General features: G+C 55.1%; 200 protein-coding genes, 2 pseudogenes and 1 riboswitch (2 of these 203 only partly in view). Of the genes and pseudogenes, 138 read left to right on the forward strand and 64 right to left on the reverse strand.

The genetic code is table 11. The features are described from left to right. Positions 1–991 carry the 3' portion of an ABC transporter permease gene (locus tag FLT43_RS19550; protein ID WP_087443998.1) on the forward strand. The gene continues 311 nt to the left of window position 1, outside the view, so the window shows 991 of its 1302 coding nt (coding positions 312–1302); its start codon lies off the left edge, out of view; the stop codon is at positions 989–991. A gap of 71 nt (positions 992–1062) precedes the next feature. Continuing rightward, positions 1063–1467 carry a DNA/RNA helicase gene (locus FLT43_RS19555; protein ID WP_087443997.1) on the forward strand — a complete coding sequence of 135 codons (405 nt, stop codon included), beginning with the start codon at positions 1063–1065 and terminating at the stop codon, positions 1465–1467. A 57-nt stretch (positions 1468–1524) separates the two neighbouring features. Here FLT43_RS19555 and FLT43_RS19560 read toward each other — a convergent pair whose 3' ends face one another. After that, positions 1525–2787 carry a BaiN/RdsA family NAD(P)/FAD-dependent oxidoreductase gene (locus tag FLT43_RS19560; RefSeq protein ID WP_087443996.1) on the reverse strand — a complete coding sequence of 421 codons (1263 nt, stop codon included), beginning with the start codon at positions 2785–2787 and terminating at the stop codon, positions 1525–1527. Between the two features lie 145 nt (positions 2788–2932). On the opposite strand from FLT43_RS19560, the gene FLT43_RS19565 reads away from it, so the two are divergent. The 5 genes from FLT43_RS19565 (at position 2933) to FLT43_RS19585 (ending at position 9226) form a co-directional block, all read left to right on the forward strand. Continuing rightward, the gene (locus tag FLT43_RS19565) at positions 2933–4681 is read left to right on the forward strand and encodes an ATP-binding protein (RefSeq protein WP_087443995.1); all 1749 of its coding nucleotides are present in this window, start codon (positions 2933–2935) and stop codon (positions 4679–4681) included. 33 nt (positions 4682–4714) lie between these two features. Further along, positions 4715–5575, forward strand: a complete 861-nt coding sequence (locus tag FLT43_RS29415; protein WP_087443994.1) for a hypothetical protein — start codon at positions 4715–4717, stop codon at positions 5573–5575. A 328-nt stretch (positions 5576–5903) separates the two neighbouring features. Further along, on the forward strand, positions 5904–6338 hold the full coding sequence (locus FLT43_RS19575) for a BrxA/BrxB family bacilliredoxin (protein WP_087443993.1): 435 nt from the start codon (positions 5904–5906) through the stop codon (positions 6336–6338). A gap of 94 nt (positions 6339–6432) precedes the next feature. After that, positions 6433–7242 carry an NAD(+) synthase gene (gene nadE, locus FLT43_RS19580; RefSeq protein WP_087443992.1) on the forward strand — a complete coding sequence of 270 codons (810 nt, stop codon included), beginning with the start codon at positions 6433–6435 and terminating at the stop codon, positions 7240–7242. Between the two features lie 937 nt (positions 7243–8179). Then, on the forward strand, positions 8180–9226 hold the full coding sequence (locus FLT43_RS19585) for an IS110 family RNA-guided transposase (protein ID WP_244951359.1): 1047 nt from the start codon (positions 8180–8182) through the stop codon (positions 9224–9226). An 817-nt stretch (positions 9227–10043) separates the two neighbouring features. Here the strand turns inward: FLT43_RS19585 and FLT43_RS19590 are convergent. Then, complete coding sequence (locus FLT43_RS19590) at positions 10044–11399, reverse strand: Na+/H+ antiporter NhaC family protein (protein WP_087443309.1); 1356 nt, start codon at positions 11397–11399, stop codon at positions 10044–10046. 33 nt (positions 11400–11432) lie between these two features. Continuing rightward, positions 11433–12290: an alpha/beta hydrolase family protein gene (locus FLT43_RS19595; protein ID WP_087443310.1), complete on the reverse strand. Its 858-nt coding sequence runs from the start codon at positions 12288–12290 to the stop codon at positions 11433–11435. Between the two features lie 172 nt (positions 12291–12462). Between FLT43_RS19595 and FLT43_RS19600 the strand changes: the two genes are divergently transcribed. Genes FLT43_RS19600 through FLT43_RS19610 form a run of 3 tightly spaced genes read left to right on the forward strand, consistent with a single transcriptional unit; the run spans position 12463 to position 14712 of the window. Beyond that, complete coding sequence (locus FLT43_RS19600; protein ID WP_087443311.1) at positions 12463–12849, forward strand: GntR family transcriptional regulator; 387 nt, start codon at positions 12463–12465, stop codon at positions 12847–12849. After that, a complete protein-coding gene (locus tag FLT43_RS19605; RefSeq protein WP_087443312.1) occupies positions 12846–13721 on the forward strand; it encodes an ABC transporter ATP-binding protein in 876 nt (291 codons plus the stop codon). The genes FLT43_RS19600 and FLT43_RS19605 overlap by 4 nt, the downstream gene beginning before the upstream one ends. Next, positions 13711–14712, forward strand: coding sequence for an ABC transporter permease subunit (locus tag FLT43_RS19610; protein WP_087443384.1), 1002 nt, complete (start codon positions 13711–13713; stop codon positions 14710–14712). The genes FLT43_RS19605 and FLT43_RS19610 overlap by 11 nt, the downstream gene beginning before the upstream one ends. Positions 14713–14770: 58 nt before the next feature. Here the strand turns inward: FLT43_RS19610 and bioA are convergent, their stop codons facing one another. Then, positions 14771–16129, reverse strand: coding sequence for an adenosylmethionine--8-amino-7-oxononanoate transaminase (bioA, locus tag FLT43_RS19615; protein ID WP_087443313.1), 1359 nt, complete (start codon positions 16127–16129; stop codon positions 14771–14773). Between the two features lie 341 nt (positions 16130–16470). Here bioA and FLT43_RS19620 point away from each other — a divergent pair, with 341 nt between their 5' ends. The 4 genes from FLT43_RS19620 (at position 16471) to acpS (ending at position 18654) form a co-directional block, all read left to right on the forward strand. Then, positions 16471–17241 carry an ATP-binding cassette domain-containing protein gene (locus FLT43_RS19620; protein ID WP_087443314.1) on the forward strand — a complete coding sequence of 257 codons (771 nt, stop codon included), beginning with the start codon at positions 16471–16473 and terminating at the stop codon, positions 17239–17241. After that, positions 17238–17372 carry a hypothetical protein gene (locus FLT43_RS30560; protein WP_255321573.1) on the forward strand — a complete coding sequence of 45 codons (135 nt, stop codon included), beginning with the start codon at positions 17238–17240 and terminating at the stop codon, positions 17370–17372. The genes FLT43_RS19620 and FLT43_RS30560 overlap by 4 nt, the downstream gene beginning before the upstream one ends. 9 nt (positions 17373–17381) lie before the next feature. Beyond that, the gene (locus tag FLT43_RS19625) at positions 17382–18044 is read left to right on the forward strand and encodes an ABC transporter permease (protein ID WP_244194244.1); all 663 of its coding nucleotides are present in this window, start codon (positions 17382–17384) and stop codon (positions 18042–18044) included. A 199-nt stretch (positions 18045–18243) separates the two neighbouring features. Continuing rightward, positions 18244–18654, forward strand: a complete 411-nt coding sequence (acpS, locus tag FLT43_RS19630) for a holo-ACP synthase (RefSeq protein ID WP_087443315.1) — start codon at positions 18244–18246, stop codon at positions 18652–18654. A 165-nt stretch (positions 18655–18819) separates the two neighbouring features. Here acpS and FLT43_RS19635 read toward each other — a convergent pair whose 3' ends face one another. The 4 genes from FLT43_RS19635 to FLT43_RS19650 form a co-directional block, all read right to left on the reverse strand. Beyond that, entirely contained in the window at positions 18820–20202 is a 1383-nt protein-coding gene (locus tag FLT43_RS19635; RefSeq protein ID WP_164776331.1) for an ABC transporter substrate-binding protein, read from the reverse strand. Positions 20203–20245: 43 nt separating this feature from the next. After that, on the reverse strand, positions 20246–21403 hold the full coding sequence (locus tag FLT43_RS19640) for an efflux RND transporter periplasmic adaptor subunit (RefSeq protein ID WP_087443317.1): 1158 nt from the start codon (positions 21401–21403) through the stop codon (positions 20246–20248). Between the two features lie 80 nt (positions 21404–21483). Next, a complete protein-coding gene (locus FLT43_RS19645) occupies positions 21484–22386 on the reverse strand; it encodes a carbohydrate ABC transporter permease (protein WP_087443318.1) in 903 nt (300 codons plus the stop codon). Between the two features lie 33 nt (positions 22387–22419). Beyond that, entirely contained in the window at positions 22420–23289 is an 870-nt protein-coding gene (locus tag FLT43_RS19650) for a carbohydrate ABC transporter permease (protein WP_174818166.1), read from the reverse strand. 205 nt (positions 23290–23494) lie between these two features. Between FLT43_RS19650 and FLT43_RS19655 the strand changes: the two genes are divergently transcribed. Both FLT43_RS19655 and FLT43_RS19660 read left to right on the forward strand, forming a co-directional pair. Then, positions 23495–24160: a response regulator transcription factor gene (locus FLT43_RS19655; RefSeq protein WP_087443319.1), complete on the forward strand. Its 666-nt coding sequence runs from the start codon at positions 23495–23497 to the stop codon at positions 24158–24160. Further along, a complete protein-coding gene (locus FLT43_RS19660) occupies positions 24157–25656 on the forward strand; it encodes a sensor histidine kinase (protein WP_087443320.1) in 1500 nt (499 codons plus the stop codon). The genes FLT43_RS19655 and FLT43_RS19660 overlap by 4 nt, the downstream gene beginning before the upstream one ends. A 141-nt stretch (positions 25657–25797) precedes the next feature. Here FLT43_RS19660 and FLT43_RS19665 read toward each other — a convergent pair whose 3' ends face one another. The 4 genes from FLT43_RS19665 to FLT43_RS19680 all read right to left on the reverse strand — a co-directional run bounded on the left by FLT43_RS19665 (position 25798) and on the right by FLT43_RS19680 (position 27944). Further along, complete coding sequence (locus FLT43_RS19665) at positions 25798–26139, reverse strand: c-type cytochrome (protein ID WP_087443321.1); 342 nt, start codon at positions 26137–26139, stop codon at positions 25798–25800. A gap of 117 nt (positions 26140–26256) precedes the next feature. After that, positions 26257–26733, reverse strand: a complete 477-nt coding sequence (locus tag FLT43_RS19670) for a chromate efflux transcriptional regulator ChrS (protein WP_087443322.1) — start codon at positions 26731–26733, stop codon at positions 26257–26259. 21 nt (positions 26734–26754) lie between these two features. After that, positions 26755–27129 (reverse strand): DUF1634 domain-containing protein, encoded by a 375-nt coding sequence (locus tag FLT43_RS19675; protein ID WP_087443323.1) that lies wholly within the window; start codon positions 27127–27129, stop codon positions 26755–26757. After that, entirely contained in the window at positions 27126–27944 is an 819-nt protein-coding gene (locus FLT43_RS19680; protein ID WP_206108728.1) for a sulfite exporter TauE/SafE family protein, read from the reverse strand. The genes FLT43_RS19675 and FLT43_RS19680 overlap by 4 nt, the downstream gene beginning before the upstream one ends. A gap of 338 nt (positions 27945–28282) precedes the next feature. Between FLT43_RS19680 and mutY the strand changes: the two genes are divergently transcribed. Continuing rightward, positions 28283–29398 carry an A/G-specific adenine glycosylase gene (gene mutY / locus FLT43_RS19685; RefSeq protein ID WP_087443325.1) on the forward strand — a complete coding sequence of 372 codons (1116 nt, stop codon included), beginning with the start codon at positions 28283–28285 and terminating at the stop codon, positions 29396–29398. Between the two features lie 110 nt (positions 29399–29508). Continuing rightward, on the forward strand, positions 29509–30024 hold the full coding sequence (gene def, locus FLT43_RS19690) for a peptide deformylase (protein ID WP_087443326.1): 516 nt from the start codon (positions 29509–29511) through the stop codon (positions 30022–30024). Positions 30025–30727: 703 nt separating this feature from the next. On the opposite strand, the gene FLT43_RS19695 is transcribed toward def, so the two are convergent. The 5 genes from FLT43_RS19695 to FLT43_RS19715 form a co-directional block, all read right to left on the reverse strand. After that, a complete protein-coding gene (locus FLT43_RS19695) occupies positions 30728–31687 on the reverse strand; it encodes a transposase (RefSeq protein ID WP_087443327.1) in 960 nt (319 codons plus the stop codon). Between the two features lie 707 nt (positions 31688–32394). Further along, positions 32395–33510, reverse strand: coding sequence for a formylglycine-generating enzyme family protein (locus tag FLT43_RS19700; protein ID WP_087443328.1), 1116 nt, complete (start codon positions 33508–33510; stop codon positions 32395–32397). Between the two features lie 148 nt (positions 33511–33658). Then, on the reverse strand, positions 33659–34897 hold the full coding sequence (locus FLT43_RS19705) for an ROK family protein (protein WP_087443329.1): 1239 nt from the start codon (positions 34895–34897) through the stop codon (positions 33659–33661). Further along, on the reverse strand, positions 34890–35426 hold the full coding sequence (locus FLT43_RS19710; protein ID WP_087443330.1) for a chromate transporter: 537 nt from the start codon (positions 35424–35426) through the stop codon (positions 34890–34892). Before FLT43_RS19710 ends, FLT43_RS19705 begins: the two co-directional genes overlap by 8 nt. A 40-nt stretch (positions 35427–35466) precedes the next feature. Beyond that, entirely contained in the window at positions 35467–36126 is a 660-nt protein-coding gene (locus FLT43_RS19715) for a chromate transporter (protein WP_087443331.1), read from the reverse strand. A 337-nt stretch (positions 36127–36463) separates the two neighbouring features. Between FLT43_RS19715 and FLT43_RS19720 the strand changes: the two genes are divergently transcribed. Then, on the forward strand, positions 36464–37150 hold the full coding sequence (locus FLT43_RS19720; protein WP_087443332.1) for a TVP38/TMEM64 family protein: 687 nt from the start codon (positions 36464–36466) through the stop codon (positions 37148–37150). Positions 37151–37183: 33 nt separating this feature from the next. Here the strand turns inward: FLT43_RS19720 and FLT43_RS19725 are convergent, their stop codons facing one another. Further along, positions 37184–37798, reverse strand: coding sequence for a superoxide dismutase (locus FLT43_RS19725; protein WP_087443333.1), 615 nt, complete (start codon positions 37796–37798; stop codon positions 37184–37186). Between the two features lie 453 nt (positions 37799–38251). Between FLT43_RS19725 and FLT43_RS19730 the strand changes: the two genes are divergently transcribed. The 9 genes from FLT43_RS19730 (at position 38252) to FLT43_RS30570 (ending at position 48720) form a co-directional block, all read left to right on the forward strand. Continuing rightward, positions 38252–38689: a GNAT family N-acetyltransferase gene (locus tag FLT43_RS19730; RefSeq protein ID WP_087443334.1), complete on the forward strand. Its 438-nt coding sequence runs from the start codon at positions 38252–38254 to the stop codon at positions 38687–38689. 128 nt (positions 38690–38817) lie between these two features. Next, on the forward strand, positions 38818–39369 hold the full coding sequence (locus tag FLT43_RS19735) for a DUF402 domain-containing protein (protein WP_087443335.1): 552 nt from the start codon (positions 38818–38820) through the stop codon (positions 39367–39369). 189 nt (positions 39370–39558) lie between these two features. Continuing rightward, positions 39559–41292, forward strand: a complete 1734-nt coding sequence (queG, locus tag FLT43_RS30565; RefSeq protein WP_087443336.1) for a tRNA epoxyqueuosine(34) reductase QueG — start codon at positions 39559–39561, stop codon at positions 41290–41292. Between the two features lie 210 nt (positions 41293–41502). Beyond that, positions 41503–41709, forward strand: coding sequence for a YneF family protein (locus FLT43_RS19745; protein ID WP_087443337.1), 207 nt, complete (start codon positions 41503–41505; stop codon positions 41707–41709). Positions 41710–41762: 53 nt separating this feature from the next. Further along, positions 41763–42356 carry a GTP cyclohydrolase I FolE gene (gene folE, locus FLT43_RS19750; protein WP_087443338.1) on the forward strand — a complete coding sequence of 198 codons (594 nt, stop codon included), beginning with the start codon at positions 41763–41765 and terminating at the stop codon, positions 42354–42356. Positions 42357–42518: 162 nt separating this feature from the next. Then, entirely contained in the window at positions 42519–43580 is a 1062-nt protein-coding gene (locus FLT43_RS19755; RefSeq protein WP_087443386.1) for a DUF7309 domain-containing protein, read from the forward strand. A 162-nt stretch (positions 43581–43742) separates the two neighbouring features. Further along, positions 43743–43844: riboswitch (purine riboswitch) on the forward strand. A gap of 134 nt (positions 43845–43978) precedes the next feature. Further along, complete coding sequence (gene ade, locus FLT43_RS19760) at positions 43979–45754, forward strand: adenine deaminase (protein ID WP_087443339.1); 1776 nt, start codon at positions 43979–43981, stop codon at positions 45752–45754. A 351-nt stretch (positions 45755–46105) separates the two neighbouring features. Continuing rightward, a complete protein-coding gene (gene helD, locus FLT43_RS19765; protein WP_087443340.1) occupies positions 46106–48466 on the forward strand; it encodes an RNA polymerase recycling motor HelD in 2361 nt (786 codons plus the stop codon). A 131-nt stretch (positions 48467–48597) separates the two neighbouring features. Continuing rightward, positions 48598–48720 (forward strand): hypothetical protein, encoded by a 123-nt coding sequence (locus FLT43_RS30570; RefSeq protein WP_255321572.1) that lies wholly within the window; start codon positions 48598–48600, stop codon positions 48718–48720. Between the two features lie 191 nt (positions 48721–48911). Here the strand turns inward: FLT43_RS30570 and FLT43_RS19770 are convergent, their stop codons facing one another. The 3 genes from FLT43_RS19770 to FLT43_RS19780 all read right to left on the reverse strand — a co-directional run bounded on the left by FLT43_RS19770 (position 48912) and on the right by FLT43_RS19780 (position 52652). Next, positions 48912–49748 (reverse strand): DNA adenine methylase, encoded by an 837-nt coding sequence (locus FLT43_RS19770; RefSeq protein ID WP_087443342.1) that lies wholly within the window; start codon positions 49746–49748, stop codon positions 48912–48914. A 209-nt stretch (positions 49749–49957) separates the two neighbouring features. Next, a complete protein-coding gene (locus FLT43_RS19775; RefSeq protein WP_087443343.1) occupies positions 49958–51499 on the reverse strand; it encodes a Fe-Mn family superoxide dismutase in 1542 nt (513 codons plus the stop codon). A gap of 133 nt (positions 51500–51632) precedes the next feature. Next, positions 51633–52652, reverse strand: a complete 1020-nt coding sequence (locus FLT43_RS19780; RefSeq protein ID WP_087443344.1) for an alpha/beta hydrolase — start codon at positions 52650–52652, stop codon at positions 51633–51635. Positions 52653–53022: 370 nt separating this feature from the next. Here FLT43_RS19780 and FLT43_RS19785 point away from each other — a divergent pair, with 370 nt between their 5' ends. After that, positions 53023–53772, forward strand: a complete 750-nt coding sequence (locus FLT43_RS19785) for an IclR family transcriptional regulator (protein ID WP_087443345.1) — start codon at positions 53023–53025, stop codon at positions 53770–53772. 275 nt (positions 53773–54047) lie between these two features. On the opposite strand, the gene FLT43_RS19790 is transcribed toward FLT43_RS19785, so the two are convergent. Further along, the gene (locus FLT43_RS19790) at positions 54048–56378 is read right to left on the reverse strand and encodes a helix-turn-helix domain-containing protein (RefSeq protein WP_244194245.1); all 2331 of its coding nucleotides are present in this window, start codon (positions 56376–56378) and stop codon (positions 54048–54050) included. 364 nt (positions 56379–56742) lie between these two features. Between FLT43_RS19790 and FLT43_RS19795 the strand changes: the two genes are divergently transcribed. From FLT43_RS19795 to FLT43_RS19835, 9 genes are all read left to right on the forward strand, one after another. Further along, entirely contained in the window at positions 56743–57723 is a 981-nt protein-coding gene (locus FLT43_RS19795) for an ABC transporter permease (RefSeq protein WP_087443347.1), read from the forward strand. 47 nt (positions 57724–57770) lie between these two features. Beyond that, positions 57771–58652: a carbohydrate ABC transporter permease gene (locus FLT43_RS19800; protein WP_087443348.1), complete on the forward strand. Its 882-nt coding sequence runs from the start codon at positions 57771–57773 to the stop codon at positions 58650–58652. 51 nt (positions 58653–58703) lie between these two features. Beyond that, a complete protein-coding gene (locus FLT43_RS19805) occupies positions 58704–60233 on the forward strand; it encodes an extracellular solute-binding protein (RefSeq protein WP_164776329.1) in 1530 nt (509 codons plus the stop codon). Positions 60234–60303: 70 nt separating this feature from the next. Beyond that, positions 60304–61587, forward strand: coding sequence for a Gfo/Idh/MocA family protein (locus FLT43_RS19810; RefSeq protein ID WP_087443349.1), 1284 nt, complete (start codon positions 60304–60306; stop codon positions 61585–61587). A gap of 774 nt (positions 61588–62361) precedes the next feature. After that, a complete protein-coding gene (locus tag FLT43_RS19815) occupies positions 62362–62916 on the forward strand; it encodes an RNA 2'-phosphotransferase (RefSeq protein WP_174818165.1) in 555 nt (184 codons plus the stop codon). Between the two features lie 337 nt (positions 62917–63253). Next, positions 63254–69346 (forward strand): 5'-nucleotidase C-terminal domain-containing protein, encoded by a 6093-nt coding sequence (locus FLT43_RS19820; RefSeq protein WP_087443350.1) that lies wholly within the window; start codon positions 63254–63256, stop codon positions 69344–69346. A 533-nt stretch (positions 69347–69879) separates the two neighbouring features. Continuing rightward, on the forward strand, positions 69880–70482 hold the full coding sequence (locus FLT43_RS19825) for an AfsR/SARP family transcriptional regulator (RefSeq protein WP_244194246.1): 603 nt from the start codon (positions 69880–69882) through the stop codon (positions 70480–70482). 202 nt (positions 70483–70684) lie between these two features. Beyond that, positions 70685–71806 carry a cytochrome P450 gene (locus tag FLT43_RS19830; protein ID WP_087443351.1) on the forward strand — a complete coding sequence of 374 codons (1122 nt, stop codon included), beginning with the start codon at positions 70685–70687 and terminating at the stop codon, positions 71804–71806. Positions 71807–71995: 189 nt separating this feature from the next. Further along, on the forward strand, positions 71996–72175 hold the full coding sequence (locus FLT43_RS19835; RefSeq protein ID WP_087443352.1) for a hypothetical protein: 180 nt from the start codon (positions 71996–71998) through the stop codon (positions 72173–72175). Between the two features lie 135 nt (positions 72176–72310). Here FLT43_RS19835 and FLT43_RS19840 read toward each other — a convergent pair whose 3' ends face one another. The 3 genes from FLT43_RS19840 to acnA form a co-directional block, all read right to left on the reverse strand. Beyond that, entirely contained in the window at positions 72311–73219 is a 909-nt protein-coding gene (locus FLT43_RS19840; protein ID WP_087443353.1) for a Gfo/Idh/MocA family protein, read from the reverse strand. A gap of 112 nt (positions 73220–73331) precedes the next feature. Next, the gene (locus FLT43_RS19845) at positions 73332–74735 is read right to left on the reverse strand and encodes a hypothetical protein (RefSeq protein WP_087443354.1); all 1404 of its coding nucleotides are present in this window, start codon (positions 74733–74735) and stop codon (positions 73332–73334) included. Between the two features lie 222 nt (positions 74736–74957). Then, complete coding sequence (acnA, locus tag FLT43_RS19850; RefSeq protein ID WP_087443355.1) at positions 74958–77684, reverse strand: aconitate hydratase AcnA; 2727 nt, start codon at positions 77682–77684, stop codon at positions 74958–74960. Positions 77685–78007: 323 nt separating this feature from the next. Here acnA and FLT43_RS19855 point away from each other — a divergent pair, with 323 nt between their 5' ends. The 10 genes from FLT43_RS19855 (at position 78008) to FLT43_RS19900 (ending at position 90746) form a co-directional block, all read left to right on the forward strand. Further along, positions 78008–79003 (forward strand): amidase domain-containing protein, encoded by a 996-nt coding sequence (locus FLT43_RS19855; protein ID WP_087443356.1) that lies wholly within the window; start codon positions 78008–78010, stop codon positions 79001–79003. 121 nt (positions 79004–79124) lie between these two features. Next, entirely contained in the window at positions 79125–80255 is a 1131-nt protein-coding gene (locus FLT43_RS19860; RefSeq protein ID WP_087443357.1) for a D-alanine--D-alanine ligase, read from the forward strand. An 823-nt stretch (positions 80256–81078) separates the two neighbouring features. After that, positions 81079–81582 carry a metallophosphoesterase family protein gene (locus tag FLT43_RS19865; RefSeq protein WP_087443358.1) on the forward strand — a complete coding sequence of 168 codons (504 nt, stop codon included), beginning with the start codon at positions 81079–81081 and terminating at the stop codon, positions 81580–81582. Between the two features lie 188 nt (positions 81583–81770). Beyond that, positions 81771–82100: an acetyl-CoA acetyltransferase gene (locus FLT43_RS19870; protein WP_087443359.1), complete on the forward strand. Its 330-nt coding sequence runs from the start codon at positions 81771–81773 to the stop codon at positions 82098–82100. Between the two features lie 575 nt (positions 82101–82675). Continuing rightward, entirely contained in the window at positions 82676–84874 is a 2199-nt protein-coding gene (locus tag FLT43_RS19875; RefSeq protein ID WP_087443360.1) for a hypothetical protein, read from the forward strand. Positions 84875–84917: 43 nt separating this feature from the next. Beyond that, entirely contained in the window at positions 84918–86108 is a 1191-nt protein-coding gene (locus FLT43_RS19880) for a HEAT repeat domain-containing protein (protein ID WP_087443361.1), read from the forward strand. Between the two features lie 31 nt (positions 86109–86139). Further along, a complete protein-coding gene (locus FLT43_RS19885) occupies positions 86140–87528 on the forward strand; it encodes a glycosyltransferase family 2 protein (RefSeq protein WP_087443362.1) in 1389 nt (462 codons plus the stop codon). Between the two features lie 33 nt (positions 87529–87561). Next, the gene (locus FLT43_RS19890) at positions 87562–88359 is read left to right on the forward strand and encodes a response regulator (RefSeq protein ID WP_087443363.1); all 798 of its coding nucleotides are present in this window, start codon (positions 87562–87564) and stop codon (positions 88357–88359) included. A 94-nt stretch (positions 88360–88453) separates the two neighbouring features. After that, complete coding sequence (locus tag FLT43_RS19895; RefSeq protein WP_087443364.1) at positions 88454–89812, forward strand: nucleotide sugar dehydrogenase; 1359 nt, start codon at positions 88454–88456, stop codon at positions 89810–89812. After that, positions 89799–90746 (forward strand): SGNH/GDSL hydrolase family protein, encoded by a 948-nt coding sequence (locus tag FLT43_RS19900; RefSeq protein WP_087443365.1) that lies wholly within the window; start codon positions 89799–89801, stop codon positions 90744–90746. The genes FLT43_RS19895 and FLT43_RS19900 overlap by 14 nt, the downstream gene beginning before the upstream one ends. A 194-nt stretch (positions 90747–90940) precedes the next feature. Here the strand turns inward: FLT43_RS19900 and FLT43_RS19905 are convergent, their stop codons facing one another. After that, entirely contained in the window at positions 90941–91330 is a 390-nt protein-coding gene (locus FLT43_RS19905; RefSeq protein ID WP_127510907.1) for a chymotrypsin family serine protease, read from the reverse strand. 803 nt (positions 91331–92133) lie between these two features. Between FLT43_RS19905 and FLT43_RS19910 the strand changes: the two genes are divergently transcribed. After that, the gene (locus tag FLT43_RS19910) at positions 92134–92616 is read left to right on the forward strand and encodes a hypothetical protein (protein ID WP_115057743.1); all 483 of its coding nucleotides are present in this window, start codon (positions 92134–92136) and stop codon (positions 92614–92616) included. A 67-nt stretch (positions 92617–92683) separates the two neighbouring features. After that, positions 92684–92917: a hypothetical protein gene (locus FLT43_RS19915; RefSeq protein WP_087443367.1), complete on the forward strand. Its 234-nt coding sequence runs from the start codon at positions 92684–92686 to the stop codon at positions 92915–92917. 158 nt (positions 92918–93075) lie between these two features. Here FLT43_RS19915 and FLT43_RS19920 read toward each other — a convergent pair whose 3' ends face one another. The 4 genes from FLT43_RS19920 to FLT43_RS19935 all read right to left on the reverse strand — a co-directional run bounded on the left by FLT43_RS19920 (position 93076) and on the right by FLT43_RS19935 (position 96529). Next, a complete protein-coding gene (locus tag FLT43_RS19920) occupies positions 93076–93792 on the reverse strand; it encodes a Crp/Fnr family transcriptional regulator (RefSeq protein WP_087443368.1) in 717 nt (238 codons plus the stop codon). A gap of 71 nt (positions 93793–93863) precedes the next feature. Beyond that, positions 93864–94028: a rubredoxin gene (rd, locus tag FLT43_RS19925; protein WP_087443369.1), complete on the reverse strand. Its 165-nt coding sequence runs from the start codon at positions 94026–94028 to the stop codon at positions 93864–93866. A gap of 15 nt (positions 94029–94043) precedes the next feature. Next, the gene (locus FLT43_RS19930) at positions 94044–95264 is read right to left on the reverse strand and encodes an NAD(P)/FAD-dependent oxidoreductase (protein WP_087443370.1); all 1221 of its coding nucleotides are present in this window, start codon (positions 95262–95264) and stop codon (positions 94044–94046) included. Between the two features lie 29 nt (positions 95265–95293). After that, entirely contained in the window at positions 95294–96529 is a 1236-nt protein-coding gene (locus FLT43_RS19935) for an FprA family A-type flavoprotein (protein ID WP_087443371.1), read from the reverse strand. A gap of 223 nt (positions 96530–96752) precedes the next feature. Here FLT43_RS19935 and FLT43_RS19940 point away from each other — a divergent pair, with 223 nt between their 5' ends. The 10 genes from FLT43_RS19940 to FLT43_RS19990 all read left to right on the forward strand — a co-directional run bounded on the left by FLT43_RS19940 (position 96753) and on the right by FLT43_RS19990 (position 103975). Continuing rightward, positions 96753–97217 carry a V4R domain-containing protein gene (locus FLT43_RS19940; protein WP_087443372.1) on the forward strand — a complete coding sequence of 155 codons (465 nt, stop codon included), beginning with the start codon at positions 96753–96755 and terminating at the stop codon, positions 97215–97217. A 74-nt stretch (positions 97218–97291) separates the two neighbouring features. Further along, positions 97292–97633: a cupin domain-containing protein gene (locus tag FLT43_RS19945; RefSeq protein ID WP_087443373.1), complete on the forward strand. Its 342-nt coding sequence runs from the start codon at positions 97292–97294 to the stop codon at positions 97631–97633. Between the two features lie 171 nt (positions 97634–97804). Then, the gene (locus FLT43_RS19950) at positions 97805–98035 is read left to right on the forward strand and encodes a sigma factor (RefSeq protein WP_087443374.1); all 231 of its coding nucleotides are present in this window, start codon (positions 97805–97807) and stop codon (positions 98033–98035) included. Next, on the forward strand, positions 97990–98283 hold the full coding sequence (locus FLT43_RS30895; protein WP_087443375.1) for an RNA polymerase sigma factor: 294 nt from the start codon (positions 97990–97992) through the stop codon (positions 98281–98283). The genes FLT43_RS19950 and FLT43_RS30895 overlap by 46 nt, the downstream gene beginning before the upstream one ends. Positions 98284–98473: 190 nt before the next feature. Beyond that, on the forward strand, positions 98474–98797 hold the full coding sequence (locus FLT43_RS19965) for a hypothetical protein (RefSeq protein ID WP_087443376.1): 324 nt from the start codon (positions 98474–98476) through the stop codon (positions 98795–98797). Positions 98798–98992: 195 nt separating this feature from the next. Further along, positions 98993–99994, forward strand: a complete 1002-nt coding sequence (gene uvsE, locus FLT43_RS19970) for a UV DNA damage repair endonuclease UvsE (protein WP_087443377.1) — start codon at positions 98993–98995, stop codon at positions 99992–99994. Positions 99995–100112: 118 nt separating this feature from the next. Further along, positions 100113–100883, forward strand: a complete 771-nt coding sequence (gene fabI / locus FLT43_RS19975; protein WP_006679868.1) for an enoyl-ACP reductase FabI — start codon at positions 100113–100115, stop codon at positions 100881–100883. Positions 100884–101106: 223 nt separating this feature from the next. Continuing rightward, positions 101107–101964, forward strand: coding sequence for an inositol monophosphatase family protein (locus FLT43_RS19980; protein WP_087443390.1), 858 nt, complete (start codon positions 101107–101109; stop codon positions 101962–101964). Positions 101965–102126: 162 nt separating this feature from the next. After that, positions 102127–102381 carry a hypothetical protein gene (locus FLT43_RS19985; RefSeq protein ID WP_087443378.1) on the forward strand — a complete coding sequence of 85 codons (255 nt, stop codon included), beginning with the start codon at positions 102127–102129 and terminating at the stop codon, positions 102379–102381. Positions 102382–102556: 175 nt separating this feature from the next. Next, positions 102557–103975 carry a sulfatase family protein gene (locus FLT43_RS19990; protein WP_087443379.1) on the forward strand — a complete coding sequence of 473 codons (1419 nt, stop codon included), beginning with the start codon at positions 102557–102559 and terminating at the stop codon, positions 103973–103975. A gap of 898 nt (positions 103976–104873) precedes the next feature. Here FLT43_RS19990 and FLT43_RS19995 read toward each other — a convergent pair. Continuing rightward, on the reverse strand, positions 104874–106229 hold the full coding sequence (locus tag FLT43_RS19995; RefSeq protein ID WP_087443380.1) for a C39 family peptidase: 1356 nt from the start codon (positions 106227–106229) through the stop codon (positions 104874–104876). A 182-nt stretch (positions 106230–106411) separates the two neighbouring features. Here FLT43_RS19995 and FLT43_RS20000 point away from each other — a divergent pair, with 182 nt between their 5' ends. The 8 genes from FLT43_RS20000 (at position 106412) to FLT43_RS20030 (ending at position 115314) form a co-directional block, all read left to right on the forward strand. Then, positions 106412–107053, forward strand: coding sequence for an RNA polymerase sigma factor (locus tag FLT43_RS20000; RefSeq protein ID WP_087443381.1), 642 nt, complete (start codon positions 106412–106414; stop codon positions 107051–107053). After that, complete coding sequence (locus FLT43_RS20005; RefSeq protein ID WP_087443382.1) at positions 107001–108704, forward strand: DUF4179 domain-containing protein; 1704 nt, start codon at positions 107001–107003, stop codon at positions 108702–108704. The genes FLT43_RS20000 and FLT43_RS20005 overlap by 53 nt, the downstream gene beginning before the upstream one ends. A gap of 244 nt (positions 108705–108948) precedes the next feature. Further along, the gene (locus FLT43_RS20010; protein WP_087443383.1) at positions 108949–109701 is read left to right on the forward strand and encodes a hypothetical protein; all 753 of its coding nucleotides are present in this window, start codon (positions 108949–108951) and stop codon (positions 109699–109701) included. A 36-nt stretch (positions 109702–109737) separates the two neighbouring features. Next, on the forward strand, positions 109738–110646 hold the full coding sequence (locus FLT43_RS20015) for an IS110 family RNA-guided transposase (protein ID WP_244951360.1): 909 nt from the start codon (positions 109738–109740) through the stop codon (positions 110644–110646). A gap of 40 nt (positions 110647–110686) precedes the next feature. Further along, positions 110687–111019 carry a transposase gene (locus FLT43_RS30245; protein WP_244951361.1) on the forward strand — a complete coding sequence of 111 codons (333 nt, stop codon included), beginning with the start codon at positions 110687–110689 and terminating at the stop codon, positions 111017–111019. A gap of 560 nt (positions 111020–111579) precedes the next feature. Then, positions 111580–112950: an ABC transporter substrate-binding protein gene (locus FLT43_RS20020; protein ID WP_087440573.1), complete on the forward strand. Its 1371-nt coding sequence runs from the start codon at positions 111580–111582 to the stop codon at positions 112948–112950. A 139-nt stretch (positions 112951–113089) separates the two neighbouring features. Continuing rightward, a complete protein-coding gene (locus tag FLT43_RS20025) occupies positions 113090–114466 on the forward strand; it encodes an ABC transporter substrate-binding protein (protein ID WP_087440574.1) in 1377 nt (458 codons plus the stop codon). A gap of 77 nt (positions 114467–114543) precedes the next feature. Further along, a complete protein-coding gene (locus tag FLT43_RS20030) occupies positions 114544–115314 on the forward strand; it encodes a hypothetical protein (RefSeq protein WP_087440575.1) in 771 nt (256 codons plus the stop codon). 67 nt (positions 115315–115381) lie between these two features. On the opposite strand, the gene FLT43_RS20035 is transcribed toward FLT43_RS20030, so the two are convergent. After that, entirely contained in the window at positions 115382–116497 is a 1116-nt protein-coding gene (locus FLT43_RS20035) for a phosphotransferase (protein ID WP_087440576.1), read from the reverse strand. Positions 116498–117148: 651 nt separating this feature from the next. Here FLT43_RS20035 and FLT43_RS20045 point away from each other — a divergent pair. Next, the gene (locus FLT43_RS20045) at positions 117149–118351 is read left to right on the forward strand and encodes an IS256 family transposase (RefSeq protein ID WP_115057717.1); all 1203 of its coding nucleotides are present in this window, start codon (positions 117149–117151) and stop codon (positions 118349–118351) included. Positions 118352–118533: 182 nt separating this feature from the next. Here the strand turns inward: FLT43_RS20045 and trpB are convergent, their stop codons facing one another. Then, a complete protein-coding gene (gene trpB / locus FLT43_RS20050; RefSeq protein ID WP_087442826.1) occupies positions 118534–119703 on the reverse strand; it encodes a tryptophan synthase subunit beta in 1170 nt (389 codons plus the stop codon). Positions 119704–120000: 297 nt separating this feature from the next. Here trpB and FLT43_RS20055 point away from each other — a divergent pair, with 297 nt between their 5' ends. The 5 genes from FLT43_RS20055 (at position 120001) to FLT43_RS20070 (ending at position 124742) form a co-directional block, all read left to right on the forward strand. Next, a complete protein-coding gene (locus FLT43_RS20055; protein WP_087442827.1) occupies positions 120001–120882 on the forward strand; it encodes an ROK family protein in 882 nt (293 codons plus the stop codon). 1039 nt (positions 120883–121921) lie between these two features. Further along, a complete protein-coding gene (locus FLT43_RS20060) occupies positions 121922–122878 on the forward strand; it encodes an acetamidase/formamidase family protein (protein WP_087442828.1) in 957 nt (318 codons plus the stop codon). Positions 122879–122934: 56 nt separating this feature from the next. Further along, positions 122935–123174: a hypothetical protein gene (locus FLT43_RS30250; protein ID WP_244194209.1), complete on the forward strand. Its 240-nt coding sequence runs from the start codon at positions 122935–122937 to the stop codon at positions 123172–123174. Continuing rightward, positions 123170–123700, forward strand: coding sequence for an alpha/beta fold hydrolase (locus FLT43_RS20065; protein WP_326051842.1), 531 nt, complete (start codon positions 123170–123172; stop codon positions 123698–123700). The genes FLT43_RS30250 and FLT43_RS20065 overlap by 5 nt, the downstream gene beginning before the upstream one ends. Continuing rightward, the gene (locus FLT43_RS20070) at positions 123693–124742 is read left to right on the forward strand and encodes a F0F1 ATP synthase subunit beta (RefSeq protein ID WP_087442829.1); all 1050 of its coding nucleotides are present in this window, start codon (positions 123693–123695) and stop codon (positions 124740–124742) included. The genes FLT43_RS20065 and FLT43_RS20070 overlap by 8 nt, the downstream gene beginning before the upstream one ends. 176 nt (positions 124743–124918) lie before the next feature. On the opposite strand, the gene FLT43_RS20075 is transcribed toward FLT43_RS20070, so the two are convergent. Next, a complete protein-coding gene (locus FLT43_RS20075; RefSeq protein ID WP_087442830.1) occupies positions 124919–125932 on the reverse strand; it encodes a LacI family DNA-binding transcriptional regulator in 1014 nt (337 codons plus the stop codon). A 393-nt stretch (positions 125933–126325) separates the two neighbouring features. Between FLT43_RS20075 and FLT43_RS20080 the strand changes: the two genes are divergently transcribed. The 10 genes from FLT43_RS20080 to ptsG (FLT43_RS20125) all read left to right on the forward strand — a co-directional run bounded on the left by FLT43_RS20080 (position 126326) and on the right by ptsG (FLT43_RS20125) (position 139282). Then, positions 126326–127639 (forward strand): ABC transporter substrate-binding protein, encoded by a 1314-nt coding sequence (locus tag FLT43_RS20080; RefSeq protein WP_087442831.1) that lies wholly within the window; start codon positions 126326–126328, stop codon positions 127637–127639. Beyond that, the gene (locus FLT43_RS20085; protein WP_087442832.1) at positions 127639–128520 is read left to right on the forward strand and encodes a carbohydrate ABC transporter permease; all 882 of its coding nucleotides are present in this window, start codon (positions 127639–127641) and stop codon (positions 128518–128520) included. The genes FLT43_RS20080 and FLT43_RS20085 overlap by 1 nt, the downstream gene beginning before the upstream one ends. Further along, positions 128507–129346: a carbohydrate ABC transporter permease gene (locus FLT43_RS20090; RefSeq protein WP_087442833.1), complete on the forward strand. Its 840-nt coding sequence runs from the start codon at positions 128507–128509 to the stop codon at positions 129344–129346. Before FLT43_RS20085 ends, FLT43_RS20090 begins: the two co-directional genes overlap by 14 nt. Before the next feature lie 35 nt (positions 129347–129381). Then, the gene (locus FLT43_RS20095) at positions 129382–131046 is read left to right on the forward strand and encodes an alpha-glucosidase (protein ID WP_087442834.1); all 1665 of its coding nucleotides are present in this window, start codon (positions 129382–129384) and stop codon (positions 131044–131046) included. Beyond that, positions 131043–131990 carry an MTP-1 family protein gene (locus FLT43_RS20100; RefSeq protein ID WP_087442835.1) on the forward strand — a complete coding sequence of 316 codons (948 nt, stop codon included), beginning with the start codon at positions 131043–131045 and terminating at the stop codon, positions 131988–131990. The genes FLT43_RS20095 and FLT43_RS20100 overlap by 4 nt, the downstream gene beginning before the upstream one ends. A 37-nt stretch (positions 131991–132027) precedes the next feature. Next, positions 132028–133095: a BtaManbiosPhlase gene (locus tag FLT43_RS20105; protein ID WP_087442836.1), complete on the forward strand. Its 1068-nt coding sequence runs from the start codon at positions 132028–132030 to the stop codon at positions 133093–133095. A gap of 66 nt (positions 133096–133161) precedes the next feature. Then, positions 133162–135735: a beta-mannosidase gene (locus FLT43_RS20110; RefSeq protein WP_087442837.1), complete on the forward strand. Its 2574-nt coding sequence runs from the start codon at positions 133162–133164 to the stop codon at positions 135733–135735. Positions 135736–135806: 71 nt separating this feature from the next. After that, complete coding sequence (locus tag FLT43_RS20115; RefSeq protein ID WP_087442879.1) at positions 135807–136817, forward strand: zinc-dependent alcohol dehydrogenase family protein; 1011 nt, start codon at positions 135807–135809, stop codon at positions 136815–136817. A gap of 427 nt (positions 136818–137244) precedes the next feature. Continuing rightward, complete coding sequence (locus FLT43_RS20120) at positions 137245–137505, forward strand: HPr family phosphocarrier protein (RefSeq protein WP_087442838.1); 261 nt, start codon at positions 137245–137247, stop codon at positions 137503–137505. Between the two features lie 187 nt (positions 137506–137692). Continuing rightward, complete coding sequence (gene ptsG / locus FLT43_RS20125; protein ID WP_087442880.1) at positions 137693–139282, forward strand: glucose-specific PTS transporter subunit IIBC; 1590 nt, start codon at positions 137693–137695, stop codon at positions 139280–139282. A 900-nt stretch (positions 139283–140182) separates the two neighbouring features. On the opposite strand, the gene FLT43_RS20130 is transcribed toward ptsG (FLT43_RS20125), so the two are convergent. From FLT43_RS20130 to FLT43_RS20160, 6 genes are all read right to left on the reverse strand, one after another. Then, positions 140183–141385: an MFS transporter gene (locus FLT43_RS20130; protein WP_087442881.1), complete on the reverse strand. Its 1203-nt coding sequence runs from the start codon at positions 141383–141385 to the stop codon at positions 140183–140185. Between the two features lie 28 nt (positions 141386–141413). Then, positions 141414–141998, reverse strand: a complete 585-nt coding sequence (locus tag FLT43_RS20135) for a TetR/AcrR family transcriptional regulator (RefSeq protein WP_087442840.1) — start codon at positions 141996–141998, stop codon at positions 141414–141416. Positions 141999–142353: 355 nt separating this feature from the next. Next, positions 142354–142980 (reverse strand): SGNH/GDSL hydrolase family protein, encoded by a 627-nt coding sequence (locus tag FLT43_RS20145; RefSeq protein WP_087442841.1) that lies wholly within the window; start codon positions 142978–142980, stop codon positions 142354–142356. Between the two features lie 273 nt (positions 142981–143253). Beyond that, positions 143254–143439, reverse strand: a complete 186-nt coding sequence (locus FLT43_RS20150; protein WP_087442842.1) for a hypothetical protein — start codon at positions 143437–143439, stop codon at positions 143254–143256. Next, the gene (locus FLT43_RS20155; protein WP_087442843.1) at positions 143420–144580 is read right to left on the reverse strand and encodes a hypothetical protein; all 1161 of its coding nucleotides are present in this window, start codon (positions 144578–144580) and stop codon (positions 143420–143422) included. Before FLT43_RS20155 ends, FLT43_RS20150 begins: the two co-directional genes overlap by 20 nt. A gap of 45 nt (positions 144581–144625) precedes the next feature. After that, entirely contained in the window at positions 144626–145849 is a 1224-nt protein-coding gene (locus FLT43_RS20160; protein ID WP_244194211.1) for an MBOAT family O-acyltransferase, read from the reverse strand. A 744-nt stretch (positions 145850–146593) separates the two neighbouring features. Between FLT43_RS20160 and bioD the strand changes: the two genes are divergently transcribed. The 5 genes from bioD to bioC are packed head-to-tail and all read left to right on the forward strand — an operon-like array spanning position 146594 to position 151358. Then, complete coding sequence (gene bioD / locus FLT43_RS20165) at positions 146594–147394, forward strand: dethiobiotin synthase (RefSeq protein ID WP_244194212.1); 801 nt, start codon at positions 146594–146596, stop codon at positions 147392–147394. Continuing rightward, positions 147391–148401, forward strand: a complete 1011-nt coding sequence (bioB, locus tag FLT43_RS20170; protein WP_373994917.1) for a biotin synthase BioB — start codon at positions 147391–147393, stop codon at positions 148399–148401. Before bioD ends, bioB begins: the two co-directional genes overlap by 4 nt. Next, on the forward strand, positions 148401–149645 hold the full coding sequence (locus FLT43_RS20175; protein ID WP_087442847.1) for an aminotransferase class I/II-fold pyridoxal phosphate-dependent enzyme: 1245 nt from the start codon (positions 148401–148403) through the stop codon (positions 149643–149645). The genes bioB and FLT43_RS20175 overlap by 1 nt, the downstream gene beginning before the upstream one ends. Next, positions 149642–150484: an alpha/beta fold hydrolase gene (locus FLT43_RS20180; protein ID WP_087442848.1), complete on the forward strand. Its 843-nt coding sequence runs from the start codon at positions 149642–149644 to the stop codon at positions 150482–150484. Before FLT43_RS20175 ends, FLT43_RS20180 begins: the two co-directional genes overlap by 4 nt. Then, entirely contained in the window at positions 150444–151358 is a 915-nt protein-coding gene (bioC, locus tag FLT43_RS20185; protein ID WP_087442849.1) for a malonyl-ACP O-methyltransferase BioC, read from the forward strand. The genes FLT43_RS20180 and bioC overlap by 41 nt, the downstream gene beginning before the upstream one ends. Positions 151359–151421: 63 nt before the next feature. Here bioC and pfkB read toward each other — a convergent pair whose 3' ends face one another. After that, positions 151422–152357, reverse strand: a complete 936-nt coding sequence (gene pfkB / locus FLT43_RS20190) for a 1-phosphofructokinase (RefSeq protein ID WP_087442850.1) — start codon at positions 152355–152357, stop codon at positions 151422–151424. A gap of 181 nt (positions 152358–152538) precedes the next feature. Next, positions 152539–153408, reverse strand: a complete 870-nt coding sequence (locus FLT43_RS20195; RefSeq protein ID WP_087442851.1) for a class II fructose-bisphosphate aldolase — start codon at positions 153406–153408, stop codon at positions 152539–152541. 90 nt (positions 153409–153498) lie between these two features. On the opposite strand from FLT43_RS20195, the gene FLT43_RS20200 reads away from it, so the two are divergent. The 9 genes from FLT43_RS20200 to FLT43_RS20240 all read left to right on the forward strand — a co-directional run bounded on the left by FLT43_RS20200 (position 153499) and on the right by FLT43_RS20240 (position 165420). After that, on the forward strand, positions 153499–154557 hold the full coding sequence (locus FLT43_RS20200) for an SIS domain-containing protein (protein WP_087442882.1): 1059 nt from the start codon (positions 153499–153501) through the stop codon (positions 154555–154557). Between the two features lie 224 nt (positions 154558–154781). Next, entirely contained in the window at positions 154782–155573 is a 792-nt protein-coding gene (locus tag FLT43_RS20205) for a DeoR/GlpR family DNA-binding transcription regulator (RefSeq protein WP_087442852.1), read from the forward strand. A gap of 856 nt (positions 155574–156429) precedes the next feature. Next, positions 156430–156915 (forward strand): PTS sugar transporter subunit IIA, encoded by a 486-nt coding sequence (locus tag FLT43_RS20210; protein ID WP_087442853.1) that lies wholly within the window; start codon positions 156430–156432, stop codon positions 156913–156915. Positions 156916–156941: 26 nt separating this feature from the next. Then, complete coding sequence (locus FLT43_RS20215; RefSeq protein ID WP_006675136.1) at positions 156942–157202, forward strand: HPr family phosphocarrier protein; 261 nt, start codon at positions 156942–156944, stop codon at positions 157200–157202. Positions 157203–157328: 126 nt separating this feature from the next. Next, positions 157329–159068 carry a phosphoenolpyruvate--protein phosphotransferase gene (gene ptsP, locus FLT43_RS20220; protein ID WP_087442854.1) on the forward strand — a complete coding sequence of 580 codons (1740 nt, stop codon included), beginning with the start codon at positions 157329–157331 and terminating at the stop codon, positions 159066–159068. Positions 159069–159303: 235 nt separating this feature from the next. Further along, a complete protein-coding gene (gene glcT, locus FLT43_RS20225; protein ID WP_174818205.1) occupies positions 159304–160161 on the forward strand; it encodes a glucose PTS transporter transcription antiterminator GlcT in 858 nt (285 codons plus the stop codon). A gap of 351 nt (positions 160162–160512) precedes the next feature. Continuing rightward, a complete protein-coding gene (gene ptsG / locus FLT43_RS20230) occupies positions 160513–162078 on the forward strand; it encodes a glucose-specific PTS transporter subunit IIBC (RefSeq protein ID WP_087442855.1) in 1566 nt (521 codons plus the stop codon). Between the two features lie 329 nt (positions 162079–162407). After that, on the forward strand, positions 162408–163853 hold the full coding sequence (nagE, locus tag FLT43_RS20235) for an N-acetylglucosamine-specific PTS transporter subunit IIBC (protein WP_087442856.1): 1446 nt from the start codon (positions 162408–162410) through the stop codon (positions 163851–163853). 205 nt (positions 163854–164058) lie between these two features. Next, positions 164059–165420, forward strand: coding sequence for an MATE family efflux transporter (locus tag FLT43_RS20240; protein ID WP_087442857.1), 1362 nt, complete (start codon positions 164059–164061; stop codon positions 165418–165420). Positions 165421–166330: 910 nt separating this feature from the next. Here FLT43_RS20240 and FLT43_RS20245 read toward each other — a convergent pair. The 4 genes from FLT43_RS20245 to FLT43_RS20260 all read right to left on the reverse strand — a co-directional run bounded on the left by FLT43_RS20245 (position 166331) and on the right by FLT43_RS20260 (position 170493). After that, on the reverse strand, positions 166331–167245 hold the full coding sequence (locus tag FLT43_RS20245) for a PfkB family carbohydrate kinase (protein WP_087442859.1): 915 nt from the start codon (positions 167243–167245) through the stop codon (positions 166331–166333). Between the two features lie 12 nt (positions 167246–167257). Next, positions 167258–168616, reverse strand: a complete 1359-nt coding sequence (locus FLT43_RS20250; RefSeq protein ID WP_087442860.1) for a purine-cytosine permease family protein — start codon at positions 168614–168616, stop codon at positions 167258–167260. Between the two features lie 56 nt (positions 168617–168672). Continuing rightward, the gene (locus FLT43_RS20255) at positions 168673–169665 is read right to left on the reverse strand and encodes an ADP-ribosylglycohydrolase family protein (protein ID WP_087442884.1); all 993 of its coding nucleotides are present in this window, start codon (positions 169663–169665) and stop codon (positions 168673–168675) included. Positions 169666–169791: 126 nt separating this feature from the next. Further along, positions 169792–170493, reverse strand: coding sequence for a GntR family transcriptional regulator (locus tag FLT43_RS20260; RefSeq protein WP_087442861.1), 702 nt, complete (start codon positions 170491–170493; stop codon positions 169792–169794). A 283-nt stretch (positions 170494–170776) separates the two neighbouring features. Between FLT43_RS20260 and FLT43_RS20265 the strand changes: the two genes are divergently transcribed. The 10 genes from FLT43_RS20265 (at position 170777) to FLT43_RS20310 (ending at position 179584) form a co-directional block, all read left to right on the forward strand. Next, positions 170777–171727, forward strand: coding sequence for a hypothetical protein (locus FLT43_RS20265; RefSeq protein ID WP_087442862.1), 951 nt, complete (start codon positions 170777–170779; stop codon positions 171725–171727). Between the two features lie 254 nt (positions 171728–171981). Then, positions 171982–172686, forward strand: coding sequence for a response regulator transcription factor (locus FLT43_RS20270; RefSeq protein WP_087442863.1), 705 nt, complete (start codon positions 171982–171984; stop codon positions 172684–172686). Further along, entirely contained in the window at positions 172683–174140 is a 1458-nt protein-coding gene (locus FLT43_RS20275; protein ID WP_087442864.1) for a sensor histidine kinase, read from the forward strand. The genes FLT43_RS20270 and FLT43_RS20275 overlap by 4 nt, the downstream gene beginning before the upstream one ends. 18 nt (positions 174141–174158) lie before the next feature. Then, entirely contained in the window at positions 174159–175223 is a 1065-nt protein-coding gene (locus FLT43_RS20280; protein ID WP_244194219.1) for a LolA family protein, read from the forward strand. A gap of 31 nt (positions 175224–175254) precedes the next feature. Next, positions 175255–175731, forward strand: a complete 477-nt coding sequence (locus tag FLT43_RS20285; protein WP_087442866.1) for a PH domain-containing protein — start codon at positions 175255–175257, stop codon at positions 175729–175731. Beyond that, entirely contained in the window at positions 175724–177190 is a 1467-nt protein-coding gene (locus FLT43_RS20290) for a PH domain-containing protein (protein WP_087442867.1), read from the forward strand. Before FLT43_RS20285 ends, FLT43_RS20290 begins: the two co-directional genes overlap by 8 nt. Before the next feature lie 54 nt (positions 177191–177244). Further along, positions 177245–177580, forward strand: coding sequence for a hypothetical protein (locus FLT43_RS20295; protein ID WP_127510947.1), 336 nt, complete (start codon positions 177245–177247; stop codon positions 177578–177580). Between the two features lie 77 nt (positions 177581–177657). Continuing rightward, positions 177658–178536: a phosphotransferase family protein gene (locus FLT43_RS20300; RefSeq protein ID WP_087442868.1), complete on the forward strand. Its 879-nt coding sequence runs from the start codon at positions 177658–177660 to the stop codon at positions 178534–178536. Continuing rightward, positions 178530–178991, forward strand: a complete 462-nt coding sequence (locus FLT43_RS20305) for an NUDIX hydrolase (RefSeq protein WP_087442869.1) — start codon at positions 178530–178532, stop codon at positions 178989–178991. Before FLT43_RS20300 ends, FLT43_RS20305 begins: the two co-directional genes overlap by 7 nt. 221 nt (positions 178992–179212) lie before the next feature. After that, complete coding sequence (locus FLT43_RS20310) at positions 179213–179584, forward strand: iron chaperone (RefSeq protein ID WP_087442870.1); 372 nt, start codon at positions 179213–179215, stop codon at positions 179582–179584. An 82-nt stretch (positions 179585–179666) separates the two neighbouring features. Here the strand turns inward: FLT43_RS20310 and FLT43_RS20315 are convergent, their stop codons facing one another. The 5 genes from FLT43_RS20315 to FLT43_RS20335 all read right to left on the reverse strand — a co-directional run bounded on the left by FLT43_RS20315 (position 179667) and on the right by FLT43_RS20335 (position 185301). Then, on the reverse strand, positions 179667–180569 hold the full coding sequence (locus tag FLT43_RS20315; RefSeq protein ID WP_087442871.1) for an ABC transporter permease: 903 nt from the start codon (positions 180567–180569) through the stop codon (positions 179667–179669). A gap of 12 nt (positions 180570–180581) precedes the next feature. Continuing rightward, positions 180582–181586 carry an ABC transporter permease gene (locus tag FLT43_RS20320; protein ID WP_087442872.1) on the reverse strand — a complete coding sequence of 335 codons (1005 nt, stop codon included), beginning with the start codon at positions 181584–181586 and terminating at the stop codon, positions 180582–180584. Between the two features lie 117 nt (positions 181587–181703). Beyond that, positions 181704–183299 carry an ABC transporter substrate-binding protein gene (locus FLT43_RS20325; protein ID WP_087442873.1) on the reverse strand — a complete coding sequence of 532 codons (1596 nt, stop codon included), beginning with the start codon at positions 183297–183299 and terminating at the stop codon, positions 181704–181706. A gap of 27 nt (positions 183300–183326) precedes the next feature. Beyond that, positions 183327–184316: an ABC transporter ATP-binding protein gene (locus tag FLT43_RS20330; protein ID WP_087442874.1), complete on the reverse strand. Its 990-nt coding sequence runs from the start codon at positions 184314–184316 to the stop codon at positions 183327–183329. Further along, a complete protein-coding gene (locus FLT43_RS20335; protein WP_087442875.1) occupies positions 184291–185301 on the reverse strand; it encodes an ABC transporter ATP-binding protein in 1011 nt (336 codons plus the stop codon). Before FLT43_RS20335 ends, FLT43_RS20330 begins: the two co-directional genes overlap by 26 nt. Before the next feature lie 533 nt (positions 185302–185834). On the opposite strand from FLT43_RS20335, the gene FLT43_RS20340 reads away from it, so the two are divergent. The 3 genes and pseudogenes from FLT43_RS20340 to FLT43_RS30260 form a co-directional block, all read left to right on the forward strand. Beyond that, positions 185835–186137 carry a hypothetical protein gene (locus FLT43_RS20340; RefSeq protein WP_127510948.1) on the forward strand — a complete coding sequence of 101 codons (303 nt, stop codon included), beginning with the start codon at positions 185835–185837 and terminating at the stop codon, positions 186135–186137. A gap of 443 nt (positions 186138–186580) precedes the next feature. After that, positions 186581–187006: a GNAT family N-acetyltransferase gene (locus tag FLT43_RS20345; RefSeq protein ID WP_087442876.1), complete on the forward strand. Its 426-nt coding sequence runs from the start codon at positions 186581–186583 to the stop codon at positions 187004–187006. A gap of 82 nt (positions 187007–187088) precedes the next feature. Next, positions 187089–187160 (forward strand): annotated as a pseudogene (locus FLT43_RS30260) (ATPase); the annotation flags it as partial. Positions 187161–187165: 5 nt separating this feature from the next. On the opposite strand, the gene FLT43_RS30265 reads toward FLT43_RS30260, so the two are convergent. Further along, the gene (locus FLT43_RS30265; protein WP_244194214.1) at positions 187166–188188 is read right to left on the reverse strand and encodes a hypothetical protein; all 1023 of its coding nucleotides are present in this window, start codon (positions 188186–188188) and stop codon (positions 187166–187168) included. 274 nt (positions 188189–188462) lie between these two features. Between FLT43_RS30265 and FLT43_RS20355 the strand changes: the two genes are divergently transcribed. The 3 genes from FLT43_RS20355 to FLT43_RS20365 are packed head-to-tail and all read left to right on the forward strand — an operon-like array spanning position 188463 to position 193016. After that, a complete protein-coding gene (locus FLT43_RS20355; RefSeq protein ID WP_244194215.1) occupies positions 188463–189458 on the forward strand; it encodes an ABC transporter substrate-binding protein in 996 nt (331 codons plus the stop codon). 50 nt (positions 189459–189508) lie between these two features. Further along, positions 189509–191281, forward strand: a complete 1773-nt coding sequence (locus tag FLT43_RS20360) for an ABC transporter ATP-binding protein (RefSeq protein ID WP_244194216.1) — start codon at positions 189509–189511, stop codon at positions 191279–191281. Beyond that, a complete protein-coding gene (locus FLT43_RS20365) occupies positions 191274–193016 on the forward strand; it encodes an ABC transporter ATP-binding protein (RefSeq protein WP_087442886.1) in 1743 nt (580 codons plus the stop codon). The genes FLT43_RS20360 and FLT43_RS20365 overlap by 8 nt, the downstream gene beginning before the upstream one ends. Before the next feature lie 274 nt (positions 193017–193290). On the opposite strand, the gene FLT43_RS29750 is transcribed toward FLT43_RS20365, so the two are convergent. The 4 genes from FLT43_RS29750 to FLT43_RS20380 form a co-directional block, all read right to left on the reverse strand. Further along, on the reverse strand, positions 193291–193557 hold the full coding sequence (locus tag FLT43_RS29750) for a hypothetical protein (protein WP_220182429.1): 267 nt from the start codon (positions 193555–193557) through the stop codon (positions 193291–193293). Continuing rightward, positions 193535–194611, reverse strand: coding sequence for an IS4 family transposase (locus tag FLT43_RS20370; protein ID WP_220182428.1), 1077 nt, complete (start codon positions 194609–194611; stop codon positions 193535–193537). Before FLT43_RS20370 ends, FLT43_RS29750 begins: the two co-directional genes overlap by 23 nt. 181 nt (positions 194612–194792) lie before the next feature. Further along, on the reverse strand, positions 194793–195500 hold the full coding sequence (locus tag FLT43_RS20375; RefSeq protein WP_087442817.1) for a transglutaminase-like domain-containing protein: 708 nt from the start codon (positions 195498–195500) through the stop codon (positions 194793–194795). 14 nt (positions 195501–195514) lie between these two features. Continuing rightward, the gene (locus tag FLT43_RS20380; protein ID WP_087442816.1) at positions 195515–196321 is read right to left on the reverse strand and encodes a helix-turn-helix domain-containing protein; all 807 of its coding nucleotides are present in this window, start codon (positions 196319–196321) and stop codon (positions 195515–195517) included. Positions 196322–196614: 293 nt separating this feature from the next. Between FLT43_RS20380 and FLT43_RS20385 the strand changes: the two genes are divergently transcribed. The 3 genes and pseudogenes from FLT43_RS20385 (at position 196615) to FLT43_RS20395 (ending at position 198914) form a co-directional block, all read left to right on the forward strand. Beyond that, complete coding sequence (locus FLT43_RS20385) at positions 196615–197445, forward strand: amino acid ABC transporter substrate-binding protein (RefSeq protein ID WP_087442815.1); 831 nt, start codon at positions 196615–196617, stop codon at positions 197443–197445. Between the two features lie 14 nt (positions 197446–197459). Next, a complete protein-coding gene (locus tag FLT43_RS20390) occupies positions 197460–198125 on the forward strand; it encodes an amino acid ABC transporter permease (RefSeq protein WP_087442814.1) in 666 nt (221 codons plus the stop codon). Between the two features lie 10 nt (positions 198126–198135). Then, a pseudogene (locus tag FLT43_RS20395) lies at positions 198136–198914 on the forward strand (amino acid ABC transporter ATP-binding protein). 11 nt (positions 198915–198925) lie between these two features. Here the strand turns inward: FLT43_RS20395 and FLT43_RS20400 are convergent. Further along, positions 198926–199975 carry a phosphotransferase enzyme family protein gene (locus FLT43_RS20400; RefSeq protein ID WP_087442813.1) on the reverse strand — a complete coding sequence of 350 codons (1050 nt, stop codon included), beginning with the start codon at positions 199973–199975 and terminating at the stop codon, positions 198926–198928. 277 nt (positions 199976–200252) lie between these two features. On the opposite strand from FLT43_RS20400, the gene FLT43_RS20405 reads away from it, so the two are divergent. The 5 genes from FLT43_RS20405 to FLT43_RS20425 all read left to right on the forward strand — a co-directional run bounded on the left by FLT43_RS20405 (position 200253) and on the right by FLT43_RS20425 (position 206009). Continuing rightward, on the forward strand, positions 200253–201950 hold the full coding sequence (locus FLT43_RS20405; protein WP_087442812.1) for an ABC transporter substrate-binding protein: 1698 nt from the start codon (positions 200253–200255) through the stop codon (positions 201948–201950). 111 nt (positions 201951–202061) lie between these two features. Beyond that, complete coding sequence (locus tag FLT43_RS20410) at positions 202062–203033, forward strand: ABC transporter permease (protein WP_087442811.1); 972 nt, start codon at positions 202062–202064, stop codon at positions 203031–203033. Beyond that, on the forward strand, positions 203030–204025 hold the full coding sequence (locus FLT43_RS20415) for an ABC transporter permease (protein ID WP_115057738.1): 996 nt from the start codon (positions 203030–203032) through the stop codon (positions 204023–204025). The genes FLT43_RS20410 and FLT43_RS20415 overlap by 4 nt, the downstream gene beginning before the upstream one ends. Beyond that, complete coding sequence (locus FLT43_RS20420; RefSeq protein WP_087442810.1) at positions 203992–205014, forward strand: ABC transporter ATP-binding protein; 1023 nt, start codon at positions 203992–203994, stop codon at positions 205012–205014. The genes FLT43_RS20415 and FLT43_RS20420 overlap by 34 nt, the downstream gene beginning before the upstream one ends. Next, the gene (locus tag FLT43_RS20425; protein WP_087442809.1) at positions 205011–206009 is read left to right on the forward strand and encodes an ABC transporter ATP-binding protein; all 999 of its coding nucleotides are present in this window, start codon (positions 205011–205013) and stop codon (positions 206007–206009) included. The genes FLT43_RS20420 and FLT43_RS20425 overlap by 4 nt, the downstream gene beginning before the upstream one ends. A 99-nt stretch (positions 206010–206108) precedes the next feature. On the opposite strand, the gene FLT43_RS20430 is transcribed toward FLT43_RS20425, so the two are convergent. Further along, positions 206109–206954 carry a CPBP family intramembrane glutamic endopeptidase gene (locus FLT43_RS20430; RefSeq protein WP_087442808.1) on the reverse strand — a complete coding sequence of 282 codons (846 nt, stop codon included), beginning with the start codon at positions 206952–206954 and terminating at the stop codon, positions 206109–206111. A gap of 135 nt (positions 206955–207089) precedes the next feature. Between FLT43_RS20430 and FLT43_RS20435 the strand changes: the two genes are divergently transcribed. From FLT43_RS20435 to FLT43_RS20455, 5 genes are all read left to right on the forward strand, one after another. After that, positions 207090–207791, forward strand: a complete 702-nt coding sequence (locus FLT43_RS20435) for a response regulator transcription factor (protein ID WP_087442807.1) — start codon at positions 207090–207092, stop codon at positions 207789–207791. After that, a complete protein-coding gene (locus tag FLT43_RS20440; RefSeq protein WP_087442806.1) occupies positions 207788–209230 on the forward strand; it encodes a sensor histidine kinase in 1443 nt (480 codons plus the stop codon). The genes FLT43_RS20435 and FLT43_RS20440 overlap by 4 nt, the downstream gene beginning before the upstream one ends. Positions 209231–209294: 64 nt before the next feature. Then, positions 209295–210164 (forward strand): GNAT family N-acetyltransferase, encoded by an 870-nt coding sequence (locus FLT43_RS20445; protein ID WP_087442805.1) that lies wholly within the window; start codon positions 209295–209297, stop codon positions 210162–210164. A 239-nt stretch (positions 210165–210403) separates the two neighbouring features. Beyond that, positions 210404–210931, forward strand: a complete 528-nt coding sequence (locus FLT43_RS20450; RefSeq protein WP_087442804.1) for a MarR family transcriptional regulator — start codon at positions 210404–210406, stop codon at positions 210929–210931. After that, positions 210931–212130, forward strand: a complete 1200-nt coding sequence (locus FLT43_RS20455) for an MFS transporter (RefSeq protein ID WP_087442803.1) — start codon at positions 210931–210933, stop codon at positions 212128–212130. Before FLT43_RS20450 ends, FLT43_RS20455 begins: the two co-directional genes overlap by 1 nt. Before the next feature lie 38 nt (positions 212131–212168). On the opposite strand, the gene FLT43_RS20460 is transcribed toward FLT43_RS20455, so the two are convergent. Continuing rightward, the gene (locus FLT43_RS20460; RefSeq protein WP_087442802.1) at positions 212169–213437 is read right to left on the reverse strand and encodes a stalk domain-containing protein; all 1269 of its coding nucleotides are present in this window, start codon (positions 213435–213437) and stop codon (positions 212169–212171) included. Positions 213438–213720: 283 nt separating this feature from the next. Here FLT43_RS20460 and FLT43_RS20465 point away from each other — a divergent pair, with 283 nt between their 5' ends. Both FLT43_RS20465 and FLT43_RS20470 read left to right on the forward strand, forming a co-directional pair. Beyond that, on the forward strand, positions 213721–214254 hold the full coding sequence (locus FLT43_RS20465) for a hypothetical protein (protein ID WP_087442801.1): 534 nt from the start codon (positions 213721–213723) through the stop codon (positions 214252–214254). 319 nt (positions 214255–214573) lie between these two features. Next, complete coding sequence (locus tag FLT43_RS20470) at positions 214574–214888, forward strand: hypothetical protein (protein WP_127510954.1); 315 nt, start codon at positions 214574–214576, stop codon at positions 214886–214888. A gap of 137 nt (positions 214889–215025) precedes the next feature. Here FLT43_RS20470 and FLT43_RS20475 read toward each other — a convergent pair whose 3' ends face one another. Together FLT43_RS20475 and FLT43_RS20480 are read right to left on the reverse strand one after the other, a co-directional pair. Continuing rightward, the gene (locus tag FLT43_RS20475; RefSeq protein ID WP_087442799.1) at positions 215026–215439 is read right to left on the reverse strand and encodes a type II toxin-antitoxin system HicB family antitoxin; all 414 of its coding nucleotides are present in this window, start codon (positions 215437–215439) and stop codon (positions 215026–215028) included. Positions 215440–215470: 31 nt separating this feature from the next. Beyond that, complete coding sequence (locus FLT43_RS20480; RefSeq protein ID WP_087442798.1) at positions 215471–215674, reverse strand: type II toxin-antitoxin system HicA family toxin; 204 nt, start codon at positions 215672–215674, stop codon at positions 215471–215473. Positions 215675–216163: 489 nt separating this feature from the next. On the opposite strand from FLT43_RS20480, the gene FLT43_RS20485 reads away from it, so the two are divergent. The 5 genes from FLT43_RS20485 to FLT43_RS20505 all read left to right on the forward strand — a co-directional run bounded on the left by FLT43_RS20485 (position 216164) and on the right by FLT43_RS20505 (position 221895). Then, the gene (locus FLT43_RS20485; protein ID WP_087442797.1) at positions 216164–217372 is read left to right on the forward strand and encodes an acyl-CoA dehydrogenase family protein; all 1209 of its coding nucleotides are present in this window, start codon (positions 216164–216166) and stop codon (positions 217370–217372) included. A gap of 69 nt (positions 217373–217441) precedes the next feature. Beyond that, positions 217442–218218: an SDR family oxidoreductase gene (locus tag FLT43_RS20490; RefSeq protein ID WP_087442796.1), complete on the forward strand. Its 777-nt coding sequence runs from the start codon at positions 217442–217444 to the stop codon at positions 218216–218218. A 221-nt stretch (positions 218219–218439) separates the two neighbouring features. Beyond that, positions 218440–219525 (forward strand): phosphotransferase family protein, encoded by a 1086-nt coding sequence (locus FLT43_RS20495; RefSeq protein ID WP_087442795.1) that lies wholly within the window; start codon positions 218440–218442, stop codon positions 219523–219525. A gap of 68 nt (positions 219526–219593) precedes the next feature. Further along, positions 219594–221282: a long-chain fatty acid--CoA ligase gene (locus FLT43_RS20500; protein WP_087442794.1), complete on the forward strand. Its 1689-nt coding sequence runs from the start codon at positions 219594–219596 to the stop codon at positions 221280–221282. Positions 221283–221331: 49 nt separating this feature from the next. After that, the gene (locus FLT43_RS20505; protein WP_087442824.1) at positions 221332–221895 is read left to right on the forward strand and encodes a TetR/AcrR family transcriptional regulator; all 564 of its coding nucleotides are present in this window, start codon (positions 221332–221334) and stop codon (positions 221893–221895) included. Positions 221896–221988: 93 nt separating this feature from the next. On the opposite strand, the gene FLT43_RS20510 is transcribed toward FLT43_RS20505, so the two are convergent. Next, positions 221989–222630, reverse strand: a complete 642-nt coding sequence (locus FLT43_RS20510; RefSeq protein WP_087442793.1) for a TetR/AcrR family transcriptional regulator — start codon at positions 222628–222630, stop codon at positions 221989–221991. Between the two features lie 213 nt (positions 222631–222843). On the opposite strand from FLT43_RS20510, the gene FLT43_RS20515 reads away from it, so the two are divergent. The 4 genes from FLT43_RS20515 (at position 222844) to FLT43_RS20530 (ending at position 229072) form a co-directional block, all read left to right on the forward strand. After that, complete coding sequence (locus FLT43_RS20515; protein ID WP_087442792.1) at positions 222844–225498, forward strand: phosphoenolpyruvate synthase; 2655 nt, start codon at positions 222844–222846, stop codon at positions 225496–225498. A 113-nt stretch (positions 225499–225611) separates the two neighbouring features. Beyond that, positions 225612–227078, forward strand: coding sequence for an aminotransferase-like domain-containing protein (locus FLT43_RS20520; RefSeq protein WP_087442791.1), 1467 nt, complete (start codon positions 225612–225614; stop codon positions 227076–227078). Beyond that, positions 227066–228004 (forward strand): D-alanine--D-alanine ligase, encoded by a 939-nt coding sequence (locus FLT43_RS20525; RefSeq protein ID WP_279627759.1) that lies wholly within the window; start codon positions 227066–227068, stop codon positions 228002–228004. Before FLT43_RS20520 ends, FLT43_RS20525 begins: the two co-directional genes overlap by 13 nt. A gap of 249 nt (positions 228005–228253) precedes the next feature. Beyond that, positions 228254–229072 carry a WcbI family polysaccharide biosynthesis putative acetyltransferase gene (locus tag FLT43_RS20530; RefSeq protein WP_087442790.1) on the forward strand — a complete coding sequence of 273 codons (819 nt, stop codon included), beginning with the start codon at positions 228254–228256 and terminating at the stop codon, positions 229070–229072. Between the two features lie 137 nt (positions 229073–229209). Here the strand turns inward: FLT43_RS20530 and FLT43_RS20535 are convergent, their stop codons facing one another. Beyond that, entirely contained in the window at positions 229210–230226 is a 1017-nt protein-coding gene (locus tag FLT43_RS20535) for an ETX/MTX2 family pore-forming toxin (protein WP_087442789.1), read from the reverse strand. 222 nt (positions 230227–230448) lie between these two features. Next, positions 230449–230686, reverse strand: the final stretch of a protein-coding gene (locus FLT43_RS20540; protein WP_087442788.1) for a beta-channel forming cytolysin. It continues 734 nt past the right edge of the window; only the last 238 of its 972 coding nucleotides appear in the window; its start codon lies beyond the right edge, outside the window — the gene reads right to left on this strand; the stop codon is at positions 230449–230451.

Raw genomic sequence — 230686 nt, forward strand, 5'->3', positions numbered from 1 at the left:
ACGGCTGGCCGCCTTCGGAGTACTGATGTACACGGTGCGCAGCATCGTGATGACCGGCCTTATCGGCGTGGTGGCGGCCCCTTGGCTGATGAAAGGCTACGGCCTGTCTGCCGGGGAATTAGCGGCTTTTGGCGCGGGAATCGCCTCCTTAACCGCGGTAGCGGCATGCGTTCGCAACCGCGTACAGACGGAATGGCATGGCTGGCGGCGGTGGGGCCTCGGTCTGTTGGCGGGCGCTGTGGTGATTGCCGCCTATTGCGGCCTCGTCTACATTTTGTCCATTCATCCATTGCTGCCACTGGGCGGAGCGTTGCTGCTCTGTATCCTGACCGTGCCGTTCATCCGGTATCGCCTGCATGTCACCCATGCCTTCGAGCGCGATGTCGAGCTGGAGAGCCAGTCACGGATGAGACTGACCGCGCTGCTGCTCTCGCAGAGCATGGACAAGCCTGCGCGGCGCAAGCGGAAGCGGGGATTGCTGTTCCCGCGCTCGGGGTATTTCATGAAGCGGAAGCATGGCGGACAGGTCATTGGCTCTTTGGCCGTCAAGTCGCTGCTGCGCAGCCGCAATCATTTTATGTTTTATCTGCGGTTCGCCGGGGTTGGCTTGTCCGCAGTCGTTGTCTCCGTCATTTCTTCGCCAACCTTGTATTATTTAATCGTTCCGGTCCTGTGCGGCGTGCTCAGCTATTGGCTGAGCCTCTATTGGAGGGAATTCATTGAAGGAGACGTGCCTTCAATGTTCTCGTTCCGCTCGTCGCATCTGCAGCAGGCGGCGGCTCACATGGTCCAGGTGCTGGCGTCTGTTCCCGGCTTCCTCTGGGCGCTCGCAGGCGGGTTGTTCATTGCGCCGCCGCTGGTGGCAGTCGGCATGGGGCTTATAGGAGGACTGGCCGCCGGCGCGATTGGAACGATCATCGTGCAGATGAAGGGCTGGAAGCAGAAGACGAAGGAAGAGAAGGAAGAGAAGGAGAACCAATTCGGCGCGTGAACCGATGAACGGATGAGATTCCGGTCTTGCGGGCATATTATGTCCAAAGCGGAGAAAGAGGAGGGCAAGACATGGAAGCAGCCGCTATCCGGTTCCGGTTCTCGGATGCCGCGAGTGCCCGATTGGCCTTCGACACCTTGGAAGAGCTTGGTTATGCGCCGGTCTATGACGGCCATCAGGGCACGGAGCTTCATATTCATGTGGAGAAAAGAGATCTGGCCTCGGCGATTGAAATTGCCGAAGCGCACGGCGGCACGCTTGTGGAAGAGGGAGATATGACCGAATCCGCAATCGTGAATGATGCCTATAATATCGATCTCATTCCGATTCCGGCACATGTGATCAATGAGGATTGGGCAGACGACGACCGGTATGCCTTGGCCGCATCGAGTCATGATGATCTCGCGGCGCGGGAAGAGGACGCGATGGGCTGGAATGACGATACGAACCAGTTCCCTGGAGGGATTCATATCTAGGGCAACGCAAGAAGCGGCTTCGCTCCCCGGCGACAGGGGGCGAAGCCGCTTTGCTTGTTATGGAAGGGCGGCGGCATGCTTCCCGGCCGTATATCCGGTAGCGAATGCGGCCGTAATGTTATAACCGCCCGTATACCCGTGCACATCGAGAATCTCGCCGCAGAAAAAGAGCCCTCTCATCAGCCTCGATTCCATTGTGCGCGGGTCAATCTCCTTCAAATTAACCCCGCCGCCCGTGACGAACGCTTCCTCCAGAGACAAGGTGCCGTTCACCTTGACGGGGAAGGACGTAATCAGCCGGCAGAGCTCTTGCAGCGGCTGCTTGCGGATATGATCGCAAGTTACACTCTCCTCGATGCCGGCCTGCTGGAGCAGGATGGGCACCATCCGCTCAGGCACCAGGTGCCGGAGCATATTTTTGATCGCCTTCTTCGGTTCCTGGCTCCATCTGTCCATTAGCTGCCGCTCCAGCTCCTCCGGACTAAGCTCCGGCTTCATATTGATAGTCAGCAGCACGGTCTCTTGTCCGGATCGCTTCCGCTCCTTGACGACGAACTGGCTGCAGCGGAGCGCGGCCGGCCCGGACAGCCCGAAATGCGTAAACAGAAGATCTCCATCGTGCTGAATGATTTTTTTGCCCTTGGCGTTCCACACCGCAAGACGGATATTTTGAAGCGACAGGCCCTGCAGCAGCTTCTCGCGGATGAAATAAGCTTGTGAGGTCAACGGCACCTCTGTCGGATACAGCTCGGTGATCGTATGCCCGGCAGCCTCGGCCCAAGGATAGCCATCGCCGGTAGAACCCGTGCGGGGCACGGACTTGCCTCCGGTCGCGACGATGACCGCCTTCGCGCGGATGACCGCGCCATCCGACAGGCGGACGCCCTGCACGGCGCCGTCCGCATAGAGCACCTCAGCTACGGGCCGATTCGTCATCATCGTGACGCCCCGCGTGCGCACTTCCCCGATAAGCGCTTCGACCACGGTCTTCGCCTTGTCGGACACCGGGAACATCCGGCCGTTATCCTCCTCCTTCAACGCGATGCCGAGTCCTTCGAAGAAGCGGATAATATCCTGATTATTGAAGTGAGAAAACGCGCTATGTAAAAATCTCCCGTTCCCCGGAATATGCCGAATCAGCTCATCCAAATCTTTATTATTCGTTACGTTGCACCGTCCGCCGCCCGAAATGCCGAGCTTGCGGCCCAGCTTGTCCCCTTTATCGATCAGCAGCACGTCCGCTCCTTCACCCGCAGCAGCAATACAGGCCATCAATCCTGACGGTCCGCCGCCGATAACTATAATATCGGTCTCTTTCATGTCGTATGCTCCTTCACCGTCGTTTCGTTCCTTATTGTAGCGCAAAATGTAGAAAAATGCCTAAAAGATCGGCTTGCTCCATTGTCAAACTTGGCCATTTATGTTTTAATCAATGCATTCCACAACATGCCAGAGGAGAGAAATCATGTACATCGCTTTGAAGGAAACCCTTCTGCAAGTTCTGATTGCTTGTATTCCGGCGTTCTCCTGCCAGCTGTGCTCCATTCGGTCGGCGCGGCCGCTGCTGACCCGGCTTGCTGTTGGAGTTGCTTCCGTGATTTCCGTGTTTCTGTGCATCCTGTTCTCCTTCCATCATCCGGAGGCTTCGCAGCCATTCGATTTTCGGCTGATTCCTTTTATGCTGGGCGTGCTATACGGCGGATACCGCATCGGATTGGTTATGGTGGCCCTCTATACCGTTTTTATTATCGCTTTTCCACTATATCAACCGACGGGGAACCAATGGGGCGATGCCCTGATCTATTTAACCCCGCTATTGTTTATTACGATTAACAAATTCCGTCAGTCTGGCTTGCGAATGCGGCTTGCCATCATTATTTCCTTTTCGCTGCTCGGCATGCTCGTCTACAGCATTGTCTATGCAGCGTATGTCTGGACCGTTCCGGCCGACAGAGCTGCGGGGGACTTAGGCTTATCCTGTCTCGTCTTATTCGGCATCGTGTTTCTGCTAACCGCGTGCTTGGTGCTGTACATGATGGAAGGTACGAGGGAGAAGACCTTCCTGCAGCAGGGATACCGGATTGTCTCCCGTCAATACCGGGAGGAGGTCGAGAAGCTCAAGCAGATTCTCAATACGGCTCCGCTCTGCGTCATTGCCATCGATGCGGATACCCGCATCACCGCCCTCAACGACATGATGATCGAAGGGATCCAGCTGCAGGTTCCCGGCGTGACGAGGGCGCAATTAATGGGGCGTCCTTTGCGGGATCTGCTGCACAAAATGGGAGATGAGCCGAATAAGTTTATTATCCTTCAATGGGCTTTGCAAAAAGGGGCGGTCGAAGGCGAGGTCACTCGCCTTGGTGAACGCGACTACTACATTCTGGCCAAGTCCATCTACAGTCAAGAGACCGGGGAAATTGTCGGCGCGGTAGGCATGGCCCATGATGTGACCGAACTGTCCAAGCTGCGCGCCGAGATCGGCAACATGGAGCGGCTGCATCTGGTCGGCCAGATGGCTGCCAGCATTACGCACGAGATCCGCAATCCGATGGCGGTCATTCGCGGGTTCATGCAATTGATCCAAGAGAAGAGTCCCGACAATATGAAGGACTATTACCGGATTGTGATGGACGAGATCGACCGGGCCAACGGAATCATCAACGATTTCCTGGCGCTGGCGCAGAACCGCATCGTGGAGAAGGAAATGGTCCATCTGCACGATATTATGAAGCAGCTGTCCCCGCTGCTGTGGGCGGACGCCAACCTGCGCGGCCAGGAGATCATCTATCAATTGGGCGAGGATATTCCGGATCTGTATTTGGATACGAAGGAAATGAAGCAGCTTATTCTGAATCTGTCGCGCAATGCGCTGGAATCGATGGAGTCGATGGAGAAGCGGGGGACATTAACGATCACGACCCGTGCCGTGCCCCAAGGCGTGCAGCTGCTTGTAAGCGATACCGGGACAGGAATTCCAGATTCCGTCTTGGAAAAGCTGTTCGAGCCGTTCTATACGACCAAGTCGAAAGGTACCGGACTTGGCTTGCCGCTCTGCTTGAGCATCGTCGAACGGCATGAAGGAACGATCGAGATTGATACGTCGGAGAGAGGGACCACGTTCATCGTCACCTTCCATCTCGATCCGAAGCGGCGGAGAGAACCGCAGCGGGAGAAGGAACACCATCCGCAGGAAGCGTTGAACGCGCTCTAGTCGTCAGCTATCATAGATGAGGGAGGTGGGCGTGTGAACGTAATCCAGATTGGCAGCTTGACGATCAACGGCGATTTGCTGGCAAGCTTCGCGTCCTTCCTGATCGCGGCGCTCGTCATCTCGTTCCGGGTCCGCATGGACAAGGGAGTGGATCGCCGCTATGCGGACTGGGCCTACGGGGTCGCCTTCATCTGCATGTTGAATGCGAAGCTCGGCTTCCTGTGGGATGCGCCGTCGATTCTATGGGAACAGCCCCGCACGCTGTTATTTCTGAGCGGCACGTCCGCGAACGGCAATGTGCTGCTCGTGCTCGCCCTCATCGTCTGGACGACCATATACATGAGACGGAACGGGTTGTCGTATCCGGTGCTGTCGGATTTGCTCGCCTATGGGCTGCTGGCATTCCTCGCGGTTTATGGCTGGCTGTACGCGCTGCAGGATGGCGCGGCCCCGGGGTATACGGCGCTGCCGATGCCCAGCGGCATCTTGCCCAGAGGCCTGCCGCCTGTCGAGTCCATGATCGCCCTGCTGTTGCTGGCGGGAATTTGGATGAGGCGGCGTCCGTCCGGCAGCTTGTCGGATGCGCAGTGGACCTTCGTCCCCGCAGGGGCGTTCGGCATGCTTGCCAGCTTCCTGCAGACTCATGAGACGATATGGATGGGGCTCGCTCCGGCGCAATGGCTGTGCGTTGTTCTATTGGCCGCTGGATATTTGGTTGTTCGGCACCGGGAGAAGACCGACACGGAGACGGACTCGGAGATGGACTCGGAGATGGACTCGGAGACGGACACGAAGACGGACACGAAGACGGACACGAAGACGGACTCGGAGGCGGAGAAGGAGAAGGGGACGGACACACCGCCTGAGCGCTCCGCGGACATGGAGGAAGGATAGGCTCTTCTGCAGGTGCGCATACTAGATGCGAGACTGCATGAAGGAGGCCTATGGAGATGCAAGAGAGTCATTCCAAGGAGCAAAAGCAGCAGGAACAAGCCAACCGCACAGCCGATACACGCGGCAAAATACCGGTTGACAAGAAGCTGGAAGGACCGAATCGTCCGTCCACATAAGCGCCAACGGCGCAAGATCAGGGAAAGCCGCTTCCGGAAGGAACGGCTTTCCCTTGCTTTACTCCTGTGCAAATGGTTAAAATATTAACGATAGCACTATCTGGTGACGTCTATCGGGGTAATTATTTAACGGGTTAGGAGTGAAGTGAAGAATGTCTATGTCTTTTGAGCAATATATGCGCGATATGGTGCAGCCGATGCGCAACGAATTGACATCAATTGGCTTCGAAGAATTGCGGACGCCGGAAGAGGTGGAAGCGAAGCTGCCGACGGCGAAGGGAACTGCGCTTATAGTCGTGAACTCCGTGTGCGGCTGTGCGGCGGGACAATGCCGTCCGGGCGTGCGCAAAGCGTTGGAGCATGAAGTGACGCCGGATCATTTGTTCACCGTCTTTGCAGGGCAGGACAAAGAAGCTACGGCACAAGCGCGCGAATACTTTGCGCCGTATCCGCCGTCTTCCCCATCCATTGCCTTGATGAAGGATGGCAAATTGGTGCATTTTATCGAACGCCACAGCGTAGAAGACCGCTCTGCCGAGCAGATTGCAGCGGATCTGACAGCAGCATTTGATCGCCACTGCCGCTAAGGCGCAGTCTCATCCCCGCGTTGCTCTGATGCGGGGATGTTTCCATAAATACGAGCAGATCGTTAACCAGGATGGATCGAAGGGAGATATCCAGATGAGCCTACAAGAGGAAATCATCAGCCGATTCGGAGTCAAGCCCCAAATCGATGCAGATGCCGAAATCCGCAGACGTGTTGATTTTTTGAAGCAGTATGTGACCAATGCAGGCGCGAAAGGGCTGCTGATCGCCATTAGCGGCGGAATCGACAGCGCGGTCGCCGCCGGCTTGTGCAAACGCGCCACCGACGAGCTGTCTGCGGAATCCGGCCAGGAGTACATGACGCTGGGCGTGTTCCAGCCTTATGGGGAGCAGGTTGACATTGCGGACAGCTATGCCGTCGCGGAAGCGTTCCAGTTGAAGCATACCGTCGAGACCAACATCGAAGAGGCGGTGAACGAGGTTGCGCTGGAGGTCGAGCAAGGCTTCAAAGGACTCGGTCAACCGCGCCATATCAGCATTCCCGGCAAAGGGAACATCAAAGCGCGGATTCGGATGGTCGCCCAATATGCACTGGCGTTCGACCTGAACCTGATCGTCGTCGGTACGGACCATGCATCCGAAGCGTTGACCGGCTTCTACACCAAATGGGGCGACGGAGCCGTAGACATCACTCCGCTGTCCTCCCTGAACAAGCGCCAAATTCGTCAGCTTGCCGAACGGCTTGGCGTCCCGCGCAGCGTCATCGACAAAGTGCCGACCGCCGGCCTCTGGGAGGGGCAGACCGACGAGAAAGAGCTGGGTGTCTCCTACGAGCACAACAGCGACTATCTGGAGGGCAAGCCGGTTCCTGCCGACGTTCAAGCGAAGCTCGAACAGCACTATCGCAAAACCGAGCACAAACGCGCCCCGATTCCTGGAATCTAACCGTCATTCAAAATAGGCCAGGCCCAGACCTGCCATATTCGCGTTTGATCAAAGAAGACAAGCACATGAACCATGCTTGTCTTTTTTTTATATGTTTATAAACCGGTGCAAGCAAGCTCAAGCTATGCCGAACGCAGAGCTCGCTCCCTCTGGCTAGAGGACACTGGCTCTCCTTAGCATATCGTGGTTCCTTCTCTTTCTGTCACTATCCCAACAACTCAGCAGCATATTTGAACTTATACATAATAGGGGAAAGTATGAAACGGCGTTTTTTTGATTAATGTCGGGTTGGCTGCCGCATTTGAATCAGAAGACACCTCTTTCAGGGGCGGGAGAAAAGTATGTATTCAAGGCCTTTTGTTCATTATCCCCTCGACTCATAAAAGAAGAGAGGAACAGCTTGGTTGCGGTGAGATATAGAAGGAGACCGTGTTTTGGAAAAGGAGCAGAAAACATACTTCCTAGCACCCCCCGCAATCAGACATCATTTTCCGAATTGAAGAAATTACATAGTCAACAGTCAGAGAAGCCGTTAACCGAACCGGGCAGCACCGCAATATCGAGTGGGAGTAAATAGTATTATGAACATTCCTGTCAGAGCCAAGATTCTGGCTTTGAAAAAAAAGGAGCGTCCCTTGTACAATGGGGGTGTCAACGGGTCATAGCCCTAAAAAACCCATCATCCAAGGAGGACGCTCTATATGAAGTTTAAACAATCTACCGCATATAATCAACGAGTTGAACGAATTACCACGATTCACCTTGTAGTTGGGATTGACATTGCTAAGAATACACATGTTGCACGAGCCGTCAATTTCCGTGGAATCGAACAGGGCCGTGGATTAGCATTTGAAAATAATCAATTCGGTTTCAGTAAATTATTGAACTGGATTCGTGATTTACAAAGAAAAGTGAGCTGTCTGAAGAGATTGTTGGCTTGGAGTCTACGGGGCATTACTGGCTTAATCTTGCCGACTGGCTTTCAGAAAAGGGGATTAAAGTCGTTTTGGTCAATCCACTTACTACGAAGCGGAACAAAGAAAATCGGGATAATTCGCAGTCGAAAAATGATGCCAAGGACGCTCTCGTGATTGCGGATGTCGTTTCACGAGGGTATTACAGCGACTATAACAAGCAGGAGCCTTTTTACAGACGTCTTCGCGTAGTCGTTAACGAAAGGGAATACTGGGCCGACATCCGCGGGAATATCATGAACCGTCTCATTCGCTGGATGGATATCTATTTTCCTGAGTTCACTCAGGTCTTCAAGTATTGGGAGCAGCCTCGTCCGCTCGCTACGTTAAAGGATTTTCCGCTTCCAGCCGATGTTCTGAAGCATACTGCTGAAGACCTCGTGCATGCCTGGAAGAAACGGATGCAACGTGCCGGCGGGAGAACCGGCCTGCTGAAGGCACAGGAGCTATTGGAGGCCTGCCGTCTGTCTGTTGGCGCTGCGGATGCTAATGAAGAAGCGAGACGTGAAGTAAGCCGCCTGGTGGAAGATTATGAACGTCTCACTGAGCGCTTGCAGGAAATAGACCGTGAGATAGCTGCGCTGCTGGAGGAAATTCCGGAGACTGTGGAGTTATTTTCCTCCATTAAGGGGCTAAGTCCCCTCTATATTGCAGTCCTCTTAGCCAATGCAGGCGACTTGCGGCAATTCAATCATGGCCGCCAACTGCTGTCGATGGCAGGCCTAAATCTGGCCGAAAGCATGTCAGGAAAGAAGAAGGGGCAAGTCGTCATCTCCAAACGCGGGCGGAGGCAACTCCGTAAGTATTTGTACTTGGCTGTCATGAACTTGGTCGCTCACCATCCATCCTTTAAAAAATGGCATCGGCAGAACGTAGAGGTACGGAAGATGAAAAAACAGAGATCGGTATTCAAGCTTATAGGCAAACTAGCGCGTATTCTGGTTGCCATGGCTCGGACAGGAGAAGCATTTCAAGAAGGGAGGGCAAATCCATTGACTAGAGCGGCATAGTGACACCGTCTGCGCAATCGTTTATCTGAAGTAGTAGTAGTTGCATACTGGCTCGTTCGCAGGAATTCAAATCGCACGGAGGATCGAGTTCCCGTCGCTAAAGGGCCTGGACCCGTTTACTGAACATGATCGACCTCCACTCCTTGAGCAGGTATAACGAAGGAAGGTAAGGGCGTAGACCCGCTGAGACATGGGAGCGTGAATCCTCAGAGGATTGTGGAGAAACGTGCGACATGCAAGGAATAAAATGGGATTTGGATTGATCCCTCTATTCCCGCATGCCGTTGAACCGATTTCGGGTTCACCTGCCGATTCTAAATCCTGTTACTGCTTCTCAAAGGAAGATGAAATCCTGCGAATAAGCGAGTATGCAAGAGAAAAGTGCTGCCTCTAGAGGGAGCTATGGGGATAGTGACGAAAAGGCCCAAAAAGAGATGCTGTCCAATATCCACTCCCCCCAAATGAATCCCCCCCAACAATCACCCTGGAAGCTGGCGAACCGGCAAGCCAACATCAAATATGAGCATAGGGGATAGCGGCATAAAGGAGTTGGGGCGAGCTGCGGCGGGAGACGATATGGGACGAGGGTGCCGGGACGACGGTGACAGGACGGCGGTGACAGGATGGCGGTGACAGGATGGCGGTGACAGGACGACGGTGACGGGACTACGGCGACAGCACGACGGTGACAGGACATGGCGACAGGACGGCCGAAACCAGAGCCGCCGGACCCAGATAGGATTCGTCCTGACCAAGGGAAGAGCCGCTTGGCGGCAGTCTTAGCCGTGACGCCCCGTCGGCGGCCATTCTTGTTTGTTCAGCCTGAGAGTGTCTGGCTGTATTGCGCTGCACTTCGCTTCCGCCCGATCAGGAAGGAGACGAGCCACGTGCACAGCGGCAGTATCCATAGAAAGACGGCAAAGGGCGCGTATTGATGAACAGGCACGTTTAGAATCGTGGCGCAGAGGACGGCCAGCATATTCCACGGAATCAGGGCAGCGAGGACGAGCGCCGTGTCGGCGACGATACGGGAGAGCTGCGCTGGCGGGAAGCGGGTGGTCCACAGCGGCAGCACGCTCCGGCCTGACATCATGATGGGCAGAGTCTGCGTGCAGGAGACCAGCGCCAGGATGAAGCCGAATAAGCCGATGCGCGCGGTGGCTCCGGGCAGGGACGGCTTCGCGCCCAAAAAGGAGGCCATATACGGCTCCAGGGTGCGCGTCGACTCCAGTATGCCGTTGAATGCGCCGGCCATCGCAATCAGCAGGACGAGGTCGACCATATTCAGCACGCCCTTCGTATGCAGCGAGGGCAGTGAGGCATGGTCATATCCCCACAGCAAGCCGTTCCACCATGTCAGCGGATCGGCGCCCTGGAGCCAGGTGCCGAGAAGGATCGCCGTCACAATGGAGAGCAGGAAGGCGTAACGCGTCTTGAGCCGGAACAAGATCGCTGCGACCAGGACGAGAGCGGGCAGCATCAGCAGCGGGTGAAAGGCAAAGGCATCGCGATAGGCTTCCATCTGCAATGCTTCGGCCGGAACGACCCACGCTCCTGTCCAGTCGAACAAGGCGAAGACGGCCGTAGCCGCGCCCAGGCCGAGCAGGGTTGTGGGGAGCATCGCCCGGGCCTGGAGCCGGACGGGGGTTCCCGTCGAATCGGCGACCAAGCGGTGGGCGCTGGAAAAGGGGGAGGTGCGATCGCCGACGAACGCACCGGATACGAGTGCCCCGGCCATAAGAGGCAGCGGCACGCCAGCCATCGCGGCGACTCCCATCATCGGAATGCCTACCGCACTCAAAGTCCCCGTCGAGGTGCCCAGCAGCATGGAAAACAGAGCCGACAACCAGAAGGTGAGCGTCGTCATCCAAGCCGGATGGATCCACGATAGTCCCTGTTCGATTAGATAAGGGATGGTTCCGCTGATCGTCCAGGCCGGAATCATCAGGCCGACCATAAGCAGAATCCAGACGACTTCCATCGTATGGAGGGCGCCGGCATGCATATAGCGAAGCAGGTCGGGCCAGGGATGACCCTGCTTGCGCGAGAAGAGGGCAAGCACAAGGAAGCCGGCAGCAAAGCCGGCAATATGCGGCAGTCCGAGCAGATAGGCGGCGGTAAGGCCGCCAATCGTCGTCAGGACCGACACAGCGAGCTGGCGCGGGGTCAACATAAGTACACAGCATCTCCTGTCTATGTGTGAAAATTAACGGGCCTGCAGCCACTGAACGGTTGCGTCAATGGCGGCTTCCAGCTCCGGTGTCGTGCCTTGGAAAGGATGGACCGTGTTGAAGGTATGGCCGCCCCCTTCGATCGTAATCCAATCCGCTTCCGGATAGTTGGCGACCAGACGGGCCGATCCGTCTCGAAAGCCGGGCAGATCATCCGAGCCCTGGATGAGCGCCAAAGGGAAGCAGGCATGGCGCACGCGATGAATCAGGTCATATTTATCGCGATTGGCTTCCAGGTCGTCCATCAGCAGACGGGACAACGGAAGCGCTTCGCCCGTGCGGGCATTAATGACCTTGGATTGCCCCTTATCTCGCATTTCCTGCTTCTGCTCCGCTGAGAATAAATCCATATTCGTCACGCCATTCCATGTAAGCACGCCTGCGATGCTCTCCGGATGCTCCAGCGCATACAGCAAGCAGCTTGCCCCGCCCCGGCTGTGGCCGAGCAGATACAGCGGCATCTCCCTCGAGTAAGGGAAGCTTCCTCCTTGGGCATCCAGCCATTCGGGGAATCCGGGGGAACGAATCCAAGCGAGCAGCATGGCAAGGTCGGTCTGCTCCTCTCCGTACGTATTGATCGCGAAGCGCTCCGGCTGATCGAAGCGGTCAAGCGAAGAGCCGACGCCATTATGTGAAAAATTAAATGTTATCGTCAGCAGCCCGCTGCGATTGGCGATCTGCTCCGCCGCATAAGGGAACATTCCCCAATCCTTGAACCCTTTATATCCGTGAGCAATGAGGAGCACCGCCGGACGCTGCGGTTGCGCAGGCAGAAAGACGTCCCCGCGCAGGATGCGGCCGTCCTGTCCTGAATAGGTGAATCCATATTTCAATCTAGCCAGCCTCCTTGCTTTCCATCTTATTTTTCCCCATTGTACCATACCCCTGAATTGGAGCAGAATGTCATTTTCATATTGACAGCAATATCTGTGATCGTGTACTATGTGTACTAGTATTTACAATACACTTTACTTTTGGTTCGATCAGCAGAAAGGGAGGGTGCCTATGTTTCGCCTGCAAGAGCAGAGCGCTTCGCCGATATATGAGCAGATTGTGGACCAGATGAAAGCGCTCGTCGCGACGGGAGCACTAGAAGCCGGAGAGAAGGTGCCCTCGGTACGTGAGCTGTCCGCCATGCTGCTGGTTAATCCGAATACGGTCAGCAAGGCTTATCAGGAGCTCGAAAGGCAAGGGGTGATTGTGACGATGCGGGGCAAAGGCACGTTTGTCGCGGAAGCGGCGTCTCCCGGCATGGCGGAGGAACGGATGAAGAAGCTGAGAGAGGACGTCAAGCGCGTCGCCCTGGAAGCGAAGCATCTCGGACTGGAGCCGTCCAGCCTGCTGAACATGGTCGAGCAGGCATGTCATGAATGGTGGAGGGAAGAATCATGATGCAAGTGGAGGCTGTACATAAATCGATTGAAGGCAAGCCCATCCTGCGCGGCGTCAGCTTCGCTATCGAGCCGGGGCGCATCGTCGGGCTCGTGGGGCGGAACGGAACCGGCAAGACGACGCTGATGCGGACGATGGTCGGCATCTATAGCCCAGATCAGGGCAGCGTCGCTTTCGACGGGATTAGCGTGCACCGCTATCCGGAGCTGAAGCGGGATATCGTCTTCGTCCCGGATGCGCCGACGGCGCTGGAATCGTATACGATTCGGGAATGCGCCAGCTGGTACGCGCAAATTTACCCGAATTTTGATCTTTTTTATTTTACGGAGGCGATGGAAGAATTCAAGCTCCCGCTGCACAAGCGGGTACGGTCGTTGTCGAAGGGAATGAAGATGCTGTTCAGCACGGCCCTCGGGTTGGCTACGAAAGCGCGGCTGATTCTATTCGACGAGCCAACGAACGGGATAGACGCGATAGCGAAGAAGCAGCTGTTAAGTCTGATTGTCGGATCGCTCGATGAAGAGTCGTCCATCCTCATCTCATCGCATATGCTGCACGAGTTGGACCGCATCGCGGATACGGTCGTCCTGCTGCGGGAAGGACGGACCGAGGAAGTGTGGGAGCTGGAGCAGCTGCGGCAGCAGATCAAGAAGCTGCAGATCGTGTTCGGCAAGCCGGAGCCGCCAGCCTGGCTCTATGAGCCGGACGTGTTCGTCCTCCAGCAGGTCGGCCGCGTGTACACGGTGATTGTGGAATCGGAAGCGGCCTTGGAGGCGTTGAAGGGGGAAGAACCGATGCTCATCGACGAGCTCCCGCTCTCACTGGAAGATTGGTTCACATGGAAGTCGGGAGGTGACGGGGGTGCTGCATAATTGGTTTGTCCGGCCGCTGTGGCGGAAAGAGATCCGTCAGACATGGGGATTGCTCGGGTTGATGCTGCTGCTTGGGTTCTTTGCCGTATTGTTAACACATATGCAGCAATGGTGGTTCCAGACGCCGGGGTATATCCAGAATAACGCCTCGATATTCGACCGCGACCCGGATAATGCGGTGAGTTGGGCGTTTTCCGAGAAGTATGCCATTTTCCAGTTCGGGCTTGCGCTGATCTGCTTTTTGCTGGCTTTGTGGCAGATGGGCTACGAACGGCGCGGCCACATCAGCGAGTTGGGGTTCGCTTTGCCGTATCCCCGGTGGCTTATCTATGGCACCAAATGGATGGTCGGCGCAGCTTATATCATCTCGTCGGTGCTCGTTATCACCGTGCTGTATGCCGTCATGCTGTGGGTTTCTCCAGTCGGCTCTCATTTTCACGTCATGGACTTTATCAAGTATGCGTTCCATGTTATTTTTGCCGTCCTGGCGGCGTATACGTTTATGCTGTTCATCGGCTCCTTCACAGGCAGTTGGACCGCCCAGGCGGTGCTGACCTTCATTCTTTTCTGCATTTATGACTTTATGGTTTTGATGCTGAAGCAGCTTGCCTATGTTTTCTTTCTGGTTCCGATCTACCAGCATATGGATTTGCGCGGGACCGTATGGGAAAAGCTCAATCTCTTGGGCTGGATTACGGAAGAAATCGATCGGTATCCGTACGGATTCATCGGCGTGTCCGCTCTGCTGCTGCTTGTCGCGGGTCTTGTCCTGTATAACCGCAATCCGCTGGAGAACAACGGCAAGCTGATCGTATTTCCTTCGGGGGAGAAGGTGCTGATTGGGGGCTTCGTCCTGTGCGCTGCTCTGCTCGGCGGCAACATCGGGTATGGTCTTGTCTACCCGGGCCGCTTGGGATATTTGATTGGGGCCGGGTTCTGTTCTCTGCTCGGGTATCTGATCATCCGGACCCTGACTCGGATGAGGCTGTAGCGAGCAGGATAATAGGGCGGGCGGGAGCTGATGAATCAAGCTCCCGCCCGCTTGGCGTTTAGCCGAGGACGCGGCGGAGCGCCCGCTCGGTGCGGGCGGCGATGTCGCGGACATCGTCCGGCTTGGCGCATAATGGAAGCCAATAGTAGAGGGTGTCCCCGAGCGGGCGGAGGATGAGTCCCTCCTCGAAGCCCGCCTCGTACATGGCCGCCCCGATGCGCCGCTCGGGCGGGAAGGGCTGGCGGCGTTCGGCATCCAGGTACAGGTCGAACGCCGCCACGAGCCCAAGCTGCCGCACATGGGCGACATGCGGCAGGCGGGCCAGGCCGCGCAGGGCATCCGCCAGCGCGGCAATGCTGTCCTGCGCCCGTTCGAGGACGCGTTCCTCCTCGAACAGGCGCAGCGAGGCCAACGCCACGGCGCACGCCACCGGATTGCCGGTGAAGCTGTGGCCGTGGAAAAAGGTCTTCGCCGCGTCATCGTCATAGAACGCGGCGTACAGCTCCTCGCGGCACAGCGTCGCCGCGAGCGGCATAACGCCGGCGGTCAGCCCCTTGCTCAGGCATAGGATATCGGGGCTGACCCCGGCATGCTCGCAGGCGAACATGACGCCTGTTCGCCCGAAACCCGTCGCCACCTCGTCGGCGATGAGGTGGACGCCGTAGCGGCTGCACAGCTCGCGCACGCCCTGCAGATAGGCGGACGGCGTCATAATCATGCCGCCGGCTCCCTGCAGCATCGGCTCCACGATCAAGCCTGCGATCGTGGAGCCCTTCTGCTCGAACAGCTCGCGCACCGCGGCGAGCGCCCGAGCCGCCACCTCGCGTTCGCCATCGGCTCCCGCGGTGCGCGCCTGCCGCAGATCGGGCGCCGGCAGGCGGTGGCCGTGGAACAGCAGCGGCCGGAACAGCGCGTGGTAGCGATCCACGCCGCCCACGCTCACCGCGCCCAACGTGTCGCCATGATAGCTCCCGTCCAGGTAAGCGAACGTCGTCTTCTCCGTTCGCCCGGTATGCTGCCAATATTGGAATGACATTTTGAGCGCCACCTCGACGGCCGTCGAGCCGTTGTCGGAGTAGAACACCCGCGTCAGCCCCTCGGGCGCCAGGCGCACGAGCTGCTCGGCCAACTCGATGCCCGGCGCATGCGTCAGCCCGCTGAACATGATGTGATCGAACGCGTCAAGCTGATCGCGAATCGCCGCCTTGATGCGCGGATGGCCGTGCCCATGAAGATTGCACCACCAGGAGGATACCGTATCATAATACCGCCGTCCGTCCGCGTCATAGAGGAAGAGGCCCTCGGCCTTCTCGATCAGCACATGGTCGCGATCGGCGTAATCCTTCATTTGCGTAAAGGGATGCCACACATACGCCCGGTCCTTATCCAGCAATTGCTGCTTCCGGTTCTCTTGCATTGAACTCCAGCTCCTTCGTCTCCGGTATGTCCGTTAACTTTATTGCGTCTTTAATGTAAACTGTTTTTAGTATATATAAGGTTAACAAATGATGAAGATTGAGACAATACCTTTCGGCAAAAGGCTGGGGAGGTTGCTCCGCGGCGTAGCGATTTCGGGAACTGTGGAACCGGCCGCTCTTGGCCTGCTTTTGGCCTGCTCTTGGTTCGCTCGGCCCCTCGGTCTCTAGACCGAGACATAAATTGTTCCGCAGCATGAATGCGATTTCAGACGGCGGACGCTTCAGGGGAAGAGGAGCGCCATGTATGCTCATAGATAGAAGAAGGAGGAGGGAGAAACGGGTGGATCCGGTCGTATATGAGGTCGAACAAGTGAGCCAGCTCTATAAAAAGGGAAAGGTCAAGGCCTATTATTCGCAGGAGCCGCATGTGCTGTCCTCGCTCCGGGCGCGCGAAGCGCTCGTATTCACCGGCCGGCTGCGGGGCATGGCCAAGGCGGAGGCCGAGCGGCAAGCCGAGGAACTGCTGAAGCTGATGGGGCTGGCCGATAAGGGAGGGAAGCTGCTGCGGCAGTTATCCGGAGGCCAGCGGCGGATGGTCGGCATCGGGACGGTCATGATCGGCCGGCTGCCGGTGCTGATTCTCGATGAGCCGACGAATGAGCTCGATCCGGCCAATCGGCGTCTGGTCTGGAATCTGATCAAGGAGCGCAATCAGCAGGGCGCTACCGTCATTCTCGTCACGCATAATGTGCTGGAGGCGGAGCAGGTCGTCGATCGGGTCGCGGTCATCAATCACGGGCGGCTGCTGGCGAATGATACGGTCGTGAAGCTGAAGCAGAAGGTCGATCAGCGCCTCAAGTTCGAGCTGACGACGGAATTCGGACGCCGCGAGGATACGATGCGGACGATGGAGCGCTGGGGGCAGCTGCACAGCAACGGAGAGAACCGGCTCATCCTGCTGGTGAACAAGGAGGATGCCAGTCAAGTGCTCGATTATATCGTTCATTCTCCGGACCTGCCGATTGAGGAATACGCCGTGAAGCCGCCAAGCCTGGAGGATGTCTATTTTCATATTGATCAAGAGGTAGAGAAGGAGGTGGCGGGAGCATGAATCCGGCGATTACTCCACATCCGAATTCGGAAGCGGCATCCGCTCCGCTGCAAGGTCCGGGCCGCGCGCTAACCGAGCTGTCCATCCTGTTCCGCATTCAATTCGCCATTATTCGTAACAGTTGGGTATAGGTGCTGTTGATGGCGACGATGTTCCCGTTAACGATGATGATGTTCATGACCTTCTTCACGGACAATCCGAGCGAAGAAATGATTACCCGCATTATTGCGGGCAATCTGATTTTCGGGATCATCGTGACGGGGATGAACAGCATGGGCCAGGAGATTTCATGGCAAAAGCATCAAGGCCACTTTACGTACTATGCTTCGCTCCCGATCTCCAAAATGAGCTTCGTCACCGCCAACTTGTTGCGCGGCTTGATGAGCACGCTGCCGTCTACGGTCCTTTTGGCTGCCATCGGAAGCATCGGCTACGGCATCGCCTTCCAGCTGTCATGGGGGCTGCCGCTTGTCATTATTTTGTCGCTCGCCAGCGTCGTCGGCATCGGGGTGTGCATCGGCTTCTGGTCGCCGAATCACCAGCTGACGAACATGGTCTGCCAGGTGCTCATGATGTTCATCACCTTCTTGTCGCCGGTCATGATGGACATGCAACAGCTTCCGCTGCCTCTGCAGTGGGTGTCGTATCTGTTCCCGACCACCTATGCGGCCGATGCAATGCGTACTGTGCTGCTGATTGGTTGGACCGACGGCGTCATGTGGAACTGTGTCGTCCTGCTCGCCTTCAGTATCATCACCTTGTTCGTCATTAACAAGCTGGTGAAATGGCGTGTGAGCGAGTAGACGGCAGGACGTGGGGCGGCTTCCCCAGAGGAAAGCAACCTGACGGGAACTAAGCTCACGGGAGCCGAACGGGCCATGCGGAATCGGATGCAACAACACCAGCCCGCGATGCCGGAGGCGAACTTGCTTCTTACGGCTTCTCAGTTGTATGCTCTCTATATAAAATTCAAGCGTAACCGAAAAGAAGGGAAAGAGGTTCGTGATCTACGGTATCGGGCATGACATATTGGAGCTGGAGCGGGTTGCCCGCCTGTTGAAGGGCTCCAGCGGGGAGCGCTTCCTGCAGCGGATCTTGACTGCAGGCGAGCGGGAGGCCCTTGCGCAAAGGGAAGCGGAAGCGCGTCGAACGGAATGGGTGGCCGGACGGTTCGCCGCGAAGGAAGCCGTCGTGAAGGCGTTCGGCACCGGAATCGGGCCGGAGATCGGCTTCCAGGATATCGAAGTATTGTCCGATGCGCGCGGCAAGCCGCATGCCGGTCTAAGCGAGGCGGCCTGGAGCCGGCTCGGCTTGTCCGGCGCTTCCTGCCGCATTCACGTCAGCATCTCCCATCAGCCAAGCCTCGCCTCGGCGCAGGCGATCGTAGAGCAGCTGCCGGACGGGGGGCATTGACATCCGGCCTGCTCCCGGTCAGAGCCGGAACGCAATGCGCCTGCGTCGCCGGATAGAGAGCATGATCCATGCTTCACAGAGCGTCTTCTTGGCGGAACAGCCCCGTATCCTAATGCAAGGCACGGGGCTGTTCCATATCCGAAGAGGATGCGAATTAGGCGGTCGTTATTCGTTCAGGTAGGTGGTCACTTTGCTCTGGATGAGACGGAGGACGTCATCAAGCGACTTCTGGCCGGCGAAGTAGGGAGCGATTTCAGTACGGAATATATCCAATATTTTGGGATCCCCGGACGATTTCTGATTTGCTTTCTCTGCAAGAGGCCGCATGCTCTCCAATTGCTCCGGTGTCACCGTAACGGGCTCTTCTCCATGGGGTGTCGTTACGCTTCCGTTCTTCTTGACATCATCCAGCATACGATCGAACATCTCGTTGTACACCTGTTTGTTTATCGGCAGGCCAATCCTTGCAGGAGCTTGCTGCATTTCTTCGGACACGAGGAACTTCAAGAAATCCCACGCCTCTTGCTTCATGGCCGAGTTCGCGTTGAGTCCCAAATTCAGCGATGTCCGAAATGCTAATTCCTCGTTCTTGCCATCGAAAGAGGGCTGGCTGTATAATGTGTCACTTAAAGCGAAAGACGTTGGATCCGAAATATAGGATGGAGAGAAAATAGTAAGTTTCATCTTTTCGGAAAAATCCTCCATACTCTGGATGTCGGACATGCCGGACCAAGCGAACCCTCTATCAAATATTTCCTTCACCTTCAAGATCAACCGGCGGGAATCATCGGAATCGAAGTAGGCTTTTTTGTTCTTTGAATCCACCAGCTGCGAATAATACAGACTGACCAACTCACTCGCCAAGTCTTCGGGCGAACTCTCACTGATGGCAGAAACATCGTTGCCAACCGCTTGTCTTACTTGTTCCGTCGCTGTCAGGATATCATCCCAGGACAACGGCTCTTGAAGCTGTACTCCGCCCTGCTTCAGCAGCTCATCGTTGGCACTGAGCATTTCCAGTAAAAAATTGACCGGAAATGTATAGAGCCCGCCATCCAACTCTGTGCTTTTCCATATATTTTGGAAGTATTCATTTTTGTTAAAGTCTTGATCTTGATCCATCATGTCGTAGAGGTTGGCAAGCATGTTTTTTTCTTTATATTTGTCGACGGGAAGCTCTGTCGTGTCCAGGATATCCGGGCCCGCGCCCGACATCATCTCCGTATTGATGGTAGAGATATATTTCTCCTGGTCCTCCTTTGATGGCATGGATATTTGTGCCATGTTTCCCATTTCTCTAATATCCATTTCTTGATATACTTTGTACACAATTTCAATATCGGGGTGCAACGCTTCGTATTTCTCCTTGGCGAAGTCGAGGAAGCGGTTTTGACTCATCGTCGCTAGAACGATCTGCTTCTTGCCTGAGGAGTCGCCGGATGTTCCCTCCGATGTGCCGTTGCATGCCGACAAGAATAGCGACAAAATGGTGAAAGTACATACTATATAGGTGTTTATGTTCCTCTTTTTTATTCTCATGCTCATCATATTCTCCTCCTGCATTTGCGATGGTTGCGTCTTTACTGCCATGCTACTTGACGCGGACTCGGTTGCCTTCTTTCAGGGGCTCGCTCGTCTCGGTAATAATGTTATCTTTGGAGGTAAGGCCCTGGACGAGCGATTGCTCTCCCGAATCGGCCAGCACGTTGACGGCTGCCTTATAGACGATGTACTCATTGCCGAAGGCGCCGAGTGTCTCCTTAACGAGGAATAGATAGGTTCCGTCCATGTCCTGCTTCAGCCACTTCGACTGAATCAGGAAGCCTGTTTGCTCCGATTTCTTTTCGATCGAGATCTTGGCTCTCATGCCGGATTCCGGCTTGATGCCTTCCGCCGCTGCTGGAATCCGAATTGTGACGGTAGCGGCGGATCCGGCCGCAGACTCACCGGCGCTATTATCGCTGCCCGGAACGCTTGTCCCCGTAGAGGGTGCTTGCGGGTCCCCGATATCAATCGAATGAATGGCGCCGTTGAGGCGGTGGCCGGTTTTTCCTGTGAGTTGCACATCAACGGACTCTCCTTCCTCCAGCCACTTTGCTTCGTGCTCCGGCAGCGTGAAGGAAAACTCATATCCGTCTTTCTCTCTCATCAGCACGGCAATCGTCTGACCGGGGGACGTCGCATCCTCAACCGAGGCTTTCACTTCGGTGATAATGCCGCCGAAAGGTGCCCGTTCGTATCTATGATTGCTTAAATCTTCTCTCAGATCGGCGAGTTGTTGGCTTTGAATCTGTTGCTCGATGCGATCCAGTTCAATCGCCCTCTCTGCTTCGCGGATCTGTAACTCATCTCCCGCGATACGGGCCTGAATGAATTGTTCTTTCAACTTGTCGGCGTTGATTTTGCTCTTCTGCAGCTGAGCTTCTGCATCTCTGATTTGGCGCTCCAGCGTCCCATTATTATACTCTGCGATAATATCCCCCTTATTGACCCGTGATCCCTCCTTTACGGCGAGGCGCGCGAGCTCCAGGCCCTTTTCGTTTTTCACTTCGATCTGGTCTGCGGGGCGCAATTTGCCTTCTCCCTCAATCGTCATCTTCAATTGGCCCGTCTCCGGGGCGGTCGTCACGACAGCGGGGAGCGTGAAGCTCTGAATAGTCTTGCTGAACAGTGTCAGCAAGACGAGGGATATGACAAATGCGATGAGCAAAATCCGCCGCATGCGGCCCTCAACTGCTTTGCTATCCAACGGCGGTCCCTCCTCGGTAAGAGAATTGTTTGAATTTGCGGTCCGGCATGCTGCAAGATGTCAGATTCCCGCCAGCTGCGTCAACCCTTTATTCCCGATAGTTGCACCCCTTTGATGAAGTAAGGCTCCGCATTCAGGAACAAGAGAATCATCGGCGCCATATAGATAACCGAAGAGGCGTAGGCGATGCCGATATAGTCGCCTCGCAGTCGGGACAAGTAGACGGAAAGCGGCTGCTTGATCGTGTCATGCAAAAAAATGAGCGGCTGCTCGACCATATTCCAGTAATCGACGAATAAAAGCAGCACGAGCGCCGCCGCTCCCGGCTTGATCATCGGAAGAAGGATCGACGTAAAGATGCGGAGATGCCCGGCTCCGTCCATTTTGCCTGCTTCGATATAGGCGTACGGAATATTCATCAGGAACTGCCTCATTAGAAAGACCCCGAATGCGGCGAAGATGCCTGGCCCGATGATGGAGGCCGGGGTGTTAATCCATCCTAGCCAATCGGCCACGATATAGTTCGGAACCATCGTCACCTGGAACGGCATCAGCATCGTGAGCAAATAGACGTAGAATAGCGCATCCCGCCCGCGGAAGCGCAGCTTCGTGAAGGCATACGCCGCCAGGCTGGCCACAACGGCTTGTCCGAGAATCATCGGCACGACCAGGAAGACTGAATTCCAGAACATGCGCAGAAATTGCGGAGTGCCGATGAGAATCGTCTTGAATTGCTCCAGGGAGACCGTGTCCGGGATCCATTTCAGATTGACGAAGGTATCGGCGTCCAATTGTCCGAGAGCAGCGTTATTCAGCTGGATCTCCTGTTCGGTCATGATAGAGTTGACGGCTGTCAAGAGGACAGGCATCAGGAACAGGCTGGCGAAGAGCGCCAGAATGACGGTGTTCACCAAGGTGCTTATCCGAAAGACCTTTCTTTCCGACCGGGCGGCGTCACCGGGTCGCACATTGCCTTGACTCATGCTTCTCACCTCCTTTACATGCTTCTCCCTTCTTCAATCCATGAAGCCGCGGAACCATTTTTCTCCCCGGAACAGCGCGGCGACGATGATCCAGATGGCGGCAACCATCAGTATCGCTGCAGAGGTCAGCTTCTGAATGTCCAGCGCAGAGAACATATTGTTCATGTAATGCTGCAGCATATAAATGCTGTCATGCGGATAATCGCCTGAGAGCAAGTAAGTTTCACGGAATACTTTGAATGATTGCATGATCGACATGATGACCACGAAAAACATTGTGGGAACCAGATAGACCAATGTAATCGAAAACTGGCGCATTCTGGACGCGCCCTCCAGACGGGCGACCTCATAATAATCTGCAGGAATTTGCTGCAAGCCGGCGAGGAACAGGATAACATTGTAACCCATATTTTTCCAAATATAGAGAAACAACACGACTGCCCTGGCCCAGGCCGAATTGAGCCAATCCACGCGATCCATGCCCCATAGCTCCAGCAGATGATTGAGACCCCCGTTCCAGTCGAATAAGGTCTGCCAGACGAGAACAACCGAGGCGACCGGCACGACGAGGGGCATGACGTACGCCATACGCAGCCAACTGCGGAAGTATACTTGCCGGTTCAGGGCCGCCGCGATCAGCAGCGAGCAGACGACCATGACGGGAACGCTGACGGACGTGAACCAGAGCGTATTCCATGTTGCTTTACGGAACGATTCGCTGCGCAACAAGTCCGCATAATTGGCCAGGCCGACGAAGTGACCGGCCTGCGATCCGTCTTGGAAGGAGTAGACCGCTCCGATCGCAAAAGGGATGATATAGAAGAGCGAAAAGCCGATCAGGCTGGGCGCCAAAAAAACAAATGCGACGGCAGCATCGCTGCGCAGCTTGTGTTGCAATCTCATATCCCGTCCTCCATAATGATTGGTGAATTCTATCGCGCAGATTATAGCTTACTTCTCCTTTGTGTCAGTCGTGTGGCAAGTGTGCTGTGAGTGCTGGACCTCTATCGTGAGGCAGAGATGCGACTGAGTCCGCGGAGCGCTTGACTGACAAGGGGGAGCGGGGCAGGATAAACGTTCATGAAGCAGAAGGAGATAACAAATAAAGATGATTCATACCATACTCGTTGTTGATGATGAGCCGCTGATGCGTGAATTGATTTCCGATTTTTTGGAAGACGAAGGATATGATGTGCTTCAAGCCGGGGGAGGAGAAGAGGCGGTCAACTTGATAGACAGCCAGCCGATAGATCTGGTCGTCCTCGATGTGATGATGCCGGGGAAGGATGGATTTGAAGTCTGCGAGGAGATTCGAGCTCAATCCGATGCGATTATCGTCATGCTGACGGCGAAGGCGGAAGAAGAGGACGAGTTGACGGGCTATAGTTACGGCGCCGATGACTATGTGACGAAGCCGTTCAGTCTGAAGGTGCTATCGGCCAAGATCCGCGTGCTCCTGAACCGCTGGAAAAACGAAGAGGCGGAAGGGCTGAGCGGCAACGACCAATTGGTCATTGACGATACGGCGCGCGAGGTACGCAAGGATGGAATCGAGCTTCCATTGACCTCGAAAGAATTTGAGCTGCTTCGTTGCCTAGCCGATCATCCCAATCAAGTGTTGACCCGCGATATCATCCTCGATCGGGTGTGGGGGATGGATTATTATGGAGACGTGCGCACGGTAGACACGCACATCAAGCGGCTGCGCCGCAAGCTGGGCGATGAAGCGGGGCGCATCGTCACCGTGAGAGGGAACGGGTATAAATACCGATGAAAAAACGAATACGGGCTTGGAGCTTGGCGAAAAAAGTATACTGGATTACGGCCGTCGGCTTCCTGGCGTTCACTGCGCTGTTCATGGTTTTGCAATTGCTCTTTTTCGAGGACTATTCGCTGAAGGTGCGGGCGGCCAAGTTGGAGAAGGACTTTCACGGCATGTACGAGGAAATTCGAGAAATGAAGTCCGATAGCGATTGGCTAGAACGGATCGCCAAGTTCGATCGGGAGCATTATTCCTGGACTATCATCGAAAGGAAGGAGGGCAGGCTAGCGAAGCTTCTGAGCAATTGGCCCGACGAAGGGACTCCGCCGTATCTAAATTGCATTACTCCAAGCATGAACAAATTGAAGGATATGCAGGGGCGGGACGGAACTGCTGTTGTGTTCTTAGACGGGGAAGGTGACGGGAAGTGCTGGGCTGCCTTGGCGCCAATCTCGGAGGAAGGAGAAAGACAGGAGTATATATATACGTTTTCATCGCCGCAGCCCGTGTCCGATGCCGCTTCCTTGCTGGGCGGGTTCTACCGCTATTTTTTCCTTGCGGCGGTTATTCCGCTGCTCGGCTTTGCTTTTCTGTTCACGCGCATGATCTCCCGGCCGCTCGTCAAGCTGAACGAGATGGCGAAGCGGCTGGCGCGGCTCGATTTCTCCGTGCGCACCGAGATGAAGCGCGACGATGAGATCGGGGAGCTGGCCGCCACCTTTGACTATTTGGCCACCGAGTTGAACGGCACGATGGGCGAATTGCAGGCTGCGAACGAACAGCTGCATCGCGATATCGAGAAGGAGAAGCGGCTGGAGCTGCTGCGGAAGCGGTTCGTCGCCAACGTGTCTCACGAGCTGAAGACGCCAGTCAGTCTGATTCAAGGGTACGCGGAAATGCTCCGCGACAATGTGGGCCAAGGAGCGAAGCGGGACAAGTACGCCTCGGTCATCGTGAATGAAGCGGAGCGGATGTCCCGCCTTGTGAAGGATCTGCTGGACCTGTCCCAACTGGAAAGCGGGCACTTCGATCTCCGGTGGAGCAACGTTCCGCTTTACTCCACGCTGGCGTACGTGATGCAATCGGTGGAATCGCTTGCTCCGGGCCGGCACTTGCGATTGGACTGGCTGCCGGAGGATGAGGTTATGGTGCGGTCCGATCCGCAGCGGCTGGAGCAAATCGTCACAAATATGTTGACGAACGCGATTCACCATACCCCGGAGGGAGGGCGGATCGACATTCGGGTGCAATGCGGCGATGACCCCGGATTCGTCCGGATTGACGTCCAGAATGAAGGCCAGCCGATCGCCGAAGAGCATCTTCCTCATTTGTGGGATGCGTTCTATCGTGCGGATACATCAGGCAGCAGCAGCCAGGGAGGGGGCAATGGCATCGGCTTATCAATTGTCAAGCATCTGCTCGATCGGCATCAGAGCCGGTATTCCATTGCCAATATCGAGGGCGGCGTTATGCTGACCTTTACGTTGCCTGTCGCATCAACCTCTTAACAGCCATCAACACAAAACGCAGACAGGAGCGTATTCTACGCTTCCGTCTGCGTTATGCCTGTCCGGCCCGGCAGCCGCACCTCGAGCCGCACGAGCCGTGCCTCGAACCGTTCCTCGAGCCGTTCCTCTAACCATGCTCAGCTACTTTTTTCCGGCCAGCCACTCGGCGACCTTGTCAATGTCCTCCGGATCGATGTGGCGCTGCGCAGGCATGCGGGTGCCCCCGTTATTGATCATATTCACGATGTCTTCCTTCGACAGCCGTTCCCCGACCTTTTGCAGGTTCGATTCCGGCCCCATCATGCCTTGCAGTGCATCGCCGTGACATTGCATGCAGCGCTGCTTGTAGACAGCGACGGCTTCCTCCGGCCCTTCCAGCGTTGAGGCGGACGACGATCCGCCGCAAGCGGCAAGCAGCGTGCTGATTCCGAGCAGCAGCGCTCCGCATGCCGCGGCGCGCGCCGATAATTTGCGTGTACGCATGGACCCCTTCCTTTCCCGTACTTTCCGAATTGTCTATGATCTTGTACTCAGTATAGGAAAGGAATTCCTCCAAAAGCAAGCTTTCCGCCACAATGTTGCAGAAGGTTCACAACTGGCCTACAGCTTCATGCCCATCCGGCTCTTATACCGCTTGATCAAAATTTGCGTCTCCACGCTCATAATGCCGGGAAGGGGGTACAGCTTCTCTTGCAGAAATTGCTCCATCTCCCGGTTCGAAGCGAACAGCCCATGCATATGCAGCTTGCTCGGGCCCGTCATATGATACAGGCTCGTCACGCAGGACTCATTCGCTAATTGCTCTGCGACCTTCATCAAGTATTGGGGCTCCACCTCGACATTGAAAAAAGCCGACACCCGGATGCCCAATTTTTCCGGATTGATGACGATCGTGAATTTCTCCAATAAACCGTCTTCTATCATCGCCTGTACCCGGGCCTGTACGGCCACACGGGACAGGTTGACCTTCTTGGCCAGATCGGTATACGAGATCCGGCTGTTGCTGTGCAGCGCCGACAAGATCATCTTATCAATCTCATCGAGCGATGAAGGGGGGATATCGTCGAAGGAGAACATGCGAACACCTCCTCAAGTTCGTTAGCCTGCTCTGCCTATCGCCAGACTTATCATCAGAATGACGAAGACGAGCGATGTGATAGCGACGTACATATAGTCTTTCTCTTTGGCAAAGACGAAGATCGAAATAAAAACCCGCACGACCGGGGTCATGATGAGAAGCAGCAAGCCGCCCATCATAATCGCGTAGGCTTTGCCGGCGGCGATGCCTTGTATCATCGTCGTGACGGTGGTCGGATATTCACCCTCCGGGTAGCCGCTCACTCCCGTAATTAGGAACAGAATGAGTCCGGTCACGATAACGGCCGCGCTCGTCAGGACGCCGATTCGCAAAAATGAACTGACTGCGGCCTCCACATCAAGCATTTCCTTCTCTTTATCCTTCGGTTCGTTCATCCTTTACCACCTAACCCTTGTATAATCATTTGGATGGCGACATAGGCCAGTATCGGTACGAAAAGCTTGCGAATCGTCTTATTTTTCAAGCGCTGCATAATGCGTGTGCCCAGGGTGGCTCCAATCAAGACGCCGAGGGCGACCGGAGCGGAGATGACGGGATCGATGTCGCCCCGGAACAGGTAGACGCCGGCACTGGCCGCCGCCGTTACCCCCATCATCAGATTGCTGGTTGCGCTGGATACTTTGAGCGGCAGCTTCATGAACAGATCCATGGCCATAACCTTGAAGCTTCCGCTGCCGATGCCGAGCAGGCCCGAGATGACGCCTGCGCCGTACATGACGCCGAAGCCGCCGTAAGGGTTGGCGACCTGATAATGCACTTCCTGCTGAATCGCCTTGTCATAATAATGGCTGTGCAGATTCAGCTTCGTCGCCAACGGATGGGGTTCGACTTCGGCAGGCAGGTCGGACTTGCCCTTCTTCAGCATGGCCAAGGCAGAGTACAGCAGCAGCAAGCCGAAGATGACATAGAGCCAGTCAGGCGCGATAATCGCCCCCAAAAAAGCACCGGTAATGGCGCCTACCGTCGTCGCAATTTCAAGGAACATGCCGACGCGGAGATTCGTAATCCGGTCTTTGATATAAGCGATAGCAGAGCCGCTGGACGTCGCGATGACGGAGATAATGCTGGCTCCGATGGCATGATTAATGTCGACGCCGAACAGCAGCGTCAATGCGGGAGTGACAATAATGCCACCGCCCAGCCCAAGCACGGAGCCGACGATTCCGGCGAAGACGGAAATCAGCAGCATTTCAAAAGCAAAGAGAGTCACGAACGCATCTCCTTTCTAAGATAGTATAAACGGAGACCAAGGATAATTATTTTGTCGGGAAAACAGCGATATTCCATCATTGCGAAATAAAAACCCTTGGTTATATTACGATGTGTACAAATATATCACATAATCACTTCGTTTTGTTGGTTATTGGGGAAAAACGCTTTCTATTTTGTGTGAGGGCTGCTCGTCAGTCTATCGGGATGCGGCAAAAAAGCGGGGGAGGGGATTGAACAAATGCGTAAGGTTGTTTATCGTTAAGATCGTTAAAAAGTAAGATCCTTAATTTTAACAAACGAGAACGGGAGGCCGTCATGAACGAGCAAAAACGTTATTTCAGCCGGGAGCTGCTGAGTTGGTACCGTGCGAACCGGCGGGATCTGCCTTGGCGGCGCCATTCGAATCCGTATTATACATGGGTATCGGAAATTATGCTCCAGCAGACTCGCGTCGAGACCGTCAAGCCTTACTTCGAGCGATTCATCGCTCTTTTCCCGACGGTCGAGGCGCTGGCCGAAGCAGCGGAAGAAGAGGTGCTGAAGGCATGGGAAGGGCTCGGCTACTATTCCCGAGCCCGCAATCTTCAAGCTGCCGCGCGTGAAGTCAAGGAGCAATACGGCGGCAGCATCCCGGACGACAAGGCCAAGGTTTCAGCCTTGAAGGGTATCGGGCCGTATACCACGGGTGCAATTATGAGCATCGCGTTCAACCGGCCCGAGCCGGCCGTCGATGGCAATGTCATGCGGGTGCTGTCGCGTTACTTCCGCCTGCATGACGACATCGCCAAGGCCGGCACCCGCGCGCATATGGAGCATCTGGCGCAGGAATTGATTCCGGAGGGCTGTGCCTCGGAATTCAACCAGGCGCTGATGGAGCTGGGCGCGCTCGTCTGCACGCCCAAATCCCCGGCGTGCCTGCCATGCCCGGTCATGGAGCATTGTGCCGGGCGGATTGCCGGCGAGGAGTTGATGCTGCCGGTGAAGACGAAGGCGAAGCCGCCGAAGCCGGAGCTTCGCTATGCAGCCATCGTGGAAGGCGCAGGGGAGCATGCGGGCAAGGTGCTGGTGCGCCAGCGCCCGGACACCGGACTGTTGGCCCGCATGTGGGAGCTGCCCCATTTACTGGCCCCGAAGACGGGAGGACTGCTCGATTTGCGCGAGGAAGAAGCGATGGGGGCGCTGCGGCACGGACTGCAGCCGGAGGGCGTACGGCTGCGGCCGCTCGGGCATTGGACCGACGCCGAGCATACGTTCAGCCATATCCACTGGCAGATGCGCGTGTACCGCTGCGTAATCGAGGAGGCGCCAGACGCGATTACCGGCGGCAAATATGCTTGGATCGGGCCGGAAGAGATGGAGCGGCTGGCGTTCCCGAACTTATTTTTACGACTATTGCATGCATATTTCGCCGAGCGAGGACAGAACGGATAGTATTTTTATTTCTGCAGCGAACCTATGATATAATAGCACCATTACGAAAAGGCAGGCCGACGGTAGACGTCATCCTGCCTTTTCGATTTGAAATGAGGGTGAGTGTGTTTATGGCTCAACGAGAAATCCTTCCTTTTGGAGATCCGATACTACGCAAAGTATGCCGTCCTGTTACCGAGGTGAACTGCCGGATTTTGGCGCTGCTGGATGATTTGAAAGATACCCTCTATGCCCGCCCTGGCCGGGCAGGCCTGGCCGCGCCGCAAATCGGCGTGCTCCGGCGCGTGCTCGTCATGGACTGCGGCGATGGGCTGATCGAATTGATTAACCCGCAGCTCCTGGAGGCTGAGGGGGAAGAAGATGGGATGGAAGGGTGCCTATCCTATCCCGGTTATTACGGCCGCGTAAAGCGATATCAGTACGTCAAAATCAGCAGCATGGATCGCAACGGAGAGACAGTCACGCTGGAGGGAGAAAACCTCCTGGCCCGCTGCATCCAGCATGAGATGGACCATCTGGACGGAAAGCTGTTCATTGACCATGTGACTGACAGCCATCTCGTCCACGAAGCCACCCATCAATATGTCTCACTGCTCGACGTGATTCGTCTCTCGAACAGGCAATAATAGATATAGGCTTATTTCCAGGAGAAGAAGGAGATTGAGCCGATTGAACAGATTGGGCAGAACCGGCTGTACGCAGGGAAACGGGGGAAGTAACGGCCCAGTCCTCTCCGGCCGGGACGACATGGAGTATGGGAAGACCTCAATTTTTTGGTTGAGGGACACCGTACAGAACAGTAGGGTTTAGAGCTCTTTTGGCCATTATCCCATCCAATCAGAAAAAAGGGGTACGGTAGCGGCGGCGGCGTTCTTGCTACTTCACAATGGCGCCAACTGAAAAATTTTTCGGAGCACAAAACTGCAGTATATCAACCTTACCGTGCCTAGTCTAATCGCAGTCATCGCCATTCATCGCATCATCGGGCAGGCGTGTTCCCATATAAAAAACTACCTTCTTTTTTAGTTGAAGCGCACCATTTATCACCCAAAGCAATCAGGAGACCAAATCCAAAGAAGAAGTAAACGAAACGGCAGAGTGATCGTTGATGGACCCCCTAAAGGTGAAGCTCCGCCCAGTTGAATGTGGCGAGACTAGCCTTGGGGATTGAAAACCCGTAGGCAGCGCATCGACGCTCGCAAGGCGAGGGCCGCGTTATGGGCATGCAGAAGATACATGCAGATGGGCATCCGAACGAATGGCCTATTGTCATCGTGCAATAGAAGGGCGTTTCAACCATATGCATAGTTTTATGACATCAACAACTGCCTATGCAGCGGGAATTACATAAGAGGTGTTCGAGCCACGCGCATTACGGAACGACAAGCATGAACGCAATAAATTGCTCCGCGATGCTGTTCCATCGGCTGCTGCATTATGGCGGAAACAGAACTCATCCAAGTACAGTTGGAGGTAAGTAGATCCAATGCCGTGAAACGTATTATTCATCCATTGCCAGGCACGCTTAAATGTCTGATACAGGAAGCCCTTGCGCCGGACGTGGAAGTAATAACGAGTAATGGAGACGGTAGAATCGCAATGGGCATGCAGCTTGGCGAATTCATCGCAGCCTGTGCGCAAGAGCGATTTGCCGGAGCAATGCATCCGGTCAACGATCTTCATCTTAATCCTCCGGGTATGGGTGACTTGTTCGTTCATTTCTATAACAGAAAGTGAATTGGCGGAATCGGAGTTGGTGGAATCAGAATTGGCGGACTCCGCGATGCCGGACTCAGCAACAATGATCGGGCTCTCGCGCTCATGGAGAAGGATAGGCGAATAAAAGGGACGACCATAGAAAGCGACGATGCCATGCACCGCTCCCTCCAATGGTTGAGCAGTGTCGGCACGGCTAATGGCCGTTCGAATCTTATGAAGCATTGACCAGGCCGTCTTATAAGTTACTTGAATGAGGGACCGGAGTTGAACCGCATTGAAAGACAGGTCGGTACGAGAGACGAGCCAGATTGCCGTAAGCCACTTCCATAGCGCCGTACGGCTTCCCTCCATTATCGTTCCTGCTATAAGGGAAGTCTGATGGCGGCATGCGCGGCAATCATACAGAGGCAGCCGACGAGTCTTGATGACATAAGCCTCCCCATGATGGCAACGCGGGCATACAAACCCAGAAGGCCACTTCATATGAAACAAGAAAGAATTGATCTCGGCTTCGTTATGTAACAATTGGAGTAGTTCTTCCACGCTATGAATCGACTCCCAGCTGCTCATACCGTTTCCCTCCTCGAAAAATACGGGAACATACATTCCTGCACCATTATACCGAACTAACGTTCTTGTTTCAAGTAATTGTTTGAAAATTAATCCAATAAATTGGTCGTTACCGTCTCCGCTCTTTATCTTCCTATCTGAAGAACTTTAACCCCCTAATACTTTACTTTCCGAAGCTGTGTTAGAAGCCATGTTAAAAGACGTAAGGTGAGATGTTTCATCGATAACAAGCATACTTTTTTGAAATGAATGCCTATCTATTGCCTTTGCGTCACTATCCCGTTGAATCAGCTTGAGTGGAGGGGATAATGGACAAAAGGACATAAATATAGGCACTGTGTGATTCGACAAGAAGGAACGTCTGGGCAAAGCAAAAAGGGAAATACAGGGAAATAGGCGATGTTAATAGATGCTAACGTGAACTCACTAGTGAACTCAGACGTGGGCAGGGTCGAAGTTCGGCATTGCCAGGGTGGTGCTGAGGAGTAACGTGCTTGATGGCCGGGTGTGGCGGAGGTATTTGACTGTGACGGCGGGAGTCAGCAATAGGAGGACAACGGGAGTGGCCAATAGGCGGGACAACGGAAGGTAAGCAGCCCAGGGGGGGCGAAGGCTCTCAAGTAAACGGCAAAAAAACCGGAGGCAAGGAGGCCTCCGGCTAATGGTGTGACTCTCTGCGGCAGCAAGGGCATTTTCGTGAAAAGGAATCAGGGGGCGTCGGCTGCGCAGCGGAAGCCGAGGTTGCCGGTTGAGCTGTCGGGGGTGTTTTTGCTCCGTGCGCCGACGCGGTAGCGGTTACAGTATGATTTGTGGCATAGGTAGGAGCCGCCCTTCATGACGCGTTCCGCTCCTGTCTCTGGTCCGCGAGGCTGAACGGCCGGGCCGCGCTCGTCCGGGTTGGCGGTGAACCAATCCGCGCACCATTCCCATACGTTGCCGGCGACGTTGTACAGCCCGTAGCCGTTCGGCTCGAAGGCGTCGACGGGAGCGGTGGCGATGTATCCGTCGCTGGCGTTGTTTTTGACGGGGAATTTGCCCTGCCATATGTTGCAGCGATGATCCCCGTCCGGCTTCAGCAGATCGCCCCAAGGATAGCGTCGGCGTTCCAGTCCGCCGCGGGCGGCGAACTCCCACTCGCTCTCGGTGGGGAGGCGCGTACCGGCCCATTCGCAGTAGGCCTGGGCATCATGCCATGACACGTGGATGACGGGATGGTTCATCCGTTCGGCGACGCTAGTGCCGGGGCCTTCCGGACGATGCCAGCAGGCCTGGCGAACGCCAAGCCACCAGGGGGTTCCCTGCGGGCGGCCGATGATGTGCTTCTCCTCCAGATCGGGAGCCAGCAGATGGAAGACGTAGGACCAGCCGAAGCGCTCCGCTTCGGTTACATAGCCCGTGGCTGCGACGAAGCGGGCGAATTCTTCATTGGTGACGGCATAAGGAGCAATCCGGAAGGGGCCGACCGTCACTTCCCGGATTGGTCCTTCCCCGTCCGCCGGGAACGACTCGGCATCCTCCGAGCCCATGGCGAAGGTGCCGCCTTCCAGGAGGATGAAGCTATTAAGGGACGGACGCGGCGGAGTTCCTCCGTCCAAAGTGGCCAGCAGCTTCCGTGCGGCCTGGGCCGACTCGTCCAGCGAGACGGCAGCCCCCGTATTGTCCAGGCCCGTTGAAGAAGCGGAGGCATGCAGGCCGGAACAGTCGGGACGGGGTGATTCGTTCAGGCGATCTCCGGCTGGTGGTTCTGCCGAGAGGGAGGTGCCGCGTGCTGCGGAGCAGCAAGGCCGCGGTGAATCGTCCGGATGTTGGTTGATCTGAGTCATCGTGATCGCCTCCTTGGCTGAAATAGAATCGCTTGGACAATACGATTGTAAACTGTATTTTACGGTCTATGTCGTGTTCATATTGTGCGTTGCTGCGTGCTTGGTATGTGCGATGTGCACTCTAGTGTTTATAGGCCTTGGTATTGTGCTACATGTGCATCGCCTGGGAAGGCGGGACGGGCGCCGTCAGCTGATCCAGCACCATGAGCGCTCCGCCGACGGCAAGGGCTTCTTCGCCGTAGCTGCCCTTGCTGAAGACGACCTGATATTGCGGGTAATGATAGGTTTTGCGAATCGCTGTCTGCGTCGCGGTATAGAAATAGAGATCGTTACTATTCATGAACGGTCCGCCCAGCACGACGCGCTCCGGATGGAGCACATTGAGCAGGTTGGCAAGGCCGACCCCGAAGTAGGTTGCCGCTTGGGTAACCAGTTCGGTAACGAGCGGATCGTGCTTCTTCAGCGCCTCGATAATATGCGGGAACCCGGCGGGCTCTCCGCGGGGCACGATATGTTCCAGCAGGCTGCGCCGGCCGATGCGAAGCATCGCGTTCGCCTCGCGCTCCAGCGCGTAAATGGTGGCATAGGAGTCGAGGCAGCCATAATTGCCGTTCGCGGAGCGGTTAGGGATGCCGTCGGCCTGAATGATCATTTGGCCGAGCGCCCCTTCCATATCAACGGCTCCATAGATGAGCTTGCCGTCGGACATCATCGCCGAGCGGAGGCCGATCCCGACATGAACGTACAGCATGTGGCGCACATCCATGGAGCGGTTCGCCCATGCCTCGGCCCGGATGGCGGTATTCGCGCCATTGTCCAGCAGCACGGGCAGCTGCAGCTGCCGTTCGAGCTCGGCGACGATAGGGACGTTCTCCCAGCCGGGCGCAGGGAAGTACTCTGGTTGCAAAATGACGCCGTCAAACCGGTTGAGCGGTCCGACAGCGCCAATGCCAAGACCGAGTGCCGTGTCCGAATTCAGCCGGTACTCGTCCATCCATGTATGAATATGAGCCGCCACACGCTCGGTTAGCCGATCCGGCGTCATCTGGTCGTTCATCTCGATGACGTGGACCGCCTTCATCTGTCCGGCCGTGTCCAGCAGGACGAGCCGGGAAGAGGTCCGGGAGATGTCGAGACCAAAGGCATAGCCGTATTCTGCGCGAACACGGTACAAGATTGGACGCCGTCCGCCCGTGGAGGCGCCGAAGCCGCTCTCTACAATAAGGCCGAGCGCCGTCAGCTCCTCCAGTACACGGGTCAGCGTGCTGACGGTAAGCCCGCTGTCGCTGACCAAATCATTTTTCGATATTTCCGGCGCCCGGCGAATCCGTTGAAACAGTTCTTTTCCCTTTTTGGAAGGGATGCGTTGCTCCAATACGTTACCCATAGATTACCATCCCCACTATTCCAGACAATATAATGACCGTGATTGGATGCAATCGAAGCCAAATCAGTGCGAACAAGGCCGTGATAAACAAAATGACCGGCCAGGCCGAACTGATCGTCCAGCCATCCAGGTAGCCTGCGCCCCGCGTCATGTTGACGGCCGCCAATGCAATCAGCGCCACGACAGCCGGCTTCATGCCGTCCAATGCGGACTGCACCCAATGATTATCATACACGCGGTGGAAAAATATGGCAACGACGAACATGATGATGGCCGACGGCAGTGCGATGCCGAACGCGGCCATGAGGCTGCCCGGCCAGCCCGCCGCGGTATAGCCAACGTATACGGCGCTGTTCATCGCGATAGGTCCGGGAGCCATGCCAGCCAAGGCAACGGCTTCCGTATATTGCGAGGCGGTCAGCCATTGGTGGCTTAGCGCTTCATGCTCGATCACCGGCAGCATGGCATAGCCGCCGCCGAACGAGACGAAGCCCAGCTTGAAAAACGTCCAAAATAAGTCCCATAGCATGCTGCATCCTTCTTTCTGGCCGATTCGGGATTGATATCGTCTATCCTTGTTCCCGCTTGACCTGCCGGGAGGAGGAAGGCGGATGGAGAGAAGAGGCGGCATAGGGGCCGTCATGCCGGCGTAATCTGCGGTGCCGGAACCATTCCGATACGAGGCCGGCAGCCGCTCCGATGGCAAGCACGGCAATCGGATTGAACGGGGTCCACAGCAGCAGGGCGACGGACAATAAGGATACCGTCCAGCCGAAGACGTGGCGCAAGGCATCTTTCCCCATGCGGAAGGCGGCGTATACGATCAGGGCGATGACCGTCGGTTTAATGCCTGCAAGTGCTCCTTGCACGTAAGGGTTGGTGCGGAACCAAGCGGCTGTCATTCCGAGCGCGAGCATAATGAAGACGGTGGGCATGGCAATGCCCGCAATGGCTACGATGAGGCCGGGAAGGCCGGCAATCCGGTAGCCGACAAGACCGGCAACATTTAGGCCGATTCCCCCGGGGGCGGCCCCGGACAAGGCGGTGATTTCCCCCATTTCCTGCGCCCCGAGCCATTGGCGCTTCTGGGTCACTTCCCGGTCGATGACCGGCAGAATCGCATACCCGCCGCCGAAGGTGGTCGGGCCGATTTTGAGAAACGTAATAAATAATTGCAAAAGAAGAGCGGGATATCCCGGTGATTTTCCGGCGTTCGGAGTGTCGCTCATCGCTTCATCCCCATTCTTGTGGCTGATAGGCTTTGCTATGCCTCTTTTGCTAGTATAACCGACTTTTATTCAAAATGGAATAAAGTTAAAAGAGAAAAGGCGTTATTTCCAAGAAAAAACCTGTTATGGACCGGCTTGGAAGAGGAGGACGGAGAATGATAACCGCTCTTTCATTCGTTATGATAAAATGATTGCAGAATGATAGGGCTTCGCGCCTATACGGCGGTGCCGTCTGACCATACTCTAGGTCATACAAGTTAGGAGAAATAGATTATGGGGACATTTTGCAATAGAATGAATAAGGGTTTGTACCGTTAGAGAAAAGAGAGGTGAAGGCATGGGGAAATGGGCCACCGCCGCCATCTATATGCTGGCTATGGCCGGAGTCTGGTTCTGGCGCGAGGAGCTGCTTCAATGGATAGAGAGCTTGAAGTCCTCCCGGGATGCGGCTACCGCTGTGCAAATGTTCGTCCTAGCGTCGATTGCTTCTCTTTTTCCCGTTATCCCATTCGGCGTCGTCGGGGGCATTATGGGAGCCGCGTACGGACTCTGGCTGGGCGGGTTGATGAACACAGCCGCTTCGACGCTGGGGGCGGCCGTCATGTTCCTTGGGGTTCGGCATGGTTGGAAGGAGCAGGGCAGGCGCTATCTGGATCGGGTCGCACTGCTGCACAAGCTGAACGCCACGATGGAACATCACCCGGTGACATCCATCTTCATCGCCCGTACGATTCCGGTACTCCCTGCTATCGCGATCAACGTATATGCGGCGCTTGTGTCTGTGCCGTTCGTCTCTTTTTTGCTCGCTACAGCGGCAGGCAAGCTGCCGGTGATGCTGGTCTTTGCTTTCATCGGGGAGCAGCTGTTGGAGGACGGCATGAAGATTCCGGCTGTCCTGCTTCTCTATGCGGCGATGGCGGGCGGAATGTATGCGGCATACCGTTATCGGGCGAGCCGGCGCCGGAAGGAGCAGAAGGAACGGTCCGGCACGGACATGCAAAAAGGGACCGTCCCCAAGGTCTGATAAGACCCGAGGGACTGTCCCTTATTTCATTCCTTATTTTGTAGCGGCTTCGTAGTTCTTCTCAACTGCCGGCCAGTTGACGACGTTCCAGAACGCAGCGATGTAATCTGGGCGCTTGTTCTGATATTTCAGGTAGTATGCATGCTCCCATACGTCCAGGCCGAGAAGCGGAGTCTTGCCTTCCATCAGCGGGCTGTCTTGGTTCGGCGTGCTGGATACGGACAGCTTGCCGTCCTTATCGACTGCCAGCCAAGCCCAGCCGGAGCCGAAGCGAGTCGTAGCTGCCTTCGCGAAATCTTCCTTGAACTTGTCGAATCCGCCAAGCTCCTTGTCGATTGCTTCAGCCAACTTGCCGGACGGCTGTCCGCCGCCGTTCGGTCCGATTGTCTCCCAGAACAGGGAGTGGTTCGCGTGGCCGCCGCCGTTGTTGCGGACTGCCGTACGGATGCTCTCAGGCACGCTGTTCAGATCGGAGATGAGTTCCTCAACGGATTTGGACTGCAATTCAGGTGCAGACTCCAATGCCGCATTCAGGTTCGTCACATAGGTGTTGTGGTGACGGTCATGGTGAATCATCATCGTCGTCTCGTCAATGTGAGGCTCAAGAGCATTGTTCGCATACGGAAGAGCTGGTAATTGGTGTGCCATCGTTCATTCCTCCCAAAAAATATGTAAGTGATATATTCTCATTTAACCATGAGTCGGGCTAATAAATCAACATAAATGTTTCAAAAGTCAGAGCTTTGTCATAGGACGCTGACTTTATATCATTACCCATTACATGAGGCTTTCAAACGTAGCACATGCTTCAAAACAATGGTCACAAAATTGGCACATTTGCCAATTTTTTATACCTATGGACCCTAAAGTAATGTAAACGCTTTATATAAAACGCTTACACGAGAAAAACCGTGTTTTTTCGGCGTTTTTCCTGGAATCTGAATGATAAAGAAGGAATTTCGCGATTTTTGTCGTATTTGTAAATACTATATATAATGGAATGAGAGCAAAAAGGATGTCCGTTGGCGTAGACTGTTTGTTCACAGATAGAGAAGAGAACCGTATATTTTACACCAAGCTCAGGATGAGGGAGAGTAAGACATGAACGTTCGATCCTTTCGTTTGGCGGATTATTTGCCGGCTACTCAGTTATTGAAGGAATCGTTGTCCGAGGAATGCTGCGAGAAGACACTGGATGCCTTTGCGCGCCAGTTGTCCTTGGACGGAGAGCTTGTGCTCATCGCGGAACAGGAGAACCCGAATGGGGAGACGATCATGGTCGGGCTGGCTATCGGCACCATCGATCGCAACAACGGGTACTATTATCGTCTGGCGGTGCACCCGGAATTCCGCAACCAAGGCGTAGGCAAAGGGCTTGTCGCCGGAATGGAACAGAGATTCCAGCAGCGCAAGGTCCGCAACATTATGATTGCTGCGGATGAGCATACGGAATTCGTATTGCCTTGGTTCGAGGCATTGGGATACGGGGCCCAGCATGTCTTGCGTTCATTGAAGCAGCTTCGGATTGTTGCCGGCTAGCTGTCTCTAAATTGAACATTTGTCGTCGAATGGGAAGGCATATCTTTACAACCGTTGCAATCGGGGTGAAGATATGCTTTTCTATTAATAATAAGTGATGAGAAATGAAGTAAAGCCGAGGAAAACGTATGGAACGTTATGAGAAAGCCCTTGTGAAAAGTTTCAAACACGATGGCCATTTGCACCGGATGTGGCTGGAGAACTGGATCGTTCCCTCCTCGCTCGTGCATCCCGAGCATGCTGCTGAAGGAATGTTCGTGCTGATTAACAGCCAGACACCGATCAGGGAAGCGGACGGGAAGCAATGGAACAGCAAAATTCCTGCCGTTACGTTCCTCATTCCGAAGCAGTGGTTCAATGTGGTGGCGCTGATTGAGGATCACGGCATTCGCTACTACTGCAATATTGCCTCGCCGCCATATCGCACGGACAACATTTTCACCTATATCGATTACGATCTGGACGTCATTCAGATGCCCGGCGGCCAGGTGAATGTGGTGGACCAGGACGAGTATGAACAGAACCGGCATGTGTACCACTATCCTGATCTGGTGGAGCGCAAGATTAGCGCCGGCCTGGACGCGGTGCTGGAACGGATTCGGCATCGCCGGCCTCCGTTCTGGGACGATGAGGTGCGCCGGTACTACGAAGACTGGAAGCAGGCGATCCAGCCGGAATGAGGGAATTCCTATGCAGGCTGGAGGCCGGGGGAGCAAGGAATGCGGCAGGGATGAATGGAAATGCAGGGAAGTCAGACCGTAACAGGAGCGGCGCCTGCTCTGGGGAATCCGGTACCCGGAGCTAGGGGGCCGTTCTGCATTTAGAGCGGCGCGATCCGCGCAGCGGTATCAATGAAGGAGGTGAACGGGATGGCGGAACAAAAGCAAACGAAACGATGGACTCCATGCGGAACAGATCAAGCGCCCGAGGCCAATGCGATCCGGGAAGCGGAACGCTGGCAGCGGCTCAAGCAGGAGATTATGGATGCAGCGGCTTCCATGGGTATTGACCAGATCGGCTTCACGACGGCAGACCCGTTCACCGAATTGAAGGCGCGCCTGCAGCATTCTATCGATCAAGGCTATGCATCCGGCTTCGAGGAGCCGGATCTGGACAAGCGGACGCAGCCGGCGCTGCTGCTGGACGGGGCGCGCTCCATTATCGCGATTGCGGTTGCTTATCCATCCAAGATGGAGGCCGGTCCGAAGTCGGAGGCGGGGGCTTACAGAGGAATGTTCGCCCGGACCGCATGGGGATTGGATTACCACCATGTGCTGAGGGATCGGCTGCAGCGGCTGGAGCAGTTCCTGCGCGAGAGGGTGCCGGAGGTGCGGGTGAAGAGCATGGTCGACACCGGCGAGATGTGCGACCGGGCGGTCGCCGAGCGTTCCGGCATCGGCTTCAGCGGCAAAAACTGCTCGATTATTTCCCCGAAGTGGGGATCGTGGATTTACTTGGGGGAAATGATTACGAATCTGCCGCTGCCGCCCGATCACCCGTTGACCGAGGATTGCGGGGAGTGCACACGCTGCCTCGATGCCTGCCCGACAGCAGCCTTCGCCGGTCCGGGGCAGCTGAATGCGCAGCGCTGCATCTCGTTCCAGACGCAGTCGAAGGAGATGCTGCCGCATGAGATGATGGTCAAGATAGGCAACCGGCTGTATGGCTGCGATACCTGTCAGATCGTATGCCCGAAGAACCGCGGGCTGAATTGGACCCATCATGCCGAGATGCAGCCGGATCCGGAGCAGGCGAAGCCGCTGCTCGTGCCGCTGCTGTCGCTGTCGAACCGGGAATTCAAGTCCCGGTTCGGCAGCAGCGCGGCGGCGTGGCGCGGGAAGAAGCCGATCCAGCGCAACGCGATTGCGGCGCTCGGCAATTTCCGCGACCGCCAGGCCGTCCCGGCCCTGGAAGGGCTGCTGCGCACGGATGAGCGGCCGGATATCCGCGCCGCGGCGGCATGGGCCCTCGGCCAGATCTCCGGTCCGGACGCCAAGCGAATATTGAAGGCGGCGCTAAGCCGCGAGGAGGAGCCGAAGGTGAAGGAAGCTGTGATGCAAGCGCAGGAGCGCGCCGAAGCTCAGCATGAGCCGCTGTATGTGCAAGAGATGGAGAGCCCGCTTGGGCCGCTGACGTTGGCCGCGACCGCGACTGGATTGTTCGCGATCGAGTTCGGAGACGCGTTGTCGGTGGCCGAGGGGCTGCAGCGGCGGGCAGCCCGCAGCTACGGCCGCGTCGTGCTGCAGCGCCATCCGGAGCGGCTGCAGGCGGCCAAGCGCCAGTTGGAGGAGTATTTCGCGGGAACGCGGCGCGAATTCGATCTGACGCTGGATATCCAGGGGACACCGTTCCAGCGTCAGGTATGGCAAGCCTTGACCGGCATCCCTTATGGGGAGACCCGGTCCTATAAGCAGATCGCGGAAGCGATCGGCAATCCGGGGGCGGTACGGGCCGTCGGCGGAGCGAATAATCGCAATCCGCTCTCCATTATCGTGCCTTGCCACCGCGTGATCGGTGCCGACGGACAGCTGGTCGGATATGGCGGCGGCATGGACAAGAAAGTCACGCTGCTTCGTCTTGAGGGCGTGTCTTGCGGGCAATGAGACACAGGGGCAACCCCGGATAGATTCCATTCGTTTGTCATATTGGAAGGGACATGCTATCATAATGGCGGACGAGTTCCGCGAAGCCATGCCTTCTCACGGATAGATCGAAGTGAGTGTTCACAATGCCGGTTTGCAAGATATGCAATGAAAGGCGTTTTGTGAATTAGCTCATGTAACTAATTTTTTTGTTGGGGTGACCATAAGCAGATGATTTGGGTTGTAGGGATAATCGCACTCATCGTAGGCCTCATTATCGGCTTTGCCGGCGGAGTGTTCTACTTGCGCAAGCAGATGGAGAAGATGCAATCGGATCCGCAAATGCTTCAAAAAATGGCAAAGCAAATGGGCTATAATTTGAATGCGAAGCAGATGCAGCAAGCACAGAAAATGATGCAGCAAAAAAAGAGAAAATGAAATAACGGAACTGCCCGCGTCCATGGGCACGGCAGGCGGGAGGAGGCACAATTATGGCTGGCTTGAAAGACTATGTTAATTCAAAAGTCGGTGAGAATCGCGAGAAGATCGAACATCACGTAAAAGAAATTTTGAGGCTGATCGGCGAGGATGTCGATCGGGAAGGTCTGCAGGAGACGCCGGCGCGTGTCACCCGCATGTACGAGGAGATCTTCGGCGGGTATGAGGTTGACCCGCGCGACGTGCTCGGGGTTACCTTCGACGAAGCCCATGAGGAGCTTGTCATCGTCAAGGACATAACGTATTACAGCTTGTGCGAGCATCATATGGCGCCGTTCTTCGGCAAGGTGCATATCGGCTATATTCCAAGCGGACAGGTGGCCGGCCTGAGCAAGCTGGCGCGGCTGGTCGAAGCAGTCACGCGCCGTCTGCAGGTGCAGGAGCGGGTCACGGCGAGTATCGCGGATATTATGGAAGAAGTGTTAAAGCCGCATGGCGTGATGGTGGTTGTCGAGGGCGAGCATTTGTGCATGTGTTCCCGCGGCGTCAAGAAGCCTGGCAGCAAGACGGTTACGATGTCGACGCGGGGCAGCTTCAAGGACGATGCGGCGCAGCGCGCGGAATTTTTGTCACTGATTAAGCAGTAAATTGGTGCTTTAGGGTTTGAGCAGAACCAATGGAACCCGTTCCGGGCAAAGGGGCGGGTTTTTTGCTTGGCCTGCAAGAAGGTATAGAGAGATGCGGCGTTTTGGGATTGAGGAGCGCTTGCGGCAGAGCGCAGCATGGAAGAGGAGGACGAAGGGAATTCTATGACAAAGACGGATGTAGAACAGATGGAACGCAAGGAAGAAGCGGTGGAATTAACCGAAGAACAGGCGGAATGGCATCGCCTCTATGAAGCGGCGGCAGCCTTCAAGAAGCAAGGAAGCTGGAAGTGGGTGTCCGATGCCGAGATCTTCGGCGTGTGCAACCCGGAGGATGGAGAGGTCGGCTATTGCACGATCATGGGTTCGAACGAAGAGTTGTTCGGCCTGGCTGTCTTTCGCGGAGGCGAAGGTCTGGAGAGCCTGCAGGATATGATGCTGGATCGGGATGAGCCTTATGCTTGGCTGAACCGGCAAAAATGCATCATGGTGACGTTCGAGGATCGGACCGAGCTGGACAAGCAGGATCTGGCGCAAATCAAAGAGCTTGGCTTCCGCTTCCGCGGCCGCAATGCTTGGCCGCTGTTCCGGGCTTACGATCCGGGGCTTGTACCATGGACGCTTGACCGGAAGCAGGTCTGCTTCCTGACGAACGCCTTGGAGCAAGCGGTGGAGCTGGCTGCTCGATGCAAGAAGGACGAGCAGCTGTTCGTGCCGCCGGTCTCCGGGCAGCTGTTGGTCCGCGCGCAGGAGAACGGGGAATGGAGCGAAGGCTGGCGCGATCCCGAGTTCGTCCTGAAGCGCCCGGCGAAGTATGAATACAGCGATGACGCGAAGCTGATGGACCTTGTGCGCCGCATTCCGGAGAAGCGGGGACAGTGGGAGACCGATTATTTCTTCGCCCCTGTCGCGGTGCAGGGCGAGGCCGAGCGGCCGTATTACCCGAGGCTCTGTCTGTGGGTGGATCGCCAGACCCGCAGCGCGGTCGGCTTCCATGTCGCTTATGAAGGGAATTTCGAGCAGGAATTCATTGATCATATGATTCAGTTAATCGAGGAGAAAGGGGCGCGCCCGCAAAAGCTTATTATCCGGTCGAACGAAGGTCTCGATTTGTTCGAGAAGACGGCGCAGCGCCTAAAGATCAAAATCGAACGCGAGCCGCGCCTCGTCTATCTGGAGGAAGCACAGGCAGATCTGTTCGACTATTTTGCTAACCACGAATCTTGATTGCTATGCCGGGTGTTCTTGCAGAATGCGCGGCAGCCAGCGGGCCAGTTAAGGATATCCTTCAACTGGCCCGTTTTTTGATTATGGCCGATTGTTGGGCCTGGCATCTTTTTACTTCGTTTGCATCCATTGACGGAAATAGGCCCGGTCGATACAATGTAGAGAATTAAATATTATATTCTTCGTATAATTTTGGAAATAGGGTCCAACCGTCTCTACCAAACTACCGTAAATAGTTTGACTACGAGGAAGAGAATGCCTGCCGCGGAGGATGGCTCCCCGCTGGGACAGGCTGTTCTTGCTCCTTGCCGTCAAACTCTAGTTGCTGGACTAGAGTTTTTTTGTTGTATCCGAAGCGCGCAATCATCCTATAAAAAAACAAAGGAATGTGAAATCGAATGAATTGGAGCAAGCAACATTGGAGCAAGCGGATTGCCGCAGCCGCCAGAACGGCGCCTGCCGACCTTGTCATCACGAACGGGAAAATCGTCGATGTTTTCAACCTCGACATCATCGAAGGGGATGTCGCGATTGTGGACGGCATGATCGCAGGCATCGGCGGCAGCTATGAAGGCGCCCGCGTCATCGATGCGGAGGGACGCTATATCGCCCCGTCCTTCATCGATACACATGTTCATATTGAATCCGCCATGGTGACGCCTGCTGAATTCGCCCGCGTCGTGCTCCCTCACGGCGTCACGTCCGTCATCGCCGATCCGCACGAGATCGCGAATGTGGCCGGGACGGACGGCATTCAATATATGCTGGACGCTTCCGAGAATCTGCCGCTGGACGTATATGTCATGCTGCCGTCCTGCGTGCCATGCACGCCGTTCGAGCACGCTGGAGCGAAGCTCGATGCGGCCAGTCTGGACGCATTCTACGACCACCCCCGGGTATTGGGGCTGGCCGAGGTGATGGATTATCCATCCGTGCGCCGCGGCGATGACGATATGCTGGACAAATTGATGTCCTCTCATCGGCATGGCGGAATGATTGACGGTCACGGCGCTGGACTGGATGAAGAGGCCATTAATGTGTACCGGGCGGTCGGCATCCGCAACGACCATGAATGCGTAACGGCTGAGGAAGCCAAGGCGCGGCTGCGGCGGGGCATGTACGTGATGATTCGCGAAGGCTCGGTCGCCAAGGATGTCGAAGCGCTCATCCCGGCCGTGACCGCCAGCAACGCGCGCCGCTGCGTGTTCTGCACCGATGACAAGCATTTGGACGAGCTGCTGGAGGAGGGCAGCGTTGATCATAACGCGCGTCTGGCCATACGCTGCGGGCTTGACCCGCTGCAAGCGATCCAGATGGCTTCTCTGAATGCGGCCGAATGCTACGGATTGCAGACCAAAGGCGCGATCGCTCCCGGGTACGAGGCCGACTTCTTGCTGCTCGACGATCTCGAGCGCTTGACGATTGCCCAGGTGTACAAAGCGGGCAGACTGGTCGGCGAGAACGGCCAATATATCGGGCCGCAGCCGCAAACGGCCAAAATCCCGGCTGGACTATTGAAGTCGGTTCATCTGCCCGAGATAACGGAGCGGGATTTGCAAATCCGGCTGCAGGAAGAGCGCCGCTGCCATATTATCGGCATCAATCCGAACAGCCTCATTACGACGCGCCTCGTGGAGGAGGTGGATGCGGAGGATGGCTGCTTCCGCCCTTCGGTGGCCAAGGATCAATTGAAGATCGCCGTGTTGGAGCGGCATCATCGTACCGGATGCATCGGACTGGGCATCGTCAAGGGATTTGGCATTGAATGCGGAGCGATCGCCTCTACCGTGGCGCATGACTCCCACAACCTCGTCGTGGCCGGCAGCAACGATCGGGATATGCTGACCGCCATACAGGCGCTGCGCGATCTGGAGGGCGGATTGGTCGTAGCCAGCGACGGCGTCGTGCTGGCGGCCATCGAGCTTCCATTGGCAGGCTTAATGTCCACTGCCGATTATGCCAAGGTGCTCCGTCATATGGAAGAACTCCATCACGCTCTGGCGCGGATCGGCGCTTCAAGCGAGTTCAATCCATTTGTTACGCTGTCGTTCCTATGCTTGCCCGTTATACCCGAACTGAAGCTGACGGATATGGGCTTATTCGATTTCGCTGCCTTTCAGCATATTCCGGTAACGGAAGGAGAGAGCCGCACCGCCGATTATGTGCCGTGTTGATGATGCTGCTCGCAGGCTTGAACCTCCGTTCATCCAATCGTAAGGTAAAAGTTCTACAGGCTTGGAAATCAGCGCAATAAAAAAGACCGGGGGCAGATAATCGCCTCCGGTCGTGCTTCTCATTCAACCATACCAAAAATAGGTTGTCTATGTAACATAAAGCATGCTTAATAGCTTGTCCATCGCTTGCAGCCGCATCCATCCTATGGTACGATATCAGGTGCGGCACAAGAGTGTTATGAACAAATATATTTTTACCCAAATATATAATATCATAACGCACGGGGTGTTGTCAACTGGTTAAGCACCCGGTGCCGCAAAATCATAATCTATAGTAAAGCGGGTGATCAGATGGACCCGAATCATCGGGAGCGGCAGTTGGAGGAAGCGCGGGCTGTCGAGGTAATAGAGAAGATTGAGCAGCGCATCATTCCGCTGCAGGAAGAGATGGGCGCGGTCAAGCGCGAAGTCGTGGGTATCCGCCGCGAGTTCTGGGACGACGTCAAGGTCAATCTGGATGATGCGAATGAAGCTATCGAGACGCATGCCAGCTTGAAGCAGCAGGCGGAAGTCTTGGCGGAGCGGGAGCGCAGGCATCTGCATGCGGCCCAGCAGCTTGATGTATGGAAGCGGATGGCGCAGTCCCCTTATTTCGCGAGGATTGATTTCCGGGAGGAGGGGGAAGCAGAGGCAGAGCGAGTGTATATCGGAATCGGCTCGTTCCGGGACAAGGACGACAACTTCCTCGTCTATGATTGGCGTGCGCCTGTGTCCAGCCTATATTATGACTATTCGCCGGGCCCGGCCCACTATGAGACGCCGGCCGGCCTCCTGTCGGGGGAGATGGGGCTCAAGCGCCAATTCATCATCACGGAGGGCCGGTTCCGGGGCATGTTCGATACGGGGCTTACGATTGGCGACGAGCTCCTGCGGCAGATTCTCAGCCGGCCGTCCAGCGCGCATCTGAAAAGCATCGTCGGGACGATCCAGCGGGAGCAGAACCGTATCATCCGCAACGAGCAAAAGCGGCTCATGGTCGTCACCGGCCCGGCAGGCAGCGGCAAGACATCGACCGCCCTGCAGCGGATCGCGTTTTTGCTGTACCGGTACCGGGATACGCTGCAGGCCGATGAGATCGTGCTGTTCTCGCCGAATCCGATGTTCAACCGCTATGTCTCGACCGTTCTGCCGGAATTGGGGGAACGGAATATGCGGCAGACGACGTATCAGGAGTATGTGGAGCATCGCTTGGCTGATTCCTTCCGGCTGGAGCATCCGGCCGAGCAGATGGAATATGCGCTGAGCGCCGGGGAACAACCGGAATACGCGGCGCGAATGGAAGGCATTCGCTATAAGGCGGGGGCATCTTTCTTCCGGCTGCTCGGGCGTTATGTAGAGCGGCTCGGACAGGAAGGCATGCGATTCCGAGATCTTCGCTTCCAGGATCGGACGCTCATATCGGGGGAAGCGATGCTGCGGCACTTTTATGAGCTGGATGCGTCCCTGTCAATCTCGAACCGGCTGAGCCAGATAGCGGAATGGCTGCGGGGCGAGCTGGCCGCCGCCGCGCGCCGGGAACGGAAGTCGAACTGGGTAGAGGAAGAGATCGAGCTGCTCGACAATGAGGATTATGTCAAGGCGTTCCAGGAGGTGCAGCGTCGTCAAAGATATCAGGAGGAGACGTTCGATGACTTCGATCGCGAACGTGAATGGCTCGCCCGCCAGATCGTGAATGAGCGCTTCAAGCCGCTTCGGGCGGACATCAAGCGCTTCCGCTTCGTCGATATGCCGGCCATCTACACCCAATTGTTCGCCAGTCCGGACTTCGCGGCCAGCCTGGCCGGAGAAGAGGGGCTGCCTGAGCGTTGGGCCGGCATCTGCGCCCTGACGGCCGAACGGATGAACCGGGGCGAGATGACTGTCGAGGATGCGACGCCATACTTGTATTTGAATGAATGTCTGGAAGGCTTCCATATGAATACGTCGATCCGGCATGTCTTTGTGGATGAAGGCCAGGACTATGGGGTCTTCCAGCTTCATTTCCTCAAGCGTCTGTTCCCCCGTGCCCGGTTCACGGTCCTGGGGGATGAGGATCAGGCGATTTACCCGCATGCCGAAGGAGCGGCATCGGTACCGCTTCCGGCGTTGGCGGAAGTATTCCCGGCCGAGGAGGCGGAGTCGTTCCAGTTGACCCGAAGCTATCGTTCGACCCGGCCGATTATGGAGCTGGCCCGCCGCATCATTCCGGGCGGCGAGCGGATCGATACGTTCGAGCGCGAAGGTCCGGCGCCGACGCTGACGGGATTAGAGGACAGGGAGGAATTGAACTCCCGGATCGCCGCGCGGATGCGCGAGCTGCTCGCCGCCGGGCACCGCAATGTCGCTCTGCTCTGCACGACGGCTCAGGAGAGCCGCGAGGCGTACGAGGCGCTGAAGGATGTTGTGCCGCTGCGGCTCGTACATCAGGAGACGGTGACCTTCGAAGCGGGCGCCCTAGTCATTCCGTCGTACCTGGCCAAGGGCGTCGAGTTCGATGCCGTCGTGCTGTACAATGCATCCGATGAAGGCTATGGCCGGGAGAGCGAGCGCAAGCTGCTGTATGTGGCGTGCACGCGGGCGATGCATGAGCTCCATATCTACTATATGGGGCGGCCGAGTCCATGGCTGGAAGCCGCACTTGCGGGAGCGGATGAAGGGCAGGCACAGGCCTGAATCGAGAACCGGCTCTGGAACGGAAGGGCAAGGAGATATAAGCTGTCTAGCGCTGCATGGGTTCGCCGCAAGGGCGCCCATGCGGCGCGGCAGCTTATTTGTACATAGGGAAAAAAGAGGGAAGGCAAGTGGTGGAGCTGATTATAATCGTGCTGCTGATGTGCAATCTGCTGCTTCTGCTGGCGGATAAACTCGAAGCTGCCACGGAGAGACAAGGCGGAGGAGGCGGTGAAGCGGGCCAGGGAACGCTATAATCTGGATTGAGGGAGAGGGGCGGTCCGCCGTTCCTATCGGTGTGCGGCAGGCCCCTCCTTGACATTCAACATATCGTAACGGTCAAATGGCTTCTCCCCGGTGACATCTTTTCCTCAGCGGCTTGCCGTCATGTCTTTCATTCCCCCTGAGCTCACCTTGTGGTGCATGAGCCGTCCCTGTCCCCGCCTTATTATTGGGGTTGATAATTCATGACAAGCACTTCGTCCACCGCGCCGCGGGCGGTCGCCTTAGAGTTGATATTGCGGCGGGCTTGTACGATATGGAGCGGGAAGCCTTCATACAGCTCGCGAATATAGTCTGTCGCATGGTTGGACAGCATCACATACACGCCGCGGCCGTCCAGCTCGCGGAACAGGTTGGCCAGCCGCAGCTGCTCGTCCCGTCCGAAGCCGTCCTTCGCATAGGAGGTGAAGGCGGCCGTCTTGGTCAAGACGTCGTATGGCGGATCGAAGTAGACGAAGTCTCCCGCCTGCGCCGATTCCACGGCTCGCTCGAAGTCGCCGACCGTCATGGCGATATCCGCCTCTTGGAAGTAGGAAGCCAAGGCGCGGATCGTCTCTTCCTGGACGATATCCGGCTGCTTGTAGCGTCCGAAGGGAACGTTGTTCTGTCCCTTCGCGTTGACCCGGTACAGGCCGTTATAACATGTCCGGTTCAAATAGACGAGCCGGGCGGCCCGGGTAACGGCGTTCAGCTGCGCGTATTCCTCCAGATTCCGGTCCCAGGAGCGGACTTCATAGTAATAGCTCTCTTCGTTCCGGTGAACCCGCAGCGCGTCGATGAGCGCTTCCGGCTCCCGGCGAATCGTCTCATACAAATTGATCAGCTCGCCGTTCACGTCGTTGATGCAGGCGCGCGGCGGCATCAGATCGAACAGCAGCGCGGCGCCGCCGATGAACGGCTCATAATAGGCCGCCTGCGACCAGTCGAGGCGCGGCAGACGGCGGCGGATGTCGGGGAGCAGTTGGCGCTTGCCTCCCGCCCATTTGAGTATCGGTTTCAACATTGCCCTTCACCCCTGTCGGTTATCTGCGTCGTGAGGACTTGCTCGCCCGCAGGCGGGGCAGTCTCTCCTCACGCAAAAAAAAGGCGGCCTGAAGGCCGCACGTAAGTTCGCGTATCCTCTTCTATTGTACCGAACGGGAGGGAGAAGACGCAATATCGAAAATGCGGCCGTCAGTTGCTCTCCTGGGGAATCCGGCGATTTCGCAGACATTAGTACGGCTTCCATGCCAGGGTCCGCGCCGCCTGGAACCGTTCGTCGACCGCCGGCCAGTTGACGACATGCCACCAATCCTCGATATATTTGGCCCGCTCGTTCTTGTGCTTCAAATAGTAGGCATGCTCCCATACGTCGATCGGAAGGAGCGGGATGACGTCCCACTGCGACAGATTCTGATGCTTCTCCGCCTGCAAAATCTCCAAGCGGCGGCTGCGCGGGCTCCAGACGAGAATCGTCCACCCGCCGCCCTGGACCTTCTCCGCGGCCTTGGAGAAATGCATTTTGAACGCCTTGAAGCTTCCGAAGTCACGCGTAATCTGATCGAGCAGTTCTCCGGTCGGTTGGCCGCCGCCCACCGGATTCATCGTATTCCAGAAAATCGTGTGCAAATAGTGGCCTGCGCCGTTAAACGCAAGCTCATTCGACCAGTGCTTCACCAGATCGAAGCGGCCGGTGCGCCGTGCTTCCGCCAATGCGCGTTCGGCCCGGTTCAAGCCGTCGACATAGCTCTGGTGGTGCTTGTCATGATGTACCCGCATCGTCGTCTCGTCGATATACGGCTCCAACGCATCATACGAATATGGCAATGGCGGCAGCGTATGGCCGCCGATCGGGACGGAGGCCATGTCCCCGCGCAGATAGTACTCCGGCATCAGCGGCTGATGTTGAGGATGGCCGGGCGGCCATCCTCCCGTCGGGGCATACGTCACCTCCCGGTACACCGAGTAGCCGAAGGGTACATTGTCAGGGGCGGTCCGGGCTTCGTCCTGCTTCTGTACCGGCTTAGCTTCCTGTTCCTCTGCTGGCTGGACCGCCTGGGCTGCCTGGTCCTGGTCCTGGGCCGTCAGAGGCGTCTGGGGTGTCTGAGCCGAACCGATGTAAGCCAGAATGCCGGAAGCAGGCGATTGCGGTAGGGTTGCCGCCGGTTCGCGGGAAGTATCCTCGGGTTCACTGTTGCAGGCTGTCAAGGGATTTTCCTCTTCCGGCGGGGAGCCGGAGCTGCTGCCGCCGTCGAGCGGCGGGACTTCGTGGATGAACGCCTTCGGCTGTACGGCGCTGCCGGGCGGAGCGGCGTGCGCCCCCGGTGCGTCCGGCGAAGCGAAGGAAGACAGCGGCTTGTCTTTCAGAGCGTGCACGACGTTCAGGAAATAGGCGGATTCACTGGCGATATGATCGAATACAATCGGGGCGAGCGGCACGCTATGCACGGCACGGCTATACTTCTTCATCGTCTCCAGATGCTTCACGAACTGCTCGGATTGATAGACGGATGCCTTGAGCAGCAGCTCGATCTTGTGCATCGTATCGGGAAGCGTGCTTCCCCCTTGCGACAGAATGAACTGGAGCCAGGCTGAGGCAGCTTCCTCGGTTTTGGTGAAGACCGGCTCCCATTCCCGGAGCACTTGGACATATTCCGGCTCTAGCTGCGGTACGATGGCGAGAATGACCTCGATATGCTCGCGTTCTTGTTTTTTCCAAAATACGACCTCTTCCAGCACGCGGACAGGCATAAGTGACCCATATATGTACTCCAACGAGCGTTCCTCCTCTACATGTCAATGAAACGCGCATCCATGACCTCTTGTTACTAGCCTATTCCGCCGACAGGTTGGCTTATGCTTCTCCCGCTGCGCCGGAGAACTGCAAAAAACCCGCAAGCCATAAGGCTTACGGGCGGGCGATCATCGATGCGGCATCGGCGCGGTAGGCTGCACTCAGAAATGAGGCGGCCTTGCCGAGGTAGTCTTTGCGGTGCGTGCGGTAGATGAGCTCATGCTGCACATTGGGCACAATCCAGGATTCTGACAGCTTATTGCTCTGATGGGCCGCAATCTGTTCGGCGATCTCGTATGGCGCCTTCGTATCCGCGGTTCCATGAATGATGAGCGTTGGCATCTCGTAGCTGGTTGCCTTCACCTCGGTATACGGGATCTGCGCCAGACTGGTGCCGTTCAGCGCCGGGAAGAAGAAGCGCAGCAGATCAAGTGACGGACGCTTCGGAAGCGGCACGTACTGCTTCAGGTTGTGGTACAGCGTATCCGGCTCCAGCAGGAAGGTGCTGTCCAGTATCATCGCATCAATGTCATCGGTCAACAGCGCGGCCTGCAGGGCGGTTCCGGCTCCCATCGAGAAGCCCCAGACGACGATGTGTGAGGCTCCCTGTTCCTTGGCCAGGTTCACGGCGCCAAGCAGCTGCTCCTTCTCCAGCTTGCCTCCGGTGGCGGTTGTCTTGTGCTGCTCCGAAGCGAAGCCATAATCGAACATGATGACGTTATAGTCAAGCCGGTGGGCGAACTGGGCCAGATCGTACATCGGCACCCAGTATTCTTCGCGGTTCGCGCCATAGCCATGGCTGAAAATGATGGTCCGCGACGAAGCGGAGTCCGAAGGAATATACCACCCGTCGACGAGCGTATGGCCGTCGGCTGCCGGAAAGGTCACCGTCTCGTAAGGCATTCCCTTGGCCTCCATCGGATTGGAAAAGAGCGGAGGCACCTGCGGATTCGCGAACATCCAGGCGATAAAGCCGTGCAGGGCGAGGAAGATAACCGATGCGGCGAACACCGTCGACAAGGACAGGGCGATCACGATATGCTTCAGACGGATGCGGCGCGCGGCCGCAGGCGCCAGACCCGAGGGCCCGAGCCATTCCGGTTGAAGCGCGGGTGTGACGACAGGTGTGCTCATAGGCATGACCTCCTTCTGGATGTGCGGGAAAGGGAGAAAAGCTCGCAATGCGAGGTATCGACATAAATTGACATTAACTAGAACGAAAGTCTTGGTTCACGTTATATAAAAGCTTGCTAGTGAAATCGTTTCATTTGATCCGAAATGTATTATTATCGTATGCCGCGAGCCGCATAACGTCAATAAAAGTGCACGTTTTGTAAGGTGTTTGTAATCGTCTCGTAACATTGCAATCCATGTGTAAAGAATGTCGAAATCAGGGACGTTGGTCGGGGTGACGATCGGCGGTCCGTCCCTTTACGGCATCGGAAAAGGGGGTTATACTAGATGTAACGTAGTTTCACTCAATGGAACGAAAGAGGGAGATGACGTGGAGGAACGAGGAAAATTAACCGTTCGTGCCGTGGAACGGGCGCTCGATATTTTGATGTGCTTCACGGAGCAATATGAGATGAGCTTGACCGAGCTGGCCGCGCGGGTCAACTTGAATAAGAGCACCGTGCACCGGCTGCTCACGACGCTGGAGGAGCGCGGCTTCGTGCTGCGCAACGGCGACAAGTACCGCCTTGGCTACCGGGTATGGGAGTTGTCCGCGAACCTGACGCAGGTTGGCGACGCCGCCCAACTTCTGCTTCCTGAGATGGAGGCGCTGCGCGACCGGCTGGGGGAGACGGTGAGCCTGTATGTGCGCGACGGCTCGGATCGGATTCGCATTCAGGCGGTGCAGAGCAACCAGGCGATTCGGCGAGTGGCCCCGGTCGGAGCGCGGCTCCCGCTGTTCGTCGGCGCATCGAGCAAGGTGCTGCTTGCCTTCGCCGATCCGGCCGAGCGCGACGCGGCGCTTCGGGATGCCTTTTGGCCGCCCAGTGTCGACAGCGAGGCGTGTATGCGGCAGCTGGAAGAGGTGCGCCGTCAAGGGTACGCGGTGAGCATCGAGGAGCGTGAGCCAGGAGCGGCCGCGGTCTCGGTGCCGATATTCGACCGCAGCGGCAAGCTGGCGGCGGCGCTGTCGGTCTCCGGCCCGGTCAGCCGGATGTCGCTCCAGACACTGGAGGCTTATGCGCCGCAGTTGACGGAGGCCGCCCGCCGGATGGCGACGATGCTGCGCTCGATCGGATAAGAGGCCGCAATGCAGGTATAACGAGAGGCTGTCCCATTAGCAGGTAAAGGCTGCTAATGGGACAGTTCCTAGGCATGAGCTTTTGAAGCCGAGGCATGGGGTTACGTTAGTTGCTTCAGATAACGTGCTGTGCGGAAGACCGCATCAACAAACGGGCCGGTCAGGGATGAAACCCTTGACCAGCCCGTTTTTGGTTGGGGCGAAGTCTGCTCTGGCCCGACTCTTCATACTGGGAATCCACGAACTGAACAGCCTCTTCTCCGGCGGGGACGGCCTTATCCCGCATGCTGCTGCCGGTATTGGCCGGGCGTCATGCCTTCCATCTTCTTGAACATCCGGTTGAAGTATGAGGGCTGGTAGCCGACCGCTTCCGCGATCTCGTTGATTTTCATATCGGTGGACAGGAGCAGTTCCTTGCATTTATTCATCTTGATCGACGTCAAGTAATCGACATAGTTGGAGCCGGTCATCTGCTTGAAGGCCTTGCTGAGCTGGGATGCGCTCACGCCGGCCTCCGCGGCGACGATGTCGAGCGACAGATCGCTCATATAATCATGGCCGATGCGTTCCAGCATCTCCTCGACCAGCCGCTTCATGGTCGCGCTGTAGCTCTTGTTCAGCGAGGCGATGTACGGCCGGATGATGCGGGTATGGAACCAGGTCAGGCAGGCGCGCGTGTCGCGCAGCCCGTTCAGCTCCTCCTGCAGGCCCGCCGCATCGAACACCGCATACGGATTGTGCCCGGCCTGAAGCATCGCGCGGTGAATGTTGCCGACGAGCCGCATTAAGGCTTGGTGGATCAGCCATTCGGCCGCCCCGCCGCCATGGAGAGCGGTGACGAACTGCTCCACCCCTTGCACGGCTTCCTCTTCCAGGCCCATATTCAGGGCGTGAATGATGTCCTGCTCCAGCTCTAGCGGGAATTCGACGTTGCCTGCGGTCTGGGACAGGACATGCTCTGCCTCCAGCAGCTGGCTGCCGGAATCGAAGGTGCGGTGCCGCAGGGCGCGCCGTGCCTGCTCAAGCGCATACGGCACATCGAGCCAGGAGGAAGTCGGCCCGCTGACGACGATCGTCGCCTCCAGACGGAGCACGTCGCGCAGAGCGCGCAGGCATTGATCACAGAGCTGCTCGATCCGGCTCCGGGATTCGTCCGGCTCCGCTCCGGGCAGGATGAGGACGGCGCCGAAGGAGCTGTCAAGGAAGTTGATCAGGTGGACGTAATCGGCCGCCTGCTCGGACAGCTCCTGCACGATATTGATGGCCGCGAACGCCATCAGATGCTCATCCCGGTCGGAGAACGGCTCCCGGCCATCCCCCAACGCATGCGGCTGCACAACGACGGCCGCGAAGCGCTTCCCCTCGATATTCACCTGCAGCAGCCTCAGCTTCTCGCGAATCTCCCGCTCGGTCAGATGCGAAGCCTGTCCGGTCACGAACTGGTTGATGAATGCTTCGCGCACGGAAGGGATGGATTGATCGAGGCGGCTCTGCAGCGTCTCGTTCGCGAACCGGTACTGCTTCCATTCCTTCTCGATATAGTCCAGCTCATTATGGACTGCGGACTCCGGCGTCCGCCAGCCGCCGAGCATCGTGACGACCCGGCGAATCGGCCGGTACATCCGGCGCGAAGCGAACCAGCTGAGCGCGAGCGCCGCCAACAGGGCGAAGCCCCATAGGACGAGCACGACATGGGTATACGGCCGGGTAGGGGCCGTAATGACCGACAGCGGGGTTCCCGCGATATAGGTCCATGCTCCCCCCATTTTCTCGAAGGAGACGGTATTGACGAGCAGCGAGTCCCCGCCTTCGATCGGCATCTGCCATGTTCGCGGCGGAGGAAGGCGTCCCGGTTCGGCCGGGGCAGTCTCTTCCTGCAGATGCTCAAGAATGAGCGGCAGCGCCTCCGGATGCTCCGCGGTCTTCGCGGAATGGCCGATGACATGCCCCTCCGCGTCCAGCACATACGACACGTTGTCTGTATTGGCGAAAATATGCAGCTTCGACGGATTGATGTAGATGACGATCGCGCCGAAGGAGGTTGATCCGTTGAACGGGAGCTTGAGGACGATCGCGTGCGGCGCGCCGCCTTTGGCGAACGGGCGCACGAGATCATGCACCCAGTAGATGCCCTTCTCCTCCTGCAGCAGCCGGCCCCAGCGCTCGGCATCCTGCGTATCCTCCAGCGTGCGAAGGCCAAGAGAAGGCTGCAGCACTTTGTTCTGCTTCTGCACGTACAGGTACACTTGATCGATCAGCGGATCGGCATTTTCGATTAAGGTGAGCGTATCAAGAAGCTGGAGCGTCTCCTCGAATTGAAGCCCGAAATCCATGTCGGACACGGACGGCTTGAAATGCGGCTTCACGACCATGTTCAGCGCGTATTGGACAAGCTGGGAAAATTGCTCGTCAATCTGCTTCGCCGCATCCTGGAGCGCGTCCTCATTCTTCTGCTGGAACTGGTTCACCATATGCTGGTTCCCGATATATAAATAAGCCGCGCTGATGACCGTCAGCGGAAGACAGGTCAACAGCACAGCCATCGCGATGGTTTTCCAATACAACACGCCTTTCGAAGACAACAGGCTTATCCATTGTCGTCTCAACGGTGATCCTCCCATCATGCAGCGGATTCGGATCGCGGAAGTCCGGATGCCGTTGTCTTCATCATACTGAATGACATGCAGATTGAAAAGGCTTTCAATCGAAAATGTCCCGTTGGACAAGGGGGACACAAGCGTGGAGAGGCCCGGAAAAAAAGTGCAACGGCAGGAAATCGGATCGGGCCGAAAAGAGGCAGCAGCTGCGCTCTGTCCAGGCAGGGCGCGGCTTCTCGGCTTGGCCCATCATAGCGGTAAAGGGATAAAGCTAATCTGGAAAAAAAGTCAAATTGCACGGAATCGTGACAGCGTTTACATTGGCATTACCAAGCCATGAAGCTTCGATTCGAATAGAAAGCGAGGGAGACCGATGAGCTCACAGCCAACGAATATCGCCGCCGAGCGAACAGCAGGTCCTGCGCCCCGTGTCCGTGCTCGTGCCGGCAAGCGTAAGCTATGGTCTGATCTGAAGCGTGACAAGTATTTATATTTGTTAGCCCTGCCGGGACTGCTGTTTTTTCTGATCTTCAAGTACATTCCGATTACGAATCTGGTCATTGCCTTCCAGGATTACTCTCCGTACTTCGGCGTCACCAGGAGTCCCTGGGTCGGGTTCGAGCATTTCAGCCGCTTTTTCGCCAATGAAGATTTCTATATTTTACTGCGGAATACGCTGGCGATCAGCTTCCTGAATCTCCTTTTCTTTTTTCCGGCGCCGATCATTCTGTCCCTCATGCTGAACGAGGTGCGGAACTTGGTGTTGAAGCGCACGGTGCAGTCGCTCATCTATATTCCGCATTTTCTGTCCTGGGTGCTTATTTATGGCTTGACGTTCCTCATGTTCTCCCAATCGGAGGGGATGGTGAACAAGCTGCTCGTATCGATGGGCAAGGAGACGGTCGACATTTTGTCCAACCCGAATTATTTCTGGGGCTTGCTGACGGCGCAATCGATATGGAAGGAAGTCGGCTGGGGCACGATTATATTCCTGGCGGCGATCGCCGGCATCGATCCGCAGCTGTATGAAGCGGCCGTCATGGACGGAGCGGGGCGGATGCGCCGCATCTGGCATATTACGCTGCCGGGCATGCGCAACGTCATCATGATTCTGTTCATTCTCCGCCTCGGCACGATTATGGATACCGGCTTTGAGCAGATCTATCTGATGATGAATTCGGCGGTCACGCATGTGGCGGATGTGTTCGACACGTATGTGTACCGCATCGGGATCAAGCAGGGCGAATTCAGCTACAGCACGGCTATCGGGCTATTCAAGTCGGTCGTCGGCGTCATTCTCGTCGTGACGGCGAACAAGGTGGCGAAGCGGTTCGGTCAAGATAGTCTGTACTAACTTATTGAATAGTCTCTATTAGAAAAGCAGGAAAGGGGTCGAATGCCATGAGAGAACAGTGGCGGGATCGGTTGTTCCAAGCGAGCAATGTGACGGTGCTGATTCTGTTCAGTATCGCTACCGTATTCCCCATTTACTATACGATTGTGCTGTCGTTCACGGATCCGACGGAATATTACACGCGGCCGCTGATCCTGTTCCCGCAGCAATGGACGCTGGACGCCTATAAATATTTGCTGTCCAACGGGCTGTTCATGAGCTCGCTCGGAATCAGCGCCTTCCTGGCGACCGTGGGCACGGCGTTCAGCCTGATCGTATCGGGAGGACTCGCTTATGCGCTGTCCCGCAAGCGGCTTCGCTTCCGCAAAGCCATTATGATGATGATTCTGATTACGTTCCTGTTCCAGCCAGGGCTGGTGCCGCTGTACCTGGTCGTCCGCAATCTGGGCTTGATCGACAGCGTCTGGTCGCTTATTTTGCCGAGCCTGACGAGTGCCTGGTACGTCCTGCTGATGAAAGGATTCTTCGACAGCATCCCGGACAGCCTCGAGGAAGCCGGCCGCATCGACGGCTGCAACGAGATCGGGGTGTTCTGGCGCATTATGCTTCCCTTGTCCCTGCCGGCGCTGGTCGCCTTCGGCCTCTTCTTCGCGGTAGGCTACTGGAACACCTACTTCAATGCGCTCATGTTCATCAACGACCAGAGCAAATGGCCGCTGCAGGTGCTCCTGCAAAATATGCTGGTCGACCCGACGGCGATGGGCGGCGGAACAGGTGGCGGCATGGACTTCCATGTGAACCGCCAGATGCCGACCGAGACGCTCAAAATGGCCGCGGTCGTCATCGCGACGCTGCCGATTATGATGGTGTATCCATTCTTGCAGAAGCATTTCGCCAAGGGCGCGATGGTTGGCTCTGTCAAAGAATGACGAGATAAGGATGCACAAAAAGCATGTTCACGTAAAAAAGGAGGGTCTACGATGATTCACAAGCAACCACGCAAGCTGGCTTCCGCGTTGACAACATCGATGCTCATTCTGCTCGCCTGCTCGCTGCTCCTGACGGCATGCGGCGGCGAAGGCAAAAGCGCTTCGTCCGGAGGGGACGGTCCGACGAAGATCTCGATTCAGACGTTGAACTATGCGACAGACATGGTCAACAACAGCAGCCCGATCTGGACAGAGCTCGAGAAGCGCACCAACACGGAGCTGGATATCACCTGGCTGACGCCGACGACGATCGAGGACAAGGTCAATGTCATGCTCGCTTCCGGCGACATGCCGGATGTCGTCTTCGTGGAGTCGCTCAACAACGCGCAGCTGCAGAAAATGATCAAGCAGGGCGTCTTCTGGGATGTGACCCCATTCATCAAGGATTACCCGAACTTGACGGACGGGGATAAGGCGTCGATGTGGGACGAGACGAAGATCGAAGGCCAAAATTACGTCATTCCGCGCTATTACCCTAGCTTCGGGGGCGGCGCCTTCGCGATGCTCCGCAAAGACTGGCTCGATGCGCTGAATCTGGAGGTGCCGACGTCGCTCGACTCCCTGTTCGATGTGCTGAAGGCGTTCAAGGAGAACGATCCGAACGGCAACGGACAGGCGGATGAGATTCCGTATGCGGCCTCTCCTAGCTCGATGGGCTTTGTCTACAATATTTTCAACGAGACGCAGGGCAATTGGAAGCTGAAGGATGGCAAGCTTGTGCCGATTATTACGGAGGACGCCTCCCGCGACGCGCTCCTCTGGATTAAGAAAGCATACGATGCGGGGTTGTTCCCGAAGGATTTCGCCATATTGAAATTTTCGCAAATCCTGGATGCGTTCCGCAGCGGCAAGGTCGGCGGCACGGGCTTGTCCATGAACCATGTCTGGGTAACCGGCAAGCTGCTGCGCGACATCGACCCGAAGGCGGATCTGTATCCGCTGCCATACTTGGAGAATCCGAACGGCTATAAATATACGCCATCCGGGGCTTCGTACTACGGCGTGTATTTGATTCCGAAGAAGGTGCCGGAGGACAAGGTGAAGAAAATTCTCGAGCTGTTCGATTACGGCAACAGCCCGGAAGGGAATATTTTGACCTATTATGGTCTGAAAGATATCCATTACAAGGAAGAGAACGGGAAGATCGTGCCTACGGAGCAGGCGAAGCAAGATTTGACGGGAGACGGCAACATGTCGAGCCTCTTCCATCTGATTAGCGACGATATGGCCATCGGGGCCGTCGGCATGCCGGATGATCTGTACGAACGCAACGTCCAAATCGTGAACGAGCGGAAGAAGCATGTCGTGCCGGAACCGGAGCGGGGCCTCTACTCGGAAGCGTATAATCGCTATTTTCCGGAGATAAAGAAAAAAGTTGACGATATGCGTACAAAAGTAATTATTGGCAAAGAGACGATTGAGGAGTATGATAAATTTATCGAAACAATCAAAAAAGATAAGGATTTAATCAAAGTTATTGACGAAATGAATCAGGCTTACCAAGCCACCCAAGCAAAATAAGCAGAGTATGCCGGAGGAACGCCGCTGAGTGCTGGCGTTTCTCTGCGTCGTCCAAAGGAGAGATGTCATTATGAATCCGGTTACAGCCATTGTCATAGGTGCAGGCGACCGGGGTGCGCGCGCTTATTCTCCGTATGCCCTGGATAATCCGCATGAGCTGCAGCTTGTCGGCGTCGCCGATCCGAATGCCGAGCGGCGGCAAGCCTTCGCCGAGCAGTTCGGCCTGAACGAGTCGCAGCAGTTCGAGACATGGGAAGCGATCCTGGAAGGGGATCGGCGTGCCGATGTAGCCATCATCTGCACGATGGACCGCATGCATTATGAGCCGACGCTGCGGGCGCTGGAGCTCGGTTATCATGTGCTGCTGGAGAAGCCGATGTCGCCGGAGCCGCGGGAATGCGTCGAGATGGAGCTGGCGGCGAAGAAGCATAACCGGCTGCTGACGATATGCCATGTGCTGCGCTACACGTCCTTCTGGGCGGCGATGAAGCGGGAGATCGATCGCGGCGCGATTGGCGATATCGTATCCATTCAATTGAACGAGAATGTAGGCAATATGCATATGTCGCACAGCTTCGTCAGAGGGAACTGGCGCAACAGCGATGAATCGAGCCCGATGATTTTGCAGAAGTCGTGCCATGACATGGATATTTTGGCGTATCTGATGAATGAGCCCTGCGTGCGGGTCAGCTCGTTCGGCTCGCTGATGCATTTCCATGAAGGGCATAAGCCGGAAGGGGCGCCGGCCCGCTGCATCGAGGGCTGTCCGGCGGAGCAGAGCTGCCAGTACCATGCGCCGCGTTATTATCTTGGCGAGGGCATCGACTGGGCGCGCAAGATTACGGATGACTATACGAAGGAAGGCATCCTGAAGGCGCTCTGGGAAGGTCCGTACGGGCGCTGCGTCTATCAGACGGACAACAACGTCGTCGACCATCAGGTCGTCAATCTCGAATTCGCGAGCGGGGCGACCGCGATGTTCAGCATGTGCGGCTTCACGCACGATAATACGCGCATCGTGCAGGTGATGGGCACGAAGGGCGACATCCGCGGCAATATGGAGGATGACTCGTTCACGATCACCGACTTCGTGACGAAGGAGAAGCGGAGCGTTCAGCTCGCTCCGTCCATCACGGGCCACGGCGGCGGCGACTCGGGCATCGTACGCTCGTTCCTGAAGGAAGTGCGCGGCTTAGGCTCCGGCACAGAGAGCCTCTCCTCCGCCTCGGTATCCGTGCGCAGCCATCTGATGGCCTTCGCGGCCGAGCAATCCCGCCTCCAGGGCGGCCAGGTCATCGACCTGCAAGCGATGTATGGCGAGCTGGCGGGCGCGGTCCCGTCCGGGAAGGCGTAAGGCGGCGCAAGCGTGCATGCGGATGCAAGCGTGCAGGCAGCTGCAAGCGCTGCATGGCCGGCTTGCGGGCGCCATGCTGGCCGCGCAAGCGTCCGGGTAGTACAGGATGCAGCCGGAGTAGCATAGCATAGCGAGATAATCGCATGTGGAATAGGCGATCACCCCTGAAGTTGGTTCGGGGGGTGATCGTTTTTATTTTTCCGCGGTTGCAGCATCGGCATCGGCGTCGGCGGCGTCGGGGCCAGCGTCGGTATCGGCAACGGATCGGAAGCAATCCTGCAAAAATGCATCTTTTTGTCCCGATATGGGGCATCTTGGATGGAATTCCTGCAAATGCGCATCTTTTTACTCGATATGTCTCTAATTCGGGCTATAATGGAAGAAATTCCTGTAAATTTGCAGGATTCCTATTTTACAAAATTGGCTTCAATAAAAATGCTGTAGTTTTGCACCATTGGAGGTCCCTGAATGTAAAGGCGAGTATTTTCAACCTGGAGGTATGCTCGATTGTCCATCCTCGATTGTGCTCGATTGCGCTTGATTGACAATATGTGGGGGAGGGGAACTTGGTTTTGATTAATCAAAATGGGAACCATATCGAGTTCGTAACATTTTACTAACCAGCTAATTTCAATCCGGGATTTCAATCAGCATAAGGCTTGAAGCCCCTACAAGCTTCTTTTTTACAATACGGCTAGTCCTAAACCAATTGAATCGATTGCCGGGACAGCGCCGTATAGAAACAGTAGATTTGACGTTATGGAGGCGCTTTTTATGACCAGACAGAAGATAGATTTGTTCAAATTAAGCAAGGAAATATCCTATGCGCTGAGGCATGCCCCTTGGGAGTATGAATTGGAACTGGATGAGGAAGGCTGGGTAAGCCTGGAGCAGCTGCTGCTGGCGCTTCGTCTGGACCAACGTTGGGAAGCTGTTCATGAACAGGACATCCATACTATCATGGCAACAGCGGACAAGCAACGGCTTGAGGTTGCGGACGGGAAAATTAGAGCGTTATACGGGCATTCGGTGCCCAGCAAAATTGTCAAGAAGGCAGAGAAGCCTCCCTCCGTCGTGTATCACGGAACGGCGAGACGCTTTGTGGCGCAAATCTTGGACGAAGGAATACGGCCGATGGGAAGACAATATGTTCATGTCTCCGCCGACAAAGAGACGGCCATGATGGTCGGGAAACGGAGAGATGCGGCCCCGGTGTTGTTGAAGGTGGATGCCGAGACGGCCCGGAACGAAGGGATTATGTTTTATCCGGGCAATCATACGATATGGCTGGCGGACTTTATTCCTCCCAAGTATATTTCAATCGAATGAATCGAGCGAACGGATGTTTAGGATGCGGATGAGTCAACGAAAAGAGGATGATGAATGAGACGGCCGCAACGTTAAGAGAACCAGCCGCTTGCTTCTGATCGAAGGGGATAGCGGCAATAAGGGATGAAAAATAAGAAAAATATCGCGTTGTTCCCCTTGATTGACTCCCTGTCCTTCAAGGATTCTTTTTGTGGAATGATAAGGGGGAAGTGTTAAGGCAATTCCGGCATGAACGAGCCGCGCATCTTCATATATTTTTTACAGTCCCCTAACACCAAGGTTATACAGACAAGCTACGATTTGTAATGATAACCCATATTGGGAAGGGAGCGACAAAATGGTACATCGGATCTGGACCAAGTCAATCAGTATCATTATAGCGGCGGTATTGCTGCTGTCTTCGATTGCGCCTGCGGGATGGACCGCAGGAACTGCCGCTGCAGCGGAGGCGATACTTACTGTTGCCGATGCGATCGGGAAGAACAATGACGGCAAGTCCTACTCGGTGGAAGGGTATGTTGTCGGCTTTGCAACCGGCAGCAAATCATTTACGCAAGACAGCACGAAATTCAACTCAGATACCAATCTGGTGATTGCGGATAGCGCAGCGGAGACGGCAGAGGACAAGACGCTATTCGTCCAGATTGCTTCTCCATTCAGACAACAGTTCGGCCTGCAATCGAATCCGGGCCTGCTCGGATCCAAGCTTCGAGTCACCGGCACGCTGGCCGAGTACTTCAAGCCTCATCGGGGCATCATGTCCCCATCCTCCATGGAAAAGGTCATCGTCACGCCTCCGGATCAAGCGGCTTCCGTAATTGCCGCTCCGCCTTCCGGAGCGGTGCAAGCGGGGACGCAGGTGAGTCTCTCGTCGCCAACGGTGACCGCTTCCGTCTACTACAATTTGAATGGCAGCTCCGATAAGTCCGAGTTCGTTCCGTATACGGAGCCGATCGAGATTACAGGCCCGACGACCATCAAGGCCTATGCCAAGCAGGATGGACTGAAGGACAGCGATATTTCCGAATTCACTTATTCGGTTGTGGGGGTCTCCAGCATTGCGGAGGCAAGAGGGCGTAATGCGGGCGATGCCGCCCTGGTGCAAGGCATTGTTACTTATAGGGAAGACACGGGCAGCGGCTTCTCCAATCTGTATATTCAGGACGATACGGCAGGGATTGTCGTCCGCGGCCAGAATATAACGGCCGAGCAAGGAGATAAGATCGAGGTTCAGGGCAAGCTGGAGCTGTATAGCGGCCTGCTGCAGTTGAACAAGGAGCCGGGCGGGAGCCTCCGGATCGTGGAACCGGGTTTGCCTCTGCCGGCGACGAAGCCGATCACTTCAGCCGATTTTGCCCAGAATGCCGGGAAGCTGTACGAAGGCCAACTGGTGGAAGTCGCCGCGGCTGCGATTGACCGAAGCAGCGGATCTACCTACTATGCCACCGACAAGCTCGGCGCAGGCATTGTCATTTACGCCAAAAACGTTCCCGCAGCGTTCACGGTCAACCGCACCTACGAGAGGATTACCGGGGTCTTGTCCTATCATAGCTCGTACGGGTACCAGCTGATTCCGCGCGCGTACGCGGATGTGGTAGAGACCGAGCTGTCGGTAACGGCAAGCCTTCCATCCGGGAATGTCGCGAAGAGCACCGAGATCGCGCTTAGCACGCCGGCTTCCGGCGGCGTCATCTACTATACGCTGGATGGAACGGAGCCGACGCAGGCCAGCGCCCGCTATGAAGCGCCGATTGCGATCATAGAGGATACGGCGGTCAAAGCCATCGTCGTGAAGGACGGAGCGGCCAGTGCGGTCTATACGTTCACGTACAAGGTGCTGAAGGATACGGGCAATCTCCTGATCCACGACATTCAGGGCGAAGGCCACCGCTCTCCGTACGCGGATCAAGCCGTGACGGGCGTGGAAGGCATCGTGACGTTCAAGCGGGATAAAAGCAACTTCTATATCCAGGAAAGCAATCCGGACCGGTACAGCAAGGATGGCCGGGCATCGGACGCCATTCTCGTCTATCACAAGGACAGCCCGGTGAAGGTCGGGGACCAAGTCAAGGTATCCGGCGTAGTCAAGGAATATAAGGAAAAGACGTATTCCAGCAATCCGGTCGATCTGACGACGACGGAAATCGCGGCTTCGAGCGTGGATATTATTTCGCATGATCAGGATCTGCCTCCCCCCGTTGTGCTGGGGAAGGATCGAGTGATTCCGCCATCGATCATTACGGACGGTTATCAATTGACCGATGCTTATTACGCTCCGGAGCGCAATGCGCTCGATCTGTACGAGAGTCTGGAAGGGATGCGCGTCATGATCGAGAACCCGGACATTATCGGCCCTTATAAATATGAGATTCCGGTCTACGTGCGGCAGGAGGGCAGTCATCCCGTTGTGTCTCCGGCGGGCGGCCTCGTCCTGACCGAGGGCAGCCTTAATCCGCAGCGCGTGCTGATATCCCTTGATTATGTTACGCCGAAGCCGAATCCGGTCGTCAAGACGGGTGATCGATTTATAGAACCGATCACCGGCGTCATCGCCTACTCCTTCAGTAATTATAAGCTGCTGCCGGAACGGCTGCCGGAGGTGGAGAGCGGCAAGGGGGAGCCTGCGGTGACGAGCATCGTGACGGACAGCGAGAAGTTGACGGTCGCTTCTTTCAATGTCGAAAATTATTGGAACGATCCGAGCGCCAAGGGAAAAGAGAAAACCCGCAAAATCGGAGACGTTATTGTGCGCAACCTGAAATCTCCGGATATTATCGGATTAATGGAAGTGCAGGACAATAACGGGGAAACGGATAATGGCGTCATCGATGCCAGCCGCAACTATGAAGCGATCATCGGGGCGATTCAAGCGGCCGGCGGTCCGGTCTATCACTATACGGATATCAATCCGGAGGATAAAAAGGATGGGGGCGCGCCGGGAGGCAATATTCGCGTCGGGTTCCTGTACAATCCGGAGCGGGTCACGCTGGCCGGCAGCCAACAAAATGGGAAGGGCGACGCGACGACCGCCGTCCGTTACGGTCCAGACGGATTATCATTCAACCCGGGGCGGATTGAGCCGGCGAACGAAGCGTTCAACAGCTCGCGCAAGCCGCTGGCCGCAGAGTTCCTGTTCCGGGGCGAACGGGTGCTGGTCATCGCCAACCACTTCAATTCGAAGGGCGGGGATCATGCGCCGTATGGAGGCATTCAGCCTCCGCAGCGTTCGAGTGAAGTGCAGCGTGCGAAGCAAGCCGCGCTCGTTCACGGCTTCGTGAGCGAAGTGCTGACTCGCAACCCGCAGACGAACGTCGTGCTGATGGGGGATTTGAATGATTTCCAATTCTCCGACACATTGCGGATTGTCGCGGGGAATGAATTGATCAATCTGGTAGACGGACTGCCGGAAGCCGAGCGCTACTCTTATATTTATGAAGGCAACTCGCAGACGCTGGATCATATTTTGGTCGATCACAAGCTGGCCAAGCGCGCAAAGCTGGACATCGTGCATATCAATGCCGATTTCATGGAAGCGCATGGACGGGTAAGCGATCATGATCCGCTGCTTGCTCAGCTTCAGTTCGGCAAGCCGGATGTTGACGACTTCCATCTAAGGCTGCTTCATACGAATGATACGCATGCGCATCTGGACAGTGTGCCGCGCCGCATTACGGCGATCAAGGAAGCGCGCGCGGAGGCGGATCATTCCCTTTTGCTCGATGCGGGCGATGTATTTTCTGGCACGTTGTACTTCAACAAGTATGAAGGCATGGCGGATGTGGACTTCATGAACCTGATCGGCTACGATGCGATGACCTTCGGCAACCATGAATTCGATGCTGGGCCGGCGAAGCTGGCGAACTTCATCAAGCAGGCGAAGTTCCCGTTCGTCAGCGCCAATATCGATTTCGATAAGGAGCCGGAACTGCAGGGCCTGTTCCATCATGAGATCGGCCATCCGGGAGCGGAAGCAAGCATTTACCCGGCGATTATCCTCGATGTGGATGGCGAGAAGGTCGGCGTATTCGGCTTGACGACGGAGGATACGGCATTTCTGGCTTCTCCGGGCGAGCATATCGCCTTCCGCAATTACGCGGAGAGCGCCCGGGCAACGGTGGCCATGCTGCGCGAAGAAGGAATCGACAAAATTATTGCGCTAACCCATCTCGGTTATGAAGTCGACCGGGCGCTGGCGGAGAGCGTGGAAGGCATCGACATCATCATCGGCGGCCATTCGCATACCAAATTAACGGAGCCGGTCGTCATCGAACGGGCAGGCGGTGAGCGGACCTTGATCGTCCAGACCGGGGAATACGGGCGTTATCTCGGCGAGTTGGATGTCACCTTCGACCGCAACGGGGCATTGACGGAGTGGAGCGGCAAGCTGACCGATATTGATGCGAAGGATGCCGCGGGCCAGTATGTCTTGGCCGACGATGCGGAGGCTGCGGCGAAGCTGGCCGAGTATGCCGGACCGCTGGAGGAATTCAAGAAGCAGGTCATCGGCAAGACGAAGATGTTCCTGGACGGCGAGCGCGGCAGCGTGCGCAAGCAGGAGACCAATCTGGGCAATCTGATTGCCGACAGCATGCGCGCGAAGGTGCAGCGCTTGTTGAACGAGACAGACGTCAAAGGTTACGTAACGATCCAAAATGGGGGCGGCATTCGGGCTTCCATCCAGGCGGGTGACATTACGCTGGGCGATCTGCTGACGGTCATGCCGTTCGGCAACAATCTGTCCGCCGTGAAGATGACGGGCGAGGAAATTATCGCTGCCCTGGAGAACGGCGTCAGCGGCGTGGAGACGGGCCAGGGACGCTTCCCGCAAGTGTCGGGCATGCGCTTCTATTACGACTCCGCGAAGAAGGGCGAGACGATCGACGCCGTGACCGGCGAGGTCACCCAGACAGGCGAACGGATCGTCAAGGTGCAGGTGAAAAATGACGGCGGGACTTATACCGATATCGATCCGCAAGGCTATTACATCGTGGCGACGAACTCGTTCATGGCGGACGGGGGAGACTTCTACCGCTCGATGAAGCAGGCGAAGAACGACGGCCGCTTCTATGAACTGAACATTGTCGATTATGAAGTGTTCATCGAGCATCTTGATCGCGTCGGCACCATCAACGCCAGCGTGGAAGGGCGGATTACTGATCTGAAGGGCGGCAAGATTCCGGAAGAGCCCGGGCCGAAGCCGAATCCGGACCCCGGGACAGGTTCGGGTTCCGGATCGAGCTCCAGCTCCGGGTCAAGCTCGAGTTCCGATTCACGCTCGAATCCAACTCCAGCGCCAAGTCCACAGCCTGCCGAAGATAAGCCGGGAACCGTAACGGCGACACCGGAAAAGCTGGCTGCTGACGGACGAGGCACCATCGTCTTCGAGATGCCGGCCGGGACTAGCGAAGTGAAGTTCCCGTCCAATACGTACGGACTGCTGCTTCAGAATAAGCTGGAAGTAAAGTCGGAGCATATCTCGCTCGAGGTTCCTTCCGAATTGATGAAGCAGTTGATCAACAAATGGACGGACAGCGAGAAGCAAGGATCGGTTATCTCCCTGAAGCTGGCACCGCTCGCGAAGGAGAAGGCGAACGGCATGATCGCCAAGGCCGGGAGGGCATCCGGCATGAAGGTGAGGCTGGCCGGCGATATATATGACCTTGGCCTTATGATCACGCTCGCGAACGGGACGACGGAGAAGCTGACCTCCTTCGATCAGCCGATTACGCTTCGGCTCACCGCCAATTCGGGTATCAACCCGAGATGGGCAGGAATCTATTCGATCTCTGACAGCGGAGCGGCCGTGCAGGCAGAGGGAGACTACGCTCGTGCCGAGCGGGCTGCCCTTATCCGCCAGTTCGGCACCTATGCGGTGCTCGAAATGACGAAGCCGTTCACCGATCTGCTTTCTGGCCATTGGGCTTATGGCGTCATTCAGGAGCTTGCGCTGAAGCGGATCATAAGCGGCACGAGCGCAACGAAGTTCGACCCGGCGCGGGCCATTACCCGGGCGGAATTCACCGCGCTGCTGGCGCAGGCGTTGCAGCTGGCCGGGACGAGCGGCAACGTATTTGCCGACGTCGATGCGGAGGCATGGTACGCCGCGCCGGTCGCGGCGGCGCATGAGGCGGGGATCGTCAGCGGCAAGGGCGCGAACCGCTTCGATCCCGCGGGCACGGTTACGCGGGAAGAGATGGCGGTCATGCTGGTCAAAGCTTATGAAGTGAAGACTGGCAAGAAGCTTGCCGCCAACGCGAAAGGGACATTCAGCGATGCGGACCGGATCTCACGCTGGGCCGTCGATCATGTGAACGCCGCGTCCGGCTTGGGCTTGATGAAGGGCCGGGCGACAGGACGGTTCGTTCCGGGAGCCGCGGCGAATCGCGCGGAAGCTGCGCAAGCCATTTATAATTTACTGATCGATAACTAAGCCGGAACAACAAAACAGGGCGGGCAGTGTGAAATCTGCTGCGCCCTGTTTTCTTGTTGATCGGATGGCAAGCCATTGGAATCATTAGTGCCGCCTAGAGGAACAATTTAACAATCCTTCTCGTATAATCTAGTAAAGGAGATATCCTGCAGCGTATATAATAGAAACAACCGAAGCACATGCCCAAGTGAAATAGGGCACATTCCTTCGGGTAAGATTGATGTCGGGGCGTATCATAGTTAGATATCGATATCTTTCATGAGCCTGGCTGCCGAACGAAGGGGTCTCAACTATATAACCTGCGGAGGGAAGGCCGATGAGAGCCATATTGATCGATGATGAGTATTTGGCGCTTTCTTATTTGAATGACCTGTTGGCTGAGATAGGGAAAATAGTAATAGAAGGAACCTATCAGGATCCGAAGCGGGCCCTGAAGGAATTGGAAGAGATGGAACCTGCATATCGAGTTCGAACATCCGTCGCAGAAGCCGATCCGGTGGCGAACGTCCAAAGCCCAAGAACTGTTCGCCTATTTGCTGCATCATCGGGGACGGCAGGTTCGCAAAGAAATTCTTCTCGAGCTGCTATGGCCGGACATGAATGCCAAGAAAGGGTATGCCCAATTGTATACGGCCATTTATCAAGTGCGCAAAGCATTGGAGCCTTACCTCGACCAGATGAAGATCATCAACTGCGAGGACAGTTATATGCTGGTCCTCCAAGACGTGGTCATCGACTGCGTGCAATGGGAGCAGGAGACAGAAGCGCTGCCTCCTGTTGGTCAGGATAAGATTCTGGCCTATCGGGAGCTGCTGCAGCAGTACAGCGGCGATTATTTGGCCGATTGCAGTTACTTGTGGGCGGAGGGAGAACGGCAGCGCCTTCGCTCCTTGTGGCTCCATCTCGTGAACGAGGTGGCTGACTACTACGTGGCTGACAACGATTTCCCGGCTGCGCTCGAGGTCTATCACCGTCAGGTCAATGTCTATCCTCGAATTGAATCCGGCTACTACATGCTGATGCGGTTATACGCGGAGTTGGGGGACCGGAATGCGGTGGAAGCCACCTATGCCAAGCTGTGCGACATGACGCAGAACGAGTTCGGGATTCCGCCGCAAGCGGCCTATCAATCATGATATGAGAGATGGAGCGGCAACGAGAAGAGATGATTTCCAATGTACATAATCTAACGGGTAACGCATCCCGCAGTGGAGGCTTGTTGCACTGGCAAGGGGGAATTGGAAAATGTCCGTCCAAAGGCTGATTCGCAGCCTATGGATGTATGGTACATTCATGGAATCTAGATCTAACGCATGGGAAGAGAGGAGAGACTGAGCGATGGAGTGGGCACGTGAACATGATTTGCTGCCGCTGTCTCATTTTGCGAAAATGCGGGCGGAGAGTCCGCTGGCGCTGGAGAATGATGTGTGGAATGTGTACCGGTATGATCGGCTCAAGGAGATTTTTGCCGATCATGATCATTTCTCATCGAGTGCGATGACGGAGGAGAAGGCGCCGATCGAATTCAGCATTTTGCGTACCGATCCGCCGAAGCATCGCCAGCTGCGTACGCTCGTAACGACAGCATTCACGCCCCGGGCGATTGAAGAGATGATTCCGCGCATCGAAGCGGTGACGCATGAGCTGCTGGATAAGGCGGCACAGGAGGGGCGGATGGATGCGGTGCGCGAGTTCACCGGTCCGCTTCCGGTCATAATCATTGCGGAGATGCTCGGCATTCCGGCCAGCGATCGCGAACAATTCCGGGAATGGTCGGACGCGCTGGTGAGCAATGACTATGAGCGCTATGTCCATTGCCAGAAGGAGATGTCCGTCTACTTCGAAGCGATTGCCGCAGAGCGCCGCCACAATCCGCAGGACGATCTCATCACCCGGCTAGTGCATGCGACCGCCGGCGGGGAGCCGCTGTCCTCCATCGAACTGATCGGCTTCTGCATTCTGCTGCTCGTCGCGGGCAACGAGACGACGACGAATCTTCTCTCCTCAGCCCTGCTCTGCTTCGACAGCGACCGCGAGGCCTGGAGCGATGTCCGAGAGGAGCGCTCGCTATTGCCAGGGGCGCTCGAGGAGGTGCTGCGCTATGCGTCGCCCGTCCAGGTTATGGAACGCCGCATTAAGGAGGATGTAGAGATCGATGGACAGCTATTGAAGGAGGGGCAATATGTGCTCCTCTGGATCGGTTCGGCCAATCATGACGAATCGGTCTTCGAGAAGCCATCCGTCTTCAATATCCGCCGCCATCCGAACCCGCATGTCGCGTTTGGCCACGGCATTCACTTCTGCCTCGGCGCTCAGCTCGCCCGGCTGGAGGCGAAGATTGCCCTGAACGCGTTGCTTGACCGCTTCCCGAACTACCGCCGCGATCGCTCCTGCCGGCTGGAACGCCTTGACAGCCAGCTTGTGTTCGGCGTGAAGTCCCTGCCGCTTATTCTGTCATAAGTTAGCGTGGACGACACGCTTATACATCCATGCTTTTCATGTTTCAGGCAGCCCCGCTCCAGTAGCGAAGGCTGTCTTTTTTGGTTCGGTGCAACGCATTATCGATATACACGTATAGACTGATATAGTGTTGCAGGGGAAGAAGGAGTTCTCTCGCATCCGGCATGAATCGAAGGGAGGGTTATCACCTTGGTTTTTGTATGGGAAAATATGCTCGTTACCCTCGTTCTCATGCTGCTGCCCGTCTTGCTTATCATCGGCCTGGTCGTATATGCGCGAAGAAGACAGAGCCGTTCGCGCGGGCAGCAGAACGATAGAGAGGGAACCGGCCGTACGCCGGAACGGGGCATCGAGCCTCAGAAAAGGTAGCGGCCCCGGGTGGAAAGGAGCCGCACGTCAGGTTCCGCTTGCTTGCTTTGTCTAACGGAACACGCGGCATTCGCCGCCCCCCTGGATGCTCCCCTGGGAAGGGAACGCGTCAGGGGGCGTTTTCTTGTGCTTCAACTAAGGCAGCCTTACCGTACGATTCTCGGCGAGGCTTGCATTGGCCGCTTCCAGGAAGGCGATAAGCTCCAGCGTCTCCGCGAGCGGGACGTCCGGCGCCCGGGTCTGGAAGAACGTCATGACCCGTTCCAGCAGGCTCGCATAGAATGGCTTGGCATCGGCCGCCACATCCGCATAGCGCGATTGGCGCTCGCCATGAACGAGCGCGCCGAACGGTCCGCCCTGGCGGCCGCGGATCGTCGCCATGCGCCCGTCTTCCCAGCGGGCGGTAATGCACTCCCCGCCGGGAATCGCTTCCGCCCGGACTTCCCGGCAGCCGGGCCCCATGGCCGCGTACAGCATCTCCGCACAGTGGATGCCGTAATAGAACAGCCCTGGCGCGCCATCTCCCCGCGGCGTCGGGCCGAAGGCGTCCACGCCTTGCACATAGGGCCCGCCTTCCGCCTCCGCAGTCACTTCCTTCACCGCCGAGGTAAGCGCTTCCGCATAGCGCAGCGCGGAGCTGCTCATCACCGGCGTGCCGTAACGGGCGGCGAGGTCTGCGATGCGGCTGGCGGAGGCGGTGGAGAGCGCCAGCGGCTTGTCGATGAAGACGGGCTTGGCGAAGGGCGCCACCGCCGCGAACTGCGCTTCATGCACGCCGCCGTCGACCGACTCCAGCAGCAGGACATCGCATTGCTCCGCCAATGACGGGAGATCCGGCACGAGAGTGACGCTGTATTGCCCGATGAGCTCATCTGTATACGCTTTCAAACGGGACATGCTTAGCTCCAGCCCAGGCGTCCCGCCTTGATAGGCGGCAACGACCTGCCCGCCTGGCACATGATAGGGATGAGTGGCGTCATTCAACAGCGCAGTGAAGGCCGTGACGTGGGATGTATCGAGTCCGATAATTCCGATCCGGAGCATAATGCTACCTCCTAGCTAGTTCCTGGATAATTGCTCCTTCTATCGTACTCTCATTTTGGCGCAGACGCCAGTCACTTCCCGTCCTGCTGCCGCATGTCCTCCGCTGTCGCTCTTAGTGAAGCGCCAACAGAAGAATGGCGGCGAGCATAGTTGCCGCTAGGCCGACGAGGACGGGAATCAGATTGCGGCGGGCCAGCTCGAATGGACTGACGCCGCAGATAGCGGCCGCAGGGATCAGCGCCCATGGGATGAGTGTTCCGCCGCCGACCCAGATGCCCGCGATCTGGCCGAGCGCCGTCAAGGTCGCTGTTCCATCGCCGCTGGCGGTTCCGAACAGGGAGGCGACCGATCCGGCGAGCGAGATGCCGGAGAACCCGGAGCCGTCCAGGCCCGTAATGGCGCCGACGACGGCCAGCGTCCCGGCTCCGACCGCCGGGTGAAGCGGCACACTATGGGCCAGCGCGACGCCCAGATCATTGACGATTCCATGGGACCCTGCCGGCAGCCCGTGATGGAACAGATCGAAAAAGGCCGCATCGCCGAGATAGAAGAAGGCGGCGATCGGAATGACCGGGCCGAACACCTTGAAGCCGAACTGCAGCCCTTCGATCAGATAGGAGGTTGTGGCCTCCAGCGCCTGCTTCCGGTGGGTGAGTCCGGTCAGGAGCACGAGAATCGCGATGGCCGTTCCGCCGATAAGGGCGGTTGCCTCCCCGCCTTGCAGATGGAGGCGGAACAGCAGGGTGACATCGATGGCGAACAGCAACGGGATGAGCAGCGCCACCGCCGTCTTGGCCCGGGCGGATAGAGGCAGGCGCGCCGGCTCGCTGCCGGCGGCATTGTTCGCCAGACCGGTCGCCATCGTCAGCCGGCCGGCCTGCATGTCGCGGCGCATCATCCAGTAGGAGACGGCGACCGTCACCGCGCCCATGACGAGGATGAGCGGCACGCTTGCCTGCAGCACCTGCTGCACAGGCACGCCTGCGGCGTCGGCGGTCAGCTTCGGCGCGCCCTGGATGACGAAATCGCCGGACAGCGCGATGCCGTGGCCGAACAGGTTCATGGCCATGGCGACCGCCAGCGGCGGAAGGCCGACGCGGACCGCAGCCGGCAGCAGGACGGCGCCGATAAGGGCGACGGCCGGAGAAGGCCAGAAGAACAGGCTGATGAGGAACATAAGGATCCCGACCGTCCAATAGGCCGGCCCCGGTCCCCGCATGAGCCGAGTGAACGGGGAGATCATGGTCTCGTTCACGCCGGACGCGAGCATGACGCGGCTCATCGCGACGATGATGGAGATAATGAGGATCGTCCTCAGCAAATGCTCAAGCGCATAGATGAAGCTCGTGAACATGCCGCTCACCGCGGAACTGGCCGATGAGGTGGCGAGCAGTCCTAACGCAAAGATGCCGATCAGGCAGACGATCGTGGTGTCCCGCCGCAGGACGAGGCACAGAATAATGAGGGCGACGAAGAGCAAATAGACGGCGTGAATGCCAGTTAACGCGACTGTCATAGAATCGCCTCCGCAGGATATGCCTTGGTCTCAAGATAGTTCATCCTATGCGGGAGCCTAGCTGTTGGGAAGCGGTTGGCAGCGGGGGCAGGAAGAAATAATTGCGGCGGGATAATACAGGCTGCAGGCGCGAACAAAAAAGAGCTGCTCCCGGCGGTCATGGACCTACGGGAACAGCTCCGTTATTATTTTTCAACCGTTATGCAGTCAAGCGCCATTCGCTTACGCGTTCGCCTTTTCTCCGGCAATCATTTGCCGCAGTACGGTTTGCAGGATGCCGCCGTTGTGGTAGTAATCCACGTCGACCATGCTGTCCAGACGGACCGTAACCGGGAATTCGAATGTCGTGCCGTCTTGGCGAGTCGCTGTGACTTGCAGCGTTTGCCCCGGCTGAATGTCGTTCGACAAGCCGTTGATGCTGAACACTTCCGTGCCGTCGATGCCGAGCGCCTTCCAGCTGTGGCCTTCCTGGAACTGTAGCGGAAGCACGCCCATGCCGACCAGATTGCTGCGGTGGATACGCTCGAAGCTTTCGGCGATGACCGCTTTGACGCCAAGGAGGTATGTTCCCTTCGCCGCCCAGTCGCGGGAGCTGCCTGTGCCGTATTCTTTACCGGCAAGGACAACAAGGTTCGTGTTCTCTCCTTGATATTTCATGGACGCATCGTAAATGGACATAATCTCGTCGTTCGGCAAATACTTCGTGACGCCGCCCTCGGTGCCCGGAGCCACCTGGTTGCGGATGCGGATGTTCGCGAACGTTCCGCGCATCATTACCTCGTGGTTGCCGCGGCGGGAACCGTAAGAGTTGAAGTCTTTGCGCTGAACGCCGTTCGCGATCAGGTATTCCCCTGCCGGGCTGTCCGCTTTGATATTGCCGGCCGGCGAGATGTGGTCCGTGGTCACGGAATCGCCAAGCAGCGCCAGGACGCGGGCATTCTCGATATCGGCGATGTCTCCGAGCTGAGTACCCAGATTCTCGAAGAACGGCGGATTTTGGATATAGGTAGACTTCCCATCCCACTCATACAGCTCGCCTTCCGGAACCGGAATCGCATTCCAGCGCTCGTTCTGCGTGAAGACATGCTCGTATTTGTCGCGGAACATCGAAGCGTTGATCGCTTGCGCCATCGCCTGCTTGATCTCTTCCGAAGAAGGCCAGATATCTTTCAAATATACAGGCTGGTTGTTCTTGTCGTAGCCGATTGGCTCGTTATCCAGGTCGATATTGACTGTGCCCGCGAGCGCGTAGGCGACGACGAGCGGAGGCGAAGCCAGGTAGTTCGCTTTTACTTGCGCGTGAATGCGGCCCTCGAAGTTCCGGTTACCGGACAGAACCGCCGCGACCGTCATGTCATGATCGGCAATCGCTTGGCCCACTTCATCCGGCAGCGGACCGGAGTTCCCGATACACGTTGCGCAGCCGTAGCCGGCGACATGGAAGCCGAGCTGCTCCAGCGAATCCATCAGACCGGATTTCTTCAAATATTCCGTTACAACCAAGGAACCCGGAGTCAAGCTGCTCTTCACGTAAGCCGGCTTGCGCAGTCCGCGCTCGACAGCCTTCTTCGCCACGAGGCCCGCACCGATCATAACGCTTGGGTTGGATGTGTTCGTGCAGCTCGTAATCGCCGCGATGACGACGGCGCCTGTCGACAGTTGGCTTGTCTCACCGTTCGGATGAGATACTGGCACTTTCTGTTCGATTTTGCTGTCGCTCAAGCCGTATCCGCCTTTGTCGACCGGCGTGCGGACGATATCGAGGAAGGATTGCTTCATATTCGACAGCTCGACGCGGTCTTGCGGACGCTTCGGTCCGGCAAGGCTCGGCACGACCGAGCTCAGATCCAGCTCAATGATATCGGTGAAGACAGGGTCCGGCGTATCCGCATAGCGGAACATGCCTTGCGCCTTGTAGTAGGCTTCCACGAGAGCGACTTGCTCCTCGGTGCGGCCGGTGAGGCGAAGATAGTTCAACGTCTCATGGTCTACCGGGAAAAATCCGATCGTCGCGCCGTATTCCGGAGCCATATTGGCGACGGTCGCCCGGTCCGCCAGGCTGATCGATTCAAGGCCCGGTCCGAAGAACTCGACGAATTTGCCGACGACGCCCTTTTTGCGCAGCATTTGCGTAACGGTCAGCGCCAGGTCGGTCGCTGTCGCGCCCTCTGCAAGCGTTCCCGTCAATTTGAAGCCGATGACTTCCGGCGTAATGAAGTAGAGCGGCTGGCCGAGCATGCCGGCTTCAGCCTCGATCCCGCCAACGCCCCAGCCAACCACGCCGAGACCGTTGATCATCGTCGTATGGGAATCCGTACCGACGAGGGAGTCAGGGAAGACTTCGGTTACGCCGTCGACTTCCTTGGTCGCGGCCACGGAAGCCAGATATTCCAGGTTCACCTGGTGAACGATACCGGTAGCCGGCGGCACCGCACGGAAATTATCGAATGCCGTCTGAGCCCAGCGCAGGAAGCGGTAGCGCTCTTCGTTGCGCTCGAATTCCACGTTCATGTTATATTCCAAAGCTTGATCCGAACCGAAAGCGTCGACCATTACCGAGTGGTCGATAACGAGATCGACCGGAACGAGCGGATTGATGCGCTTCGGATCGCCGCCCGCTTTTTTCACCGTATCACGCATAGCCGCCAGGTCGACGACAACCGGAACGCCGGTGAAGTCCTGAAGAACGATGCGGGATGGAATGAACGGAATTTCCTTATTTTCATCTTGACCTTCCGCCCATTTTGCAATTTGATTGACGTGATCTTTCGTAATCGCCCGGCCATCGAATTGGCGAACGGCAGCCTCAAGCAGGACTTTGATCGAGAACGGAAGGCGATCAATTCCTTGGTAGCCTTGCGCGCCCAATGCTTCCAGGCTGTAGTAGCGGTACGACTTGCCGTCGACCTTCAGTTCGCGGGCCGTAGAGAAAGCATCTGTTCTTGCCATTGAAAATTACCTCCTTCTAAATTCTGTTCATCCGAAGCCCGTCATGGAGCTTCATGCTGTCATGCTTCATTTGTTTTACGTTGTCCGTTTCATCTGGTGAAACCCGATTTCATAATTGCTTACATCTTTAGTATATCGTGTTCGTGAGACACCGTAAAGAGCTTTTCCCGTACAAACACGCCTAAATCTACCGCTTCGACATGCGAAGCGGCATTTCTGCATACAATGGATAGCAAAATACCGGGCCGGCGAAGAGAAAGGAGCGATAGGCTCCAATCCGCGGCTGACGCGACAAATGTGAGTGAAGGAGGTGGAGAGAGGAGATGCGTCACGATTGGAAAACGACTCTTTATTTGTACGTAGATCAGCATAATCGTTCTGAGATCGACGAACGGCCCCGGGCCATCCAGGCACCGGTGACCGACATGGAACATGCGCTCCTCACGAGCGAACGGGCGCGGAGGCTGGTCTCGTGGTACGAGAGCAGGGGGGCCAGTCCGACCAAGTGCGAGACGAAGGCGAAGCTCCTGCGCACCCATGAGGCCGATCAGGAGGTTACGGTAGACCTCGAATTCCATATCCGGCGAGGCTATGAGCAGAAGGGGCTGCCTCTGAAGGATGAGAGAATTGAGAGAGAACGGCTGACCTTGCTCAAGGAAGGAACCGGGTGGGTCGTGTCCAAGGTGGAGGTTCCGGTGCCGGAGAGGCGGGGACAGCAGCTCGTCGGAGCTGAGCAGGATCGGGCATCGCGTTCGAACCGCTCGCTGCCGCTGTTGAACCGGAATGTGCTTGGGCCGCCCGGCTCGCTGCGGGCCATCCCGTACCGCCGCGACAAAGCAGTCGCCTATGCGGATGAATGGTGGAATGAACCGAACCCGCGTTTCCTTAGCTTCGAGGTCGATTGCACCAATTATATCTCGCAATGTCTCTTTGCAGGCAGCGCACCGATGAACTATACTGGTAGAAGAGATTCGGGCTGGTGGTATAAAGGCATGGTTAACGGCCAGGAAGCGTGGAGCTACAGTTGGGCGGTCGCCAACAGTTTGGAGCGGCATTTGACGAACAACACGTACGGCCTGCGGGCCGAACTGGTCGAGCATCCGAGTGATCTGCAGCTCGGTGACGTGATCGCGTATGATTGGGACGGCAACGGCCATTACCAGCATACGACCATTGTCACCGCCTTCGATGCGAACGGCATGCCGCTGGTGAACGCTCACACGGTAAGCAGCCGCCACCGGTACTGGGATTACCAGGACTCGTATGCATGGACGGAAGCGACGCGGTACCGCTTTTTCCATATTGTCAATGCATTTTAGGTTGCCAGGCGGGGAAGGAGACAATCCGTTCCCGCTTATTGCGGTGTGGCCCGATGTGCGAGGCGTGACGGGCATTCTGGGAGAAGACAACAGGCGCATCAGGCGCTAACCGGAGGGGAACATGGAACAAGAACGCAAATTGCGCGTCGGACTCATCTACGGCGGCAAATCAGGGGAACATGAAGTATCGATGGCTACAGCCTTTGCGGTGATGGGAGCGATGGATTACGGCAAGTATGAGATCCTTCCTTTTTATATTACGAAAAAGGGAGAGTGGCGGGTCGGCACATGGCGGGACCGGCCGTTCGCGAACCAAGAGGAACTGACGCTGGAATCGCTTAGAGGGGGAACCGTAACGGCGATGGAGATGCTGTTCGCGGGCATAGACAGCGCAGAAGGGGCGTCGGAGGACGGCGTGAGCCGGCGCCAGAGGCGCCAGATCGATGTAATATTCCCGCTTCTGCACGGCACGAACGGCGAAGACGGCACTATCCAGGGACTGTTCGAGATGGCCGGCATCCCGTATGTCGGAGCGGGGGTGCTCGCCTCTTCCGTCGGAATGGACAAAGCCGTCATGAAGCAAGTCTTTGCCCAAGCGGGATTGCCTCAGTGCAAATACGAGTATTTTCTTCACTGGGAGTGGGATCAGAAGCAAGCGGAGATTATGGACCGGGTGCAGACTGAGCTGGGCTATCCATGCTTCGTGAAGCCGGCCAATCTTGGGTCCTCGGTCGGTATTTCCAAAGCCCGCGATGCAGCGGAATTGAAGCAGGCGATTGAGTTCGCGCTGCAATACGATCGGAAGATTATTGTAGAGGAATTCGTTGACGCACGGGAAGTTGAAGTGAGTGTTCTTGGCAATGACGAGCCGCAAGCGTCCATACCGGGGGAGATTATCTCGTCTAACGAATTTTATGATTATAAGGCAAAATATATCGACGGCAAATCAGAAATCGCTATCCCTGCGCCCCTGGACGAGGAACTGCTGGAGCGCATCCGCGAGATGGCGCTGCAGGCATACCGTGCCATCGACGGCTCCGGACTGTCGCGCGTGGACTTCTTCGTCCGCCGTTCCGACATGGCCGTCCTAATTAATGAAGTCAATACGATGCCAGGCTTCACTCCGATCAGCATGTACCCGATCTTATGGCAGGAGATGGGCATCACGTATCCGGCTCTGCTCGATCGTCTCATTCAGCTTGCTCTGGAGCGCTTCGAGATGAAGCAGAAGCTGCAATACGAGAACGTATAGCTTTGGCTCAAAGCCATTGAAGAAAAGAGAATCCGCCGGACATGGACAACATGTGTCGGTTGACTTTGCGAGAAACCCGGTCTTTGCTAAGACTTCGGGTTTCTTTTTCTTTTGGGCGTGTTGAAGGGGAATGATGCATATAATAGGAAGAAAAACGGTAAATAGCACCCGCCAAGGAGAAGACTGGCATGCGGTGAAATCGGTGGAAGGGAAATGTCGAATAGGAGGGTATGCCTTACGCCCCCCTTACGGCCACTATCCCCTTGCTTCAGAAAAGGGACGAATATCGCATCCGCTGAACATCCTACACGCAAAGCTGAACATCATATACGCAAAAAGGGAAAGAACCCGTGCCAACATTCGGTTGCCGCTCTAAGAATGAGCATGTACTTAGTGCTGAACTCTCCACCCCGCCCGTTCGGGCGGTCTGTGTCCTATCCCGTGCGCCTGCCGGTCCGTATCCCATCCCGTGCTGAGCGAATGGGACAATGCCCGAAAGGGCCCGCCGCCCCGTGTCCCATCCCGCGCTGAGCGAATGGGATACTGTGCCCAAAGGGCCCACCGCCCTGTGTCCTATCCCGCGCTGAGCGAATGGGACAATGCCCGAAAGGGCCTGCCGGCCTGTGCCCTATCCCGCGCTAAGCGAATGGGATACTGTGCCCAAAGGGCCCGCCGCCCCGTGTCCCATCCCGCGCTGAGCGAATGGGATTACGCGGCAATGGGATCGACGTGAGGCGGGAGTTATGCCACAATAGATATCAATCAAGCCGAAGGCTGTGAGTGAGTCCTATTTTAGGAAAAAGAAAAGGAGGAAGGAGAGCCTATGCGCATCGGAATCGTGTCGGATACCCATATGCCCCATCGGGGACAGAAGCTGCCTCGCGCTCTGGCCAAAGGGCTGCGCGGCGTTGACCTCATCCTGCATGCGGGAGACTGGACATCGTCAAGCGTCATCCCGATGTTCGAGTCGCTGGCCCCGGTTGACGGCGTCGCCGGGAATAATGACGGTACGGCTATTGTGAAGCGCTTCGGCCGCCGCAAAATCATCGAGGCTGGCGGTATCCGGATAGGCCTCGTTCATGGGGACGGGGCAGGACGATCGGCGAAGGATACCGCCTTCCACACTTTCCGCAATCAAGGTGTCGATATCATTGTCTTCGGCCATTCGCATATCCCGTATATGGAAGAAAGGGAGGGGATTCTGCTCTTCAATCCCGGCTCCCCGACGGACAAACGGCTTCAACCGAAGTATTCGTACGGCTTATTGGATATCGGAGAGGATCAGTCCCTCCAGCTTCACCATGTCTACTACCGCAGCAAGGAGTAATCGAATAACCTCCGCTCTCTTCTCTACCGGGCGGGCGGGCCATCATTCGGCTGGCCCGCTCCCGTTATATATTGGTATGCGGGTTGCCGGTGCGGCGGACGAGCAGCGGTAATTTCCGGTGCTGATGCCTGAAGAATGCGCATAAGGTGAAATGTACCTTATTTCAATCCGATCGGAGGTTCAGGCCCTTGTATCAGTCATATTCAGCCCATGATTCCTCGTCCCCGCATCAACAAGCTATCTATCAGGCGGAGCCAAGTACGGTGCAAACCTTGCATTCCATACGGGCACGGGTCCAGTATGTCGGCCATATGTATAAGAAGCGGTATGTGCGGATTCAGACGATAGACGGTCATGTGTACGATGGCGTTATTGTGAATGTTGACCAGGGCTTTCTCTATCTGCACACCCGGATGCCGATGGATCGACGGGCATTCCCCGGTTCAGCGGCTTATAGTGATGTCATTTTGCCGCTTGTTCTGTATCAATTACTGGTTATTTCGTTATTGTATACGTGAGCGAATTATGTTCCAACTGAGAATTATTCAGTCCTTGCATACAAAGATGCAAGGATTTTTCTTTTTCGGAGAGAGGGAAGAGAAGTAGTCCTTTTTTATCCATTTTAGATTATCCATTTTCAGGATTATTTTAATATGAAAATAGTAGAAATTAACTAGAAATTGTTAAAAACATTTTAATGCAATGAATGTTAATATAAATATGACTAAAGAACGAGAAAACTAGGTATTATTGGTAAAATGGTTACAATACCGAAACTTTTAAAGGAGGAACGCGTCTAACCATGTCAAATAAAGAAAACCAGAACCAGACTCCTGCTTTTGTCCTCACTGATAGACGGGACTAACCGAATAGACTGTCTGATCACGGGCCACTGCCTTCCGCCCGCTTAGAACCATTTTTTTGACTCAAGGGTCCTGAACAAAAAGAGTCTAAATAACCATGTTAAACCATTGGTTTTCTTGGTTATAGTTAGTGTTAGGTGTTGCGCTTGATTTCCGCGGCACTGGATAAGTCACAGGAATTACGTTGTGCAGGAAAGGGTGAACAAATACTACGATCCATGAGCCGGAGAATGAAGTGGAATCTCATTACAGTTGTTGTCTTGCTTCTCGCTGCCGGCGGGCTGGCGGGGTATTATTTACCCGGTCTGCTGTATCCGAAGCAGATTGCCTATGCTGATGCGAGCGGCATCAAGCTGAAGTTCAAGACGGAAGGAGATCAATTCCTCGAATACAGGAATGAGCAGTTCGAACCGTTATTTGTGAAAGGAGTCAATCTTGGGGCGACGGTTCCGGGACACTTCCCGGGTGAATTTCCGGTCGACGAGGAGACGTATCTGCGCTGGTTCCGCCAAATTCATGATATGGGCGCCAATGTTATCCGCGTCTATACGGTGCACCAGCCGGTCTTCTATAAGGCGCTAGTGAAGTTCAATCGGGAGGAAGCGGAACGCCCGCTTTATTTTATACAAGGAATCTGGTCCCCGGAGGAGCAGCTCATCGAGAAGCAGGATGCGTATCTTCCGGAGATCCAACAGGAGTTCAAGCAGGAAATCGAGAAGGCGGTCAAGGCCGTCTATGGGGATCTGGATATCCCGGGCAAGCCGGGGACAGCAGGGGGAAAGTACAAGCAGAATGCGGGGCAGTATTTGATGGCCTGGCATCTCGGGACTGAGTGGGACCCGACGATGGTCGATAATACGAACCGCCTGCATAAGGAGCTGAAGCCCTACCAAGGAAGCCGGTTCCAGGCGACGGAGAAGGCATCGCCATTCGAGAGCTGGCTGGCAGAAATGATTGATCATGCGGCAGAGCTGGAGAACCAATACGGCTGGCAGCATCCGATGACGTTCACCAACTGGGTGACGACCGACGTGCTGACGCATCCCGGCGAACCGCTGTTCCAGGAAGATATGGTCAGCGTCGACGCGCGCCATATTCAGCCGGTTGACTGGAAGGCCGGATATTTCGCGGCATACCACGTATATCCGTATTACCCGGACTTTTTCCATCTGGACAAGACGTTGCAGACGGTGAAGGATGAGAATGGACAATTCAATACGTATAAAGCGTATTTGCGCCTGTTGAAGGCGGAGTATCCCGATATGCCGGTCATGATTACCGAATACGGGGTGCCGGCCTCGATCGGCATTTCCCATCTGGGCATGGGAGGCCGCAATCAGGGAGGACATGACGAGCGGGAGCAGGGCCGCATTAACGCCTCCTTGACGAAGGATATTTATGACGAGGAGTTCGCCGGCGCGATTCTGTTCATGTGGCAGGATGAATGGTTCAAGAAGACCTGGAACACGATGCGCTTCGAAATTCCGGAGGATCGCCGTTCCTACTGGCTGAACGTGCTGACGAATGAGCAATTGTTCGGCATTCTCGGCATGTATTCGAGCAAGGAAGAACAGATCGTGCTTGATGGCGATTGGAGCGACTGGGAGGCCCTGGAGGACAAGGTTCAATTGAAGACCGAGCTTCCGGGCATCCGGGAGATGTGGGCGACCCATGATGAAGCCTACGTCTATCTTGCGCTCAAGCTGGACAAGCCATTCGATCCGAAGACGCAGAAGCTGCATATTGGCTCCAGCGTGCTGGAGGGGGGCAACCGCACCATGCCGGAACTCCCGGGCCTGAAGCTGGATGAAGGGCTGGAGACGCTCATCACGCTCGGCACGGATCAGGACAGCGAGATCCGCATCGCGTCCAACTATGATTTCAACAATCGGCTGTATGGTCCGTCTGGCTATTGGATGGTGGATCCGGACAAGAAAGAGCTTCAAGATAATTCAGGGATCTTCAATCCGTGGAAATTGGCTGTCAGCCTGAAGATGGAGCCGCCGGATACGCGAACGGCGCATCCGTTCCAGGATGTGACGGTAGGCAAGCTGATCCGCGGGACGAATAATCCGCACGATGAACAATATCAATCGCTTGCCGCGTGGCAGTATAAGGAAGATGTCATCGAGATGCGCATCCCTTGGATGCTGTTCGGCTTCGCCGACCCGAGTTCGAAGCAGGTTATCAGCTATGACCCGGTCAAGGACAAGCGGACGTTCACGACCGTGAAGACGGAAGGCATCCGGTTCCTGCCTTGGCTGTCGGAACGGGAACAAGCTTCATCCGGGAAGAAGGCCGTATCATACGCTTTCCGAAATATCCCAGTATACCAATGGGATGACTGGGAGCAGGTTGGCTATACCGAACGGTTGAAGCAAAGCTATACCGACATGAAAAATATATTCGAGCAGTTGGGTGCAGAGTAGAGGCCCAAGCTGCACTTGATACCGACAAAGGAGGCACACGTACATGTTTTCCAGTTTGGGAGTCGCTCTCGGCTTCATTTACGTTTGTCTTGGCTTGATTGGCATCGGTGTACTCATTTTGTTATTGATGAAAGCACGCAATAACCGGCTAGCCAAGCATCAGGAGATTTATTTGGAGAAGCATCAGCCCTATTTCGTGTATTTGCAGAGACATATGCTGGACCCGGATCCGTTCCAGCCTCCCAAGGGGCCTCTTCGTACGCTGGAGATGAGGGTGATTCAGGAGAAGCTGATGGAATGGATGGACAAATTCAGCGGGGAGCAGCAGCAGAAGCTGACGGCGCTCTGTGAAGACATGGGTCTGGTGGACCGCGATATTAAGGAGTTAGGCAGCCTGTTCTACTCCAAGCAGATGAAGGCGGCGTTCCGGCTGGGCGGAATGCGCTCCGAGCGGGCGGTTCCCCATCTGATGAAGGCGATGATGCAGGAGAAGGACGGTCCGCTCCTGCAGGTGCTGGCGCGTTCCGTGGCCAAATGCGCCAACGAGGCGGAGCAGCTCCATACGATGCTTCAGCAGTTGACGCGCCACCGCCAAAGCCATTTGCTGGCTGCGGAGGTGTTGGAAGAGACGCGGGTGAACGCGACCCCGATGCTCGTCCGCTGTCTCAAGGACGAGTCGGACAATATGGTCAAGGCGGCTTTGCTCGCCTTAAGCGGACAGACGGACGTCGCGCTGACGCCCGCCCTGCTTCCGCTCGTTGACAGTCATGACAAAGAGATCCGGGCCCTCGCGGTCAAAATGCTCGTTCGCGCCGGACATGCGCTGACCGAGAACAACATCCGCGAATGGATCAAGGATCCGGAATGGGAGATCCGAGCCGCTGTGGCAGAAGCGCTCGGACATTCCAAGAACACGGATCGAATCCCGGTGCTCAAGCAAGCATTGACCGATTCCAATTGGTGGGTTCGCTACTACAGTGCGAACAGCCTGTCCAATATGGGGGATGAAGGCTTCCATGCGCTGTGCGAAGCAGCACTGGAGACCGACGATCACTTCAAGTCGGACATGGCGAAAGATCGCATACACAAGGAGCTTCTGCGCGAACACTTCTTTGCCGGCCGGCGAGAGCAGGGTGCCGGATATCAGCCGAAGCGGATCATCTATGAGCAGTATTTCGGCGAGGCCGCGATCGCTCCGCTACTTGGCAGGGTAGGAGGCGATTATTCTGCTTAGAGATCTGCTGCTTGTCTATGGCATCGTCGTCATGTACTACGTCATTATTGTCAACTCTATTTATTTCGGCATAATGCTGTGTTCTTTTAAGAGCATTTCCTCAATTGTTCGCCGCAAGCGATATGCGCTGCGCAGCAATCTCGCAGGCTCGGAGCATGTACCGCCGGTATCGCTGCTCGTGCCTGCCTATAATGAAGAATTGACGATTATCGAGAATGTGAAGTCGCTTATGACGCTCAACTATTCGACCTACGAGATTATCGTCGTCAATGACGGCTCCAGCGATAATACGCTGCAGGTGATGATCGAGGAGTTCGGGATGTACCGTATGGACAATCTGGCTGTGCGCTACGCGGTCAATTGCACGAAGTTCCGGGGCGTCTATTACAATCCGGAATATCCGAATCTGTATCTTATCGACAAGGCGAATGGCGGGAAGGCCGACTCGCTCAACGCGGGGATCAACTTCTCCCACTATCCGCTCATCTCGTCGATCGACGCCGACTCGCTGCTGGAGAAAGACTCGCTTATCCAAATGGCGAACCTGTACATGTCCAATCCGGAGGAGTATGTCGCCATCGGAGGCAATGTGCGGATCGCCAATGGCTGCAAGATCGAGAACGGCACCGTCACCGACGTGAGACTGCCGAAGAAGTGGTGGCCGATGTTCCAGACGCTGGAGTATTTGAAGGCGTTCCTCGGCGGCCGCATCGGCTGGGGCGCGATCAACGGGTTGATCATCGTCTCGGGCGCGTTCGGCCTGTTCCGCAAGGATTATGTCATCAAGGTCGGCGGGTACCGCGAAGGGTATCCGGGCGAGGACATGAACATCATTATCAAGCTGCACCGTTATATGCTGGAAAATAAACTGCCGTACCGTGTCGCGTTCTGCCCGGAAGCGGTCTGCTGGACGCAGGCGCCGGATACGTATCATATTTTGTCCAATCAGCGGAAGCGCTGGGGACGCGGCAATCTGAAAAACATGATCGAGAACTACGACATGGCATTCCGTCCGAAGTACAAAGTATTCGGCTTGCTCTCGATGCCGTATACGATCCTGTTCGAGGCGCTGAATCCGTATTTCAAAGTCACGGGCTTGCTTGCCCTAATCGGGTATGCGTTCTTGGACATGACGCAATGGCCTATCGTGCTTATCTTCATGCTGATTAATTTCTTGTCCGGCATGCTGCTTGCCATCGGTTCGCTGCTGCTGGAGGAGATCGCCTTCAAGCGATATCCGCGGATCAGCGACCTGCTGCGCATGCTCGCATTCAGCGTGCTCATGTTCTTCGGCTATCGTCAGTTGGGAAGTCTATGGCGGATTCAAGGCCATATTCAATATTTCCAGAACAACAACTCGTGGGGGGCCATGACCCGCCAGAGCTGGCAAGAGGACAGCAAGCCGGCCAAATCGGCTTGACGATAACAGTTGGGAAAGGTGGTATTTCCGAAAATGCTGAACACGGTAATGAAACCGGAAGCTGCACCGTCTGTCAAAGAAAAGGTCCAACGCTTGTGCGCCACTGACAGCGACCGCCTGGGGGTGATTCTCCTTCACGCTCAACCGTTCGGTTCGAACTGGGAAGCGCAGGCACGGGAGTGGCTCTCGGCTGACCGGAATCTTCGCTTCGAGCTGCTGCGCGATGCGGCCCATGACATTCTGGCCGTGCTGCTGCCGGACTCCGCGCTCGACATGACCCACTATCATGCGCTGCAGCTGAAGATGCTGCTTGAGCAGAGCCATGTCGGCAAGCCGATCGTATGCGCGATCGCCGCCCCGGACAACCCGGCGGAAGCGAAATCGCTCCTCTTCGATCGCTGGTCGGAGCTGAAGATGATGGACGGCACCGCCGGCATTTGCGTCCTGCACGATGAGCTGGAGGCGCCTGATGCGAAGAAAATTCTCATCGTCGACCATGACGACAGCGTGCGCGAGTTCCTGCAGATTCAGCTCAAGCTCCAGGGCTATGAGGTGCATGCGGCAACCGATGCGATAACCGCCCTGGACATGATCCGGAAGGAAGGCTACGACCTGATCGTCACCGAGCTCAATCTGTACGGGTTGAATGGCTTGCCGTTCATTTCCCAGATTCAGAAGATGGAACTGGCCAAAGAGCCCAAAATCGTCATTCTGTCGGAGCAGCGCGTAGGAAGTACGATCGAGCACTGCTTCCAGCAGGGCGTGAGCGACTATATTACGAAGCCGTTCTCGCCGGCAGATTTGGACGCTAGAATCAGAAGCTGTTTTTAAATAGATATATAAGTGCGTTCCCGCGGGCCGGCAAGCGGACTGTGGGAACAAACACGATAATCCAATTCTTCTATGGAAGGTGAAGCCTGTGAACATGTATGCCGCCAATTTGAAACACAACATCGAAAATCAATCGTCTGTCGTCGGAGTCATTGGTCTCGGATATGTCGGTCTGCCGCTCGCGGTCGAGATGTGCAAGCAAGGGTTCCGCGTCATCGGAATTGACCTGAACCCTTCGAAGATCGCCAGCATCCGCAAAGGACACTCCTACATCAAGGACGTCAGCGATGAGACGCTGCAACAATGCATGGACACAGGTCGGTTCATGGCTACGAACGAGTATGAGCATATCCGCGAAATGGATGCGGTCAGCATTTGCGTCCCGACGCCGCTGAGCGAGAATCAGGATCCGGATACGTCGTACATTACGCAAGTCGTGGATCAATTGAAGCAGTATATGAAGAAGGGGAGCCTCATTACGCTCGAGAGCACGACTTATCCGGGCACGACGGAGGAGCTCATTCAACGGGAGATCGAGAAGCTGGGCTACCGTGCGGGAGAGGATTTCTTCCTCTGCTTCTCGCCGGAGCGGGTCGATCCTTCCAACACGAAATACAATACGTTCAACACGCCGAAGGTCATCGGCGGGGCCACCCCGACCTGCCTGGAGCTGGGGGCCGCACTCTATAGCCGCGTCGTCATGGAGGTCGTGCCGGTCTCGTCCACGAAGGTGGCCGAAATGTCCAAGCTGCTGGAGAACACGTTCCGCAGCATCAATATTGCCTTCATCAACGAGATGGCGATGATGTGCGACCGGATGAGCATCGACATCTGGGAAGTCATCGAAGCGGCTTCGACGAAGCCGTTCGGATTCATGCCGTTCTACCCGGGACCGGGGATCGGCGGCCACTGCATCCCGCTTGATCCAATGTATCTGTCTTGGAAGGCGAAGGGCTTCCGCTTCTACAGCAAATTCATCGATATTGCCCAATCGATCAATGCGAACATGCCATACTATGTCGTGGAGAAGACCGGACGGATTCTGAATCAGAGCTCCAAATCGCTCAATCATTCCAAGATCCTCATCCTCGGGATGGCGTACAAATCCGACATCGACGATCTGCGGGAATCGCCAGGACTGGAAGTGTACGAGCTGTTCAAGGCGAGCGGCGCCAATGTCGATTATTACGATCCGCATGCCACTCACTTCATCAGCAAGTCGGGTAAAATGGTGCGTACTATCGACTACAATCTGCAGGACTTCGGAACGTATGACTGCATGGTGCTGATTACGAGCCACCAGTCATTCGATTATGAAGAACTTGCCGATCTGGGCATTCCGATTCTGGATACCCGCAACGCCTTCAAGGGCATCGAGCGGCCGAATATTTTCAAGCTGGGCAATTCGGTGCAGCAAATTCAGAGTGAGTGGGATCAGGTTGTTCTGGTCTAGACCGCTTCTGTGGCTGTTCCGCAGGAACGAGGAAGGCGGTTGGCGGCCCTCGTTCCTTACTGGGCAGCACGGGCTGAAGGTGGCCGTGCTGCTCTGCTGTTTGGCGGTCGCTGCTCTGCTGCTCAGCCAGGCCGGAACGGAGAATACGCGGGCGACCTGGCTGTGGGAGACGAAATGGATGGCGGAAGCGCCGGCCGATATCGTCTCCTTCGCGCAAGCGCAGCGGATCAATCTGATCTATCTGCAGATTGATGAGGAGCAGGAAGCGGAGTCTTACCGCCGCTTCATACGCATGGCCCGCGAGGCCGGCATCCAGGTGCACGCCCTGGAAGGGAAGCCCGAGTGGGCCAAGCCCGACCGCCGCGAGGAGGGCGTCGGCTTCATCCGCTGGGTCCGCGATTATAATGCGGCCGTTCCGGAGGAGGAGCGGTTCAGCGGCGTCCATTTCGATGTCGAGCCTTATCTCCTGCCGGGCTGGAAGGAAGAGCAGGCTCGCATCGTGAAGGAATGGACGGACAGCATGGACCGCTGGATTCACGAGGCCCGGGAGGCGGGGCTGTTCATCGCGGCCGATGTGCCCTTCTGGCTGGACAAGATTCCGGCGCCAGAGGAGGACGCCTCGATGAGCGTCTGGGTGCAGGAGCGGTTCGACGCCATCACGATTATGGCGTACCGCAACCATGTCAATGCGATCTATGACGTGGCCGCGGCCGATCTGAGCATCGGGGAGCGGCTGAACCGCCCGGTTCTCGTCGGGGTCGAGCTGGGCCAGACCGACGAAGGCGAGAGCGTATCTTTCCATGGCCAGTCGGAGCATTATTTTGATTACCATTTACGGGCGCTGGAGCAGCAGGGAGGACGCCATCCGTCCTTCGCCGGCGTCGCCATCCATCATCTGCGGGCGTGGTACGACAAGGTATACGAAGCGGAATGAAACAAATAGATGGGAGCCTTGCTTTTATTGCAAATAAAATGAGGGGCTGAATAATCCGGCCCCTCGATATTGTAATCATTCATTAAACCTCCAAGAGAGGTTCTATTCATAACGAACTGAAGTCATAATGATTCCCATTGATTTTTAATTGTAAATATATACACCATCCCAATTCAGGTCGTTTAGGACGTTAGTTACATGACCATATCCAAATACATCCGACTTATATCTATCATGAACCCAGCAAAGGATAAAGTGCCTGTCACTGATCTCATCATTCCAAAGTCGGTATGAAACGTCGGTGCTCCACTATCCTCTTTAGCCTTCACAACTCTCATTTGTGAGTACCTAATACCTGGATTCTCTTCATCAAGGGTAAAATACCGGTTTGTAACGAGTTCACCGCAAGTAATTTCCGTTGTATCGCCAGATTTACATATAATAGAACCTAGAACTTCTTCGTCTTCTCTTTCCCAACCATTGATAGACAGGCTCTCATATCGATTGTTATCAATAAACTTACCTGCCTCTGATGAAGAAATTGGAATGCTGAGAGCATCAGATAAACTTGGTCTTCCAGGCAAGGCCGAAACTCTGTTTACAGAACCAATAGAGCTTCCACCTTGCTGGAAGGAGTCGCCGACACGGCCGCAATGTCCTGCTGTAATATACTAATACCGCCCTCCGCTATAAGCAGAAAATGATCCTGTACATCACTGGCACTTTATTTTGACTCGTCCTCCAGTAGAAAAAATTGATGTAAAACGCTCTAAGTGCCAAGTTTTACTTAGGAAAATGGACAATCTCCACCCCCAGACACGTCTATCCGGTAAGCGGAATCCGCAGAACTGCATGATTTCTCCAGACACGCTTATTCGGTAAGCGAAATCCTGCGCAAAGACAGCAATTCGCTATAGACGACCTCACCAGTAAGGGAATCCTGCAAAACTGCAGGAATTTCACCCGTTTCGCTTCGACTTGGAGCAAAAGGGGCTAAAATGATGTAGATATGCAGCAATTCCTCGTGATGTGGACTCATTGGGCCAAAATTCCTGTAAATTAGCAGCAATTCCCTCCACAGTTCAAGCCCCAGGGGGCAACGATGCCTTCAGAGGGCGATGATACCCCCAGGATCCGAGCGTTTATCCAATTTCGGCTGTAATATTTACTTGAATGAAAAAAGAGTGAGGATGTGAGAAAGCATATGAGAAAATTTTTTCTATGTACGATTATCATTTTCCTTGTTTCAAATTTGGCAGTGGTAGTGAAGGCGGAAGTTCAGAAAGGACAAAAATAAGCGATAACGTACTCAAATCAGATGTGACGATAGAAGTGAACAACAATGTAGTCGAAGCGGATTGATATCGATCATCAGCCGATGAAGACGATGAAATCGAGCAAGAACGCGAGGGCCCGGAAGGGAGACTTCACGTTGTCGCTCTATTCATCGAAGACAGTATATAAGGCAGGAGAGCCGATAGACATCTGGTCGACGCTACAATATGAAGGTGATGATCGTATAGAAATCATTCATCCGAATCGGATGATACTCTATTCCATTCGAGACGAAGCGGGGCAAGCTACAGATGACATGACCCAGGTTGCGCGCAAGCAAACGGTATTCGAGCCGGGGGACATGGTGCTGGATGCCCTGAATTCCTTTCATTTGGTAACTTATAATTTTCTATATAATAGAGACACTGCACCGGAGCCTGGCGTAAACGATCCGCTCAGCGACAATGTAAGGCGCGCTTTCTTGCCAGCTGGCAAGTACCGAATTCTGGCTTATACTTCTTCATTGGAAGAGGAGGGAGCCGGAGAGAAGCTCGATGAACTGCGGGTGGAGTTGGAGATCGAGGTGCAGGAGTAAGCGGAGCAAGAGGTGTCAATGGTATGGAGTTCCTGCGCCCGCGCGCTGGCGGACCCAGGATTGGGCATTGTCCAACGGGCGCGAGAATTTGTGCCGTATCGGAGGCATGCCCTCCTGGATACAGGACGCTCAATATCCGAGCTGCCCCGAATGCCGCGAGACGATGGCCTTCATCGCCCAGCTCGATTCCGATCTGCCGCTGGCGGACGGCGGGGAATGGATGTGGGGCAGCGGCGGGATCGGCTACCTATTCTGGTGCGACTGCTGCAAAGTGAGCGGGCATTTATGGCAATGCACCTGACGGGAGCAATGAAAGGTAACGGGATTACGGAGCGTGAATGGAACCCCGTAGGCGGAGCACTTCGCTAGTGCCTCTGCTCTACGGGGTACTGCTAAGTGCCAAGGGGGTGCTTGGCCGTAGATGTTCGTGAATAGAGGGAGTGCAGCTCCATATATGACCTAATCAATATATTCGTTCAGTTTTTGCGCATTCAGGATCGTGATTTCCCGGGTGCCTTTGATTTCAATAATACCCAGCCGTTCAAACTTGCTGAATTTGCGGCTGATTGTTTCCCGTGTCACGCCCACATAATTGGCCAATTCTTCGCGCGACAGGGGAAGTTTTATCTTTATCCTCTCCTGCGCTCCTTGAACCGGTTTGCCGTATTTATTGCCGAGTTCCAGGATCATATAGGCAATCCGTATTTCAGGGTCCTTGGTAGCCAGGCTTTGGGCCAGATTTTCCGTGTGCGCCAATCGTTTGGTCACCGTTTTGAGCAGCTTCAATGAAATGTCCGGGTTGTTGCGGACAAGATGCTCCATATCATCCTTGGTGAACATGCAAATGTCGGTCTTTTTCAGCGCATAGGCACTAAAATTACTCAATTCATCGCTGTTGAATATATTCAACTCGCCAAAAAAATCACCGTTGGACAGGATATGCAAGATTTGCTCTTTGCCCTGAGGCGTCACTTTCAACAGCTTGACATGGCCTTGCTTAATAATGAATAAGGTGTCTGAAGGTTGTTCCTCCAGAACGAGCGCTTCGCCTTTCTCATACTTTCTGTGTTTGATCATGGCGCTGACTTTAGCCAGTTCCTCATTGGAAAGAGAGGCGAAAATAGGAACCTTGCGGGTGCAAGGCTCCTCGGCGTATTGGCAGGAATCTTCTGTCATCGTCTCCACTCCATTCCCTCTATCTGCTCCATGTGCAGTGCGCAAGCATGACCGCACATCATTTCATGCTGTTAGCCTTCAATAGGCACGAATTGGCTCTTATCTTCTCCGCACACCGGACACACCCAATCCTCGGGAAGATCCTCAAACGCGGTGCCGGGTAAAATATCTTCATCAGGATCGCCAATGCTTGGGTCGTAAATATATCCGCAAGGCTGACATATATATTTTTTCATCCTATTCTCTCCTTGTCATTGTAATCTTTTGGCGACTTTATTCATAACTTCCTCCAAGCCGCAGCTTGCAACATCGATTCCATCCAGAGGAAGCTTTTGTTCAATAGCGGCTTTATACGGTAAGGAAGCGGCAGCGTTTTCGAAGGCAATCGCCCCGCATAGGGAACCGCCTTTGATAAAAATCCGTCTGAAACGCCCTTGCGCCGATTCGGTTATGCTGGTATCGCACTGCTGTTCATCCACCAGACCGATGGAAAACAAAGGTGTGTTGAATATGTTGGACAAGGTCATCGGAACCGGCCGCTGGTAAATCGCTTTGCGGTTCGCCATATTGGCCCCGGCCGCTTGTCCCTGCTCGATAGCGCATCCCCATAGCCCGTCCACCTTGCCCTGGAATTCGGCGCAGTCTCCCGCGGCATAGATATGAATGTCGCTGGTCTGCATCTGCTCGTTGACGATAATGCCCGTCCCGGCTGTCAGGCCTGCCTCGCGTGCCAGCGCTATGTTCGGCATGACCCCGATCGAATAGACGATATGATCGCAAGCGAGTGTCGATCCGTCTTCGAGCTCTATCCCGGCTGCGCGGCCTGCGCCAATGATGCGGGTGACGCCTTGTCCCAGCCTGACCTCGGCTCCGGATGCAACGGCATTATTCATCAATATCGCCGCAGATGGGGCGTCCAGCTGCCGGGGCATAAGCCGCGGTCCGGCCTCAATCATCGTGACGGCATATCCGGCTTGGATAAGCGACCAGGCCGTTTCCAACCCTTGAATGCCGCCCCCGATGACACAGACCCGATCCCCCGTCCGCAAAGCTTCCTTGAACTTGTCCGCATCACGCCTGTCGCGAATGTTATGCACGTTGGGAAGGGAAGCGCCCTCCAGACTCAGCTTGCGATTCGCGGCTCCTGTACACAGAAGAAGCTTATGATAAGCTATCTCGCGGCCATCAGCGGTTATCACCGTTTTTTTATCTGTACTTATAGAAGAGATACGGGTATTATCATGCACGGCAATTCTGTTTTCATGGAACCATTTTTCTTTCTTAATCAAGATTTTTTCACTGTGCAAATCGTTAAACAAGCCTTTCGACAGCTTTACCCTGTTGTACGGAAGGGCCGGCTCTTCTCCGAAAATAGAGATCTGCGCTTCGTTATCATGATCTCTGATCGCTTTAGCAGCATGTACGGAAGCAACTCCACTGCCTACAATAACATAATGGCGGTTGTCGGCCATATTCCTCTCCCCTTCCTTGCCTGATCTCATTAGACCGCGCTAAGCAGCAAGTCTGAGATGAATTCAGCGGCATTTCTGATTTTTTTGAGTTTGTCTTCTTCCTGCGGGGAGAAGCGCACGCGCACAGGGAATTCCACATGCGTCATGCCGGTTGACTTGATTACGCTGGAGGTGCTTTGTACGGTCAGATTCATCTGATTCAAATAATCCTGGACCACCTCAATCGCTTCGCCGCTCCAACCGTAGGATCCGAAGGCTGCGCCAAGCTTTCCTGCCAGGTCCATCTTCTGCATTTTTCGCAGCAGGGTCTCCAATTTTCCGGTCATATCCGCATATTTCGTCGAGCTGCCGACCAAGACGGCGTCTGCAGTCCCGATGCTGTGCAAGATGTCAGCCTCGTCAGCCTTGTCCACGTCCCACAGTTCAACGGCGATATTGTTTTCAAGAAAGCAATCTCTCAATATATGGGCCATTTTTTTCGTGTTATTTTTGAGCGTTGCATAGACGATGGTTACCTTTTTGCCTTCCTTCGTGTCGGTGCTGAGTTCGGCATACAAGCCGATGTACTTGGCGATGTCGCGCCGCAGTATAAAGCCATGGGAAGGGGCGATGATGTCGATCTCCAAGTCCCGGACAGCTTCCATCAGTGTCCGGACGTATCTTCGGTGCGGGTGGATAATGGCCCGGTAATATCCAATGAAATCCTCCGTGATATCCAATCCCGCTTCATCGGCAAAGAGATGCTCCACGGCAACATGGGTACTGAAAATATCGCAAGGAAACAAAATTTTATCCTCTATGCAATACGTGATCATGGTTTCTTCCGTATGCAGATAAGGCGTTTCTTTGAAGAGAAGCGTCTTGCCTCCGATATCAAGCTGATCTCCATCCTTGACTACCAGGTAATTGCGGTGGTGAAGCTTGTACATTTGTTGAATTTCCGGTACGGCAATTTCCGTACAGACAATCGTGGCATTGGTTGCCTTGGCAGCCAGCGCCGCCAGACCGCCGGAATGATCCGGTTCGGTATGGTTGATGACTATATATTGGATATCCAGCGGATCGATCATTTCTGTTATTTTTTCGACAAACTCTCTTCCGAACGCAATATCTACCGTATCAATGACCGTTGGTTTTCCGGTTTTGAGCAAATATGAATTATAGGTTGTCCCTTTTGCTAACAGAAGACGATGAAAGGGAACCTCGCGGCGATCGATTTTTCCCACCCAATAAATATCCTTGGACAGCTTATATTCCGTGTGCATTTGACTAACCTCCTGCGGTTCAATTTGGATGACACCCTGATTCTATGCCTGCTTGCCGGAAAAAAAGAGGATTGAAATCAAATTTTCTGAAAATAACAAAATGGGTTCGAAGCGAGGCAGTGACTTATTTCCGGTTTTGTGACTGTAATCACAAGTCGAAAATGCCAGTCCAATATACTAGAAGTAAATTCACATCCACTAGTTATGAAAAGGCGGTGTCGTTATGAATAGAGCAAGTGTTGTCCAGGAATTTACCTTTGACGATATGGCCAAAATTTCAAGAACAAAATTGGGGTGCGCTGTTCCGATCGAGCTATATAGAGCCATTCGTCTAATCGGAATGTATCAGGGGCTTCCTATGAGAGGGAAAGGAACTACCGTGACGATAGGCCGAAAAATCGGCGAAAGCTTGCCCGTTCATTCGTTGGAGGAACTGTTCACTATGTTTCGCGGCTTAAAAATCGGAGATCCGCACATCGTTCTTGAAGAAGAGCACAAATTGCACGTTGCCGTGAAGGACTGTTTTTGCGAAGGGTTACCGGAAATGGAAGGCCATATGGTCTGTGATTTGGAAGGCGCGATTATGGAGGGGGCGCTGACCAAATTGAAAAATAAGAGAGTTTTGGTCAAGGAAATCAAGTGTAATGTGAATGGCGACGATTGCTGCGAGTATGAAATTCGTTTTTAAAGTCCGTTTTTGAGAGGAAAGCGGCTTTTTGAACAGGGATTAAAAAAAACAACTTCACAGGAGAGTGATAGCAGATGCAAAAGAGTAATCTGGCCCAGTTTCAGGAATATCAAGATAATAAATTTACGAAGCGCATTATTCACAAGGAAGCGGAAAATGTCATTTTCATGTTGAATTTTAGTCCTGGAGCGGAGCTGCCGGCCCATAATCATCCGGGCGCCAACGTATATATTCTGGTTGTTGACGGGGCGGGCACCGTAATCTGCGATGGAACGGAAATGGCAGTAGCGGCAGGGGATGTCCTTCATATCACGGGCGATGAGAGCTTCTCTTATCGCAACGGCCCCGATACGGTGTCCAGCTTGTATGTCGTCTTGACGAAAACGCCCGACGAGCGCTACGCCCAAAATATTTGAGACTTCCCAGGATAGTACATCCCTTTGCGGTCACGGAGTGTGATTGGCAAGGGGATTTTTATTTTTTGCAAAAATCAGTACGTGACGGCGAACGAAAGAGGAGGTCAGGCGTAATACAACATAAGGGGGGGAGGATGTGGGGAACGCGGGATCGGTCCGCTATGATTTGATTTGTTCCAAGATGTGTGGATCCGCGCCATAAACCATTGGGATAGTTATGATGCGAACAGGAGTCTGGAGAACTGGCTGTTCACCATCGCGACGAATCTGTACCGCGATCGCTATCGCAAGGCGAAGCGGTGGCTGGGCCGCGTGAAGCAATATTTTAATCCGGAGCTCCAGCAGCGCAGCGGGAGATGGCGAATATTCCAGGGTCTGCGGATGAACCTGAAGACCTGTTGATAGCTTCGTACCGCAAGGAACTGGTGCGCCGCGGGCTAAGCAGACTCAAGGATGAGCATCGCATTCTCCTTGTGCTGTACTATTTCGAGGAGTGCACTTGCCAGGAAGCGGCCGGGATATTGCGTATTCCGGAGGGGACAGTTAAATCCCGGCTAAATTCGGCGAAGAAAGCATTGAAAAGGGTACGCAGCGATTGCCCTTGCGATCGCTACAGGGGGGATGGGATGGCTCATGGGATGGATAAATGAGAAAAAGGCGGGCGGCTCCATCCTTCCGAGCTGGTTCATCCATGGATGTGCCAACTTGGCCAGTTCTATCGCTGCCATGGTGAGCATCATCTAAAGGTCTAGCCGGGGCCGTTCATGTTGCCCGGTTGCCACATCCCCTTCCAGCATGGTTCAATAATAGAGAGATTATAACGCAAAGGAGCGGGGACGGATGGGATTTCAAACTGAGTTCAATTCCGTATGCAAGTTCAAGAAGGAGCAGGAATTATATGAACTGCTGGAATATGGGCGCTGCAAAATGACCAAAGAAGGCTTTCGGATTTTTCCGACTGGCCAGATGGTCATTGCTTATTCGCCGGACAATACGGCGGTTGCCATTGTGAAGATTAGCGCCTCCATCGCCGAGATTAATTTCCAAGGCGAGGAAGTGACGGCGGTCGAGATGGAGCTCGTCCGCAGACTGAACGAAGAAGAGTCCCGGGTTCAGACCGTTCTGGCCCATGAGATGTTCTTCGGCAATCCGAACCGCGCTTAGCTCTGCATGCGCGTTATGGAATAGAAGCGCTAGAAGCCGCTTGTTCCGGCCGAAGGGCTTCTATTTTTGATCCGGGGTGAGAAAAGAAAAGTCAATGGAGGGCGTGCCACGGTTCCGGTTGGGAGAAATAGGGTATTCTAGGAATAAGAACACCTGCGCGCTACATGCGACGCAGAGGAAAAGGAGTCTGATTCCATGCTTGTCCGATTCGGGTACGTGGCCATGTCGATGGTGGTGGCGAACGCCTCGCCGTCGCGCACAATGACGTTTAAGCGCTTCCAGGCGCTGCCCGATCGCGAGGCGGCGCTGCGCAAGCTGGAGCGGATTGCGGCGGAGAATCTGCATAATACCCTCCGGCTGCTGAAGCATAACCGCGCGCATGATATCCGGCTGTACCGCATGTCCTCGAAGCTGATTCCGTTGGTGACCCACCAGGAGCTTGCCGATTGGGATCCGTTCCCGGCGCTCCGGGACGATTTCGCTGCTGTCGGGGATTATGCGAAGCGGCACGGCATGCGGCTGTCGTTCCATCCTGATCACTTCACCGTGCTCAGCACGACGCGGAAGGAAGTGCTGGAGAGCTCGAAGCGCGATCTCGGCTATCATCTTCGGATGCTGGAGGCGATGGGGCTCGACGCACGGGCGAAGAACAATATCCATATCGGCGGGGCTTACGGGAACAAGCGGGCGGCCGGGGAGCGGTTCGTCAGCCATGCCGGGGAACTGCCGGAAGAACTGCTGCAGCGTCTGACGCTTGAGAATGACGACAAGACCTTCACAGCGGCTGAGACGTTGGCCGTCTGTGAACGGCTCGGGCTGCCGATGGTGCTCGATATCCACCATCATGAGGTCAACAATGAAGGCGAGCCGCTGGAAGAGCTGTGGCCCCGCATCGCGAGGACATGGGAGACGCCGTATGCCCAGGCCGACGCCACGCCGGACGATCCGCTCCCGCCGAAGATTCACGTCTCCAGCCCGAAGAGCGAGAAGGATATCCGCGGGCATGCCGACGATGTCGATGTTGTGCCGCTGCTTCATTTTTTGCGGATGGCTGCCGCCCATACGGAACGGCTGGACGTGATGATTGAGGCGAAGCACAAGGACAATGCCTTGTTCAAGCTGATGGACGATCTCGCCGCTTGCGAGGGAGAAGGGGTGGCGATCGCGGATCAGGCCAGCGTTCGAATCGATCCATGATGGACAGCCACTTGAAAATGTGGCGAAAATACGATACGTTGGACTCAGAACGTTTACCGCTTGATCGCGGCTATGATGCGCGATGAGGCGAGTGGGCGAGGGGAGGAAGGTTGAAGCAATGACTCAATTATTGGCAGGTAAAAATATCGTCGTCATGGGCGTCGCGAACGATCGCAGCATCGCCTGGGCGATTGCGCAATCTTTGGCCGCTCAAGGCGCAAGATTGGCATTTACATATGAGAGCGAACGGGTGGAAGGCCGCGTGCGCAAGCTGGCGGAGACGATTCCGAATTCGATCATTCTGCCTTGCAACGTGACCGTCGATGAAGATATCGATGCGCTGGCAAGCCGGCTTCGGGAAGAATTCGGCACGCTGCACGGACTCGTGCACAGCATTGCCTTCGCGAAGACGGAGGAGCTGCAAGGAATGTATGTGGACACGTCCCGCGCAGGCTTTGCCTTGGCGAATGACATCAGCGCCTACTCGCTTGTCGCGGTGGCACAGCGCCTGCATCCGCTGATGACGGAAGGCGGCAGCATTATGACGATGACGTATCTGGGCGCTGAGCGCGCGATGAAGAATTACAACGTCATGGGCGTGGCGAAGGCAGCGCTTGAGGCGTCGGTTCGCTATTTGGCGAACGATCTCGGACAACATAACATTCGCGTCAACGCTATCTCGGCCGGACCGATCCGTACATTGGCCGCGAAGGGCATCAGCGATTTCAACTCCATTCTCAAGGAAGTGGAAGAGAAAGCTCCGCTCCGCCGCACAACGGAAACCGCAGAGGTGGGCGATACCGCGATGTTCCTGATGAGCCATCTGTCGCGAGGCATCACGGGAGAAGTAATCTATGTAGACGGCGGTTTCCATATTATCGGAGTATAGACGATAGTTACGGGACGCTGCAGCAGGCGTCCGCCTTGCGGGATCGATCTCATTCGAGGCCGGTTCCTCAAGGCGGATTTTCTGTATCTTCCGGTGTAAAGGCAGGGACGAGACTCGCGGCGTGAAGGCAGGGCCAGTAAAGTCTATGAAACTTGGCTGTTGCAGTAACGTATAATAGGTGGTGCAGTTCGTTCCATTTTTTACAGAAAGTAGCGTGATTGTTTTGAATACGAAGGAAAAAATTCCTTACGTCGTGTCCAGCAAGAGCCACACCGCAGTGGCGGTGAATTGCGCGGCGAAGGCAGGAGAATGGATCAAGAGCAAGCTGGGGCAATTCAAGTCGCTTCATATAAAGTCATCCATGCACGACCTCGTTACTGAAGTGGACAAAGGCGCGGAGCAAATGATCCGCAAGCTGATATTGACGCATTTTCCGGACCATGCCATTCTGGGAGAAGAAGGGGTGGAGCCGGGAAGCGACGCCTCCAGGCAAGCCTGGGAACAGGTGAAGGATGAGGAATATGTGTGGGTTATCGATCCGTTGGACGGCACGACGAACTATGTTCACAGCTTCCCGTTCTATTCCGTCTCGATCGCGCTGGCCCATCATGGCGAGGTCATCGTCGGCGTTGTCTATGACCCGACGCGCGACGAGCTGTTCGTCGCGGAGAAGGGCAAAGGCGCCTACGTGCATGGCCGCCGCATGCAGGTCGCGCCGGAGAAGGAACTGTCCGGCAGCCTGATTGCGAGCGGATTTCCGGCTGAGCGTACCCGTGCTCTGCCGGCCAATCTGGCGGGCATTCAGGCGCTGGCGCCGCAGGTGCGCAATATCCGCACGGCGGGCTCGGCTGCGCTGCACATGGCTTATGTCGCAGCCGGAAGGCTGACTGGATTCTGGGAGCTGAATCTCAATGCATGGGATTTGGCGGCAGGCAGTCTGCTCATTCGCGAATCCGGCGGTCAGATTACCGACACGCACGGTCAGCCGTATCATCTGGGCGTGCGCGATGTCGTCGCGACCAACGGCGCGATCCATGACGCCTTCATCGGAGCGTTGGAGGCGGCGGGAGCGCAAGGATAACAACCCGGCTTCTCATTGCGAACCGGTGAACCCCGCGGCAGCGGCTTCACTCTGAACCGAGTCTCCGGCTACGGGTTGTCCGGTTGATCATCAGGAGGATCGTGTTTTCTCGAACAAGTCCATGAATTGGGTATACTACGGTATGAAGGAGGGGGAGCGCTCATGCCCGAATCAGAAGATCGCCGGCGGGTGGAAGCCCGGCTAAGCGAATATCTGACCGAAGGAGACATGGAGACGGAGGAGCAGGAGGAAGCGGTGAGAAGACGCCTTCCGCCCCGCACCGAGATCCGGATCCAGACGGCCCTCGACCCGATTGTCGAGGAGACGAAGCAGTATCGAAGCATGGCGAAGGAAATTGATAGCCGGTACGATGAGTATTTGAAGCGAGTGAAGGAAGACAAACCGAAGGATTCGTAATTGCATGATGGGGCCCTGTGTGGTTATAACGCAGGGTTCCCCCTGTTATGCGTATGAAGGTTACCGTTAACATTCATTACATTTTATAGGAAGGACAGGCTTCTCCGCCGCATCAGCGTTATATATGGATGCTCTGGGCAGGAGCCGCCTTCGCTCACCGAAGGAGTGGACGACGATGACGACCGCATCATACCGAAGACCGAACATTTTATTTGTGATGTCAGATGATCATGCTTCCCACGCGATGAGCTGTTACGGCAGCCGCATCAACGTGACGCCTCAGATCGACCGGATTGCGAATGAAGGCATCCGCTTCGACAATTGCTTTTGCACGAATTCGATCTGCTCGCCAAGCCGAGCCTCTATCCTGACGGGGACCTACAACCATCTCAACGGAGTGAAATCGATCGACGATCACTTCGACGGAAGACAGCAGACATTCCCGAAGCTGCTTCAGCAGCACGGTTACCAGACCGCTATTGTCGGCAAATGGCATCTCGGACATGGAGGCCATGCTAATCCGACCGGCTTCGATTATTGGAGCGTCCTGGACGGGCAGGGCGAATATTTTCATTCCGAGTTCCTGGAGGCGAATGGAAGCCGCCGCATCGAAGGTTATGTAACCGATGTCATCGCAGACCTGTCGTTGGATTGGCTGCGGAAGCGGGACAAGGACAAGCCGTTCATGCTGATGTGCCATCATAAGGCGCCGCATCGGCCTTGGCAGCCGGATGAGCGACACAGCCGCATGTACGAAGATGTGGAGATTCCGTATCCGGAGACATTCGATGACGATTACGCCAATCGCTCGCAAGCTGCCGTCGAAGCGAAAATGCGGATTGGGCGCGACATGGTCACGACCGATACGAAGGGAGAGCCTCCGGAAGGGCTGACGGAGGAGCAAGTGAAGCGGTGGAAGTATCAGCGCTACATTAAGGATTATCTGCGCTGCGTCGCATCCATTGATGACAATGTGGGGCGGCTGCTCGATTATTTGGACGAGGAAGGAATCGCGGAGGATACCATCGTCATCTACACCTCCGACCAAGGCTTCTTCCTTGGCGATCACGGCTGGTTCGACAAGCGGTTCATGTACGAGGAGTCGCTGCGCATGCCGTTCGTCGTCCGGTATCCGCGTGCGATTGCTCCGGGCAGCGTGACGGATGCGATGGCGCTGAACGTTGATTTCGCGCAGACCTTCCTGGATTATGCGCAGATCGAGGCGCCTGCGGGCATGCAAGGGCATTCTCTCCGGCCGTTATGGGAAGGGGAGACGCCTCCGGATTGGCGGACCTCGATGTATTACCGGTATTGGATGCACCTGGACGAGCATCACAACGTTTATTCGCATTATGGCATTCGAACGCACCGGTATAAGCTGATTTACTATTATGCGCAGGCTTTGGGCACGCCGGGTTCGGTCGACGAGAATCGGCCCCCGGAGTGGGAGTTGTTCGATCTCGAACACGATCCTTGCGAAATGCGCAACGTATACGGTGAACCGGGCTATGAGGCGGTGGTGAGCGAATTGAAGGCAGAGCTTCACCGGCTGCAGGCGGAAGTGCTCGATACGCCAGTTGAGGAAGTATCCTAATCGATAGATTGCGAACGGAGTTCCGCATTGCTGCGGGCTCCGTTTTTTGGGTTGGCCGGAGACAAGGTACGTAATGTATGGGGTGGCGTGTTCTTTTGCCCAATATCCCATTCGCTCAGTCAGGTGCAGTTCCATTGGATGAACAAGACCGGGATTTACAAGCATATCCGAGATATTGCAGACCTGAAATGAACATAGAAATGGCAGTAAGCCAAAGTAAACAAAGCCGCCTTCGTCCGGGGGGATAGGAGCGAACGGGATAGCGATGAAAAGTGGCAGTGGATAGTATATAACAGCAGAAGGCGAAGGGATTAGAGGCGGGTTGCTGGCGCACGAGCGATTTTGGTGGATTTGGTTTGAATTTTTTTCCTTTTATGGCATGATGGAAGGAGAGCGAGCCGCTGGCCGCTGCAAGCTTGTACATGGAAGGGAGGAGAATCGCGAGAGAGGCTCGGCCGAACGGTGCCGGGCAGAAGCTCGCCGCTGGATTGAGGTTCAATCAATGGCAACAAGGGTATATCATGTAGACACAGAGTAGACAGAGACAACCAGATTCGCTGCTTCATACCGCAGGACCATGTTGCAGCCCGCAGGCAGTTGGGAGCAGGCATGGATTTGACAGGGGAGGTGGATGGAATGGGTGAACTTATTATTTGGATGGTCGGATTGTTCATTTTGGTTGGCGCCGTGCTCTATGCGTTATGGTATTTCAATAGCCGGGTATCGAACCATCAGGACGAAGAAAATGTATAGGCAGAAGAGAGGAAGGATGCGAGCCTGGCCCCATGCTCAGTACGCATCCAACTCTGTTGACATCATATCATCGGCTTAAAAAAGAAGCCCGAGGCTTTCCTGGCGACCGACAGGAAGGCTTCGGGCTTTGGCGTTGGATCCGCGATCATTCCACAGACTCTTCGGACGGCAAATAGGTGATGGCCTGGCTCCCCATTTGCTCCCAGCCTCTCTGGAAGGCGGAGCGCTCGATGCGATTGCGCCGGCCGAGCGGGTCATTGATATAGACATATTTCTCGTCATAGCCCGTCACGATGAAGGAATGCTCGAAATAGGTAACGCGAATCGGACCGTCCGTGGTCTGCCATGTCACCCAATATTTATCCGGCACCTCATCATACATCGTCGTGTGAATCACCCAGACCGGGGTGCCCTGCCCGACGATCCATAGCAGGTGCTCGACCGATGTGCCGGTCAAGTTGGCAATGCGGCCCGGCAGGTAGCGTTCAGCCAGCTCGGCAATCGGCTCATGGTAGACGCCGAGTCCCGGATTGGCGAAGGTATACATGTCACCGACAAATCCGTTATGCGGATTGCCGAAGTGAACCTTGCCGCCTACTTTCTTATACGGCGTCGGGTCTTTGCGGATTTCCCGGGCGAGGTCCATCTTGTCGACGTCGACATCCGCTGTCTTCAGCAGCATAGCCAGGGCGGTCACTTCGCAGCCGCGCGGCAGCTCCGGCAGCTGCAGAATGAGCGGCGCCCCGTTGTAGCGGAACGACTTCGGCGCCGGCTTCTCCGGGTCCCACATGACATGCTGCCCGCGATAGGTTACCCGGCGTCCGGGCGCCTGCCGGGCGTAAGCGACGGCGTCTTCCCAGCGGCGGAAGACGCGCTCGAAGCGCCCGCCGAGCTGGACGCCATAGGGCCCGAACGTATCATAGTCGATGTATTGGGACAATTCCTTCCGCCAGTCATTCCACTCTGCCTCATTCGGCGCATCATCGCGCTTCGACAGCGCGATAAGTCCGTCCCGGGCGTAAATATTGCGCCCGAGCGCTTCGCTGACCGGGCGAAGCGGCACGTACGTCAACCCGTTCTTCACATGCGGTGCCGTCTTGACCGAAGACGTGGCTCCCGCAATCTTGACCTCCGGCTTGTTCAGCCGGTAGGTGACCCGCGCTTCGTCTTTGGTGAAGGTGATCGTTCCTGTGGCTTCATCATAGGCCAGCTCGGCCTCCAGCTTCGAAGCGAGGAAGCGGGCCGGAACCAGCGTCTCGCCGGACTGCTGGTATGGCGATGCCTTGTTCTCCCGCTCATCGATCGGAACGAGGTAGCGGCCGACGTAGGCGGTATTGCTGTGCAGCATGAGGACGATATCGTCCGTAGGCATGCCGAACGAGAAGGACAGCCCGCCCTCTTTGAATTTGGAGGCGAACAGGAATTGTATCGGAAAGGCGCACAGCGCCAGTAATATCAGGAACAGCAGCCAGCGATTGAGCCGCCGAACGAATTGTGGCAATTTCAATATCCTCCTCAGACATACTCCCTTATGTATATCGGCACATGGTCCGCATTTCATTAGCGGCCCCGATTTTCAGACGGAGACGGGGGGATTTCTACGTTGTGGCGGCTTTTTTTTGAAAAAATTTGATAATAATGAACCTTTTCTCCTGCTAAGTTGTTAACTTAGTAGAGTAGAGCATGGGAAAGGTGGAGGGCCTGTTGACGGACAGGGAGTTTTTCGAGCGGTACAACAAGGAAGTGTACAGGACCTGCTACTATATGCTGCGCGATGCGTCAGATGCGGAGGATATATGCCAAGAGGTGTTCGTGAAGGCGTTAACCTCGGGATGGCGGCAGGTGGAGCATCTCAAAACGTGGCTTATGCGCATCGCCGTCAACCACTGCTTGAACCATCTGCGGCGGAGCAAGACGAGACGAATGAAAGAGAAGCTGCTGCTCTTGTTCCAGCGGGAGCAGGTGGAACCGTCGGTGCACGCCGTGGTGGAGCAGCAGGAGACGGAGGATGAATGGAAGCGCCGCATGGCGCGGTTGCCGGACAAAATCAGGGTGGTCGTGACACTTCGCTTCACGAATGATCTGGCGCTTAAGGATATTGCGGACATATTGGATATCCCGGCTGGTACGGTGAAGTCGCGCCTGAATCGGGGCCTGAAGCTGATGAAGGCCATGCTGGAGGAGTCCGGCCAGATTGAACCGAACGGGATAAGCAGGCCGGGAGATAGCAGCGTACATAACCAGGTGACAGGCAGGAAGGAAGGTGCGGATAATGAGCAAGGAGACACGCGTGGAGACGGACCTTGCCCGGCGGCTCGGCGATGAGGGGGGCCACGACTATCCCGATTTCGAGGCGATGTGGACAAGGATTGATGCGGCCAGACAAGAGCCGGAGGGTGAATCTGTAAGACGGCAAGGCCGCACGATGTTCCTGGGCGGACGCCGGTTGGCGGTCTTGTCGGCGGTCGCGCTGGTGCTGATCGCGACGCCGGTGCTGGCTTCCATGTCGGGACACTGGGATTTTACGTTCCGGCCAGGGGTGAAGTCGGCCCTGAACCACGGATTCGGGCAGACGATTGACAAGTCGGTTACGAACAGCGGCGTTACATTTACGGTCGATTCGGCCATGTCCGATGACAACGGGACCACGCTGTTATACAGCTTCGATCCGGGGGATGAGGAGCCGCGGGAATGGAGATTCTCCGAGGTGGAATTGCGCACGGCTGACGGGGAACCCGTCGTGAAGGTGAATGATGTTCAATTGATGCGAATGAACTGGAAAAAGGGGTACTACTCACATATTTGGGATAAGGAAAATAAACGATATAACGGTTTTTTGGAAACGCCATGGACCTTCGACGGCAAGGAGACGGAGCTGCAGCTTAGCGTGCGGGGACTGCAGGAGTATAACACCAAGCGGTTGCCGCTGGCTCTCGATCTGGCCGAGACTGGCGTGCAGACGTTCCCGGTTCAGGATGGCGGCATTGAATCCGCAAGCATTCAGATTTCACGGGAAGCGGAAGGGAAAGTGGTGCTCAAATCCCTCTATACGTATTGGGATGAGCGGATCGCGAATACGAATCTTCCCGCGATTCTGGTGAAAAAGGACGGGAAGCTCATGAAGCGATCCGGTATACGGGTCGGGCTCGATAACGGCAAGTGGGCGGAGCAAGAGATTTATCAGTTGGACGACATTCATCAGCAAAATATCACGTTCGAGCTCGCCTACATGACGCCGGGCAAGAAGATAGACGGCGAATGGAATCTCGGAATGCTGCGGCTGAACAAGGAGAAGGCTTTGCATGCATCGGCGATCCGCACCCTGGACGTGCCGGTCCGAACGACGGAGGGAGAGGCCGTCGTCCGCAAGCTGTTCATTCGTCCAACAGGCATTCGGGTCGAGATAGAGCATGGCAGTCCATACTCGCGGTTGCCTTATAAGGGCGTCTACTTGTCCGTTGGCGGCCGGAAGCTGGAAGGGGAAGAATGGTTAACGGACAATACGGGCGATGGATCTAATTATTTGCAGACGTATGTGTTCGACGCTCCGCCTGATCTCCGCCTGACAGCGGATTTGCCAATGGAGCTGCTGCTGCAATATGAAGTGGAGGAAAGATGGGATTACAGACAACCGATCCTTCTATCAAATATTTCGGGCGAAAAGCAGACGTTGACGATGGACGTTGGAGAATATCCGGTGACGTGGACCTACTACAAGCAGAACGGTGATCTGTATGTAGAAAGCGAAAGCCCGGACGAACGATTCGGCGGAATCAATCAGACGTTCATTCGCCAGGAAGATCGGCGCATCCCCGGACATATCCTGTTCGATTGGATACCAGGCGCCGGGCTTAACGATAGCCTCAACAAGCGGGTGGACGTCTATCCCGGCTTTGAAGGAACGGAAGCGGAGATGTATATCTTTATGTATTTGGTCAGACATCCGGAACGGGAGTTAACAGTGAAGCTTCAATAAAGGGACGTTCTTCCTTCCGCGCTGCGGCAGCGATTGCGGAGAGCTTGCCGCAGCGCCGGACCGGCCAGAGATTTCTGGTTGGTCTATTTTTTTTAACTATCTTCAAAAAAAGTGAACCAATTTTCGCCTGGCTGTGTTTATAACATAGAGGCTTGCGCCTAAGGGATCCCAAAGCAATGCATTGCGGCCTGGCCTTGAACCGAAGAACGATCAAAAACGAAACGCTGGAGAGGGGAAATAGAACATGAAAAATAGGACCAAAGCGGCGATTGCCGCGACGAGCTGCCTGCTGCTGTTCCATTCGATGCACATCGCCGCGGAGGCGGCGCCGGCCAACGCGGCCAAGGAAGTGACGGTACTGGCCGCAGCGAAGGCGCCTTCCGCCGCAGAGAAGAAAAAGGCGGTGGAAGCGGAAAAAGCGAAGTATGCCAAAATGAAAAAAAATCCGGGTGACTATTACATATTGTATGTAAGCGATAAGTCGCTTAATGGCGGCGAACACTTTTCCAACTATCTGAATATGTACAATTTCAAAAGCTATGAAGATTACATGAAAGTAGCATCCAAGCTGAAGACTCCCGTATTGAAGCGTCCGGACGGCTTGCCGGAAGGGTATAAGTTCACCAAAGCCAACATCGAGCCGCCGATTCTGGCCTATGGCGACAAGTATCAGAAAGAAGTGAAAGCGGAGGCCAAAGACAAAGCCGCTTACTTGAAGCTCATCAAATGGACGGAAGCGGGCCAGGTCGATCTCGAATTCAAGAACGGAAAAGATGCCGTGCGGCTCCAGTTTAGCCTGATGAGCGCAGAGATCGCGAAGAAGCGCGGCCAGCAGAAAGGTTACCACTTTACGGCGGCTGACGAATGGGATGAAGAGACGAAGAAAAAAAGCCCTCAATCCGTTAAAAATATACTGAACATTCCTGTCAGAGCCAAGATTCTGGCTTTGAAAAAAAAGGAGCGTCCCTTGTACAATGGGGGTGTCAACGGGTCATAGCCCTAAAAAACCCATCATCCAAGGAGGACGCTCTATATGAAGTTTAAACAATCTACCGCATATAATCAACGAGTTGAACGAATTACCACGATTCACCTTGTAGTTGGGATTGACATTGCTAAGAATACACATGTTGCACGAGCCGTCAATTTCCGTGGAATCGAACAGGGCCGTGGATTAGCATTTGAAAATAATCAATTCGGTTTCAGTAAATTATTGAACTGGATTCGTGATTTACAAAAGAAAAGTGAGCTGTCTGAAGAGATTGTTGGCTTGGAGTCTACGGGGCATTACTGGCTTAATCTTGCCGACTGGCTTTCAGAAAAGGGGATTAAAGTCGTTTTGGTCAATCCACTTACTACGAAGCGGAACAAAGAAAATCGGGATAATTCGCAGTCGAAAAATGATGCCAAGGACGCTCTCGTGATTGCGGATGTCGTTTCACGAGGGTATTACAGCGACTATAACAAGCAGGAGCCTTTTTACAGACGTCTTCGCGTAGTCGTTAACGAAAGGGAATACTGGGCCGACATCCGCGGGAATATCATGAACCGTCTCATTCGCTGGATGGATATCTATTTTCCTGAGTTCACTCAGGTCTTCAAGTATTGGGAGCAGCCTCGTCCGCTCGCTACGTTAAAGGATTTTCCGCTTCCAGCCGATGTTCTGAAGCATACTGCTGAAGACCTCGTGCATGCCTGGAAGAAACGGATGCAACGTGCCGGCGGGAGAACCGGCCTGCTGAAGGCACAGGAGCTATTGGAGGCCTGCCGTCTGTCTGTTGGCGCTGCGGATGCTAATGAAGAAGCGAGACGTGAAGTAAGCCGCCTGGTGGAAGATTATGAACGTCTCACTGAGCGCTTGCAGGAAATAGACCGTGAGATAGCTGCGCTGCTGGAGGAAATTCCGGAGACTGTGGAGTTATTTTCCTCCATTAAGGGCTAAGTCCCTCTATATTGCAGTCCTCTTAGCCAATGCAGGCGACTTGCGGCAATTCAATCATGGCCGCCAACTGCTGTCGATGGCAGGCCTAAATCTGGCCGAAAGCATGTCAGGAAAGAAGAAGGGGCAAGTCGTCATCTCCAAACGCGGGCGGAGGCAACTCCGTAAGTATTTGTACTTGGCTGTCATGAACTTGGTCGCTCACCATCCATCCTTTAAAAAATGGCATCGGCAGAACGTAGAGGTACGGAAGATGAAAAAACAGAGATCGGTATTCAAGCTTATAGGCAAACTAGCGCGTATTCTGGTTGCCATGGCTCGGACAGGAGAAGCATTTCAAGAAGGGAGGGCAAATCCATTGACTAGAGCGGCATAGTGACACCGTCTGCGCAATCGTTTATCTGAAGTAGTAGTAGTTGCATACTGGCTCGTTCGCAGGAATTCAAATCGCACGGAGGATCGAGTTCCCGTCGCTAAAGGGCCTGGACCCGTTTACTGAACATGATCGACCTCCACTCCTTGAGCAGGTATAACGAAGGAAGGTAAGGGCGTAGACCCGCTGAGACATGGGAGCGTGAATCCTCAGAGGATTGTGGAGAAACGTGCGACATGCAAGGAATAAAATGGGATTTGGATTGATCCCTCTATTCCCGCATGCCGTTGAACCGATTTCGGGTTCACCTGCCGATTCTAAATCCTGTTACTGCTTCTCAAAGGAAGATGAAATCCTGCGAATAAGCGAGTATGCAAGAGAAAAGTGCTGCCTCTAGAGGGAGCTGGACAGACAACCAATATCAATTTAACATTTCCACGAATCCGGAAAATCCATTGACGAAAGAAGAACTGATCGAGCTTGCGGAAAGCGCGGTCCAGCAGCTGGCCGGAGCGAAAGCCAAGTAACGTTTCCGCGTGGCGCAGTAAAGGAGAATGAAAACGATGATGCGACTATCCGCCATTGCCCAAAAAAGCCTGCTACTGCTTGGGGTCGTCGTCTTGCTCAGCGGCTGCTTCGGGTCGAAGCCCGTCTTGGAAGAGCTTGGCGAGGAGGGCAAGGGAACGATAAAGATTCTTTATTATAACGAAGATGATTTTTACCGGGAATACGGAAATGCGTTCAACGTCAAGTTCCCCAATATCGAGTTCGATATTGTGAGCACGAAGGAGCTTATGGCCAAAAGGATAAGCGGCGAGGATTTCGATTACCGGAGCGAGCTGGCGAAATGGGTGGACCTCCATAAGCCCGACGTGCTGCTGCTTGCCGGGGACGAGTATGAAGAGTATGCACAGGCGGGCAAGCTGTTCAACCTGGAGCCGCTCATCAAGCAGGAGCAGTTCGATGTGGACGGGTACATGCCCGGCTTGATTGACTCGCTGCGGGAGAAGGGGGGAGGCTCGCTTTATGGGCTGACGCCGAATTTCCTCACCAGCGTCATCTTTTATAATGCCGACCTGTTCGCCGAGCACGGCATCGAGCTGCCCCGCGGCGGCCTCTCCTGGCAAGAGCTGTTCGATCTGGCCGCTCGCTTCAAGGGCGCCGGCACGGCCGACGAACCCGTGTATGGATTGTACGCTGGCGATGGCGATGCGGCGGAACTGCTGGAGAGCATCGCCCGGACGCTGAAGCTGCAGAGGTTCGACGCGCAAGGGGCGAGCGTGCTGCTGGAATCGGAGGGATGGAAGCAGGCGTTCCGCATGACTGCGGATGCGGTCCGCAGCCGTACGGTGAAGGTGCTTGGGGCGGGCGAGACCCCGAGCTATCTCCCGTCCGATGATCTCTTCATGAACGGGCAGGCCGCCATGGTCATCGCGGGTTCAGGCTTGGCCTACAACATTAACGATCCATCGTACAGCAAGAAGGCGAAGAAGTTCGAATGGGGCATAGTCCCGGTCCCTGTAGACCCTGCGAATCCCGGAGAATCGCCATTTGCATCTTATCGAGAGACGTTCGCTATATCGGCGGAGTCCGCGAACAAGCGGGCGGCTTGGGAATTCATCAAGTATGTCGCCGGGCCGGAGAGAGCAAGCTCGGATGCGCAAGGGATGTTGTATCAGCTGCCGACTCGCATCGGCTTCGTCAAGGACCTCAACGGGAAAAGCGCGGAACCGTTGTACGCGCTGAAGCCGATGGATCGGAAATATGAACGTCTAGACAAAAAGATTCCCAAGTCTTTTGACGACGCTTATGCGCCCCTGCTGAACGAAGCGCTGCAAGCCGTGATCGATCAGACGAGTTCGGTGGACGAGGCGTTGGCGAATCTGCAGCAGCAGGCGCAAGCGGCGCTTCAGGCGGCCCGCAGCGGCCAGTAGGGACCGTGGATCGACACCCGCAACAAATGTGGACGGGCGGGCTTGCGTTCGCCTGTCGCCATACATAGGGAAGCTTGCGGCAAGCGGGCCTTCGCCGGCCAAGATGCAAGACCGTGAGCTAAGGGAGAAGGAAGAAGAGATGAGGTTATCAGGGAAATGGAAGATAACGGGGCTGCTGCTTAGTATTGCGATCCTGTTGAATGGTTGCATGGCAGGCAAGACCGTACAGGACGAGCTGGGGGAGGACGTTCCAGGCAGTCTGAAAATATGGTACCCGGATGTGGAGCCGTTCCATATCCAATATGGGCAAATGTTCGCCGCCAAGTTCCCAGGCATCCAGGTGGACGTGCTGCAGGCGCGAGAATGGATAGAAGAGGCGCGGCAAGGGGATTTCGAGGAGGAACTCAAAAAGCTCATCGATGTGCATAAGCCGGATGTGCTGCTGCTGGACCAGGATGAATATGAAGTGCTGGCCCGGGCGGGCAAGCTGTATAATCTGGATCCGGCCATCATGCAGGATCAATTCGATCTGAACGGATATATGACGGGCGTGATCGACATGCTGCGGGAAAAGGGGGATGGTTCGCTCTATGGGCTGGCTCCATTCATCCGGCCGCGGGTCATGTACTACAATGCGGATTTGTTCAAAGAGAACAGCATCGATCCCCCCTCCAACAAGATGCAGTGGCCTGACACATTCGCGCTGGCGGCACGGTTCGCGAATACCGGGACAGATGATGCCCCCGTCTATGGCCTGATTGGCAATGAAGCCCACGATGTGCTGTCCCAGGTTGCGTTGACCTTGGATCTGCAATTATTCGATGCGAAAGGCGAGAACGTCGTGCTGCAATCGGAAGGATGGAAGCAGGCCTTCCAGATCGCGGCCGATGCGATCCGGAGCAAGGCGATCTCGGTCCGTTCCCCGAAGGAAGCGGGGGATGGGCTGGAAGGTTCCCGTTATTTCCTCGCCATAAATAAGTTCCTGAACGGCGAAGCGGCGATGTTGCTCAGTGATCATTACTTTACTTCCCAGCTCCGCAGCAAAGCGAAGGCCTTCGACTGGGGCATGGTCACAGTTCCGATCAATCCGGCCCGGCCCGATGAATCGACTTCGGTCTACGTGCCCCAGATTCTGGCTATCGCCGCGGATTCTCCCCGCAAGCAGGCGGCTTGGAACCTTATCCGGTTCATCAACGGATCGGAGGTGGCCAAGGCCAGATCGCGTACGGCCGGAAGCGACCTGCCGGCGATAACCGATTATGTCTCCGGCGGCGATCGCGCCGATACGGAGGTGTTCTATATGCTGAAGCCGGCGGCTCAACATAACGAACGCGTGATGAAGCGGATTCCGGACAGTTTCTATGAGGCGTATTCATCGCTGGTGAATGAAGCGCTGCAATCCGTGATCGATAACGAGAAGCCGGTGGATGAGGCGCTGGCCGAGCTCCAGCACAACGCGCAGGCCGTGCTGGAGTCGGCCCGCAGCAAGGCGCAGGAGGCGCATCAAGGCAGATGATGACCTCGCCAACTGGAAGGAGACATGGTGTGTCGGCAGCTGCCCTGTGGAAGAGCGGTAGAAGGAGAAGGGATACGATGAAAAATAGGTTGAAAGAGGCGGCAATCGCGGCATTCTGCATGATGCTGCTGTTCGGTTCGATGAACGTGGTTGCCGAGGCGGCTTCGCAATCCACGAATAAAGCCGCGGCCAAGCCAGCCGCCTCTTCCGACGCAAGCAAGCAAAAGCGGATTGAGGCAGAGACGGACAGATTAATGCAAGCCAGCAAAAATCCGGGTGATTTTTTTGCTCTCTATGTCAATGACAAGACGTTGAATCCGCAGGAACACATCACTTTTTTTCCGGTTCCGTATACATTTGACAAGTATGACGACTATGTCAAGCAGGTATCCCAACTGACCACTCCTCTGCTGATCAAGCCCGACGGATTGCCGGAAGGCTATGTCTTTTCCAAAGCGGAAGTGAAGCAGCCGATGTTGCCTAACGGGCAGAAATACAGGGAGGAATTGAAGTCGGAAGCGAAAGGAAGGCTATTTCATTCCAAACGGTTGTCCTGGACGGAAGCGGGAGAAGTGAAGCTGGAGTTCAAAAAAGAAAAAGATGTCATTCGTCTGGAGTATGATGTCTTCGGAGACATTGCCGAGCTTCTCGTTCCTGATTTGTTCGCAAAAGGCAAGCCGGATCAAGGCGGGGCGGACATCTATACCTATTCTGCCGCTTTTGAGATGAAAACATTGAAATGGCAAGACCAAGAAAAAGGCATTGAATACCGGGTCTCCGTCAATAAGAGCAGCCCGTTGGGCAAGAAAGATCTGCTGCCGATCGCGGAGACCATGATTCAAGAATAGATGCAGGGGCCGTCCCAAGTCATGAGGCATGACAGGGGCGGCCCTTTGATGCGCTTCGGCGGCTGGGTTAGCACCACGCCTCCGGCAAGAGCGAGATAGCTTCCTCTGCCCGTTCGAGCAAGCATCGCGCGATCTGGCAGTGCTGCGCGAATCGCTTTGCGGCTTCCGCATCCGGAGCCGGCTGCCGCGCTGCCTGCACCAGCTTCGGCACGAGCATGCCGCAGCGCAGGCCAGCCGAGGCGGCGAAGCCGTACCGTACCGCCTGGGCCGGCCCGCGCCAGCCGCTCTCGTGCAAGCCCTCGCCGTAGGCATCGAGCAGCATGCCGTGGAAGGCGCTGTCATCAAGCCCCTCCGGCAGACTCTGATGCAAGCAGAGCCCATACATGCGGCCCAGTTCCTCGCCGATGCCGGCAATGCCCGCGAAGGCCCAGTCTATGGCGGTTAACGCTCCGTCCTCGCGCCAGATAAGGTTCGGCGGCCAGGCGTCGTTATGGGTGAAGACCTGCGGAAGCTGCCGCAAGCCGCCCAGCAGATCGGCCCGCCGCGCATAGAACGCGGCGAAGCGCTTCGCCGCGGAGTGCGGGAACTCTGGCTGCAGCCGGGGATGTTCCCATGTATCCGCCCGCCAGGCGCTCCGATCGTCATAAGGCTCGGATGCGGCGACCCAAGAGGAGAGCCAGCCTCGGCACAGCCACTGCTCGTTCGGGAGTGGCCGCTCCTGCAAGTAGGCGCCATTGAATATCCCGAGCCGGTAGGCGGCGTTGACGTAATGGGATGCCGTCCACTCCCGCGTATCCAGGCCGGCGGCTTCCTCCAGCCAGAGGCAGAATGAGCCGTCATGCTGCTCCTCCACGCCATAGCAGCGCGGGGCCCGAATGCCGGGCAGCTCTTCCAGCAGGCCGGATTGATAGGCCAGAGCTTCCCGCTTCCAGTAGTTATAATGACCGGGCTCTGCGGCCGCCGCAGGGATGACCAGCTTGACGATAAAGGACCACGGCAGCGTCCGTCCGGCCATGGCGGCGGTTCCGGCGACGCGGTACAGCCCGCCTGTCACCTCGTTCGAGGCTTGCCAGCCGAGGCGGGAGCATGACCAGTCTCCGGCGATAGCCGCCTCGTCGCCGAACTGCCTGCGAACATAGCGGGCGGCTTGCGCTTGGGATGGTCTCCATTCGGGACGAATCACATATGCGCCTCCTTCTAATCAGGGGGATTGTCCTTCTTTCCTCAAGTCTACCATGAAAAAATAAAGAGGAAGGTGTTTCATAGGCATTGCGGAATGATTGGGAGACGGGTCAACCGAGATATGGAGGCGGGCAAGGCGTAGGCAGGCCAGGTGGAGGCGTGCAAGGTGAAGGCGGGCAATGTGGAGGCAGGCCAGGTGGAGGGGTGCTAGGTGGAGGCAGGCCAGGCATAGGCAGGCCAGGCATAGGCAGGCCAGGTGGAGGCGGGCCAGACTGAGGCAGGCATGGCGACGGACATATCGAGGACATAGCAACCGACATATCGAGGACACGGCGATAGACACAGTGGCGTACACAGCGGCTGAAGGGGGAAGAGACTCTAAAATCCTGCCTGGATGCAGCATTTTTCGCTTCTTTAGGTTCCATTTTGATGAAATTCCTGCAAAAGTACATCATTTCCAACAAGTTTTGTGTTTGAACGATTGAATGGTCTGAAATTGATGCCGTTTTGCAGGAATTCCTGTAACGGAGTGCACGTCATAGCTAAGTCCATATAATTGTGTAAAAAGAAAATGGCAAAAAAGAAGAGCCATAGCAAGGATCCTCGTATAGAATGAGGTTGTCGAGACAACATTCCGATGGAGGATCTAGCTATGACTCAATACCAGATTACCCTAGATTCACAACTTTTGCATCAACTGTTTTTATCCGAATCAAGAGATGCGGGGATTGCGGCCCTATTAGAGTCCATCTTGAATCAAGTGTTGCAGGCACAAGCAACGGAACAGCTGAAGGCGGGGCACTATGAGCGCTCAGAAGAACGTGCAGGTTACCGTAATGGATCATATCCGCATCGGCTGACAACACGGGTGGGGCAATTAACCCTGCAAGTACCACGTTTCCGCAACGGTCAGTTCTCTACGGAACTTTTTTCTCGGTACCAACGCAGTGAGCAAGCTCTTGTCTTAGCCATGATGGAGATGGTGCTCAATGGGGTATCAACGCGAAAAGTAAGCAATATCACCGAAGAACTGTGCGGGACGGAGTTCTCCAAATCGACCGTTAGTGAGCTATGCAAGCAACTGGATCCCCTCGTAGAGGAGTGGAATAACCGAAAACTGGACAAGGCCTATCCCTTTCTTATTGTCGACGCCCTGTACGTCAAAGTCCGGGAAGACGGTCGTGTACGCTCACGTGGCGTGATGATTGCAACAGGGATTAATGCGGAGGGCTACCGGGAAGTGCTTGGACTTACCGTAGATGATACCGAGTCAGCCGCAACGTGGGGAGCTTTCTTTACGCACCTCAAAAGTCGCGGGTTGCACGGTGTTGATGTCATTACCAGCGACCATCACGGTGGTTTGGTAAGTGCGATTCGGCAACATTTCCAAGGCGTAACCTGGCAACGGTGTCAAACCCACTTTATGCGGAATATTCTGGACGCTGCTCCTAAAGCATGCCGTGATGAATTGAAGGCCCATGTGAGGGCCATCTACGAAGCCGCGGACGAGACCAGTGCCCGTACACTGCTGAAGCGGACACAAGAAGCATTTGAAGACAAAGCTCCAAAGGCCATGAGGGTCTTGGAAGAGGGTTTTGACGATGCGACAGCGATCTTGGCACTTCCAGCTGCCTGTCGGATACGTACGCGCACCACAAATGCTGTAGAACGTCTAAATGGCGAGTTGCGGCGTCGAGAACGCGTCATTCGCATTTTTCCCAACCGAGCCTCTGTCCTTCGTCTTTTTGGAGCCTTGTTAATGGAGCAGGACGAAAAGTGGTCCGCCGGGAAAAAGTATATCGAGATGAAAGAGTACCATGAGTGGCGGAAGAAGCTCAACAGGCCTGCAGCTTAGGCATCTTTTTGCTCTGGCAATCTCATCGAGGATTTTACACATAAATTTGGACTTGACCCACGTCATAAAGGAAAACTGCATTTTTACAGTAATTTTCGGCAAACCGAACTATAAGAAGCAGGGGCGGGGCTGTCTCGCTGCAACCTAAAAAACTGCCAATGGGACAGCCCCTCTCCTATCAATCAATTGCCGGATTGAAGCATCTCGAACACCTGCTGCACGTCCTTGTCTCCGCGTCCCGACAGATTGACGATGATAATCTGATCGCGGCTAAGCTGCGGCGCCAGCTTCACGGCGTGAGCGACGGCATGGGCACTCTCCAGCGCCGGGATGATGCCTTCCGTCTTCGACAGCACATGGAAGGCTTCCAGCACTTCTTCGTTCGTAACGGTGACATATTCGGCCCGGCCGCTGACTTTCAAGTGGCTGTGCTCCGGTCCGATGCCCGGGTAGTCCAGACCGGCGGCTATCGAATACGTCGGCGCCGGGTTGCCTTCCTCGTCAAGCAGCACGAGACAGCGGAAGCCGTGAAGCACGCCCGGGACGCCGCGGCTCAAGGTGGCGGCTTGGTCGGGCTCCACGCCGATGAGGCGGACGGACGGTTCGTACACATAATGGGCGAAGGCGCCGATCGCATTGCTGCCGCCTCCGACGCAGGCCAGCACCGCATCCGGCAAGCGGCCTTCCTTGTCCATGATCTGGCGCTTCGACTCTTCGCTGATGATCGCTTGGAAATGCTTGACCATCGACGGGAACGGATGCGGGCCTACCGCCGAGCCGAGCAGGTAGAACGTGGACTCGTAATTGTCCACGAGATCGTTCAACGCTTCGTCGACGGCGTCCTTCAAGCGGCCCTGCCCCTTCGTGACCGAGACGACCTTCGCGCCGAGCAGTTCCATGCGGAACACGTTAAGCGCCTGGCGGCGAATATCCTCGGCGCCCATATAAATAATGCACTCCATATCGAACATGGCGCAGACGGTGGCCGTGGCGACGCCGTGCTGGCCCGCGCCGGTCTCGGCGATGACGCGATGGGCGCCCATGCGCTTCGCGAGCAGAATCTGTCCCATCACATTATTGATTTTATGCGATCCGGTATGGTTCAGATCCTCCCTCTTCAGATAGATCTTGGCCCCGCGGAGCTTCTCGCTCAGATGCTTCGCATACGTCAGCGGACTCTCCCGTCCGACATATTCGCGCAGATACGTTTTGAATTCATCGATGAATTCCGGATCGTCCTTATAGCGTTCGAAGGCTTCCGCCAACCGATCCAATACTTCTTGAAGCTGTGGCGGAACGTAGCTGCCGCCGAATTCGCCGAACATGCCTGGCTGTGATGTCTGTGTGCTCATTGATAACGCCTCCCTGTGCGCCCAGCGCATTTATTTAATTTGATATTTTAACGCATTACTGGATCAACGTCCACGAAAACTTATTCGGATTGTTTCGGAGGGGAAGGGTAAAAAATTCGACAAATGTGTCATAATCTTAGATGAGGCTCGATTCGTGTTGGAACGTGTCGAGACGAATGGTATAATGAGACCGATGGAAGCGTTACCGCTTGCAAGGCGGCCGCTGCGGGCTGCGCGGCACCGACAGACAGACAGGGCGCAGCCGTACCAGGCATGGAGAAGGTGAGGGAGAAAGTGATGACACGTATAGGAGCGATTGAAGGCGGAGGCACCAAATTTGTCGTCGCCGTCGGCACGCCGGACGGACAGGTAGGAGAGACGGAGACGTTCCCTACGACGACGCCGGAAGAGACGATGGACCGTACTGTGCAGTTTTTTAAGGATAAGGGAGTCGACGCTATCGGCTTTGGCTCGTTCGGACCGGTGGATCTGAATCCGGCGAGCGCCACCTATGGCCATATTGCGAAGACGCCGAAGCCGCATTGGAGCGGGTATGACGTCGTGGGCCATTTGAAGCGCCATATTCATGTTCCGGTCGGATTCGATACGGACGTGAACGGAGCCGCGCTGGGCGAAGCGACCTACGGGGCGGCAAAGGGGCTGAACAGCTGCCTCTACATTACCGTCGGCACCGGCATCGGAGCAGGAGCGGTCGTGGAAGGCAAGCTTGTTCACGGGCTGACTCATCCGGAGATGGGGCATATTTTCGTGAAGCGTCATCCGGAAGATACGTATGCGGGCAAGTGCCCATACCATCGGGATTGTCTGGAAGGCTTGGCTGCCGGACCGGCGATTGAAGCGCGCTGGGGCGTCAAGGCGTATGAACTGGGCGAAGACCACAAGGCTTGGGAGTTCCAGACCTATTATCTGGCTCAGGCGTTGATGAACTATATTTTGACCATGTCCCCGGAAAAAATCATTCTGGGCGGCGGGGTATCGAAGCAGCTTCATCTGTTCCCGCGCATTCGCGAGGAAGTGAAGCGGCTGCTGAACGGCTATGTGCAGCATCCGGCTGTATTGGATACGGACAGCGGTTATATCGTGCCGCCGGGTCTCGAGGACCGCGCGGGGATTACCGGCGCGCTGGCGTTAGGGATGCAGGCGCTGAAGCAGCAATAACTGAATCGCCTGAAGAGAGATTGTCCGATGGTCGTGCACAATGAGGCGGGCAGACGGGACAGCAGAGTATGATGACGGAAGCAGAGATTAGAAAGGGACAGCAGAGAATGTAGAGAAAGTAGAGGAATGTAGAGGAATGTAGAGGAATGTAGAGAAATGTAACTGTAGAGGCCGGAAGAGAGCGGCGGATGATGGCTGTTGGAGTGAAATGCTGCGTAAGTGCAGGAATTTACTCCTTTTGAGCCGACATTTTGGTGAATTCCTGCAAAAGTACATTATTTCTGACAACTTTTGCTTTCTCTCTCTTTTTTATGCTGGAATTGATGCGTTTCTGCAGGAATCCCTGTAACGACGCAAACGTCATACGGGAAAACTGCATTTTTACAGTTTTCCGGCAAGCCGAGCTTTAACAATCAGGGGGTGTCTCACGGTAGCGAAACTACTTATGGGACAGCCCCTTGGTGCGTTTGGGGCGGTTCGGCAACTTCCGGAGGCGTGGGACCTTGAGTGGAACCTTAAGTGGAACCTATATCGGGACCTAGAGCGGGGACCTAGAGCGGGGACCTAGAGCGGGGACCTAGAGCGGGGACCTAGAGCGGGACTTTGAGCGGGACTTTGAGCGGGACTTTGAGCAGGAACTTGAGCAGGAGCTTGAACAGGAGCTTGAGCGGGCCAATATGCTGGCAAAATAGGCAAGGCGTCTCTTCACTAAGGCGGGGGCGCAGGCAAGGCATAGGCGCGGGCGTGGACACGAGCGTGGGCACGGCATAGGCATAGGCCCGGGCGTGGGCACGCCATAGGCACGGGCGCGGGCAACGGGCACGGGCACGGGAAACCGGCTTCGCTTCGTTCAGCCCGAAGAGAATACATGGCACAACCACCGTTGGAGATATCTCCAGCGGTGGTTTTTCTGTATAGTAATTATTTTTACGCTAAGAGGAAATACTTATTGACTTATGAAGTAATTATGATTACTCTATGAAGTAACAAGACGGCAACATCTCTTTGCCGTCTTGCACGACGGGCTGAGGAGGATTCTATGCCGAAGATTCATGAATTGAACCCGGATGCAGACACGCTTCACGGCTTTTTTAGCAAAGATTTGGAGCCGGCGCTTACGATCGATTCCGGGGATACGGTTGTGTTCCGCACGTTGGACGCCGGATGGGGCTTGGAGAGGCGGGCCGCGCCGGGGGAGCCGAGGAAGAAGTTCACGGAGCGCAAGCCGAGCCGCCAGTGCCCGCACTTCGGACATGCGCTGGTGGGACCGGTATATATCCGTGGAGCCCGGCCGGGGCAGACGCTGGAGATGAAGCTCCATGAGATCGTACCTGGCTCATGGGGATGGACATCGGCGGGAGGCTTCCCGAGCTACTGGAATGAAAAGCTGGGGATGACCGGAGTGCCAGAGATTACCCTTGATTTTGCATTGGACGCCGACCGGATGGTGGGGCGAAGCCAGTTCGGCAATTTCGACTATGCTGTCGGTCTGAAGCCGTTCATGGGCGTCATGGGCATGCCGCCGCCGGAGCCGGGCCAGCATACGACCTTCGTGCCCCGGCCCTTCGGGGGAAATATCGACTGCAAAGAACTGCAGGCCGGCAGCACGCTGTATTTGCCAATCCCGGTGGAAGGAGGGCTGTTCTCTATCGGAGACGGACATGCGGTGCAAGGCGATGGCGAAGTGGCCGGCCCAGCGCTGGAGTGCCCGATGGAGAGAGTGAGCTGCACGTTCACGGTAAGGGACGACCTGCCGCTGGCGATGCCGAGGGCCAAGACCGCCAGAGGGTGGCTGACAATGGGATTTCATGAAGATCTGGAGGAAGCGATGTGGATGGCCCTGCAAGGCATGCTCGACTGGATGTCATCGCTCTATGGGCTGTCGCGTACAGAAGCGTATGCTTACGCCTCTTTGGCCGTCGATCTCCGGATTACGCAGATCGTGAATTCAGTCAAAGGCGTCCATGCGCTGCTTCCGTACGATGCACTGCGGTAAGCCCAATAAAGCCTATATCGCCGGGTGAGGAGTCCCGGCACAGGGAGGATGTTACAATGAACGTGGAGGAACATGATGTGAACAACCGGGGCGTGAACATTCACGTCATGGAAGCGAACCGCGGGGCGAAGGGCGGGTGGCCGCTCGTCATCATTCCCGGATTAGCGGAAGCGGCGGAGGATTATCGGGAGGTCGTGGAGAAGCTATATCCAAGACATTGCGTGGTCATTACGCTAACGGGGACGAGGCCGCAGCGATGCCCTGGCAAGCGGGTATACGCTGGAGCATCATATTAGCGATATCGAGGCCGCCATCGAAGAGGTGGAGCTGTCGCGGTTCGTCCTTATGGGCTTCTCCAGAGGGGTGGCCTATGCCCTTGGGTATGCGCTACAGCATCCGGATAGAATCGAGGGGTTGATTGTCGGGGATTACCCGGCGGTCCATACGCAATTGAAGCCGGGCTGGGTCGAGTTCTTCTCCTCGCTTCCGCCTTGGCGGGGCAAGCCGCTGTCCGAGCGAATGAGCACCGCGGCGCTGCATGCCCTGCAGCAGGAGTCTGACCCGGTCATGCTGTGGGACCGATTGCCGTTGCTCCATTGCCCCGCTTTGATCATTCGTGGCGGAACGCAAGGCGCCGCCTTGTCGGCGGAGGCAGCCGAGCAATACCGGGAGAAGCTGCCGGAAGCCGAGATCGTCGTCTTCGAGGAGAGCGATCATCATATTTTCGAGCCGGATACGAATGTATTCATTCAGGCAGCCGAGCGCTTCATGAGCGGTCTTCGGCCAGACATTAACGATAAGAAGGGTGTAAATATTGGATAATCTGAAGCTGAACGTATCATTGCTGAGACAGCGGGTTCCGAATCTGACGAGTGCCGCCCGGACGGTTGGATTGCGGCCGGCTACGGTCTCCAATCTATGCACGGGGAAAATTCCCGTCGGACGGGCGGAGGTCCGGACGATCGCGGCACTCGCCGAGCTGGCGAAATGCAGTCTGGATGAGTTGATCTTGCGCGGGGAGGCGGTGGACATGATCGAGACGCGCATCAAGCCCCTCGACTTGTTCGCCCCGCTGGCCAAGGGCGGGACCGTCGGCTTGGTGGCCCGCCCGGGGATGGGGCAGCTCGTTCTGTTGGGCGAGCTGTTCCACAACCTGGGGAAGGAAGGATACGGTACGATCCTGCTCAAGCCGGAGGGAGAGTATCCCGAGCTGAACGACCTGCTGGACGGCGTCGATCAGGTGACCTGCTCGATCGAGGAGACGTATCAGCGGATGGCCGATGCCGGACCGGAGCGGGAGATCGTGTTCGCCGCGGACCGGGAGCATGTGCTGACAGGCGGCATCTATGATTTGCAGGAACGGCTGCTGCAAGCGGGGATTACTGGGGTCACGACATTTCTGGTCGACCTGAAGGGGCTTGCCGTCGATGAGGATCTCCCGTACGGTCCGTTGGAGACGCTGTGGTATTTCGATGCCGACCTCACGGCCAGACAGAAGTTCCCGGCGGTGAATCCGCTCTACTCGACCTCCTCCATTCTGGAGGGGGTGCATCTCGACCAGAACCATCTTGCCGTACAGCAGCGGGCCCAGAAGCTGCTGCGGCGCTACCGGGAGCTGCGCTCCCTTGTGCAGGTGAAGGGCCTGAACGGCATCCCGGGCTCGGAGCGCCATACTTATGACCGGGGGGAGCGGCTGGAAGCCTATCTCACCCAGCCGTTCCATGTCGCCGAAGCCTATACGGGCCGGCCTGGCGCGGAGGTCGGCCTGCATGACATGCTCCAGGACGTACAAGCGATTGTGAACGGAAGCGCGGATTATCTGCCTGTCGAGAGTCTGCTGTATATTGGCCGGCTTCCGTCTTAAGGGGAGGATTCATTCCATACCGAAGTTCATACCGAAGTTCATATTGAAGCTAATAACGAAGAGAGACCCGGCCTGGCGGCCGGGTTGTCGTGCGGTGACGGGCGTCTGCGGCGAGACGCCTGAGGAGAACGGACAAGCGGAAGCGCTTGTCCGTTCGGCATGAGTGGCTGCCGTCCTTACTTCCGTGGCGGAGCCGTCGAGTCGCGTACGATGATCCGGGTCGGCAGAAGCAGCTCAATGAACGGCTCATCCTTATGTTCCATGCGCCAGAACAGCTGCTCGACGGCTTTGCGGCCGAACAGATTCAAATCGATGGCCATCGTGGTCGTCATTGGCGTTGCCAAGCGGGACAACTGCCCGTTATCGAAGCTGCATACCGCTATGTCGTCCGGCACCTGGAACCCAAGCTGATGCAGCGTGGAATTGACAAGGAAGCCAAGCCCGTCATTCACGCAGAACCAGGCTGTCGGTTGTTCGCTCATCGCTTTCATCGTCTTCATGACATAATCCGCCTGTTCTACCGCATTGGTCACGATCCATTCCGGGCGGGCCTCGAGCCCCATATCGCGCAGAGCGAGCCGGAATCCTTCCAGCCGCTCATAATAGCTCGGCGAGAAATCAATATTGCCGATATATCCGATGCTGCGGTGCCCCAAATCGTTCAGATGCTGAACGGCCTCATACGCACTGAAGCGATTGTTCGTCAAGATGCAATCGGCATGAATGGCCGGATGATGGTGGTCAATGAGCACGGTCGGTATTCCGGTGCCGATAACGGCATTCGTGAAGGCCGTACTCAAGTGGGACAGAATCAGAATCCCGTCCACGTCTTGATTCTCCAAGAAAGAGGGCAAGGCCAGCTCAAGCTCCGATTCCTTGTTGATGGATTGGATGAGCAGGTGTTTGCCGCGTCTTCTCGTTTCTTGCTCCACACTTAAATAAATTTCCCCGAAAAAGCTTTTTTGCGCGAACGCGAAATCTGAAGCGATCAAGGCGATGTTCCCGGATTGCTCGGATACTTTCTTTTTCCGTGCAGAGGGATAGGTATATCCCATTTGCTTCGCTGTCTCGAGGACAAGCCGGCGCGTCTCTTCGCTTACTCCGTCCTTGCCCGAGAGAGCTTGCGATACGGAGTTTTTGGAAATATGAAGCCGATCCGCAATATCCTGCATTGTCACTTTTGCTTTCATCAGCGACCAACACCTCCTTTCAAGCTTGTATACTTCCGTAGGGATATTTTTAGAATAAAAACCAGTTGAACATTGCATAATAACCAGTGCGAAAATCTTCTTCCGCAGCGCAATCGGTTTCTATAGTAATTATGCCAGAAATGAAAGAATTACAAAACAACATTACAAAACAATAATAACGTTACTTGAAGAGATAGTAAAGACAATTACATATTTATCGAAAAATGTCGAAGTATCTGTTTTATCGAAAAAAACGGATTGACAATCGATAATATTTGATTAATAATGTGATTACAAACGCTTTCAGTGCGTTTAGTCATTTTAATTGTAACGTTACTGATGTATATTGTCATCTTGAGGTTGAGTCATGTCATTAGGAGGAGGTCTTTTTCCATGAAAAAGAAACTGTCAATTCTGCTCATTCTTACGATGGTCTTCTCGGTCTTGGCTGCTTGCAGCAAAGGGGAAGCGCCGAAGGAGTCGGCAGACGGGGTAATTACCATCGATTTTTGGGCGGCACCGAACCCGCCGCAGCAAGCGTATTGGATGGAAATGGCGAAGGAATATGAGGCGGTCAATCCGAATGTCAAGATCAATGTGAGCGCGATCAAGGAATCGCCAAGCTCGGAGGCGAGCATCCAGGCTGCTATCGCCGGCGGCAGCGCTCCGGCCATCTCGGAAAATATCAACCGCGGCTTCGCCGCGCAGTTGGCCAGAAGCCAGGCGCTTGTTCCGCTGAACACGCTGCCGCAATTCAACGATATCGTATCGGGCCGCAATATGAGCAATACGCTCGAGCCGTGGGAGTTCGCTGACGGCAATCAATACGTGCTGCCGATTTACTCCAACCCGATGCTCTTCGGCTGGCGTCTCGACATCTTGAAGGAGCTTGGGTATAACGAGCCGCCGAAGACATACAGCGAAGTGCTGGATGTCGCCAAAAAGCTGAAAGAGAAATATCCGGACAAGTACGTGTGGGGCAAGGGCGCCGATCTGGTTGATCCTACGGCATGGAAGCGCTGGTTCGACTTCTTCATGCTGTATAATGCCGCATCGGACGGCAACAAATTTATTGAGGGCGACCAGTTCGTCGGAGATGAGGCTGCCGGCGTGAAGATGCTGGAGTTCGTCGACAACCTGCGCAAGGAAAAGGCGATTTTGGCGAAAAACGTAACCGATCCGTTCGAGTCGGGCATCGGCATCTTTACGGATCTTGGCCCATGGACGTTCAACTACTGGGCTGAGAAGTTCCCGGAAATGAAATACAACGAGACATACACGCTGTCCCTTCCTCCGGTTCCGGACGGCATGAATCCGGACGAAGCGAAGACGTTCTCCGACGCGAAAGGTCTCGTTATTTTCTCCAGCGTGCCGAAGGAGCAGCAGGAGGCGGCCGCCGAGTTCATCAAGTGGGTCTACTCCGATGCGAAGAACGATGCGAAGTGGTTCGAGAAGACGAATCTGCCGCCGGCGCGCGACGATCTGGCAGAGCTTCCGGAATTCAAAGCGATAATCGAACAATCTCCTGAGCTTGAGCTGTACGCCAAGTCTGTGCCGCTTGGCATTCCTGCCATCGACAATGCCCGCTACAATGAGCTCCAGACGCTGATTGGCCAGGAGGCATTCAACAAAGTGGTCCTCGGCGAGATTGATCCGAAGACCGGATGGGACAACATGAAGAAGGCGATTGAAGGGGAACTTCAATAATGATCGATAAGAATAACAATCGGTTGGGCTGGTTATTCACCAGTCCCTACCTCATTTATGGGCTTGTATTCTTTTTGGGTCCGTTACTATGGTCGTTCTATCTGTCCTTCACGAACTGGGACTTGATTGCGCCGACTTATGACTTCGTCGGGTTCAAGAACTTCATCAAGGCGCTGTCAACGCCAGGGGTGCAATCGGCCTTTTGGGTCACTTACAAATTCATGATCGTGTTCGTGCCGCTTGTCACGGTCATGTCGCTCGGCGTCGCCGTGGTTGTGCAGGGGCTTCCGAAGCTGCGCAGCTTGTATCTGATCGGCTTTTTCCTGCCGTATCTGTCGTCCGGCGTCGTCGCTTCGCTCATCGTGAAGGGCTTTTTGTCCTATAACAGCCCGGTGAACATTTTCCTGCGCGATGCATTCGGGCTCGATATTAACTGGCTCGGTTCGCCGTTGTCGGCGCTCTTCGTCGTAGGGCTTATTCTCGCATGGAAGTTTACCGGTTATTATGCGCTCATTTTGACGTCGGGACTGGAAAGCATTGATAAGGAAGTATATGAAGCAGCGGCGATTGACGGCGTTACGGATCGTCAGCGCTTCTGGAAGATCACGCTTCCCCTGCTGTATCCCGCGCTGTATACGACCTTGATTCTCTCGTTCGGCGTCACATTCGGCATCTTCACGGAAGTATACCAATTGACGGGCGGAGGTCCGAACTTCGCGACGAACACATGGCAGATGGAGATTTACAATCAGGCCTTCAAAAACTTGCAGGCCGGCTATGCCTCGGCTGTAGCCATTTTGGCGTCCGTCGTTACGTTCATCTCGATCTTCGTCATCAAAAAACTGCTGGAAATGTGGGGGAAACGAAATGGTTGGGTCTAAACAAAACAACAAGCTTCGCTTGACGATCCGCTATATTTTGGCGACGCTCCTGCTTCTGGTCATGGTATACCCGTACCTGTACATGGTGTTGAACTCGTTCGCCGACTGGTCGCAGGTCGACCGCAAGCTCATTCCGGCCAGCTACTCCCTGAAATCGTATGAATGGCTGTTCACCGGAGGCGAGACGGGCATTGCGCGTCCGTGGCTGAACGCGTTCGTGAACAGCGTCATCGTCTCGGTCGTGTCGACTGCGCTCATGATGCTCTTTGGCGTCATGGTGGCTTACGCATTGTCGAAGCTGAATTTCAAGGGGCGGGACACGGTGAACAACTTCGTCCTGTTCCATATGTTCTTTCCGGCGATCATCCTGCTCATCCCGAACTTCCTGATCATCCAGAAGGTCGGATTGTACGATACGTACTGGGCCATGATTATTCCGAAGGCGGTCAGCTTATGGGCCATCTTCATGTACACCAACTTCTTCAAGGCGATCCCGACGGTGTTCATTGAGGCGGCGAAGCTGGACGGTGCGTCGGACTTCAAAATTTTGTACCGCATCATGATGCCGATGTCACGTTCGATTACGGCGGTTATCTTCCTGTTCCTGCTGATGGAACGGTGGACGGAGCTGCTGTGGGACATGATCGTGGTGCGCAGCGACAGTATGCTGACGCTGAACGTGCTCTTGTCGCAAATGTTCGGGCCTTACGGCGGCTATCCGGGTCCGCTGTATGCCGCATCGGTGCTGCTGACGCTGCCGATTATTATGATGTTCCTGGTGTTCGGCAAAAAGTTCAAGGAAGGCATGCAATTCAGCCTCAAATAAGGAAGTTGCCAGCCTAAACAATGGGAGTGGAGAGAATGGAAGCACCGTGGTGGCAATCGGCCGTCTTCTATGAAATCTATATGCCGAGCTTCTGCGACGGGCATGGGGACGGCATCGGCGACTTCGCCGGCATAGCGTCGAAGCTGGATGAATTGGCCAAGCTGGGCGTGAACGGCCTCTGGCTGACGCCGTTCTATCTGTCGCCCAAGGTGGATAACGGCTACGATATCGCCGACTATACGGCCATCGATCCCGATTACGGGACGATGGAAGACTTCGAAGCGTTCATCCGCGAGGCGCATGCCCGGGATATCCGAGTGATCGTCGATCTAGTGCTGAACCATACGTCGTCGGAGCATCGCTGGTTCCGGGAATCCCGGTCGTCGCGTTCGAATCCGAAGCGCGACTGGTACATCTGGAAGGACCCGGTGAACGGCGGCCCGCCGAACAATTGGGAGTCCTTCTTCGGCGGTCCGGCTTGGGAGTTCGATGAAGCGACCGGGCAATATTATTATCACGCGTTCGCGAAGGAACAGGTCGACTTGAACTGGACTCATCCCGAAGTCCGCGCCGCGATGAAGGGCGTGATGGACTTCTGGCTGGATCGGGGCATTGACGGCTTCCGGCTTGATGTCATCAATTTTTTGAAAGTATCAGGGACATTCCCCGACAACCCGTACGATGCGGAGACGGGCGAGCAGCAGCATGTGCATGACAAGGATCAGGAAGGCATCCTGGAAGCCATCGCGGAGCTGTCTGCCCACGCGCATGAACGGCAGGGAACATTCATGGTCGGCGAGGTCGGCTCCGAGGATATGGACGTGCTGCGCCGCTATAGCGGCACGGGCTTGCTGGATGTCGTGTTCAACTTCAATCTCGGCAGCCAGGAGGCGTTCTCGCTGGAACGCCTGTATGAGGAATTGAAGAAGATGGAGGAGGCGCATGCCTCCGATCAGCTTCCGACGCTGTTCTTCAGCAGCCACGACATGCCGCGCCATATCTCCCGCTTCGGGGAAGGCAAGACCGGGCTGGAGGAGCGGCGGGCGAAGCTGATTGCCGCGCTGATGCTTACCGCGAAGGGCGTGCCGTTCCTGTATTACGGCGAAGAGATCGGGATGCGTGACTTCGTAGCCGGGACGATCGAAGAGATGCGCGACGTGCAAGGGCTGACGGCCTACCGGCTCGCGCTGGCGGAAGGCGCGGCGCCGGAGGAGGCGCTTGCGAAGGCCTTGGCGAAGAGCCGGGACAAATCGCGGACGCCGATGCAGTGGACGGACGAGACCTATGGCGGCTTCTCGGATGCGTCCCCGTGGATCGGCATGGGCCCGCGGCATGAAGCGCTGAATGTGCGGACGCAGCAGCGGGAACCCGATTCGATCTACTCGTTCTACCGTCAGCTTATCGCGCTCCGGCACAGACACCCGTCGCTGCACAGCGGCGATTATGCGCGGCTGGAACGCCAGGGGGATGTGCTCTTGTATGTGAAGCAGGCCGCTGGCGAAGAGGCGCTGGTGGCGCTGAACTTCGGGACGGAGCCGTACGCTCTGCCCGTCGGCAGCCTGCTGGCCGGGACATTCCGCTTCGCCTTGTCCAGCCACGGGGAGCCGAGCGGAGCCAATGAATCGTTCATCCTTGGTCCGCAGGAAGCGGCTATTTGGATCAGCGAGAACTCATCAGTGAAGGAGATGTGCCATACATGACAGGGAACCACCGCAGCGCAATCACATGCGCGACACTGCTGAAGCAATATATGACGCGCAGCCCGTTGGCGGCGAACGCGGAGAAGTTGAAATTTACCGGCGTCGGCAGCAAAGATGTCTACAATATTACCGCTCCGTTCGAAGACGAGGGGGAGCAGGTCATCGCCGGACGCGTGGAATCGCGTGACAGCGAGCACTCTGAAGTTTATTTCTTCGTCGAACGGAACGGGGAATGGGTGCCGCGGGAAGGCGCGCCGGCATTCGAGCTTCAGGATCCGTTCCAGACCCGGATCGGAGGCGAGCTTGTGCTCGGCGGCGTGCAGATTTATCCGCATCCGACACAGGCGAACGCGCTGATGTGGCGTACGGTGTTCTACAAAGGGAAGCGCATCGCCGATCTGAAGCCGTGCTTCACCGGCCCGGACGGCATGAAGGATCTGCGGCTGGTCGAGCTTCTGGACGGCAGCATCGGCGTCTTTACCCGTCCTCAGGGAGAGAAGGGCGGCCGCGGCAAAATTGGATTTACCCGCGTCGAGCGGTTGGAGGACTTATCGATTGAGCTGATTGACAACGCCCCGCTCTTGGAAGGGCAATTCATCGACGAAGAATGGGGAGGCGCGAACGAAGCGCATATGCTCAGCAACGGCCGTATCGGCGTGCTGGGACATATCGCATGCTTCGATGACCAAGGCGACCGCCACTATTATCCGATGGCGTTCGCGCTTGATCCGGCTACCGGCGAGCACACCGCCATCGAGCTCATCGCCGTGCGGGATCAATTCCTGCCGGGCGCGGCGAAGCGGACCGACCTCGTGGACGTCGTATTCAGCGGCGGTCTGGTGCGCAACGACGACGGCACGGCGGTGCTGTATGCAGGCATAAGCGATGCGGAGGCGCATCGTCTGACCATTGCCGATCCATTCTTGCAATTCGAACAGGCATAATCGCATTAATCATTTTACAGCTTAAGGAGTCTACAGCATGAATATTTATCGGTATGAAGAAAATCCGCTCATTACGCCGGCCGACGTCAAGCCGCATCGCGAAGACTTCGAAGTCATCGGCGCGTTCAATGCAGGCGTCGCGACTTATAACGGGGAAGTACTGCTGCTGCTTCGCGTAGCCGAGCGCCCGATCAGCACCGACCCGAACATCGTGAAGGCGCCCGTGTTCAACCCGGAGACGAAGGAGCTGGACATCATTGAGCTTCGCGTGGATGACGAACGTTACGATTTCTCCGATCCGCGCGTCATTCGCAACAAGGCGCAAAGCGCGACGTTCGAATATTTGACTTCCATCTCCTATATCCGCATTGCCCGCAGCAAGGATGGGCACCGCTTCACGATAGATGATGCGCCATTCGTCTATCCGTCGACGGAGTTGGAGACGTTCGGCATCGAAGATCCGCGCGTAACGCAGATCGGCGATACGTATTACATTTATTTCTCGGCCGTATCTCCGGTCGGCGTCGGGGAGTCGATGGTATCCACGAAGGATTTCGTGAATGTGACGCATCATGGCATGATTTTCAGCCCGGATAATAAGGACGTCCTTATTTTCCCGGAAAAAATCAACGGCAAGTATTATGCGCTGCATCGTCCGACGACGAAAAGCATCGGCAATCCGGAAATCTGGATCGCCGAATCGGATAATTTGCTCTATTGGGGCAATCACCGGCATCTGCTTGGCTTGCGTCCGGGCATGTGGGACAGCGGGCGCATGGGCGGCGGTGCCGTCCCGTTCAAGACGGAAAAGGGATGGCTGGAGCTGTACCATGGCGCGACGAAGGAGCACCGCTACTGCATGGGCGCCGTGCTGTTGGACTTGAATGACCCAACGAAGGTCATCGCCCGCTCGGAGCAGCCGGTGATGGAGCCGGAAGCGGATTACGAGAAAAACGGTTTCTTCGGCGATGTCGTCTTCTCTTGCGGCGCCGTCGTGGAAGGCGATACGGTCAAGATGTACTATGGCGTTGCGGATACATCAATGGCCTGCGCGGAGCTTAGCCTCAAGGAAATTTTGGAGAGCTTGACCTATATAGATGAATAGACTGAAGTAGAGACAGGGAGACGCCAAGGCCGGGAGGTCTTGGCGTCTTCTGGATAGGAGCGCGATATGAGACTGAATGAGAATTGGAAGCTGCGCGATTTCAATGTCGGCGAGGAACGCGATTTGGAGGTGGCTTCCCCTGAGTATGTCGATTATTTCTGGATGACGGCGAAGGTGCCGGGGGATGTGCATACGACGCTGATCGAGAAGGGCATAATCGAGGATCCGTTCTATGGACATAACGATCAGACATGCCGCTGGGTCGAGGAGAAGGTGTGGTGGTACCGAACGACGTTCCATTGGGACGGGCAGCGGGAGGACATGGAGCGGATGGAGCTTGTCTTTGAAGGGCTTGATACGTTCGCGACCGTGTATTTGAACGGCGTGGAATTGGGCTCGACGGACAATATGTTCATCAGCCATTCGTTCGAGGTGACGCGCGAGCTGATCAAGGGCAAGAATGTCCTCGCGGTCAAGCTGGATCCGGTTCACCTGCATGTGAAGAGCAAGATGCAATATTATTGGTCCGGCTTCAGCAAAAAAAGGATATGGACGCGCAAGAACCAAAGCCACTACGGCTGGGACTGGGGGCCGCGGCTTGTCTGTGCGGGAATCTGGAAGGATGTCCATCTGGTGAAGCGGAGCCGTGCGTATGTGGACAATGTGTTCGCTCATACGGTTGAGGTGAAGGACGGCGAGGCGATGATCGAGGTAGCGGTCGAGGCCCGGGTATTCGACCGCCGCGGCGCCTGCACTGCGGAAGTGGCGCTGCTGGACGCCGAAGGCAGACAGGTGGCGGGGCAGACGTTCGTGCTTGATCGCGGCCTGGGCTTCATGCCGGACGGCGCAATCTGTGCGCATGGCCTGTCCGGCAGCGCACGTCTCCGGGTGCCGAATCCGCGCCTGTGGTGGACGCATGATCTGGGCGAGCCCTATTTGTACAGGCTGGAAGTGACGCTGCGGAACGGCGGCGATGCCGTGGATGAGCGGCAGCAGCGCTTCGGCATCCGGACGTTGGACTTGATGCTGCATGACGAGGAAGGGCAGCACGCGTTCACGTTCGTGCTCAACGGGGTGAAGCTGTTCGCGAAGGGCGCGAACTGGATTCCGATCGACAGCTTCATTGCGGCGGTGCCGGATGAACGTTACTCGCGGTATATCCGTCTGGCGCAGGAGGCCAATATGAACATGCTGCGCGTCTGGGGCGGCGGCATCTATGAGCGGGATATTTTTTATGAGGAGTGTGACCGGCTCGGGCTGCTTGTCTGGCAGGACTTCATGTTCGCCTGTGCGCTCTATCCGGACTATAACCGCAACTTCATGGATAACGTCCGGCGGGAGATCGAGCAGGTCGTCAAGCGGCTGCGGAGCCGGACTTGCCTCGCTCTCTGGTGCGGCAATAACGAGAACGACTGGCTGTATGAAGCGCTGCATTCCAGCGGCGAGATCCCGCATCCGTTCTATGGGGAGAAAATTTACCACGAGCTGATGCCGGCCCTGCTGGAGACGCTCGATCCGACGCGCCGATTCTGGCCGAGCTCGCCATACGGGGGCAATGATCACAATTCGCGCGAGATTGGCGATACGCATAATTGGCAGGTATGGCATGGCAACATCGAGCCGCGGGTCTTCGGCGAGCCGCAATTGCAGGACTATAGCGTCGAAGGGCTGTCGTTCAAAAAATTCAAGGGCGACACGACGAAGTTCGCCAGCGAATTCGGCATGCATGCCTCCTCGAACCGCTACACGCTGCAGCGCAACATCCCGGAGAGCCAATTCTACTGGGGCAGCGACGAGATGATGTACCGCAACAAGGATATCCATCATCCGAAGGGCATCTTGCTGATGGAAGGGTATACCGGGGCCCCAACGAATATGGAAGAGTACATCAATTATTCGATGCTGACGCAGGCCGAAGGGCTGAAATACGGCATTGAGCATTACCGCCGCCGCAAGCCGGATACAAGCGGCGCGTTGTTCTGGCAGCTGAACGACTGCTGGCCGGGCACGAGCTGGTCGGTCATCGACTACTACGGGCTGCCGAAGGCGGCATATCATTACGCGCGGAAGTTCTATGCGCCGGTGCTGCTGACGGCGGATCACGATGCGGGCCGGGCGATGCATCTGTGGGCGCTCAATGACCGGTTGGAGCCTTATGAAGACCAGGTCCGGCTGGCCGTGTACCGGATGGATGGGATGAAGCTGTATGAGCGCGAATATGAGGTATGCCTGGAGCCGAACGGCAAAAGGGAACTGGATGCGCTGTCCGAAGCGGAGCTGACGAACGGGGCGGATCCGGCGGAGGTGGTATGCCTCATCTCGTCCGGAAGCGGCACCACGGAAGATAACTATGTCTACTTGCGTGACTATAAGGAGATGCATTTCGAGCCGGCACAGCTGCGGATCAGCGTGGATGAGGAGGCTGGCGTCATCCGCATCGAGACGGATCGGGCGGCCCGCATGGTGAAGATCGAGCTGGATGAAGCTTGGATTGGGGTGAGCGACAACTTCTTCGATCTGCTGCCTGGGAGAGCGAAGGAGATTCGGGTTTCGCAGGCGGAAGGCAAGCGGATTCCGTGGGAGACGCTGCGCGTCACCGCCTTGAATTCGCCGGAAGCCGTGAACGGTGACGGGAGATAGGACGCTCTGCTCTGCGGGCAGGGCATCGGGATGGAGAAGAGTACAATCATACGGGAAAAGGGATGAAGAGCATGAAAGCGGCAGTGTTGCGCGGAACGAAAATGATGGAGGTAACGGAATGGGCGGAGCGCCTGCCCGGCAAGGACGAGGTTCGGCTTCGCGTCGTCTGCTGCGGCATTTGCGGCACAGACCAGCATATTTATCACGGCCATCCGGGATCGGCGGAGGTGAAGCCGCCGATTGTGCTGGGCCATGAGCTGGCCGGCATCGTCGACTCCGTGGGGGAGGCGGTCGCGGATCTGCATCCGGGCGACCGGGTGTCCGTCGACCCGAATATATACTGCGGGGCGTGCGAATATTGCCGTAACGGCCGCGCTCACTTGTGCGATCGGCTGCAGGCCGTCGGGGTGACGAGGGACGGCGGAATGGGCGAATACTGCGTTGTGCCGGCGGCCAACTGCTACAAGCTGCCTGAGCAGGTGAGCTGGGTCGAAGGGGCGATGGCCGAGCCGCTTGGCTGCGTGCTGCATGGATTCAAGAAGCTGGAGCTGCGTGCGAATCAGCATGTGCTGATTATCGGAGGCGGCTTCATCGGCCAGTTGTTCCTGCAGCTCGTCGCGGCCGCGGGCGTCGCGCATATTACCGTCTGCGAGCCGGCCGCGCACAAGCACAGACTATTGCGTGAGCTGGGCGCCGAAGCTGTCGTCTCGCCGCTGGAAGCGGGCGCAGCGGACGAGCTGCGCAGCAAGGCCGATGTCGTGATCGAGTGCGCCGGCCGTCCGGAATCGGTGGAGCTGGCCTTGGAGGCGGCCCGCAAGGGCGGCCAAGTCCTGCTCTTCGGCGTCGCTTCTCCAGAAGCGCGGGCCAGCCTGTCGCCATTCGAGGTGTTCAGCAAGGAGCTGCGCATCATGGGCTCGTTCATCAATCCGTACACGCACGAGGAGGCGATCGCTTTGCTCGCACAGCATATCGTAAGCATTGAGCCGCTGATCAGCCATCGCTTCCGCATGGATGAACTGCCTGACATCATGGCCCGGTACGGCGAGATGACTGTCTCCAAAGGGGTCATCATGGAGGAATAGGGGTAAATTTCCTATAAATCGTCAATAATCCCTCTACCGATTGTGTCAATTTGGTAACAGGGGCTGGCAACGCTTGCATTCCGTATAGGGTCGTGTTAAATTAAGCGTTGTTATTTACACTGCAAGCAGCGTGTTACTAGTACGACTAGGCATGAGCTAAGCGGCCGTTCACTGCGTGAACTGGCATTGCTTTAGCTCATGCCTTTTTTGTTTGTGCTATGCAGACGACGTGGCAGGGAGTCCCGTTATTGGTCCCAAGCCGTGCTGCGACTGCTGTGCACGGTAGGCATCATCAGTACATATTACAAGGAGGAAGATAGGTTTGGACTTGGCGCGAATAGAAAACGATCTTCTCATCATTCCCTCGTGCTCAGGCATGAATCGGGCTTGATGACAAAATAGGGGTGTAACCAAGAGGAGGCCAATCATGGAAAAGCAATTTACGATAAAAAGTCCGCAAGGCGTGCATGCGCGTCCGGCGGGAGCCATTATGAAAAAAGCCGCCGAGTTCCCGGATTCGCAAGTGTCGCTGGAGTTCAACGGCCGCAAAGTAAGCGCAAAAAGCATCACGGGCGTGTTGACGCTCGGCCTGAAGGCCGGCGACCTCGTTACGGTGTCGGCGGAAGGCGGCCAAGCCGGGCAGGCGATTGCAGCCGTAGGCTCGGTGCTGGAATCCGTTCTCGATTAATGCCCGGAACCATTTACAGGGCTCTTCGCGTAGCTGCGCTTGGTATTCGGGATCATGGCGAGGGGCGGTTCCGGACGCAAACCCGCTTGCATGCATAGTGCCTGAATAGATTGGAAATGGTAACAATAGGTTTTTTTATGCACTTTGCTCATCTGTACATCGATAGGAGTTGACTTCCATGCTTAACATATTTAAATCGATATTCGGCGTTCTGCAAAAGGTCGGCAAGGCGCTTATGCTGCCGGTCGCCATTCTGCCGGCGGCCGGCATCCTGCTCGGAATCGGCAACGCGCTGGGCAATCCGGATCTGATCGCGCGTTTTCCGGTGCTAGGCACTGGCGCTATCAGTCTTATCTCCAGCGTGATGGAGCAAGCCGGGGGCATTGTATTTGACAACCTGTCCCTGCTATTCGCCGTCGGGGTCGCCATCGGTCTCGCCGGAGGGGAGGGGGTAGCGGGGCTTGCCGCCATCGTCGGTTATTTCGTCATGAACGTGACGATGAAAGTGATGATGGGTGTGACGCCGGAGATGGTGCAGACCGACTTTGCCTATGCCAACGTTCAAGGCGTGCCGACCCTGCAGACGGGCGTCTTCGGCGGTATTATTATAGGTATTACGGCGGCAATGCTGTATAAGCGGTTCTTCAAGATCGAGATGCCTTCCTATCTCGGCTTCTTTGCGGGCAAGCGCTTTGTCCCGATTATTACGGCCGTCACCTCGCTTGTTATCGGTATTCTGATGGTGTTCATCTGGCCGCCGATCCAGAACGGCCTGAATGCATTCTCCCACTCGCTCATCGACTCGAACCGCGCGCTGGCGGCCTTCATCTTTGGCATCTGCGAACGGGCGCTGATTCCATTTGGGCTGCATCATATCTTTTATTCGCCCTTCTGGTTCGAATTCGGGGAATATGTGAGCAAGGCGGGCGATCTTATCCGGGGGGATCAGAAAATCTTCTTCGCCCAGCTTAAAGACGGCGTTGAATTGACGGCGGGCACGTTCATGACGGGGAAATACCCATTCATGATGTTCGGTCTGCCAGCGGCTGCCCTAGCCATATATCATGAAGCGCGCCCGGAGAATAAGAAGCTTGTAGCCGGGCTGATGGGATCGGCCGCCTTGACGTCCTTCCTGACCGGTATTACGGAGCCGTTGGAATTTTCCTTCCTGTTTGTGGCGCCGCTTCTCTTCGCCGTGCATGTCGTGTTCGCGGGCTTGTCCTTCCTGACGATGCACCTGCTCGGCGTCAAAATCGGAATGACGTTCTCCGGAGGCTTCATCGATTACCTGCTGTTCGGCGTGCTGCAGAACCGGACGCCGTATTGGCTCGTCATCCTGGTCGGATTGGTGATGGCGCTCATCTACTACTTCGGCTTCCGCTTCGCTATCCGGACCTTCAATCTCCGGACGCCGGGAAGGGAAGCGGCCGCGCCTGCTGCTGCAGCCAAGCCGGAAGCGACGGCGGGAGAATTGCCGCGCGGTATCCTGACGGCGCTGGGGGGCAAAGCCAACATTGCATCCCTGGATGCCTGCATTACGCGTCTGCGCGTGCAGGTCAAGGATAAGAGCAATGTGGATAAGGAGCGCCTGAAGGAACTGGGCGCCTCGGGCGTGCTGGAGGTCGGCAACAATGTGCAGGCGATCTTCGGAACACGGTCAGAGACGATTAAGCACCAAATTCATGAAATCATCAAGGAAGAGGATATGGAACTGGACGGAGCCGAACCGGAGGAGGGCAAGGAGTCCGGGAAGCGTGCGGACGGCATCCAAGATTAAAATGAATAGAACGGATGTATATAGAGCGGGTGTATTTCACCGCTCTCTTTTTTTCAAGAGATGGAGGCGCGCGGGGTTCCCGCAAGTAGTATTTCACTACAGTGAGACAGCCCCCTTAATGCTTAAAGCTCGACTCTTCGAAAACTGCAAAAATACACTTTTCCTTTATGACGTGTACTCCGTTACAGGGAATCCTGCAAAACGGCATCAATTTCTGAATATCCAATCGATAAAAGACAAAAATCGATGAACATCATGTACTTTCCAGGCTGTTGAGAAAGTCCAAAGGATTTTTGGGCACTTCATCAGGACTTGTCTCTCAGTAGTAAAATTTTATCTGATCGAAGTGCCTGAAAACTGCACGGTTTTGCAAGACACGTTGACTCAGTAGGCAAAATCCTGCACCAATACAGCAATTCGGTAGGGACGACTTCACCAGAAAGGGAATCCTGTAAAACTGCAGCAATTTCACCCGTTTCTCTTCGACTTAGCTCAAAAGGGCCTAAAATGATGTAGCTGTGCAGCAATTCCTCGAAATGTGGAGTCATTGAGCCGAAATTCCTGTAAAATAGCAGCAATTCCCTCCACACGTTAAAACCCCAGGAGATGATGATCTCTCCAGAAGGCGATGACGCTCTGAATGCCGTGTTTCGATTAGGTAATCACCCCTCCGAAAAAAACAGGGGTTTTCCAACAGCCTGGTTTTGCAGGAATTTCATCAAATAGCGGCTTAAAGAGCAGAAATTGATGCATCCACGCAGCATTTCACTGCTTCATCCATCTTCCAAAGGTTTGCGCGCCGCCGTTTTTCCCGTATCAACATTCTCTGTTAACTCGTTATGTCCATAATTTTGAAGTGGCTGCGAGACACTCCCTAAAGTCAATCGGACGAACATCATGTTACTCGGCGTCGTGTTCTGCAAATTGCTTCTCTTTCCACAAGACGGTAATGCCGAGGCCGATGACCATAATGACGGCCGAGAATAGAAAAGGATAATGAATGTTAACGTCGAACAGCATTCCGGCCATCGCCGGACCGGCAATATTGCCCAAGCTCGTATAGGTTGAGTTCATACCGGCTACGAAGCCCTGCTCTTTCCCGGCCGCTTTGGACAGAAATGTCGTCAAAGCCGGCCGCAGCAGATCAAAGGCAAGGAAGATGAAGCACGTTACCGCCAGCACGATTCCAAAGCCGGAGATGACGGTGGACACCACCGCCAAAATGGCCCCGGCAATCAAGCATAATTGAATCAGTTTCTTTTCCCCGAGTATTTCTACCATTTTTCCGAACATAAAGATTTGCACGACGACGCCGAAAATGGAGCTAACCGTAATAATGATTGCAATATCTTTTGGCGTAAAGCCGAATTTATGATCGGAAAAGAGGCTGAAGACCGTTTCGTATGCCGATAAACCGAACGCGAGCACAAAGACGATAATAAATGCGATGCAGTAGAGCGGGTGAAGCGATTTTCTCATATCGGCAAGAAAGCTGCTTTGCTTTGCGTTCGCGGAAATCTCGGCAAGCTGCTCCTTGGTAAGCTGTTCTTTTAAAATAAACACGGATAAAATGCAGGCGAAAAAGGCAATTCCCGCCGCAAAGAAGAAGGGCATGCGTATGCCATATTCCGCGATAAAGCCGCCGATGCCGGGCCCGATAATAAAGCCGGTGCTAATGGCGGCCGAGACATACCCCATCGCCTTGGGCCGTTCCTGAATAGAGGTAATATCCGCCACATATGCCGTAACCCCCGGCGTTATAAAGGCGGCGCTAACTCCACCCAGAAGCCTTGAGATATACAGCATCGTTGCATTCCCGGCCAGCCCGAAGACGAGCTCGGATACGCTGAACAGGAATAAGCCGATGATGATGATCTTCTTGCGGCCGACACGGTCAACCCAGCGTCCGGCAAATGGCGACATCAGCAGTTGGGCCACGGCAAATACGGCAACCAGATACCCCATCGTTTTGCCTGATAAATGCATCATGTTCATAAAAGACGGCATGACGGGGATAACAAGGCCAATGCCCAGGAAGGCAATGAATATATTGCTGAGAAGAATAAGCAGTACTGCTTTTTGTTCTTTGATTGTTTTCTTCATATCATCAACCACTTTCTTTCTGTCAAAATCAAGGATGTGCTATTCCTCGCCAAAATACGGTCCAGGAGGCCTCCAATTTGTCCTTCAGCCGCTGCTCATCATTGCCGCCGTACACAAGCTCCAGCATAATGGAATCGACGACGCCCAGGAAGGCGAGGGTCGGCGTTTTTGCCGCCTCTTCGACGATGGCCTTCTCATCGATCCAATCCTGAAATTTCCGTTCCAGCATCGCCTGCACCTTTTCTTCGATATCGATGACTTCCTGTTCGATCGCTTTGGCAAGATGAGCGGGGGGGAAAAAAGACATGCGCAGCCAAAACGTTAACCGCTCATCTTTTTGGAAAAGATCGATGACTAGCTGCAGAAACCCGTATAAAGCTTTCTCGGGATGCTGGGAGCCTATGCTGCTAAAATATTGAAGCTTGGAAGAGAGCTCCGTCTCCTTCGCATCCCGCAGCACTTGCAGAAAAAGATCGTCCTTTCCTTTAAAATGGGCGTAGATCGATTGCTTTTTCATGCCGACATCTTCCGCAATGAGAGATAAGGATGCCCCTTCATAACCATGTAGGGTGAAATATTTCAAAGCCGCATCCTTAATTTCTTCGCTTTTCAATCGAATCACCTCAAAATTAACGAACGTTCGTCAGTTATACTAACAAATATAGTTAATCGAAGCAAGCGCGATCTAAAAAATTTTACATTTCTTTTATAATTCACTGTCACATTTCCGTGTCGATGGTTCGTTGTATAGAGAGAAAGGGGGGGGCGGCGTGGATGAAGCGTGGTTGCGTCAGGTTATTGCTGACGTGGTGGAGGGGGAGATTCAAAAATTCGAGCATATCGTGCAATTCTTGGAACAGCGGATGACCACTTGGAGCGCGGGCACCGGGGCAACAGAAAGAGAGCGGAACAACATCGTTCCGCTCTCTTTTATCGTCGAAGCAGACGAGGGCTATCAGGAAGCTGATTTAGGCGGCAAGATAGGGGGCCAACCCTGTGGCAATAAGCCGGTGCCCCTGATCATTGGGATGGATGGGCAGGAACCCGCTCAATGCGTCCTCCAGCTTTCCTCTTCGATATCCATAGATAAGATTGGCTTGTTTTCCTTCAAACCATGTATGAACCGGTACGATCGTGGCGCCGCAGCTTTTCGCTACTTCTTTGGTCGCGTAATTTAACCGGTCTATCGACATGATGGAAATAGGGCTGTTCGGAAACGGATTATATTGCGTGCAGCAAATAATCCGGGCATGGCTGCTCCTTTTGATGTGAGTCAGGATGGCGTACAAGGTTCGTTTATAACGGCTTAGAATCAATTTGGCAGCCAATGGTCGGCGGCTGCGAAGCGCAGACAGCGCCGCATTCGCCAGATCCACTCCTCCAATCCACACCGAGACCACGGCAGAACGGTGAATAAGGGAGGGCCCTTGCCATATCACGGCATCCAACAAATCATAGGCGCTCCAACCGGGACGCGCCAGAACATATACCCGGTAAGGGCATGACATCGATCCGGCCAATCGGGGATAAGCCTTTGCCGCAGAGGAGGCATTTTCTCCGAAAGTAATCGAATCACCAAGAGCTGTATAGATCATAGGAAATTCCCCACCTACTCCTCATTATGCAGACGAATCCTAATCGCATCTTATAGGTATGATATGGCGAACATCCACTGGTTGTGTGGACGCTTATCATTCGAAGAAAGTTGGCTCAATGGGGGGGGGAAGCAAGTGCCAACGCGAGGGCCAACACGGCGTACCAACCCAAGTAAGTAGCTTGTTCATTGGACTTCCGCAGCCTCATGCAGGGAAAAAGAACGGCATGCCAGACCGGGAGCCAGTCTCTGCATGCCGTTATGTTTATATACACTAGAAATTCATATAAATAAATTCCTGCGTCTCGCCGGAGAAGAACAAAATACCGAGCACGATGGCGATGAGGACGATGGCTCCGCCGAGCGCCGCTCCTACCATCATCAGTGCCCGTCCGACGCGATGAGAAAGACTGCGGCCTTTCGCTTTGGCTAATCTGGCACTACGGGGTTGTAATTCCATAATCCTTCAACCTCTTATACAAAATTTCGCCGAACATTTTATTTCCTTTGTCGATAAGGTGGGCCGGATCGCGATAATATTCGTGCGGGATCGTATTGTCCTTATCCTTATTGAACTCGATATACGGATAGCCTTTGGACTCAATCAGCTTCTGATAAGCCCCCATCACCTTGGTATACTCGTTCCAGTTGAACAGCTTCTTCTTCGCAATATGTTCTTTATCGAGCGGAGCTGAATAGAACACGGCCTTTTTGTCATGCTCCTGCAACAGATCCAGCGTTTTTTCAATCATGAACAACCCGAAGCTGTTATCCTTGTCGAAAGGCTTATTCCAGCGATAAAGCTCTTTGTAATGCTTGTCGATGCCTTCCTTTTGGGCATCTTTCAATTTGTCATAGGCGGTATACATCGGGGTATAGCTTTCTTTTATCCCTTTTTTCTCATTCTCTTTCTTTTGGATTTCCCGGCGGATTTTCTCCGTCGGCGTACGGGTCTTGAACAGCCGGTAGCTGATCGCGTCGCGATCATGATAGAGGGTCCACTTATTCAGGAAATGGGACGTGACCCAATTATGAGTATCGCTTGGCAGCGACTGGCGGTTCTTGTCCGGGAAATCATCCAGCCAGCTGCGCGGGATATTTTGGTCCAGCTTCTCGACAAGCGACGGATAGACGATAACATTCGGCTCATTATCCGAGACGACGGCGATGCCGTAGTTAATCTCATAGACAACATAGTCGACATTGTCAATCATCGAGGCAAGCAGGGCGTACGTCTCTGTGAATCTTCCGCCGGCAATACCCAGATTAACCACGCGGCTGTCTTTCATGTGAACCTGGAGGACGCCTGCCGAGGTGTTCTCCCCCTTCTTCACCGTCGTGCCGAAGACAGTGGAAGGCCCGAACATGCCGATGACCTTTTTGCCGTCATTCGGCTGCCCCTTCAAATATTCCACCCATAACGGCGTATAGACGATCGAATCATAGGTTGGAACGCGGAGTTCCTTTTCTGCATGCGTCACGACTTCTTGTCTCATTTGTTCGACCACTTGATCGGCCCCATTGCCTAACCCGAGCAGTCCTACCAAGGCGAAGGAGATAAGCATGACGGACACGGTCTTGTTCAGAAATAAGTTAGCCATTATACCTCACACTTCCATTCCATCAATAATCGAAAATCGGTTATCCTACCGCAAGCCAAGCAACCGGAGCATCAAATCCCATCCGTCCACAATCGGCAGAATGAAGAACACTCGGCTGATCGTGACGCCAAAAAACGTAATCAAAATTGCGATGGTTGTCGTTCCCGGCTTAAGCCACTTCGGTACAGGCTTAAATGAAGGCTTGATTTGCTTCACGTAGAAGCGGTGGATACATAACATCACGCCATGGAACATGCCCCAGACGACGAAATTCCAAGCGGCTCCGTGCCAGAGGCCGGAGACGGTCATCGTCGCCATCAGATTCAAATAGACACGGGGAGCAGGGACGCGGCTTCCGCCGAGCGGGAAATACACATAGCGGGTCAGCCAGGAGCCCAGCGAGATGTGCCAACGGTTCCAGAACTCGGCTACGCTGCGGGCCAAGTAAGGGAAGCGGAAGTTCTCCGGCACCACAATGCCGAACAAGCGCGCGGTTCCGATAGCAATATCCGAATACCCCGAAAAGTCAAAATAAATGACGAATGTATAGGCGACGAGCGAGATCCAGAGCGTTGCCGTGTCCGAACCGGCGATTCCGGCCTGCGAGTATACCGGTTGCGCGAGCAAATCGATCGAACCGGCCAGCACGAGCTTTTTGAACAACCCGAATCCAATCCGGGTTACCCCGATCATCACATGGTCGATGTGAAATTTCGCAGTAAGCTGGGGATAGAACACCTGGAACTGCTTGATTGGCCCGGCCACCATCGTCGGGAAGAAAAAGATAAACGACAAAAGTCCTTCCGGCCGATGATCCGGTAAAGTACCACGCTTGCGTTCGACCAAATAATGAATCAGCTCGAACGTAAAGTAAGAGATGCCGAGCGGCAGCACAATCTGCTCCGCCTTCGGCAAGAAGGGCTGGTGCAAAAACGCAAACAACTCATGCAACGTATCCAGCATCATATTCGTGTACTTGAAATAACCAAGCACGAGAACGGCGCCGATAATGCCCGCGGGATAAATCCACCGCTTGGTCCACTTCGCCGCGGCCGTAACGACCAATATGGCGATGACCACCTCAGCAAGCAACAGAAACAGGTAAGAACCTGCATAATAGTAGTAAAAAGCGACACCTGCGGCAAAGAGAACCCAGGGTCTGACACGATGCGGCATAAGGTGATACGTGACGACAGCCACGAGCACGAACAGCCAATAAAACCAATCCGTATAAATCATAATTTCCGTACCCACCATCCAAATTGCCAAACTATCTATCTCTTAAACCTTTGTTCATCTTACAACATCCAGCAGTTAAATCATATGGAAACTTCATAAAGACCCCTTATTTTTTTCTTAAAAAACGACATGAAAATCCTGGGCAGCAAACTCACTTTCACCTTTCATATGATTAGATGCATGAACCGGCCGGAAAGTTTTGCATTGTTTGCAGAAATCAACGGCGGCAATTTTTTGCCAACAAAAAAGGAGCTGGGACTCTTCTATTGCTCAAGCGCTGCATAAGAATTAGAAAGGACGTGCGTGCTACGTTTCTTGGCCTGTTATTCATTCACTAATGTCTCTTTTGAACAGTAACCCAATGAGTCAGGAAGGATGTGCAGGAACGTGAACAGGGTTAGTCGGGTAGTGGTAGTGTATTGTCTGCTGTCTCTTTTGATCGTTATCCCAGTGAGTCAGGCCGGGGAAGCGTGGGGAATGTAACGCGTCAGCAGGATTGTAACAACGGTTGCTATCCACGAACTTAATGGGGTAAATGGCGAACTGTCATACTTCTGATTCGAGGGGATAGTGGTACAAGGGCTTGAAAGGTATGGATGAAGAGCAGGCGTTCGGAAGAGGGGCGACTTCGTACCAGCCTGCCCTATATGTAAACCCAATAACTGAATTAAGGGTTAACAAAGTATTGTCCTCATCATGGCGATCTTGTAAAATGAATCGTTGTAACGTTAACTTATAATCAAACAATTTCAGTTTACGGAAGAGGGGGGCGCAATGATGCCAGATACACTGCCACTGCCTAAACGGGTGAATGCGGCAGGCCTGTTTGTGTCCTCGACTGGGACTGAGGTAGGGAAGACGGTCGTTGCCTCAGGGCTTGCCGCTTATCTCCATTCGGTTCGGAGGCGTAGGGTTAGCCTCTGGAAGCCGGTGCAGAGCGGCGTGGCGTTAGGGTCTCCGGATGCGGATAGTTACCGGCTGCGAATGGGCAGCGGAATGTCTGAGCTCGCCGAGGAGGATATTGCGACGTGGACGCTGCGCGAGCCTCTGGCGCCCTGGATGGCATATGAACGGGAAGGGATTCGGTTTGCTGCGGAAGCCCTGATGGAAGAAGGGCGCCGGCGGCTGGAGTCTGATGCGTTCCTGCTGGCAGAAGGAGCGGGCGGCATTGCCGTCCCGTTGACGCGGGAGGTGACGATGGCGGATCTGGCGCAGGGGCTGGGACTTCCCCTTCTGCTCGTGTCTGCCCCCGGATTGGGCACGGTCAGTCACACGGTAACGGCCATCTCTTATGCCCGCCAACGGGGTATCGACGATATCGCCGTTGTGTTGAGCGGTCCGCCGGAAGCGGCATCGGAGAAAGAGATTGAGGAGAACGTCCGCATGATCGAGGCGATGACGAATGTGCCCGTATTGGGATTGATGCCATGGTTGCCGCAGCCCCAAGGCATGCAGGCGGTTGATCCGTCCGCTTGGGCGGCGTGGCGGAAGCGATGGCTGCAATGCACCATGCGTCTCTCCCGGCTGACACAGTGGTTGGAAGACCGGGAATGGGGAGAAAAAAAGGAGCGATGATGATGAGCGAAACAATGCAAGAGCGGCAGACGGATTGGCGGAAGCTGGCGGATAAGGCGTTAGCCGGCGAAGGAATAAGCCGGGAAGAAGCCCTGGCGGTGCTGCGGGCGGACGATAACGAACTGCTGGCGATCATGGATGCGGCTTATCGGGTGCGGCGGCATTTTTATGGGAATAAGGTGAAGCTGAATCTGATTATTAATGCAAAAAGCGGACACTGTCCGGAAGATTGCGGGTATTGCTCGCAGTCCCGGGTGTCCGATGCGCCGATAGAGAAGTATACGATGTTGGAAAAGGATGTGTTGGTGGACGGTGCGCGCAAGGCGATGGAGATGCAGGCTGGAACATACTGCATTGTGGCCAGCGGGCGCGGGCCGACGCCGCGGGAGCTCGATCAGGTGGTCGCCGCCGTGGAGGAGATCAAGGCAACGATGCCGATGAAAATCTGCGCCTGCCTTGGCATTTTGTCGCAGGAGCAGGCGAACCGGCTGAAGCAGGCCGGCGTCGATCGCTATAATCACAACTTGAACACGAGCGAGGATCATTATTCGCATATCACCTCAACCCATACGTACGCCGATCGGGTACATACGGTTGACACCGCGAAGACGGCGGGGATGTCGCCTTGCTCCGGGGTGATTATGGGGATGGGGGAGACGGACGAGCAACTGGTGGACGTGGCATTTTCGCTGCGGGAGCTGGATGCGGATTCGATCCCGGTCAATTTCCTGAACCCGATTCCGGGAACGCCGCTCGGTCATCTGCATGATCTGGACCCGCGCCGGTGCCTGAAGGCGCTGGCGATGTTCCGCTTCGTCTGCCCGACGAAGGAGATCCGCGCTTCCGGCGGCCGGGAGGTCAACCTCGGCGCGCTGCAGCCGCTGGCGCTCTATGCGGCCAATTCGGTGTTCGTCGGGGATTATTTGACGACGGATGGGCAAGAGGCGACCGCCGACCATCGGATGATCGCTGATCTCGGCTTCGAAGTTGAGCGGTGCGTCCTGTGATGAAGCCGAAGTCGGCTGCGGGAACTGCAGAGCGCTGGGATTGGATGCGCGCCGAACTGGACGCCTTGGAGGCGGCGGGACGGGTGCGCAAGCTGGACCCGGCGGTGTGGCTGGAGCACGGATGGATCGAGCGGGCCGGCAAGCGGCTGCTTCATCTCGCTTCGAATCATTACCTCGGCTTCGAGCCATGGCTTGATGATGCTGGCTGGTCCGGGCTTGCAGCCGAGTGCCGCCGCCTCGGCGAGCCGGCCGTGCGCATCGGCTCCGGGGCTTCCCGGCTCATTACGGGTCATGATCCGCAGCATGACGCGCTGGAGCGGGAATTGGCCGCCTTCAAGCATACGGAGGCGGCGCTCGTGTTCAGCAGCGGCTACATGGCGAATGCCGGGGTCATTCCGGCGCTGGTCGAACGGAACGGCGTCGTCTTCAGCGATCGGCTGAATCATGCGAGCATCACGGACGGCATCATCCTGAGCCGGGCTCAGCATATCCGCTATCCGCACCGGGATATGGATCGGCTCGAAAAGGCGTTGAAGAAGTGGCGTTCCGGGGGACCGGACGTCCTGTCGCGGCAGGGGCGCATGCTGATCGTGACTGACGCCGTGTTCAGCATGGACGGAACGGTCGCGCCGTTGGCCGATCTAGTGGCGCTGAAGGAGCGTTACGGCGCGATGCTGATGGTCGACGAGGCGCACAGCGGCGGCGTGTACGGCCCCGGCGGACGCGGGCTGTGCCATGCGATCGGGCTGCATACGAAGGTGGATATCATCATGGGCACCTTCGGGAAAGCCTTTGGCGCGGTCGGCGCTTATGTTGCCGCGGAGGACATCGTCGTCCGTTACCTCGTCAATCGGGCGCGGACGCTCATTTATAATACGGGGCTGCCCCCGCTTATGGCAGCCTTCATCCGGCAGCGGCTGCGCGACGTATGCGCTGCCGATTCCGCGCGCGCCGAGCTGATGCGCAAGGCGGCGCTGTTCCGCGCGCGGCTGCAAGCCGGAGGCCTGGACACGGGCTCCGGCGACAGCCATATCGTGCCGGTGCTGTGCGGCACGGATCAGCGCGCGGTCGCGCTTAGCGCCGCGCTCGCGGATGCGGGCGTCGCCGGAGTGGCGATTCGCCCGCCGACGGTGCCCGAGGGGACGGCGCGTATCCGCTTCGCGCCGACTCCGGCGCACCGCGACGCCGACCTGCTGCAGGCGGCGGATGCGGTCGTGCGCCTGGCCGCGGAGGCGCGGCCATGAGCGGGGCGCTCGCGCGGCCCCGGCCGGCGCAGCGGGCGAAGCTGCTGTGGATACACGGCTGGGGCCTGAGCGCCGAGGTGTGGCGGCCGCTTGCGGAGGCTTTGCCGATGTTCGCGCACCGGTACGTGTCCTTCGCTGCGTGCGCGACGGCGGATGATCTGCGGGAAGCGGTGCGCGCTCCGCTCCGTCAGGAGCCGGATGGCCTGTGGCATATCGCCGGGTGGTCGCTTGGCGGCATGCTGGCGATCGAACTGCTGGCCGGACGTGCTGCCGAGAGCGCCGAATGGGCGGGACTGCCGCGGATCGAGAGCGCCCTGCTCATCGGCACGACGCTGCGCTTCGCCGACGCGGCAGGCCTGGCGGGCTGGCCGCCGCGCGTGCTGGCCCGCATGCGGCGCCGCCTGGCGCAGGCGCCGGAGGAGACGCTGCTGGCTTTCCTCGGCCAGCTGGATGCGGGCCTTGCCAGCCACCCCGGCAAGCCGCCGCTGGCGGAGAAGCTGTGGCGGCAGTTGGGCGCGGCTCCCGGCTTCACGCCGGCCGGGCTGGATGCGGGGCTCGCCTATTTGCAGGAGGCGGATCTGGCCCCGCATTGGGTGCGCATCGCCGCGCTACCAGCGGCGGAGCGGCCGCGCTTGCTGTGGCTGCACGGCGCGAACGATCGCGTGTGCCCGCGGACCGCGATGGACCGGGCGCAAGCATCATTCGGTTCGGGGATCCGAACCGCCGTAATTCCGGACGCGGGACATGCGCCGTTCCTGTCGCATCCGGAGGCATGGCGAGAGGAGGTGAGCACGTGGTATGAAGCGAGGACAGATGCTAGGGGCCTGGCCGGGGAGTGACCCGGTGCTTGCCGATGCGGGCGCTGGGGCTGGGGTCGATAAGAAGCTGGTCGCCCAACGGTTCGGCAGACATGCGGCAGAGTATGACGGCTACGCGGAAGTGCAGCAGGTGATGGCCGCAGGCTTGGCGGAGCGGGTGCGGCGGCATCACCAGGGCCCTGCGGCGCGAATGGCCGACATCGGCTGCGGCACGGGCGGATTGGCGGTGCAGCTCTGTCCGCACTATCCCGCGGCAGAGCTGACGCTGCTCGATCTGGCGCCCGCCATGCTTCGTCAAGCGGAGCGGAAGCTGCGCCGCCACGGCTGCCCTGGCGGGCAGGTGCGCGCGGTAGCCGCCGACGCCGAAGCGTGGGCGGCCGCCCAGCCGGAAGGCGGCTTCGACCTGATCGTCTCGAGCGCCGCCTTCCAATGGTTCAACGCGCCGGCCGCGACGCTGCGGCGGCTCGTACGGCTGCTCCGTCCCGGCGGGCTGCTGGCCTTCGCCACGTTCCTGCCGGGAACGCTGCATGAGCTGCATGCCGCGTTCCGGCAGGCGGACGCCGAGCAGGGCCGGGCGCTCCGTCCGCGCGGGCAGGCTTATCCGTCCGCGGCCGATTGGCACGGCTGGGCGCGGGACGCGGCCGGGCCCTTCCTGCTCTGGGAAGAAGCGAGCTGCCGCTGCGAGTACGGCAGCGTACCGGAGATGCTGGCCCAGGTCCGCCGCATCGGGGCCGGCAATGCGCTGGCGGCGGGCGCATCAGGCGCCTCCGGCATGAGCCCCTCCCTGTACCGCCGCATGGTACAGGCGTATCAAGAGCGCTTCGGAGGACCGGACGGCCAGATTCCGGCCACCTATACGTTCGTCTACGCGCTGCTGCGGAGAGAGCGAGTATGAAGCGCAGCCGAAGCAAATAGGCCGCCTGCGGTGCATTGTGCACTACAGGCGGCCTGTTCCCGTTTATCCGATTCGTTCGACTTGAATCTGTGTGCGAAGCGATTCGACATCGTCCAGCCGCACTTGCCCGGCGGAGGGCATCAGCGCGTTGGCCGTGCCGCAAGCGGCGCCGAGAATGAGGCCGTCTTCCGCAGACAGGCCGCGCTTATCGGCGACCACAAGCCCGGCGACCATGGAATCGCCGCTGCCGACGGGATTGATCGCCTTGACCGCAGGCAGGGCGACGCGGTAGAGGGCGCCCCGGACACCAGCCAACGCTCCGCGGGCGCCAAGCGAGACGACAACCCGCTCGATGCCGGACGCCATCAGCCGCCGGATGGCCGGCATCACTTCGTCTTCGGAGGCATCGGCGCCTTCGCCGGTGAGCTTGCCTACCTCATGCTCATTCGGTTTGATTAGCGCGGGCGCGCTCTTCACCCCTTCCTCCAACGCGGCGCCGCTCGTGTCCAGAATCGGGATCGCGCCCGCACGGCGCGCGATCTCTATCAATTCGGCATAGAGTGCGGGGGGACAGCCCTGCGGCAGGCTCCCTGAGAGTACGATGTGAGTGGACCGGGCGGCGAGCGTCGCGACTTTGCTCCGAATCGCGTCGAGATCGGTCAGGGTTACGGCCGGCCCTTGCTCCAGCAGCTCGGTCTGCGTCCCGTGCCACGGATCCAAAATGTTGAGGCATACCCGCGATTCACCTTCCACGTGCACGAAATCCGCGGGAATCCCTTCCTCGCTCAGCTTGTGCAGAATCATCTGCCCGTGGAAGCCGGCCGCGAACCCGGAGGCCGTCACTTCTTCGCCTAGCGCATGAATGACGCGGGCGACATTGATCCCTTTGCCGCCGGCGGTGGCGGTCATCTGCTCCACCCGGTACAGCTTATCGAGTGCGAAGCCGGGTACGATATAGGTTTTGTCGATCGCCGCATTGAGGGTCACGGTCGTAATCATGTCGCTTCTCCTTTCAACAATTCTGCTGCTGCAGGGAATCCCGTTCTACGCCAAAGGTGGCGAAATGGCGGTACGGTCTCGGCTGCAGCGGCAAGAAGTGGACGGTACCGCTTCATTCTAACAGATACAATTGGGGCGGTGGTTCCGCCGCCGTGAAGTGCCCGTGAGTTGGCCAACGAGATTAGCGGACGGCGTCCGCCTGGCCGAGGCAACCGGCCATCTCCATTTTCTGAATCGCCAGCGCCTTGACGGCTTGCTTGGCTGGAATCATATATTTGCGCGGATCGTTCTCATCCGGATTGGCCGCGAAGATGTCCTTGATGGCGTCGGAGAAGGCGATGCGCAGCTCGGTCGCGACATTCATCTTCGCCATGCCGAGCTTCACGCAGCGCTTCACCTGGTCTTCCGGAATGCCGGAACCGCCGTGCAGGACAAGCGGAACGGCGACCAGCTTCGCGATCTGCTCCAGCCGGTCGAAGGCGATCTTCGGCTCTCCCTTATAGATGCCGTGCGCGGTTCCGATGGCAGGCGCCAGCGTCGGCACGCCGGTCGCGGCGACGAAGGCGGCGCATTCCTCCGGCACGGCCAGGCGGGCGTCTTCCTCCTCGACGACGATATCATCTTCCACGCCGCCGACCTTGCCCAGTTCGGCTTCGACATTGACCCCGGCCGCTAGGGCTACGCGCACGACCTCCTGTGTCATCCGCACATTGTCGTTATAAGGATGCATGGAAGCGTCGATCATGACTGAGGTGTAGCCTGCGCGGATGCAGCGGACGATTAAATCGTAATCAGTGCAATGATCTAGATGGAGCGCGATCGGAACCGAGGAGAGCTTCGCCGCGGTCGTCGCCGCGGCTACGATATATTCCGGACCGAGATGCTTCACGGTGCCGACCGTTGTCTGCAAAATGAGCGGAGATCGGGTGTCTTCGGCCGCTTCCACTACCGCTTGCAGCATTTCTAGAGTGTGCACGTTGAATGCGGTAATTCCGAAGCCATGCTCGCGGGCGGCCTGCAGCATTGAAGTTGAGCTGATGAGATGTCCCATAATTGTAACCTCCAGCAGTTAATGATTGATTCAATCAAAATTATGATTTATAATTTCATTATAGATGATTATAAGGGAGGAATTTGGGAGATGTCAATTCAAGATACGCATACGTACCGGGAAATCAGCGAGCAAGCTGCCGCGCTTCGAGACGCATGGAATCAACTTCAATCCCAGCGCGGATGGATAGATAAATATGTAGGAAACGCGCAGTTCGAGGAGATCATATTTATCGGATCCGGCTCATCCTGGTACCAGGCGATGACGATGGCGGCGACGTACCGCGCATGGACGGGCAAGAGCGCGTCCGCCATTCCTTCCTCGGAGCTGTTCTTGTTCCGCAACCAGACCGTGACACCATCGAAGAAGACGCTGCTGGTCGGGGTATCCCGTTCCGGCGAATCACATGAAGTCATTCTGGCGCTCGAATCGGTCGCCGATCTGCCGAACTGGACGATTTGCGGCATTACATGTCACCCGGAGAGCAAGATGGCGAAGATGACGGAATGCCTCGTCTCTCCATCGGGAGCGGAGAAGAGCACGGTGATGACCAAATCGCTCAGCAGCATGACGTTCCTCATGCAGGCGGCAATCGCCCTTGCTTCCGGCAGTGAAGCGGCTTACCGCGAGCTCGAAGCCGTATTGCAATCTGATGCGGCGTTGGTTACAATGGCGGATGACAAGGTAAAAGCATGGGTTGAAGCGCATCAATTCGACCGAACGATTTATCTGGGCATGGGTGCGCTGTACGGGTTGGCGCTGGAGGCCTGCCTGAAGCTGAAGGAAATGACGTATACATGGACCGAGGCTTACGGCACGCTGGAATTCCGCCACGGTCCGAAATCGATCGTCGATGCGAACACCCAAATCGTGCTGCTGTTGTCCGAACAAGCCCGCTCCTTCGAGCTGAAGGTGGCGGAAGAGATGACGCAGTACGGGGCAACGGTCGTCATTATTACTGCCCAAGCGGGAGCGGACACCGCATTTGCCGATCTCGTTTTCGAGGTGGGGCATAGAGATGCGAGCGATGAGGCCCGAGCGGTTTTGTATTTGCCATATGTACAATATAATGGTTATTATACGGCGGTAACCCGCGGCTTGAACCCGGACGATCCGCGCAACTTGACTCAATTCGTAGCCATTGAATAGAAGCGGCATGGCCCCGGTTCCGGGCAGGAGCTACCATGGCCCGTGAGCCGGCCATAGCGCGTTGCGGTTCCCCTAGCGCAGGCGAGCAGGGGCGGACATCGCCGGGAGAGGGAATTATCCCGTTATCCTTAGGACGGCGATGCTTAGGACGGGGATACCCGCCCCCTGCCTGCTGCGGGGGAGTCATGATATGCGGGGGAGTCATGATAGGAGTGTAGTGAATAATGAGTGAGACGTTATCCAAAGGCGAGCAGCGCCGCAGGCAGATTTTACAGCGATTGAAGCAGAACGGCCGCATAACGATACCGGAAATTATCGAGAACTTCGATTGCTCGGAGGCGACAGCACGCCGGGATCTGGACGTATTGGAGCGGATGGGCGAGCTGATTCGCACTATCGGGGGAGCGATATTCGAAGGGGCGGGAGCGATCCGGGAAGTCCCGTTCGCGGAGAAGCGCCAGCTGTTGTGGCTGGAGAAGGAAGCCATCGCCAAGCGGGCGCTTGATTTCATTGAAGAAGGCGACAGCATCTGTCTTACCGGCGGCACGACCACCTTCCTGATTGCGAAGCTGCTGAAGGAGCGGCAAGGCATTACCGTCGTTACCAATGCGGTGAACATTGCGATGGAGCTGTCGGACTGCGACGGCATTCAGGTCGTCGTCATCGGCGGCGTCATGCGCAGCAACAGCTTCGAGCTATGCGGCCCGCTGGCGGAGCGCACGATCGAGCATCTCAATATCGAGAAGCTTTTTATGGGGATTGACGGTTTCTCCCCGGCGAAGGGCATTACGACGTACTCCGAGTTGGAAGCGCAGACCGCTCAGATGCTGATGCGGCAGGCGCAGCAGACGATCGCAGTGTTCGATCATACGAAGGTCGGCAAGGCCTCGCTGTTCTCCGTCGCCTCCATCGGGGAGTTAACAGCCTGCATTACGGATCACGAACTGCCGGAAGACATGGCTTCGGCCCTCGAACAGGCAGGAATAGCTTGTTATTATGCCCAGCTTCCGGATTGAGAGGCGGGCTTTTTTATTTTGGCGGGGAGTAAGAAGTACGGGCGGACCAAAGCTGCACCAGTACAGTATTTTCTACCCTAAAAGGCGCTTATTGGCGGAAATGCTGCATATCAGCATCTTTTTTCCACATTGTCTCCTTTTCTAAGCCTCGACGAAGGTAATTGCTGCATATTTGCAGGATTGCCCGTGCCGCAGCTTCGTCCCAGTCAAATTCCTGTATTATTGCAGCTTTGGCGGGATCTAGCCGAACAAAAAGAATTATTTATCTAAAATTGGGCGGTGGGAGCGTGCGAACGCATTCTATTGATACATAAAGCGGAGCCGAGAGCCGTTACTTTCTCTGCCGTCGGGCAGGAGGCCCACCCGTCCCCATAGGGGTGTGGCAGGTGGCGGCGCGGCAGCGCGAGGCCCACCCGTCCCCATCAGGCAGTGTGGCAGGTGGCGTGCGGCGGGTGAAGCTCAACCGTCCCGATCAGGCGGTGCGACGCTATAGGGGAGCTGCGCAGGTCAGCGGTATGATTTTATCCCGGAACGCACATCTTAATGGATAACCGCCCACTTACAGCTCTTGGCGATTATGTCATTTTGGTAACAGACGTTACGACCGCTTGCAACCCGTATGCGCTCATGTTAGAATAGTGTTGACATTTACACTGCAAGCAGCGTGTTACTAGTACGACTAGGCATGAGCTAAGCGGCCGTTCACAGCGTGAACTGCATGCTTTAGCCCATGCCTTTTTTGCTTTGTACGAGAGATAACCACTTTGCAGGGATTCCCGTTATTGGTCCTATTCCGTGCTTCGGCTGCGGATGCGCGGCAGGGCATCATCAGTGCTTACTACGAGGAGGAATTCACATGTTTGGACTTGGCAAGAAAAAGAAAACGATATCGGTCGTTGCACCTATAACTGGCAATGCGGTTCCTCTGGAACAAGTGGACGATCCGGCATTCGCCCAAAAAATTATCGGAGACGGCCTTGCGATTGAGCCGGACCAAGGGGTTCTGGTTGCACCGTTCGACGGGCATGTCATCCATCTGATTGATTCTCATCACTCGCTCGTGCTGGGGCATGAATCGGGATTGGAGCTGCTGTTCCATATCGGCGTGAATACGGTGTCTCTGAAGGGCGAGCCGTTCACTCCGCATGTGAAGTCGGGAGACAAAGTGAAGCAGGGCGATGTTTTGATCGAGTTCGATATGGATCGGATTCGTGAAGCGGGCCTTCCTGTAATCACGCCGGTGGTCGTCGCGAATGGCGATGCGGTCGCCGAATTGAAGACGAAGCTTGGTCCCGTTAAGAAGAATGAGACGGAAATTATGGAAATCGTAATGAAAAAATAGGTTTTTTGTGAAAAGAGGAGGCCATCATGGAGAAGCAATTCACGATCAAAAATCCGCAAGGCGTGCATGCTCGCCCGGCGGGAGCCATTATGAAAAAAGCGGCTGAGTTCCCGGATTCGCAAGTGTCTCTGGAGTTCAACGGGCGCAAAGTTAGCGCGAAAAGCATCACGGGTGTCCTGACGCTTGGCATGAAGGCCGGCGACGTTATTACGGTGTCGGCTGAAGGCGATAAAGCAGAGCAGGCGATCGATGCCGTAGGCGCCGTGTTGGAATCCGTTCTCGATTAATTCGCGAGAGATACGGTTATAGATATGACGAACGGCGAAGTTATGCCGATACGACACAATAGACACAATAGACACGATAGACACGATACAGACGGGATTGAAAACAAAAGGAGTGGAGGAACCGTCATGTTGCTACAAGGGATTGCCGCCGCCTCCGGCTATGCTATCGGGCAAGCGTTCGTCCTGCAGGAGCAGGAAGCTTCGGTAGAACGGGCAGACATCGCTCCCGGCGAAGCGGATGCAGAAGTAGAGCGGCTTCAGAATGCGGTTGCACAGTCGAAGGAAGAACTGGAAAAGATAAAGGCAAGCACGGCGGCCCGGCTTGGAGAACATGAGGCGGAGATCTTCGCTACGCATCAGCTCCTTTTGGAGGATGAGGAATTCATCGGGCAGGCGATCGCGCAGATTCGTGCCATGAATGTAAACGCCGAATATGCGCTGCATGAGGTGACCGAGCAGTTGGTCGCGATCTTTGCCGGCATGGATGATGAATACTTGCGCGAGCGGGCAGCCGACTTCCGCGATGTCAGCAAGCGGGTGCAGCGCCATCTTTCCGGCGCCAAGGCGGCTTCGCTGACTGATTTCGCCGAAGCGGTCGTCCTGTTCGCCAATGATCTGACGCCTTCCGACACGGCGCAGCTGGATCGGTCCAAGGTGGCCGGATTCGTTACGCAGATAGGCGGACGCACGTCGCACTCCGCGATTATGGCCCGCTCGATGGAGATTCCGGCGGTGGTCGGGCTGACGGATGCGATGCATAGCGTGAAGACGGGACAGATGGTCATTGTGGACGGATCCAGCGGCATTGTGCTGATCGATCCCGATGCCGAGACGCTGGCCGCCTACCGGGAGAAGAAGGAGAAGTTCGAGCTGCGCCGGGAAGAGATGAAGCAGTATAAGGATCGGCCTTCGGTGACGGCAGACGGCCATCAGGTCGAGCTGGTTGCCAATATCGGCAATCCGCAGGATGCGCTTGGCGCCCGGAATCACGGAGCAGAAGGCGTTGGCCTGTTCCGCACGGAGTTCCTCTACATGGGCCGCGACAACTTCCCTTCGGAAGAGGAGCAGTATCATGCCTATACGGCGGTCTGCCAGACGATGGGAGCGGAGAAGCCGATCGTGATCCGGACGCTGGATATCGGAGGAGACAAGGAATTGTCTTATCTGGAGCTGCCGAAGGAGATGAATCCGTTCCTCGGTTACCGCGCGATCCGGCTCTGTCTTGACCGCAAAGATCTGTTCAAGACGCAGCTGAGAGCTATTCTCCGCGCCAGCGCGCACGGCAACATCAAGCTGATGTACCCGATGATCGCGACAATTACCGAGCTGCGGGCAGCGAACGAACTGCTCGCCGAAGCGCGGCAGGAGCTGGACGCGGAAGGCGTGGCTTATAACCGCGAGATGGAAGTCGGGATTATGATCGAGGTGCCGGCCGCGGCGATTGCCGCCGACCAGTTGGCCGAAGAAGTCGACTTCTTCTCGATCGGCACCAATGACTTGGTTCAATATACGATGGCTGCCGACCGCATGAACCAGCAGGTGTCGCATCTGTCGCAGCCGTTCCATCCGTCCGTGCTGCGGCTCATTAAGATGGTCATCGATGCGGCGCATAGCCGCGGCAAGTGGGCCGGCATGTGCGGAGAGATGGCCGGCAATCTCAAGGCGATTCCGCTGTTGCTTGGCCTCGGTCTGGATGAGTTCAGCATGAGCGCTAGCTCGGTCCTTCCGGCACGCGTGCTGCTGAGCCGGCTCGATCGGGAAGCGATGAAGCCATTGGCCGAGGAAGCGCTGCGGCTGAAGACGGCTGAAGAGATCCAGTATCTTGTCGTAGAACGCATTCCGGCTATTCAGGAGCTGACGATATAATCAGGCAGCTTGAAATAATAAGACAGCTTGTTACAGGCTTGAGGGAGGAAGCAGGGCTTTCTTCCTCAAACTTGACACTTTTCGACAATGTTCATCAAAATCTTGACTTTTTTTTATTTTTTATTGAAGATGGCTTCATGCTGTTTTACAATAAACTTACAAGGATGACGATTTTTTCGTAACCGTTTCCATTTTCTGCTCGCAATCACCCGTCTGATGAGAAAGGAGCTTACCGTTGTCTAGCGAACGCCGCTTTGAGATTATGCGCGCCTTAAGCAACAATGTTGTGTTGGCGAAGGAAGTGCTGACGGACAAGGAAACCATTCTCATGGGAAAAGGAATCGGGTTCGGGGCGAAGCCCGGGCAGCCGCTTCTTTCCGGCGATCCGCGAATTGAGAAGACGTTTTATTTGGACAATAAGCAGAATCTCTCGCAATATCAGATGCTGTTCGAGCAGATTGATCCAGAAGTGATTGACGTATCGGAACAGATCATTTCTCTCGTCGCTTCCGAATTTACTCCCGATCTGAATGAGCATATTCATTTGGCCCTGCCGAGCCACATCGAATATGCGTTGTACCGGCTGCGGCACCAGATCGAGATCGAAAATCCGTTTCTATGGGAAATCCGGACGCTGAACCCGAAGGAATACGAGCTCGCTTCCCGTGCCGCGGAGATTATCGGACGCCAGTTCGGCGTCGAGGTGCCGGAGGATGAGATCGGGTTCCTGACGATCCATATCCAATCGGCCGTCGCCCATGTCCCGGTCAACAATGTGGTCCAGCACAATCATCTGCTGCGGGAACTGGTTGGACTCATCGAAGCGCGGCGGGGAAGTCCGATTCCGAAGGACAGCATCGATTATTTGCGGCTCGTTACCCATCTCCGCTTCGCGATAGAGCGTATCCGCCAGGGCAAGCATTCCCGCAATCCGTTCCGTGACCGGATGCAGGAGATGGCTCCTTATGAATACGAGGTCGCCGGTGAATGCGCGAAGCTGATGAGCGCGCAGTTGAAAGCGCCGGTGTCGGAAGACGAGACAGCCTATATTGCCATGCACTTGTACCGTCTATTTCATCGGGATGCCGAATAACATAGACAGGATTATACTGAATCAAGCGTGTTACTAGTACGACTAGGCATGAGCTTGCCGGAACCATCCGCTTCGCGCGGATGTTGTCCTGCTGCAGGCTCATGTCTTTTTTCGCTGTCCTGGCCATCCCGGCGGCGAATCGGGGCGATGACAGGCTGGGGAATATTTCTTCCGCCTTTAATCCATACTTGTATTACCTTAGACCGTAGTTCCTTTGATTCACTGCGGTTCATGTGCTGTGCTTCAGTGCGGTTCATGTGCTTCATTGCAGTTCACAAGCGGGAATCTGATCGCAATTCACATAACTCCGAAGAAGGCAACTACATTTTCAGCTGAAAGAGGGAAAATAAGATGAATAACTTCTTTGAGAAGGCGCAGCGATTTGGCAAATCATTTATGCTCCCTATTGCGGTCCTTCCTGCTGCAGGACTTCTGCTGGGTATCGGCGGGGCGCTGTCCAATCCGAATACCGTAAGCACTTATCCGTTCCTGGATGTGCCTTGGCTGCAGCATATATTTACGATTATGAGCAGTGCCGGCAGCATCGTGTTCGCCAATCTGGCGCTCCTGTTCGCAATCGGCGTGGCCGTCGGTCTGGCCCGATCGGACAAAGGAACGGCCGGTCTCGCGGCCGGGCTTGGGTACCTGGTCATGAACGCGACGATCAGCGCCATGCTTGTTATTACAGGCAACCTGGCGGCCGATAATCTCGCTTCCGTCGGCCAAGGCATGGTTCTGGGCATTCAGACGCTGGAAACCGGCGTGTTCGGCGGTGTGATTGTCGGTCTGGTCACCTCGATTCTTCATAACCGGTATAATAAAATTCAATTGCCGCAGTTTTTAGGCTTTTTCGGAGGATCGCGTTTTATTCCGATCGTGACCTCGTTTGCCGCGATTTTTGTCGGCGTTGTGATGTACTTCGTCTGGCCGGCGATTCAATCCGTTATTTTCCAAGCGGGCGGGCTCGTGGAAGCGACTGGCTATATCGGTACGCTGTTCTATGGATTCATCCTGCGTTTGCTTGGACCGCTGGGCTTGCATCACATCTTCTACATGCCATTCTGGACGACGGGTCTCGGAGGCTCGATGGAAGTCGGCGGGCAATTGGTTGAAGGCACGCAGAAGATTTTCTTCGCCCAGTTGGCGGATCCGAGCACAGAGAAGTTTTTCATCGGGACTGCACGGTTCATGTCCGGCCGCTTTATTACGATGATGTTTGGCTTGCTGGGAGCCGCATTGGCGATTTATCACACAGCCAAGCCGGAGAAGAAGAAGGTGGTCTTCGGTCTGATGCTGTCCGCCGCGTTGACGTCATTCCTGACAGGAATTACGGAGCCGCTGGAATTTTCGTTCTTGTTTATCGCGCCGTTCCTGTATGTGATTCATGCGTTTTTTGACGGCTTGGCCTTCATGCTGGCGCATATTTTCCAGATTACGATCGGCCAGACCTTCTCCGGAGGCTTGATTGACTTTATTCTTTTCGGGATGCTGCAGGGCCAAGCCAAGACCAACTGGCTGATGGTTCCGGTTATCGGCGCCGTCTGGTTCTGCTTGTACTATTTCACGTTCCGGTTCTTGATTGTCAAATTCAACTTGAGAACGCCGGGCCGCGAGGAAGAAGCGGAGGGCGGAGCAGCCAAGGACGGGGAAGCGTCCGCGGGAGCGGCGTCTGCCGGCGAAGCGAGAGCCCAGGCCGTGCTTCAGGCGCTTGGCGGACAGGATAATATTAAGGATTTGGACTGCTGCGCCACACGCCTTCGCGTCTCGGTATTCCAGGTGGATGGCGTTCAGGAGGATAAGCTGAAGGAAACCGGAGCCAAGGCGGTCATTGTGAAAGGCAACGGCGTTCAGGTCATTTACGGGCCGCAGGTCACGATTATCAAAAACGAAATCGAGGAATATATGGGAGAATCCTAAGAACTCTCCCAGCACCGTAGAAGAGCCCAGGGATCCTGATCCAGAGTCCCGGAAGCCAATGCGGCCCATAGTGCGCTGCGGTTGAATCGTCTAATCTGCCGGGATACCGAATAAGATAGAACATCATACCGTATCAAGCGTGTTACTAGTTCGACTAGGCATGAGCTTGCCGGGACCATCCGTTCGCGCGGGTGTGTCTTGCTGCAGGCTCATGCCTTTTTTCGATGCCGGGCCGCCGGCGTGGCGATTTGCGGTGATGACGGGTTGGAGAATATTTCTTCACCCTTTAATCCATACTTTAACTATCTCTCTAAAGGAGGATACCTTCCATGCTAGGCTTTTTGCAGAAAATTGGCCGTGCCCTCATGCTGCCGGTCGCAACACTGCCTGCAGCAGCCATCTTGCTGCGCTTCGGCGCAATCGATTATGTCAATGAGTTTCATTTTGGTGCTTCGGTCGGCGGCTTTATGAACCAGTACGTTGCGCCGTATTTGCTGGCAGGCGGCGATACGATCTTCAAGCAGCTGCCGCTGATCTTTGCCGTGGGCGTAGCGATCGGTCTGGCCGGCGATGCGGTTGCCGCGTTGGCCGCCGTCATCGCGCATGTCATCCTGCAGCAGGTGTTGGCGACGACGCCGAAAGTATTTGCATTTATTCCGGATGAATTGGTGCTTGATATGGGCGTGCTTGGCGGGATCTTGACAGGGTGTCTCGCGGCGTTCATGTACAAACGGTATCATAATATCAAGCTCCCGGATTGGCTTGGCTTCTTCGGGGGCAAACGATTCGTTCCGATCGTTACTTCTCTGTCGATTCTCGTGCTCGGGATTCCGGTTGCTATTATCTGGGGTCCGATTCAACAAGCGATTGACGCGTTCGGGAACTGGGTCGTCGGTCTGGAAGCGATCGGTTCCGGCATTTTCATGGTCGTCAACCGGCTGCTCATTCCGACGGGCTTGCATCATATTATCAATAACGTCGCCTGGTTCCAGATCGGGTCGTTCGAGTATGCGGGAGAGGTGTACCGCGGCGATATTGCGCGCTTCTTCCACCATGATCCGACGGCGGGCATGTTCATGACCGGGTTCTTCCCGATTATGATGTTCGCCTTGCCGGGCGCCGCGCTCGCGATTATTCATACGGCGAAGCCGGAACGGCGCAAGATCGTGTCTTCCGCCTTCATCAGCGTCGCCGTCGCTTCGTTCTTGACCGGGATTACCGAGCCGATTGAGTTCGCCTTCATGTTCGTGGCCCCTGTGCTGTACGTCGTGCATGCACTGCTGGCCGGCTTGTCCGGCGTCATAACGGCGGTGCTTGGCATTAAGCACGGGTTCGGCTTCTCGGCCGGCTTCATCGACTACACGCTGAACTTCGGGCTTGCGACGAAGCCGCTACTGCTCATTCCGATCGGTCTCGTCTACTTCGCCGTCTACTACTTCTTGTTCCGCTTCATGATCGTGAAGCTGAACCTGAAAACGCCTGGACGGGAGGATGACGCCGAGGTTTCCGAAGAAGAGGAGAAGGGTGCAGCGAATTCGAGCTTGCATGATAAGGCCGTCAAAGTGCTGGATCTAATCGGCGGCAAGGATAACATCACTTCCCTCGATGCTTGCATCACCCGCTTGCGGCTGACGCTGAAGGATGAGTCGCTCGTCGACGAGAAGGGGCTCAAGGGGCAAGGCGCCGCCGGCGTCATGCGCCTGGGCAAAGGCAATGTGCAGGTCGTCTTCGGCACGCAGTCCGAGCTGCTGAAGGAAGAAATGAAGAAGCTGTAAAGCAGCGATTGAGTCAGGTCTCCCGCCTACGGGGGGCCTGATTTTTTTATAGCCAACGGAGGGACAGATCTGGTAACATAGATCCGCTTGATGGAAAAGGGTATGGGGTGGAAGTCAAGCCATCTTGGCCGGTCGAAGTCTGCCGATGATGAACTCGTCCTCATGAAACGGACTTCGCTGTCATGAGCAAAAGGTGGTCCATCACATGAAAAACTGGAAAAATATATTGCTGCTGGCGATCCCGTCGCTGCTCTCCTTCGCGACGCAGACGGTCGTCGGCACGGTTAATCTGATCATGGTTGGCCATCTCGGCGCGATTGTCATTGCGATCGTCGGAGTGGTCAATATTATCATTTACAATGCGTTCGCCCTGTTCTCCGGCATCGGGCATACGGTCAACTATCTCGTGGCGCAGAACTATGGCGCTAATGATATGCGGAACGGCATCCGGCGCACCTATATCGCGCTCTACATCAGCGCGTTGGTCGGGATGCTGCTGCTTGTGATCGGCATCTTTTTCTCCGATCATATTTTGTGGCTCACGACCGGCTCGAAGGAGATTGCGGACCAGGGCACTTATTATTTGCAATTGCGGATTATCGCGCAGGCCTTCGGCATCGTCTCGTTCGCGCTGCACGGCTTCCTGCGGGGCGTCGGGGACACTCGCACGTCGATGATTTTGTCCATCGTCAGTAACGTGACGATTGTAACGTTAGTATACGCGCTGACGTTCGGGCATTTCGGCCTGCCGGAATTGGGGTTGAACGGAGCGGGATATGCGATTCTGGCCGGGGAGGCCATCGGATTTGTGCTAGCGCTGTTCGTCTTCTTCGTCGCGAAAAATAAGCAGTTCCATACGCGGATCGGGGTACGTCCCCGTACGTCCGAGGTGAAGGAACTGGGCGGAGAGAGCTTCAAGCTCGGCATGCAGGAATTCTCGATGAGCCTCTCCATGTTCATCTTCACGATGTTCGTCGCCCGGCTGGGCACGACCGCCCTCGCGGCCAATGAGATTGCATTGAATGTGATGGCCTTCGGCTTCATGCCGGCATTCGCCTTCGGCGCGACGGCGACGATCATGGTCGGGCAGGAGGTCGGGCGCGGCTCGCCGCTCAAGGGACGGCGCGCCGGAACCGACGTCGCGATTATGGGCTCGATCTTCATCCTGCTGCTAGGCGCGGCGGAATTTGTTTTCGCGGAGCCGATCGCCCGGCTATACAACAGCACCGAGCCGGAAGTGTTCCATCTTGCCGCAATTCTGATTATGACGTCGGCGTTCCTGCAGCTGTTCGATGCGCTTTATAATTTCTACGCCGGCGCTCTGCGCGGAATCGGGGACACGACCTTCCTGATGCGCGCGTCGCTCGTGACGAGCTGGCTTATTTTCGTGCCGCTTGCTTATGTGTTCATTTATGTGTTCGAATGGGGCAGCATCGGCGCATGGCTGTCGCTGTATCTGTATCTTATGGTGCTAGGCATCTCGCTTATGGTTCGGTTCTACCGGACCGATTGGAGCGGCATCACGATTCGGAAGTCAGCACCGGCCGAGCATGCCGCGGGAATGTAAGGAATGGCTGCCGCTGTCTCCTTGGAAGGGGAAGGCGGCAGTTGTCTGTTCCGGGCTAACGATCATGGGGAATTACCCCTGCTGCACCGCACCACTAGCTGCACCGCATTAGCTTTACCGCACTTCTAGCTTTGCCGCACTAACTTTACCACACCACTAGCTTTACCGCACTCCTAGCTATACCACACATCATCCGCCGCATCCATTCTCAATCATGTTCAACCCGCTCTGCATCATGTTCAACCCGCATTCGTGATTGTTCAAGCTGTGCCTGCGTGCAGGACTTACAACCCATATGGGGGTGTAAAAAATGAAAATGCCTAAATGGGGCGGCCTTCGAGGTATGCTGGCGCTATGCTGAGCATTGTCATGGTCGTGTCCACGGCAGCCGCGGCTTCGGTTGCGCCGGCACGCGTTCAGGACATCGGCGGCTATTGGGCGGAAAAGACGATGACGGAGTGCAAAGAGAAAGGGCTGTCCCAAGCAGGTTTACCCTACAGTGTGACAGCCCCGCCCCCCCCTCCGCCCTGCTTTGCACAGCGAACTTGCCGAAAAAGCTGCAAAACTACAGTTTTCTGCTTGCGACATTTTCTCCGTTATCGAAATCCTGCAAAACGGCATCAATTTAAGCCGTCCCGAGGGATGGAAAGCAAATATCGGCGAAAATGATGCGCTTTTGCAGGAATTGTATCGAAAAGCGGCGGACAGAGCGTAAATTCCTGTATAAATGCAGGATTCACCGCTTCAACCCGCCGCCGCTGCTGGTATCGCGCTGGTATCGCGCTGATCTTGCGCTGATCTTGCGCTGGTATTGCGCTGGTATCGCGCTGACTCGCGCTGACTTGCGCTGGTTCCGCCGCTGGCTTGCGCCGGCCGGCTACCGCTCCAGCAAGGCTACCGCTTCAGCAAGCTAGAAGCTCCATCTGCCTCCCTGCTGCTGCACGACCTGCCCCGCAATGTCGTTGCCGAGCAGACAAGCCTCCCGCAGCGGCAAGCCGCTGGCGAGGCCAGCGATGAAGGCGCCCGTATGCGAATCGCCGGCTCCGATCGTGTCGACGACGGTTACTTTGCGTGCCGGCAATATTTCGCTTCCTTCGGAAGTGAAGAGCAGCGTGCCGCCTTGGCCCAGCGTCACTACGACGGGCTGGCCGGTCTGCCGGTGCGCCTCCTGAACGGCGTCATTCAGTTCCTGCTTGCCCGTTAATCCGCTCAGCTCCGCACGATTCAAATGCAAGATCGTATTCATGCCCAGTACGCGCCGCAGCGTCGCCTGATCCATGAATGTAACTCTTGGGCTCGGGTCGAAAATGATCCGGCAGGATGACTTCCTGGCAGCTAACGCGTCCAGGATGACTTGGCCGGAAGGCCCCTCCAGCTCGTAGCCGCTCAAATAGATATAATCATATTGCTCCACGCGGCGCTGTTCGAACCAAGCCGGCTTCCATTTCGTTTCGATTCCGGGAATCGTAATGAATGTTCGTTCTCCGTCCTGCTCGACAATCGATAGATTCCAGCCGTTATCACCGTTATCCTCTTCGATCAGCAGCGGGTAGCCGTCGGCCTGCAGCTGCTTCCTGATGATATCCGCATAGGCGCCAGCACCTACGGGGACGAAGAGATCGTGATCGACCTGCAATTGCTTCAAAATATGGGCTACATTGTAGGCGCACCCGCCGACAAGGGTTTCTTTATGCTCGGCCGACACATCTTCTCCCGTTCGGGGCAGCAAATCCAGTTGGATAATCACATCGATAACGGCGGCGCCCAGCACGAGCACTTTCGCATCGCTGCGCGTATTCTTCAGTCGAGTTATCAGATCGGTCATTTTGACTTCCTCCTATTTCCTGGAATTAGCGGACAAGAGTATGAAATAGATCAGAGCGCTTACGGCAAAGGCCAAGAGTACGCCCAGACTATTATCCTGGAAAATGCCTCTGGCAAAAGGACCGTCGAAAAACGGCGAATTGGTAAACATGAACCCGACGATGACGCCGGCTAACCAACTGATTATCCCTCGATAATTCGCCTGATTGTAGTCGGGGTCTGCGAGCAAGCGCTGATCGTACCCGGCTGCTTTTCTAATTTTGACATAGTCGATCATGAAGGTAGCCGCCCAAGCCGCCATGCCGATGCCGAGCAGTCCCAGGAACGTCTGGAAGTTGCCCATGAAGTTTTCCGATACGAACAGCGTGTATATCGGAATCAGAATCATAATAATCGCATGAATGATGACTGATGTAGAGTCTTTTACTCGAATATTCAACGTTTCCAAATTCACTCGCGCCGACTTCAAGCTAATAATACATTGCGGAATCAAGCCGCCGAGAGCGGTTACAAAGTAGAGAATGGTCATCCAGCGCGGCAGCGCCTGGCTAATGACCTCGATTGGGTTGGCCGAGGCCGCCAAGTCCGGCACCGAAGTGCTCATCAGCACGCCGACGCTCATAATGACGAACAACGGAATGAACGCCCCGAATGTTACGCGGGTAAATACGGAGCGCGATGACTGAGTCGGCTTCTGATAGCAACTGTAGTCGGCGGCTGCGATCGACCAGCTGATTCCCGTGCCGGCAATAATGATCGACACAGCAGGCAGGAAGCCGGTTAACCAATCGCCGTTGCTCATATTCATCAATTCCGGCCAATTGGTTTTCGGAATCAAGATTAACAGGACGAGAAGCGTCAAACCGCCAAAGACATAGGTGAAAAAGGTTTGAATCTTGACGAGCGCGTCTTGTCCGAACACACTGGAGACGATGATTAATGCGGTAAAGATGAGCAGAGACATTACGGTTAGGAATTGATTCGAGCTTACGCCAAAAACATTAAACAGCGCCAATAGCGTCAATGTCCCTGTCACAACGTTGACGGCCAGCCAGCCGACGAGGTTGAGCCAGCCCATAAACGTAGGGATGTAGTTGCCTTTAAAGCCGAAGGCGGCTCTGGACAGAACGAAGGTCGTCGCGCCTGTATCTCTTCCGGCCAAGCTTAAATAGCCTACCAACGCGAAAGAGAGCGCGCCTGCCGCCGCAGCCAGCAGAGATTGCAGGAAGCTCAATTGAAATCCGACAATCATCGCTCCATAGACGACGCCCAAAATTCCGATATTGCTGGCAAACCAAATGAAAAACAGTTCCTTAGGCGTTCCGTTTCTTTCCGCAGCAGGTAAAAAAACCGAAGATTCCTGCGTGTTCATTCGAATTCCTCCCATTGTGTGCAATTATTTGCCAAGCATGGATGTGCGGACTTCCGTTAATTCTTGTTTCTATAGGAAAGAAGATGATTCGCGTAATGATGGAGATCGACGGAATTACTCTCATCGATCAGTCGGATCCATAGCGGCTCTATCGCATCGATTCCTGCCTTGGCTCCGCAAATGGCAGTGGCCATGGCCCCGATTGTATCGGTATCTCCGCCCAGATTCGCGCATAACAGACTGCAGCGATGCGGGTCCTTGGCGTAATAGGCAATCGCTAGCGCGGCAGGCACCGACTCGCTCGTCAAGACACCGCTTCCAATGACATCGTAGATTTTTTGGGAGAACTGCTCTTCGTCGTGTTCGTATTGCTTCGCGTACTGAAGCGCCAGCTTCAGACGTTCCGCCAACGATGCGCTATACGTTGCAGCTCCAAGGTGCAGGGCGATATCGTAAGCTTCCAGCGCATCCTGCATCATCGTATCCCAATCCTGATCCTCCAGCGCGGAGCTGACGGCTGCGGCAACCATCGCAGCGCCGCTAACGGCGACGTCGGTCGTATGCGTCACTTTGCTGATGTCATAGACATATTGAGCCAATTCCGCCTTCCGATCCCGGCTGAACAGGCATCCGATTGGAGCGATGCGCATCGCTGCGCCGTTCGTCTCTGCCCTGGATGTGAAGGGCTCGGGATCCTGCCCCTCCTTGATCGCTCCTAAGGCCGCCTTGGAGCTCGGCCCGAGAATATTGTTGTCGAAGGCGCCAATGCGATCGGCCCAGTCTAACAGATGCCGGGCAATAATAGAGGTATCGGGTACAAAATTATTTTCAATGAGCGCATCCAAAATCAATAAAGCCTGCGCCGTATCGTCCGTATATTGCCCTTTCGTAAAATTGCAGGCCACTTCGTTTTCTTGCGGCCCGTCGAGAAAATCCGTAATTTTGCCGAAGTACTCCTTGACCTGGCTTCTCGCCCACAGCTCCGGAGGCATGCCCATCGCATCGCCGATGGCCATCCCGTATAGAGCGCCGACAATTTTCTTCTTCATCATCATTACCTCCACCTTACAGTATTCACACCTACAGCTATCCGGTTATACGTACAAGTCGGAACGAAAAGGAGTTCTGCTTGTCCTTCGCGCAGGGAAGAAGAAGCAGACGAGAAGTCTGTCATTCTAAATATTCGTAACAATTTTAAAGTTCATATGGGGCCCATAGATGACCTTCACTTGTTCGATTTCGACTTCGTCTTCGCTGATAACGGTTCCATTTGCTTGCAGCAAAGGAATATCCTCTTCGTATTCAAGCAGCTCTTTCGTGTTCTTGTCTCCCATTATCGGTTCGATCTGCAGGAGCGCATTTTTGGGAACCGTATTGTATTGCTGCTTCATAATGCTATAGAGCGACTGCTGCGAGAAATCATGCTGATCAATATCCGGGAACACAGATAGCGGGACCAATGACGTATCTATCGTTAACCACAGGGTGGACAGCTTATTCTTGACCCCTCTTACGCGAACCAGCTTCATAAATTGCTGTTCATCCTGCGTAATGATTCGTTTCTCCAATACTTTGGAGACGGGAATTTCATTCTTCTTCGTCACATAATCGGTAAAGCCGCTAAAGTTCCAAATATTATGCTTCACTTCCCGGAGGCATACAAAGTTGCCTTTTCCCTGAACCTGCATTAACAGGCCCTCATTGACCAAATCCGATATCGCTTTGCGGATTGTCGTCCTCGTGACGCCGTATATCTTCATCATTTGCGACTCGGAAGGAATCATGTCCCCTTCCTTATACTTCCCGCTGATAATATCTTGTCTAATAATCCGCTGTAACTGTACATACAGGGGAGTGTAGTCATTGCGATTAAGCATGTAAGCCTCCTTTCATCTTATCCGGTTGTACGTATAAGTAGTGTATCATAGCAGAACAGGTTCGACAAATACATTTATCTCCATGCTGGCGGCCATATTATCGAAACATAATATAACAATCCTTATGTCATATTGGAAGTAAATTCATGTTATCGTGAAATTATGTTCACAGGTAAAAATATCAAGAATGGAGAGGAGCAGGAAATTCATCATTTGCCTGGGGCATCGATAAGCAGCTATTACAGAAGTAAAGTTTATTTTATATGGATTGGGAGATGATTTGATGAAGGCCAAACTAAAACTTCTTACCGCAATGATGATCTTAAGTGTTTCCGTACTACTGCCGACAGGGAATATTTCCGCAGCCGGCGCGGAAGCAATGAACGCGAATAACCAAATCCGTTCGTCCAACTACCAGGCCGTGCAGGTTGTGAATATCGAACAATCGGCGAGAAAAGTAATTCCTAATTATGTCCGCTGGATTCATAACGGGCTGCATCCGAGCGTCAGAGTGGACGTGCTTGACGTGAAACTAATCAATGTGGAAGAACAAGGCGTTGTTCCGGACTTTAAGGTTGAATTGGATCTGGTGCAAAGAGGACCGGAGAAATTGGTCCAAACATTACAGCATGATGCCTTTAATCCTAGTTCTGACAAAGAACTGACGGTATCGCATAATTTTACGCATACCGTGTCCAACGCTTCCACGCTGACGAAATCGATTACCCATAGCCATAAAGCCGGCGCTAAAGCTACTTTCAAAGTAAAAACAAGCTTTTTCGGGAATGAAGCAGAGGTTGGCGGTGAACTGTCGTATGAATATACGAATTCAAATCAAAGCGGGACGTCCGATGCCAAGACGGTAACTTTCTCTACCAACTCCTCCGCATCTGCCAAATTGCCGCCAATGTCCAAGGGAACTTTGATTTCTCATGTGTATGCATCCCCTGCCACTTATAAAATAAAGAGCCAAAGCTACTTCACGGGGGATGTTCAATTCTCTTACATTTTATCCAATGATGCTCCGGGAGCCGTCCGGACGTTGACGGTTCCGCTGCATGATTTATTTTTCCGAGGCGATGAAAGCAACGAGGTTGCGTTTAAAGATAATTTGTGGGCATCTTCTGTATGGGATGCAACGGGCCGACAGACAAAAGCATTGATTTTTGAAGGTCTTTCTTTCTTGACATTAGACGAACAATACCGAACCGAGACCTACTTGAAAGATATTTAAGCGGTTGTAATGTTAAGTTGAATAATATATCTTCAGCGCGCAATGGCCGCCCGGCGAAGAGTCCGGGCGGCCATTGGCGTTCCGGCGGATACGTCCTGCTGCGGATGTTGGCGGAATCAGGAATGAAATCCAAGCTTACATATCCAATACGGAGAGCGTTTGCGGTATGATTATAAAGAATGTTTAAAATGGGAAGGGCGTTCATGCCAGAGCGCTATACTTACGATAAAGCAAGAAGGCAAGGAGAGATGGATATGTCAGGGCACGTGCTGCTTGTTGAAGATGATAGAGAGATTGCGCGCATCGTTCAGGATCATTTGCGAAGACAAGGCTATAAAGTAACGTGGTCCTCCACCGGAGCGGAAGGCTGGGAGGATTATCATACCGGCTCGTTCGATCTAATCCTGGTCGATCTGATGCTGCCGGAGATGGACGGCTATACGCTGTGCCGCAATATCCGCCTCAGCAGCAATGTGCCGCTGCTCATCATTAGCGCCCGCCAGGAGGACGAGAGCAAGGTGCGGGGATTGGAGCTGGGAGCGGATGATTATATTACGAAGCCGTTCAGCTTATCCGAGCTGTCGGCCCGTATCAGCTCGCATCTGCGGCGGTTCCGCCGCTACTCGAATGAAGAGGAGCTGCCCCGTCTCAAAAAGTATGAGGGCGGTCTCGTCATCGACGAGGATCGCCAGCTCGTCACGCTGGAAGAGGAGCCGATTCCCTTGACGGCGAAGGAATGGGCTTTGCTGCAGCTGCTGGCTCAGCATCCGCAGCGCGCCTTTTCCAAGAAGGAATTGTACGAGCAGGTATGGCATCAGGTCAATATCGAGGGCAACAACACGGTATCGGTTCACGTCAAGAGCCTCCGCACCAAGCTGGGAGAGGATATTCGCGAACCGCGGTATATCCAGACGGTCTGGGGAACCGGATACCGCTTCATCGGTGAATTCATGCCATGAAGATCAAGCATTGGCTTATGCTGTGCTTCCTCGTCGTCATGCTCCTGCCAGTCTTGGCCGGATATGTGTTCTATCAGTCCATCCATACGTATGATGAACGCCAAGAGCTGAAGGAATATATCGAAATGACCGGCCGTCTGGCCGAGATCGAGCCGCTGCTGCAGGATGTGTCGTTGTACCGGGTGCAGCCGGACGAACGGTTCGCCGCGCTGCAGCAGGAGGCGAGCGACTCGCTTAAGATTACGCTCTACCGGGTAGACGGCGTCACTGTATTTTCGTCGATGGCCGACAGTCTGACCCCGAAGCTGTACCGGGTTCGGCCTGCGGCACTGTATGAGCATTTGTACGAGATGCGCAAATCCCACCGGGCCTACACGCTCAAAAAACCGGTATTCGATCAGGAGAATCTGGCCGGCTTCTATGAGATTACGATGGTCCGCGATCAATGGCTGGAGGCATTCCAGCACCGGACGCTAATCGTGGCTGGCGGCTGGGTGCTGTTCTTCCTCCTGCTGTACGCGGTGGCGATCTTCGCTATCTACCGCAAGCTGATTCGTCCGATGCAGGGGCTCATGAGACAGATGGCCGCCTTCGCGAACGGCGAGGCCGCGCCGAATCCGGTTCACCGAGCGAAGGATGAGGTGGGAGAGCTTATCGGCCGCTTCCATGAGATGCGCGCCCAGATTGAATGCGCCCGCGAGCATCTCGCGGCAGAACAGCGGGAGCGAGAGTATATGGTGGCCGCCCTATCCCATGATCTGAAGACGCCGCTGACCTCGCTTCGTGCCTATGCCGAGGCCTTGCAGCAGGAAGGGGATCTGTCGGAGGAGGAGAAAAGCGACTATTATGCCGTTCTCTTCGATAAGATTGCGCATATGCGGCGCATGCTGGACAATCTGACGATGTACACGGCGCTGAAATCGTCAGAGAAGCTGGAAGAGCGGGTCGAGGTCGACGGGGATGAGCTGTTCGATATGCTCTTCTCCGGATATGACGGACTGTGCGCTCAGCGCCGCATCCGGCTTGCGGTCGACTCCGCGGTCTCGGGCCCTTACTATATGAACGCCCAGCAAATGATCCGGCTGGTCGATAATCTGATGAGCAATGCCATCCGCTATACGGGGAGCGGACGCTCGATCTGGCTTGGAGCCTATTCGGCGTCTCAGCCGCTGCCGGATTGGATCTTCCCGACGATCATGGACGAGGTGCAGGCTTGGCGAGGGGAGCGCCTGATTCTGCTCGTGCAGAATCAAGGGGCGGCCATTCCGGCCGATCAGCTGGAACGGCTGTTCACTCCTTTCTATCAGCCGGATTCGTCGCGGACGAAGGCGCATGCCGGCAGCTCGGGGCTGGGCCTGAGCATTGCGAAGATGATCGTAGAGAAGCATGACGGGGACATTCGGATATGGTCAGAGGCCTCGTTCGGCACGCTTGTGGCCTGCCGGTTCCGATAATGAGGAGGTTCCGTGTTGATGATAATTCGCATCGGATTATGCATATTGCTCGTTGCCAGCTTCCTGCTAAGCGGGTGTCAGAACAATCTGGGGTTCAACCTGTCTGGGGAGCAGATTGTGGACAAGGTGCTGGAGAGCGGGAAGGAATCGTTCTCTTATTATGGGGAGAGCCTGAGCATCACCTATGAGAACGGGAAGGAAAAAGACAGCTACCTGATGAAGGAATGGCTTGATGGCGAGAGCGATCGGATGCGTCTCGAGGTGACATCGGTGAAGGATAGCACGGTTACGGTGAACGACGGGAGTCAGTTCATCGTATGGGATCAGACGGGGGGCGAAGCCTTCCGCATGTCGGTGCGGGGGGACAGCCCGCCGCTGACGCAGCGTGAGCAGATGAAGCAGATGCTGGAGAAGCTGCAAGCCACGCATGATTTCGAGACGGTGGGCGAGGAAAAGGTCGGCGAGTGGAACACGATTCATTTCAAGGCTATCGCGCGAAAGAAGGATGACCTTTTCCAGCGGATGGAGCTATGGATTGATCCGAAGACGTGGATGATGCTGAAAACCGTGTTCGAAAGCGGGCCGGTTCGTTCAGAGTCAATTTATACGAAGCTGGATATGTCTCCGAACTTCGGCGAGGATACGTTCAAGTTAGATATCCCGGAAGGCATCCCCGTGCTCGATCTGGATCCGTCGATGGAGACGAGGAATGTCACGCTCGCGGAGGCGGAGGAGGCGCTTGGCCGCACCTTCCTGCAGTGTGGGGCGGACGGTGTGAAGCTGATGGAAATCAATATGTATTACTTGCAAGAAAACTTCGATCGGACGGAGTTCTCCCTGAATTATTGGAAGGACGATAAGCCGTATCTGACGCTCAGCGTCTCCACGGCACCGCCGGCAGGAGCGGGCCTGGAACCGGAATACGGGATGGAGATAGTTGAGGTTCGCGGGCAGACGGGGATATACGACGACTCCCTACATACGCTCTGGTGGAATGAGGATGGCCTGCGGTACACCTTAATGCCGGAGATGGACTCCATGACGATGGAACAGATGCTGTCGATTGCCGGGCAGCTCCGATGATAGATGACAGGTTGGGACAAGGAGGAGGATTATGAACGAAGCATCGACCAGAAGGCTCCATCCGGACTTCATGAAGGTGGCCCGCATTCGCGCCTGCGTGGCCCATCTTGTTCTCTTCGCGATGGTCGTCGCGTATGCCATCGTGGCTCATATCCAGGGATGGGTGAAGTATCCGGGCTGGATTGCATTCGTTCTGTTTTTGGTGACGGGCGTATGGTATATTTTCCTCTCGCCCGTGTTGACTTATCGTTATTTTAGCTATGATGTGCGTGAAGAGGAAGTGGAGATTCATTCGGGCATCTTTTTCCGCAAATATGTGCTTGTGCCGATGACCCGTGTGCAGCATGTCGAGAAGGCAAGCGGCCCCGTGCTGCGGAAATTCGATCTGGCCCAGATCTCGATCGTGACCGCGGCTACGACCCATGAGATCCAGGGGTTGAAAGCGGCGGATGCCGAAGGGCTGAAGCAGCGTATCGCCGTCCTCGCCAGGGTGGTAGACGATGAATAAGGGGCAGGAGCATCGCCTTCATCCGCTGTTCATTGTGTTCTCGTTGGTTAAGACGCTGAGGAATCTATGGCCGCTGCTGTTGATCTTGTTCTTCAAAGGAACTCAGCATCCGGAGCGTTATCTTGTCATTGGAGGGGCCGCCTTGCTGCTGTTCCTCGCGGCGGACATCATCAAGTGGCGCCGATTCAGATATCAAGTGGAAGCGGACAAGCTTCTCATCCGTCAAGGGCTGTTCTTCCGCGATGAGAAGACGATCTATTACAGCCGGATTCATTCGGTGCAGGTGGAGCAGCCTTTGCTGCAGCGCCTCTTCGGCATGGCGCAGTTGAAGATCGAGACGCCGGGCGGAAGCGGGGAGTCGGACGGCGTCCTCCCTGCGCTGTCGCAGGAGAGGGCGGAGGAGCTGCGCAGTCTGCTCATGCAGCGCAGCCTAGGGCGCGAGTTGCCGGAGGAAGCCCCGGCGGACGGAAGCAGCGCCGGGTATCGGACGGAAGCGGCCCCAGCGGGGCCGCTTCCCCTCGTCCGCATGTCGGCAGCTCAACTGTTCGTCGGGGCGCTCAGCACGATGAATCCCGGGCTGGTGCTGGCGTTCTTCGCCGGGCTGCTCTCGTTCGCCGATGAGATTGTGAAGCTGCTTATACCGAAGCGAATCTCGGATCAGCTGCTGCATGTCATCGAATCGAGCGTGTCCGGACCGGTATCGCTTGTGGTGATGGGCGCCGGGGCGCTGCTTGGCGCCTGGCTGCTGTCCTCCCTGCTCTATATCGTCAAATATTACGGGTTCACGGCAGAGGAGCGGGACGGAAGCATCGTCATCACATACGGGCTGTTCGAGAAAAAAATGAATGCCATCAAGCCAGAGCGCGTCCAGGCGATCGTCGTGAAGGAGGGGCTGGTCCGGCAGGCGCTGGGCTATGCCGAGATCGAGGTTCGCGTCGTCTCGTCGGACATGAAGGAATCGCTGATGCTGCATCCGTACGTCCCGGTGGGCGACATCCCGGAGCTGCTGTCGCGCTGCCTGCCGGGCTTCGTGCTCGGCTCGGTGCAGCATGGCGCGCCACGGCGGGCCTGGTGGTATTATATCCGCTTCCGCCTGCTGTTCCTCGCGCTTGCCTTCAGTGGCGTATACTGGTTCCTGGGAACCTACGCCTATTGGGTGCTGGCGCTGCTGCCTCCGCTGCTGCTCACCGGCTGGCTGGGCTTCCGCGACGCCGGCGTCGGGCTGCAGGATCGGCAGTTCATTGTGCGGAACCGGATCATCGCGCGCAAGACCTGCTATGTGCTGCGTCCGCAAATTGTCGCCTTGCAGATGGGGCGGACGTATTTTCAGGAGACCAAGCGTCTGATGTCGCTTAAGGCTCATCTGCTGAACGGCAATGATTTCTCGGTTGCCTGCCTGGATGAACAGGACGTGCAAGAGATATGGACGTGGTATCGGCGCAGCAAGAGAATAAGTTAGGAGGGCGGTGCGCCGCTCTTCAGAGACCGGGCGGTTCAAGGATGCCCGGTCTTTTTGCCGTGGGGAAGCGTTTGCCTGTTCGGTTCGCGGTCATTTATTGAGGATGTGGACGAGTATTTGCGCTCCCGCATGTCTCCTGTCCGTACCGTCTGCATCGGCCCAATGCTGGCGGAGCGCTCCGCACGCGAGGTTGGCTGGTGCCGAGTGCCGGTGGACAGCGAGGAATGGGTTCGCGATCCCGAATTATCCGCGTTAATTCGGAGATTCCAAGAGGAGTATGCGGGCTCAGCGAGGTGGAATGGCACCGGACGATCCGGCTATAGCTGCCGCGGGGTGCGGCATTTTTTCTGGGCAAGGAGAGAAATGAAGAGGAAACGTATGGTAGAGTAGTAGATGGATTTGCGGCGAAGAATCGACAGCAATGAACGGGTGTCATCTATTTCTATTTCCAAAGGAGTGCGTTGAGCATGGATAGCAAGCTTGGAATCAAGATCGGCGAGGGCGGCTGCTCTGAGGTGTTCGCCTGGGAGGACGATAGCAAACTCGTCAAGGTAGCCAAAGCCAATACGGACATCGAGGCGATGAGACGGGAATTCCACAATAACCAAATGGCATGGGAGTATGGGCTTCCCGTGGCCCGGCCATATGAGCTGGTGGAGATCGACGGCCGCCCCGGCATCGTGTATGAGCGGATCTATGGGGAATCGATTATGGAGCGTTTTGTGAAGCAGGTGCTGGAGCCAGCTCAAACTGCAAGAACAACCGGCATTCCCGAAGGGGAAAACATCCGTTTCACCGCGCGCGCATTATATGAAATACACCAAGCGGCTATCCAACTGCCATCCTCTCAAAGGAGCACGATGAAATACTCCATTCAAAGTGTGGATTATTTAACTTTGGCCGAGAAAGAGGCGGTTATCGGACTCATGGATGGGCTGCCTCTCAAGCAGCAATTATGTCATGGCGATCCGAATCCCAATAACATATTGATTCGGAATGATGGTAAAGCTGTCGTTATCGATTGGATGAACGCGTCGATCGGGAATCCGGAAGCCGATCTGGCCGAATATATGATTATGATCAGGTATGCGGTCCTGCCATCTGAGCTTCCCAGCAGCATCGCGGAATTTTTGGATCTGATGAGAGATGCGATTATCGATATATTCATGGATGAGTATACGAGGTTATCGGGAATTACCTATGAAGACGTATATCCATGGCTTGTGCCAGTTGCTGCACAAAAGCTATCTGCGGATGCCATTTCGGAGGAAGAGAAGAGCTTATTGGTTCAGGAGATTCGAAGAAGCTTGAAGGAGACGCAGGGAGGAGGCAAGAGTCAATGCTAGAGTACATCAAAAGGATGCGGATCCGTATTGGGCATGATCCGTTGCTGTTATGCGGTGCAAGCATTATTTTGTATAACGCGTCGCAGCAAGTGCTGATGCTCCAAAGATCGGATAATGGATGCTGGTGCTTCCCGGGCGGGGCCATTGAACTTGGGGAGACCACGGAGGATGCGGTGCGAAGGGAACTGTTGGAGGAGACCGGGCTTGCGGTCGAGGAGCTTCGTATTTTCGGAGTGTTTTCGGGAGAAGAGCTGCATTATGTATACCCGAATGGCGATGAGGTATATATTGTCGATGTAGTCTATACAAGCGATCAATTTCGGGGAGAACTAACGATTGATGAAGAAAGCCGGACGTATCAATTTTTTGATATTGCTGAGCTCCCGGCCGAGATTAGCCCGCCAGTCGTGCCTATCGTGGCAGAATTGAAGCGGAGACATGGTATAACCGTCTGATAAGGCTGATGCATATCCTTTGTGTGCCGTCGATCCCCTGTACCTTCCTATCCAAAAAGCGGCTCAATCTCATAATAGTGCTTGACCGCTAACTTGACTAAAAAATATATGGTTGGACATAGATATTGTTTAAGAACGTGTTTTAGCGATCCTGTGATGTTTTAGCGACAAATGAGGTTGAGGAACTTCTCTGAACGACATCATTTTTAGGAGGGAACAACATGGAAGTTTTTTCAGAATATTTAGGGCAGATTGATAACCCGCAGCATCGGGCCCGGATGGAAGAGGTTTTGGCTTGGGTAACTAAGCAATTTCCACATTTAATGCCGAAAATTGCGTGGAATCAGCCTATGTTTACCGATCACGGCACATTTATTATTGGCTTTAGCGTAGCCAAACATCATTTGGCGGTTGGCCCTGAAAGGGCAGGGATTATTCATTTTTCTGATGAAATTGTACAGGCGGGCTATGATCACACCAAGCAGTTGGTACGTATCCCGTGGGATAGTCCGGTTGATTTCTCATTACTTGAGAAAATGATCGAGTTCAATATTTTGGATAAGGCAGACTGTTCAACTTTTTGGCGGAAATAAAAAATAGGATAGTCCTTAGAGGCCAAAAAAGCCAGCCTTGTTTTGGCTGACTCGCAATTAGGCTGTCTTAGTTCAGTAGCAATTAGCTTTTCATTTTCGGATCAAGCGCATCCCGCAGTCCGTCTCCCATTAAATTAAATCCAAGGACAGTCAACATGATGGACAACCCCGGGAATAAGACGGTCCATGGGGCTTGAAGAATGTAGTTGCGGGATTCAGCCAGCATGGTCCCCCACTCGGATGCTGGAGCCTGTGCGCCCAATCCTAGAAATCCCAAGGCGGCACATTCAATGATAGCCGCCGCAATGGCCAGCGTGCCCTGCACAATGATAGGGGCCAGACTGTTCGGAAGAATGTGCTGAAAGATGACTCTGCCGTCTTTCATTCCAATGGCTTTCGCAGCCGCAATATATTCCTCTTCCTTGATAGCCAGCACTCGGGAACGGACTAACCGGCCAAAGGTCGGCACATTGATAATGGCAATGGCAATCAATGCATTGCGTAATGATGGTCCTAATGTCGCCACAATAGCAATCGCTAGTAAAATACTTGGGAAAGCCAGCAATATCTCGAAGAGTCTAGAGATAATCATATCGAGCCATCTTCCGTAATATCCCGCTATCAAGCCGAGAACCGATCCCACTATGATGGACCCCGTCACAGAGACGAAGCCCACCCATAATGACAGCCGGGCGCCATAAATAATCCTGCTCAGTATATCCCGTCCGTATTCGTCCGTGCCGAACCAGTGCTCTGACGATGGAGCCAAATGCTTGTCCGGCAATTTTTGAGAATCATAGGTATAGGGGGCCAGTAAATCCGCAAAAATAGCCAAGAAAATAAAAAAGATGACGATGCCCAATCCGGCAAGGGCGACTTTATTTCTCCGAAAACTTTTCCACCCATCCTTCCATGGCGAGATGGAGGGTTCTTCGTTCATAGGCGGAGCCGCGATCGGCGGGGGATTGCTGACGAGTTGTGCCATGACATTTCCCTCCTATTTATACTTAATTCTCGGATCGATGGCTGCATACAACAAATCGACGAGCAGATTAATCATAATAAAGATGAACGCAATGACTAAAATTCCAGATTGAATCACCGGATAATCGCGGTAATTAATCGCATTGTAAATATAGGTGCCAATTCCCGGCCAACCGAATATGGTCTCCGTTAAAATCGCCCCTCCGAGCAGCATGCCTGTCTGCAGACCGATGACCGTCACAACGGGGATTAACGCGTTTTTCAAAGAATGCTTATACACAACCCAGAACATTCTCATTCCTTTTGCACGAACGGTGCGGATAAAATCGGAACGCATCACCTCAAGCATGGAGGATCTTGTCATGCGGGCGATAATCGCCATGGGAATCGTGGCTAATGCAATACCAGGCAAGATTAAGTGACGGATCACCTCGATAAATTGATCAAATCTTCGATGTAACAACGAATCAATTAAATATAAATTCGTGATTGCCTCCACGGGATCCCGTATATTATCACGCCCGGTCGTCGGCAAAAGATCCCACTTCAGCGCGACGATGTATTGTTCCATCAAGCCAAGCCAAAAAATAGGCATCGATACGCCGATAAGCGCGATAATCATGGCAATATAATCGAACCATGAGTTTTGGAACCAAGCTGAAATAATCCCGGCATTGACACCGACGATAATTGCAATAATCATAGCAATGATGGCAAGTTCAATCGTTGCTGCTAGATAGGGCCAAATTTCCTCTGCGACCGGAGTTCTTGTTTTAATAGATACACCCAAATTTCCTGTAAATAACCCGCCTAAATATTCGAAAAATTGGATGTACCATGGCTGATCTAAGCCTAATTCCTTGGTAAGTGCCGCTACAGAATCCTTTGTCGCCTGCTGGCCGAGAATCAGCTGTGCCGGGTTGCCTGGAATGGCTCGAATCATCATGAACACGATAAACGCCATTCCAAGAAGCACGGGAATTAAGGCTCCCAGCCGTTTCATTGTGAAAGATAACAAATCTGTTCACCTCTTTTTCAAGCTGCTTGTAAAAAATGAGGAGCATGATCCCGCCATACTCCTCATTGTCCATGCGATGATCAGAATGCGCCCAATCCGGGCATCCCTCGCTGCCGATTATTTGATCGATACGTTCGTAAAGGCTTGAGATCCCGTTGGATGCGGGAAAAATCCTTGAATTTCTTTAATCCCTGCTAGCTGAGGTTTGGAGTGAGCCAGTGGAACCCAAGGCGCTTCCTCATGAATAATTTCCTGTGCTTTTTTGTACAGCTCATTACGTTTGTCTTCATCCGGGTTGGATTGCGCTTCGATCAGGATATCATGCACTTCGTCATTGCTGTAACGCGAGTAGTTGTTCGATCCGATATTGTCTTTATCCAATAAGGTATAGATGAAGTTATCCGCATCTCCATTATCCCCGGTCCAGCCAAGCATAAAGGTAGGAGCTTCTCCAGCTTGAACCTTCTCTAAGTAAGTCCCCCAGTCAAACGTTACGATATTTGCTTTAATGTTGACTTCCTTCAAAGCAGCTTGAATCGCTACGGCTACTTTTTGGCCATCCGGCATATAAGGTCTCGCAACAGGCATAGCCCACAGGTCCATTTCGAAGCCGTTCTCCAATCCGGCCGCTTTTAATAATGCTTTTGCTTTCTCAACGCTATATTCATAGTCGACGATATCGTCATTATAACCGCTGACAGATGGCGGCATCGGGTTTTTGGCAGGTTCCGCCGTTCCTTCGTAAAAGTTAGCAATCAAAGCTTCTTTGTTAATGAGATGGCTGATTGCCTGACGGACTTCTTTTTTATCAAAAGGGGCCATTTCCGTATTGAAACCAAAGTAACCTACGTTCATCGACGGTCTTTCGAATATTTGTAATTTGCTGTTTCCTTTGACTTGACCGAGATCGCTAGGGTTTAGGCCATCCATCAAATCAAGCTCGCCTTTCATCAAGGCATTAAGCCGGGCGGAGTTGTCAGCAATGACTTTGAACTTGACGCCGTCTAACTTAGGCAGGCCGGCTTGCCAGTAATCTTCATTCTTAACCAGCTCGATCGTGTCATTTGCTTTCCATGATTTGAACTTGAACGGACCTGTTCCAACCGGGTTTTTCGTGAAATCATCCCCATGTTCCTCTAGGGCATGAGGGCTGGCAATCGCAAACATGGTCATTGCCAAGTTTTTCAAAAATGGCGCTTGCGGACGATTCAATGTGAACACAACGGTATGCTCGGCTTCCGCTTTTACCTCTTTAATGACATGGCCGGGATCTCCTTCAAATCCGCCAAACATGGAAGAATAATAGGCAAATTTTGCTTCGTCTTTACTTTGGGCCCAACGTTGGAAGTTGGTTACGACAGCTTCCGCGTTGAAGTCCGTTCCATCGTGAAACTTTACGCCTTTCCGCAGGTGAAACGTATACGTCAAGCCATCCTCAGTAACTTCCCACTTTTCTGCAAGTCCTGGTTCGATCTCCGTATTTTCTGTTTTATACCTTACAAGTGTTTCATAAATTTGCTGGGTAACAATAAATGTTTCACCTTCTGTGGTGATGGCCGGATCAAGCGCCGTGGAATCTGCTCCTCTTCCATAGATTAATGTTCCGCCGCTTTCCGATTCATTGCCATTACTTTGTGTCCCGTTGTTGCATCCAGCGAGCACAACAGACAGGATTAGCATACAAGTTAATAGTAGCCAACTCATTTTCTTCATAATATCCCCCCATTAGTGTAATCGTTTTCAATTTATGTCTACGCGGACTTGTTCGTATAAGTGACAAGCCACGTAATGACCTGGTTCCATTGCACTTAGCTGCGGGCGGGCAGCCGAACACGGTTCAAATGCCTTCGGACATCGGGTATGAAATGGACACCCCGCAGGCGGGTTAACCGGACTTGGCACATCACCCTCCAGAATAATTCTGTCCCTCCGGAAGGTAACATCCGCAATAGGAACGGCTGATAATAACGCTTGTGTATAGGGATGAAGCGGCTTGTCGTATAAATCTTCCGTATCCGATAATTCCACCAGCTGACCCAAGTACATCACGCCTACCCGATCGCTGATATGGCGAACAACGCCTAAGTCATGCGCGATGAACAGATAGGTGAGCTTATATTCTTGCTGCAGATCCTGAAGAAGATTCAGTACCTGCGACTGGATCGATACGTCCAGCGCGGATACAGGCTCATCGGCGATAATAAGCTTCGGGTGAATAGCAAGTGCCCTTGCTATTCCGATTCGCTGCCGTTGTCCGCCGCTGAACTGGTGAGGGTAACGGGATGCGTGGTAGCTGCTTAGGCCAACGACATCCAATAATTCCTTTACTTTTCGTTGTCGTTCCGACTTGTCCCTTACGCCATGAACAATGAGCGGTTCCTCCAGGATTTTGCCGATCGTATGACGAGGGTTTAAGGAGGCAAAGGGATCTTGAAAGACCATTTGCATGTTCCTGCGCATCTTTCTCAGTTCATTGCCAGACAGCTTCGTAATATCCTGTCCTTCGAAATAAATGCTTCCTTCGCTCGGTTCAAGAAGTCTGAGCAGCATTCTTCCCGTTGTGGACTTTCCGCAGCCGCTCTCTCCGACAAGCCCGAGAGTTTCCCCCTTGTTGATGTGAAAGGATACACCATCCACGGCTTTTACAGCGCCTACTGTTTTCCCCAGAGGGCCTCCTTTTATCGGAAAATGCATTTTCAAATTTTCAACCTGAACTAATGGTTGGGTCATGGATGTTGGCTCCTTTCCCGTCTTCGTATAACCAACAACTCACCTTTTGTCCATTGTCGAAGCTCTGTAATAAGGGTTCTTCACTTACGCATCGTTCCGTTGCATGGGTGCAGCGCGGCGCAAAAGAACAGCCTTGTCTGTGAGATCCCGGCTTCGGAACCTGACCTGGTATCGAATAGAGTCTTTCCTTTTTCACCCGCATGTCTGGAACAGATTGGATGAGACCGATGGTGTATGGATGCTTGGGGTGTTGGAAAATCGTTCGGACATCGCCTTCTTCCACAATCTTGCCGGCATACATAACGACCATTCGCTGGCACATTTCCGCCACAACGCCTAAATCATGCGTAATCATCATAATCGCCGTCTTTGTTTCCTGATTTAGTTTCTTCATCAGCTCGAGGATTTGGGCTTGAATCGTCACATCCAACGCGGTAGTCGGTTCATCTGCGATAAGCAGTTCGGGTTCACACATCATGGCCATGGCGATCATGACCCTCTGCCTCATACCGCCGGAGAGCTGATGCGGATATTCATTGATTAAGGCTTCGGCTCTGCCGAGTCCTACCAGCTTCATCATTTCTATCGCTCTCGCCTTAGCTCGTTTTTTATCTGCTTTTTTATGTATCCTCAGCGATTCGGTTAATTGCTCTCCGATTGTAAATAAAGGGTTCAGGCTGGTCATTGGCTCTTGGAATATCATCGCAATTTGATTACCGCGAATTTTCCGCATCTTCGCTTCCGATAATAGGGGGAGTTTTTCTCCTTTAAAATGAATATCTCCGCTAACTGTTCCAGTCATTGCAGGGATCAGTCCCATAATCGATAAGGATGTTACACTCTTCCCGCATCCGGACTCTCCGACAATCCCCAACACCTCACCGGGATGAATATGAAAACTAACCGAATGGACAACGGGAACGGCACCGTCATCCGTGTGGAAGCTTATACTAAGCTTCTTGGCTTCAATAATTGGAGATACCAAGCATTCTCCTCCTCTTGAACATGTGATTAATGACATCTATGACCTAATTTACATATAATGTCTAATCAACTAATATAATAATATTAAATACCAGATCATGGATCTTTAACTAAATTCAGCGCTACCAATCATTGTTTTAAGGAAGTGAATCATGAAGAATATTCGGGAGCGCCTAAGCAGATTAGGATGTTCTACTCAAGGCGATATTCCAGCCGTTGGCTGGAACATTATCTGATATTCTGTGGGGGACATCGAAGAAGTATTTGCTAGGTTTTTACTTATATTCATAGGATTAATAGTAATTATTGCATTTTTCTGAAAGATTGACAATCTTTATTTTTGATATTTTTAAATTAAATTGTCCGGATCGATCGTATGATTCTGGCACTAGAGGTGAGCGGCGAATTGCTGGAACGTTGTTTCCTGGAAAAATAGTTTGTCATGGGTACAATATTTGGGTTGACATATATATCCAAACAAACTATATTGATAGTGCATAATCACAAAATATGGTAGAGAGGTGTTTAATGAGTATGAAGAAGATTGTTGCTATATCAGTACTGTCGTTATCATTATTGGCTGTTTCATTCTCTGGTGCGTCTACTGTTTTAGCTGCCTCATCTATTCCAAAGTCTCCAATTACCACCCTTGCAAAACAGAAGTTTGTTACTGTTAAGAAATATTATAAAACAGGGGAGTCAATACGTACCCAAATTACTTATGCGGAAAATGGATGGTATGGAAAACTAACCTTAGCCAAACCTCCGGTAGAGATAACGAAAGGACATTGGGAAGCGACTTATAGTGGAACTGTATATTATGACCATGAAAGTTAAATAAAATAACCGGAAGCCCTGGTGAAAAAGAGCTCCGCTAGCCCGCTAGCGGGGCTTTTTTTATGATGAGGACACAGTGACAATAAAAGTTGCGCTTGCCCCATGGATACCACAAGCCCTGCTCCTTCAGCGTTTTTTTAATCCACAGTTTACCCACGGTATATCCACATCTTATCCTCAACTTATCCACATGACAGTTCTGGGGGACAGTTTGGGGACAGACTCAACGCTAATACATAGAATGAAGGGAATCAGATTCCAGGCAGAAAAGAAAGAACCCTTGATATACAAGGGGTTAAAGCATGTAGTACACTGTATTTCAAGCAAAACATCTATGCCCCTTTTCCCCGGAGCAATTATCATGATCACCTAGCAGGTTACCCAGATGTGACTCCCGTAATATAAGCACATAGGTTAAACAGTTCATAGGAGGAAATGAAGGCATGACGACGGAAGTAAGATTGGCCACGATTGACGACGCGGAGGCGCTCTCCAGATTGAATCAAGCCTTTAACGGCGGGGAGCGGCGGCCCGTATCAGAGATTATCGAGAGCATGAACAAGAGCGGCGAATTCATTGCGGTTGCGACCATGAACGGGAAAGTGGCCGGCTTTGCCTGCGCGCAACGTTTTGCATCGTTTTGTTACCGGGAAGCGCAAGGTGAAATTACGGAAATGTATGTGGAACCTTCGGCCCGGAGAAAGGGATTGGCCGTCTCAATGATCTCATTACTCGAGGAAAAGTTGGCAGCGCATGGGGTGAAGAATATAAAGATATTAACAGGCAGCGATAACGATGCCGCCATTAATACCTATGAACGCTGCGGCTATGTACAGGATGATGAGCTTCTTTTGCAAAAAGAGATGTAGGCGGGTTGATAGGGGGACTGGAAATTGACAGAGTGTACATTATTCAGGGATGATTTTGTCATAATCACCGTCCTGGGAAGAAATCTATCACACTGATAGGGAGAGAGGGCAGGATTTTAAAGAGGCGCAGGCAACGTATGAAATCATGTATGAAACATATCAACGGCTTGAATATGAACTGGTGGTCGTACCCAAAGTGGCGGTTGAACAGAGGGTGGAGTTTGTTCTAAAGCATACTCGTTCAGGCTTGACTGGCGTCGACCCCAAGAACGGTAATCGGAAATAGATGAAAGAAAGCCATTTCGAGGGGAAGACTTCTCGATAATGGCTTTTTGTCAACGATGGGGACGATGGCTGAATCATGTGACAGGGTAAGAAATTACGGAACTGCACATACAGATTGCCAAGCAGAGTATCCCTATGCTGATAAACTTTGATATAGTCATCTTCATGGGCTACTTGATAGGCAGAATGGTTATCCCTGTGAAAGGGGACGACATATACAAACTGTTCTTTGGATATCGTTGCCTCCCGAGTCTGGTATGCAATCATGCTGAATGTTCCATTGAGGGGAACAGGTCCGCTGGAATCTCCTTGCCAACCGAACCCTTTTCCTTGAAAGAAAGGCATTGATTCGATATTGCCTTGAAACGATGCGTAATCTTCTAAATAGGCAAGTCTGCCATAGGCTCCTAGAAAAGCATAGGGCAGGTGGTTCAACGTGTCAGGCAACGGGCGCGACCACTCATAGGAACCAATCAGCCTCGCTTCTGTAGGATAGGTTTGCCCGCTGTTATCTTCGATGATTAAATATAATGAAAGCCGATATAGTTCGTTCATTTCCTCTTTCGACAACGAATGAAATCGCTCTTTAGCGATGGGAATTAGTTGATTATGTTTTTCATCATATGAAAAATAAAACTGTTTCCCTGTCGCCCTGGCCGATTGAATATCTAAAGAAGCCCATTCCTTCCTCAAGAAGGGGCTTACCCCATGAAAACTATGGTAAGGATCAAAGGGGGAGGTAAGCTGCTTCTCTTCGATCACATACTGAAATTGATTGTGATAGGATAATATGAATTCATTTACGACATGTTCTTCTTCCATCCTCGGAGCCCGATTGCAGCTAGCCACCAAAATGATCGAGATAAGGAGCAAAGCAACAATAGGCAAGCGCTGCATTCTATCACCTCGCTATCAGTTAAATGGATAATGTTCCTCTCCCTTATCCGACGTTGCCTCGACATAACCTTTATCTATATGTTAATATTCCTCTTTTTTAATAAATCCCTCTTTATTTTACATTTTACGTTATTTTTCATCGCGCTCGATCCGTACAACCGCATTGCCATTCCGTGTACTGGTGGAAGCCGGGCGGGGGGAAGTAGTACGATGTTCCTGTGATAATGGTTCTCATTGTCGAGCGATAGAGATGAAGAAAAGGGGAAGAGGAAAGATGAGGAATATAGCACGTTTTGCGGTTTTACTTTGCGCCATGATGTGGGTGTTGGCTGGATGCGGGAATAGCACTTCACCGGAGGGGGCAGGTAAGGAGCCGGCGGTACAACAGGCTGCGCAGGAGCCACAGCAGACACAGCAGCCGGAAGCGGCGGATAGCGGTTCAGCCGCTTCATTCCCGAGAACCGTGGCGCATTTATCAGGCAAGACGGTGATTGAGGCGAAGCCGATGAAGATTGCGACGCCATATATCGCGTTCGTCGATTATATGGCCGTGCTCGATGCGTATCCGATTGCAGCGCAAGGGGTAGATACGATCGAACGGAACTTCCCGAATCTAAGCCAGCGGATCGCGGGCAAAGATATCATCGATCTCGGGATGGAGGCCGATCTGGAGAGGCTGCTGGCGGTGCAGCCGGATCTGATTATCGCGGCGGATGATATGAAGGATCAGTATGAGCGGTTATCGCAGATCGCGCCTACGGTCATTTTCCCGCAAGCGGATGATTGGAGAACGACGCTGAAGCAGATCGCGGAAGTCATTGGCGAAGAGGAGAAGGCCGAGCAGGTGCTGGCGGAATTCGATCGCAAAAGCGCGGAATACAAGGAGAAGCTGGCATTCCGAAGTGAGGAGCCGGTTCTGTTCACGATGTACAGCGGCAAGGAAATGTTCGTCATGTGGAATGACGGGCGGTTCGATCCTTTTTATAAGGGACTGGGCTTGAAGCCTGTAGAGGGGGCGACGGCCAATGGACAGATCTCGCTGGAAAGCTTGGCTGCGTTCAACCCGGATCATTTGTTCGTCATTAACAACTGGCAGAATCCGATCCAGGGAGGCGTGAAGGAGGCGTTGAAGGACAGCAAGGTGTGGAACAGCATGGATGCGGTGAAGAACAACCGGGTCTATGAATTGACCGATCCGTCCTTGCCCGGGCCGATGGCGCTTGCGAAGATTGACGGCATTGAAGAGATTATGAAGGCGTTGGGCAAGTAACTTCCAGCCAGCCTTTGTTCGGGTTGCAAGAGAGAAAGGGGATGTTCCTCATGGCAGCGGCGCCATGGCCTTTTCTGCTGCGGCTTGTCCGCAAGCAGCGCGTGAAGCTGCTCGCATCCTGCATCAGCTCCGCAGCGAGCGCCGTATTCGCGCTCATTCCATACGTGTTTGTGTTCCGAATTGCGGAACAATTGTTGGAGCCGCCGATCGATTGGGCTTCGGTGCGGCAGTTCATTCTGCTAGCTCTCGTCTCGATTCTGCTTCGGTTCGCTCTGATGGCGGCTTCGACGATGCTGGCGCATGCCGCAGCGTTCCATGTGCTGTATGACCTGCGGGTGCGCTTGATCGAGAAGCTCGGCAAGCTGCCATTGGGCTTCTTCGGCGAGCAGCATTCCGGGCGCGTCAAAAAAGTGGCAGCCGACGATGTCGAGCGGATCGAGGCCTTCATCGCGCATCATCTGCCGGACTTGACCGCTTCGATCGTGGCGCCGCTGTTGACGGCGGCATACTTGTTCAGCGTGGATTGGCGCCTGGCGCTTGCGGCGCTGCTCCCGATTCCGGCCGCTTATGCGGTGCAGGGAATGATGCTGATGCGAGGGAAGCGCTCGACCGATATGAAGCGCATGTATGATCTGTCCGAGGCGATGAACGGGGCGATCGTGGAGTTCATTCATGCGATGCCGGTCATTAAATCATTCAATCAGACGGTGCACTCGTTCGCCCGTTACCGCCATTCAGTGGAGAGCTATGCGTCCCTGTGGTCGCAGATCGCGCGCCGCAAGACGCCATTATATATGTTATTCCTCCTCCTGCTGGAGTCGGGCTTGCTGTTCATTATGCCGCTGGGCGTCTGGATGTACGGACAGCAGTTGATCACGCTTTCGGTATTGGTGCTGTTCCTCCTGCTTGGTGTCGGACTGACCGCTCCGCTGCGCCAGATCTCGACGCTCGGGCATATGATGCAGAACAATATGGAGGGCGTAAGACGCATTCAACAGCTTCTGGAGGAAAAGGAGCAGTCCGAAGGACTGGCGGCTGCGCGGTCCATGCCCGAACGGTTCGATATCGCGTTCCGGCAAGTGCGCTTCGGCTATGAGGAACGTCAGGTGCTAAGAGGCATTGACTTCGTGGCCGAGCACGGGAAGGCGACGGCGCTCGTCGGGCCTTCCGGCGCGGGCAAGTCAACCGCCGCACAGCTCATTGCCCGATTCTACGAGGTGACGGACGGCTCGATCCAGATCGGGGGCATCGATATTCGCTCCATTCCACAGCCGCAATTGATGGACATGATCTCGTTCGTGTTCCAGGACGTCCCGGTGGTGAGTGATACGGTGGCCGCCAATCTGCGGATGGGCAGGGCCGATGCGGAGGAGGGCGAGCTGATTCGCGCCGCGGAAGCCGCACAGGCGCATCAATTTATCGCGGCGCTCCCGGACGGATACGACACGGTGATCGGAGAAGGCGGCGTTCATTTGAGCGGCGGGGAGCGGCAGCGGATCGCGATTGCGCGCGCGATCTTGAAGGACGCGCCCGTGCTTATTCTGGATGAAGCCTTCGCCTTCGCCGATGCGGAAAATGAAGCGAAAATCCAGGAAGCGTTAAGCCGGTTGCTGCAGGATCGAACGGTGATTGTCATCGCCCATCGGCTATCTTCGATTACGGACGCGGATCGCATCGTCGTATTGGAGGACGGCGCCGTCGCAGGACAGGGGACGCATGCCGAGCTGCTTCGGGACTGCCCGTTATACGCGGGATTGTGGAAGGCGCATCGGGAAGCGGAGGAGTGGTCATTGGATGGAGGACAGGAGGGAGCTTATGTTTGACACGATACGCAGGATTACAGGGCGATCCGGGGCATTGTTCACGCGGGCTACCCTCTATACGATTATCGAGATGATCGCGAACGCCGCTCCGATGGGGCTGCTGTTCTTCATGCTGGCCTCGCTGTTCCAAGCAGCGCCGACCGTGGAGCAAATCGTCTGGTGGACCGGGATTCTGCTCATGCTGTTCGCGATCCAGGCGGTATTCGGCAGCCTGGGACAGATCGAGGCGCAGAGCAGGGGGGCCTCGGTGATGAAGGAGGTGCGGCTGCGTCTCGGCGAGCATTTGCGCAAGCTGCCGATGGGCTTTTTTGCCCGACACGATCAGGGAGATATCAGTCATACGCTCCTGACGAACGTCGATGAAGCGGAAATGATCTTGACGCACCTGTTCAATCAGTTCATCGGAGCGGTAACGCTGCCCATCGTGAGCGCCTTGTTCCTGCTGGCCGTCGATTGGCGGTTGGCGCTCGCTGTGCTCGTATCCGTGCCGCTGGCTCTGCCGCTCCTGTTCTGGTCCCAGCGCGTGATGGCGAACCGCAGCAAGCAGCGGCAAGGGGCGGCGGCAGCGGTCAATTCGCGTCTTCTCGAGTATGTGCAGACGATTCGCCTGATGAAGGCGCATAACCAGACAGGCCAGCGGTTCGCGCGCCTGGACCGGGCGATGGCCCGCCTGCGGGATGAGAGCATCCGCGTCGAAGCGCTGACGTCGCCGGTCGTGATGCTATTCTCCATCGTGCTGGAACTGGGCTTCATCCTGCTGCTGCTGACCGGCTGCTATTTGCTCGAAGGCGGGCGCATCGATGCGCCGATGCTGCTAATCTTCCTCGTCATCAGCATGAAGTTCTATCAGCCGCTGCGCGCGGCGGGCGCGTCATTGACGCAGATGAGATATATGGCCTCCGCAGGCGAGCGCATCCAGGGCATTTTTGCCGAGAAGCCGCTGCCCGAGCCGGAGCAGCCGCAGCGTCCGGAGTCTTACAATATCCAGTTCGAAAATGTGAGGTTCTGTCACGGGGAGAACGAGGTGCTGCGCGGCATTCATGTGTATATTCCGGAATGCAGCCTCGTCGCGCTGGTGGGCCCATCCGGCGCGGGCAAATCAACGATAGCCGGCTTAATCTCGCGCTATTGGGATGTCACTGAGGGGGCTGTCAAGATCGGCGGCGTCGATGTCCGGGATATGCGCAGCGAGGAACTGCTGGCGTCCATCAGCATGGTGCAGCAGCAGCCCTATTTGTTCAACGAGACGATCGCCGACAATATTCGGATGGGCAAGCCGGCTGCGACGGACGCGGAAGTGGTGGAAGCAGCGCAAGCGGCGCACTGCCACGAGTTTATTATGAAGCTGCCGATCGGCTACGGCACGATCGCCGGCGAGGGCGGGGCGATGCTGTCCGGCGGCGAGAAGCAGCGGATTGCGATCGCCCGGGCGATGCTGAAGGATGCGCCCATCATTATTCTCGACGAAGCGACGGCCTCGCTCGATCCGGAGAATGAGATGCATCTGCAGCGTGCCATCAGCAAGCTGACACATCGCAAGACGGTGCTCGTCATCGCCCATCGCCTGAAGACGATACGCGGGGCCGATTCGATCATCGTCGTGGAGCAGGGGCGGATCGCAGAGACGGGCACGCATGACGAGCTGCTGGCGCATGGCGGGCTGTATCATCGGTTGTGGCAGGAGCAGCACAAAATCGGGGGCTGGAAGATCGGCGGCGGCCATCGCCCAGCCTGAATGGAAGCGACGGGAAGGACCTGCCGCGGGGAAGAATCGAAGTCGATTACCGGGCAGGCCTTTGTTCGTCGTCGGCTCTAACCTCAGCGATGGGACAACCCGCTGGCCCAATGTCATTAAGTTTAGCTCAAAGACAAGAGCCGAAAACATAGGAATCTGAAACGGCATGGGAAAAGACCCTGTGCCGTTTCTTTTTTATACAAGCAAGGAAAAAAGTGCACGGCAAACAAAGCGGAGGGAAGATCCGCTTAAAAAGATGTTCATGTGAAACGAATTATGCTACTCTGTAGACGAAGCTAACCACTGATTTGTAGCGTATTTTGCGCGTATTCTGCTGCCCTGGGCGAACGGGTCGAATCGGCAAAATGTTTTTGCGAATCAGCGCTTCAACATCAGGCGGGGGTTCATCGTCCCTTGAGCGCAGGAAGTGTCTACACACGTGAACGGCAACCGTGAAGTTAACTTGATAGGGGTGCCGTTTCTCCATTTGGGAAATGACGACGTGCGAGGTCATCATTTCAGCGAAATTGTACAGGATCATTCTTGCGAATATCTCCTGGGATGGACTCTCGTTTCTTTGCATGAAAATTCGTCAGACCGACAGTGTACTTTAATGCCCGGAATGAGGTTTCAATGCCCCATCGCATGTTATACATAGACATGATTTCACCCGGTGGGAAATTCGTGGCGGTAAGATTCGTAATGACGGTCTCAAAAGCGCCACTCGGCAGGACGAAACGAACCACCCGAAAGGAAATCGGGTAAAACAAGTTCTCGTGCAAATCCAAAAAATCAAAGGTTGACGTGGAAGGGACGAACTTGTACATCTCTGGATGAGCCTTGACCGCTTTGGTTTGTTTTTTGGTGAGTGTCAGATGAACGTCCCGATCAAACTCTCCGCTAGAGGGCAAACGCAAGCCCGAAAGAATACCATTGGAATCCAAATCCTTTACCCGTATGACATAGTTCCACCCTTTGCGTTCAAGATGCGTGAAATTGTTGTAACTTTCATAACCTCTATCGGCAATCACAATGGTTTTGCCCTTGATTGGAGAACGGTGAACCATAGCAGCCAGCGCCCTTCCCTCGTTGCATAACCTTCGTGGCTGAACAATGGCATCCACGTACAGTCTGTTGCACAAGTCATAGGCAGCGTTCAAATGCAGAAGGTTATAGCCTTTCGTGTTCGGTTGACTTTGAAAATAGGTGTCCGTGTCCGCAGAGTCAGTTGCGATATGCAAATCCGAACCGTCAACGGCAAGTAGCCGATACCCTCGGTAGTCCTTGATATCCGTAACCGATTGCGTAAATGCGTGAAACAAGAATTCCACAGCAGACGGCAGCACTTTATTCCTCTGTTGGACAAAAGCGGAAGTGGTTGCGGTGTTTACGTCATAGCCTTGTGATTCCAAAAGTTCCTTATATATGCTGTTGCCCCCCATGGAGATCAGGAGTTGCATCACCGTTTCAAAGGGCAGCTTTTTCTTTCGGGTAAAATCTTTTTCAGGGTTTTTGACATAAGGAGCTGGTGCGGCTGCCATTTCTCGTATGAGGGATGTCAGCGTTTTTTTTAGCGAATTCGCATACTCATTCATGGACGTGGCCTCCTCGTGTTTCAAGGGTCTTCGCCACACATATCCATCTACCTGTTAAGTCTTGATTTTCTTTCAAAAAAAGAGCGGGCTATCTTTTCGATAACCTGCTCTTGTGCTTGATTATGGTTTCCACGCCTTATCTTAATGACATTACCCGTTGGCCCGGCATTTTTTTGCTTGGCTAGTGTGTTCCGTTGCGGATGGAATCCACCTGTCTGTTCACCCGCTTGCGCAATAGATTCAGCAGCATCCTTGTGAGAGGACTCTTCGTATTGTTGTACTTGGCAAAGAACTCATCCGGATGATCGTAATATCCCAAATCTTCGGTAATGGAAAAGCTCTGAATATACGTGCTGTCCCCGCGCCAGCAGAGGTTGATCTGTTCCCTGTTCTTGACGGCTACCCCGTACCCGATATACCCTCCATTCGAGCTGCACAGCTTATCCTTGACCCGGCTCAGATACGGATCGTCGATAATGACCCCCTCAAGAGCCAGCCACTTGTTACCGTAATACACTTCGGTCCAGGCATGAACGATTTTTTGCGGCGCGAAAAAGTAAACCAGTCCGGTCAACGCGCCTTTTTGCATGCGCTTATCGATATAGAACCCGTGAATGCGGCACGGAATGCCGACTTTACGCAGGAGGGCCATGAGCAGAATGCTTTTCGTATTGCATTGCCCGCGGCCGTCCCGCAGCACTTCGGAAGCGGGAATATCGTCGCTCCGGTTGTAGCCGAATGGGATCTCGTTGCGCACGAACTCATAGATTTCTCGAATCTTGTCGTAGTCGGAGAGTTGGCCCCATTGGCGTTCTTCCACCAGCTCGTGTATGGAAGGATGGTTATAATCGACGAGGTCCGTCGCCTGCAAATATGGAATGCGCTCCATGATCATCACCCTTTCTAGCTTAGACTATAAGGGAGATGCAGGGAATTGACTTTCATATATCTGCTATTCTGCACGATGGCGCGCGGAGGCATGCCAAGCTTGTCCCGCACCGTGCGGGTAAAATGAGACGAACTGCTGAATCCCGCCTCCAGGGCCGCATCCGTCATCGTATGGCCGCTAAAAATATAGTGAAAGGCCGTCTCCATTTTTTGAAGAAGAATGTAGCTGGATAAGGAGATGCCAACCTCTTCCTTGAAAAGATGAGACAGCCGGCTTTCCGATAAATAGACGCGTTCACTGAGCCGCTTGACGGTCAAGCGATGCAAGGGGGACTGCTCGATGCACCTTAGCGCGTCCAGAATCCGATCATCCAGCGCATGTTCGATTCCGGAAGCTTGCAGCCCCAGCGCTTCCCTGGTCCGGTCGAACGCCTTCATATATGCTTCGGGACAAGCAGCCGTGAGCAAGCAATCCGTGGCGATATGCCGCAATTGATTCACCGTATGCGCATCGAGAACATAAGCGTCGTTCCTGTGCAAAAAGGCGCGCTTCAGCATTTCGCCGAACAGCGATTCCGGATTGACCAGCAGATACCACTGCCACTCTTCGCCGCCATGCAGCTTATGTCTTGTATTCGAGGGAAGAATTACCCCGGAGACGCGCATGGGTCGATTGGCGATCGTAACATCAAAATCATGTTCAAGCCCAATGGTTACTTGAATATAGTGATGAATATGATCATGGGCATCCACCTTTTTGGTCAAAAAAGAAATATGATCCTCGCACGAGAACAGGATTAAGCCATATGGAGTCCGTATCATGGGAATGTTATGCCTCCCGTTCTATATCAATTGACCCGCTGCCCGTTGTCCTCCTCATCGTATGCCATGGCATCCCGCAATGGCAAGCGGAACCGGGGGCTGCACCGCAATTGGCGCATGACGAAGGGCTATCCAGCCCGGAACGAGGCGATTTCATCACAAAACATAGTTAATTGATAGGAATTGTACGAAAAAAATATTGTATCCCCCCAAGAACCGTGATATCATCGGAACAATCATCGGTCTCATAAGATCGCAGCAAATGATATTTCACTTTGAGGGGGTTGTGCGCGATGAAGAGAAGAACAGTAACATTCCTGTTGCTTGCCCTTGCAGCCATGATGCTGGCGGCTTGCGGCAGCCAGAGCGAGGGCGCGAAGCCAGAGTCCGGACAAGGAGCGGCCGCCTCGGCGGAAGCGGACGGCTTGCTGGAAGAGATCAAGGCGAGCGGGAAGCTGCGCATCGGCACCGAGGGGACGTACCCGCCATTCACGTTCCATGACGATAGCGGCAAGCTGACCGGGTTCGACGTCGAGATTGCCGAAGAGGTGGCGAAGCGGTTAGGGGTGACGCCGGAATTCACCGAAGCGAAGTGGGACGGAATGTTCGCCGGGCTGGACGCGGAGCGGTTCGATATCGTCGTGAACCAGGTGGCCATCAACGATGATCGGAAACAGAAATATGACTTTTCCGAGCCGTACAGCGTGTCGAAAGCCGTGCTGATCGTGCATGAAGATAATCAGGAGGTGAAGGCTTTCGCGGATCTTCAAGGCAAAAAAGCCGGCCAATCGCTCACCTCCAACTTGACGGAGCTGGCGCGAGAAAACGGCGCGGACATTGTGCAGACCGATGGCTTCAACCAGGCGATCGAATTGCTTGTATCGAAGCGCATTGATGTCACGGTGAACGACGGCCTATCCTTCCTCGATTTCAAAAAGCACCGTCCAGACGCCAAGGTGAAGGTCGTGGCGGAGCATGCGAATGCGTCCCGCAGCGGCATCCTGCTGCGCAAAGGCAATCCGGAACTGGCCGACGCGGTGAATAAGGCCTTGGCGGACATGCAGGCCGACGGCACGTATTTGAACATTTCCCAAAAATATTTTAATGCCGACATTTCGAAATAACCGGGTGGTTGCTCATGGATAAAAATATACAGCTATTTATCGATTCGTTATGGCCATTGCTCAAATCGGGGCTGTTGTTCGCGATTCCGCTGACACTGATCTCGTTCGCGCTTGGTCTGGCGCTTGCATTATTGACGGCTTTGGCCCGCTTATCGAATATCCGGCCGCTCGTGTGGGCCGCCCGCTTCTATGTCTGGATCATTCGGGGGACGCCGCTGCTCGTGCAATTGTTTATTATTTTCTACGGCCTGCCCAGCATGGGGATTACGATCGGCGCCTTCCCGGCCGCGGTGATCGGGTTCTCGCTGAGCGTTGGCGCCTACAACTCGGAAGTGCTGCGGGCCGCCATCCAATCGATCCCGCAGGGACAATGGGAAGCGGCGGAATCGCTCAGCATGACGCGCAGCCAGATTTTGCGCCGGATTATTCTGCCGCAAGCGGCCAGGGTGTCGGTGCCTCCGCTGTCGAATTCATTCATCAGCCTGGTGAAGGATACATCGCTGGCCGCGACCATTACGGTGACGGAGATGTTCCAGAGCGCCCAGCAGATCGCCGCGGCCACCTACGAGCATATGCTCATCTATTGCGAAGTGGCGCTCCTTTATTTATTGTTCAGCACGATTTTGTCCGCCCTGCAGGCGAAGGCGGAAAAATATTTTGAACGCTACGCCGTTCGATAGGAGCGTGTACATGATAGACATAAGAGATGTGCGCAAACATATCGGAGATATGCCGATCTTGAAAGGGATTCGTCTGCATGTGAAAAAAGGGGAGACGGTGGTCATCATCGGCCCTTCGGGCTCCGGCAAGTCGACGCTGCTGCCTGCTTGAATTTGCTGGAGCAGCCGACGAGCGGCTCGGTCCGCATTGGCGACGCCGAGCTCCATTTCCGGGAGGGGGCAGGGCTGGAGCGGGCGGCGCTGAAGAAGCTGCGCCTGCATACCGGGATGGTGTTCCAGGCGCATCATTTGTTCCCGCATATGACCGCGCTGCACAATGTGATGGAGGGTCCGTTGACGGTACGGCGGCGGGCGCAAGCGGAAGCGCGCGCTCTCGCGCTCCAACTGCTGGAGAAGGCCGGCTTGGCCGGCAAGGCGGAGGCGTATCCGTACCAGTTGTCGGGCGGGCAGCAGCAGCGTGTCGGCATCGCGAGGGCATTGGCGTTAGAACCGGATGTGATGCTGTTCGATGAGCCCACATCGGCGCTTGATCCCGAGATCGCGGGCGAAGTGCTGGACGTGATGGCCGAGCTGAAGCAGGAAGGGATGACGATGGTCATCGTCACCCATGAGATGCAGTTCGCGCGCACCATGGCGGACCGGGTTATTTTCCTGGATCAAGGGGTTGTCATCGAGGAAGGCCCGCCAGATCAACTGTTCGACCGGCCAGCCCAGGAGCGGACGCGGCAATTTCTCCATCGTCTCCATTGGATGAAGGATGTCCCGGCCGCAGCTTCCCAAGCGATATGAAGGGCGATCCTCTACGACTCCAAATCGTCCCATATATCCTCTCTCGTCAACTCGCGGTGCATCCAGCGCAGACGCTCGTTCACTTCTCCCCATGCGCCGGCCTGCGCCGCGCGCAGCGTATTGTCCACTTTATCCCAGCGGAACGGCCGGATGATGTTGTACAACACATTGACGACGTCCCGTTCCGCCTGGGACAGCGGATACTGCTTGGCATAGCCCTCGTAAAAATGCTTGAAGCGCCGCTCCATAAAGGCGGATGTCTCCCGGTCGAGCCCCTCTTCCCGATAGCATTCGAAGCAGAGGAAGATGCCCTCCTGCATCATATAGCTAACGAACTTGTCATGGCCGGCCAGATTGTAATCGATGATGCCGGCCAGGCGCTGATCGTCATCGATTAGCAGATTGTTCAGCGACAAGTCCCCCTGTACTCCGCCCGCCGGGAGCGCAGGGAAGGCCGCTTCCAGCTCCTTGCGCTTCCGGTTGTAGACATCCCATATTTCTTCAATAAGAGCATAATCGGCTTCCGAATACTTGAGTGTTTCATACCATTGCCGGGCGTCGCTGTAGTTCTCCTCCTCCGGATCAAGCAGCACATAGGGACTGTTCCAGTCATACTCAATCCGTTCTTGAAGCGCGATCGTATGCATTTTCCCCATACAGCTCCCCAATTGTCCCAGAAAGCCGGCGCTCATATCTTCCATATCCAGCTCCCGATCATCCATGGTCGGATAGGGCATATACTCTTCCGCCCACACATGGAACGGAATGTCTTCCACGCTTATGGCTGCGCTATAGCTGCCGTTGTCCGCGGGATAGAAGCGCGGCGTGAGAATGCCGCCTTCCCGGTACGCCTGCGCCAGCCTTGCCCAGCCGTCAATTTTGTCGCCGCTGGTATGCGAATCGCTATAGCATTTGAAGACAAGACGCCCATGCTTCGCGGTCTCCACGATGGCAATATACCGGTATTCGTCCTCGTAGCTATTATCGATGATGGTATAGGACAGGATTGAATCCCGGACATAGGATTGCAAAATATGTTCAATATGCTGCTTCGTTATCATTTAGGCGTAGTCACGCTCCATTTCACCAATTGTCGGCTCATTGTTGACGGGTGGCCCGTCTTCCTGATCATATGCCGCCGTATCCCGGAAGGGCAAGCGCCAAAAAGCGAAGACGGTTGTCAAACTCGAAAAAATCTGCAAGGCTATAAATAATTTCAATTATTTCACTACCCAATGGAAAGGGCTTGGTGTACAATGTTAGGAAAATATATCCTTCACATAAAATTCAAAAATGAGAGAGGGGAATTATGTGGTAAAAAAGAAGTGGTTTTCATTCATGCTGCTGGTGGTGCTTATGGGAACGCTGGTCTCAGCGTGCAGTGGTTCACCTTCATCGACGAATCCGCCCAAGGGAGAACCAACATCGTCCGACACAGCCAAGACGGAACCGGCAAATGAAAATACGGAGCAGACGCCGAAGGATGGAGGAACGTTCACGATGAGCAGCTTCTCCGATATCGTTACGGTGAATCCGCTATTTCACAGTGACACCGCTTCAGGGGATGCGGCCAACGTGATATTTGCCAGCCTGTACGATCTTGACCGTCAAGCGAATGTCATTGTAGAGCCATGGTCCCTCGCCGCCGAGCCTCCTCAGATTAGCGAAGATTCGAAGACCTATACCATCAAATTAAAGCCGGAAGCGAAATGGAGCGACGGCCAGCCGATTACGGCGGATGATCTTATCTACACGATTAATACGATGCGCAACCCGGATACCGGCTCCCCAGGCATCAGTCAATTCGAACATGTCGAGACCATCACCCAAATCGATACCCACACCGTAGAAATCAAGCTAAAGCAAGTATATGCCCCATTCCTCTACTCTCTTAGACTCTCACTTGTACCGCAACACATTCTAAAGGACGTTCCTATCAAGGAATTGAAGCAGCATCCTTATGGCTCTGATCCGGCCCAGACCGTGACGAACGGTCCGTGGAAATGGACCGAATGGAAGCAGAAGCAGTATTTGAGCTTCGAAGCCGACCCGAATTACTGGGGAGCAAAGAAACCACACATCGCTAAAGTCATCTACAAAATTTACGCGGACCAAAACACAGAAGTTCAAGCACTCATCAAAGGCGATATCGACTCTATCTCGGCGATTCCGGTCACACAGCTTGCGGCTGTGCAAGCCCGCGATAATCTCCGCGTCGTGCTAGCGCCAGGGCCGATGTATGAATACCTTGGCTTCAACTTCAACGGGATGAACTTCCCTAACAACGAGAGCTTCTTCACCGGCCAGAAGACGAGACAGGCGATCGCGCATGCGCTCAACCGTCAAGGCATGGTCGACAACATCCTAAAGGGCACCGGCCAATTGATGAATTCGCCATTCCTGCCGGGCTCCTGGGCAGACCCGGGAGAAGCTGCGGCCGTCTATAACTACGATCTGGAGCAAGCGAAGAAGCTGTTGGCGGAAGACGGATGGACAGCGGGCGGCGATGGCATTTTGACCAAGAACGGGCAGCGCTTCTCCTTCGAGCTTCAATACAATACAGGCAACAGCCGCCGCGAACAAGTTGCCAATGTCATCCAGCAGAACTTGAAGGACGTCGGGATTGAAGTCCAGCCAAGAGGAATCGACTTCTCCGCATGGCAAGAACAGAACATTGAACCGGGCAAATTCCAGGCCATCCTGGCAGCATGGTCCTTGACCGATCCGGATCCGAACCAGGAAAGCATCTTATCTTCGAAATTCTTCCCGCCGAACCAAAACGGGGGCTGGTACAAGAACGAGAAGCTGGATGAACTGTGGGTAAAAGGGTACTCCGTCGTCGATCAGAACGAACGGAAGAAAGTATACGAAGAGGTTGGCAAAGAAATCACTACGGATCTCCCTTATGTATTCTTATACCAATACGGCACGCCTCAAGGTTTGGGCCCGAAGGTAAAATTCGCCGACGAAGACAGGCCGGAACCGGGGCTTGCTTACGGATATATGTACCGCATGATCAACTGGTGGATAGAGTAACGTAACTAGCGCATCCGAATTTGTCTGAGGAGGGGAGGGGGGGGCTTGCCCCCTCTTCTTTATAGGTTGCTCATTTTTCGGCACGCACTTTATGGTCTAGGAGGATGATTCATGTCGGAGTTTCTAATCCGCCGGATACTGCAATCCCTATTGGTGCTGTTTCTTATCTCTATCGTTACCTTTGGACTCATCCATTCGGCGCCGGGCGGCCCGACGCAAATTTTTCTGTCGCCGGGCTTGTCTCAGGAGGCCGGGAGGATTCAAGCGCAGAATCTTGGGCTCGATAAGCCGATCCATATCCAATACATGAAGTGGGTTGGCGGCTTGCTGCAGGGCGACTTGGGCCATACGTTCAAGAACAATTTGCCGGTTGGCGAGATCCTGTGGCCTACGGTGAAAAATACGGTCATTCTGATGAGCGCGGCCTGGCTGTTTGCGATGCTGATCGCGATACCGTGGGGCATTTATAACAGCACCTCCGAATATGGGCTCTCGGATCAGACCGCATCCCTGATTTCGTATATCGGATTCGCGATGCCTACCTTTTGGTTCGGGATTATTTTGCAGGAATTATTCGCGTTGAAATTGGATCTGCTGCCCTTATCCGATATGTATACGATGGGGAAGGAAGGGGATCTCGGAGATCTCTTCCTGCATCTTGTGCTGCCGGTATCGGTGCTCACCCTCGGCTTCCTTGCTTCTTATGTAAAGTATTCGCGCTCCAGCATGCTGGAAGTTCTGGAGCAGGACTTCATCCGGACGGCGAGAGCCAAGGGAATGAAGGAGAGAAGAGTGATTTTCCGCCATGCGCTGCGCAATGCCATGATACCGATTATTACGATCCTTGGCCTGGATCTGCCGATCCTTGTCGGAGGGGCCGCGATTACCGAAAGCGTATTCAATTGGCCGGGCATGGGACGGTTGTTCGTCGAGATGGCCTTGGCCCGGGAATACTCGGTATTGATGGCCATCACCTTGATTACCGCGGTCATTGTTGTGTTAGGGAACTTGATAGCGGACATCCTGTATGCCGTCGTGGATCCGCGCGTGCAGCTGGGACGTAAAGGGGGCGCGTCAGCATGAGCGGGACCAATCTGCAGGGGCTTCAGCCGGAACAGGGACCCGATGCCGAACTCAAGCCGCATCTGCCGGCACCTGAGTCGCAAGATAAGCCTGTCGGCTTGTGGAGGATGGCGTGGAAGAAGTTCATGAGCAACCCGTTTGCGGTGGGCGGCTTCATTGTTCTCTGTTTTTTTATCATTATCGCGCTCTTCGCCCGCTTTATCGCTCCATACGATCCGGCCGCGATCGATTTTTTGAATGTCAACTTGCCTGCGGGGAGCCCTGGCCATCTGTTCGGAACCGACGAACTGGGGCGCGATATTCTGTCGCGGCTCGTATACAGCAGTCAAGTCTCGATGCTGGTCGGCTTCTCCGTCGCTCTGATCTCGGTCATTATCGGAAGCGCGATCGGATCGATTTCCGGCTATTTTGGCGGCTGGATCGACACCTTTTTCATGCGCCTGGTCGATGTAATGAACTCGATACCGACCTTGTTTTTGAACATCCTGGTGCTGTCCATATTCGGCTCCAAGTTTAGCTATATGATTCTCATTTTAGGGGCTACCAGTTGGATGGGCTTGGCCCGGCTGGTCAGGGGGAACTTCCTCCAGTTGAGAGAGATGCAGTACGTCGAAGCCGCGAAGGCGATTGGCGTATCCAGCTGGGGCATCATCGGCCGGCATTTGCTGCGCAATTCAACCGCTCCGATCATTGTCAACGCTACATTGATGGTGGGGACTGCCATTCTTGTCGAGTCCGCCTTGTCCTATCTTGGATTAGGCGTTCAGGCTCCGGATACAAGCTGGGGATTGATGCTCAGCAACGCCCAGCAGTTCATGCTGGTCGATCCGCTGCAGGCGCTGTATCCGGGGCTGTGCATCTTTATTGTCGTGCTGGCGGTGAACTTCATCGGAGACGGTATTCGGGATGCGTTCGACCCGCGCAAGAAAGTGAAAATTCCACGGAGGAGGCTGCGGAAATGGCAGGAAAACTTCTTGAAGTCCAAAATCTGACGGCAGGCTTTGTAACGGAGCAAGGCATCGCCAAAGCGACCGACCGGATTTCACTTAGCGTGGAGAAGGGCAAGACCCTCTGTATTGTAGGCGAATCCGGCAGCGGCAAGAGCGTGGCGTCACTTTCCATTATGCGGTTGATTGATTATGCGGGGGGCGCTCTCTTTGAAGGCAGCATCAGCTTCACTGGCGAAGAACTGACATCGAAGGCCCAGAAAGAGATGATCCGAATCCGCGGCAATCGGATCGCGATGATCTTTCAAGATCCGATGTCGGCGCTGAACCCCGTATTCACGATCGGGGATCAGATCGCCGAGAGCCTGCAGCTTCATCAGGAGATAAGCCGCGCCGAGGCCTGGAAGCAAGCGGTCGCTATGCTTCGCATGGTCGGCATTCCCGATCCCGAGATCCGGGCCAAGCAATATCCGCATGAGATGTCAGGCGGGATGCGGCAGCGGGTCGTGATCGCCATGGCTCTCGTGTGCAAGCCCGAGCTGCTCATTGCCGATGAGCCGACGACCGCGCTGGATGTTACCGTTCAGGCCCAGATCCTTGATCTGCTGCGGCGGTTGCAGGGCGAGCTGGGGATGGCGATCGTGCTCATTACGCATGATATGGGCGTCGCTGCGGAGATGGCGGACCGGGTCGCTGTCATGTATGCCGGCAAGATCGTCGAGGAAGGCAGCGTTGAGGAAATCTTCGATCATCCTTCCCATCCGTATACGGTCGGGCTGTTACGGTCGATTCCGGGCTTGGAGGGGGCGAGAGGCGAGGCATTATATACGATTCCGGGGACGATTCCGAGCATTCATCAACTGCCTGGGGGATGCCGCTTCCACCCGCGGTGCGCGAAGGCGGAGGCGAAGTGCCGGCATAGCGAGCCTTCCCTAAGGGAATTCCGGCCGGAGCATCAAGCGGCTTGCTGGATATATGAATCCGGATGGACGGCAGGCGCAGATGACGGAAAGTCTGAGGTGAACCGATCATGACAAGAGAACCGCTTATCGATATTCGCCACCTGAAAAAGTATTTCCCGATCAAGACCGGGCTTTTCAATCGGGTCGCCGGCCACGTGAAGGCGGTAGACGATGTTACGTTCCGCGTTTATAAGGGGGAAACGTTCGGATTGGTTGGCGAATCGGGCTGCGGCAAATCGACGCTGGGCCGCGCGATTCTCCAATTGCAGAAGCCGAGCGGCGGCGAGGTGTATTTTGACGGCAAGCCGGTGCAGCAGATGAAGTCGCAGCAGCTCCGGCGGCTGCGGCAGGAGATGCAGATCATCTTTCAAGACCCGTTCGGCTCCTTGAACCCGCGCTTTCATATCCGGGATATTATCGGAGAGCCGCTGCGTGTTCATCAGAAGGCATCGGCCAAGGAGATCGACAAGCGTGTCGTTGAATTGATGGAATTGGTCGGCCTCGATGCTTCCAGACGCAACCGGTATCCGCATGAATTCTCCGGCGGACAGCGCCAGCGGATCGGCATCGCCAGAGCGATCGCGCTCCATCCGCGCTTCATCGTGGCGGATGAAGCCGTCTCGGCGCTCGATGTGTCGGTTCAGTCGCAGGTGCTGAACCTGTTAATGAAGCTGCAGCAGGAGCTAGGCCTGACGTTCCTCTTTATCGCGCATGGCCTGAATGTGGTGCGGCACATCTCTGATCGCGTCGGGGTGATGTATTTGGGCAAGCTGGTCGAGGTGGCCCGCACGGAGGAGCTGTTCGCCAATCCGATGCATCCCTATACGGCAGCGCTGCTCTCCGCCATCCCAAGGCCGACGCCGCACCGGAAGGCAGAGCGAATCGTGCTGCAGGGGGATGTGCCGTCGCCGGCCAATCCGCCATCCGGCTGCCGCTTCCACCCGCGCTGCCCTTACGCGCAGGCCAAGTGCCGGGATATACCGCCTGATCTACAGGAGGTCACGCCCGGCCGGCAGGTGGCCTGTCATTTCCCGCTCGATTATGCGCAGTCGGCTGTGATGGTATAGAGGAGCGGTTATCGTCTAGGCCGACACCTGCCGTTTGAGCGCGAATGCTTCTTTTTTGCCGCAAGCGAATCCCGATTTCCTTGCGGCGGGAAAGAGGCATTATTTCGTTCGTGTCTCAGGCAGCGCTCTCCATATGAACAGGGCGGCGAGACACCAGAACAGCAGCGTGACGGCGCCGGATTCTCCGGCAATATATGTCCAGCCGCTCTGCTTGTGATAGAACAGGACCTCAAGCCAATAGCGGCTGTGGTTGATAACGGTATGAATCAGGACGGCGGGCCATATACTGCCGCTTGCGAAGCGAACCCATCCCATGACGATCGACAGGGGGAAAATCATGGCCGTAAACAGCGCAATCGTGATGAGCGGCATGCCATCGTCATTATACCCGTTCAAGTAGAACGGATAATGGAATACGGCCCAGACGGCGGCCGTGATTAGAATCGCTTTTCTCACGCCCAGCGCTTCGGTCAGCTTCGGCTGCAAATAACCGCGCCAGCCGATCTCCTCGCCGAAGGCGAACAGCAGCGTCATCACAATAAACAGGTTCGGTTTGAACAGGTTCAGGGTCACGAGCTGAATGTAGGCCGAGACCGTCATTCCGCCCCCTAGCTCCTGCACCGCCGGCAAAGACACATAGCCAACCGCCCAGGCGGCGGCGAAGCCTGCGGCCACAGGCAGTCCGGCGAGCAGGACGACGATGTACCAGCGCGGCTTCCCGAACCGTGTGATGCCTGTTCTCCGCAGCGTGTCCTTCCGCCCGGGCCGGAGCAGCAGCAGGAGCAGCACGGCAAGCAGCGGCGCCGCTTGACTGATGCCGATCAGCTCCATCCTGCCGCTTAGGTTGGCGGCGAGTGTCAGGCCGAGCACGAGAGCGATGTATAGTCCGGTTTCCTTTTTCCATGGTGAACGATCCGTTGCTGTTGAACTTCCGATCAAAATCATCCTTCCCTTCCTGGCTAGTCGCGCTCAGTGTACACCGCAATTCTCAAGATTTTATAAAGAAGCGCGGATTTGCCCGATGGAAGAAGGTTGGATTACACTGAATAGCGGAGATCATGGGGCGGAGGAGATGGAAGGATGTCGATGTCGAGTGCGACCATATTGCTCGTCGATGACGAAGAGGAGATGACCGTGTTCGTGCAGGATGCGCTGGAGGATGCGGGCTATACGGTGATGGCGGCATATAGCGCGAAGCAGGCAGAGCGGATGATTCGGAAGCAGACGCCGGACTTGATCGTGCTGGACGTCATGATGCCGGGAACAGACGGGTTCCAATTTTGCAAGCAGGTGCGGGATGCGGTATCGTGTCCGATCGTCTTCGTCAGCGCAAGAGTGAGCGAGGCGGATCGGATCTATGGCTTGGCGGCAGGAGGCGATGATTATCTTGTGAAGCCGTTCAGCTTGCGGGAGCTGATGGCGCGCATTGAAGCGCATCTTCGCCGGGAACGCCGCAGTTCGCAGCGCAAGGAGCGCGGATTGCTGACGTACGGCCCTTTTACCGTCAATATCGGGGGGCATGAGCTGAGCTGCCATGGGAAGGCGCTGGCGCTCACGAGCCGGGAGTTCGCTATCGTGGAGCTGCTTGCGATGCATCCGGGCCAAGTGTTCGCGCGCGAGCATATCTATGAGCAGGTATGGGGACTGGACGCGGTCGGCGATGATGCGACGGTGACCGAGCATGTGAAAAATATCCGCGCTAAAATGATGGCGGCCGAACCTGGCTACCGCTGGATCGAAACGGTATGGGGCATCGGGTACAAGTGGAAGGATAGCCGATGAAGATCTATCCGTTCAAGCGCCAGTTTATCGTTTATTTCTGTTGGGTGATCGGATTCAGCCTGCTTGCAACCGCGCTTGTATGGGGCGGGTTCCTGTGGATGTTGAACCAGGGGAAGCTGGACTGGCTTCGGCCCGCCAATCATTATGAGAAAAAGGTCCCATCGATTCGGAGGATGGTGGAGGAGGAAGGGGAGCGTCTGCTGCAACAGCAGGGCGCGGCGGCCCTTGAGCGGCTTATCGATAGGAACGGCATGTCCTATGCCGTCGTGGATCGCCATGGCCGTTACCTCTATGGCACGCTGACCGATCCGCAGATTGACGGGCGCCGGGAGCTGATTCGGCTGCTTAACTCGACCAGCACGCAGAAGCTCGGGCAGGTGCATACGGTCATGCCGATTATCGATAAGGCAGGGGGAGTCGAGGGCGCCGTTATTGTCGCGTATATCTTGAAGGCGGGCGTCTCGCCGGATGCGAAAAATTCATTCGCGGCCGTTATCATCCTGATGGTGCTGGTCATGCCCTTCATCATCGTTATTCTGTTCACCTGGCTGTTCGGGAGAAGATTCGGGCGCAAGCTGAACCAGCCGATCCAAGCGCTGATTGAGGGGACGAGGAGGGTGCAGAGACGTGATCTGGACTTCAGCTTCTCGTATGAAGGCGCCTCCGAGATCACGCAGCTGATGAAGGCCTTCGACGAGATGCGCCGGGAGCTGTCCTTGTCCCTGCAGCGCGAATGGAGGCTCGAGCAGGAGCGGCGGGACATGGTGGCGGCACTGGCGCATGATCTGCGCACGCCGCTCGCGATCGTGCAGGGGCATGTCGAAGGATTGCTGGAAGGCGGGATGAAGAACCCGGAGCGGTTAGAGCGCTACTTGTGGACCATCGATAAAAATACGAAGCGAGCGGCTCGCCTCGTGCAAGACATGAACAGGGTAGCGGAGATGGAAGTGCCTCAGTTCCGGCTGAATCTCCACGAGGTGAATGTGCGCGTATTCGTGGAAGAGAAGGCTTCCGACATCGAGCGGTTATGCGAGGAACGGAACATTGAATTCCGCTGCAGTCTGACAGGGAAGGAAGCCGACCATCAGCGCGCGATGCTGGATGCGGATAAGGTATCAGAGCTGCTGGACAATGTAGTGTCCAACAGCTTGCGTTATACGCCGCCGGGCGGGACGATTGTCTGGGAGACGGAATGCGCGCAAGACAAGGTTATGCTGACGGTAACGGATACCGGCCCCGGATTCCCGCCCGATATGATGAAGGCGGTATTTGACAAGTTCGTGCAGGGGGATGCGGCGCGCTCGCGCAATAAAGGCCATGCCGGACTCGGCCTGTATATGGCCAAGCTGATCGCCGAGAAGCATGGGGGCCGTATCTATGCCTCCAATCGGCCGGAAGGAGGCGCTTGCGTGACGGTAACGCTGCCTCGGGCGGGATAAGAGGAGCATGTTAGGTTGTTCCCGAATCGGCGATGCGGAATTTTTCCGGAAAGGAAGGAGTCGTATGAAAATGTGTGGTACCGAAGTTCGATTGGTGGAACTGAATCAACGGGATATTCCAGGCCAGATCGCTCTATCCGATTCCGTAGGATGGGACTATGACGAGCCCGAGCTCGTGACTATCCTGTCGGCCGGGCGGGTGTTCGGCCACAAGACGGAGCAGGGAAGCCTCGTATCCAGCTCGGCTGTGCTGCCTTATGGGGAGGAACTGGCTTCCATTGGCATGGTCATTGTTCATCCGGCGTATCAGGGGCGAGGCCTGGGCACAGCAGCGGTTGAGGCTTGTATGGGCACGGTTGGCGAACAAGCAGCCGTCATGCTGATTGCAACGAAGGAAGGCGAGCCGCTCTATAAGAAGCTAGGGTTCGATGCCATGACATGCGTGCATAAAATGGTGGCCGAGCGTTATTCAGCGGAGCTCCCTGTCCATGAAGCGGGACAATATGAGATCGAGCCGTTCGATGGGATGTGCCTGGACCAAGTTCATAGGCTTGATCGATGTGCAGTAGGCGCAGAGCGGCATGCTTTTCTCCATTCGCGAATCCGGCAAGCGAAGCAGTGCGTGGTGCTGCGGGATACAGCGAAGCAGATTGCAGGATATGGCCTTGCCGTGGCCGGACCGGTCCATTTGGTTCTCGGCCCCATTATTGCGCCGAATCCCGAGGCTGCGGCATGCCTCATTCATCATCTGGCGGCAGGGCATGACGGCAAGCTTCGCATCGATGTGCCGGATGAGCAGCGCGCCCTTCTGCCTTACTTGCGGCGATGCGGCTTCGAACGGGCAACCCAGCCTCCTGTCATGTTCCTTCATGGCCGGCAGATGCCAGCGAGAAACGGCACCTTGTACGGCATCGCTGCCCAGATTTTCGGGTGAGCCGGAACAGCCGAGATATGCGCTTTGCCGCATTATCCGCAAAAATAAGGACACGCCGCCAGCTGCATTGCGGGCGTGTTCTTTTTTATGTTCAGGGGGTTGACGATATACAGAAAAAGGAGTACGATGCCAATATAGTTTCCCGAGAAACAATAATGCGATCAATTTTTATCTGATTAGGTCTTTTATTTTGGAAATATTGTTTCATGCGAAACAAAATAACGGGTGGTGCATGTAACATGGATAATAGCGATATTGTAAAAATGCAACTTCACGAGCTCTACATGAAATTTCTGCATCAGCAGGAGCTGCAAGAACAGTCGGAAAGCGAGGCGCTCCTGGCCGAAATCCAGCATTCGTTGTCCGGCGGCGCTTCGCTCCATCTTACGGAGATCCATGTCATCTCCTGCATCGGGCAGAATGAGCCGATCAATGTGACGGCCATCGCGGAGAAGATGTCCATCAGCAAAGGAAATATCTCAAAAATTTGCAGCAAATTAATGAAGGAAGACTGGATTCGCAAGACACAGCTTAGCGACAACAAGAAAGAGATTTATTTTCGCCTGACGGCGGCGGGGAAGAAGGCTTTTATGCTGCATGAGCAGCTGCATGGGAGAGCGCAGCAATTATTCGTTCGTTTTCTCGATCGGTATGACGGGGAGCAATTGAGCTTCTTGAAGCGCGTTCTGATGGACGGAATCGCGTCCTTGGAAGCGGGGGAGCTTCGCATTCGGCCATCTCAAGCGGCGGGCGAGAGGGAATCATGATGGAAGGCAAAGAAGCTCGCTCCGCGTTTTTGCTCTATTTGGTATGTCTCAGCACCTTCTTTGCCTCGCTGATGCAAAATATGTATTCGCCCATCCTTCCCCTGCTGCGGGATTCCTTCGGCGTCTCCCTTTCCATGGTCAATCTGTCCGTGTCTTTATTTATCTTTATCGTGGCGGTAATGCAGATCTTGATTGGCTCTGTTATTGACGTAAAGGGAGCGCGAGCTGTGTTAATTCCCGGCCTTGTGCTCACGATAGCGGCCAGTATCGGATGCGCGGTTACGGACAATTTTGCCGTATTCCTCGTATGCAGGGCGCTGCAAGCCTTCGGAACGGCAGCGATTCCGCTTATCGCGGCGGCGACCATCGGCCGGTTGTTCCAGGGCAGCCAGCGCGGGAGCGCAATGGGGACGTATCAGATGCTGCTGTCGATCGCTCCTGCGGTCGCGCCGGTGCTGGGCGGTTGGATCGGGGAGCGGTACAGCTATCCCGGTATTTTCTGGTTCCTGGCAGGCGTGTCTATCCTCCTCTTGGCCGCGAACGGAATCTATTTTCCGCGAGACAAGGGGGCAGATGGGAAGACGGTTCGTCTGCGCGGCCTGTTGGCTCAATACGCCGTGATTATGAAAAATAAAGTATCGAAGGGAATTTTCGCGCTCGCTTTTCTCTATTTCTTCATTTATTTTGAAATCCTTGTCTACCTGCCTGCGCTGTTGACCGATCACTATCAGGTGAGCCTGCAAATCGTCGGTCTGCTCTATTTGCCGATGGCGCTAAGCACTATTGCGGGGACGATGATCTTTAAAGCGATCCAGGCGAAGCTGCCGCACCGCGCACTGGCTGCCGGGGGCAGTGTCCTGGCTGCCGCCAGCATGCTGCTGTTCGCGGCGACCGAGTCTGTGTCCTTGATCGGCTTGTCTGCCGCCTTGGTTATGTACGGGATATCCGGCGGCGTGCTGACGCCCTTGTTCGCCACGATGATCAGCAATGAGTTCGAAGCGCAGCGCGGGAGCGCGCTGGGGCTATTCAACTTCATTCGCTATGTCGGCATGGCGGCGGGCCCGATCGCAGGCGGATGGCTGCTCGCTTGGCTCAGCGGCTCCGCCGTCTTCGCCTTGTTCGGGATCTTGGTCGCAGCGGTTGCCTGGTTGGCGCTGGGGAGGCTAAGAGCGGCCGAATCATTACGAGTTGAAAAGTAGACGAAAAAAAGCCGACCTTCACGGCCGGCTCCTTCCTGCTACTGCTTCAACGGCACGATGCTCTTCTCGACCTGCGCCATCGTGTCTTCCCCGATAAGCCCCAGTCTCCAGATGGCCGTGCCTTTCAGATTGTGCCGCTTGGCAAGCCCGATCACCGAGGAGACGGACTTGCTGTTCTCGCTGCCCATCGACAAGCCGAGGATCAGTTGATCCCGCGTCACTTCCTTCAGCGCGAGTTGAATCGCCTCGTCTACCTTATCTAATGGTTCCGGGGCTTTTTCATCCTCATACGCATACGCCATAATAATGATATCGTCCGCTTCAGAGGCGAGCGTCTTATAGTCGTACCCTTGATAAGCGCCGTTCAGGGGATGCAGCACGAGCGTCAGCTTCAGATTGGCGGCTGCGGCTTGCTTGGCAAGCTGGGCAACGAAGCGGTTGTAGTCCTGCTTCGCCTTGGCGATATCGCCGGACAGTCCCAATCCTTCGAAATCAAGCGCTATGCCGGAAAAGCCCTTGTCCTGGGCCAACTCGATAATATCTTCCCTTGCCTTGTCCGCGAGCGCTTCATCCTCCAGCATATTGGTAAGCTCGTTCTTGCGATCCGAGGCGAAGACCATCAGGTAAGGGCTCGTCCCGTCCTGCTTCGCTCCGTCCACGATCGATTCCGGCGTAATCTCTCCCGCCGGCTCCGGCCAGTAGAAGTCTTTGCCGCTGGTCGTAATCGTGCTATCCTCCTGCAGCCGCGCCCAGCCGAATGCCGCCGTATCGAACTGCGTCAGGAGATGGCGCTCCTTGAAGGAAGCAATGGCATAGTAGGTCATGCTGTACATCTTCTTCGGCGGCGATTGAATGGAGACCGTCTTCGCTGCGGCATCCCAGGACACCTTCGCCCCGAACTGCTTGCCGAAGAAGCTGAGCGGGATATACGTCGTCCCCGCTTTGGCTAACGGCGCCATGGACAGCGCGACAGCTTGCCCGTCCACCTTTGCTGTCTTCTGGTTCAACTGCAGCAGCACGGACTTCTCCCCATCCGCCGTCGTCTGCTTCGCAGCGACGGTCTTGGTCTTCGAGTCCCATTTCACCTCGATGCCCAGCGCTTCCGCGATGCCGCGGAACGGAACCATGGTCGTTCCTTGTATAATTGTCGGCTTGGCCGAGAATTCGAGCGGATAACCGTCCAGCACAATCTTCGTGCCTTCTGCCTGCTTCGGCTCTCCGGCGGCCTGCGCGGCTTGCTGCGGGAACAGCATCGCTGCTATACATAGCGCCGCCAACATAGAATAGATATAACGCCTTTTTTTCATAGAACTACCCTCTTTCTGTCGCACATGATGCGAACGCGAATCTGCAACTCTTTTTTTTCGGTTTCTATTTTACGCAAAAACAGGGAGTTTTTCCATAGAAATGATAGAAAAAAGAGGGATGAATGGCAGTATGAAAGGGAATAGGCAGGTTTAGGCTGATTTCAGTGCCTGTGAGTATGGCTATTCTGGCAAAACACGCGAAAGGAAGGGATAAGCCTTCACAGTCTCAACGCAAAAGTGGTATCATATAGAAATTATTGCTATGCTGTGAGGTTGAAATGATATGAAAAAATGGATTTATATGCCGTTACTTGGAATAGCCGTTGTCGCGGTGGCTGCGACTGCGGGTTGTTCATTTGGCGGCCGGGGGCATTATTCACTCACCGGGAAGAAGGTTAGCGAGGAATACAAGGTGGTGATTAATGGGAAGCCGATGGAAGGAGCCCTGATTGAGGGAAATCTCTATGTTCCGTTGCGCCCAATGTTGAAAGAGCTGGACCTTGGGTTTACGCTTGATGGAACCAACAAAGTCATTACGGTGGGAGAGGAAAGTCCGGCTCCTCCGAACAAATTTATGAAGATGAGTCCATCGGAATTGCAAGCATTACGCAGGACTTTGAAAAACGAAACGTTGCCTAATTTTAAAAAGAGAAGAAAAAACATTGGTGACAAGATGACAGAACGATTGCAGGCAGGCGACAAGGAGGGTTTCGAAGCGGCGAAAAAACTGCTGGTGGAATGTAAAGCCGCGATGGCCCGCTACACCGAAGAGCTTCGTCTGGTTGAAGAGGCGTTGGCCGCGAAGAGCGGTAAATAGCTTCGGGGATGGGTGCGAGTTGAGAAGCTCTGGCTGGGCTCTCCAACCGTATGTACCCGGGACATTTTAATTTTACGCACGGAGGATTCGCTTTCGGTGCTTTATCAGATGCTCCCATTTTCATGGGGATATTTTCATATATATCGAATCGTCCGGTCGATAGAGTTTGTCAGCCATGCGACTAAGATGCCGCTGTCTCATGCTCTTATCATAGTGTGAAATAATATTTGGTAAATGTTTACATCGCATCAGGTCGGTTATAGAATTGGGGATGAGAGAATGATGTTGGGGGAGGGGTTTATTGAGGTTGTGGCAAAGGATGAGCGAAGGAATTGTAAGTGCAAGTACTAAAGTGGCGTTTTCTATTATGTTACTCATATCTGCGTTTCTTGGATACTACTTGTATTATTATAATAGTCTTATTCCCAAACCAGAGACCTTCAAAACGTTATTTTGGTATATGTTTGATTCTCAAGGGAAATACTTATTGACAATACTGTTAAATTTTTTTAGTTTTCCTGCTTTTATATTGCTAGAATCTATTTTTTTAGTTTTTGCTGTTCGGCATTTTAATGGTGTAGGACTGTTTGGTAATGAGAGCAACTACGATTTTGCACCAGTATTTAAGATATAGCAATAGGAAGCATGTGGTTACTCACATCGAATAAGTGACGAAATTAGTTTAATCAAATAGATACTAAGTGCAAGGTGTAATTAGGTTACTCTAACGAGTGGCTTTTATTTTTTTCAGGGGACAAAAAAGACTCCTCGTTAAGAGAAGTCTTTAACACCAAGTTTCTGTTTCAAGGCATCCTGAAGCGTCTGGGAAAAGTTGATCCCTTCTTCGGCTGCAGCATCGTTTAGCCATTTGGGAATTGTGAGTGTCTTATTAATCGCTTTATTGTGGATGCGCTCGCGGACGAAATCAGTATTTACTTGGATGAGAGACACAAATTCACCGGCTTCTAATTGAATTGTGCCCGGCTTCGCTGGCTGCGGGATATCGTCCTTATCCTCTTCCATCAAGTAGAGATGTCCACCAAGGGCGTCCTTCGCCATATGCAAGGCTTCGTCGAGGGTATCGCCCTCGGAAATGCAGCCCGGCAAGTCAGGGAACGTTACGGTATAACCGCCTTCGTCCGGCTCGCCCGGATGAAACACAGCAGGATAAATGTACTTACTCATATATGATTAACCTCCTTGGGAGAGGCAAGGCTTAAATCAGCCCCGCCTGCTCGAAGATGCTTTTTGTCGTTCTCCGTTTTAAGTCTTTCTTGGGATGAGGCACGGAAACCTTTCCCTTTTTGGTTGGATGGACGAAGTGGAAGTGGTCACCTTCTGTATTCTTATGTACCCAACCATCTGATTTAAGGATTTTGATAATTTCTCTTGATGAGTACGCTTTATTAAGGTTGACCATGTTTACCTCCTTTCTGATTATATTATAACACATGTTATTACACGTGTAAAAATGGGGCGGATGTTCGTGAATGTACACGGAATTGGCACCTGCGTCATGACGTCCTTCCCCGTTTTGAACGTACCTACGAAAACTTAGCTACCCCCTCATCATTTTTTTCAGCTCACCAGGCCCAGTTCTCCAACTGACCTCTTTTCATTTGCATTGAAATACCTAACCAGCCTCAAAAGCACACACTCTTATCTTTCAGCGCCCCTCCCGGGGCGCTTTTCCTATTAACCACCCTTTCGCCCTCACCCACTTCCTCTTCACACTCCTCTTTTCCCCGATTAGCCGCCACATTCCCCACAAATAACTCCACCACTCCACCTAGCAATGCCCATCACTAAAAAACAAAAATATTGAATATTTTGGGGTTTGTTTATGTAAGTATGTACCATGTCAGCATACTATCCGGTCAGTATGTTTCGGGTGAAGGGGGATAGGCTAGTGAATTTTGATTATTCCGAAAAGGTGAAGTCGCTGCAGCGTACGCTGCTGGAGTTCATGGATGAAGTGGTGTATCCGAACGAGAAGACGTATGAGGAGCAGCTACAGCAGGGCAGCAGCAGGTGGACGGTGCCGCCGGTTATGGAGGAGATGAAGGAGCAGGCCAGGCGGGCCGGGCTGTGGAATCTGTTTTTGCCGGACAACGAGTACGGAGCGGGTCTGACGAATCTCGAATATGCGCCGCTGTGCGAGATAATGGGCCGCTCGCTTATCGCGCCGGAGGTGTTCAATTGCTCGGCGCCGGATACGGGCAATATGGAGGTGCTTGTCCGGTACGGCACCCGGGAGCAGAAGGACAAATGGCTCCTGCCGCTGCTCGAAGGGAAGATCCGCTCGTGCTTCTCGATGACGGAGCCGGATGTGGCGTCCTCGGATGCGACGAATATCGAGGCGACAATCGAGCGCGAGGGGGAGGAGTATGTCGTGACCGGGCGCAAATGGTGGTCTTCCGGGGCGGGAGATCCGCGCTGCAAGGTGGCGATCGTGATGGGGAAGACCGATCCGGGCGCGCCGCGCCATGAGCAGCAGTCGATGATTCTGGTGCCGATGGATGCGCCCGGCGTTCGGATCCGCCGCATGCTGCCCGTATTCGGCTATGATCATGCGCCGCACGGGCATGCCGAGATCGAGTATGACCGCGTGCGCGTGCCGGCGGACTCGATGCTGTGGGAAGCGGGCACAGGATTCGCGATCGCGCAAGGGCGGCTCGGCCCCGGCCGCATCCATCATTGCATGCGGCTGATCGGGGCGGCGGAACGGGCGCTCGAGCAGTTATGCCAGCGCGTGCGGCGGCGCACGGCATTTGGCAAGACGCTCGCCCGGCAGGGCGTCGTTCAGGAGTGGATCGCCGCGTCGCGAATCGAGATCGAGCAGGCGCGTCTGCTGACGCTGAAGGCGGCCTATATGATGGATACGGTGGGGAACAAGGCCGCCAAGGCGGAGATTGCGATGATTAAGGTCGTCGCGCCCAATATGGCCCTGCGGGTGCTGGACCGGGCTATTCAGGCGCTGGGCGGCGCCGGGGTCAGCGAGGATTTCCCGCTCGCGTCGCATTGGGCCAATGCGAGAACGCTGCGACTCGCGGATGGACCGGATGAGGTGCATCAAGCGGCCATCGCCAAGCTGGAGCTTCGCAAATACGAAGATTGACGATTAATGTGAGCGATTGCAAAGTTGTGAGTCAATTCAATTTCTGCCATCCAGAAAGGGGAGACAGGAATGAATGTCAGGCAATTATTCGACTTGACGGGCAAGACGGCGATCGTTACCGGCGGCGGCCGCGGGCTTGGGGCGCAGATCGCGCAAGGACTGGCGGAAGCCGGGGCCAATCTGGTCCTGTGCTCGCGGAAGGAGGAAGCGTGCCGGGAGACGGCCGCTCGCATCGAGCGGGATACGGGCGTGAGATGCCACGCGATGGCTTGCGACGTCAGACTTCCGGACGAGGTGCGGCGGGTGGCGGAGCGAACGGCGGAGATCTATGGCCGCATCGACATTCTGGTCAACAACAGCGGGGCCTCCTGGGGCGCGCCCGCTGTCGAGATGCCGCTCGAAGCGTGGAACAAAGTGATGGATATTAACGTGACGGGGACATTCCTCATGTCGCAGGCGGTCGGCCGGATGATGATCGGGCAGGGCGGAGGCACAATCATCAACATCGCTTCCGTAGCCGGCCTGAGCGGAACCGATCCGCAGTGGCTCGATGCCGTCGGCTACAGCGCTAGCAAGGGAGCGGTCATCGCGTTGACGAGGGATCTGGCGGTCAAATGGGGCCAGCATCAGATTCGCGTCAATGCGATTGCGCCCGGGTTTTTCCCGACCAAGATGACCCGCGAGGTGCTCCATCATGGAAGCGATCAGATCCTCCGTCTTACTCCGCTCGGGCGGCTCGGCTCGGACAGCGATCTCAAGGGGAGCGCCGTATTTCTGGCGTCTGACGCTTCCAATTACATGACCGGAGCGGTGCTGGCCGTGGATGGGGGCATGTCGGCCATGTAGCGCCGCGAGGGTGCCGGTCGTGCTGAATGTCAGGCATGGCTGTTTTTCGGGCATGTCGGCCATGTAGCGCCGCGAGGGTGCCGGTGGTGCCGAGTGCCAGCCATGGCCGTTTTTGGGGAATGGCAGCCATGCAGCGTGGCAGCAGTGCTGGCGAAGGAAGCAGTCATGTCCTTGAACAGGATTGAATAGGAATGGTACGGAAAAGGGGGCTTATCAAAACGATGTCCAAGCAAAAGGCAGTGCCGAAGGACACGATTCCCGTGCGCCGGGGCGAAGAGCTGGACGTGGCCGCGCTTGACGCATATATACGGGAGCATCTCGACCTTCCGGACGGAGGCTCGATCGAGGTCGAGCAGTTCGGGGCGGGACATTCGAACTTGACTTATCTGATTCGCGCCGGAGATTGGGAGGCGGTCGTGCGCCGGCCTCCGCTCGGCCCGGTGGCGCCGCGGGCGCATAATATGGAGCGCGAGTTCACGCTGCTGAAGCGGCTCCATCCTTTGTTCCCGCTTGCTCCCCGTCCGTATCTGTACTGCGGGAATTCTTCGGTGATCGGCAGTCCGTTTTTTGTGATGGAGAGACGGCATGGAATCATTCTGGATCGGGAATTTCCCCCGCATGTGGAATATACGCCCGCGCTGGGCAAGGAGATCTCCGCAACGATGGTGTCGACACTCGCGCAGCTTCATGAAGTGTCTTATGAAGAGGCGAATCTGCGGGCGATCAGCCAACCGGAAGGCTTTATGCGCCGTCAGGTCCAGGGCTGGGTGGAACGCTATGAACGCGCCAAGACGGAGGAGATTCGGGAAGCGGAGCAGCTTCAGAAGTGGCTGATCGATACTCTGCCCGCTTCGCAGGCCCCTGCCGTGATCCATTATGATTACAAGCTGAACAACGTGATGTTTTCCCGCAGCCATCCCAGCGAGATGACCGGCGTGTTCGACTGGGAGATGGCGACGGTCGGCGATCCGATGGCCGATGTCGGAGCGGCGCTCAGCTATTGGTTCGAGCGGGACGATCCGCCGGAGCTGCTTCGCGGGCTGGGGCATCCGCCGTTGACGGTGCAGCCGGGCTTCATGACGCGGGATGAATTCCTGGAAGCCTATGCGGCCAGAAGCGGCCGCGATATGTCCGGCATTTCGTATTATTTGACGTTTGCTTATTTCAAGCTGGCCGTCATTTGTCAGCAGATCTATTACCGCTGGAAAAAAGGACAGACGAACGATGAGCGGTTTGCCCGCTTCGGTGACACTGTCCGAGCGCTGATCGCGCATGCTTGGCGGCAGACGGAACGAAGACAGCTTTAAGCTCTTGAGCTCTGACTTTATCCGTTCCGGACTTTTGACCATTCATATGCAAGAGGAGGAGATTATGGGTGACACGTCCCCATTTTGCGTTTTGGCCTGCACGCATGCCGCTTACGCTCGCGGTGCCGGACACGACACTGAGCGACAATCTCGAAGTGACCGCCCGCCGTTATCCGGACCGGACGGCGATCATCTATTATGATCAGGTTATCACCTACCGAACGTTGAGAGACGAAGTCAACCGCATGGCCGCTTATTTAATGCATCTGGGCGTCGACCAAGGCGACCGCGTGCTGATCTACATGCAGAACAGTCCCCAGTACATCATTTCCTACTATGCGATTATGCGGTGCGGAGGCATCGTCGTGCCGATCAATCCAATGAATCTGACGGAGGAGCTCTCCTTCTATATCAAGGACGGCAGCGTCAAAATCGGTCTGGTCAGCCAGGAGCTGTATCCGCGCATCGAGCCGCTGCTGGGAACGACCTGTCTGGAACGCATCATTCTCGCCGCTTATTCCGACTACTGTCCGAATCCGGGCGCGGATGCCCCGGACTTCGTCAAGGCTCCCCGGCTGGAACCGGCCTCCCAACAAGTCATCCCGTGGGCGGAAGCGATGGGAGCCGCTATCGAAGCGCAGTCTGTCCCGGAGACGGCAGGGAGCGATCTGGCGGTCTTGCCGTACACGTCCGGGACGACCGGCCAACCGAAAGGCTGCATGCATACCCATAAATCGGTGCAGGCGAACGTGATTGCGACGGCCTTCTGGGGAGCGCTGACCCCGGAATCGATCGTGCTGTCCACGCTTCCCCTCTTCCATGTGACCGGTATGGTGCACGGCATGCACACGCCTATCTATATGGGGGCCGCCATCGTCATGATGACGCGGTGGGATCGCAATACGGCCGCGCGGCTCATTGCAGCTCGCAAGTGCACGCATTGGACGGGAATCAGCACGATGATTATTGATTTTCTGGCCAATCCCGAGCTTCCGCAATATGATCTGAGCTCGCTGGTCGCCATTACCGGAGGCGGGGCGGGGCTGCCGGAGGCGGTCGGCGAGAAGCTGCATCAGGTCACCGGCATCCGGTTCGTGGAAGGCTACGGCTTGTCGGAGACGATGGCGCAGACGCATTTCAATCCGCTCGATCGCCCGAAGCTGCAATGTCTCGGCATTCCGTCCTTTGACGTGGACGCGCGCATTATTGACCCGGTCACGCTGGAGGAGAAGGGCCCCCGCGAAGAAGGGGAAATCATCCTGAACGGCCCGCAATTATTTGAAGGCTACTGGAACAACCCGTCGGCAACGAAAAACGCCTTCGTCGAGATAGACGGCCAACCGTTTCTCCGCTCCGGGGATATCGGCTACTGCGACGAGGAAGGCTATTTCTTCATCGTCGACCGGGTGAAGCGCATGATTAACGCTTCCGGCTTCAAAGTATGGCCGACCGAAGTGGAGTCGATTCTATATAAGCATCCGGCGATTAAGGAAGCCTGCGTCATCGGGGTGCCGGACAAGAGAAAGGGCGAAGAGATTAAGGCTTACGTCGTCCTGCAGGAAGACAAGCGCGGCACGGTAACAGAGGACGATATCATTAGCTGGGCGCAGCAGCATATGGCTGCCTATAAATATCCGCGCCTAGTCGAATTTGTCGCTTCGCTTCCGGTGACCGGCAGCGGCAAAATATTATGGCGCAAGCTCCAGGAGGAGGCTTGGGACAAAGCGAAGCAGCAGGCACATGCAGGCCCCCAATAGAAGCAGGCGCCATACACGCGATGAGGGGAGATCAGACTTGGAGCCGTCCATGAAAGAGAAGATTATGAAGCATAGCATTGCGCTTTTCGAAGCGAAGGGGTTCAGCGAAGCCTCGATCCAGGACATTGTCGACACGCTGGGCGTGACCAAGGGGACCTTCTATTATTACTTCGCGAGCAAGGAACAACTGCTGACGCAGATCCATCTGCAGTATATTGATTACATGCTGGAGGAGCAGCGCCGCATCATCGAGCAGCCGGATCGATCCTGGCGAGAGAAGCTGTCCGGGATCATCCTCATGATGATTCGGGCAATCGAAGGCCAAGGCGGCAGGGCGCGCATCTTTTTCCGTGAACTCCTTCATATTACGGGCGACAATCTCGCGGCTATCACACAGAAGCGGGATCGCTTCCGGCTGAATGTGCAATCTATCATCGAGCGGGGAATGGATAGCGGCGAGTTCCGGGATGATCTGCCGGCAGACATGATGGCGTTCAGCATCCTCGGCGCCTGCAACTGGGGCTATACCTGGTTCAAGCCCGACGGTCCGTTGTCCGATGCCGAGGTGGCGGCTGTCTATACCGAGCTGTTCTTGAACGGGATGAGCAAGTAAGAGGGGAAGCAGAGAGAAGAACAGAGCCGCAGGGAGGAAAAACTCCTTACGGCTCTTTTTGCATACATTGCGGACACCGTGCGCTTCTATCGTCTACCTCTCCTCAATAAGAGGCCGATTGGCGCTCCACGCCTGCTCTTCCTTGGCTCGCCCGGAGGAATAGGCGTAATCGTAGATCGATTCCAATTGCTTCGCCATATATTCGGGAGAATAGGGCGTGTCTTGGTCCAGCCAGTTCACCAATACACCGAGATGGGCGAACAGAACGTAGTGGCTCACAATCTCTTTGTTCAAGCCGTTCACTGGGCGCGGCGTCAGCTTCAACGCTTCGAAGGCCTGGCTGAACTGCTTGTATAACATTTCCGTGAAGCGGTTGTTGAAATACGTTCTGGCATTGTCTCCGAACATCGTTTTGTAGAAATCGCGATGCATGCGGAAATGGGAGAACAAGCGGATCACTTGCTTTTCCGGGTATGCATGGGTCATGATCCGCTTTTCATCTTCGGTTGGCCCGACCGCTTTGGCGAGCTCCTCCAGCATGTCGTCCACGCTTCGTTCGAACAGATCGTATTTGTCTTGATAATGCAAATAGAACGTCCCTCGATTAATGTCCGCCCGTTCGGCAATATCCTGCACCGTGATCGCTCCGAACTCTTTTTCATTCATCAATTCAATTAATGCGCGTCTTATTCGTTTTTTCGTTCTTTTGACTCGCCGATCCGTCGTGTTGGACATCAAGCTTCACCTTCTTATTTACAAATTATTTACCCAAAAATCAACAATCTGGCTGCATGTGTACGGTAATGAACAGATGACAGCGAACTGCGTATTGAACAAATAACAGGCCTTGGTAAAATTATACTCATCCAATTGGATGGTTTTCAATAATACATCTATTTACTAGTGCTAGTGGCTAATTTAACCTTTTTGAAGGAGTGGAAGCCATTGATGAACTGCGTTAATTTGGACCGCGTGAACCGGACTCATCTGCCGATCGCGGGCGGCAAGGGAGCCAATCTGGGAGAGCTGCGGCAAGCCGGTTTTCCCGTTCCGCCGGGATTCTGCATTACGACTTCTGTCTATGATGCGGTAGTGGGACAATCGGCTCGAATGGACTCTTTCTATGAAAAACTCAGTCTCTTGAAGGCCGAGGATTACAAGGAGATCCGATCCCTAAGCCAGCGCATGCGGCAGCATATCATCGGCTTGCCCATCCCTGATGAGATGATTGAAGACATTCTCGGCGCATGGAGAGAAATGGGCGACCATCCTGTCGTCGCCGTTCGTTCCAGCGCGACGGCGGAGGATTTGCCGACAGCTTCCTTTGCCGGGCAGCAGGATACGTTCTTGAATGTCACAGGGGAGCGGCAGCTCTTCGAGGCCATTCGGCAGTGCTGGTCCTCTCTCTTTTCCGAACGAGCTATCGCCTACCGGATTAACAGCGGCTTCGATCATCGTTCCGTCCGGCTGGCCGTCATCGTCCAGCTCCTGATCGTGCCTGACGTGTCAGGGGTCATGTTCACCGCCGATCCGATTACGGGGAACCGGCGCGTCATCTCGATTGATGCCAGCTTCGGGCTGGGGGAAGCGCTCGTATCGGGGCTCGTCAACCCTGATTTGTACCAGGTCAGGCAAGGCGAGATCGTGAAGAAGCAGATCTCGTGCAAGCAGTCGGCTGTCTGTACGCTCACCGGGGGAGGCACGGCAGTCGAAGGGATCCCCGAGCAGAAGCAGAAGGAGCAGGCGCTGTCCGATGAGGAGATTGTGACTCTGGCTCGGATAGGCGAGCGGATTCAAGCTCATTACGGGTCGGAGCAAGATATTGAATGGTGCCTGTCCGGAGGACAGTTTTACATTGTTCAGGCCAGACCGATTACTTCTATTTTTCCGATACCGAAGGCGTCTGACGATGGGCTGCATATATATTTCTCGTTCGGCCATATACAGATGATGACGGATGCGATGTCGCCCGCCGGAATGTCGATCTGGCAAACGCCGAGGGAACGGGCTTTTGTCGGGGAGGGCCGCGTGGAACCGCTGGTAGAAGCCGGCGGCCGGCTCTTCATGGATGCAACGCGTTCGCTGAAGGACAGCTTGGCCCGGAAGGTGACGCTGCAGATGATTGGCAAGATGGACGCCCTGATAGCCAGCGCGGCCAGACAAATCCTGGACCGTTTTCCGGTCAAGGAAAAGTCCACTTCCGATTGGGAGGGGCTGGAAGAGATGCTCCCCCGGCTTGCGACGCAAGTGCTTAAGGATATGCTGGAGGGAGAGGGCCAAGCGGCTTACAAGGAGGTCGAGGACGGAGCGGATCACTATGTGGATATATGCCGGCAGCGTCTGGACGAATGCGGCGGAGCCGACAAAATAACGTATATTCATCAAAATTTCGAGTCTTTAGGCCACTATTTGATGGGCGAGAACTTTCACTACATGGTGGCGTCCATGGTGGCGCAGCATCTGCTCGAGCTGCTGGCGAAATGGTGGAACTTCGACGGCGGCGAACTGATCACGCTGAACAAATCCCTGCCCTTCAATGTCACGGGCGAGATGGGACTGGAGCTGGGGGATGTGGCGGATATCTGCCGGCCTTACCCGGAGCTGGTCGCGTATTTGCGGAACGCGGCCGAGGACGGATTTATGGAGGGGCTGGACGCCATTGCCGGAGGCCCGGAATTCAAGGCGGCCTTCGCGCAGTGGCTGGAACGATACGGCGTTCGCTGCCCGGGAGAGATTGACATCATGCGAACGCGTTGGGCGGAACGGCCTTATATGCTGATCCCATCGATTGTGGGACATCTGGACAGCGTCAAGCACGGAGAGCATCGCGAACGCTTCCGCCAAGGAGAGCAGGAAGCCGAGAGGGCCGCCGGACGCATTTTGTCCCAAGTCCGCAGTCGGGAAGACGGAGCTTTCAAGGAACGGATCGTGTCCCGGCTGATTACCGTTTACCGCAGCTTCATGGGCTTGCGGGAGCATCACAAATTCGTGCTGGTCCGTCATTTGGCGCTCTATCGGAAAGTGGTGCTGGAGCTGGGCGATGATCTCGCGGTAGAGGGCGTCCTGCCCGCACGGGACGATATTTTCTTCCTGGCCTTGCCTGAAATGAAGGAAATTCTAAACGGCAGCTTCGAAGACGATGTTCCATCGCTGATCGCGGCACGCAAGGAGAGCTTCAAGCACTATCAGCGGCTCCAGCCGCCGCGCGTCTTCACGAGCGAAGGCGAGATTATCGAGGGCAGGCTGGAAGGCGGCGATGCCCCGGAAGGCGCCTTGATTGGACTGCCGGTCTCTCCAGGCATCGTCGAAGGCAGAGCGAGGGTCGTGCTTGATCCGAGCACGGCTGCGCTGAAGGAAGGCGAGATTCTGGTGGCGCCGTTCACCGATCCGGGCTGGACGCCGCTGTTCCAGCAGGCGAAGGGGCTTATCACCGAGATTGGCGGCATGATGACGCATGGCTCCGTCATCGCCCGCGAGTATGGCATTCCCGCCATCGTCGGGGTCGATCGTGCGACGACGCTCATCCGCGACGGCGCGCTGCTTCGCCTGGACGGCACCGCGGGGCATGTGATCGTGCTGGAAGAAGCGCATACTATGGCCTGATACCTTCGTCTATATATAAGCAGGAACGAACCGCGATTTGCCGGAAAAAGGCAGAACGCGGTTCTTTGTTTCTCCACGGAAATATGCCAATATAGTCGTAAGGGGATGAGTGAATGTTCAACGATTTCAAGCTCGTAGATGGACGTCCTGCTTCCGTTCAGGTGAAGGACTATATCAAGGAGTTGATTTATAAAGGAATTTTGCGCGCCGATCAGAAGCTCCCTTCGACCCGCGAGTTCGCCTCCTTATGGCAATTGAGCCGCAACACGGTCATGACGGCGTACCGGGAGCTGGAGGACGAGGGACTGATCCATTCCGTGGCGGGCAAAGGCAGCTATGTCGCGCAAGAGGTCGTGCCGGCCGTGGACGGCGCGCGGCTGGAATGGAAGGACATGATCGGGGCGTGCGCCCGCACGGCCGAGGAGCTCGATCTGATGAAGCACGGCGTTCGCTGGGAGAAGGGGATGATTTCCTTCACGAGCATTGCCCCGGACGAGAAGCTGTTCGATCTGGATAATGTGAAGCGGGCCTTTCTCGATCGGATGTCGCTCGAAGGCGAGATTCTGCTGAACTACGGCTACGCGAAAGGCTACAAGCCGTTAATCGACTACCTGATGCGATATATGGAGACGAAGGGCGTGGATCTGACCGGCAAAGATCTGCTGGTGACGAACGGCTTTACCGAAGGGCTCGACCTTGTCCTCTCGGCCGTGCACAAGCCGCACCGGCGTGTGCTGTGCGAAAACCCGACTCATCATACGGCGCTCAAGCTGTTCAAGATGCACGGCATGGAGATCACGGGAATCCCCATGCAGGAGGACGGACTCGAGCTTGAGGAGTTGGAGCGGGCGTTGGTCCGGCAGTCCTTCGATCTGGCCTACCTGATTCCGTCCTATCATAATCCGACCGGCATCGTCATGTCCCCGGAGAAGCGGATGGAGGCCTTGCGCCTGTTCGGCGATTACCGTATTCCGGTCATCGAGGACGGCTTCAACGAGGAGCTGCGCTATTCCGGGTCGCATGTCGCCCCGCTCATTGCCTGCGGCGGCAGCGGGAACAACGTGGTCTATATCGGCAGCTATTCCAAGGTGCTGTTCCCGGGGATTCGCGTTGGCTGGGTGCTGGCGGATCGGGAGCTCATCGATTATTTGGAGAGCATGAAGCGGGCGCGGAGCATTCATACGTCTACGCTCGATCAAGCGATTTTATTTCAATATTTGCATAACGGCAATTTCGAAAAGTATATCAAACGGGCCCGCAATGCTTACAAGCGCAAATATGAGCTGGCCGTTCAATGGTGCCGGGAGCATATTCCGTTCGCCAGGCTGAGCGGCTACGGAGGACTGCACTTATTCATTGAACTGCACGAATCGTTGGCCGCGCGCGATGTGCTCAGCGCATGTGTGCGGCAGGGCGTTGTCTTTACGCCTGGCGATATTTTTCATACCGATGGTTCCGGGGCCAATACGTTCCGGCTCGGCTTCTCGCGCGTCTCGGAAGGAGAATTGGAGGCAGGTATCGCGACGATAGGCCAGATGGTCAGGCAGCTCATGGGGGAGGGAACCGGATGCAGGCGATAAAAGTCGGCGTGATCATGGGAGGCGTCTCCTCTGAGCGCCAAGTGTCGCTCATGACGGGGAAGGAAATGATGGCGCATCTGGATGAGAAATATGATCCGATACCCATTGAACTGAATTCAACGGAAGAGCTTATCGACAAGGTCAAAGGGGTGGATATCGCCCTATTGGCGCTGCATGGCAAATACGGCGAGGACGGAACGGTGCAGGGCACGCTGGAAACGATCGGCATCCCATATACCGGTTCCGGCGTCTTATCCAGCAGCCTGTGCATGGATAAAGAGCTGACGAAGAAAATCATCCGCTTCGAGGGATTGGCGACGCCGGACTGGAAGTTAATTTCTTCGCTCGATGGGCTGGATACGGCGGAAGCCGGGCGGCAACTCGGCTATCCCGTCGTCGTGAAGCCGAATACGGGCGGCTCCAGCATCGGCGTGCAGATTGCGGACGGCCCGGACCGTCTGCGTCAAGCCGTGGCGGACGCGCTGGCGTGGGACCGGGAAGTGCTGCTGGAGCAATATATTGCCGGCGAAGAAATTACGTGCGCGGTGCTGAATGGAGTGTTGCTGCCCACGGTATCGATCAAGGCCCAGGCTCATTTCTTCGACTATTCATCCAAATATTGCGACGGCGGGGCGGAGGAGGAAGTCATTGAATTGCCCGAGCCGTGCGGCAAGGCGGTTCGCGAGGCCGCCCTCCGCATCTATCAGGCCATGAAGTGCAGCGTGTATGCCCGCATCGACATGATGCTTGCCGATGGGGTTCCTTATGTATTGGAAGTGAACACGCTTCCGGGGTTGACCAAGAACAGCCTGCTCCCGAAAAGCGCCAAAGCGGCGGGCCTGTCGTACAGTCGGCTGCTGGATGAAATCATAACGCATTCTTTGCATACAAGAACGACAAAAGAAGCAGGTCTCCCCGGGCGGTAACGGTTGGAGATCTGCTTCTTTATTTCCAGAGGTTTTTGGTGGAGCAGGTCTATAGGGCTCACCCATGAATCTGTGTATCAAGATCGCCCGTGATCGCACGCTCGCAGGGGGCCTATTATGGCGAGTGGGAAAGCGGATAGGACAGAATGTCCCTGACAGATGGCATGGAATCTGCATTATATGTAGTGTACAAAACCGAAAGATGGGATGATGACTTACGCCCGTAAAGGGCTAGGGGAGTGGTGCGCGATGAAGAAATGCATTGTGTTCGCCAACTGCCATGGCATTCCGATTCGCAAATATTTGACTTCGTCGGCGACGTTCTGTCAACTTTACGAATTGGTAGAGGTGCCGATGATCCAAGTATGCAATCAGGCCACCGGCATCGGCGATCACCTGCTGAGCCAATGCGATCTGTTCATCTATATGAGAACGAGCGATGCCTTCGGGCCTTATCTGTCCACCGACTATATATTGACCCGACTGCCGGATCACTGCATCCGTATCAGCATCGGCAATGCTTATTTCATGTCCTATTATCCGCAATTCATTCCGGACAATAAGGAGCCGCTATTCGCCTATGCGGATCAGAATGTCATCCGCTTGCTCCAAGCGGGAGCAAGCAAAGAGATGATTATTGCTGCCTTATCTGAAGAGAATTACTATTCGGCTCCGTTCTTGCAGCAATATCATCATGATTTCATGCTCAACCTGCGGAGCCGGGAATCGGGAATCGATATTCCTCTGGCCGATTTCATCGAACAGAACTTCCGGAAGGATCATTTATTCGCCACGATATGCCATCCGCGGTTCCAGATTATCCGGTACTTGGCGATGAGCATTTTGGAGCGGCTTCATATTTCCGGCCAGGAGATAGCGCATATCGTTCACGACACGGCCTTCCTCGATCTGATTCACCCGATATACCCGAGCGTCATCAAGCATCTGGGGCTGAGCTTCGTGCGGCCGGAGGACCGGGTGTACACCTTGGGCGGAGACATTCTGACCTTCCCGGAATATATTGCGCGGTATGTCGATTATCATGCGCAGGCGATGAGAGGGAGCTAGAACCGTGCCTTGCCTCAGGCTGGCGAGAGTCCAGCGGCTTGATCCGGGACTAGATTTTTTCCAGTCAAAAAGAGTCCATAAGAATAGCCGTTTCTTCCTGGACAGAAAGAAACGGCTGAAGAGCTTAAGAGAAATGATCAGTCAAGCTCAATGGGAACTGTACGTTGATTTACAAGCCGGGCATTCTTCGCATCCGTCACATCATAGGTTGTGACGATTAGCTCGGCGCCAATTACGCCGGAAAAGGAACCTTTCCCGGTTACTTCAATAGAAGAAAAGCGATTAGCTGCAGCTCCGTAACCACTTGTAGTAATCTGAACTCCGGCATTTTTGATTTCTTGCTGCTGACTGGCTGTCAGGCCGGCATAATGTACCCCCAGGTAATTGTCGTAGGTGAATTTCTTGCTATCTTGCATGCCCATCCAACCCGTATATATGCCGGTCGCGTTGATGATGCTGCGATTAGCCATCGTGCTTTCTGTCCGGCCTGTAAATACGACATCTCCGCGATACGTTCTTTGACTGAACTCCACTACCGTTTTATACGTTTTATGCGGGGGAACCTTCACGGGCTGCGGCGGGACTTCCAACGTGTAGGATTCACTTGTTGTATTGGTTTCTGTACTGCCTGTGTTGTACTCCAGATTGATTTTGCCTGCGCCCTCCAAAATCAACGGAAGAATGAATTTATTGCCGAGATCCCCGGCTCCGCCAACCTTAAATCCGCTGGAGATACTGGTTGAAGTTGATTCTGTATACGTCTTGCTGTATTTCAAGGTGTTGTAAGATTGCTCTTCATCCAAATTATTTGGAAATGTGTTTTCTCCGATAAATATAGGTATCGTTGAATCATAGTGTATATTTTCCGTTCTCGCCTCAATAGACAGGTCGATTACAGGCGTAACGCTATCCGGATTCGCTCGAAGCGTGTATCTAAAACCGTTACTTTCCGGGTTGGCAACCGTATTTGCCAGATGATTTTTATAATAATACGTGCCTACCTTTTTAAGCACTTCATTGACATCTACGATCCCGATGCTTTTTTCCTGGGCAATCGATGCTTCGGCATAAACCTGAGGCGGTGCGGAAGCGCTTCCAAGCATAAGGGCAGAAAGCCCGATGACAAGGCCATGTTTCAGAACATGTTTTCTCATTGTGTATTCCCTCCAATTGAGTATGATGATGATTTCGCTCCCTAAGCCTCCTTTCCTTCGGGTTAAGGTTATCGTAGCACGGCTGGCGTTTCCTCATGGCATAAGGATTGTTATATTTTGTAGCGATCATGTTAATTGCCCGGGATAAGCAAAAAACGAGCGCCCCCTGCACAGGTCAGGGGGCGCTCGCCGCGGCACGTCATACTACGTTGCGGTGCTTTCTTAATTTATCTCTATTAACTTATGATTTGTCCAATCAAGTATATATTTTGTAGTAAAGGTTGAATGGGAGGTGTCTTTGTCATTGCTTCCTACCCAAAAACCAAGACCAAATAGTTCATTATGCCATTGCAGCTTATAACTGTCTTGCGTTCTTCCTAAATGTACAGTTAATTGAGAAGTGGAATCCGTTTTATCGGCAATGACAACGGCGACTACGGCAGGAGAAAAGCTATAGGCC

The organism is Paenibacillus thiaminolyticus, assembly GCF_007066085.1.
GTDB classification, from domain to species: Bacteria; Bacillota; Bacilli; order Paenibacillales; family Paenibacillaceae; genus Paenibacillus_B; species Paenibacillus_B thiaminolyticus.

Excerpts from the sequence above, each read along its gene's own strand:
- FLT43_RS19555 (WP_087443997.1), top strand. The coding sequence starts at position 1,063 with ATGGAAGCAGCCGCTATCCGGTTCCGGTTCTCGGATGCCGCGAGTGCC.
- FLT43_RS19560 (WP_087443996.1), bottom strand. The coding sequence starts at position 2,787 with ATGAAAGAGACCGATATTATAGTTATCGGCGGCGGACCGTCAGGATTG.
- FLT43_RS19565 (WP_087443995.1), top strand. The coding sequence starts at position 2,933 with ATGTACATCGCTTTGAAGGAAACCCTTCTGCAAGTTCTGATTGCTTGT.
- FLT43_RS19575 (WP_087443993.1), top strand. The coding sequence starts at position 5,904 with ATGTCTATGTCTTTTGAGCAATATATGCGCGATATGGTGCAGCCGATG.
- nadE (WP_087443992.1), top strand. The coding sequence starts at position 6,433 with ATGAGCCTACAAGAGGAAATCATCAGCCGATTCGGAGTCAAGCCCCAA.
- FLT43_RS19590 (WP_087443309.1), bottom strand. The coding sequence starts at position 11,399 with ATGTTGACCCCGCGCCAGCTCGCTGTGTCGGTCCTGACGACGATTGGC.
- FLT43_RS19600 (WP_087443311.1), top strand. The coding sequence starts at position 12,463 with ATGTTTCGCCTGCAAGAGCAGAGCGCTTCGCCGATATATGAGCAGATT.
- FLT43_RS19605 (WP_087443312.1), top strand. The coding sequence starts at position 12,846 with ATGATGCAAGTGGAGGCTGTACATAAATCGATTGAAGGCAAGCCCATC.
- bioA (WP_087443313.1), bottom strand. The coding sequence starts at position 16,129 with ATGCAAGAGAACCGGAAGCAGCAATTGCTGGATAAGGACCGGGCGTAT.
- FLT43_RS30560 (WP_255321573.1), top strand. The coding sequence starts at position 17,238 with ATGAATCCGGCGATTACTCCACATCCGAATTCGGAAGCGGCATCCGCT.
- FLT43_RS19625 (WP_244194244.1), top strand. The coding sequence starts at position 17,382 with ATGGCGACGATGTTCCCGTTAACGATGATGATGTTCATGACCTTCTTC.
- FLT43_RS19635 (WP_164776331.1), bottom strand. The coding sequence starts at position 20,202 with ATGATGAGCATGAGAATAAAAAAGAGGAACATAAACACCTATATAGTA.
- FLT43_RS19645 (WP_087443318.1), bottom strand. The coding sequence starts at position 22,386 with ATGAGTCAAGGCAATGTGCGACCCGGTGACGCCGCCCGGTCGGAAAGA.
- FLT43_RS19650 (WP_174818166.1), bottom strand. The coding sequence starts at position 23,289 with ATGAGATTGCAACACAAGCTGCGCAGCGATGCTGCCGTCGCATTTGTT.
- FLT43_RS19655 (WP_087443319.1), top strand. The coding sequence starts at position 23,495 with ATGATTCATACCATACTCGTTGTTGATGATGAGCCGCTGATGCGTGAA.
- FLT43_RS19660 (WP_087443320.1), top strand. The coding sequence starts at position 24,157 with ATGAAAAAACGAATACGGGCTTGGAGCTTGGCGAAAAAAGTATACTGG.
- FLT43_RS19665 (WP_087443321.1), bottom strand. The coding sequence starts at position 26,139 with ATGCGTACACGCAAATTATCGGCGCGCGCCGCGGCATGCGGAGCGCTG.
- FLT43_RS19670 (WP_087443322.1), bottom strand. The coding sequence starts at position 26,733 with ATGTTCTCCTTCGACGATATCCCCCCTTCATCGCTCGATGAGATTGAT.
- FLT43_RS19675 (WP_087443323.1), bottom strand. The coding sequence starts at position 27,129 with ATGAACGAACCGAAGGATAAAGAGAAGGAAATGCTTGATGTGGAGGCC.
- FLT43_RS19680 (WP_206108728.1), bottom strand. The coding sequence starts at position 27,944 with ATGCTGCTGATTTCCGTCTTCGCCGGAATCGTCGGCTCCGTGCTTGGG.
- mutY (WP_087443325.1), top strand. The coding sequence starts at position 28,283 with ATGAACGAGCAAAAACGTTATTTCAGCCGGGAGCTGCTGAGTTGGTAC.
- def (WP_087443326.1), top strand. The coding sequence starts at position 29,509 with ATGGCTCAACGAGAAATCCTTCCTTTTGGAGATCCGATACTACGCAAA.
- FLT43_RS19695 (WP_087443327.1), bottom strand. The coding sequence starts at position 31,687 with ATGAGCAGCTGGGAGTCGATTCATAGCGTGGAAGAACTACTCCAATTG.
- FLT43_RS19700 (WP_087443328.1), bottom strand. The coding sequence starts at position 33,510 with ATGACTCAGATCAACCAACATCCGGACGATTCACCGCGGCCTTGCTGC.
- FLT43_RS19705 (WP_087443329.1), bottom strand. The coding sequence starts at position 34,897 with ATGGGTAACGTATTGGAGCAACGCATCCCTTCCAAAAAGGGAAAAGAA.
- FLT43_RS19710 (WP_087443330.1), bottom strand. The coding sequence starts at position 35,426 with ATGCTATGGGACTTATTTTGGACGTTTTTCAAGCTGGGCTTCGTCTCG.
- FLT43_RS19715 (WP_087443331.1), bottom strand. The coding sequence starts at position 36,126 with ATGAGCGACACTCCGAACGCCGGAAAATCACCGGGATATCCCGCTCTT.
- FLT43_RS19720 (WP_087443332.1), top strand. The coding sequence starts at position 36,464 with ATGGGGAAATGGGCCACCGCCGCCATCTATATGCTGGCTATGGCCGGA.
- FLT43_RS19725 (WP_087443333.1), bottom strand. The coding sequence starts at position 37,798 with ATGGCACACCAATTACCAGCTCTTCCGTATGCGAACAATGCTCTTGAG.
- FLT43_RS19730 (WP_087443334.1), top strand. The coding sequence starts at position 38,252 with ATGAACGTTCGATCCTTTCGTTTGGCGGATTATTTGCCGGCTACTCAG.
- FLT43_RS19735 (WP_087443335.1), top strand. The coding sequence starts at position 38,818 with ATGGAACGTTATGAGAAAGCCCTTGTGAAAAGTTTCAAACACGATGGC.
- queG (WP_087443336.1), top strand. The coding sequence starts at position 39,559 with ATGGCGGAACAAAAGCAAACGAAACGATGGACTCCATGCGGAACAGAT.
- FLT43_RS19745 (WP_087443337.1), top strand. The coding sequence starts at position 41,503 with ATGATTTGGGTTGTAGGGATAATCGCACTCATCGTAGGCCTCATTATC.
- folE (WP_087443338.1), top strand. The coding sequence starts at position 41,763 with ATGGCTGGCTTGAAAGACTATGTTAATTCAAAAGTCGGTGAGAATCGC.
- FLT43_RS19755 (WP_087443386.1), top strand. The coding sequence starts at position 42,519 with ATGACAAAGACGGATGTAGAACAGATGGAACGCAAGGAAGAAGCGGTG.
- ade (WP_087443339.1), top strand. The coding sequence starts at position 43,979 with ATGAATTGGAGCAAGCAACATTGGAGCAAGCGGATTGCCGCAGCCGCC.
- helD (WP_087443340.1), top strand. The coding sequence starts at position 46,106 with ATGGACCCGAATCATCGGGAGCGGCAGTTGGAGGAAGCGCGGGCTGTC.
- FLT43_RS19770 (WP_087443342.1), bottom strand. The coding sequence starts at position 49,748 with ATGTTGAAACCGATACTCAAATGGGCGGGAGGCAAGCGCCAACTGCTC.
- FLT43_RS19780 (WP_087443344.1), bottom strand. The coding sequence starts at position 52,652 with ATGAGCACACCTGTCGTCACACCCGCGCTTCAACCGGAATGGCTCGGG.
- FLT43_RS19795 (WP_087443347.1), top strand. The coding sequence starts at position 56,743 with ATGAGCTCACAGCCAACGAATATCGCCGCCGAGCGAACAGCAGGTCCT.
- FLT43_RS19800 (WP_087443348.1), top strand. The coding sequence starts at position 57,771 with ATGAGAGAACAGTGGCGGGATCGGTTGTTCCAAGCGAGCAATGTGACG.
- FLT43_RS19805 (WP_164776329.1), top strand. The coding sequence starts at position 58,704 with ATGATTCACAAGCAACCACGCAAGCTGGCTTCCGCGTTGACAACATCG.
- FLT43_RS19810 (WP_087443349.1), top strand. The coding sequence starts at position 60,304 with ATGAATCCGGTTACAGCCATTGTCATAGGTGCAGGCGACCGGGGTGCG.
- FLT43_RS19815 (WP_174818165.1), top strand. The coding sequence starts at position 62,362 with ATGACCAGACAGAAGATAGATTTGTTCAAATTAAGCAAGGAAATATCC.
- FLT43_RS19820 (WP_087443350.1), top strand. The coding sequence starts at position 63,254 with ATGGTACATCGGATCTGGACCAAGTCAATCAGTATCATTATAGCGGCG.
- FLT43_RS19830 (WP_087443351.1), top strand. The coding sequence starts at position 70,685 with ATGGAGTGGGCACGTGAACATGATTTGCTGCCGCTGTCTCATTTTGCG.
- FLT43_RS19840 (WP_087443353.1), bottom strand. The coding sequence starts at position 73,219 with ATGCTCCGGATCGGAATTATCGGACTCGATACATCCCACGTCACGGCC.
- FLT43_RS19845 (WP_087443354.1), bottom strand. The coding sequence starts at position 74,735 with ATGACAGTCGCGTTAACTGGCATTCACGCCGTCTATTTGCTCTTCGTC.
- acnA (WP_087443355.1), bottom strand. The coding sequence starts at position 77,684 with ATGGCAAGAACAGATGCTTTCTCTACGGCCCGCGAACTGAAGGTCGAC.
- FLT43_RS19855 (WP_087443356.1), top strand. The coding sequence starts at position 78,008 with ATGCGTCACGATTGGAAAACGACTCTTTATTTGTACGTAGATCAGCAT.
- FLT43_RS19860 (WP_087443357.1), top strand. The coding sequence starts at position 79,125 with ATGGAACAAGAACGCAAATTGCGCGTCGGACTCATCTACGGCGGCAAA.
- FLT43_RS19865 (WP_087443358.1), top strand. The coding sequence starts at position 81,079 with ATGCGCATCGGAATCGTGTCGGATACCCATATGCCCCATCGGGGACAG.
- FLT43_RS19875 (WP_087443360.1), top strand. The coding sequence starts at position 82,676 with ATGAAGTGGAATCTCATTACAGTTGTTGTCTTGCTTCTCGCTGCCGGC.
- FLT43_RS19880 (WP_087443361.1), top strand. The coding sequence starts at position 84,918 with ATGTTTTCCAGTTTGGGAGTCGCTCTCGGCTTCATTTACGTTTGTCTT.
- FLT43_RS19885 (WP_087443362.1), top strand. The coding sequence starts at position 86,140 with ATGTACTACGTCATTATTGTCAACTCTATTTATTTCGGCATAATGCTG.
- FLT43_RS19890 (WP_087443363.1), top strand. The coding sequence starts at position 87,562 with ATGCTGAACACGGTAATGAAACCGGAAGCTGCACCGTCTGTCAAAGAA.
- FLT43_RS19895 (WP_087443364.1), top strand. The coding sequence starts at position 88,454 with ATGTATGCCGCCAATTTGAAACACAACATCGAAAATCAATCGTCTGTC.
- FLT43_RS19910 (WP_115057743.1), top strand. The coding sequence starts at position 92,134 with ATGAAATCGAGCAAGAACGCGAGGGCCCGGAAGGGAGACTTCACGTTG.
- FLT43_RS19920 (WP_087443368.1), bottom strand. The coding sequence starts at position 93,792 with ATGACAGAAGATTCCTGCCAATACGCCGAGGAGCCTTGCACCCGCAAG.
- rd (WP_087443369.1), bottom strand. The coding sequence starts at position 94,028 with ATGAAAAAATATATATGTCAGCCTTGCGGATATATTTACGACCCAAGC.
- FLT43_RS19930 (WP_087443370.1), bottom strand. The coding sequence starts at position 95,264 with ATGGCCGACAACCGCCATTATGTTATTGTAGGCAGTGGAGTTGCTTCC.
- FLT43_RS19935 (WP_087443371.1), bottom strand. The coding sequence starts at position 96,529 with ATGCACACGGAATATAAGCTGTCCAAGGATATTTATTGGGTGGGAAAA.
- FLT43_RS19940 (WP_087443372.1), top strand. The coding sequence starts at position 96,753 with ATGAATAGAGCAAGTGTTGTCCAGGAATTTACCTTTGACGATATGGCC.
- FLT43_RS19945 (WP_087443373.1), top strand. The coding sequence starts at position 97,292 with ATGCAAAAGAGTAATCTGGCCCAGTTTCAGGAATATCAAGATAATAAA.
- FLT43_RS30895 (WP_087443375.1), top strand. The coding sequence starts at position 97,990 with ATGGCGAATATTCCAGGGTCTGCGGATGAACCTGAAGACCTGTTGATA.
- FLT43_RS19965 (WP_087443376.1), top strand. The coding sequence starts at position 98,474 with ATGGGATTTCAAACTGAGTTCAATTCCGTATGCAAGTTCAAGAAGGAG.
- uvsE (WP_087443377.1), top strand. The coding sequence starts at position 98,993 with ATGCTTGTCCGATTCGGGTACGTGGCCATGTCGATGGTGGTGGCGAAC.
- fabI (WP_006679868.1), top strand. The coding sequence starts at position 100,113 with ATGACTCAATTATTGGCAGGTAAAAATATCGTCGTCATGGGCGTCGCG.
- FLT43_RS19985 (WP_087443378.1), top strand. The coding sequence starts at position 102,127 with ATGCCCGAATCAGAAGATCGCCGGCGGGTGGAAGCCCGGCTAAGCGAA.
- FLT43_RS19990 (WP_087443379.1), top strand. The coding sequence starts at position 102,557 with ATGACGACCGCATCATACCGAAGACCGAACATTTTATTTGTGATGTCA.
- FLT43_RS20000 (WP_087443381.1), top strand. The coding sequence starts at position 106,412 with ATGGGAAAGGTGGAGGGCCTGTTGACGGACAGGGAGTTTTTCGAGCGG.
- FLT43_RS20005 (WP_087443382.1), top strand. The coding sequence starts at position 107,001 with ATGAGCAAGGAGACACGCGTGGAGACGGACCTTGCCCGGCGGCTCGGC.
- FLT43_RS20010 (WP_087443383.1), top strand. The coding sequence starts at position 108,949 with ATGAAAAATAGGACCAAAGCGGCGATTGCCGCGACGAGCTGCCTGCTG.
- FLT43_RS20015 (WP_244951360.1), top strand. The coding sequence starts at position 109,738 with ATGAAGTTTAAACAATCTACCGCATATAATCAACGAGTTGAACGAATT.
- FLT43_RS20020 (WP_087440573.1), top strand. The coding sequence starts at position 111,580 with ATGATGCGACTATCCGCCATTGCCCAAAAAAGCCTGCTACTGCTTGGG.
- FLT43_RS20025 (WP_087440574.1), top strand. The coding sequence starts at position 113,090 with ATGAGGTTATCAGGGAAATGGAAGATAACGGGGCTGCTGCTTAGTATT.
- FLT43_RS20030 (WP_087440575.1), top strand. The coding sequence starts at position 114,544 with ATGAAAAATAGGTTGAAAGAGGCGGCAATCGCGGCATTCTGCATGATG.
- FLT43_RS20045 (WP_115057717.1), top strand. The coding sequence starts at position 117,149 with ATGACTCAATACCAGATTACCCTAGATTCACAACTTTTGCATCAACTG.
- trpB (WP_087442826.1), bottom strand. The coding sequence starts at position 119,703 with ATGAGCACACAGACATCACAGCCAGGCATGTTCGGCGAATTCGGCGGC.
- FLT43_RS20055 (WP_087442827.1), top strand. The coding sequence starts at position 120,001 with ATGACACGTATAGGAGCGATTGAAGGCGGAGGCACCAAATTTGTCGTC.
- FLT43_RS20060 (WP_087442828.1), top strand. The coding sequence starts at position 121,922 with ATGCCGAAGATTCATGAATTGAACCCGGATGCAGACACGCTTCACGGC.
- FLT43_RS30250 (WP_244194209.1), top strand. The coding sequence starts at position 122,935 with ATGAACGTGGAGGAACATGATGTGAACAACCGGGGCGTGAACATTCAC.
- FLT43_RS20075 (WP_087442830.1), bottom strand. The coding sequence starts at position 125,932 with ATGAAAGCAAAAGTGACAATGCAGGATATTGCGGATCGGCTTCATATT.
- FLT43_RS20080 (WP_087442831.1), top strand. The coding sequence starts at position 126,326 with ATGAAAAAGAAACTGTCAATTCTGCTCATTCTTACGATGGTCTTCTCG.
- FLT43_RS20085 (WP_087442832.1), top strand. The coding sequence starts at position 127,639 with ATGATCGATAAGAATAACAATCGGTTGGGCTGGTTATTCACCAGTCCC.
- FLT43_RS20090 (WP_087442833.1), top strand. The coding sequence starts at position 128,507 with ATGGTTGGGTCTAAACAAAACAACAAGCTTCGCTTGACGATCCGCTAT.
- FLT43_RS20095 (WP_087442834.1), top strand. The coding sequence starts at position 129,382 with ATGGAAGCACCGTGGTGGCAATCGGCCGTCTTCTATGAAATCTATATG.
- FLT43_RS20100 (WP_087442835.1), top strand. The coding sequence starts at position 131,043 with ATGACAGGGAACCACCGCAGCGCAATCACATGCGCGACACTGCTGAAG.
- FLT43_RS20105 (WP_087442836.1), top strand. The coding sequence starts at position 132,028 with ATGAATATTTATCGGTATGAAGAAAATCCGCTCATTACGCCGGCCGAC.
- FLT43_RS20110 (WP_087442837.1), top strand. The coding sequence starts at position 133,162 with ATGAGACTGAATGAGAATTGGAAGCTGCGCGATTTCAATGTCGGCGAG.
- FLT43_RS20115 (WP_087442879.1), top strand. The coding sequence starts at position 135,807 with ATGAAAGCGGCAGTGTTGCGCGGAACGAAAATGATGGAGGTAACGGAA.
- FLT43_RS20120 (WP_087442838.1), top strand. The coding sequence starts at position 137,245 with ATGGAAAAGCAATTTACGATAAAAAGTCCGCAAGGCGTGCATGCGCGT.
- FLT43_RS20130 (WP_087442881.1), bottom strand. The coding sequence starts at position 141,385 with ATGAAGAAAACAATCAAAGAACAAAAAGCAGTACTGCTTATTCTTCTC.
- FLT43_RS20145 (WP_087442841.1), bottom strand. The coding sequence starts at position 142,980 with ATGATCTATACAGCTCTTGGTGATTCGATTACTTTCGGAGAAAATGCC.
- FLT43_RS20150 (WP_087442842.1), bottom strand. The coding sequence starts at position 143,439 with ATGGAATTACAACCCCGTAGTGCCAGATTAGCCAAAGCGAAAGGCCGC.
- FLT43_RS20155 (WP_087442843.1), bottom strand. The coding sequence starts at position 144,580 with ATGGCTAACTTATTTCTGAACAAGACCGTGTCCGTCATGCTTATCTCC.
- bioD (WP_244194212.1), top strand. The coding sequence starts at position 146,594 with ATGATGCCAGATACACTGCCACTGCCTAAACGGGTGAATGCGGCAGGC.
- bioB (WP_373994917.1), top strand. The coding sequence starts at position 147,391 with ATGATGATGAGCGAAACAATGCAAGAGCGGCAGACGGATTGGCGGAAG.
- FLT43_RS20175 (WP_087442847.1), top strand. The coding sequence starts at position 148,401 with ATGAAGCCGAAGTCGGCTGCGGGAACTGCAGAGCGCTGGGATTGGATG.
- FLT43_RS20180 (WP_087442848.1), top strand. The coding sequence starts at position 149,642 with ATGAGCGGGGCGCTCGCGCGGCCCCGGCCGGCGCAGCGGGCGAAGCTG.
- bioC (WP_087442849.1), top strand. The coding sequence starts at position 150,444 with ATGAAGCGAGGACAGATGCTAGGGGCCTGGCCGGGGAGTGACCCGGTG.
- pfkB (WP_087442850.1), bottom strand. The coding sequence starts at position 152,357 with ATGATTACGACCGTGACCCTCAATGCGGCGATCGACAAAACCTATATC.
- FLT43_RS20195 (WP_087442851.1), bottom strand. The coding sequence starts at position 153,408 with ATGGGACATCTCATCAGCTCAACTTCAATGCTGCAGGCCGCCCGCGAG.
- FLT43_RS20200 (WP_087442882.1), top strand. The coding sequence starts at position 153,499 with ATGTCAATTCAAGATACGCATACGTACCGGGAAATCAGCGAGCAAGCT.
- FLT43_RS20205 (WP_087442852.1), top strand. The coding sequence starts at position 154,782 with ATGAGTGAGACGTTATCCAAAGGCGAGCAGCGCCGCAGGCAGATTTTA.
- FLT43_RS20210 (WP_087442853.1), top strand. The coding sequence starts at position 156,430 with ATGTTTGGACTTGGCAAGAAAAAGAAAACGATATCGGTCGTTGCACCT.
- FLT43_RS20215 (WP_006675136.1), top strand. The coding sequence starts at position 156,942 with ATGGAGAAGCAATTCACGATCAAAAATCCGCAAGGCGTGCATGCTCGC.
- ptsP (WP_087442854.1), top strand. The coding sequence starts at position 157,329 with ATGTTGCTACAAGGGATTGCCGCCGCCTCCGGCTATGCTATCGGGCAA.
- ptsG (WP_087442855.1), top strand. The coding sequence starts at position 160,513 with ATGAATAACTTCTTTGAGAAGGCGCAGCGATTTGGCAAATCATTTATG.
- nagE (WP_087442856.1), top strand. The coding sequence starts at position 162,408 with ATGCTAGGCTTTTTGCAGAAAATTGGCCGTGCCCTCATGCTGCCGGTC.
- FLT43_RS20240 (WP_087442857.1), top strand. The coding sequence starts at position 164,059 with ATGAAAAACTGGAAAAATATATTGCTGCTGGCGATCCCGTCGCTGCTC.
- FLT43_RS20245 (WP_087442859.1), bottom strand. The coding sequence starts at position 167,245 with ATGACCGATCTGATAACTCGACTGAAGAATACGCGCAGCGATGCGAAA.
- FLT43_RS20250 (WP_087442860.1), bottom strand. The coding sequence starts at position 168,616 with ATGAACACGCAGGAATCTTCGGTTTTTTTACCTGCTGCGGAAAGAAAC.
- FLT43_RS20255 (WP_087442884.1), bottom strand. The coding sequence starts at position 169,665 with ATGAAGAAGAAAATTGTCGGCGCTCTATACGGGATGGCCATCGGCGAT.
- FLT43_RS20260 (WP_087442861.1), bottom strand. The coding sequence starts at position 170,493 with ATGCTTAATCGCAATGACTACACTCCCCTGTATGTACAGTTACAGCGG.
- FLT43_RS20265 (WP_087442862.1), top strand. The coding sequence starts at position 170,777 with ATGAAGGCCAAACTAAAACTTCTTACCGCAATGATGATCTTAAGTGTT.
- FLT43_RS20270 (WP_087442863.1), top strand. The coding sequence starts at position 171,982 with ATGTCAGGGCACGTGCTGCTTGTTGAAGATGATAGAGAGATTGCGCGC.
- FLT43_RS20275 (WP_087442864.1), top strand. The coding sequence starts at position 172,683 with ATGAAGATCAAGCATTGGCTTATGCTGTGCTTCCTCGTCGTCATGCTC.
- FLT43_RS20280 (WP_244194219.1), top strand. The coding sequence starts at position 174,159 with ATGATAATTCGCATCGGATTATGCATATTGCTCGTTGCCAGCTTCCTG.
- FLT43_RS20285 (WP_087442866.1), top strand. The coding sequence starts at position 175,255 with ATGAACGAAGCATCGACCAGAAGGCTCCATCCGGACTTCATGAAGGTG.
- FLT43_RS20290 (WP_087442867.1), top strand. The coding sequence starts at position 175,724 with ATGAATAAGGGGCAGGAGCATCGCCTTCATCCGCTGTTCATTGTGTTC.
- FLT43_RS20300 (WP_087442868.1), top strand. The coding sequence starts at position 177,658 with ATGGATAGCAAGCTTGGAATCAAGATCGGCGAGGGCGGCTGCTCTGAG.
- FLT43_RS20305 (WP_087442869.1), top strand. The coding sequence starts at position 178,530 with ATGCTAGAGTACATCAAAAGGATGCGGATCCGTATTGGGCATGATCCG.
- FLT43_RS20310 (WP_087442870.1), top strand. The coding sequence starts at position 179,213 with ATGGAAGTTTTTTCAGAATATTTAGGGCAGATTGATAACCCGCAGCAT.
- FLT43_RS20315 (WP_087442871.1), bottom strand. The coding sequence starts at position 180,569 with ATGGCACAACTCGTCAGCAATCCCCCGCCGATCGCGGCTCCGCCTATG.
- FLT43_RS20325 (WP_087442873.1), bottom strand. The coding sequence starts at position 183,299 with ATGAAGAAAATGAGTTGGCTACTATTAACTTGTATGCTAATCCTGTCT.
- FLT43_RS20330 (WP_087442874.1), bottom strand. The coding sequence starts at position 184,316 with ATGACCCAACCATTAGTTCAGGTTGAAAATTTGAAAATGCATTTTCCG.
- FLT43_RS20340 (WP_127510948.1), top strand. The coding sequence starts at position 185,835 with ATGAAGAAGATTGTTGCTATATCAGTACTGTCGTTATCATTATTGGCT.
- FLT43_RS20345 (WP_087442876.1), top strand. The coding sequence starts at position 186,581 with ATGACGACGGAAGTAAGATTGGCCACGATTGACGACGCGGAGGCGCTC.
- FLT43_RS30265 (WP_244194214.1), bottom strand. The coding sequence starts at position 188,188 with ATGCAGCGCTTGCCTATTGTTGCTTTGCTCCTTATCTCGATCATTTTG.
- FLT43_RS20355 (WP_244194215.1), top strand. The coding sequence starts at position 188,463 with ATGAGGAATATAGCACGTTTTGCGGTTTTACTTTGCGCCATGATGTGG.
- FLT43_RS20360 (WP_244194216.1), top strand. The coding sequence starts at position 189,509 with ATGGCAGCGGCGCCATGGCCTTTTCTGCTGCGGCTTGTCCGCAAGCAG.
- FLT43_RS20365 (WP_087442886.1), top strand. The coding sequence starts at position 191,274 with ATGTTTGACACGATACGCAGGATTACAGGGCGATCCGGGGCATTGTTC.
- FLT43_RS29750 (WP_220182429.1), bottom strand. The coding sequence starts at position 193,557 with ATGATCCTGTACAATTTCGCTGAAATGATGACCTCGCACGTCGTCATT.
- FLT43_RS20370 (WP_220182428.1), bottom strand. The coding sequence starts at position 194,611 with ATGAATGAGTATGCGAATTCGCTAAAAAAAACGCTGACATCCCTCATA.
- FLT43_RS20375 (WP_087442817.1), bottom strand. The coding sequence starts at position 195,500 with ATGGAGCGCATTCCATATTTGCAGGCGACGGACCTCGTCGATTATAAC.
- FLT43_RS20380 (WP_087442816.1), bottom strand. The coding sequence starts at position 196,321 with ATGATACGGACTCCATATGGCTTAATCCTGTTCTCGTGCGAGGATCAT.
- FLT43_RS20385 (WP_087442815.1), top strand. The coding sequence starts at position 196,615 with ATGAAGAGAAGAACAGTAACATTCCTGTTGCTTGCCCTTGCAGCCATG.
- FLT43_RS20390 (WP_087442814.1), top strand. The coding sequence starts at position 197,460 with ATGGATAAAAATATACAGCTATTTATCGATTCGTTATGGCCATTGCTC.
- FLT43_RS20400 (WP_087442813.1), bottom strand. The coding sequence starts at position 199,975 with ATGATAACGAAGCAGCATATTGAACATATTTTGCAATCCTATGTCCGG.
- FLT43_RS20405 (WP_087442812.1), top strand. The coding sequence starts at position 200,253 with ATGCTGCTGGTGGTGCTTATGGGAACGCTGGTCTCAGCGTGCAGTGGT.
- FLT43_RS20410 (WP_087442811.1), top strand. The coding sequence starts at position 202,062 with ATGTCGGAGTTTCTAATCCGCCGGATACTGCAATCCCTATTGGTGCTG.
- FLT43_RS20415 (WP_115057738.1), top strand. The coding sequence starts at position 203,030 with ATGAGCGGGACCAATCTGCAGGGGCTTCAGCCGGAACAGGGACCCGAT.
- FLT43_RS20420 (WP_087442810.1), top strand. The coding sequence starts at position 203,992 with ATGGCAGGAAAACTTCTTGAAGTCCAAAATCTGACGGCAGGCTTTGTA.
- FLT43_RS20425 (WP_087442809.1), top strand. The coding sequence starts at position 205,011 with ATGACAAGAGAACCGCTTATCGATATTCGCCACCTGAAAAAGTATTTC.
- FLT43_RS20430 (WP_087442808.1), bottom strand. The coding sequence starts at position 206,954 with ATGATTTTGATCGGAAGTTCAACAGCAACGGATCGTTCACCATGGAAA.
- FLT43_RS20435 (WP_087442807.1), top strand. The coding sequence starts at position 207,090 with ATGTCGATGTCGAGTGCGACCATATTGCTCGTCGATGACGAAGAGGAG.
- FLT43_RS20440 (WP_087442806.1), top strand. The coding sequence starts at position 207,788 with ATGAAGATCTATCCGTTCAAGCGCCAGTTTATCGTTTATTTCTGTTGG.
- FLT43_RS20445 (WP_087442805.1), top strand. The coding sequence starts at position 209,295 with ATGAAAATGTGTGGTACCGAAGTTCGATTGGTGGAACTGAATCAACGG.
- FLT43_RS20450 (WP_087442804.1), top strand. The coding sequence starts at position 210,404 with ATGGATAATAGCGATATTGTAAAAATGCAACTTCACGAGCTCTACATG.
- FLT43_RS20455 (WP_087442803.1), top strand. The coding sequence starts at position 210,931 with ATGGAAGGCAAAGAAGCTCGCTCCGCGTTTTTGCTCTATTTGGTATGT.
- FLT43_RS20460 (WP_087442802.1), bottom strand. The coding sequence starts at position 213,437 with ATGAAAAAAAGGCGTTATATCTATTCTATGTTGGCGGCGCTATGTATA.
- FLT43_RS20465 (WP_087442801.1), top strand. The coding sequence starts at position 213,721 with ATGAAAAAATGGATTTATATGCCGTTACTTGGAATAGCCGTTGTCGCG.
- FLT43_RS20470 (WP_127510954.1), top strand. The coding sequence starts at position 214,574 with ATGAGCGAAGGAATTGTAAGTGCAAGTACTAAAGTGGCGTTTTCTATT.
- FLT43_RS20475 (WP_087442799.1), bottom strand. The coding sequence starts at position 215,439 with ATGAGTAAGTACATTTATCCTGCTGTGTTTCATCCGGGCGAGCCGGAC.
- FLT43_RS20480 (WP_087442798.1), bottom strand. The coding sequence starts at position 215,674 with ATGGTCAACCTTAATAAAGCGTACTCATCAAGAGAAATTATCAAAATC.
- FLT43_RS20490 (WP_087442796.1), top strand. The coding sequence starts at position 217,442 with ATGAATGTCAGGCAATTATTCGACTTGACGGGCAAGACGGCGATCGTT.
- FLT43_RS20495 (WP_087442795.1), top strand. The coding sequence starts at position 218,440 with ATGTCCAAGCAAAAGGCAGTGCCGAAGGACACGATTCCCGTGCGCCGG.
- FLT43_RS20505 (WP_087442824.1), top strand. The coding sequence starts at position 221,332 with ATGAAAGAGAAGATTATGAAGCATAGCATTGCGCTTTTCGAAGCGAAG.
- FLT43_RS20510 (WP_087442793.1), bottom strand. The coding sequence starts at position 222,630 with ATGTCCAACACGACGGATCGGCGAGTCAAAAGAACGAAAAAACGAATA.
- FLT43_RS20515 (WP_087442792.1), top strand. The coding sequence starts at position 222,844 with ATGAACTGCGTTAATTTGGACCGCGTGAACCGGACTCATCTGCCGATC.
- FLT43_RS20520 (WP_087442791.1), top strand. The coding sequence starts at position 225,612 with ATGTTCAACGATTTCAAGCTCGTAGATGGACGTCCTGCTTCCGTTCAG.
- FLT43_RS20525 (WP_279627759.1), top strand. The coding sequence starts at position 227,066 with ATGCAGGCGATAAAAGTCGGCGTGATCATGGGAGGCGTCTCCTCTGAG.
- FLT43_RS20530 (WP_087442790.1), top strand. The coding sequence starts at position 228,254 with ATGAAGAAATGCATTGTGTTCGCCAACTGCCATGGCATTCCGATTCGC.
- FLT43_RS20535 (WP_087442789.1), bottom strand. The coding sequence starts at position 230,226 with ATGAGAAAACATGTTCTGAAACATGGCCTTGTCATCGGGCTTTCTGCC.